Raw genomic sequence first — 230,686 nt, 5'->3', positions numbered from 1 at the left:
GCTTAAGTTTAGTGATCAATGTAAGGGATAAATTAGTCTCCTTTGCGATTTCAGCATCGGAAAAGCCGTCTTTTTTCATTCCTCTGGCAATAGCCATTAGTGTTTTGATGAAAGGATGAGCGGGATGTACACTGTTGTTGGTTATAACAGATCCTATTGTTGAACTTACCATAACAAAATCTATTTGGTACGTTTCAAAGGTAAAGCTTTAGGATGAGAAACCTAAAATGGCATTTTGTATTTGTGTTTTTTTTGCGTAAAAATGTATATGTATGTGAAGATGAGTGAAATAACTGCGGAAAAGCAGTCCCTGAATCAATCATTACAATCAACACTTACGGTGTTTTTTAAAGGCTTATCGAATAGATTTGGAGCATAATAATCTATCTTTGTTCTCCTGGGCAATACGCTACATGGGGAATTACAGGTGATATTTAACCATTTTACTAATATAAAGCTGCATGAAACACTGTTTTTTTTACGGATTAGCCTTTCTTTTACTTAGCTGCAAATTGAGCGCGCAAACTGACAAAAGTTATGTCTCCGACGACTTTACCATTAAAAAGGTAAAAGATAATGTTTATGAACACACCAGTTATTTGTTAACAGACGATTTTGGGAAAGTGCCCTGCAATGGTATGATTGTTTATGATGGAGGAGAGGCCATTGTTTTTGATACACCAACCAATGATTCTATAGCCGACATTTTGATTGATTGGGTTAAAGATAGTTTGGATTGCACAATAGTAGCAGTTATTCCAACCCATTTTCATGATGATTGCTTAGGCGGTCTGGCGGCCTTTCATAAGAATCGAATTCCTTCTTATGCTAGCAATAAAACAATAGCTTTTGCCAAAGCAAAAAACCTGATCATGCCTCAACATGGTTTTCATAAAAAACTCGAACTAAAAGTAGGTGAAAGAAAAATTATTGCTGAATTCAATGGTGAAGGACATACGAAGGATAATATAATAGGTTATTTCCCAAGTCGAAGAGTTATGTTTGGAGGTTGTTTGATTAAAGAAATGAATGCTTCAAAGGGATATCTGGGAGATTCAAACGTGGAGAGCTGGTCTGAAACGGTTATGAAGATTAAACAAAAATATCCTGAAGTAGAGCTAATCATTCCGGGGCACGGAAAATCGGGAGGTCAGGAATTGCTCGATTATACCATAAATTTATTTAAGCAATAGGACGCGTTCATCTATTTAAGAATCTTTCAACTTTTAGAACAGCCTTTTAGCTGTTGCAATGGACTCGGATTCCAAATAAAATCAAATTTGGTTTTACTAATAATATTAGTAACTTTGCTAAAGTTTTTGGTTTTATGGTTTAGAATCCTGATGCGTACATTATCAAATAGAGCAGCTATTATTGCCCAATTGCAAAAGGATATCCTTCTTTTAGAAGGGTTCAAGCCGGCATTAGACGATTCAGGTTTTCATGCCGGGCTTGAACCCATAAAAGAGGCCTTTCCCAACGCTCGTTTTCCCACGGGAGCGATACATGAGTTCATCAGTATGTCCGATGAGCAGGCTGCCGCAACCAGTGGATTTATATGTGGGATTTTAGGAAAACTTATGCAGCAAAGAGGCCTTTGTGTTTGGATTAGCTCTTCACCAACACTTTTCCCTCCGGCATGTAAACTATTCGACATCCTACCTCATCATCTTATATTTATTCACCTGAAGCGAGAACGTGACATTTTATGGGCGATGGAGGAAGCTTTAAAATGTAACCGACTAATTGCTGTTGTAGCAGAACTACAAGAGATTAATCTTCTGGCCTCCAGGCGTTTGCAACTTGCTGTAGAACAAAGTCAAGTCACAGGGTTTGTTTTTCGTCATAAGCCTAAAAATTTAAATAATACAAGTTGCATTTCCCGATGGAGTATTTCTCCGCTGGCTAGTGGGATGGAGGAGGACGGTATACCGGGAATTGGATTTCCCCGTTGGAAGGTCGAGCTGCTTAAAATACGGAACGGACGACCGGGAAGTTGGCAGATGGAATGGAGCGCTAATTCCTTTAAATTAATAACAAAACCGAAATATTCTGTGCATGAGCGATTATTGAAAAGGGGGTGATATGCAACAACGTTTTGTTTTCATATGGCTTAAGTATTTAAAAACAGATTGGTTTAGCATTCACAAACCCGAATTGAGTGGAAAAGCATTTGTGCTAGCAACGCCTCAACGAGGACGTATGGCTATCACAGCTGTTAATCGTGAGGCGATGACACAGGGAATCAAAGTAGGGATGGTAGTGGCAGACGCAAGAGCTATCTGCCCCACTTTACAAGTGTTGGACGACCGGCCTGATTTATCTGAAAAGTTATTGAAAAGCTTGGGTGAAGGGTGCCTTCGTTACACGCCTGTAGTTGCTATTGATTCACCTGATGGTTTAGTTTTGGATATTAGTGGTTGTGCACATCTATGGGGAGGTGAGAGTACCTATCTCAAAGCCATTAAGATGAGCTTTAAAAAACAGGGTTATCACACACGGATGGCAATGGCAGACACAATAGGTGCGGCATGGGCCATAGCTCATTTTGGTTGGGAAAATGCAATTATACCTCCGGGGGAGCAGAATACAGCTTTGCTTAGGTTACCTCTTTCAGCCCTTCGTTTATCTTCAGATTTGCTTATTCTCCTTCAAAAACTTGGACTACATAAAATTGCCGATATTATCCATTTCCCCTCTGCTTCTTTAAGAAGGCGCTTTGGAAATGAAATAGGCATTCGTCTTGACCAAGCGTTGGGTCATGCATTAGAAAATGTGCAGGCAATACAGCCTATTCAACCTTATCAGGAGCGTTTACCTTGCTTAGAACCCATTATAAACGTTAGAGGGATTGAGATAGCCTTGAAAAAGCTATTGGACGGATTATGTGATCGCTTGGAGCGAGAGGAAAAAGGATTACGTACCGCATGTTTTATGGGATATCGTGTCGATGGTAAAATCGAAGAAATTGAGATAGAAACTAGTGCAGCCTCTCGTCATAGTCAGCATCTTTTTAAGTTGTTTGAACTTAAAATAGCTACAATGGAGCCTGCGCTTGGCATTGAGTTGTTTACTTTGGAAGCTAAAAAAGTAGAACATCTAGTAGCCGAGCAAGAAGTGTTATGGATAGAACGGGCCGGGGTTGGGCATGTAGAAGTGGCAGAGTTACTTGATAAAATAAAGACTAAGTGGGGTGATCATTGCGTAAAGCGTTATATACCGGAAGCGCATTATTGGCCGGAGCGTTCGTTCAAAACAACAAGTTCCTTACAGGAAATGCCAGGGATGGAATGGAGTCTAATACGGCCACGCCCCATCAGAATACTCACTAAACCGGAAAAGATTGAAGTGACTGCCCCCGTTCCTGATTATCCGCCTATGCTTTTTCGCTATCGAGGAAAAGTACATGCTGTTAAAAAGGCTGATGGCCCTGAACGTATCGCTCATGAATGGTGGCTGGAAGACAACGAACATCGGGATTATTATTGTGTTGAAGACGCAGAAGGGCAACGTTATTGGCTCTTTAGGGTTGGACATTATAATGAAGGTAAATTGAACATCTGGTACCTTCATGGTTTCTTCGCTTAAGTGCATAAGCAAATGGCTGATTATACAGAATTACAGGTTACTACAAATTTCAGCTTTTTACGTGGCGCATCGCATCCGGAAGAGCTGATTGAGCAGGCAGCGCTTTATGGTTATAAGACCTTAGCAATTACAGACAGAAATAGTTTGGCAGGTATTGTGCGAGGGCATGTGGCAGCAAAGGCAAAAGGTATACGGATCATTCCGGCTTGTCGGTTGGATTTATTGGATGGTCCGAGCTTATTGGCCTATCCCACCGATATGGTTGCTTACGGCCGTTTGTCAACATTGCTCAGTACAGGCAATTTAAGAGCAGAAAAGGGAGCGTGTCATTTGTATAAAATGGACGTATATGCATTTAAAGAAGGTATAAAATTCGTCATTGTACCGCCTGATACGTTAAATGATGATCTGAATTTTGAACGGCTATTTATACAAAACGTGGAAGAGTACCGTATAAAATTAGGCAAGGATCTTTATTTGGCCATAACCAGAACTTATACAGGTGATGATATGAAAAAAATATATCGCCTTTCTCAACTTGCAAACCGATATGACATTCCCCTGATTGCAACTAATGACGTGTATTATCATAGCCCCGATCGCCGTGAGCTGCAAGATATTTTGACTTGCATACGGGAGAAATGTACTATTTATAACGCAGGATTTCGTTTACACCAGAATGCGGAGCGTCATCTCAAATCCTCGGAAGAAATGGAACGTATTTTTAGGCAATACCCGGATGCTATTTTACGGACTCAGGAAATAGTTGAGGCTTGCCAATTTTCATTGGATACATTAAAATATGTTTATCCGGAAGAAATTACAGAGGAAGGACGTAGCCCACTGGAAGAATTAACCCATCTTGCATGGTTAGGCGCTAAAAAGCGCTATGGTGAAACAATTCCTGACAAGATTAAAAGAAATATAGCGCATGAATTGGGGTTTATTGAAGAGATGAATTATGCTGCTTATTTTTTAACTGTATATGATTTAGTCCGTTATGCGAATGAGCAAGGAATTTTGTGTCAAGGACGTGGTTCAGCTGCTAATTCTACCATTTGTTATTGTTTGGGAATTACGGCAATTAATCCCGAAAAATTCGATTTATTATTCGAACGCTTTATTTCTTCGGCTCGAAATGAGCCTCCGGATATCGATGTCGATTTTGAACATGAACGCAGAGAAGAAATTATACAATATATTTATCGCAAATATGGAAGAGATCGTGCGGCCATTGTCGCTACAGTCACCCAAGTACATGAAAAAGGTGCAATCAGAGACGTTGGTAAGGCCATGGGGCTGTCAGTTGATACCATTAACCGTCTCGCGAAGTCGATTTGGGAATTTACACCTGAATGGTTTGATGAAAGACATATAACCGAATACAGATTTGATGCCAGGGATCCCCATCTTCGAAAAGTTTTACAGCTTACGCAACAATACGTTGGTTTTCCTCGTCAACTTGGGCAGCATACGGGCGGCTTTGTCATTACCCAGGGAAAACTTTCCCACTTATGTCCAATCTTGAATGCCCGTATGGAAGATCGTACTTGCATCGAATGGAATAAGGACGATATAGAAGCGTTGGGTTTTCTTAAGATCGATGTTCTGGCCTTAGGAATGCTTACCTGTATCCGGAAGGCTTTTAATTTAGTTAAGCAGCACAAAGGTATCGATCTTTCATTGGCGAATATTTCAATTGACGAGAAAAATCCTAAAGTCTATGCGATGATCAGTCGTGCGGATACAATTGGTGTATTTCAGATAGAAAGCCGTGCACAACAATCCATGTTGCCACGTCTCAGACCTGAAAATTTCTATGATTTAGTAATAGAGGTGGCGATTGTACGACCGGGTCCTATCCAGGGAGATATGGTACATCCCTTTTTGCGGCGCCGTAGAGAAGAAGAAGCGGTGGAGTATCCTTCTCCGGCGCTTGAAGAAATTTTAAAAAGAACGTTAGGTGTCCCGCTCTTTCAGGAGCAAGCCATGAAAATAGCCATGGTGGCAGCGGGTTTTACGGCGGCAGAGGCCGATGAATTACGTCGCAGTATGGCTACATTCAAGGCTAAGGGAACTGTCACAAATTTTGAAGAAAAGCTGATCCAAGGTATGGTAAGAAACGGATATACCTTGGATTTTGCTAAGCGGATTTTTAAACAATTGGAAGGCTTTGGAAGCTATGGTTTTCCTGAGAGCCATGCCGCCAGTTTTGCCCTGCTTGTCTATGTTTCTGCCTGGATAAAATGTTACCATCCGGAAGTTTTTGCTTGTGCACTGCTTAATAGCATGCCTATGGGGTTTTATCAACCCGCTCAAATTGTAATAGATGCAGAAAGGCATGGCGTTACTGTATTACCGGTTGATGTGAACTATTCTTATTGGGATAATAGCTTAGAGGAAAAAATAGGCGAGTTTCATGCAATGCGGCTCGGTTTCCGTCAGGTGAAAGGTTTGCGGGAGGATGAAGTCGCTGTTCTAATTGACGCTCGGAAAACAACTTATACTTGTATTCACTCTATATGGAAAATTGGTGTGTTGCAGGTAACTTTGGAGAAACTGGCGGATGCTGATGCCTTTCAGTCGCTTGGCTTGGACCGTCGGCAAGCTTTGTGGCAGATATCGCTGCTGCGTCAAAGGCCAAAGGGATTGTTTATAGATCAAGGTCTTGAATACGAATCTAAAGTACAGATTGAATTGCCAAAAATGACCGCAGGCGAGCATGTATTACAAGACTATGCTTCCATGTCTTTGTCTTTAAAAGCGCATCCTGTAAGTTTTGTGAGGGAAAAACTACGCCTGCTTCATGTGTTGCCGGCTCAAGATTTAGCTGAGAGGAATGATGGTGTTACGGTAAAGGTTGCGGGTTTGGTGTTAGTACGGCAACGCCCCGGAACAGCAAGTGGGATCTGCTTTATAACATTGGAAGACGAGACTGGATGCAGCAACCTAGTGGTCTTTCAAAAATTATTTGAGAAATATAGAAAGGAAATCCTCAGAGCTAAATTGCTAATGGTAGAAGGAAAGCTTCAACGCGAGGGCGAGGTGGTACATGTTATTGTAAGACGTTGTTTTGATCTTTCAAGATTTTTGGGTCTACTAACAGCTCATGAAACTAATAAAGAATTGGGCCCCATCCATGATAAAGAAAGTCAAATTCAGAATATTTCACAGAAAAAGATCTTTCCTGAAGGAAGGAATTTTAAATAGAAAAGCCCGGCTTTTGGGGATACCGGACTTTTCATTTTTTAATCAACCTAAACCTACTCTTTTAGAAACAAAGGCTATGCCAAAATTCTTATAGAATGTCATATGTGAACCATCTCGGTAGCCAGCCCCGTCTACTCTAATATCTTACGGTTTATTTTCCAAGGCGATTACAATAGTAAACATTTTATGCTATTTTTAGGACACCTGCAAAAATTTGCCAAATTATAACGTTTTTTACTTGTTGTCCATAATAGCGCGATACCCTTATCCTCAAATTCAAAACATAATAAAAATCCCTAAATCGGTTAAAAGGAAACATATTTGCTCTAATCAATAGTGATGTATTAATGTGTTAATATATAACCGTATGAAACTGCATAGATTTGATCGAAATGCCTTAAAGGAGTGGAGAGATACAGGATATAAGCATGTGCATTTAACTCGGTCAGAAAATGTCGGTTTAACAGAGGGCTCCGAGAAACCTTTTATCTTATTGGAACCTTACTTAGACGACCGCGAAGCAAAGAAGTATGGAAGTGTAGTAGCCCTTACCTCAGCGGAAATAGAACAAATTATCCAAGATGATTCAGGAAAATATTATAAATAGATGTTTAACTATATAAATGGAGTAAGTTATGGCTTTAGTAAAAGTAATAGAAGTGATTGCTTCATCAGAAGTGAGTTTTGATGATGCTATAAAAAATGCAGTGAAAGAAGTCACAAAAACAATAAAAAATGTTGACTCTGTATATGTAAAGGATTTCAAGGTGCATGTGAAGGATGATCAGATAACAACATATGGCGCCGTTTGTAAAGTCTCCTTCAGAATTGACGAGGATAAGAGAAATCAGTCGCAATAAGCATTCATAAAATGGAGGTGTTATGCCAACTATTTGGAAAACTATGTGTAGAAGGGAAACGTCTTCCTTAAAAAATTGTTTACTTCGGTGGACGGTTTTTGTATATAGGAGCAATATGTTCTGATTAGTAACCTTTTTTCTTTGATAAGTTCTTGTTTTTAGTTATACTTCCTGCTGAAGGAATATACTATGGTGAAAAAAAGCATATTGAATTTTAAGATCAATCCGCCGGTTTTTTACTGCACCATCGGGTTCGTGTTCTTAAGCATCTTACTTTGTCTTATTTTTAAAGATTCGGTGGACGAATGGTTCACTAGAACGCAGTATATTATAACGGACAACCTCGGATGGTTTTTTATTATCACGGTGAATACTATTTTAGGTTTCTGTTTGTACTTGGCCTTCAGTAAGTTTGGAAATATAAGACTTGGTGGTGAAGAGGCAGAGCCTGAATTTAGCACGGTTTCATGGTTTGCCATGCTTTTCAGCGCAGGTATGGGAATCGGAATTATGTTCTTTAGTGTTGCTGAACCGGTCTCTCATTTTGCAAACCCTCCCAGGGAAGTATTAGACAGTTCTAGAAAGGCTATACAAGCGATGGAATACACAAGCTTGCACTGGGGTTTGCATGCATGGGCAATCTATTCAATTGTTGGTTTGGCCCTCGCTTTTTTTTCATTCAATCACGGGTTGCCGTTAACGTTTAGATCCTTATTTTATCCCTTTTTAGGCGAAAAAATTCACGGTTGGTGGGGACATGCAATCGATATCTTTTCTGCCATTGCAACTTTGTTCGGCCTTTCTACTTCACTGGGTTTGGGCGTTCAACAAATGAATGCCGGCTTGCATTATTTATTTGATTGGAATATGGCGATATCCACGCAAGGGATACTAATTTTTGTCGTGACATCAATTGCTACATTATCGGTTGTTTCAGGCCTTGACAAAGGGGTTAAACTCTTGAGTAATGGAAATATGGTTCTCGCTTTTTTACTTATGTTGCTCATTTTTTGTTTAGGACCAACTTTATCTATACTGAAGAGCTTTGTTCAAAATGTAGGTACTTATTTGGCAAATCTCGTGGAGATAAGTACTTGGAATGACGCTTATCAGGAAAGTGGATGGCAAAATAAATGGACAGTTTTCTACTGGGCGTGGTGGATTGCCTGGTCGCCATTCGTCGGAAGTTTTATAGCGCGTATATCAAAAGGACGTACGATTAAGGAGTTCGTTTTAGGTGTTTTACTAATCCCCGCGTTATTAACACTTTTATGGATGACTATCTTTGGAGGTACCGCACTTCATATGATCTTGCATGGAGACCTATCCATGATAACGGCCGTAAATGATAATATTTCAACAGCCCTATTTGTTTTTCTGCAAAAAATACCGTTAACGGCTATTTTGTCAACTATTGCTGTTTGTTTAGTTGCTTTTTTCTTTATTACTTCCTCAGACTCGGGGTCCTTAGTTGTAGATAATATAACATCTGGAGGAAAGGAGCATACACCAGCTTTGCAAAGAGTGTTTTGGGCCTTCTTGCAAGGAGGTATCGCTATTGTACTACTCTGGGGTGGAGGATTGAATGCCTTACAAACTGCGGTAATCATAGCAGGGTTGCCTTTCGCTATGATTATTTTGTTGATGTGTTATAGTTTACTTAAAGGCTTAAGTGAAGCGCATAGAAAACAGTTGAAAAAACAAAGATTGCATCAAGAAAAAAGCTATAAGGAAATTGTACAGGGATTGTTGGACAGCAACGATCCAATTCATGATAGAGAATAATGATAACAAAAGACAATAACAATGTGTTGATCGCAATGGATATGTCGGAGATGGACCAAGTGCTCGTCAATTATCTCTACGGCCTTTTGGATGTGTTATCTATAAATAAGTTATTTTTTTTACATAATATCCGTCTTCGTGAATTACCGAGCGAATTTAAACACCCATCTACTTTGTCCAAAATAAAGGAGCGCGTAAAGGAGCGAATAAAGCGTCAGTTGAAAGATGTAAGGCTAGCTTCAATTAGCCATGAGATACGTGTAGAAACTGCGGAGTTCAGTGAAAATGCTTTTGACCAAATAGCTAAACATGAGCGGATCGATTTGGTGATTTTAGGAAACAAGCAACATTTAGAGGGAAGTGGGGCACTTTCACAAAAACTCACACGGTTATTATCTAGCGATATTCTTTTAGTTCCAGAGACCGTATTTATTCAACCAAAGCGTATTTTGGGTACAATCGATTTCTCGAAATATAGTAATAGAGTTTATACCTTAGGAGAGGCATTTAGTAAAGGAATACCGGACGGTCGGTTTTCCTGTATTCACGTAGCAAAAGCGCCCGTTCACTTTTTCCTTGGATTGAATCAATCCGAAATTAATAGGCTCTTGCAAGAAGAAACCGAAGCGAAAAAGTCAAAATGGTTAAGGCAGTATCAGATAGAAGGCAAGATAGAGACTGTGCGGGCAGATGGCAAACACATAGCTTCAGCCATCCTTGCCCACGCTCAAAACTACAAGATGGATATGATAATTATGGGTGTAAAAGGAAGTTCAAGCCTGACCAATCTTTTTGTTGGCGGCGTTACAAATGAAATCTTTCATCATGAAACAAATGCCGCTATTTTAATCTTAAAAGATTATAAAGTCGAACAGAACTAACATTGGTGTATTTCAGAACGCATGCCACGTTTGGTTAGGATATTGAATTTGAGATCGCCTGGAGTATAATTCCGCATATATAGGCTCCATAAGTTCCGACCGCATAGCCTAAAACCGCTAATAAAACACCTACCGGAGTCAAATAGCGACTAAAAGCCGCAGCGACAATGGGGGCGGATGCGGCACCACCAATATTGGCCTGGCTTCCTACGGCTACAAAAAAGAAAGGAGCACGGATAAGACGAGCAACCAGCAACATAATGGTGATGTGACTCAAAATCCAGATAACTCCAACTAGAAAAAACTTTGGGTTATCAAGCAGTGCTTTTAAGTCCATGCTCATTCCGATAGTAGCAACTAGAATATATAGAAATAGCGAAGCGATGTTGGAAGCACCATCCTGTTCTAATTTACGTGCTTTTGTAAAAGATAAACCCATACCGAAGGTAGTAGCGATAATTACGAGCCAAAAAAAGCTGCTGGTTAGCGAATATTGAGCAGTTTGTGGATAATGGACTTCAAACCATGGAGCAATATAATCGGCAAATAAATGGGAAAGGCCGGTGGCACCGAAGGCTACTCCTAATACGATGATCCAACTTGATATCCCCGAAGATGAGTTTGGTTGGCTAGCGTGTAACTCTTCCATTTTTTCTTCTAAATCGGTGATGGCTGAGTTATCGGCCCGTAGCCAGCGATCGATCTTTTCTTTCTTTTGAGCACCATATAACAATAGCCCCATCCAAATATTGGCCACCAGTACATCTACAGCGATCATTTGTGCAAAAAGAGTCTTGCTGGCCCCGAAAACTTCAAGCATAGCTGCTTGATTGGCACCGCCACCTATCCAGCTGCCGGCAATAGTAGCTAAACCGCGCCAGGTTTCTTCTTCTCCGAAATGTAATATGTCCGGAAAAATAAATCCCACTACCATGAAGGCTAATGGGCCGCCTAGCATAACGCCCAAAGTGCCGGCAAAAAACATAATAACCGCTTTGGAGCCTAAGCGTTTGAGACCTTTTATGTCGATGCCAATGGTAAATAAAACTAAACTGGCTGGCAGTAAATAACGAGATGCAACACTATATAAAGCAGACTTTTCTCCTGAAATTAAATTAAATGTATTGAATAAAGCAGGAACAAAATAGCATAGTAGCACTGTGGGTATAATACTATAAAAGCGTTTCCAAAAAGGTGCTTGTAGTTTTGAAGTGTAAAAAACCAAAGCCAATACAGTCATTAATAGACCAAATACGACGGCATCGTTTGTTATTAAGGGGCTTGTACTCTGTGTTGTTTCCATCAATGGGAATAAGCTTTACTAGTTTTCAATATATGGTTCTATGGTGTCCCATGCCGGACTTTTTAATCCTAAACCTGGACTATTATCAACCTGGATTTCTCCATTAATGCATGGAAAAGCAACAAATGGATCGTTCGTGACACCTAAATTTCCGTCAAGATCAATAAATTCAGCCAAACTTCCTAATTGTGCGCCGGCAGCGGTTGCACATGATGTTTCAGACATGCAGCCAATCATCGTACGAAGCCCCTTTTTCCTAGCGGTTGTTAACATAGTATACGCCTCCCGGATTCCGGCCGATTTCATGAGTTTTACATTTACACCATGGTAAAATAACTCAGCATTGTCTATGTCCTTTAAGCGCTGAATCCCCTCGTCTCCAATAATTGGTAGGGCGCTTCGTCCTTTTAGCCATTCCATTGCGTCAAAGTTATTTTTAGGCATGGGTTGCTCCACAAAGATGACGCCCTGCGTACTCAACCAGTCAATTAATTTGGCCGCTTCTTCTTTATTTGCCCATCCCTGATTTGCGTCAATATATAAAGGTTTATCGGTTACATTTCGTATGGCTCGGATAATTGCTTGGTCGTCAGTTGTGCCTAGTTTGATTTTTAAATAATGAAAATCTTCCGCCTCGGTAACTCGCCTCGCCATAATTTCAGGGGTTTCAATACTAATTGTCTTTGCCGTATGGAGCTTACTGTTGGATAACCCGTATAATTCATGAATGGACTTACCTGTTATTTTTCCCCACAAGTCATGCAACGCCATATCCAATGCTGCCTTAACGGCAGGATTGCCTGTTTGCCTATTGTCTATATAGGATAAAATCGGGTCGATTGGTAAGGGAGAGCGAAATTGCGTCAATTCCAGCCGTTCTATGAAAGAAGTGGCGGTGTCGAAATTTTCACCGTAACGGGGAGGCATGGATGCTTCTCCGAAACCATCTATGCCATTATAGGAAATTTTGACAAGCATAATCGGAGTTCCTGTCCGGATGTTATCCGCAATTCGGAAAGGATATTCCATTTTTAAAAAATAGGGTTTGTAAGCTAGTTGGAGCATTTTTACAGTGAAAATACAGAGTTTAGTGAGTGTCTTTTGTGTTTTTTTAAGTCAAGATTGCTTGATTTGTTTTTTATTTAGGATTGCGTATAAATATCGATATTTTTTTGGAAAAAAACAGCTTATGTTATCAAGAGAAATTTCGCTTTATTTTGAGTTTTCTTCGATTTGTGCGCTTGCGGCTCGTTTCGTGAGTAATCATTATGAAATACGCATTTGTTTTGAACGGAAATTCAAAACAAATGAGGTGTTTTCTTATAAATTACTTGAAGTGAAAAATTCAACAAACAGAACATAATTTTGATTCTAATTGGATTTTAATGTTTTAAATAGGTTTTTGGTGTAAAAATTGCTATATTTGATAAGTAGTGGCAGGGTGGGAGCTGCCCTATGTAAGATACAGAAACATTTGATAACGCTAAATTAAATTGAGATGGTAAATTTTGTTATGCTCTTATTTGCAGGGCTTTTTGCCGATGTGAAAGGACAAGAAAATACCGGGGGATTCATAACCGATCAAAATGGAAAGTACGTCGTTTATCATCAAGAGAAAGCAATAAAACTTGACGATAAGCAGGATTTTCAATCGTATGTTAGTGAATTTTTTGACAAGAAAGCAGTAAAGTTGAACGCAGAGGGTCAGGAACGTGTAACGGTGGAAGGCAAAACGGCTTTAAAGAGACATGCTACAATTGGAAACTATGTGGCAGGAGCGGTAAATTATAAGCTGGTTTTTGAGAAAACAGGGGATGGCTATCGGTATTGGTTTACCGATTTATCTTACCAACCCTATATCAAAGATCGTTATGGCAAAGTGGTTCCTGCCAAAGTGAAGCCAATTCCGTTAGAGAAAGATATGACAGACATTAATCAGGGAAGCTGGAACAAACAACGTGAATATGCTTATCAAACCATAAGCACATTAGCTGAGAATTTTAATAAACATTTAAATCGGATTGATCAGCCTACCGTTGTGAATATTCCGCAGTAGCAGCAAGTATTATATTTTCAAATAATTGAAAAGCCAGATTCAGCGTACGAATCTGGCTTTTTTGTCAGTATAGACTGTCATACTGACCGTGTATGCTTTTTGGAACATTGCTTGTTGATGACTTTTCGTTCACCATTCAGAAATTATTAATTCAGATATATTATGCAAGAAAAAGGAAACATCTCAATTCATACCGAGAATATATTTCCGGTGATTAAGAAGTTTTTATACTCCGATAATGAAATATTTTTGCGGGAGCTGGTGTCAAATGCTGTTGATGCTACACAAAAATTGAAAAGATTGGCTTCTTTGGGCCAATATGCCGGCGAAGTAGGCGATACGACGATCGAAATTTCATTTGACGAAACGGCGAAAACGATTACGATTTCTGATAAGGGAATCGGTATGACAGCCGAAGAGGTGAAGAAATATATTAATCAGATCGCCTTCTCAGGTGCTACCGAATTCATGGAAAAGTTCAAGGAGGCTAAGGATGCTAATGAAATTATAGGTCGCTTTGGTCTTGGCTTTTATTCAGCCTTTATGGTGGCTGATAAAGTAGAAATTCAGACCCTTTCATATCAGGATGGCGCACAGGCTGCTAAATGGGTCTGTGATGGTAGTACTTCTTATGAAATTAGCGAGGGCGAAAGAACGACCCGCGGCACTGACGTAATCTTATATATTAATAAGGAATCTGAAGAGTTTTTAAACAAGGCGAAGCTAGACGGCATTTTAAATAAGTATTGTAGATTTTTACCGGTTGCCATCAAATTCGGAACAAAAACAACGTCGGAACCGGACGGTGAGGACGAAGAGGGCAAACCGAAATATAAATCTGTTGAAGTTGATAATATTATCAATAACACAAATCCGGCGTGGACTAAAGCCCCTTCTGAGTTAAAGGATGAAGATTACCTAAATTTCTATCGCGAACTATATCCATTCTCCGAAGAGCCTTTATTTTGGATTCATCTTAATGTAGACTATCCTTTTAATCTTACCGGAATCTTGTATTTTCCAAAGATTAAGAACGATTTCGACTTACAGCGAAATAAAATCAAATTATTTTCGCGTCAAGTCTTTATCACGGATGAGGTGAAAGATATCGTTCCTGAATTTTTAATGCTTTTGCACGGTGTTATTGATTCGCCTGATATCCCACTGAATGTTTCGCGAAGTTTCTTACAGGCTGATAGTAATGTAAAGCGTATCAGTAATTACATCACCAAGAAGGTTGCTGATAAACTGAGCGAATTATTTAAGACTGACCGCAAGGGCTTTGAGGAAAAATGGAAAGATATTGGCCTTTTCGTAAAATATGGTATGGTTAGCGAAGATAAATTTGCGGAGAAGGCTAATGATTTTGCATTGGTTCAAAATGTAGACAAGGAATTCTATACCTTAAAGGAATATGCCGAAAAGGTAAAGGATATTCAAAAGGATAAAAATGATCAGGTAATTTACTTGTATGCAAATGATGCCGCTAAACAAGATAGTTTTATTTCAGGAGCTAAAACGAAAGGCTATGACGTATTACTATTGGATTCTCCGATCGATGGACACTTTGTAAGTTATTTGGAGCAAAAAACAGAAAAAACACAGTTAAAACGCGTCGACTCAGATGTATTGGATAAACTAATCCAGAAGGATGAAACAAAAGAACTCGCCTTAAGTGAAGAAGAAAGCACAACGGTCAAAAGTCTTTTTGAAAAAGCAATTAAGAAAGATAACATGCAGGTTGAGGTTACTGCCCTAAGCGCCGATGAGATGCCTGTAACGGTTACGATGGATGAATTTATGCGAAGAATGAAGGATATGGCACAGAATGGCGGCGGTATGAGCTTCTATGGCAATTTACCTGACAACTATAAGGTTTCGGTTAACGGTAATCATCCGCTAATCAAGCGCATTTTAACGTCTTCAAACGACGAAGAGAAGGAGAATTTGGCAAAACAAGCTTTTGATTTAGCACTATTATCTAATGGTTTGTTGACAGGGCCTGAATTGACAAATTTTGTTAAAAGAAGCGTGAGTTTAATTGATTAGCTTGACAGTCTTATTTAAATACTAGGAAGGGCGCCGGTAAAATGGCGCCTTTTTTATGTTGAAATTAATAATAAGTTAAACGAACTACCTCTGCAATTTTTTTTGCTAATCGGATAACTTGTCTGCAATATCCATATTCGTTGTCGTACCAAACATAGATGACCAACGTTTTGCCATCGTCCGAAACGATAGTAGCCGGACCATCAATAACACAGGTGTGGTTATTTCCTATGACATCACTACTTACCTGCTCTCTCGATATGGAATAATCAACTTGCTCCGATAAAGGACCAAATAAAGCTTCCGTTTTTAAGATGCTTTCAATCGTTTCTTTTACCACACTTTTTGATAACTGTAAATGTAAGATGGCCAAAGAGCCGCTTGGTACAGGTACGCGAACCGCATTGCCGGTCAGCTTTCCGTTCAGCGTTGGAATTACTTTGGAAATCGCTTTCGCAGATCCTGTTTCTGTAATTACCAGGTTGCTAGCTGCAGCTCGTCCGCGTCGTTCTTTCTTATGGAAATTGTCCAAGAGGTTTTGATCGTTTGTGTAGGCATGAATCGTTTCAATATGTGCCTTTTTGATCATGAAATGCTTGTTTATCATGAGCAGGACCGGCGCAACAGCATTTGTGGTGCAGGAAGCGCATGAAAAAACGCTTTCTTTTTTAAAGTCAATTTGGTGCTCATTGATGCCGGCAACGATATTCGGTATGTCGTCTTTCCCCGGCGCTGTCAAGAGCACTTTGGAAACCCCTTTGGCACGGAGATGTTTTTCAAGCCCTTTCCGGTCCCGAAAAGCGCCTGTATTATCGATTAATAATGCATTATCGATTCCATATTGCGTGTAATCAATGGTTTCCGGTTCGGTGCCGGTAATCAGTTGAATAAATTGGCCGTTGATGATTAGGGCTTTTTTTTCGCGATTAATACTGACAGTTCCTTTAAAATCTTTATAAATGGAGTCGTATTTAAACAAATCAGCCCTTTTCTGCAAATCGCCATCTTGAAGGCCGCGTACAACGATTGCGCGAAGACGTAGTTGTTCGCCCTTCCCGGTTTGTGATATGATCTCTCTGGCTAACACCCGACCTATCCGTCCGAAGCCAAATAAAATCACGTCTTTTGGTGTTAGTTTTGCTTTATTTGAACCTATGTGCTTTGCCAGTTCCTTGGTAATGAAATCGTGTATGGAAGTGTATCGTTGATGTTGTTCGATCCACTTAAGCGTCAATATACCCAAATCGATTCGACTAGGAGCCAAATTGCTCGTTTTAATGGCCTTTGCGAGCTCTAATGTCTCATAAACGGAAATGTCTTTTTCTGTTATGTCGCGCGCGTATTGATGAATCGCAAGCGCTTCACTGCTTCCAATGTCGAATAATGGCCTTCTAAAAAGCATGAGTTCAATAGAACGTTCAAACGAAAGTTGTCCTACAGTAGTGATTAGCTGTAAAGCTGCTTTTTCTTTTTCAATCCAATTTTGAAATTCCGTTTGGTTTTGATTTGTCATTTTGAAATTTAATAAGGTTTATTTTTGACAAATCTATAAATTATTATGATTTACATTCATTGTTTTTGTCAATTTTGTAAATATTGTCGGGTAGGCGGAATTAATTTTACGTAAGACCGGAGGTATGATCTTTGAACATCTTTCAATTGTAAACAAAAAAAGCAGCCAAAACGGCTGCTTTTCATATTTTTTACGAATTAAATTGAAGTACTTATCCTAGATAAGACTTCAATATTTTACTCCGTGAGGTATGGCGTAAACGTTGTAAGGCTTTATCTTTTATTTGTCTTACGCGTTCTCTTGTAAGGTTAAAGGTCTCACCAATTTCCTCAAGAGAAAGTGGATGATTGGATCCTAAGCCAAAGAATAACACGATGATTTCGCGCTCACGTTCCGTTAAGGTTGCTAATGAGCGTTTGATTTCCTCAGAAAGTGATTCGTCTATCAAATTGCTGTCTGTATTTGGATCATGATTCTCCAATACATCCAATAAAGTGTTTTCTTCTCCCTGAACAAAAGGTGCGTCCATGGACACATGGCGACCGGAATTGCTTAAGGTATCAGAGATTTTGTCCACCGTAGTTTCTAAAATATCCGCTAACTCTTCAGGTGAAGGCTCGCGTTCATATTCTTGTTCGAGGCGCGAAAAGGCCTTGCTGATTTTACTTAATGAACCTACCTGATTTAACGGTAAACGAACGATACGTGATTGCTCTGCAATTGCTTGTAAGATAGACTGACGGATCCACCAAACAGCGTAAGAAATAAATTTAAAACCTTTGGTTTCATCAAAGCGTTTAGCTGCCTTAATCAATCCTAAGTTTCCTTCGTTGATAAGATCTCCAAGTGTTAGTCCCTGATTTTGGTATTGTTTAGCTACCGAAACCACGAAACGTAAATTGGTCTTAGTTAAACGCTCTAAAGCAGCTTGATCGCCCTCCCTGATTTTTTGGGCAAGTATTACTTCTTCTTCTGCTGTAATTAGGTCAACTTTACCAATTTCATGCAAATACTTATCTAACGATTGCGATTCACGGTTAGTAATCGACTGGGTTATTTTGAGCTGTCTCATTAATTATTTATATGCCCCTTTCTTTAATAAAGTGTGCAAAAGTACAAAAATTATTTTTCTTATTAACGAATGAAAAGCAAAAAAGTTGTCTGATTTTTAGGGTTTTATCCAGTTTTTTTTGCAGTATTTCTATAGCAAAAAACGAGCCAAATCAAACGTCTGGCAGTCTTTGTCACGAAGGTTAAGAGCGCTGCTTAGATATTATGAATCAGCTGTGACAAAATAGCTTTTAATTAACTAAGTCGTTACATAAATCATAGCGCTCATGCCGTCGAAGGCGAAAAATTATTATATGCATCTGCTCGATCGTAAATAGCAAGTAGTGTTGTTTTTGCCTGCGTTTTTATGCTTGTTTTTATAATAATATTGCATATTCGATTACTTATCTGTATTTTTATTTCGCATGTAATTGTCTCCATATTGTATAGCCTGAACAAACTCAAATTAAATGAACCAACGCTACTATTCGCTGGATGTTTTTAGAGGAGCAACGGTCGCCCTCATGATTCTTGTTAATAACCCCGGAAGTTGGAGCTACGCTTTTTCGCCCTTAAAACACGCACCTTGGCATGGTTGTACACCAACAGACCTGGTATTTCCTTTTTTTTTATTCGCAGTAGGTAATGCGATGTCTTTTGTGATCCCAAGGTTACGAACGCAGGCAGGCAAGGTGTTTTGGAAAAAGGTATTAAAGCGAACCATTCTTATTTTTCTAATAGGTCTTTTACTTAATTGGTATCCTTTTGTACAGTGGAGTAACGACACTCTTTTGTTTAAATATTGGATAAACCCGATAAAATCCGATAGTGGTATACGAATACTAGGTGTATTGCAGCGAATAGCACTTTGCTATTGCTTCGCATCTATCTTAGTGTATTTCTTTAAAACTAAAACAGTCGTTCTCATAAGTATTTTTATACTGCTTTCTTATTGGTTGATATGTATACTTTTGGGCGATTCCGACCCTTATAGTTTGCAGGGCTGGTTTGGTACAAAAATCGATGTGTCTATATTGCAGATTGCTCATATGTACAAAGGGGAGGGCGTTCCGTTTGAGCCCGAAGGTATTGCCAGCACGTTTACGGCGGTTATCCAGGTTGTTATCGGATTTTTAGTGGGACAATATATACAAACCGGCACGAAAGCCATTGAAGAACCAATGCCTATCTATCGTACAGTCAGCACCTTGATGGTTACGGCTGCCTTGTTAACACTTGGAGGAATGACATGGGGATTGGCTTTCCCTATTAATAAAAAAATATGGACGAGTTCCTATGTTCTTTATAGTAGCGGATTGGCGATTACAGCTTTGGGCGTATTAATCTGGTTTGTAGAAATTAAAGGGCATAAAAATTTCGTTACGAAATTCTTTGATGTGTTTGGCAAAAATCCATTGTTCATTTTTGTAATGAGTGCGCTAATACCTAAAACACTGTCGTTAATGCGAATTGAAAATGGGTTTGACGAAACAGGTAATCCCATTTATACCTCACCATTACGGTGGTTTTATACAGAAATTTGCGCGAAATTTCCCGGGCCTCCGGAGATTGGATCTTTTGTGTATGCTATTTGTTTTCTTTCCTTACTATGGGCTGTTTGTTACGTGATGGACAAGAAAGGAATTTATGTGAAGGTATAGCGTATTAGTCTCACACCCTCAGCCTTATGTCTTTCTTTTTTTGCTGGTAATTAACAGCATCAGTGCGGTTAGGCATCCATTTAGTAAAATCAGCTCAAATCCAACGGTATAACCAAGTGATTTTTTTAGCCAAGACTCAATGAGGTAGGAAAATACCGGGGAGATGAGGCAGATATAAGGAACTAATTTATCTTGTACCGATCGTTTAGATAGCATGCCAAAAGCAAAAAGTCCTAGCAAGGGCCCATAGGTATATCCTGCTGCAATGAAAATTGCGTTTACAACGGAGTCATTGTTGATTAGTCGAAAGAAGAGAATCACCACGAGCATGAGAAAAGAAAACACAAAGTGAACGATGTTCCTTGTTTTAACCAGTTTATGGTCGTTGGGATCTTCTTTTTTATTAAAGTTTAAAAAATCGACACAAAAGGACGTAGTGAGTGCTGTAAGGGCCGAGTCGGTTGTAGCAAAGGTAGCTGCTGTTAGTCCGAGCATAAAGATAATACCAGGTACAATAGCGAGGTGATTAAGGGCTATTTCCGGATATAGATGGTCCGGTGTCCTCAATTGGGCGATATCAATGTTGTTTTTGGCTGCATAGATGTATAGTAATGCACCAACAGACAAAAAAAACAGGTTAATAAATATGAAAATTGTTGTGAAGGTGAGCATATTCTTTTGCGCTTCGCCTATGGTTTTCATACTTAAGTTCTTCTGCATTAAATCCTGATCTAGACCGGTCATAGCGATGGTAACAAAAACACCGCCCAAAAATTGCTTCCAAAAATTCGCTTTACTTTCCATAAAGTCTTCCCAAAAGAAAATCTTTGAATAACTGCTATCCTTTACTGTTTCGATCGTTTCGAAAAAATTCAGATTTAAACTGTCGGCAATAAAATAAATCGATAAAACTACGGAAAGCAGTAAAAAGAAGGTTTGCAATAAATCTGTGATGATAATGGTTTTTAGCCCCCCCTTATGGGTGTACAGCCAGATGAGCAGTAGGCATATGATTATGGTAAGGGCGAAAGGAACATGCCAAGCGTCAAAAATAAAGCGTTGTAATACGATTGCTACGAGATAAAGCCTAAAAGCCGAACTGATCGTTCTCGAAATCAAAAAAATCATGGCACCCGTTTTATAGCTATAAAATCCAAGTCGGTGTTCCAAGTATGAATAAATCGAAACGAGGTGCATCTTATAATAAAGTGGCAAAAGCACGAACGCTATCATGATAAAGCCGACCGCATTGCCCAATACAAATTGGAAATAACCGAAACTACCGTTTCCAACAGCTCCCGGGACGGATATGAATGTAACACCTGACAAAGCTGTACCTATCATTCCGAAAGCTACTACATACCATTTAGAGCTCTTGTTGGCGATAAAAAAGGTGGCATTGTCTGATGACTTTCTGGAAGTTAAATAAGCAATTAAGATTAAAACCCCAAAATAAATCAGAAGAAAACTAAGTAAGGTAATAGGCGACATAATTCAATAGACGTTTTTGCAATTTATATTATGTGATTTTGAATCGCTTGAACTGGTTTTATAGGTGAAGCATGTATTCTATAGCTTTCCTTACACTACCGTATTTCTCCAGTAATTCATTCGCTTTTTCCTGGTTAACGCCTGTTTCTTCCATTATAATGCGAGTGCCTCTATTGAATAGTTTGGTGTTGGTTAGCTGCATATCCACCATTTTGTTTCCCTTTACTCTGCCCAGCTTAATCATCACCGAAGTACTTAACATGTTTAGCACGAGCTTCTGTGCCGTTCCGGCTTTCATGCGCGTTGAGCCCGTAACAAATTCAGGGCCTGTTATTACTTCAATCGGAAATTTGGCAATTTCTGCCATTGGTGTATTTGCGTTGCAGACTAAGCAACCGGTCGTAACTCCAGCTTCATTTGCAGCCTCTAACCCTCCAATTACGTAAGGTGTCGAACCGGATGCTGCGATGCCAAGCACTACATCTTTATTATTAATGCCATGTTCGCTCAAGTCTTTCCATGCCTGTCGTTTGTCATCTTCTGCAAATTCTACCGCCTTTCTGATAGCGGTATCACCGCCGGCTATTAATCCTACAATCCAATCAAAAGGAACACCGAAAGTAGGCGGGCATTCAGATGCGTCTAATATACCTAAACGTCCACTGGTGCCTGCACCGATGTAAAAAAGACGGCCACCTTCTTCCATTCTTTCAACCGTAATTTTTACGAGTGCTTCGATCTGAGGGATCGATTTTCTTACCGCTTCCGGTACGGTTTGATCCTCTTGATTAATATTGGTTAATAACTCGTTAACCGACATCTTTTCCAGGTCGTTGTAGTAAGATTCTTTTTCAGTTGTATTCTCCATCGTTATTATTAACTATTACAGTCAAAAATCCACACAGCTAATATATGCATTTTTATGCGTTTTTATGTGTATAAAACTAAAAAACATGCATACGGCTATTTCAACAGTTCATCTATTCTTTCGAAACGATATCCGTTATCTAATAATGTGTTTATTAAGCTAGGTAATCTATTGTAAAATTTGTCCTTCCTATGTGGTCCTACGCCTAAATGAATTAACATAATAAATCCCTTCAGTTCATGTATGTCTTGTTTCATAAAAGAAAGAACGGACTCATATATGACTTCTGACGAGCGATATCTTTTACCCATATCGGGCGTTGTATAGTCAGCTGTTGTCAGCGTTCCGGGCGTAAAGTTAATTAATTGTAATCCATGATTACTAGTCCATTCACTTATTTCTTTATTGTACCATTCGTATGGGGGTAAGAATAGGGGGGCTTTGGTTTTATCAATGCCAAATCTTTTTAATTTGTAATAAACCTTAGAAAGATCTTGATCGAAAGTGCGCCGATCAATTAATAAGCTGTCTCTGTTTGTCCAGTCGCAATAAAGCAAATGTTGGTCTGAATGGGCACCGATATAATGTTGATCTTCCAGCATTTTCAAAATCAATGGCTCGTTTATTGGATTGTCCAAAAATCTGCCCGTTAAAAAAAAAGAAGCTTTAATGTTCTGCTGTTGCAATTGGCGAAGGATAGTTGTTGCCCCTTCTGAGAATTCGTCGGCCGAGAATATTAAAGCTATCTCTTTGCGACTACAATCACCTCTGACTATAGCGCCATAGCGATCCAAAACTACTTTTTTCCCGGAGTTCCTCCCTGTAACTCATGTTCTTTGGCTGCCAATAAATAAATGAGTGACGCACTTCCGTCCATGGTGGGCTCATTTGTACTATAATCACCATAATCGTCGTGGTAGACTGCTAAGTCGGATTGGAACGCTTCGTATTCATCCGGGTCTACCAATTCAATACCGATTAGGTTATTGAATATGTTGCTATATACCGGGCCATCTACCAGTCCGCCATCGATAGGGAAATTTTTTAAGTGAGTAAATGCCGAGTGTGGATCTGTTGGACTATCGCCATTGCGGGGTAAACCATATACCATACTTGTTCCCCAGGGATTGCATCCGAATAGCCAGTCGATATTTGACTGTTCAAGTTCTGTATAAGATTCGTCATCTGTCAAGTTTCGATACCATAAACATTGGATAGCAAAAGAAACCGTTAAGTTATTACTGCACCATATAAAAGGGACTCCTCGAAAAAAAGCGTTTTGTTTTGCTCTCGTCCAAACTTTCTCGATACCTTGCCGATAGTAGGAAATTAGCTCTTCCCGATCTTTTCCATTCAATTGTTTTGCCAGTTCATAATGGCCTAGATTGATAAATGGATACCATTGGTAATGTGAGGCTGTGTCGGTTTCAAGCCATGGCGTTATTTTCTCTTGCCTCGCGTATTGTAGCGCTTCGTTCTTAAATTTAATATCACCTGTTACTTGTAAATTACTTGCCGCAGCTAATTCCATATCATCTACCCAATTGTCTTCGGCATAAATATAGGGTGATTTTACAGAAACGGTCTGTGTTACTCCCGGCTTTATTTTTGCGAAATCATATGCGCTTTCGGCTTTATTTCTTAATTTATAAGCGTAGCTTTCATCTACATGTGTAAATAATAAACTGCCGAGATTGAAAGCACTCGTAAATTTAGCAGCCGTCGAGCTGGTGCCGGTTGTATTGTTTAGAAATTTTCCTCTTTGTTGGGCTTGTCCATCAATGAAATAAACGGGTCGCTCATAGCCACGGCCGTAAAAAGGATCTTCAGCCGGCATCCGCATACCGGCATGGTCGCGATCATCTGCAATTTGGTTGAACATGAGATGTGGTTCGGGATGCATTTTGAGCAACCAATCTAATCCCCATTTTGCTTCATCCAATACATCTGCAATGCCATTGGGACCGCTGAGCCCGTTCGCTCGTTTTTCATCGATAAAAACACCCGGAAAATCCCGATATGCAGCTAACAAGTGATAGATCGCATTAGCTGACGTAGTGGAGTATTGTAGGTAGTCTGACGCGTCGTGCCAGCCCCCTCCAACATCAATCTTCGTGCTATCAGGTAGACCCGCTTTGGCGGCATATAAGGTAAAGCCGTCATGTGTGTGGCAACTGTCTTTTAGAAATGGATTGAATAGCGTCCGCTGCTGACGCATATAGCGAAGCACAAAATCAGCCGTTCCTTTATATACATCGGGCGCTACCCGAAAGACCGGTGACTTTCCTGAACCTGCTACAATGTAAAAGCTTCCCGTATCCGCAAAGTTAGAGAAGTTTAGCCGATAGCTCTGCTTAAATGGACCGTATGCGCCATAGTCTCTGCCTACATCGGATGTGAATACGCTTCGTTTACTGCGGGCGTCTATCAAACTAAAAGAATCAATACTTTCTTGATTTAAAGAGCCCCAAACGGCTACTTTTATACTTTCTGGACTATATCCCAATTGATTGATGCGAATCACGGTATGCTGATTTTGCCGTATGTTTTTTGATGCGCAAGCAAAGCAAAAGCCAAAGATGGCGCAATAAAAGATAAGCTTTTTCATCTTCTAACGCTTAATTTTACAATTTTTCCGTCCATTGTACTGACTACGATATGTTTTTTGTCTAACGGCAACAAAGGATTTATCAAACAATTGGAAATTTTATGCTGCCAAATAAGTTTTCCATCTTGGCGTTTAATGGCCGTTAACAATCCGGAGTTGCTTGGAGCCCAGACGATATTATTCGACTCCTCAATAGCTGTAGGGGCCAACTCGTAAGGTAATTGAAGGGACGATTGCCAAACGATTCGCATATCATGAGCCTTTGTCGATACACCGATGAGCTGCCCGTCCATTGTCTTGGCATATACCATTGAACGATCTGCCGAAAGTCCAATGCTTTCACGGACACGGTAATTATCCATTTTTTTTCTCCAGATTACTGTTCCCTTAGTTGCGTCGAGCGCTGTCATATAACGATCGGGAGCGACAATAAAGATGCGGTTATTGGCTCCTACGGGATAGCAGGCAGCTGGCGACAGCATTCTGTTTGAGGCTCCATTGCTCCAATGCCAGATCGCTTCCCCTGTGTTTAGGTCCAGGGCATAAAACTCGTTTCCCCAAGTGCCGAAATAAATTTTGTTTTGATAAATCAGCGGTTTAGCAGATATATAGCCTTTTAATCCTTCAAATGACCACTTTATTTTACCCGAGCGGATATTGATGGCTCTGAAAGTGCCGTCCGACCCACCGATATAAGCAATGCCTTTGTGGACCACGGGAGATCCTAGCACGGCTTTACCCGTTTTGATTTTCCATTTTTGCACCCCGTTTCGTAAGTCGATACTGTAAATATAACTGTCGGATGAGGCAGCAATTACCATGTCTTTCCAAATGGCCGGTGTGGCGTATATTTTTCCCTGCGTTTGAAAAGACCAGAGCTTCTTTCCACTGTTTACGTCTAAGGCATATATTTCGCCAGACGTATTCCCGGTAATCAGCTTTTTTTTAGCCAAGGCAAGCCCTGAGCCTATATCGCTCCGGTCTTGGAAAACCCATACTTCCTGAATCTGTTTAAATTTCTCATTCACAGCATAGGAAGGTCGAGGATATACATCAATGTCCCTTTGAAAGTGGTGGTTTTTCAAGAGGATAGTTAACCAGGGTGATTGAGTAAGACTGTCTGGATTTCGTTCTTGGTAAATAGCTTTGCCGGATGATATGCGTACTATATTATAACCGCCGGTGCTTCTTTTTGCCCGTAGGTTCGAACGTCCCATTACACCTGGAATACCTTCGAAATCATAAGCTTTATTGACATGGCCGTGCCCACAAAGAAAAAGCTGTACATTATGTTTTTTGATACGGTCTATCGCCTCGTACCAGTTATTGAGGGAAGAATCCTGCGGATAATGATTGACGTAGATCAGTGGTAAATCTTCATTCAGTTTTAATACGGAATCTAGCCAGACTAAGTTTTCTCTAGGTATCTGCCCCGGTCCCATGCGCATATTTGGTCCCGAATTGGTGCCGGCAAATCGATAACCTCCATGGGTGAAATAAAAGGTTTCTGAACCGAAAACCTGCCTGAAGCTATTGCCGCCACTTTCTGACCAGTTCGCATCGTGATTGCCGGGAACAACGTAATAAGGAATATCTATGCTGTCCAGTATCTGTTTGGCGAGCTTAAGTTCATGATCCGCTCCGAATTCGGTAATATCACCCGAAACAATTACAAATTTTAAGTCTTTATTTTTATTGATATCTGCAACAGTTTTTCTTAAATCTTCCGCACCGGTTTCGCTCCCAACATGTGTGTCGGTAACATGTGCAAAATGAAAATCCTGTGCATAGGTCTTTTCAACAAAAAGGAGTAAAAGAAGGATGAGTATTTTTTTCATCACTTATAGTTGTTTTTGCACCCGGATGACGTCATCGGGTATGATGAGCGATTAATACAGGGGCTATTCGAAATCCGGATATAGCAGATATTTCTTTCTCATTTTTTTATAGATTTCAAGCTCTGGTTTCCAGCTTTCCTTGATCTCATCTTCCGTCATACCGGCCTTAATTTGTTGTATGAGTTTATCATTGCCTGCCAGTTTATTGAAGAATTCGGGGCGAGCGAAAAATTGGTCAGCAATACCTGCTTTTTTAAATAGCTTGTAAAAATCCAATACGTATTTAAGCGTAAAAGTTGAACTTTTGGGGTCTATATCGCGCAAATCAAGTCCATAGCATGTTTTATCCTGTTGTTCAACGTGGGCACTCATACCAGGCTTGGAGCCCGGAGTGAAAGTGAATTTGCCGAAGGAAGGATCCGGGTAACCCAATACCTGAAAGGGCCAATCTGTGCCTCTTCCTACACTCACGTCTGTAGCCTCAAAGAGGCAAAGAGACATATACAAACGAACCGAGACATCGTTCGGTAGACTGGGGGAGGGGATTATGGGTAATGAGTAAGGTGTTTTATGATCCCAGTTTTTCAAGGATATAACGGTCAAATCGCATTTTTTTCCTTTGTCCAACCATCCTTCGCCATTGATCATTTGAGCCAATTCACCGATCGTCAAGCCATGAATCATTGCTATTTTGTGAAAACTGATATTAGACTTAAATTTATCATCCTTTCTTACCGGGCCGTCTACTTGATCTCCATTTGGATTTGGACGATCCAAAATGATTATTTTCTTTCCATGGTTTGCACACAATTGCATAACCTGATGCATAGATGCAATATAGGTATAGAACCGAGCCCCCACATCTTGTAGATCGAATAACATGATATCGATGGAGTTAACGATGGAGTCAGCTTTTTTGTTTTTTCCGTATAAACTGTATAATGGCAAACCTGTTTTTTCGTCTACCTCATTGGAGACCTTCTCACCACGTTCAATACTGCCCCTAAAACCATGTTCCGGTGCAAATGCAAATCGAAGGTCGATCTTGTTTTCTAATAGCACATCTACCAGATGTTTTTTATCCGGCCCAACCACTGAGGTTTGATTGCCCATTAGTCCGACTTTTTTTCCTTTTAGCAATGGTAAATAAGCTCCAAGCTGATCAGCGCCGGTAAGAATTTTATCCTTCGTAATGGCTTGGCGACTTTCTTTTTGTCTAGTATCCCGCTTGCCTTGCGAACCTTGCGTGCAAGATGCATGTAAAAGAGCGAGGAAGGAGAATATAAAGGGGAGAAGTTGTATGCGTTTCATAGACGTTTTTCTTAATTAAGGACTGTTTATGGTATTTCGGCAAAAGATATAAATATTTTATCTTTTGCCGAAATGGTGCCTATATAAATGGAATCGGCTTAACGATTACCAGCCGGGATTTTGTTTAAGTTCTACACCTTGATCTGCGTATAGTTTAATTTGATCCAATGGAATGGGATCGAGATAAACCTTGTCATTGTTGAACGCTCGATAAGCTTGTCTTGCCGCAGGTATTATATAACCTTCTTCAGCACCATTCTCAATAACCACATTTGAGAGGTTCGCATAATCCGTTTTGCGGATCCAAGCACCTCTATTGATGTCCGGTCTGTTGAAATTATCTGTATATTCGAGTTTTTTCCAGCGCCTTAAATCGCTTAACCTAAAGCCTTCCATTGCCAGCTCTATGCGTCTCTCTCTCCTTATTTCCCATAATATACCACTGACCTGTGGATCTCGTTTGGGATCATCATACACGATACCATTTACTGCAGGAGAATTTCCTATAACCTGCAAGTGTGGAAGATTAATGTCTGGTCTGTCCCGAAGTACGTTAATTGAAATGTCTAAATCGTTTTGAGTCAGCGAACCTAGTTCAGCAGATGCTTCAACATAATTCATCAAAACCTCGCCATATCGTATAACAGGAGCATCTGTAATATTTGAACTAGAGAGGCCTTCGTTTGCGTCCTTTAGCGACTCGTTTAAAAACTTGTGAACTATGTAGCCAGACGTAGAATAGTTTGCATATTTCAATGCGGGATCGCCGTTTAGTCGAATTTGTGTGGCAAAGGTTTCGTTGATTCTCGGATCCCGATCGGCCATGGCATTTTGAATGGTCTGATCACCTTTATACTTAGAAGACTGTGTTATAGGTAGACCGTCATTCATCAGATAACTTTCAATCAAATCCTTTGAAACGCCCGTTTGAGATTCTCTGTTAACATAACTCATCAAACTATGGGTTATCTGAGCTTTATCATATTGACGGTAAAGTATAATTTCGGGATTTCCTGCCAAACTTACCGAACTAAACAAATTACGGTAATTTGTATTAACGGAGTATCTTCCGCTATTAATAAGCTCATAGGCAGCCCATTTTGACGCTTCTAAATATTCGGCCGCTTTAGACTGATCAATGTTGTGATATTTGAGAAAAGTGCCTTCGAATAAAAACACCCTCGACATAAAAGCCAAAACTACGTCTTTATTTACTATTAAGCCTTTTTCTCCCGTACTTCCATCTTCGGTTCGCACATGTTCAGCCGCAAACTTAAAATCGGCTAAAACGTTATCCATTACTAACACTCTGGAATCTCTGGGTTTATAGAGTTCAGCTGCATTTTCATCCAACGGTTGATCATACCAGGGCACATCGCCAAATGCTTTGACCAAGTTAGCGTATTCCAGTCCACGGAAAAATCGACCCACACCCGTCCAATGATTTATTGCTTCCTCAGGCATTGGAACTCGTTTTATACGATCAATCAGAATATTTGCTTTTCTCACGTTGACAAAAGACCAACCACCACCACTAGGTGGCACTACTGAGGTAAATGTGGCCGGATTAGTCGGTGCAAAATCGTCATTTAATGATTGACCCGAGAAATATCCTCCCCAGCTTAAATCGAAACCACTTGCGTATCCTTTAAAATATAAAGGATAAAAGCCCCAAGTGAATAGTCTTACATTACTTTCACTTGTCCAGAAAGTTTCGTCTGTAGCTGTGTCAAGGGGAAGCTTTTCTAAAAAATCTTTTTTGCAACTTCCCAGGGTTAGGAGAAATAAAATAAAATATAAGTGCTTTTTCATGTCTTTTCGATTATAATGTGACTTGTAGCCCAAAAGAAATTGTCCGACGATAGGGATATACGCGGCCGAATGAAGTTTGATCGGTTTGCTCGTCGGTATAATCAACTTCGGGATCGATAGGCATTCCTACATTAGAAAACTCAAATAAATTTTCGCCGCTAAAGTAAATTCTTACATTTTGCAGCTTGATTTTTTGTACTAAGCTTTTGGGTAAAGTATACCCGAAGGTTATATTCTTCATTCTAAGATAAGAAAGGTCTAGCAGGTATTTGGTTTGTGTGCGGAAATTGAATGAATTATTGCTTTGTTGTGTGTTCACAATCCGAGGATAGAAGGCGTCCGTGTTTTCAGGGGTCCAGTAATCAGTTTGGTGAGCATAGAAGGCTTCTATGCGATAGCCTGGTATGAATAATGGACCCGAAGCCCAGAAATCACGTTTGCCAACTCCCTGAAAGAAAGCATCAAAATCGAAACCTTTCCAGTTAGCACCAATGCGAAACCCATATTGGTACCTGGGAGTGGTATTACCGATTACTTTCAAATCACCATGATCGTCTAGCGTGGATGAGCCAAAGTCAATTTTGCCGTCACCATTTAAATCTCTATATTTTATATCGCCAGGCCCAAATTGGAACCAAGACGTGGCATTATCTTCGACACTATTTAAGGGACCTTGTGTAGGAATTCCTTCCTTTAATACCCATTTTCCGTTTTCGTCTTGACCGTTAAAGTCGCCTTCATTAAAATAACGATCGGTTTCTAAGCCCCAAATTTCGCCAATAGTTTTTCCTTGATAGTTCGAGTTTATCCCATTTGTGGTGTTGGCAAATTTGGTAATTTTCTCCTGAAAATCGGATAAATTTCCGCTTAAATTTAATTGTAAACCATTGCTGAACGTATGACTCCAGTCAATAGCCAGCTCCCAGCCAGTTGTTTGGAGTTCACCATAGTTCCGTCGAGGTGCGCCCGCTCCCAGTGTACTTGGAACCGTGATACCAGCGCTTAACATGTCACTGGTTGTCCGCTTGTACCAATCGAAAGAGAATCCGAGACTATTATCAAAAAAGCGTGAATCGATACCAAAATCCATCGTAGTAACAGTTTCCCATGTGAGAGTTTGTGATACAAGGGATGGGGTGCCTACTGTTAACATATTTTGATCTCCCATCCACCATCCTGAAGTAGCAGGGGTCATTAAAGGTAAGAAGGGGTAAAATGAACTGGGATCACTGCTTCTTACAACAGCTTGGTTGCCGATTGACCCATAAGATCCACGAAGTTTTAAGAACGTGAAATAAGGCGCAAGTGGCTTGAAAAATTCCTCTTCTGAAAGTACGTATCCTGCCGATAAAGAGGGGAAAAAGCCGTATTGATCATTTAGCGGAAACCGGGAAGATCCGTCGTATCTTCCATTTAATTCCAAAAGATATTTGTCTTTATAGGCATAGTTAATTCGACCAAACACACCTAAGGTTGACCAATGACGATTGACTCCATTGGCAAATTGATCGCCCGTTGCGTATCCGAGTTCAGGTAAATTAGGATCCACTATTCCCATTCGTTTTGACAGTTGTTCCTGCTCTTTGAATGACTCCACGTCACCACCGACTATAAATTTGAAATTGTGATCATTTATTTGCTTGTTGTAGGTTGCGAATAGCTTCCCAGTATTCATATTGTTCCAGTTAGCGTTGTACTGGACATAATCGTAAGCGGGCGACTGGTAGTTTTCCAAATAGTTAAGCGTTCCGGACCAGAAATCTATTGCTGATGTACCACCACCGATATACTTTAGATGTTGGTTAGTAGAGGAGTATGTGTAGTCGAAATCAATGGTAAAGCCTTCAAAAGGGTGTAATGTTAAGCCTGCTGAAATTCTCGCAAATTGTTCTTTGTCTTCATTCATTTGCCCCTGCTCTGTTTCCGTTAAAGCACTTCTAAATGGTTTACCTTCATAAGTTCCATAAGGATACGTAGCTGGCCATCTATACAAATAATACCAAGGGCCATAGGTTGCGGAAGAAAAGCTGAAGGGGGTTTCGATATTTGTACTGGTGAATAATACCTTTCCTCTTGCGTCTACCCAATCATTGATTTTTGAGTTTACCCCCACTGAAAAATTGTATCTGTCAAATTTATCTGGTTTAACTTTCAAAACCCCATCTTGGTTTTGGTAGCCTAAATTTAGGTTATAACTAGTGTTTTCTCCGCCTCCCGTAAAGCCTATATTATGTCTTTGTTGAGGTGTCCAAGTTTTCATATATCGCTCATTAACATCCCACGGACGGTAAAAGAATAGTTTATTGTCCCGAACTTCGAAGTCCCTTCCCATTACCATTTCGTCATCAAGACCTTTTCCATCCCCGTACGCGCTGACCCAATCCCTGATTTTCTGTATGCCCAATTCATCGTAGGACATACCAAGAACGGTAAATTGATTGATATTTGGGTTGTTTGCCTGTCGACGCATGGCCTGTAAGACCATTTCCGCTCCTTCCACAGCTCCCGCGATCTCGGGTGTTTGCGTAGGGGTTTGCCAACCGAAATTGTTGTTGTAAGTTATACGGTTCGGTGTGTTCTTTTTTCCCGATTTCGTGGTTATTAAAATTACACCCCATGCACCTCTAGCTCCATAAATAGAAGCGGAAGCAGCGTCTTTCAATACAGATATATTCTCAATATCTTCCGGATTGACCATCTGTAAGTTTTGAACCTCCACATTGTCCACTAGAATCAATGGTTGGGCGCCTTCTCCGTTCAGCGATCCTGAAAGTCCCCGCAAGCGTATTTTCGGATTTCTTCCGAGATCACCGCTCGCAGTTGTTACAGTTAAGCCTGGTGCCGCGCCTTGAAGAGCCCGACCGACATCCGAAACTGGACGTTGACCAATTGTTTTCTCAACGTCAATGGTTGATACAGCTCCCGTCAAGTTGGCACGTTTTTGGGTTCCGTATCCTACTACGACGACTTCATCCAAGGAGGTTTCGCCCGATTGGAAGACCACATCAATTAAGCTGCCATCACCAACCGCGATCTCTTGAGGGGTGAACCCGATATAAGAGAATATTAGGGTTTGCCCTTTTGAAACACTGATAGCATAGCGGCCATTTTCATCCGTTTTAGTCCCTTGGTTAGTCTCTTTAATAAGAACAGACACACCAGGAAGCGGTAGTTTGTCGACCTTCGACGTGACCTTTCCCGTGACTGTTTTTTCTTGAGCCAAGAGGAGGGCTGGCACAAAAAATAGCCCTACGAAAAATAAAAGTAGTTTTCGTTTCATTTTGGTTGTTTTTAATGGTCAATTATGTTGATTATTTGAGTTTTTTCAAGCTATACTGGTTTGGTTTACACATTATTTCAATCTTCCGATTCAGCTTAATTGGTTCTGCTAAGGAGTAATAAGTTGGTCCTCCCTTTTGGTTAACATTACAAGATTACAAAATAAAAATAACATATGCAACATTATGCGTATTCTTTAATTTTTTGTACATAAAAGTGCATTTATATACGTTTTTTATGCAATAATGAGCTTTTTTTATTTTGTTTATGTGTCTTTAAGGTTATTGAAGTGTTAATATTTGCGGATTTGTGCATTATTTTGGAATAGGCAGAATAGAGAGGTCCAAAAAGCTTTTCAATAATAGAAAGACAGGAAGCATATCAACAAAAAAGGACATGCTATTGCATGCCCTTTATCATTATTTGAAACAACCTATGGTTGATCCCACCAAACTGGTTCGTTTAGATAAGTGGGGCTTTCCGCATTTGGATTTGCTTTTCTTACTTGCTCAATGTTAAAGTTGATCTCATAACTTGGCACGGCAAATCGTCGCGGCCAGTCAGTAAGACTAGGGTAGGCTTCTATAAACACATGGGAAGGTCTTTTGAAGCCTTTATAGATACCAACTGTTTCGTTATAACTTCCTGATGCATCTGTACAATAATTCATTCGTCTCAAATCACACCATACCTCCGGAGAGTAAGACAAGGCAATATATTTTTGAATCATAATGTGGCTCATGGTAAGTTCGCCGGCATTCTGGATAACTGATGAACTACTTAAAAATTGTTCAATAACTGTTGGCGTAATTCCCATGATTGACATATGGGAACGAATACCTGCTTTGTAAGCCGTAAGGGCTTCTGCTGATTGACCTAGCCGAAGCCGTACTTCGGCTTCAATGAAACGCATTTCAGCATTAGTCAAAAGAAGTCCTTTACCTCCTCGTTGGGTATACCATGAACCGGTTGACAGTATACGTTGTCCAGCCTGCGGCTTAGTAGGATCCATCCGAAGTTGAACGTATACTGAATCTTTGTTGGAAAACCTGTCACTTGATGCGGAGTAATTATAGCTCGAAGGACCGGCTTTTGGCAGATCAGATGACATGTCGACGAATTGAGTACGTACTAATTGGCCTTCTCGGTTTTCCATTCGAGGGATGAGCAGATCCATTCGCGGATCCTCCATGTTATTGTTGCCTGTAGGTGCTCCTGTATAGTTGTTTGAAAGATAGTCATAGTAAAGCTTTGTTATGCGGCCGGTAGAACCAATATTTACATATTGTAAAGCTGCTTTGCTATTGTCTGCAACACCCTCTTCGTCTACATACTGCATAATAGAACTCTGCTCATCCGACTGAGGAGCGGAGGCTAAAGCATCTAGAACTGCTTGCGGATTGTAGTCCGCTTTTTTTGTGAGGTGGTTTAAAAAGCGAGCTTTCAAGCCATAAGCTAAGCGAATCCAATTCTCCACTTTGCCGCCATTTAATATATCTCCTTCAGCTAAATCAGGAGCCGTAATTTCCTGCGATTTTTGAAGATCTGCTATCGCTTCGTCTAGCAGAGCGATTACTTTCCCTTGCACATAGGCACCATCATCAAACCTCGGGGTTAAATTGCCTGGTATGTCGAATTCATCATAGGGTAACATGCCGTAAAAATCGGCTAAGTATCCAAAGCCCCAAGCTTTCATGATTTTGGCGGCACCTATATAATGATAAGCGCCTACTTTCTCTGATGCTTCAATGAGCGGTTGTATATTCACCGCTGTGTTTACGTACCACGATTGCCAAGGCCAATTAGCACTGGAGACGTTCGAGTACCATCTCGTCAGATTCCAGTTATTGTTGTTTGCGTAGGTAACAGCCAGCTGCTGTGCTAAAAATGCAACCCGTGTACCGGCGCTCTCGTAACCATCAGCGAATTGTGCAATGATGGGTGGTAACCGTTGTTCCGGAGCGGGTACGGTGGAATTAGGGCTACTTGGATTTTCATTTATATCCAACCATTTCTTACAGGAGGTAAAAACGATTGACAAAAGCAGAATATATACAGACTTTTTCATTTTTTTTTGATTTTAAAATCTTACGTTCAAACCGAGTGCAAATCCCGCGGTGGCAGGAACTCCGGCATAATCAATTCCTACCGAGCCCGAGCCTACCACTCCTGCGCCTGCAGCGCTTGTTTCCGGGTCCATACCTGAATAATTGGTAAATAATAAGAGATTCGTTCCTGTAGCTGTAATTGTTGCACCTTTTATCCATGATGCTTTTTTCAAAAGGGTTGCAGGTAAAGAATATGCCAGCGCAATAGAGCGGAGACGAAGCCAGTTCACGTTTTCTATGAAAAAGGGTACGTTATTGGCATAAATGTCGCGGTAATATTTTTCGTTTGCAACAACTTCGCGCGTTACGGCTTCATATTGCCCGGTTTGCGGATTTAGCGATTGACCGGTAAAAGTGACCGTATTACCACGATTTTCGGTCAGTTTGCTCATGCCGTTTACTGTTAATAAGTACTCGGTAGCATTGTAAATATCCCCACCTTTACGGAAATCAAATAGGAAAGAGAAACTCCAGTTTCTGAAGGTAAAACTATTATTAAAACCTCCAATAAAATCGGGTTCACGATTGCCGATATATGTAGTGGTAGAATTACTAGTTAGTGGATATCCTGTGTTCCAGTCGAGTAATAGGTTGCCGTTAGCGTCTGTTTGCCATTTAGAACCACTTATCCCCATGAAATCACCATTTCCGAAAGAAGCCGCTTTGCCGTTTCCTACCTGTACATCAGTTACATATAAAATAGGTAGCGAACCGGGTAGTTCTTTTACAACACCATTGTTGTGTGAGAAGTTAATGGTAGCATCCCATTTGAAGTTTTCTCGCTTTATTGGTGTAGCGTTTAACGTGATTTCGATCCCCTTATTTTCTAAAATACCGGTATTCACTGAACTTAAGATATACCCGGTTGCATTACTCACACGCGGCGTTAAGATCTGATCAACACTTTTGTTTTTATAATACGTGAAGTCGAAGCCGAGTCGATCGCCCAGAAATCGTAAATCTGTCCCAAATTCGACCGACTTGGTTGTTTCTGGTTTTAACAAATCGTTTCCTCGAGACCAATAATTTCTATAACCACCTCCTATTGTTAATTCAGGTCCGAAGAGATACGTTGCGGTTTGATAAGCAGCAGCGTCTTTGCCCACTTGTGCATAAGAAGCACGTACTTTTCCAAAAGATAAAAAACGATTTTGTGGGAGTAACTCTGTGAAAACAAAGCTTCCACTTATAGCAGGATAAAAGAATGATCTGTTTTGTAAAGGAAGAGTTGATGACCAATCGTTCCTGCCTGTGAAGCCCAAATAAACCATATTCTTATAAGACAGCCTGAAATCACCATAAACACCAACCAATCGCTTTCGATTGATACTTTGAGTATAATATTTGTTTTCGTTGGAAGCGTTATTGATATCCACGAAGCTTGGAATTTCGAATTGTTCCGCTCTCCTTGAATTGGAGGTAAGCTTGGTGTCTTCTGTAGTCGTTCCTAAAACCAAACTCGCGTCCCAATTCTCAAAAAACGTTCTATGAAAATTCAACATTAAATTTGAGTTGATGTAATTATAAGCCCGATCTGTTTCCGACAGCATCCCGTCTTGCCAAGCAAGTTTTACACTAGATCCGGGAGCAATAAGGCTTCTAAAGTTAGTAGTGTAATTGTCAATCCCCAATCGATAAGTTGCGTCGAACCAGTCAGTGATTTTAACCTGTGTATAGGCAGTGGCAATAAGACGGTTGTTGCGGTCATTTTGTGGATTCTTATTGATAATCCAATATGGGTTGTCCGTGTTATCTTCAAGCTTCACGTCAGGAAGAAGCAATTTATTAGAGCCATCCGGATTTATCCAGTCTTTCATGTTGGCATTTAATGGCCATGATAGCACACTTTCCATATACCCACCACCACTGGATCCCCAAAGACCACTCCCCGTAAGCGTTTTCTGTGACTTACTTACGGCGTAAGAGGCGTTAATACCAAAAGTGAAAATGCCTAACTTTTGTTCGCCATTAAAACGTACGGTAGAACGCTTGAAGTTGGTAGTTGGAACAACCCCTGATTGGTCTAAATTAGAAGCGGAAAGAAAGAAATTTCCTTTAGCGCTGCCTCCGGAAACATTAAAGCTGTTATCATACGCTCTAGCCGTTTCGAAGAAATTGCCAAGATTATCATAGATTGTTTCACCGGTTGTAAACTTATCGCCCCAAGACAAGGCCGTTTGGTCTGAAAATTCACCGCTATAATACGAACCCTGTTTGTACAGTTTTTGCTGCTCGGGTAAACGATTAACCCAGTTCGTCATAAATCGTGAAGTGACGGAAGCGGTAGTAGAACCTTCTTGTCCTTTTTTTGTCGTGATGATGATGGCGCCTGCCGCAGCTCTTAATCCATACAGTGCCGCTGCGGCCGGACCTTTTAATACAGAGATAGATTCAATATCTTCCGGATTGATGTCCATTGCCCGATTACTATTTGTAGTTGAGATATTTACAGATCCATCAAATGCACTATTGTCTCCCTGTCCTGTCGAATTGTCCATAGGCATTCCATCAATAACAAATAATGGCTGATTATCCCGTTCTAGCGAAGTTCCGCCTCTTAATACAATGGATGAGGAAGCTCCGGGTGCTCCGCTTGAATTGGTGATATTTACACCGGCAATTTTACCGTTGAGTGAGTTTATGATGTTGGGATCTTTATTTTTAAGCAACTCTTCGGATTTGATGTCTTGTGCGGCATAACCTAAACTTCGGACTTCACGTTTGATTCCCATAGCCGTCACAACCACTTCATTAAGATCAGAACTGGTTGATTGTAGCGATATACTGATTACATTGCTTGTGCCTACTGCTGTCTCCTGTGCTTGGAAACCGATATAAGTGAAATGCAAAATTTGACCCAAACTTGTTTCAATACTATATAATCCTTCACTATTCGTTTGAGTTCTCGTGCTCGTACCTTTTACGCTCACAGTAACCCCTGGAAGTGGTTGCCCTTGAGAGTCCGTTACCTTTCCGGTAATGGTTTTTTGCTGCGCCAGTAGGTGGGCAGAAACAAAAAACAATCCCAGCATAAAGAGGAGTAGTTTTCTTTTCATGTTTTGATAATTAGTGGTCGATATATGGATTAATAATAATCTAGTTACCGGTAAATAGTGCACTTACGAAGCAAGTCCCAGCTTGCACGCTATATCTCTATTATTCCCTTACAGTTTATTGGTTTTATAAATGTTGCGGATGAAAGCCGTTTTCAGTACAAGAATATTGAGAATTTCTATGTAATGCAAATTTATGCGTTATTTTTTTTATTAGTTATATAAAAGCGCAAAAAAAGAACATGTATGATTCGGTTGTTTGCAAATAGCTACTACTTTATAAGTACTTTGTAAAGTAAAGCGGTATTTAATGCGTTGGGATGTATGGAATAGGTGACAAAAAATAAGGTGCCCATTACCATGGGCACTTTATTCTAAAATGCTGGGTCTGCGGGGGTATTAGCGTTGTTGTCCCGTTCAACAAACGGATAGGGAAAGAAGTTTCTTTTCATTTCTGTTTGTGGACGGTTAAACCTTCTCATATCTTCCAATTTTAAACCTGACATAAAAAGCTCGATACATCGATGCTTATAGATTAGTGTCAAGAGCTCTTCTTCACTATAAGGGCCTGTTAAGCCAGGCATCGCGGCGCCAAGCCCATAAACATCATCGTTTGGCTTTTTTGTGACCACCTTGTTTAGCTCTATCAAAGCTAAATCAAGCCTAGAAGTCCGGGCATAGGCTTCGGCCTTAATCAAAAGCATTTCGCCCGGTAAATAGACCGGTATTGGTGATTCATTGGTGAACCAAAATCCTTTAGTGCGTACAGCCGGCGGTGCGGGATTGGCGTTTTCAATATAAAATAATACGCGCTGATCGTTGGGATCTGGATAGAGAGCCTCCGGTAGCCCTAAATGTTCGTCCTTTGGTTGAAAGACATTGTTTGTGGACGTAGCAAATGTGTAAATCGGGTTCGGAGAAACATTGTCATAGGCAAATACCGACACCTTTTTTAGGTCCACCTGACTGGCCGCGCTCAATGCTTCTTCATAATCACCTATATACAATGAATAACGAGCTTTTAGTGCATAAAGTGTATTTTTTATATCGATACTCGCTGCGGGAATGTCCTGCAAAAAGGCATTACTGATCGAGTCCGTCTCTGTGAAAAGCAAGGCGCTATCAATACTGCTAATTGCCATTCTGTAACCTTCCATTCGGTCGACAAACGAAGCGTTGCGTCCCACAGTTGCCGGTACCTGTTCCCAATTCATCGCCAAGTCCCCCAATGAGAGGGCCTTCAAAACCGTTGTGTAAGCGATGATGCCACTAGCTCGATTTTTATCAGCTAGCTTTCTCGCGTTTTGTATGACGAGATTGGCATCATATATGATTTTATTACTGCTTGTCCATAGACCTGCAAGCACGGTGTTCGTTCCATCTACTGTAGAACCCCCGGTGCTTAACTGCAATTCAGGAATGTTTCCTTCATTTCTAAGTAAAAGTTCGTTTGTAACGAAGCCGTTAGCTGTTACTTTATTATAGATATTGCTTGTCCTTAGGTAACTGTAAGTACGTTGCAAGCCGATACTGATATCTGTTAAAGCTTGGGATGACGATAGGGCTTCTTCGTTTAATGCTCTCGAGGGATCGATATAATCTTTGGTACACGATGAGAGTGTGAAAATTAGCGCTAATCCATATCCATAATAGAAAAGACGCATGCATATGCTGTTGTTTTTTTTCATGTCGATATTCATACTGATTAAATACTGCTATTGATGGAGTTTATAATTTTACCTGTACACCTAACGTAAACGTTCGGGGGATCGGAATAGCTCCGAAATCGATGCCACGTAATATGGTGGATTGCCCACCGGCATTGACCTCTGGATCATAACCTTTGTATTTGTCAATAGAGAACAAGTTTCTACCGCTCGCACTAATAGTAAAATCCTTAAAAAACTTTACTTTACCCAAATTGTAGCTTAGTGAAATTTCTCTCAATTTGATGTAATTACCGTTGTCAATTCTCCATTCTTCGACTGCATAAACACCGGCTATATAACCTCTTGGTAGCTCACCCATTTGTTCCTGTTCTGCTATTTCGCCGCTGCCTACACCTTGTCTGGTTCGCCAATCAGCATTCCAGACATCTACACCCTGTACGGCATCAAATTGCATATGTAAGGATAGCTTCTTGTAGGTAAAATCGTTTACAAAAGTAAGTGTATAATCCGGGTTCGGATCACCTATAACTTTACGTAAAGGAGTGCCCATAGGTAAGCCGTTCGCGTCGCGTTGGGGCGTATATTCTGTTCCATTTTGGATGCCTCGTTCAATTAGCGGAATCCCTTTGTCGTTCAATAATAGACTGCCATCAGGATTTCTAGCGAAAAAGGTGCCGTAAAAGACACCGATAGGTTGACCGTCAATAATGGCTACAGGTGCTCCGGGGTTAGTGCTGAATAACCGTAGGCCGCCAACATCCAGTGCTTTGTTTCGGTTCCGGTTGTAAATGACAGAAGTATTCCATTCAAAGTTGGTGTTTTTAATGGGCGCGCCATTCAGTACCAATTCGATCCCTCGATTTTGTAAGGAACCAACATTATCGAGAAAACTTGAAAATCCGGTGGTCGGAGCTTCCACTCGGGATATTAATAAATCCGTCACCTTTTTGTTGTACCAGTTAAAGCTAGCACCCAATCGATTGTTAAAGAAGGATAGATCGGCACCTAATTCCAATTCAGCCTGACGCTCGGGTTTAATGTTCTCATTTGCGAGAGTGGCGCTCGAAAAGAGGGAAACCCTGCTTAAAAAAGTTTGAGAGGAATAGGCATTGTATCGGTCGTAGGCCCCAATGCCGGTTAGATTTCCTGATTGGCCGTAAGCCGCACGCAACTTGAATAAATTCCACCAATTGCTTAGCGATGTGTTTTTCCAATAATCTGCAGACGATAACACATAGCTGCCACTACCTTTTATGTATACTTGCCTGCGATTGTCCTCACCAAACACGGAAGATTCATCTACGCGGACGGCACCGGTTAAAAATAGATGATCTTTATATTTGAAATTTTGTTGAAAGTAAGCCCCGCTTACGGAGTATTCGCTTCTAATATCCATGCCGGGCAAAATTGTGCTGGCGGCGTTAACCGTTTCGATAAACGGTGCTAAACCTCGCCCATTAAGCATGTTATAGTTGGATTTTTCATATTGATAAGAAAAGCCCAATTGAGAAGTTGATGTTAGTACATCAGAAAGCGTGGCGTTATAAGTCGCATTAAGTTCTTGATTGATCAAAAAAGCTGAATTGCTAGCGACACTGGCATAGCCGTTCTGAGTTGGGTTCAAGTTGCTTCCACCTCCCCAATAATCGGGATTAACGTTGTATGTATACGGTGGTATATATGTTTTTCCATTTTGTCCGGTGTGGTCCACGCCTAGGGTGTAGTCGATCGAAAGACCTTCGACGGGCGTAAGTTTTAGGTTTAAATTGCCTAAAATGCGGTTCACTTCCTGACGTTGCTTAATGTCCTCAATAACTGAAACGGGATTTACTCGACCTCTTTCTCCAACCGACTTTAAGTTTCCATCAACATCTCTTGTGAATAGATCGTGGTAGTTGGCAATAATGTTGATAGAGTTCAAAGGGGAGTAAAACGAATTTCCATCTGGTTTTTCGTCCGCTCCACTATTTATATAGTTTAATCCTGCACTAAAGGAAATCCAATCGGCTAACTTTTGATCGATGTTAGTTCGCAGACTGAACCGTCTAAAGTTTGTGTTCTTAACAATGCCTTGGTTATTAAAGTAGGAGGCTGATACATAATATTTCGTGTCGTCTTTCCCACCGGCTACAGAAAGGTTGTTGTCGGTACCGCTTGCATTTCTGAAAATGTAGTCCTGATAATCATAACGGTTAACCGGAGAAGTGGTTATAAGTGCGGTATTCAGAACGTCTTGAGTTTCTGTATCGACGGATCCGCCAAATTTGACGGGTGACTGATTTACAGGGACTTTTTTTCGTAAGTTACTGTTGGAATAGCTGGAAGAAAAAGTCACCACGGGCTTACCTAGCGAACCTCTTTTGGTGAAGATTTGTACAACGCCTGCATTCGCTCTCGAACCATAGATTGCTGCAGCCGCAGCACCGTTCAGTACCTCGATTCGCTCAATATCGGCTGGGTTAATATCTACTAGTCGATTTTGACCGATCGTTCCGACAAAATTGCCGCCATCGTAACCGGTTTGCGTATTGGTTACACGGGTCGTATTATTATTGACAATAATACCATCAACAATATAAAGTGGTTCAGATGAGGAATTGACAGAGCTGATTCCTCTTAGTCGTACCGAGATTCCGCCTGCAGGGTCGCCGGAGTTCTGAGAAATCTGAGCGCCTGCCGTTTTTCCCTGCAGCGACGATAAGACATTTCCGCTTCTGCCCTTCGTAAGATCATCGCCTTTTACGGAACTGATGTAACTTCCCAATTGTTTTCGTGTCGTTCCCGCTGAGGTACCGGTGATAATGACTTCGTCTAGCCCAACAAGATCAGAAGATAAGCCGCAATTTAACAGGTTTTTGCCGGTTTTTAACGCTATTGTCTTTGTTTCACTCTTGTATCCTGTATAACTAAAAACAATAGATTGTTGACCGTTCAGATTGTCAACGTTCAAAGAATACTTACCTTCCGCATCCGTAGAAGTTCCTACAGTTGAATTTCTGATTTTGACAGAAACCCCTGCTAACGGTTGCTGGCTTGCTTCATCCACTACACGCCCAGCTATAACGGATTGCTGTGCATAAATGGCTTGGATGAAAAAAAGGTAGATAAAAAACAGTAATTTGATTGATTTGGTCATAAAATGAATCATTAAATGTTTGTGAATCGGTTGATTGGGATTGTTGCTTGCATAGTTATGTTCTTGAATTTTATCCCGCAGTTTATTAGGTGTTACTAGCTGTATTTAAGCTTATTGGATATACAAGTATAAGAAAAAAAAATAGTTATGCAATATTTTGCGTTTTTTTAATATTTATATGTATAAACATGCATTTAGGCTTTAGAGGTACCCGATTGCCATCATTGAGATCGAAGTGTTATTGGCATTCTATCTCAATGAAATGTGGAGGCGTTCTTTTTGGATATTTTGGGAATAAGGTGTCTGTCGACTGATAAGGATGCAAAATGGTACACTAAATGGAAAAAGATATCCTGCTCTCAGAAAATTAGCCTTCGGAGATCGAATTTTTTGACCGCTGAAACAGGAACGAAACCGATAGCTTGCTGCCGATAGCTGAATCTTACTACAAAATAGTTGGTTACTGTTTTAAATTGAAACCCTGCCGATTAATAACATTCCATTATTATTTTGTGATAAAAATATATATTTACAAGTCTTAAGGAAAAAATTAACCAACATGCTAAAAGAAGAAAGACAGGCTTTTATAATGCGCGAAGTAAACCTGCACAATAAGGTTCTATCATCCGACCTCAGCGTTCAACTGAATGTATCAGAGGATACCATAAGAAGAGACTTAAATGAATTGGCAGAAAATGGGAAAGTACTAAAAGTATATGGCGGAGCCCTATCTAAGTCCTTTCAGTATCCGTTTCAGGATAATGAGGTTTATGCGCGGGAGTCAAAAAAGACAATTGCTCAAAAAGCAATAACCCTTATTCAGGATGGCATGGCCGTACTGCTGGGAGGGGGGACTACGATGTTGGAACTAGCGAGAACATTACCCGAAAAAATGCAATGCACCTTTTTTACGATCAGCCCCCTCGTCGCTTTGGAGCTGGCAGAACGGTCCGGCGATGATGTGATATTAATAGGAGGTAAGCTAGCCAGAAGCACCAATGTAACGATTGGTTCTCAAGTGATTAATCAGCTATCGGAAATCAGGGTTGATCTTTGTTTATTGGGAACTAACAGCCTATCGGTTGAAGATGGTGTGACGGATTCGGATTGGGAAGTTGTTCAAATCAAGAAAGCGATGCTCCGCTGTTCACAAAAAACAGGTATTCTAAGCATTGCTGAAAAATTGAATTCAGTACAGAAAATGAAAGTCTGCAATGTGAATGCCATCGATTACTTAGTGACCGATTTGGATCCTAAACATGAAAGCTTAAGTCGATTTTCGCAAATAGTAAAGGTAATTTAGCTATTCTAATGTTACTTTAATCCATTTTTAATCCGTTTTAGGTAGTTTAGTGTAACAAAAGTCAATGTAACGTCTTTATTTCTCACATTTTTTGAACTTGTGCAGCCATTTGACTAATATTGTTATACCAAACCAAACTAAAACAAATTGCTATGAGTACCGTTATTGCAGAGTTAATCAATAAGGAGGATATTCGGAACTATAAAATAATCGATGCACCCGAGAGCCACGTAAGTGAATTGCGTTATAAATTGCAAAGTGCTGTAAGATTAGGAAATGAATTTAAATCGAAATCGGTCATTACTTTTAATACTACTAGTGGGCCAAAAAGAGTAGAAACTACCGTATGGATGTTAACTGATAGTTATTTGCAATTGAAAAACGGAATCATGATCCCACTCAGTAGCTTATTAGACCTCGATTATTAGTACGGTTAATAAATATATATAAGAAACAAATGGTCTTTCGGTTTGTTTCTTATATATCGCTACGCTAGCTAACCCGTGTTTTTTATATTCCTACCTTTATCACATAGTTTCTCAGTAAGATTGTCAATTAGTGTTAAAATTTTCTTCTTCGAAAAAAAAGAGAGAGACTTGTCGTATATTGCGACCAAATATTGGCGGTAGAAGATGGACACACACGTACTTCATAGATTTTTAGGGCTTTTTATCGGATTGTCATTATTTATAAGCGCCTGCAAAAAGGATAATCCGGATACAAATCAAGGTAATTCTACACAGACACCCACAGATGATCGCGTCGCGCTAACCAACGACTCTATTTTTCTGTATGCGAAGGAAATTTATTATTGGAATCAAAATTTGCCAACCTATGATGTTTTTAACCCAAGGCAATATACTTCCAATGCTGATAAATTAAAAAATTACGAAGCTAATTTGTTGTCAATAGCTCAATATTCCACGTCAAAATACGACATACTTACGGTCAACAATACAGACTATACAAAATTCTCTTATATCGAAGATGTATCAGGTAACAGTGGCGTCACCGCTGGTGTGAGAAACTTAACCAATAGTGTTAATTTAACAGGACAAGGAAACGATGTCGGTATTTATGATATTGCAGCCTATGGGAGTGATACGGATTTTAAAGTGTTCATCCGCGCTGTTTATCCCGGATCTCCTGCCGCCAGAAGTGGCTTGACTAGAGGCGCTTCTATCACTAAAATTGATGGAGAAACAATCGGGGATGATTGGGATCGTGATTATAGTTACATATCGCGGTTACTGGGTGATCCTTTTTCTATTCGCTTAGAGGGACAAAAACTGGGCGGTAGCTCTTATTCCATTTCATTGAGTAAGCAGACTTATAATAGTAGTCCCGTCTATAAAGACACGGTACTCACTATCAACAATAAAAACATAGGCTATGTTGCTTATGCTCGCTTTTCGGATGAGGAAAATTCCTTTGATGTTCTTGATAATATTTTTTCGGATTTTGCAACAAAGAATGTTGAAGACTTAGTCATCGACTTACGTTACAACGGAGGCGGTTATGTTGCTACTGCCGAACATTTGGCTAATCTAATAGCCCCTAGTGGTACAACGGGGGTTATGTTTGTTGAGTATTATAATCAATTGATGCAAGAAGGGAAAGCGACTATACTCAAAAATCAACGCGTACGTAATTCTAATGGAGAAATAATAGGGACAGATACCTATGCTAGTTACAGTTATAAGCCGGAAGCAACGGGCAACACTGTTAACTTTAAAAAAGCGGGAAATCTTAGTAACGTGAAAAATATTGTTTTTCTTGTTACTAACAATACTGCTTCCGCCAGTGAGTTATTGATTAATTCGCTGCGTGGTTTAAGCTCTTTAAATATAAAGCTGGTTGGAACAACAACTTATGGAAAGCCTGTAGGATTCTTCCCGGTCCGGCTAGAGAGTGTGTATGATCTATATCTGCCAAGTTTTTCTTCAAAGAATGCAAAGGGGGAAGGGGATTATTATAATGGCTTCAAACCAGGAACCGATATACCCGGAAAGGAAATGCTTGATAATCTTGGACAGGATTTAGATAGCTTTAGTGAGTATGACTTTGGGGATCCTAAAGAGCTTTACCTGGCAGAGGCTCTGAATCAATTGGGAGTAACTGCAAGCACGACTAGTAATGGTCCTTTAATGAATATTCGCTCCAAACAATCGAATAATACCGCTCAGAACCTGATGAAAAATAAACGTTCTAGTAAAGAATTTAAAGGTATGATAGAGACGCGTGTGAGATAAAATTGGAGGAGCTCTTTGTTCTAAATAAAATAGGCGTTTACATAACTTTATTTTTATCTATCTGAATCTGGCTTGAGAACTTATTATCAATATTTCGTATCACATTCAATATAGCATCTACCGCCTCTACATAAAATGTCGGATTAATGTTTTCATACGTATCGCTCGGTTGATGATAATCTTTATGATCTTCTACACCGAAATATAAGAAAGGGATATCTTTGGCGTTAAAAGCCCCTTGATCGCTTTGGTTAGTCCAATCGTCGTGCCCGGTGTTAGGATCGTCATGTCCTAGCAGAAGCTTTACTTTTACTTCATCCTTTATATCTTCTACATATCTCCTCAATTGAGGATATTTGTATGTACCGCAGACATATAGCTCGTTTTTATCATTATGCGAAATCATATCCATGTTGATATTGAGCTTTATTTGATCTAACCGAATAGGTGGGTTTTCAACAAAAGCCTTGGCCCCGCGTAAGCCCATTTCCTCTGCATCAAAGGCTGCAAACACAATCGTAAAATTGGGTTTATTTTCACTGAAATAAGCAGCGAACTGTAATAAGGCGGCTATACCCGATGCATTGTCGTCTGCGCCATTATAAATGGAATCACCTACTTTACCCAAATGGTCGTAATGTGCTGATATGACAAGAACCTCTTTCAGTTTGCCTGGAATATAACCTATTATATTTTTCCCGCTATAAGACGTCCCCTCTTTATCATCAAATTGAAAAGTTTGTATATAATCTTCACCTTGTGGGAAATGTTCCAAATCTAGGCTTTTAAATCGGTCGGCAATAAAAGCCGCCGCCTTTTCCGCACCTGCTGTCCCCGTTTTTCTGCCCTCATATTCGTCGGACGACAATACTTTTAGGTCTTTCAATACTTGTGAATCTTGTCGTTCTGCATTTTCTTTAACACTTGCACAGCAGCTAACACAAAAAAATAGTATCAAAAAGGAAAATCGATGAAGAATAGTAAGCATATTGATGCATGTTTTATTACAAACATACGAAATAGTTCTTAAGGGACACCCAAAGTATAAAAGGAAGGTTTATTTTAACTTCTTTCTCCGCGAAAGAAAAGAAGCAAAGAGCCGACCGTAGGGAGTTCATGAACACCTTTGAAAATAATGAAGTAGTGAATAATAAAATCGCCGCTTAAACTTAGTGCCTATCACACTTCTCGCATGTCCACTGCTACCACACGGGATACGCCTTGTTCCACCATGGTTACTCCATATATAATATCCGTACTGGCAATAGTCCGCTTGTTATGTGATACAATAATAAACTGCGACTGATTGGAGAATTTCCGGATAATATTATTGAACTTATCGATGTTCGTGTCATCCAAAGGAGCATCTACCTCGTCGAAAATGCAAAAAGGAGCTGGCTTGAGCAGATATAAGGAAAATAGAAGGGCCGTCGAGGTAAGCGTTTTTTCACCACCTGAAAGCTGGTTGATGGATAAAGGACGTTTCCCTTTTGGACGTGCCATAATTTCTATATCGGATTCAAGGGGTAAATCAGGATTACTCAACACTAAATCACAGGAATCTTCTTCATTAAATAAGGAGCGGAAGACGGTAATAAAATGTTCACGCACCTGGGTGAAAGACTCCATAAATTTATCACGAGCGGTATCATCTATTTCCTTAATGGTATCCAATAAAGATGTTTTAGCATCGAAGAGATCTTTACGCTCTTTTTGAATAAACGTATACCGCTCGTTCATCTCTTGATAGGCTTCCATAGCCATCGAGTTAATGGCGCCAAATTCTTCCAGCTGTTTTTTCAGTTTTTCGGTCCGATTCCTCAACTCTTCTTCGCTTTCAATATGATCGGGCAGCTCGTTATCCAGTAACTCGTTGATATCGATTTCAAATTCAACGGCCAATCGTTCCTTTAGTGCGTTCAAATCGAGCTTTAGACTGTTCTTCTTGTCTTTTAATTCGTTGGTTAGCAGCTCTATTTGATCTTTCCGTTTACGGAACCCCCCAATTTCTTCTTCTTTTTTATTGATATTGGCGCGCATGGTATAGTACTGCTGTTCCGCTTCTTGTAAGCCCTTTTCCAAAGCCTCTTTCTGCGCATACATGGCGATTAGATCCTCATCAGAATGATCCACATGCTGTAAAGTATCTTTAATGGCCTCCTTTACCGCTTCGTATTCCGTACTATATTGGGTAATACGCTTTTCTAGATTTTCATGCTGGCTCTCTCGGTATTCTAAATCTTTATTGATACCGGCAACTTTATTTTGTTGTTGATGGTAGCGTATATTTTCTTGATTATAGGCTGACGATATGGTGGTAAGTCGTTCTGAAATTTCATTAAAATTTTCCTGAAATGCAGTTAGCTCGTTTGCCTTATCTATTTTGCTCGCTGTTAAGGATGCCAAAGCCGGCTCTGCTTGTGCAAGTTCAGCTTGGATCGTGCGGATTTTTTCTTCGATATCCTGTTTTCTATTCTGGCTATTTTGTATGAAAGAGAGGTACTGCTCTTGCTTCGTTTTTACAGAGATTAATTCATTGCTCAGGCGGTTGAGTTGTAGCTTGGTCTCTTCAAGCTGACTTTTTTTGGTGTTTGCCTTCAGATCGTTCAATAAAGCCGTCTCATTAACAATATCCAATTGGATTTTTTCGAGATGCGCCGTGAGCTGCTTGATTTCCTTACTTAAGTTATCGAGGTTCTTCGCTCTACCGATACGCTTGCCCTCAAACAACCCTACCGATCCACCGTTCATCCCCAGTCGAAATTTTGCAAACTTACCGGTTTTGTGCAGGATGGTTAATTGCGTATCAGGTAACGGTGTCTCTAAATCGCTTTCATCTTCCGTTTTTAGAATATATACATCGTGTAATAGTAACTTGATCAGTGGAAGATAGCGCTCTTCTGTATCAACAACAGATAAAGCAGGGATAAACCGTTCATCTGATAGGAGGTCTAATCCATTGCGAATGTCCGGCTGTGTAATAGCTTCCAAAACGAAAAAGCCGGCACGACCGCGTGATGCGCTCCCTAATAATTTAATAGCTTTAACGGCCTCTTCACGTTCATTAACCACATAATGGTTCATTACAGGTTCGAGAAAGTTTTCAATAGCCACTCGATATTCTTCTTTACAGAAGAGCACATCAGATAGGAGTGGGTAAGGTTTTGCCCAGCCCGCATTCTTTCTTAAGAATCGGATCGACTCCGGAAAACCTTCCAAATTATCGACTAGTGATTTGGTTAGGTTGTACTCATTTTGTTTCGCATCTAATGTGCGGTTATCCTTTATTACGGCCTCTTTATAGGATTGGATAAGGACTTCTTTATTAGCTATTTGCTGTTGCAGCTCTTCTTCATAGGCTAATGTACCATCATATTCCTCCTGCAAAGCGTCAACACGTCCCTCTAGTTCATCAACTACCTTAGAAAATTCGTTTAGCTCACTTTCTTTAGCTTCTGTATCAACGATATTTCGTTCGCTTTCCTGGCTTAGCGCGTCTTTTTGGATGTGCAGAACGGCAATTTCTTTTTCTAATTTATAGATGTTGTTCTGAAGTTGATTGTTTTCATGTACAAAAGCATCTAGTTTAGTCTTGGCGGTTTGCTGTTGCCCCCTCAGCTCGTCCACTTCCTGTTTCTGTTCATCAAGTGAAATCTTGATTTCATCTAATTTTTGTTGCTCAAGTAGCTGCTCTTCGTTTAAACGCTTAATATTATAAAGAACGTGATTGATTTGCTGTCTGTCGTTGGCCAGCTCTTTACTCAAACGTTGCTCCTTATCGTTTAAGTTCTTTAGCTGTTCATTTTTGACCTTCTTTTCGCTTTCATAAGCTCTTATCTTGGAGGTGTACTCATTGGCCGCTTTTTGTTGAACCGAAAGATTTTTCTCTTCCACTAAGCTTTCCTGTTTGAGTTTTTGGAGTTCGGCCTCAAGTGTGTCCAATTGCGTGACAATAAGGTTCCGTTCGTCTTCTTGAGCACTGTGTTGTTCATCTAGGCGCTCAAGTGCTTCGCGAAAGTTACTGATCCTAAATGATGCCAACGATACGCTCAGTTCTTTATATTGGTCTTTGAGTTTATAATAGCGTTCTGCTTTTTTTGCCTGATTTTCTAAGGTTTTTAAGTTTTTTTCAATCTCAAAAAGGAGATCTTCTACACGACTTAGATCTGCTTCGGTGTCCTTTAGTTTATTAAGTGTTTGTTTTTTCCTAACCTTATATTTCGATATACCGGAAGCCTCTTCAAAAAGTGCCCTTCTGGAATTCTCTTTGTTGTTAATAATCTCATCGATCATTTTCAGTTCAATGATGGAGTAAGAGTCGTTTCCAATTCCGGTATCCAAAAACAAGTCAGTGATATCTTTTAATCGGCATTGTACATCATTTAAACGATATTCACTCTCGCCTGTCCGATATAATTTACGGGTAATGGTAACCTGAGAGAACTCTGTTGGAAGGATGTTTTTGGTATTGTCAAAAGAAAGTGAAACTTCAGCTAAATTAGCCGCTTTGCGCGTTTTAGTGCCATTGAAGATGATGTTTTCCATTTTTTCAGAACGGAGGTTCTTGGTGCGTTGTTCGCCCAGTACCCAACGAATCGCATCAACCACATTGGATTTTCCACAGCCGTTCGGACCGACAATTGCCGTAACACCTTCATTGAAATTGATAGTGATTTTATCGCCAAAGCTTTTAAATCCTTTAATCTCTAAACGCGTAAGTTGCATGTATTTTGTCCAAAATTTGAGGCTGCGAATTTAATGAATTGAACCAATTTATCTAATTTTCTGCTATCTTTTCTATTCGCTTTCGATTTTTTCTGTCTATTTAAGTGTTTTCGTCTACTTTCTTTCAAAGTGAAGAAAGTAGACGAAAATTATTTTCTATCTTTAATCCATGGAAACCATTCTACCCTTTATCATCGCTGCAATTGTTTTTGGCTATCAAATATATGCTAATTTCAAAAAAGAGCAGGAGAAGGCCAAAAAACGAAAACCGTCGCATCGTCCACAAGTAGATGAAACACCGTATAAACCATTGCAGCGTGAAATACTTCAACGTGAGCCACTGTCGGAGCCGGAGCTGATCCATCCCAAATCTGAAAAACACATCACTTTTGAGGATTACTCCGGGGTTTTAGAGGTAGAAGAAGTGAAAAGGGCGAAAGAAATTCATAAGAAACACGAACACGCATACAAGCGTTTGGAACCTTATAAAATAGATGCCGGCAGCGATGAAACCAATCCCTATGGGGATTTCGATTTAAGGGATGCCGTTATTAAATCCGCTATTTTGAATAGACCGAGGTATTAGTGACATACTAAAGGCACACGAATAAATCTTCGTGTGCCAGCAATAAGTTTTTGTTCTAATGAAGATAGTTAAAAACTTAAAACTTAGTTCTTAGAACTTACAACTCAAAAACCTATGGATCCACTAAAACAAACTGATCAGCGTCTTGTAAAAAAGGTAGTTTCTCTCTAATCCGTTTTAAATCGTCCGGATAAAGCGTGAAGGTATAGAGGTCCTCGTCCTCCGGTTTATAATAAACAACCCCACCGTCAGGTGCAACACAGGTAGAGGCTCCTGAATGATAAACCTGATTTCCATCGTAACCTACACGATTTACGCCAATTACGTAGCATTGGTTTTCAATCGCACGAGCAGGAATAAGGGCTCTCCAATGTCCTATCCGCATGTCCGGCCAACTTGCTATATATAGTAGGATATCATATACGTTGTTAAGATTTCTGCTAAATGCCGGAAAACGGAGATCATAACAGGTTTGCAAACATACACGCCAACCATTTATTTCTACAATGACGCGCTTTTTGCCCGCTGTGAAAACCTTTTCTTCACCAGCCATCGAAAATAAATGTCTTTTATCATATTTATGGAATGAACCATCGGGCTTCATCCAAATAAAACGATTATAATATTTGCCGCCGTCTTCTATAATGAGGCTACCTGCCACAACGCAATTGTACTTTTTTGCCTGTTCTAACATCCAATAGATTGTTTGGCCGTCCATTCTTTCCGCACATTTCTCAACATTCATGGTGAATCCGGTATTGAACATCTCCGGCAAAATAATCAAGTCGGTTTTTTCCTTCAATGAGGAAAGACGTAATGCCAAATTGGATAGGTTTTTCTCTGTGTTCTCCCAAAAAAGATAGGCCTGAAATATTGTTATTTTTAATGGTTTCATTTAAAGTAATTATTCATTTTTCGTTAAGGATATCCTTTATCGTCTAATGAATAGGTTAGTGATAGTCGGATGTCTTTAGTACTAACGATGCACCGTAGTATACTAAATTAACGAAAGTTTGTAAATATCTTAATTTCTCAATTAATCTTTTTGTTCACTATTTAGTGTATGATACTGAAACGCCATCAAAGCCAAAAAAGGCGTGTTATTTAATTCGTGCTAAATTTTCAACGGCTTTTTCCAAGGTTTCGTGTTTTTTTGCAAAACAAAATCTTATATAGTGTCTGTCCAATCGGTTTTTGTAAAACACGGATAATGGAATAGTTGCGACGCCATAGTTGACCGTCAGTTCCTTTGTAAAGTCAAGATCACCTTTGTCGCTTATTTTATCGTAATTGGCTAACAAAAAGTAAGATCCCGATGCAGGAAGTATCTCAAAAGGCGTTGAACGGAGCGCATTGACGAAAAAGTCCCTCTTCTCCTGGAAGAATTTGCTAAGTAAGAGGTATTCACTTTCGTCCATCAAGAAATCGGCCAAGGCATATTGAACGGGGGTATTTACGCTGAATACCAAATATTGGTGAACCTTCCGAAATTCAACGGTCAGTTTTTCAGGAGCAAGACAATACCCAATTTTCCAGCCGGTTATGTGAAACATTTTTCCAAAAGAAGAGATTACGAAGCTGCGTTCCCGGAGTTCGGGATAACTTGCTACACTAATATGTTTCTTGCCATCAAATACAACCTTGTCATAAACTTCATCGCTAATGATAAATATATCCGTTCCCTGTGTAAGTTTTATCAATTGTTTCATATCGGCGTCAGTTAGCGTAGCCGAGGTAGGATTATGCGGTGTATTGATAATAATAAGCTTTGTCTTATGTGAAAAGACCTTCTTGACATCGTCCCAATTGATATTAAAGCTGTTAGGCAATAAAGAAACAGTTTTTACCATTCCTCCACATAAATCGATTGCAGGCGCGTAACTATCGTAACAGGGATCAAAACAAATCACCTCGTCATCCGGTCGAATAATACTGGCAATAGCAGTAAAAATGGCTTGCGTTGCGCCGGCTGTAATGGTGATTTCCTTGTCTGGATGATAAATCGCATGCTGTTGCTTTTCCACCATCTCGGCTATTTTTTCACGTAGCTGCAAAACCCCTGGCATAGGAGCGTATTGATTCAGTCCCTTTTTCATATAAGTTTGGGTTAAATCAATAAGCTTAGGGGAGCAGTCAAAATCAGGAAAACCCTGCGAGAGATTGATTGCTCCATGCTCATTGGCTAAGGCAGTCATCGTGCTGAAAATAGAATTGCTTACGTTAGGAAGTTTAGATAGAACGTTGATCATAAAGATGTGATTCAAGTTTGTTTGTTTTGTTTAACTTTTTTTTAAATTAGTTGTTACTGGTTAAAGATGACATTGTTTATCCGAGAACGCTATTTTCTCAACAAAATAAGTCAAGTGTACAGTATATTCTTGTAAATTGCAACGTCCTAAGTATGCCATGTAACGTTTATGGCGGAAACTGTGTAAGCTCATTGTTGTAGTAACACAAAGGAACAAATTTTATATACGAATAAAATATCCATGTATTACAGGCTATTCAAACACGGATGCAAATAAAAATAAAGTGGATATTCCATATGGCCATAAAAAACAGATTATTTACATATGAAATATAACAGATTTTTGATCTTATTATTGTTTGCCATCGGGTTCATTTCTTGTAATAATCCAAAAAAGCAAGGAGGTGTTCCCCGAGTTGGATTTATCGAAGCCTTCGAAGATGCTACTATTGGCGATGCCCGCAAAGGTTTTATAGAAGCCCTGGCAGCAAGTGGTTTTAGCGAACAAAATAAGACAGTAGAAATCATCGCAAAGAACGCGCAGGGCGATATGGGAGCCATGAACCAAATAGTAAGCTATATGCAGTCGGAAGAGGTGGATTGTATTGGAACCAGTACAACCATGTCAACCTTGGCTACTGTGCAGCGAATAAAAAACATCCCGATATTCATGTGCGTTACCGCTATGCCGCAAATATTGGGACTGATAAATGAAAAGAAAAAAGGGCCTGATAATCTTTTTGGTGTCGGCGAAGATCTGAATTATATCGACACATCCTTTGCTATTATTCAACAAGTCGTCAAACCCAAAAAAAGGGATAATCTACGCATTGGTATGATCTATAACCAAGCTGAACAGCAGTCAGTTGACGCCTTTAACCGACTGGATAAGTTGGCCAAGCAAAAGCAGGTTGAACTAATCGCCTTACCGCTAAACACTTCCGCTGATGCTCAGCTAGTCGTGCGTGCACTCTTGAAAAGAAAAATAGATGCTTTTTTCGCTAACCCCGACAATACTGTTTTCGCAGCTTTCGAAACTATCTTAAATAATTGTAATGAGCGTGGAATTCCGGTTTTTACAAGTGAAGTCGGACTGGTAAAAAGAGGGGCTGTAGCTGCTTATGGTGCCGATATCTATCAATGGGGATACCAGGCAGGGCAAGAAGCCGCTAAATTTCTGAAGTCAAAGAAAACAGATAAGTTAACGGTTGAAAAAGTCAAGATAAGAAGAAGGGTATATAATGGAGCCGCAGCGACTCGATTCGGACTAACATTCTCGGAAAATTTCGAAAAGCTATAAATTTTCTTCAACTGCATGGATTTTTATTTCGCTGCTATACTACAAGGTCTATGTTTTGTACCCATGGGTTTGGGAATCTATCTAACGATGAAGATTTTCAATTTTCCTGATATCACTACCGATGGGAGTTATACGCTGGGCGCAGTAATATGCGCGCTGGGTATAAGCCATCAGCTATCCCTTTTTATACTAGTCCCGCTTATTCTACTGGCAGGTGCCATTGCGGGTAGTTGCACGGCACTTATTCATACGAAGCTAAAAATTAATGCCTTATTGGCGGGTATTTTGGTAATGACCGCTTTATATTCTGTTAATCTTACCCTGTTGGGACGTTCCAACATTCCGCTCTTAAGCTACAAGAATCTTTTTTCCATCACACTGGTGCAAGATACTAATTCCAATACGTTCCTGATTGCCGGTACGGTGGTTGTCATACTAGTCGTTATACTCAACTATTTATTGCGGACTGACTTCGGCATTGCGATGCGAGCCACAGGGAATAATGAAATCATGGTGAGATCGCTGGGGGTAAACACCTTCAAAATAAAATGGATTGGCTTGGCGATTACGAATGCATTGGTTGCTTTTAGCGGTTCTTTGATTGCCCAGTTTCAGGGTTTTACTGACATCAACATGGGCATTGGGATTGTTATCAGTGGTTTAGGTTCCGTAATGATTGCGGAAACTATTATCAAATTGCTGCCCACAGATAAAGTATGGATTAATCTCGGCATGGTCGTCATTGGTGTGGTTATTTTTCAGTTAGTACTAGCCTTTACATTAAGTCTGGGTATAGATTCTTCTCTTCTCAAACTGTTTACCTCTTGTTTTGTGTTACTAATTGTTGCTTTGCCTCAAGGTAATTTTCTGAAAGGTTCGCTAAAACGTTGATTATGCTGGTTCTCAATAATGTAAGTAAAACTTTTTTCCCTAATCGGCCGAATGAGATCCGTGCGCTGGACCGTTTGTCTTTTACCGTGTCCTCGGGGGAATTTGTGTCCGTAGTAGGCGCAAATGGATCTGGTAAAAGTACGCTGCAAAATCTAATTGCCGGTACGATCTGGGCTGACAATGGCGAAATTAGATTAAATGATGAATTGCTAAATCAAATGGCAGATTACCGGCGGAGCCGATGGATAGCACGGGTTTTTCAGAACCCATTGCAAGGTACTGCTCCGGAATTGAGCATCTTGGACAATTTTAGATTGGCTTCCCTGCGTGGAAAAGCGAAAAAACTTACTATTGGCGTCAATACCGCTTTTAAGGAGCGGGTGAGGGAGCAGGTGCGGTTACTCGATATGGGCTTGGAAAACAAAATACATCAACCAATGGGTTTACTAAGTGGTGGGCAGCGGCAGGCTTTAACTTTGCTGATGACAGTTATGAGCGATGTTAAATTGCTGCTTTTGGATGAACCCACCGCTGCGCTCGACCCACGATCTGCCGCTCGCGTTATGGAGTTGGCGAGCAAGCTAATCGCAGATTATCAACTTGCAGTACTATTTATAACCCATAACATGAGAGAAGCTCTTAGCTATGGCAATCGCTTGGTACAGCTATCGCATGGTCGAATCAAGCGAGATTTGTCGAACGAGGAGAAACACCGGTTAAAGCCGCAAGATTTATATGAATGGTTTAATGAGGATTGAATAAAACTTGTATATTCGCCCTATGTTGAGCGCTCGAGGTATAAAAAAGGCATACGGTAACCTCCAAATTTTAAAAGGCGTTGACCTGGAGGTCAGAAAGGGTGAGATTGTTAGCATCGTAGGAGCCTCCGGAGCGGGCAAGAGTACTTTCCTGCATATTCTTGGATCATTAGATATGCCGGATGGGGGTGAGGTGGTGCTGAATGGAACTGAGTTGCCCAAACTTTCTCCCAATAAATTAAGCGCCTTTCGGAATAAACATATAGGTTTTATTTTTCAATTTCATCATTTGCTTCCTGAGTTTACTGCCTTGGAGAACATTTGCATACCTGCATTCATTGCCGGGAAAGGAAAATCTGAGAGTGAAAAAAGAGCAAAACAATTGTTAGATATTCTTCAGGTAGGAGCCCGAGCAGACCATAAACCCAATGCTTTATCCGGTGGCGAACAACAGCGCGTATCCGTAGCACGCGCCCTGATGAATAATCCATCCATTATTTTAGCCGATGAGCCGTCGGGCAATTTGGATTCGGAAAACGCCGAGGCCTTGCACCATCTTTTCGTACAATTGAGGAATGAATTGCAACAAACTTTCGTTATAGTAACGCATAATGAACACCTGGCTGATATTTCGGATCGTACTGTGCACATGAAGGATGGTTTGATTGTTTAAAGTTATAGACGGACGAAGGTATCCTTAAATTTATGCTAAACTGATTTTGATGAATATTTTGATTACTGGAGGGATGAGTGCGCTCGCACAGAAACTTGCACGTGTATTTTCTGCGGAGGATAAGGTGATATTCGGTGATAATGTAGCTATCCCTGATTTGTTAATTGCAGGAGGAAGGTATGTAGTAATACCATCCGGCAGCAGCGCATCGTTTAATCACGAACTATTAAAGGTGGGTATCAGCAACGAATCAGACCTTATAATTCCTTTGAGAAAGGACGAAATCATACAGCTTGCTGCATGTAAAGATTTGTTTGCAGAATACGGAATACAATTGGCAGTACCGTCGCACCGACTTTTAGAGATCGTTGAATTTATTGTCAACCCAGGCAAAGATCTGAACACAACGGTTTTACTCAAAGGCAAAATAGCAGGTCAAGGAGAACCGATTGAAAGCTTGGAAAACGAGTCGGGCGTATGCGTAGTCTCAGACGGTGGGGAGGAACTCTTTTTTTGTTGTTTGGCATAGCCAGGGATGGCTTATTCTGTAACTGAAAAATGCTTACGTATAAAGATCTAGATCAGAACAAAAAGGCCTTTATTTTCGAGGTAGATGATGTGCTCTATCCGGAAAAGGATTATCTCTTGCAGGTATATTATCTGTTCGCTCATTTATTGGAATATACGGAAACAGTGCCACCGGCGAACGATTTAACTGCTTTCATGAAAAAAGTATATGAGCATCACGGGAAAGAAGAAATTTTTCAACGGGCAGCAGCTGTGTTTGGAATCGACGCAAAGTATCTTGAAAATTTTAAAAGAATCCACGTAAATGCTCAATTGCCGCTAAAATTATTACTCTTCGAAGAGGTAAAACATTTACTATTGGAAATCACGAAGGACGAAAAGAGAATTTTTGTTTTAACGAAGGGAAATCCGTTGATGCAACTGAATAAATTAAAGCAAATTGATTGGGGCCCTTTAAGTAGCTATATAAAGATGTACTTTTATGATGAGCTTGCCTTACAGGGAGTTACCGATCCGCTTGAGTATCTTCTTCGTGATAATCATCTTCGTTTGGAGGACGTGCTTATCATTAGTCGGAACCGGGAGCCTACTGAAGAGATTCTTAAAGCAGGAATTGATTATCTTCCGGTCGAGTCATTGTTGAAGACCGACCGGCCCTAATGATCAAAAGATTTTGTACATTGCAGCTAATTTCAGGTAATCGTCTAAACGATTACTGATCCGCCTACAAGAAGGCTTTTAATTCTGGTATTTTATGAATAAAGGCAAACAACCAACGATTAAGGAAATCGCCAAACGGTTAAAGATATCCACCTCAACTGTTTCCCGTGCGCTTAATGATCATCCCAGCATCGGGTTAATTACCACGATGCGAGTAAAGAAATTAGCTGAGGAATTGAACTACGAGCCGAACAGAACCGCAATATTTTTCAAACAGCGAAAAACATTCACTATAGGCGTTATTTTGCCAAGTTTATCCGAAGCTTTCTTTTCTGCGGCCATAAGTGAAATTGAGAATTTTGCGAATAGCCGCAATTACACAGTCATTCTTGGCCAATCATTGGATGATCCCGAAAGAGAGCTGAAAATTATCAATACCATGAAAGTGCATCGTGTAGACGGAATTATCCTTTCGTCCGCCAAAAACACACGCGAATTTGAGTATATTGAAATATTGAGAAATGCAGGCATTCCGGTTGTTTTTTTCGATTGCGTACCCGATTTGGTGCAGATTAACGCTATTGTTAGTAATCTGAAAACAGGAATGAAGGAGGCCATTGATACATTTGCCTCCTGTGGGCATCGGGGGATCGCCTTTATCAATGGACCGGCCCATTTACCCGCAAGCAAAGAAAGAGAGGAGGCATTTATTGATGCGTTGGTTAATAACGGTATTCCCTTAAATCGCGATTATATTGTTTATACCGATTTGTCGGAAAAGGGAAATACCGATGCAACACTGCAATTGATTAACTTAAGTGAGAGACCCTCCGCTGTCGTTTCGTTTAACGACTATGTTACCTTGGATGCGATGAATGCGGTGCGTAGCAAAGGATTGACGGTTAACCAAGATATATTTTTTATCAGTTATGCGAACTACCCCATATGGAAATATATGGAAAACCCACCCATGGCTTCCATTGAGCAATTACCGGGAAAACAGGGAGCACTTGCAGCTGAAATGTTATTCGAATTGATAGACAGAGATACCGAAGAGAACGCCGATGATTCAGGCATTAAACAGGGACGGAAAATAGTACTGGAATCAAAGCTGGTAAACCAGCATGTATAGCGTTACGTTCCGGGTTATTGTATAATCAGAGCCAAAACGTTGATATTCGAGAATGAATTATCTTCGAATGAAAGAAAGCTATAGCTAATTGCTAACCATAAACGCTAAACTTATGAACCTCGATTTTAATATAAACGAAGATGTTAACAAGCAGGCTGTTTACGAACTGAAAAGTCGATTAAAAAAAGTTTTTTTAGGTGGCGGAGAGACGGCAAGCAAAAAGCAGCATGAAAAGGGTAAAATGTTGGCTAGAGAGCGGATTGAATATTTGCTCGATAAGCATCGACCTTCGTTGGAAATAGGGGCGCTGGCGGCAGACAACCTCTATGAGGAACAGGGAGGCTGCCCCTCAGCCGGTGTAGTGGTAGTGGTGGGTTATATTGCCAATAGGCAGTGTGTCGTGGTAGCAAACGATGCTACCGTCAAGGCTGGTGCCTGGTTCCCTTTAACTGCCAAGAAAAATCTTCGCGCACAGGAGATTGCTATGGAAAATCGATTGCCCATTATTTACCTGGTAGACTCAGCGGGCGTTTACTTACCCATGCAGGATGAAATATTTCCCGATAAAGAACACTTTGGACGCATTTTTCGAAACAACGCGCGCATGAGTAGCGAGGGTATTGTACAAATAGCGGCTATTATGGGATCTTGCGTAGCCGGTGGAGCTTATTTGCCGGTGATGAGCGACGAAGCGATGATTGTAGATGGTACCGGCTCCGTTTTTCTTGCGGGATCCTATTTGGTAAAATCGGCTATCGGTGAAGAGGTGGACAACGAAACACTTGGCGGTGCAACGACACACTGTGAAATATCCGGGGTGACGGACTATAAGCATCCGGACGATAAAAGCTGTTTGGACAGTATCCGACGTATTATTGAAAAACTAAGCGCTCCTTTAAATAGCGGATTTAACCGGATAAAGCCCGTACTTCCTGCACTTGATTCAAAAGAAATTTATGGTTTACTTCCGAACTTGCGAGAAAAACCTTATGACATGGCCGAAATCATACAGCGCTTGGTAGACAATTCGGAATTTGATGAATATAAGGCTTTATATGGAAAAAGTATTTTATGTGGTTTGGCTAGGATTGACGGCTGGGCAGTAGGGATTGTGGCCAATCAACGGAAAGTAATAAAAAATAAGAAGGGTGAAATGCAGATAGGAGGGGTTATTTATTCAGACGCGGCTGATAAAGCGGCACGATTTATTATGAATTGTAATCAGAAGAAAATACCACTTGTTTTTTTACAGGATGTAACCGGATTTATGGTTGGCAGTAAATCCGAACAAGGTGGAATTATTAAGGATGGAGCAAAAATGGTGAATGCAGTCGCAAATTCAGTCGTGCCAAAATTTACCGTTGTGATTGGAAATTCCTATGGGGCCGGAAATTACGCCATGTGTGGTAAAGCTTACGATCCCCGCTTAATATACGCCTGGCCATCGGCAAAAATTGCTGTGATGGGAGGTGAGCAGGCAGCAAAAACCTTGTTGCAAATTCAAAAAGCAACACTGAAAGCAAAAGGGCAAAATTTAAGTGACCAAGCGGAGGCTGATCTCCTAAGTGAAATTACGGCTAGATATAATCGACAGACTACTCCCTACTACGCAGCCGCGCGTCTATGGATAGATGGGATTATTGATCCGCTAGACACAAGAAAAGTTATATCGATGGGGATCGAGGCCGCTAATCAGAGCCCAATTACGAAAGCTTTTAACGTGGGGGTTATGCAGGTGTGAGGTATCGGGTTTAGGTGGGAGATGGAAGGTTGAGGTTTGAGGTGTAGGGTGTAAGCAATGACGCTTAACGTCTACGGATAACAGCAGATAAGAAATTTACAAAAGGAAAACGGATTGCTTTGATGTAATCAGTATCTTTGTGTCGAGAAAAAATAGAATTTACATGACTGAAGAAATAGAACACGTTAAGTGCTTAATTATAGGTTCGGGACCAGCAGGATATACGGCCGCTATTTATGCAGCGCGCGCTGACTTAAAACCCGTTATGTATACAGGTATTGTTCCGGGTGGACAGCTAACGCAAACTACGGATGTTGAAAATTTTCCAGGTTATCCGGCGGGTATCATGGGTCCGGAAATGATGGAAGATTTTAGAAAGCAAGCGGAACGTTTTGGTACCGATATACGCTTTGGTTATGCTACCGGTGTAGATTTTTCAGGGCCGGTTCATAAAGTTGTCATTGATGAAATCAAAACAATAACGGCTGATACGGTAATTATAGCAACCGGTGCTACAGCAAAATGGTTAGGTTTAGATAGCGAGCAAAAGTACAACGGATTTGGTGTTTCAGCTTGTGCGGTATGTGACGGATTTTTCTTTAAAGGTCAAGATGTGGCTATTGTCGGAGCAGGAGATACGGCAGCAGAAGAGGCTACTTACCTTGCTAAATTGTGTAGAAAAGTACATATGTTGGTTAGAAGAGACGAGTTTCGGGCTTCTAAAGCAATGCAACATCGCGTTTTCAATACGCCAAATATAGAGATACATTATAATACAGAGGCAGAAGAGATTTTGGGAGACGGTAAAACTGTTAATGCATTGCGAATCATCAATAATCAAACAAAGGAACATCAAGTATTGGATATAACAGGTTTCTTCGTAGCAATAGGCCACAAACCGAACACTGATATTTTCAAAGGATGGCTGGATATGGATGAATCGGGTTATTTAATTACAAAAGCTGATAGTACCCAAACGAATGTTGAGGGAGTTTTTGCCGCAGGTGATGTTCAAGACCATATCTATCGGCAAGCGGTAACGGCTGCAGGTAGTGGCTGTATGGCTGCGTTGGAAGCCGAGCGATATTTAGCAGCTAAAGAGCATGCCATTATAGAAACTGCTGATTAATAAAGTTTATTTTGCTATAGACAAAAGGCGCTTAGGCGCCTTTTGTCATATATCTATATTTTGTTCTATTTCGACACCATTTTTAAACCGATAATTGAAGCGATTAGGGTGAAAATAAAAAATAGACGCCAAAAATCAGAGGGTTCTTTATATAGGATGATCCCCATAATAACCGTTCCTACAGCTCCAATACCCGTCCATACAGCATAACCCGTGCCAATCGGAATATCCTGAATCGCTTTGTTAAGAAGAAGAAAGCTCAGCGTGATACAAATGAAAAAACCGATGGACCATTTAATGTTGGTAAAGTTATTTGATAACTTTAAACAGGAAGTAAAGCCTACTTCAAATAGACCCGCAATAATTAGATAAAACCAAGCCATAGTATTTTGTTTTTTGTGTTGGCAAATATCCGTAATAGGATACAGCGCTTTTTTTACATATGTTAAAAAATAATTCAATCGAAAGTTACCGATTCATTTTACGCCTGATTCTGCTCAATGTAACCTGACTGACGCCTAAGTAAGACGCAATATAGCCCAATTGTACCCGTTGAACAATAGAGGGGGATAACGTAATTAGCTCATTATAGCGCTCGGTTGCGGTTTTCGATTGGGTGCCTATCAGCCGCTCTTCCGTTTTTACCAGTTCTGAGCCAATCAGCCGATTAAAAAAATTGGCGATATCTAAATTATTTTCGCAAAGTGTTTTTACTTTACGATGGCTTATTCTTAATAGTGTGCTGTTTTCTAATAGCTCGATGGTTTCGTATCCAGGACTTTCATTAAAAAAGCTGTTATAAGACAACAGCACATCGGTTTCTAAGCAAAAGCAGAACACGGTTTCTTTCTCTTCGGTTTGTATATATACACGTGCTATCCCTTGCAAAATAAAATATAGATACGGTGCTGTGCGGCCGGCTTTTATGATGCTCGAACCTTTCTCATAATCTACTTCTTCCAACTCGTTGCAAAATAAGCTTAAAGAGGGTTCAAGCAATCCTAAATGCATCATCTTTTCTCTTAATGCTTGATCATTTGCCATAATCGGTTGCGATAATCTTAAATTCTGTTCTTCTGTTTTGCTGTTTACCCTTTTCCGTCGTGTTGTCGGCAATCGGATTATTCTGTCCGTAGCCTTTATACGCCAACCGGGTTTTGTCTATACCTTTACTCAGTAAATAAGCGTAAACAGCAAGCGCCCGTTTTTCCGAAAGTACCTGATTGGCTTGTGCGGAGCCTGTATTATCGGTATGACCTGTTATCTCTATCCGTATATGTTTGTTATGTTGTAGTAACTGAAATAACTCCATTAGGTCGCTTTCTGATGTAGGAAGAAGCTCATAACCGTTGGTAGGAAAGAAAATATTATTTAAAATGGCGGATCGTCCTGAACTAATTCGTTCTAGACCGACTTTGACAGCATAAATGTCTTTTTCTGTGAGCGTGTCTGCTAAAGCGAAATGTTGACTGTAAAATAGATATTCAGGATGCAATACGTGCAACGCATATTCACTTCCTACCGGGAGCGGTACTAGAAAAGTACCATCGAGGTAATCCACTTCTGAATAGAATGTTCGCTTCTTGTTCTTTAAATCGGTCAGCTTGACCGCTGCTTTTACGGCATTACCGGTTGTTTTATCAAATACGCGTCCTTTAACATAGGCAACAGCAGTAGGTCTTAGATGCTCAGTCAGGAGGCATGTATATATGTCGAGTCCGCCTTTGCCACCCGGTCTTTCAGCTGCGAAGTAAGCGGTTGAACCATCTAAACTAACAGTGAGCGCACGTTGCTCCAGGTGATCATTAATAGGCGTACCCATATTGACCGGAGATAGTCTATTCCCTTCATGATCAAGCTTACTGATAAAAAGGTCTTTATTACCGAAGCCCGGCCATCCGTTAGAGGCAAAATAAAGTGTTTCGTTATCAGCATGGATAAAGGGTGTGCTTTCGTCAAACGATGTATTGACCTTGTCACCCATGTTTTGCGGTACTCCCCAAGAGCCATCTTGCTGAAGGGTGCTATACCAGATATCGTTTCCTCCAAATCCTCCTTTGCGGTTGCTAACGAAATACAGTGTGTTTCCGTCCGGACTAATTGCTGGCTGTGCCTCCCAAGAACCGGTATTAATTGGTGAACCTAAATTATGAGGGATGCCCCAGGCACTGCCTTCCCAATGGGATATGTAAATGTCACAACTTCCCTTACCGTCGGGTTTATTGCAGCCCGTAAAAAACAAATACCGTCCGTCGGGAGAAATACAATGCGCTCCTTCACTGTATGACTCGGTATTAACTTTTCCCGGAATGGGAAGGGCCTGTTTCCATGCGCTATCTTGATATTGACTGACATAAATATATTCTAAACCGCCCTTTTTTTGACGCGTAAAAATAATAGAAGAGCGGTCGGCCGTCAGCATAGGAAAATATTCATCATCCGCTGAATTAATTGAAGCACCCATGTTGTGAATATTTAGCAGCTGAGTGTTTTTGCGCTCGCTTAAACTGAAATTGCAATCCGCTAAATATTTTTGCGCAATAGCCTTCCGTTGATTAGTCTGTGTTGATACCTTGCTGAGGTAAGTTGTCAAAGCTTGTTTGGATGCCGCATAAGCGCCTAAGTTCAGCAAACTTTCGCCTAGTCCAAACCAAGTGGAGGGTGTTAAATCCGAAGCTAGTTTGGAAACCATCTCATAATGTTTGGCAGCTTGTTCAAACTCTTTTTGACGCAGATATATATCCGCTAATTGCTGGCGTGCAGTAACGAAGAGACTATCGTCGTTCAGAAGCTGTTCCAAACGTATAGTGGCATTGGTAAAATCATTTCTGCTCAAAAATCTCGCGGCTTCTTCAAAAAGTTTTTTTGACTTGCTTGTTGAAGGATTTAGCTGCTGGGCACCCAGTTTGGAGCAAAAAAAGGATAAGCTGTTATAAAATAGGCAAAATAAAAAAAATAGGCGCATACAGTGAAGATATCTTAGCATAGGCTCCAAATCTTACACTAAGATATAATATTTTATGCTTTTTTGTTTTTTGCTAGGGGATATTAAGATACTTATGGGTTTGCAAAGAAATTTCCCACTTGGGGTTTTCCTTTACATAGTCAATAATAAGGGGCGTCATCTGAGCCGCTTTAGACCACTCAGGCTGTAGGTATAACTTCCGGCCGACGGGAATTTGGGCAGCATATCGTTCAGCCCATTCAAAATCACTTTTGTTAAAAACGATTACTTTTAGCTCGCCGGCAGCCTCAATAACGTCGGGGAGTGGTGCCTTAAATTTCTTGGGAGATAAACAAACCCAGTCCCAATGACCACTTAATGGGTAAGCACCGGAGGTTTCAATGAAGGTTTTAATGCCCGCGTCTTGTAATCCCCTGGTTAAGTAGTCCAAATTGTAAATCAACGGTTCGCCCCCGGTAATCACCACGGTTTTGGCAGGATATCGCGCTGCGTTTCTTATGATATCATCTGCTTTTGTTAAAGGATGTAGTTCAGCATCCCAGCTTTCTTTGACATCGCACCAATGACAACCCACATCACAGCCCCCTAAACGTATAAAATAAGCTGCCTTTCCTGTGTGATAACCCTCGCCCTGAATCGTATAAAATTCTTCCATGAGCGGAAGAAGCGTACCGTCTGCTGGAACCTGTTTTGACATAATGGTGCAAAGGTAACTATTTTTTTCATGTTGCTTGTCAACCCCTAGTAATCTATACGGAAAGCACATTGTAAGGACGTTTTTTGCCACTATGTTCTTTGGTTTGCTAAATTTTATCAAGAAATCTTCCCCTAGGGAATTTTGAATGCCTTTAAGAATTAACAAGTGATGAAAAAGGTTGAATAAGAAAAACGTTCCTTAATATAAACGCCCAACTGTAAATAAAAAAGCTGTGGAGTCCCCTCCACAGCTCAACCAATTATCCAAACACGATGGCTTAAAAGCCACTATCATCAAGAGCGAACACCACTTTGCGTTCTTTCCATTTTCCATTCGTAAAATCAGGTATTTCGACTGATTTGTTCCCTTCGGCTAAGGATAATGTCGATAATGGTGTAATAACACTCATGCTAACAGAATCGTAGACATCAATTGGTGTTTGTCTGTTTTGTTTTACCGACTCAATAAAAGCATTAAAAACAAACCAGTCCATTCCACCATGCCCCGCGCCGGCAGCATCATTTGCATATTTAGCCCATAAAGGGTGATCATATTTCTTTAACCACTCGTCGGCTGCATCCCACGCATGTCCCTTTGCCGATTTACCTTCGATGTATATGCCATTATTTAAATCCATCCACAAACCTTCCGTACCCTGAACCCTAAAACCAATTGAATAGGGGCGAGGTAAATGAACATCGTGCGATAATAACAGCGTCTCGCCATTGGCACAATTGATCAACGTTGTCGTTACATCCCCATTTTTATATTGAATTTTTGCATTAGGATGTCCGGGAGATGTTTTTTGTACGTAATTTGCTAACCCTCTTGCCTTGCTCGAAAAGGAAACCATATTGGTCATTCGATTTCCGTGGTTAATGTTGGCGTAGTGCATCAGAGGACCCAAGCCATGTGTTGGATAGAGATCCCCATCTTGATCAATGTTGAATTGTGTACGCCATTGCGCCTCACTCATTGCCTTGGCCCCATATTCCACACCTCCACCATAGGGTTGCTTGCCATTGTTAAAAAGGACCTCCCTTAAGTCATGCTGATAACCACCTTCTAAATGAATCAATTCACCAAAAAGGTTTTGCCTTACCATATTAAGAACCGCCATGACATCTCGTCGATAACAAACATTTTCCAAGGTCATATAAGGCTTTCCGGTCTGTTCCGACGTTTTTACAACTTCCCAATGGTCGTCAACAGTTAGGCCGGCAATAACCTCACAACCTACATAAAGCCCAGCCTTCATCGAGTCCACTGCCTGATCTTTATGAAATTGCCAAGGGGTGGCTATCACAACGGCATCTAATTTCTCTTTTTCAAGCAATTTTTTATAAGCATCCACGCCACCGGTATATTCTTTCGGCAATTTTTTATTTGCCTTTTGGAATTGCTTTCTGCAACTTGCCAGTGATTCTTCTTGAATGTCACAGATGGCAACTACATCGATATCCTCCCTTCTTAAGGCCAGGGCCACATGGTTTCTTCCTCGTAATCCAACGCCAATAAAGGCCAGGCGTATTTTTTTATTATTTTGAGCAAAAAGCGGAGTATCAGGTAGTATACTTGTTGCAGCCGCTGCAATGGAGCCTGACTTTATGAAATTTCTTCTATCCATTAGGTGTTCTTTTGATTATTAGGATATTGTTCGGCGTCTTCATAAATTAGAATGCGCTCTCTTGAACAAACATAGAAAAACATTTTTAATAAAATCCTATGCAACCGATTGCTCTATTTTCAAAAAAATTGCGCAATCGGTTGTGTTTTTAATTATGTATGAAGTTGTTTTTCATTTTCGCATATTGCATCAAATTATAGAGAAACTAGTTTTAAGACGATATTAATTTTCAACTTCAAGTTTTTATACACTTAATGATAGACATGCCAAACAACAAGGCCGCTGAATTTTTGCCTATTGTGAATTTTTTTGCGATTAAAGGTAAAGCCGTTGATATAGAACCTTTCGGTTCGGGCCATATTAACGATACTTATAGAATATGCACAGACTTGGAAGAGGGACCTAATTATATGCTACAGCGTATTAATAATCATGTTTTTAAAAACGTTGAACACCTGATGCAGAACATAGCGTTGGTATGTAATCATATCAAACATAAATTGATCGGACAAAACGAGAAAGATGCCGAGGGGAAAGTACTTACCCCTGTTCCTACAAAAAATGGCGATCTTTTTTTTAAAGATGAAAAGAATAACTACTGGCGTATATTTATTCTTATAGAAAACACGAAATCGTATGATATTGTAGAAACGATACAGCAAGCGAGAGAAGGCGGACGTGCATTTGGGAACTTTCAAGCAATGTTGTCTGATTTGAATCCGCTTGATGTTCATGAGGTTATACCGAATTTTCTAAATATAGCCAGCAGGTTAAGAGATTTTAGAGACGCTATTAATAAGAATATGGCTAGTAGGGTAGATGAAGTTCGATCAGAAATCGATTTTATACAGGAGCGGGAAAATAAGATGAATACCATTTTAAATATGGCAGCAAAATCCCAAATTCCGCTTAGAATTACCCATAATGATACTAAATTTAACAATGTGCTTTTGAATAAAGAGGACAAAGCACAATGCGTAATCGATTTGGACACCGTTATGCCCGGTTATGTAGCGTATGACTTTGGTGACGCGATCCGAACGATTATTAATTCAGCCGCGGAAGATGAGGCTGATCTTGATAGGATAAAACTGAACATTCCTTTGTTTGAAGCTTATACGAAGGGATATCTGGAAACAGCGCACCACTTTTTATATCCAATGGAAATTAAGTCTTTGGTGGATGGTGTGTTATTGCTTCCTTATATGCAGATGATCCGGTTTTTAACGGATTACCTTAACGGAGATACCTATTATAAAATAAGCCATCCTACACATAATTTGCAACGGACAAAGGCTCAGATGAGATTGGTAATTGAGATCGAAAAGCATGAAGAATTGTTGCGAGATCTTGTGAAAAGAGAGGCAAACGTTTACCTTAGCTAAATTAAAAACTGCCATGAGTCTAGAAGTTCCCTATATACCTTCATTGGATAGCACCGCTACAGGAAACGCCATTCGTTCCGTATTTTCAATGATAGAAGCACATGCCATTGCATCCCTAAACTGGAAAGAATATTACTATGTACCAAAGGTAAGCTTCAAAATTGCCTATACGGATGAAAGCATTTTATTATATTATGAAGTGTTCGAAAAACATATCCGTGCAGCCTACCTCCATAATAACGAACCGGTATATCGGGATAGCTGTGTCGAATTCTTTATTTCTTTTGATGGCAGTAATTATTATAATTTCGAATTCAATTGTATTGGCACGATGTTGTCGGCATACGGTAGTCAAATCATGGAAAAAAGACAACTGGCTTCTCAAGATCGCATTGGTAGTATTTATCGAGACACCAATATCCATGCAACACCTAATGGCGTGCAATGGGATCTAGTGGCGAATATTCCTTTTAGTGTTTTTAAGGAAGATAGCATTAACTCATTAAAGGCACGCGAATGCCTAGCGAATTTCTATAAATGTGGAGATGATCTGCCTATTCCGCATTTCTTGTCTTGGGCGCCCATTGATCATCCTAAGCCAAACTTTCATCTACCGGCCTTTTTTGGCAAGCTTCATTTCACATCCTAATCGATTAGAACATTAATCCGGCCCGTTTTCCATTTCGAAAACGCGGTCAATCTTAAGATTTTGTTTGTCTTTTCCTGCCTGCACCGCCAATTGATCACAGCGTTCGTTTTCGGGATGGCCGGCATGTCCTTTTACCCATACGAATTTGATTTGATGAAGTTTGTACACCTGTAGAAATCGTAACCACAAATCCATATTTTTTTTTCCCGCAAAGCCTTTTTTCAACCAGCCAAACACCCATTTTTTTTCAACAGCATCAATAACGTATTTTGAATCTGAATAAATGGTGACATGATGCCCCGGCTTCTTTAGTGCTTCTAGTCCAACAATAACCGCCAGCAATTCCATTCGGTTGTTCGTGGTCTTTCTAAATCCTTCAGATAATTCTTTATAGTATTGTCCGGCCCTGAGAATTACCCCATAACCTCCCGGTCCCGGATTTCCACTGGAAGCCCCATCCGTAAATATTTCAATCATTGAGGCAAAGATAAGGATAGAATCGGGGATATCATTCAGCTAAGTTCTTAAAAATAGTCGTTAATACTTGATTGCACAGGGCAAGTTGGTCAGGCGTAATATTCACCAGTGCCTCGTCCATGGTTTTTTCCGCTTGTTGCTTCGTTTTATTTTGAAGTATTTGTCCTTTGTGAGTAAGAAAAATACGGTTAACCCTCTTGTCAAATTTATCAGGAATACGAACTACTAGGTTGAGCTTCTCTAAATTGTCAATCAGTCGTGTTATACTTGGTTTATCCCGGAAAGATTGAGAAGCTAGTTCTTGTTGCGTTAAGCCATCAGCACGCCAAAGTACATCTAAAATGGCCCATTGCTCTATGGTAATTTGGAGACCGGCCTTTTTAAAGTTCTTTAGCAGGCGACGTGCTAAAGCAGTATAAGTAACGCCGGTTAGTAATTTTACGAGTTCGTCTTCGTTTAACGCTGTCTTATACATGTGCGTCCTTGTTTATCGCAATAAGCTTATCAAGATACGCAATTTACCGCTGTTTTGTTTGGCCGTCGGAAGAAATGGCGTTCAAACAAAAAAACAAAGAATTAATCCCTGAACTGCTCCTCTAGTTTTTTAAGCTTGTTGATCAGCTCTTCCAGCCGCTCACTTTCCTTTTTTATGTAAACTTTCATTAGCACAAAATAACATATCAAAAACCAGATAATGGTACCAATAACAAATAAGACGAGGGCAAAGGTTGATACGTAAAAAGACATTTCGATTAAGTATAGAGCCAATGCAATGGATAAACTAATGGTATAAATCGTGTAATTTCGGGTGTTCAATCGGTAACGGTGCTGTTTATACGCTTGCAAATAAGCGATATAGGCTTCCGGCTTGTTCAGTAAACTCTCGCTGCTGCTGATAGATCGATAATCCTTTATTTGGATTAACATATAGTATACTAAACAGGTAATGACAATGAACATTGATAGTAAAGTCGTCCACGTGTGGAACCGGAAAGAAATAAAAATATAGATTGTTATCAGAACGATGACCGCAATGCTAATAACATGGCTTAAAAGTTTAGCAGTATACTTGTTTTTCGTCTGTTTAACTGTATTTAGGATAGCATCGTAGCTAACACCATCATGTTCCTGCTGCACGTGCCAAAGCTGTTTTAATTCATTAAAATCTTTCATGGCGATTATATATTTCTGTTAGCTTGCTCTTAATCCGATGTATTTTTACCCGCAGATTTCCCTCCGAGATACCTGATATTTCGGCGATTTCCTGATAAGGCATTTCATCTAAAACCATTGTGATAATAATTCTCTCATTTTCTTCTAGTTGTGATATACACTTGTATAGTTGATTTACCTGCTCTTGCTTATCGGAAACATCATCGGCTTTGGTTTCGATAATCCGTTCGTTAATTTCGTCGGTGGCTTTTCGCTTTTCAACACGCAGATAGGATAAGCAGGTGTTTACGGCAATTCGATAAATCCAGGTTGATATTTGAGATTGGTTTCTAAATCTATCAAGATTTTGCCAAACCTTGATAAAGGTTTCTTGCATAAGATCATTTGCAGCCTCGCTATCTCCGGTATAACCATAACAGAGGTGATACACCTTTCTGTTATTTTTGTCAAAAATATCCTTAAATAGGGCCTCTTTTCGCGTCATTTTCTTAGCAACTAAGGTTTAGACTAATGGAATTAGTCCGTGTTACAATTTTTTGTCTTTTTTACCTTGGATTTTTTAGGCAATCATTTTTTATCGTTGGTAAAATTACATCTATTTATTGGAAGCTTAAGCTAAATGGTTATTTTTGTGGAATTGCGAACTGCTTAATGTATTATATGAAGTCAAAATCAGCCGTATTTTTTACCCTAATCACTGTAAGTATTGCCGCTTTATTATATGCTGTCGATTTTATTTTTAACGTAATTCCCCCTCAGGTATTGTTTTTTTTTAGATGGCTTGCTATAATCGGTTTAATACTATACGGATTTAGGAAGAGAACGCTAACGACATGGATTTTGATTTCATTGGTCATTGGCGCAAGTATCGGACATGATTGGCCGCAGGTAGGGATGGCTTTACAAGTGGCAAGTAAAGCATTTCTTAAGTTAATTAAAACCATTGTGTCGCCTTTGATCTTCGCAACTTTGGTTTATGGTATCGCAGGACACTCTGACATAAAGCAAGTTGGTCGGATGGGTTGGAAGTCCTTGTTGTATTTTGAGTTGGTTACCACCATCGCTTTGTTTATCGGCTTGGCTGCTATTAATATCAGTAAAGCGGGTATGGGAATTATTCCTCCCGCAAATCAGCATGAGGAGTTGCCGGATGTCAAGCCACAAACCGTAAACGATATTATTCTTCATATTTTTCCCGAAAATATTGCAAAATCAGTAGCGGAAGGTGAAGTATTGCAAGTGGTAATTTTCAGTGTGATTTTTGGTTTAGCCTTAATTATGGTACCCGAAAAAAAGAGGATGCCTATGGTAAATTTTACCGAAAGTTTATCAGAAGTCATGTTCAAATTCACCAATATTGTCATGTATTTTGCTCCCATCGGCGTGGGGGCGGCTATGGCCTATACGGTGGGGCACATGGGGCTTGGCGTTCTGGTCAACCTTTTTCAATTACTAGCCACGCTCTATGTTTCGCTTATCGCATTCATTTTGTTGGTATTACTGCCTATTGGTTTAATAATCGGTTTACCAATTAAACGCTTTATCAAAGCCGTTGGCGAACCGGTATCTATTGCCTTTGCTACTACCAGTTCAGAGGCGGCCTTGCCAAGGGCCATGGAAGCTATGGAAAGCATCGGTGTACCGCGTAAGATAGTGGCCTTTGTAATGCCTACGGGGTATAGTTTTAATCTAGATGGTACTACGTTATACCTTTCCTTGGCTAGCGTCTTCGTCGCCCAGGCTGCCGGGATTCATTTATCCTTTGGAGAACAATTGTTGATGGTTTTTACTTTGATGATCACCAGCAAAGGTGTTGCGGGTATTCCTCGCGCGTCTTTAGTGATTTTGATGGGAACGGCCGCCTCTTTTGGTTTACCTGTTTGGCCCATTTTTATTATTCTGGGCATCGATGAATTAATGGATATGGCCCGAACTTCAGTTAACGTGCTCGGAAATTGTTTAGCAGCTGTGGTAGTAGCTAAATGGGAAAACGAATTTAATCCGAATGCCGTAAATGAAGATATCATGGATACCAAAATCTCACCACACGACGAAATAAAGCCCTAGTCAATTTTATACATCAGGAACAAAACAATACTTTTAAAAACTATATACCATGAGTGAACGCTCTAAAAAAATCTTCCTTTATATCTGTATTATTGTGCCTTTTTTAGGTTATTGTATTTTCTATTATAGTAATATGATAAAAAACGCCCCGTTCCGATTTTCCGATTTTGAGTCTGTTGAATTCAATTATGGGACACCCGATCATATGCTAAACAAGTACAACTCCAAAACCCAAGAATATCAATATATGAATCGGAGGGATTCTTTAGTTAAGAGTACGCTGAAACTACGAAAAGATGATTTACTTTATTTACATCGAAAGGCAACGGAATATGGCTTTTGGAACTTTCCGGACGACATGACCAATAAAGCTGCAGGTGTGGATACCACCAAAAATGTGGTGCGATTTTTTCTGAAATTCAATTACAAAGAGAAAAGTAAGCAAATGCTTTTTGATTCTAATTTTGATGGGGACCCAAAACTTACTGAGGCCGCCAAAACTATGGTAAGCGAAGTGCGGCGTATCCTAACGGATGCAGAAGACAGAAATTAAATGTTGCTCAGTGTTTCTGTAGCTTGCATGAGAATCGAGGCTGCCAGCTTGGCTGTGCGATCATCTATATCGTATAGCGGATTTGTCTCTGCTATACCTATGCTTAATACTTTTTTGCTATTTACTATCTGTTGTACACAGGATGAAAAGACGAAGTCGGGGTATATCCCATTATAGGAAGTCGCACTCACCCCTGGAGCAAATGCAGAAGCAAACACATCCATGTCTATACTTAAATACAGGAAGTCGTTTTCCGCTATAAACGTGTTCAGCATTTCTTGTAGAAAACCATAATTCATATAATGAAAATCGGAAGCTTCTATATACCGGACTCCCAAACGCTCCGCTATATTGAATAGATGCACCGTATTACTCGTCTTCTGAATGCCTAATGCCAAGTAGTGGAATGGTTGGTTTTCGATCCGGTTGGTTTGTGCGATCTCCCAAAATCCGGTACCGGAGCTTACACCATTTTCGTCCGGTTCTCGGAGATCAAAATGTGCGTCGAAATTGATAATTCCGATAGATTTGGAAGGGTTGTTCACGAATTTTTGGATACCACGATAGTGTGGTTGAGCCAGCTCATGCCCCCCACCTAGAAGAATCGGAAAATTTCCGGATGCGAGAAGGGAGGTGACAGCGTCTGCTAAAAGATCTTGCGTAGTCTCCAGTGCCCCATTCTGGCATTTTATGTCACCAAAATCATATAAAGTGCGCATCGATGGTTGCAAAGGCAGGTTGCTAAGCGCCCTTCTTATATGTTCCGGGCCTTTAACGGCACCTTGTCGGCCTCGGTTCCTCCTTACCCCTTCGTCGCAAGCAAAACCTAACAGGGCGATACCATTTGGTGTCAAGGGTATTTCCTGCTTTAGCGATTGAAGTCTCACACATTGGTGCCATCTTAAATGATTAGGACCGAGACCATCTACGCGTCCATGCCACCAGTTGTGTTGCGGTTCGTCATACATTGCGTTATTGTAATATAAGTTTTCCATTTTTCCAAACTTTTGACGATTTCATACTTCCTTGATAATACAATATCTCCCGATAATCTGAGGTAGAATAAGCTTGCATATCGGCAAGCTGTTGATCAGCAATCCTGCCCCGGTTTAGTAAGTTCAGCGCATAAGCAGCGCGATAGGTAAGCCCCGCTAGGGTTTCTGCCATGGTCAGCTTTTCAAAGGTTCCTAAAATAGCCGCTTGTGTCAGTAATTGCCCCATAGGTGCCGAACCGGGATTCCAGTCGCTTGCGATGGCTAAACCTGCCCCCGCATCCAAAAGTTTGCGGGCAGGGCTAAAAGGAATCCCAAGTCCTAACGAGGCACCCGGTAAACAGACGGCAACAGTGTTCGACTGAGCAAGCAAACTTATTTCCTTTTCACCACTGTGCTCCAAGTGATCAGCTGATCGAGCCCCGAGCATAACGGCTATCGGTACCCCCCCGGGGGTGAATTGGTCCGCATGAATCGTAATCTCAAAACCTTTAGCTTTTACTTTCTTTAAGAACTCTTTTGCTTCCAAAGGGGAAAAGGCAGATTGCTCAATAAAAATATCGAAGCGCGCACTAAGTTTCTCTTGCTCAATGATTGGAAGGAGTTGCGTTACTATATTGTTGAGATATTCGTCCCGACTGCCATCAAAATCAAGGGGGAGGGTATGTGCTGCCAAACAGGTTGGTATTAAATCTACCGGAATAAGTTTATCTGCTTGCTTGATGGCCCTCAACATCTTCAGTTCGTTTTCATTATTCAGGCCGTATCCGCTTTTGACTTCCATGGTTGTTGTTCCACGGCTTAAAGCTTCCGTCGATCGCCGTACTATACCGTCAACCAGCACCTGCTCGGTAGATGATCGACAATGTTGGACGCTTTCCCATATACCACCTCCTGCCTGCGCTATCTCAAGGTAGCTTTTCCCTGCAACGCGCATGGCATAGTCGCGAGCCCTGTTGCCTGCATAGCAGATATGGGTGTGACAATCGACGAACCCCGGTATAAGCGTTAGCACTGAATCCGTTTCTTCTATCACTACATCGGGATAAGCGCGGCGAAGGTTGTTGAAAGTGTCAACAGCAACGATGTATTCGCCTTTAATTAGAACGCCTCCTTGTTCCAGAATTTGCAGTTGTTCATCCTTTAAGCTACCCTTAATTGGAAGACCTGCCATTGTTACGATTTGTGCGAAAGGACCTATGATTTTCATGAATATATTTTGTCTCACCAATTTTTCAAGTTAAACTTCCTATTGCACAATTCAGCTCGCTCATAGCCTGCGTCTACGTGCCTGAATATGCCCATTGCCGGATCGTTGAACAATACCCGTCTTAAACAAGCGTCAGCCCGATCCGTACCGTCCGCCAAAACAACCATACCGGCGTGCTGTGAGTAGCCCATTCCCACACCTCCTCCATGATGAAAGGAAACCCAGGTAGCCCCACCGGCGGTGTTGCTCATGAGGTTTAATAAAGGCCAATCAGACACGGCGTCCGATCCGTCGAGCATTGCCTCTGTCTCACGATTTGGCGACGCCACTGAACCACAGTCTAAATGGTCCCGGCCAATAACAATCGGCCCCTTTACTTTACCACTACGTACCAAGTCGTTAAACAGCAAGCCCGCTTTCTCGCGTTCACCCATTCCCAGCCAACAAATACGAGCAGGCAGACCTTGAAACTTTACTTTTTCACGGGCTTTCAACAACCAATTACGTAAACCTTTATTTGCAGGAAACGTTTTTATCAGGGCTTCGTCTGTGGTATAAATATCCTCCGGATCTCCCGATAGGGCAACCCACCTGAAAGGGCCTTTGCCTTCACAGAATAAAGGACGTATAAAAGCAGGTGTGAAGCCCGGGAAGTCGAACGCATTGGTGAGCCCGCCTTGTCTAGCAAATTCACGTAAATTATTTCCATAATCGAACGTGATCGCCCCCTTTGCCTTCAAGGCCAGCATAAGTCTTACATGTCTGACCATACTTTTAATTGACAACTCCTTGTAATGTGATGGGTTAGCCGTTCTTAATTTAAGTGCTTCTGAAAGTGAAAGGCTGTGAGGAATATAGCCATTGATGGGATCGTGGGCAGAGGTTTGATCGGTTAATATGTCCGGTATTATTCCGTGATCCAATAGTTGTTGGAGTAGATCTCCCGCGTCACTCACTAAGCCTACAGATAACGGTGTTTTGGATGATTGAGCCGCTCGGGTCCAATGAACCGCCTCCTCAAAAGAATCCGTCATTCGGTCTATATACCCGGTCTCGATCCTTTTCTTAATCCGAGAAGGATCTACATCAGCTCCTAGGAAAACAGCCCCCGCCATGGTGGCTGCTAAAGGTTGGGCTCCACCCATACCGCCAAGTCCTGCGCTTACTAATAATTTTCCCGATAGGTTGGCATTGAAATATTGCGCAGCACAGGAAACAAAGGTTTCGTAAGTGCCCTGTAGAATGCCCTGTGTACCTATGTAAATCCAACTACCCGCCGTCATTTGACCATACATCATTAGTCCCCGGCTCCGAAGTTCATTGAAATGGTCCCAGGTCGCCCAAGCAGGAACTAAATTGCTATTAGCAATTAAAACTCTTGGTGCTTCGGGATGTGTACGTACGACCCCAACAGGTTTGCCTGATTGAATAAGCAGCGAGTGATGTTCATCCAGCTCTAATAGAAGGGTAATTATTTGGCGAAGTGATTCTTTATTTCTGGCAGCTTGTCCAATGCCTCCATATACCACGAGTTCTTCAGGGTTTTCGGCTACTTCCGCGTCTAGATTATTTAACAACATGCGTAAGGCCGCCTCGGCTTGCCAATTTTTGGCATGCAGCTGATTTCCAACAGGGGCCTTGTAAAAGGGATGTTGTGCATATTTTTCAAGAAAGCTGGAACTGTTCATAGTCTTTATCATTTAGGTTTATTTGGTATTTTAATGCCACTTCGTTCGCTCGAGCAACAAACTTGCCACTGGCAATTAAGTTTTTTAAGTGTTGTATATCCGTTGAGAAGATCCGGTCTTCCTCCGCATAAGTAACCTGCGATCGCACGAAGCTATGACATGCTTCCAACACGGAGGTTGAGCGAATAGGATGCCTAAAATCCAAAGCTTGGGTAGCATATAACAGTTCGATGGCCAAGATGTATTCTAAATTCTCGATAACCTTATTTAGTTTTCTACCACTAATGGATCCCATTGAAACATGGTCTTCCTGTCCTAAAGAAGTGGGAATACTGTCGGCACTGGCGGGAAAGCACAAGCCTTTATTTTCGGAAACCAGGGCTGCGGTTGTGTACTGTGGAATCATGAAGCCTGAGTTCAGCCCGGCATCCTTTATCAATAACTTCGGCAGTCCATAACGGCCTTCGATAATCAGGTAACTTCTCCTATCCGAGATGTTCCCCAATTCCGCTGCTGCTACAGTAGCATAATCTAAGGGAATTGCTAAAGGCTGTCCGTGAAAATTTCCACCACTTATTGTATCCAACGAACCTAAAATTACCGGATTGTCTGTAACTGAATTTAATTCGATTTCTGTTAATTGTTTTAAGTGAAGCCAAGCAGTACGTGATGCCCCATGCACTTGAGGGATACAACGGAGCGAATAAGGATCCTGTATTCGGTCACAATTGACATGTGATTGAATAATTTCCGACTCCGCTAATAAAGCCCATATTCTACTTGCGACAAAGCGGTTGCCCGGAAAGGGCCTGAGCTCATGAAGACGCGGATCAAATGGTTTCGAAGAACCCATCAACCCTTCTAAAGACATAGCACCGATAAGATCAGCGGCATCTAAGGCATTGTGAAAACGCGCTAAGGCATGAACCGCATGGGCTGCAATAAATTGAGTGCCATTGATAAGTGCCAAACCTTCCTTTGGACCCAACTGGAGGGGTTCGATGTTTTCTTGCCTTAATACATCGCCTGTATCGCTCATGCGTCCCTTGTAGTAAACGTTACCTAAACCAATAAGTGGTAAGAATAGATGAGAAAGTGGCGCCAGATCACCGGAAGCGCCAACAGAACCCTGAGCGGGTACGCAAGGGAGTATATCTTTTTCGATGAACCAATGTATCCGTTCGATGGTCGACAACCTGATACCGGAATAGCCTAAACAAAGCGCATGTAATTTAATGATAAGCATGATCTTTGAAATTTCGGTAGATACGAACTCGCCAACACCTACAGCGTGGCTCATCAATAGATTGTGTTGCAGTTTGGCCGTGTCTGAGGCTGATATTAACGTGTCGCACAAAGGACCGAAACCGGTGTTAATGCCATACACTACTTTATTCTTATCGACGATTTCGTCTACATAGGAGCAGCTTTGCGTAATATTGGATATAGCCTCGTTTGTAAGAATACCTTTCAGATTGCCATTAGCCAGTGCTAACGCTTTTGCAACGGTTAGTTGATCAATTCCATACTTAAATACCATAAACATAAGATTTAATGTGCAAGTTGCATGTCAGCCAGTATGCATTCACCAAGCGGTTTCGCTTTCAACGCGTTTTCCAATTTGCTTAGGCGTTCAAGAAAGCCGGTAAGACTTTCCTCTTCGGCTTCAAATGCCGACATAACAGATTCGATGCTTTTCCAGACCGGTTTTATGTCGTCTAACATTTTCCGGCCGAGTTTGGTTAAAGCGACAACCTGTTTCCGCCCATCCTGTTTGTCACGTACGCTTTTTACCAACTTTTTCCGGCGAAGATTGTGGATCATCTGACTAACGGATGAATGCGAAATCTGTAGACGATTGGAGAGGTCAACCAACGAAATGTCTTCCGTTTTCGAAAGAATATAAAAGAAAGAAAACCAGCTTGTGTCAAAAGGAATTCCCAGCTGCTGATAAACGCTGTTTAATTCGCTGATATAATATTCACTCAATCTTCGTAAGCGGCTGCCAAATATGAGATAGCCAGGGGTTCGGTAAAAGTCCATAATTGATTTGTATAAGTACTTATACAATTATACAATATTGTATGATAAAAAGCAAGAGGAGAGAGGATAGGTAGTCGGGTTGTTGAATAGAGTTTTAGTGATGAATGTTGCCTGTCCGCCGATAGGCAGGAGTGATGAGCGATGAATAATTTTTTTTTGTGCGTGGCAAGTTGACAGGAAGCTTAAAGTGTTGAACATAGAATATAAGACATAGGACATAAGACATAGGTCTTGACACTTGCCTGCCTGCCGGTAGGCAGGTGTCTTGATACTTCATACTCGATACGGCTCGCAACCTACAACCAATAACCAACAACTAACAACTAACAACTAACAACTAGCAACTAATAACCAACAATCTCTTGCGAGTTTGAAATATAAAGCATATCTTTGCGCTTCAAAATTTAAAACAAATATTAATATCTAAACAATTAACAATGTACGCAATAGTAAATATAGCCGGACAGCAATTCAAGGTTGCAAAAGACCAGCATCTTTTTGTAAACCGTTTACAAGGGGATGAAGGCGCTAGTATTGAATTTGACAATGTATTGTTAGCAGAAGACGGTGGCAAGTTTACAATTGGAACTCCAAGTGTAGCTGGTGCTAAAGTTTCGGCTAAGATTTTGTCGCATTTAAAAGGAGATAAAGTGATTGTCTTCAAAAAGAAACGCCGTAAAGGATACAAGAAGAAAAATGGACACCGTCAGCAATTTACGAAAATCCAGATAACAGATATTACTCTTTAATTGATTTTTAAATAGACGGCTTGGCCGTCATAAATAAAGATAAGATATGGCTCATAAAAAAGGTGCGGGTAGTTCGAAGAACGGTCGCGAATCACATAGCAAAAGATTAGGTGTAAAGATTTTTGGCGGTCAAGCTGCGATCGCAGGAAATATTATTGTTCGTCAAAGAGGAACCAAACACCATCCGGATAAGAACGTAGGAATGGGTAAAGATCACACTTTATTTGCGTTAGTAGATGGTAAAGTTGTTTTTACCAAAAAAGCAAATAACAAATCTTACGTATCGGTAATTCCAGCTGAAGTTAAAGCAGAAGCTTAAGCCATTGCGCTTTTAGCTTTAAAATATACAAAGCCGCAGGTAAAATATACTTGCGGCTTTTTTTTGATCTGTCTGTTAAAGTGAAGCCTTCAAAAGGAGTCTTCCACTTTTGTAAAACTTTTGTTATTAACCGAAAAGACGGCAGGTCTAACCGCTTTTATACCTGCAAAATCTTAACTTATCCGTATTAAATGTACTTAAAACGATTTTATTAGTTGCTGAGCGACAGGTGTTTGTATCTTTGTTTTTGGATTTTTCCAGCTTGGTTTGTGTGTTTTTTCAATGAAATGTAATATATGTTGATAAAATTATCGAAAAAAGTATAAAATGTTGCAAATATTGAATAATTTTTCTTTAATTTGTAAACATTTATAATTGTTAATTTTAGCTATTAAAAAATAAATTTATGTGTGGAATTATTGGTGCATTTGACCTAAAAGTAAAGTCTCAGGACTTGCGTGCCCAAGTGTTGGAGATGTCGAAGAAGATTCGCCATCGGGGGCCTGATTGGTCAGGCATATTCAGCTCAGACAAAGCGATATTAGCCCATGAGCGATTAGCCATCGTAGATCCAAAATCAGGAACGCAGCCTTTGTATAGTGAAGACGGAACAGTTGTTCTTGCAGTTAATGGTGAAATCTATAATCACCGTTTACTTCGCGATCAGCTTCCAAATTACAATTTTTCCACAAATTCTGACTGTGAAGTTATCTTAGCGCTTTATAAAGAAAAGGGTGTTGATTTCTTAGAAGATCTAAATGGTATTTTTGCCTTTGCTTTGTATGATACAGAAAAAGACGTCTATTTGATAGCACGAGATCATATCGGTATCATCCCGTTTTATATGGGTTGGGATAAAAGCGGCAATTTCTACGTGTCTTCCGAGCTGAAGGCCTTAGAAGGTATTTGTAACCGCATACAGGAGTTTAAACCTGGTCATTATATTTACAGTGCGCAGGGACAAGAATTACAACGTTGGTATAGAAGGGATTGGGAAAGTTATGAAAGCGTTGCAAATAATGAATCGGATATCGCGGCGTTGCGAAAAGGATTGGAAGATGCCGTTCATCGGCAGATGATGTCCGACGTACCTTATGGCGTCTTATTGTCTGGCGGTTTAGATTCATCCATTATAGCGGCTATCACTAAAAAATTTGCGTCCAAGCGAATTGAGTCGGACGACAAGGAGAATGCCTGGTATCCTTCGTTGCATTCCTTTGCGGTGGGATTAAAAGGTTCTCCGGATCTAGCGGCTGCACAAAAAGCGGCTGAGCATATCGGTACAATTCATCACGAAATTCATTTTACTATACAAGAAGGCTTGGATGCCATAAGAGATGTTATCTATCATCTGGAAACTTATGATGTAACCACGATCAGGGCGTCTACTCCCATGTACTTATTGGCACGGGTGATCAAGTCAATGGGCATTAAAATGGTGTTAAGTGGAGAGGGATCTGACGAGCTTTTTGGAGGTTATTTGTATTTTCATAAAGCACCGAATGCAAAAGAATTTCACGAGGAAACAGTCCGTAAGTTAGGTAAACTTCATTTATACGATTGCCTTCGCGCCAATAAATCACTAGCGGCATGGGGAATTGAAGGACGTGTACCTTTCCTTGACAAAGAGTTTATGGACATTGCTATGCGCCTAAATCCAGCGGATAAAATGGCAGGAAATGGCAAGATGGAGAAATGGATATTGCGAAAAGCTTTCGAGGATTATTTGCCGGAAAGTATTGCATGGCGCCAAAAAGAGCAATTCTCTGATGGGGTGGGATATAGCTGGATTGATACGTTGAAAGAACAAGCAATGAATGCGGTGTCTGACGAAGAATTAGCGAATGCTAAATATCGTTTTCCAATAAACCCACCGATGTCTAAAGAAGAATATTTTTATAGAAGTATTTTCAGTGAGCATTTTCCTTCCGATTCGGCGGCCGCATGCGTGCCATCGGTGAAGTCGGTAGCTTGTAGTACGCCGGAGGCGTTGGCTTGGGATGCCTCATTCCAAAACTTGAACGATCCATCGGGTAGGGCGGTGTCAAGCGTACATAACGAAAGTTATGACAAAGAAAAGGCGGCTGTTTAACAGCTTATCGTAAGATTCATTTAAAAAAAAGTAGTAATAGGTGCCTATTACTACTTTTTTTTTAAATGAAAAGCCAATACTAACAAAAAATGAGGTGAAAATTTTCGTATCGATTAATAACTTAGCTCGTCTGATACAGCTCATTAATACTTTTTGCGTATATTTTTTCAATGACCTTTCGCTTAGCTTTCAGTGTTGGTGTAAGCTCACCGGCATCAATACTAAAAGGCTTCCTCTTTACTTTAAATGACCGAATACGCTCAAATTTGGCCAGTTCATTGGATAGTCTTTTGATATCCTGTTCTATCCAATCGATAATAGCAATATCTTCAATGAATGGATCCTCTTGATTAAAAAAACTTTCGCGAAGATTAAAGGTCTCTTTCAATAACTCTTGATTGGGAACAATGAGTGCGGTTAAATATTCCCTGTTGTCACCAATAAGAAAGATTTGCTCGATTCGTTTACTTTTCAGGTACGTATTCTCTACCGGGGTGGGATATACATTTTTTCCGTAGGCATTAACAATCATATTCTTGAGCCTATCAGTGATTTTTAAATTTCCTTTATAGAATTTTCCAATATCACCTGTATGGAACCATCCGTCGCTATCGATAACATGTTTGGTTTCTTCCGGTTTATTCCAATAACCTTTCATAATGCAATGACCACGAATAATGATTTCGCCTTCTTCGGTCTCAAGATTCGGATCAAAGCTAGCGTGACTTTGTACGGTATGTATCTTTAGGCTTTCAATGTCCTGAATGGCGATTTCTATTCCGGGCAGCACCCGTCCAACTGTTCCGTAAACTTGCCTGTGGAATTCCGTGACGGCTACCACCGGCGAGGTTTCGGTAAGACCATATCCCTCTAGAATCTTAATTCCTATGTTTCCGAAGAACTCGCCCACATTCTGGGGCAATGCACCTCCGCCGGAAATCATGAATTTTAGCCTTCCGCCTGTTTTTTCTTTTATTTTGTTAAAGACAAGCCGCTCGGCCAAATTATATTGTGTGGTTAAAATCGGTCCGGGCTTTTTGCCTAACTCTTTTTTTTCTCGATATTGCTTACCTGTACGCAATGCCCATTTAAAGATGGCTGCTTTAGCACCTCCGCTTTGGGTGCCATTTTTCATCGCTTTGTCATGTATTTTTTCCAAGAGCCTCGGTACGGCGCATATTACTGTCGGCTTTACTTCATACATGTTTTTGGCCAACAGATCAATGCTTTGGGCATACGCTATTTTTGCTCCAAGTGCTAGACACACGTGATAGGTAGCTGTACGTTCAAAGACATGAGATAAAGGAAGAAAAGAAAGAAATGTATCATGTTGGTCTACTTCCAAAATTTGATCCAAACAAGCCCTCACGTTATTAGTTAGGTTTGAGTGGGTGAGCATCACACCTTTAGGTGTGCCCGTGGTGCCGCTGGTATAAATCAAGGTGGAGATGTCCGACATTAAAATACCTTCTCTTGCACTCGCAATATCTTTTTCATAAGCTGTACGTAAAAGTGCTCCGTCGTGAAGGATCTTGGCGAAAGGCACTACGCCTGCTTGGAGCGTTAGGTTTTCGGTATACTTTTCGTAGCCATCGAATGTGGGTATAATGCGAATTAATGCCTCACAGTTGTTCGCAATCTTAAGTATCTTTCTCAGTAGAAAGGGTGTATTTACAATAATCGTACGCGCGCCGGAGTCATTCAAAATATATTCTGTGTCCGATTCGGGAAGCGTGGGGTATATCGATACGTTGACAACACCAATTTGTTGTAATCCTTGATCAAAATAGACATAGTCAGGGCCATTTTCAAGTAAGAGAGCCGCCCGATCGCCCTTTTTAAGACCGATAGAGAGTAAGTATGCTGATACCGCCTGAATATGATCAAGAGCTGTTCGATACGAGATTTCTTTCCACTGATTGTCTTCATGATGAATTAGAAAAGTCTGTGTGTCGGGATGAATATGCTCCACTACATTTCTGAGCAAGCCCGGAACCGTCATATCTTTAGTGATAGGATTCATTCTTCGGAATAATTGTGTCTAAATGTAACTTATCTAAGTTTATAACAAAACGCAAACATAGATAAAATGCTTGTCATTCACGCATAGGCAATGAAAAATTTGCTCAAAAGGGTAATATCGGGAACATTTATCGTTGCAGGGAGCAATCGGTTTTCTGATAAGAAATTGAAAAAGCAGACTTGTCGTCGGTGAATTGCCTTCCTGTTTGCTGGTTTACACTAAATGGCTTCTGTTTAAGTTGTTCACCCTTCAAAAGAAATACCGTACGCAGCGTGTCCTTTATTCCTTCTTGTGCAAAGTGCCAGACCACATCTACGGTGTCTCCACGTTTTATACCGGTGAGGGTGCCCGTTCTACTGTCTTTTTCAAAAGGAATCCAACTGTATTTTCCGGTTACCCTATTACCTAAAATGGACAGATTGATAAACGTTGAGTCTTTTGAGGATGTCCCTTTTAACCGGAAGAAACATAGTTCTGTCGGTCTATGACTTGTATCTACAACCGTTGTTTCGCTCCGAAAACTGCTGTCGGCCCAATTAGCATGTTTTTTTCCTTCAGGTGCCTGGTTACATGCCGTTAAAAAGATGCTTACTGAAATGATGCCTAAGCCCAGTTGCGTAATTAATGTTTTCATATATTGATTTTACTGAATTCTAAAAATAAAGATATAAAATGCCTTTGATATCTTACTGCTGTAATGCGCCTTTTGTTTGACACAGATATTACATACGCTAACCGTTAAAGTTTATCTTTGTTTAATAAACACACTATGAGGAAGGTTAAACAGATGACCTCGGAAATACAAGCATTGGTGAAAGAGCAAGTATTTGATGCAGTTTGTCAATATATGTTTGATTACTTGTTTTATTCTCCGAAATTTCCCTTACGTTCAAGTCAGCAGGAGCTATTGGCACGTTCCAGACAAATCGAGTTTTCGGTTTTCGATTCCTATTTTGATCATCAGGAGCTTTTGGTTAATGCATTTGCTTGGGGAAATGGTGATCAACTTGTACTACTAACGCATGGTTGGGCTTCTAAAGCAGCTGATTTCTATTATCTAATTGAACGTCTTTTGTCCAGTTCACGCTTTACAGTAATCGCATTTGATGCTCCTGGTAATGGTTCTTCGCAAGGAAGGTTGACTAATCTCTTATTATATGTTGAAAGTATTCGAAAAATAACCAGGCATTTTGGTATCCCAAGCGTTTTAATTGGTCACTCTCTAGGTGCAATGGCCAATATCATCGCTTACAAAGATTTCGTCGTAAAACCAACATTGTTGGTCAGCCTAGCTCCGTTAATTGATCTCGAAAGCTACTTTATCACCCAAATGACAACAGCTAATGTGCCAATTGATGTGCAGCGACAATTTTTCCGCGATTTTAAAAAGTCGTTTGATATTGAGGTTAGTTATTTCAACCTGAATAACCTTTACAATTACGCCTGTGAAAACCACTTGCTTTTTTACGATCGTCTTGACGAAATCTCACCATTTAGCTTTATGCAGGGATTTCTGCAAAAACATGGCGATATCAAACATAAAGCCTATGATGGGACCGGTCACCATCATATGGTTAAGAGCGAAGCCCTAATTAACGAACTGCTTGAACAAATGAACAGACTTTTGTTATCATAGCGATTCCGTCACCGACTGCTTTAGTATGTGAACTGCTTCTGTGAGCTCATTCGTGTTGAGGTCTCCAAAGCCTAATCGCATAGCCGTTGTCAATTCATTTTGGTAAAGTAAGGTTTGCGGCAAATGAAGGCCGTATTTTGCACAGTTTTTGCTAATTCGCATCAGATTCAATTCTTTTTTCCACAAAGACCATAATGCTAATCCCCCTGGTGGAGATTTGAAGGAGGTGTAATCACTCAGTTCATTCTTTAATAAGGTAGACAGATGGGTACAACGCTGTTCGTAAACTTTAATCGCTTTTTTTAGGTGCCTATGAATTTCTCCTTCCGTTAATAACTCGCCCAGTGCTTGTTCCATTAACATATCGCTTTGTCTGTCAACGATTCGTCTGAAACGTCCGATTTCTTCTATCAGGTTTTGCGGGGCAATGATGTAACCGGTTCGCAAACCCGGTGCGAGCGTTTTGCAAAACGAGCCGATATATACAACCATGCCTTGACTGTCAGCACTGGCGAGGGGTAATACCGGACTGCTCGTATAATGAAAATCGTAATCGTAATCGTCTTCAAGAATGATAAAGCCATATTTACTCGCCAAATTGAGCAATTCGATTCGTCGTTCAGCACTTAACGTAACCGTAGTCGGATAATGATGGTGTGGTGTTATATATACCATCCGTATAGTTTCTTTTTCACAAAGCGCTCGGATGGCTTCTACAGAGATACCCTCCTTGTCTACCGGCACAGCATGTAGTTTTGCACCAGCCTGTTGGAAAATCATATTGGCGATATAATAGCTGAGGTTTCCTACAACAACCCGCTCACCGGTATTAATGAGGACGCTGGATGCCAAATAAATGCCCATGTGTATACCGCGTGTCGTCAATATATTCTCTTTTTTTATGGGAAGGCCGCGTGAATTGTTCAGATAGTATGCCAAACTATCGCGATAATATTCGTTGCCTTCCAAATGAGAATACCCTAAATGTCTTACACTCGTTTTTCTTCTTAGTACACCTCCGTGAATTTTCGCCAAACGATCTAAAGGAGCTATTCGCGTATCAGGTAGACCATCACTGAAGGCTAAGTGGCAAGTCGATAATGCGATCGGTCGATCCAACAGGATGCGCTGTTTAAACGAGAAGCCGGTTTTTTTTGGATAGCTGGCTAAATAATCACTGTCATATTTTATAGGATCAGGCAAGTCGTTGTTAAGACGGTTTCGAATAAAGGTGCCTTTATTCGGAATGCTCTGCGTCCAACCTTGCGTATACAGTTCGTCATAAGCTGCAATAACCGTTTTTCTATGCACACCAAGATCTTCGCTAAGCGCCCGACTTCCAGGTAGTTGTGTGTCGGTAATTAAAACGCCGCGTTGAATAGCATTGATAAGTTGCCGTGCAATCTGTAGGTATATGGGTGTATTGCCTTGCTTGCTCAACACAATAAGACTTTTAAAAGGAATTTTAACCGGACTACTCATGAAGTTAAAACTGGACTATATGTATCGTCCGGCAAGATACTACTTTTGGCTAAAATTCAATAGCAATGAAAGATTTATTATACGATATCGTAGCAGACGATTGCGCTCATGCCAAATTTCTAAACACGTTATCGCTAATGGAAAACAGTGGCGCCTGCAAAATATCAGCAATTAAGGACAACGCGTTACTCAATTTAACCCTACTCAAACATGCAGCCGAAGAGCATAGGCACGCTTATCATCTAAAAAGGCAGAGTCGTAAGTTAGGGACTTATTGCAATACTTATCAGACACATGAACTGTTGGCGCCCATAGTGAGCAAACAATATCTTGACAGGCTAAATTTAGACGTATATCGATACTTTAAGGACGTCTTAGTAGTTTCTCCTGATCGTTTACGCTTTTATGCCTACCTAATGGTGACTTACATCATTGAGTTACGGGCGGATGAGTTGTACCCACTCTATCAGGAAGTGCTCCTGCGTCATGGAAGCAAAGTTAATGTCAAGGCGATTATACAGGAAGAAAAGGGGCATTTAGAAGAAATGGTCAACCAGCTTACCGAATACGATGGAGAATGGCGACAACATGCATCTTACCTCATCATAAAGGAGCGGCGTATTTTTTCAGATTGGATCAACCGGATAAAGCAAGATTTGTATGAAAGCGATGGATCTGTACATGCTTAAAGCTTTATCGAAAAGGAAGGACGAAGGTTGTCTCCGGCAACTAAGGGTTCCCAATGGTTTGATTGACTTTTGCTCCAATGATTATTTTGGCTGGTCGAGATCGCTGGCTAATAGAGCGTTTGTCGACTGCTTACAATGCGATGGATCATTTATTATAGGATCCACCGGCTCACGCCTAATCTCCGGTAATAGTTTGCTGGCAGAAGAGGTAGAGGGCCAGATTGCCCGGTTTCATCAAGCAGAATCGGCTCTTCTCTTAAACACAGGCTACTTGGCTAATCTAGGACTTATATCAGCGCTCGCTAAACGAGGCGACTTCATTGTTAGAGATGAATGTGTACATGCATCTGCTGTTGATGGTTGTCGTCTCAGTTTGGCAACCACCCTTCATTTCAAGCACAACCAGATAAGCGATCTACGCAGGAAGTTGGAAAAATATCGCAGTGGAAAGTGTTTTGTGTTAATGGAGAGCCTTTACTCCATGAACGGCGACTTTGCACCTCTTAGCGATTTAATTGACGTATGTGATCGGTACAATGCGTTGCTGATCGTTGACGAAGCGCATGCAATTGGTGTATTTGGAGGCGGATTGATACAATTGCTGGGATTGGAAGAACGTGTTTTTGCACGCGTCGTTACGTTCGGGAAAGCACTGGGAGTACAGGGAGCTGCTATTTTGGGAAGCAAGATATTGCAGGACTATCTTATTAATTACTGCCGTCCCTTCATTTATAGTACGGCCGCATCCTATTGGCAATTATTAGCCGTGCGACTAGCTTATCAGCGTTTGGCGAGGGCAGAATGCGATCAAGCTTTACTTCAAGCAAAATGCTTGCTTTTTAACCAAGCATTGGGAAGGGAAGTGCGAGGCCCTTTTCTCAGTCCAATACAAATTATCTATGGTAAAAGTAACCAGGAAGTAGAGCAATGGAGCGAAATACTGCAGCATCATGGTTTCGATGTTTCTGCAATAAAAAGCCCTACCGTGAAACCAGGCCGCGAATGCTTACGGGTTTGCCTCCACAGTTATAATAAAGATGAGGATATCATACGCCTTGTCTTCCGTCTGAAACAGCTAATTAAAAATGAATAACGGCATTTAATGCGGTTAAAGTATGGTATACACAATAACCTATTTTAAGAAAATGAATGAAAAAAATATCTTCATCACGGGAATCGGCACCGGGGTGGGAAAAACGATTGTCTCAGCGGTATTGGCATCTTATTGGAAAGCCGACTATTGGAAGCCAATTCAGTGCGGAGACTTAGACAATACAGACAGTGAACGAGTCAAGCATTTGGTAAATGCGGAATCGACACACATTCATCAAGAGCGATTTCGGCTGCAATTGGCGGCTTCGCCACATGAGGCGGCTGCTGCGGAGAACATTGCTATTCACCCAGATGATTTTCAACCACCTTTTACTGCCAATCGGTTGATTATTGAAGGGGCAGGTGGCTTGCTCGTGCCTTTATCAGGTGATTTCTTTATGATTGATTTAATAAAGCAACTTGGTGCAACAGCCATATTGGTGATAAGAGACTACTTGGGCTGCATTAACCACAGTCTTCTTTCCTATGAAGTTTTACGTAGAAAAGAAGTTCGTATAAGGGCGCTGGTATTTAATGGCAATATGAATAAAGCTTCCCAAGAGGCGATAGAGAGTCACGTTTCCGAGGAGATTCCTATCATCCATGTTCCTGAATTGAGTTCAATAAATAACGAAGCGATCCGTTACAGTAGCTTACACTTATCGATAAATAGTAAAATAAAAAAAAATGAATCAGCAAAATAAAATTCGCAACGATTGGTCGATCGAAGAAGTACGCCGTATCTACCATATGAGTTTGTTGACTTTAACTTACGAGGCGGCACACATTCATCGCCAGTGGCATGATCCGTCTACAGTTCAGGTTTGCACCTTACTATCAATAAAAACAGGAGGGTGCCCGGAAGATTGTGCATATTGCGGACAGGCCGCCAGGTACCACACCAATATTAAGGTTAAACCATTAATGGACGTAGGCGAAGTGATAGCTTGTGCTAAAAGGGCAAAAGAGTCTGGATCAACACGCTTCTGTATGGCGGCGGCATGGCGTGAAGTACGGGATAACCGTGATTTTGATAACGTATTGGAAATGGTTAAAGGTGTGTACGCCTTAGGGCTGGAAGTCTGCTGTACCTTGGGGATGCTAACGGCTGATCAAGCAAAACGCTTGCGGGAAGCTGGCTTGTCGGCTTATAATCACAACCTCGATTCTTCAGAAAATTATTATCAGGAGATCATAAGCACGCGTAATTTTAACGACCGATTGAATACCTTGGAGTATGTCAGACGAGCTGGCATATCGGTCTGTTGTGGTGGAATTATTGGTCTAGGAGAATCAGCAGAGGATCGGATCGCCATGCTTCACAAACTGGCCACTATGCCGAGCCATCCAGAATCTGTGCCGATTAATGCCTTAGCTCGCGTCAGTGGTACGCCATTGGCAGATTTGCCAAAGGTGCAGATATGGGAAATGGTACGAATGATTGGAACAGCTCGTATTTTAATGCCAAAAGCGATGGTACGGCTCAGTGCAGGTCGATCCGAAATGTCTACAATCGAACAAGCCTGGTGCTTTCTGGCAGGTGCTAATTCTATTTTTACAAGTGAAAGTGAGGAATTGTTAGTAACACCGAACCCGAAGCTGACGGAGGATAGAGCAATGTTTGAGTTGCTGGGGCTTCATCCATTCTCCTTAAAAGAAAATCAAAAATTAGATTTAGGTTAGCTTATGAATCACGAGACAACACTCTCACAGCGTGATGTAGCGGCTGTTTGGCATCCTTATTCACAGCTGCCGATAGATGGGCTTCCCATCGCTATTGTTGAAGGAAAGGGCGTCTACCTTTATGCAGAAGATGGGCGTTCCTATATCGATGCGATATCTTCTTGGTGGGTTAATTTACATGGACATGCGCATCCTTATATTGCGGAGCAACTTTATAAGCAATTGCACAAGTTGGAGCATGTGATATTCGCCGGTTTTACGCATTCGCCTGCTATCGAGCTAGCCGAGCGCTTATTGAGCATTTTACCGGACAACCAGCGTAAGATATTTTATTCCGATAATGGGTCTACTGCGGTTGAAATAGCATTAAAAATGTGCTTGCAGTATTGGCATAACACCGGACAATGTAAAAAGAAAATTATTGCGCTGAAAGACGCTTACCACGGTGATACCTTTGGCACCATGTCGGTGAGTGCAAGAAGTAATTGGACAAAACCCTTTGAAAATTATCTCTTTGAAGTTATCTTCCTGGAAGCACCAAACGAACTCAGTCTAAAAACAATTAAAGAAAAATTGTATGCTATTCGGCAGGAGGTTGCTTGTTTTATTTATGAACCGCTTGTGCAAGGATCGGCAGGCATGAAAATGTATGAAGCTAGTCACTTGAGTGAGCTGTTGTGTTTCTGCAAAGAACTCGGTATTTTACTTATACAAGATGAAGTATTTACGGGCTTCGGACGAACCGGAAAGCTCTTTGCTGCTGATTATTTGCACACACAACCGGATATCATGTGTTTATCGAAAGGCTTAACCGGCGGTACACTTCCCTTAGGTGTCACATCGTGCACGGAACCGATTTATCACGCTTTTTTATCAAATGATCGAACGAAAACGTTGTTCCATGGTCATTCTTATACAGCGAACCCACTAGCATGTGTTGCTGCATTGGCAAGTTTAGACCTGCTGCTTAAAGAGGAAACCCGGCTTTGTATACAAAGGATAACAACACGCCATATCGATTTTGCGCGATCCATTAGAGGGCATCGCAACGTACAGACAATCCGCTTTTTAGGAACAATTCTGGCTATTGAATGGCGTTCGGACGATGTAACGAACTATTTTAACCCCTTAAGAGATCAACTCTACGATTACTTTTTGCAAAAAGGGATCTTAATGCGACCATTGGGCAATGTGATTTATCTATTACCCCCATATTGCATAAAGGACGAAGAACTTGATTATATTTATGCTACGATTCGCTTGGCGCTGGAAGAAGTAGGGTAGAGGCGTGGAACTTGTAAAAAATTTAAGAAATTATATAATGTCTTCTTCATTTTCTTTGCCGAACTTTGTGTGAAATCGCTAATAACAATGGATATCGCTGACATGAGATTATTCGTTAAAAATATGGTATGCAATCGCTGTGTGATGGTGGTCAGACAAATTTTGGACACGATGGGCATTCAACCCGTATCGGTAAGTTTAGGCGAGATCGCATTAAAGGAGGCCCTACCTAAAGAACGGTATCACATGTTGAGAGAAGAATTGACTGCGGTTGGATTCGAACTTCTTGATGATAAGAGGCAAAAATTGGTTGAAAAGGTGAAGACCTTGTTGATCGAACGGATACACAACGTCGACGAAATTAACATGAAAGTAAACTTCTCCGTTTTTCTCCAGCAACAGCTAACGATTGACTATAACTATCTTAGTACTTTATTCTCGCAGACAGAAGGACTTACGATTGAGCAATTTATTATTTTGCAACGTATTGAAAGAGCTAAAGAACTACTTGTATATAATGAGCTGATATTGAGTGAGATAGCGTATAAACTGGGTTATAGTAGCGTTCAGCATCTATCTACGCAGTTTAAAAAAATCACCGGGTTAACACCCTCTCATTTTAAGCAAATTAAGGACCGGAAAAGAAAACCTTTAGATCAGGTATAGGGTTCGGCATATGAAAGTGAAGGGGCTTAAGTTTTGATTACTCAAACCGTCCGTTTGTTTGATGCAAATTAAGTATGCTATCCTGATTCCTTTTATAAAGCGGAGGATAAGTCTTCATCCGGTAATACAACAATTCCCTCAAGTGTTAATTCATCTTCGTGCAGTAGCAAATCTTCAATTGCCAATACGTTATCTTCATGCAAAGGAGCTTCTTTTGCATTACTTTTTAGTTCTTCAACAGGATAGTTTGAAATAGCAAAAACCTGGGTGTTATTCCTCTTAGCTTTTGGTATCAATGCGGTATACCCATTGAGCTTCAGCCTTCTGAGTAAATCTATGCTAAGTAACTGTTCCATAATCGGTTTTTTTTGAAAATATGTATATTCATCTTCAATAACCTTCACGAATCTCTATATTGCTGTTCCTACGTGTAGGATTCAGAAGGTTTTTTTATATTAACCTTTGAAAAGATAAAATGTTTGATTAAACACGCGATGCAATGTTAAACAGCTATGAAGAAAAAGCCTATCGGGAAATGCAGGATTGGAAGCAGCGTATGTTAAAAGCCCCTTCGGTTAGCAGCAAACTGACAAAAGGGATTCAAACAAAAATGAATGCGCTCATTCCCGAAAAGATCCATCAAGTTATCACGGTAACAATCGAGAAAATGGTGAAAGCGGTATTGTTCGGCTCACAGTATACAAGCTCTACCATAAAAAAGGGAAGGTCATTGCAGTTGCAGGAAGCATATGTAAAACGGGTAGGTAGACATTATAAAAATGCGGCGACTATCGAAGGTGCCGTGACGGGAGCAGGGGGGATTTTAATGGGACTTGCAGATTTTCCCGCTTTTCTGGCAATTAAAATGAAGTTGTTGTTTGAGATCGCATCTATTTACGGATTCAATGTAAAAGACTACAAGGAGCGCTTATTTATCTTATATGTTTTCAAAATTACTTTCTGCAGCCAGCAGAAACGAAAAGAGATCTTATCAAGAATGGAGAATTGGACAACATTTATACAAACACTTCCATCCGATGTGGATCATTTCGACTGGCGGGATTTTCAGCAGGAATATAGAGATTATCTTGATTTGGCAAAATTAGCACAGCTAATTCCTATTATAGGGGCTGTTGTAGGAGCTGTTGCTAACAATAAATTAACCGAGCAACTGACGACAGTGGCTATGAACAGTTATCGACTGCGTTACTTTAAGCAAATAGATCGACTGGAAGCGGGGACTTAACTAGCGCTTACTACTCATTAAATAAGTAATGACACCAATTATTACAACCCCTAATGCCGACTCTGTCGAATGGAAAAACATGAGATACAATAGGAGCGTAATTAATAAGAGAAACCCAATAAAAAGAGCGCCTCGTTTTATGCCCATACTTACTGATACAATAAGTGCTAATATGTAAATCGGTGCAGCAATCCAAAAAATGATCATGTATCAAAAATACAGTAATGCTGTAAATTTTATGTTAAGTGAATATTAAGAAATATTCAGGAAGAAGCCGATACTTGCCATGGACAAGTCTCTTCGAGTTGCCGCAACTTTATTTCGTCTGTTAAGTCGAGCCTCAGCGGAGTGACAGAGGTATAATTATTTTCGACAGCCCAGCGATCCGTTCCTTTTTCCGCAGGTTCTAAGGGGGTAACGGTAAACCAGTAGTGTTTTCTTCCCAAAGGATCCGTCCCGGGTATAATCGTTCCGTCGTAAAGCCGCACTGATTGTTTTGTCCAGGCGATCCCCTGGGGATTACTCGGAAAGTTAACATTATAAAGGCTTAAGGTTGTACGTTGTAACAACTGCTCAAGCACTTGGTGTACATGAGGAGCTAATAAATCAAAATCAGGTTCTGATTTGCCTACCGGTGTACTTAAGGCAATTCCTTTAATGCCTAATAAGACAGCTTGCTTAGCCGCTGCAAGGGTCCCTGAATGCCACATCGCATTTCCCAAATTGGTCCCCATATTAATGCCTGATAAAACAACATCAATATGGTGATATAAATGTGTTCCAAGTGCAACACAGTCTGCCGGTGTTCCATTGACGCGATAGGCGTTAATCCCAGGGAATTCAACCGGTGATTTTTTGTAAGATAAGGGTCTTGAATGAGTTACTGCATGTCCCATGGAGGATTGTTCTACATCAGGGGCTACTACGGTTACTTCTCCAAAGTTGGCTGCAATTTTCGCTAGGGCCGCAATGCCCGGACTGTATATCCCATCGTCGTTCGTTACCAATATTCTCATAGCTAATTCCTCTTATTTTTAATTAGCAAACATCTAAGGCTCTTTAATGTTTTTAAAATGTGCCATTGATGCACTAATACTATATGAAGGAAACCATATTGATTTTGCATAACCCTAAAGCGGGTGATAAAGACCACCAAAAAAATGAATTGGTAAATGCAATAAAAGAAGCGGGATATAATGCGATTTATAGCTCGATACGACAAAAAAAATGGCAGAAAATCGATAAGGCTATTGATATAATCCTAATCGTGGGGGGTGATGGAACGGTGCGGAAAGTGGCTAGTGTTTTACTTAAACGAACATGGTTGGATAAGAAGCTATTATTAAGTCTTTTGCCAATGGGTACAGCTAATAATGTCGCCTTAACATTAGGTAGTCCGGATAACATAAAAAAATTACTAAACCGTCTGGCAAAAAAGAATATCAAAAAAGTAGATGTGGGTGCGGTTGATTTAGGCGTTGAGCAAAATTTCTTTTTGGAAAGCTTCGGTGTTGGTTTGCTACCTAAACTCATGCGAGAAATGGAAAAGATAAAAACTGATAATCTGGAAAGCAAAGAAGATGAAATTAGTCTGGCATTACATACGCTGTTGACGATTAGTTTAAGTTACGAAGCAAGACAAGCTCATATCACTATTGACGGAAAAAAAATAACAGGGAAATACTTACTTATAGAAGTGCTCAACATTTGTTCAATAGGCCCCAATTTGAAGCTGGCACCTGAGGCGGATATGACCGACGGCCTGTTTGAAGTCGTCTTACTGGAGGAGGGCCAACGAGATGTTTTTATCGAATATGTAAAAAATGTAGCATTAGGAAAGACAAAAAAAGGGCCCTGGAAAATTATAAAGGGGCGAGATATTCAAATACAATGGGATGGAACGTGGATACATGTAGATGATGAATATGTTCAATTAAAAGACAAAACAGACCTCCTCGTGGAGGTTCGTCCGCAAATATTGGATTTTCTGAGCTAATCCCGCTATTTAGATGAGCGTTTCGCAGGTGAATCGTTTTATTCTGAACATTCTTATGACGTCAACAATAATATCACGTTTATATTCAATCCGGAAGACCTTATCGCTGTCTTCGAGATCAAAATTAAATCTGCCATCAGGGTATTGCTTTTTAAGAAGCTTAATAATATGGTCAGCATCTTTTTTATTGGTTACATCCGTTCTAAATACAGAAATCAAGTTGTGAGGCGTTGCCGATGAAGGAAGATTAATGACGGGTTTAAATTTTCCTAGTGTAAATGCTTTCATTATAAAATGTTGTTAAATGGAATGCCTTAGCTTTTCTGTTATAAGGTCGAGACCCGATTTTAACAATTGAATCCCACCTATTTCATTTAATTTCAAAATTGCTTGAAATAATCCTGGACAACCCTTCCTAAACGGATTTTTATCCCTTCAAAACGGATTTATTAGTCAGGGTAGCAATAACGTTTTCCTTGCTAAATAGGTTGGATTTCAAATTTAAATTTTCTAAGTTTGATGGTATCTTGTGGTAATGGTATTACCCTTTTCAAGTCTTTCGAGACGCGTTTTTTATGGAAGAAATAGTAGCACCATCCTCCTTTTCACTAAAAGACAATTACCTCATAAGCGCGGATGAATTGTCGGAAAATATTCTATTTAAGTCAGCGGGCATTGAGATTTTTTCGCTGAAGGGATTGAAAGAATTGGAGCTTACTATCAGCGACTGCCAAGAAGAACCTAGCCTTAATATGTATTTTTCGCTGCAAGGAATCTCTTCTGCCAAACCCATATCTTCCGGACAGGAATATCACGTCGAGCCGAATCGGCATATATTGGGTTATATGCCTAACTTTGAGGGGGATTATTCGTTACGCGGAAATCGGGTGGAAACATTTGGGATTTGTATGCAAGAACCTTATTTCGAGCGTTTGATAGCAACGGACTTGCCCTGCCTTGAGCGTTTTTGGAACGAGGTGCACGCAGGAAGGGAAGCGGATATCTCCCGTGGGCCCATGCCGATAACCCATCAACAACACACGGTCATTAACGAGATTCTAGCATGTCCTTATGTCGGTCAAATGCGTAGACTGTACTTGGAATCCAAAGTGACGGAGCTATTTTTTTTACAGGCACAGCAAGCCGAGTCAATGTCTGAACAGCCTTTTTTGTTTATAAAGCCTGCTGATATAGAGCGTCTGCATGCAGCCAAGCTATTCGTTCAGCAACATATATTTGATCCGCTAACATTAAAACAAATAGCTCGGGAAATAGGCTTGAACGATTTCAAACTAAAAAAGGGATTCAAGCAGCTTTTCGGATGTACCGTTTTTGATTATTTAATGCAATGCAGAATGGAATATGCAAGGCAAATCCTATTAGACACCCATAGCACCATTGCAGAAGTTGCTTACACACTAGGTTACGCCGATCCTTATAACTTTACAAAAGCGTTTAAGCGATATTTTGGTTACCTGCCGAGCCAATTATAAGGTACAGCTTAAAGGTGGTATCCCTGGCTCTTCATTTCGGATGCTTTAAACAGTATATACCTATCTTGATCCAGTGGATAATCCCAGCACCCCATTCGGTGATGTAGGTTACCTCCAAAACCCGATTTGAACTTGAAGAGGCCATACATCGGATGCGCGGGATCGGGTCGTGGTGATACACCGAAAAAGTCATATTCTTCACAACCCCTGCTTTTGGCAATTTGCATAGCCCTCCATTGTAGTGCATAGGTGGCCATATAGTTCCGTTTGATAGACGATGACGCACCATACAGATAAGTTCCGCGCTTGTTACTAAGAACTAAAAACATAGCCGCTAACGGTATCCCATCTACTTCTGCTACCAAAAGTTGCACTTCGGCAGGGGATGCACTATTTTCGGCCCTAGCCTTCAACACAGAACGAAAATATTCAATACTGTTCAGATGAATATTATTTCTGATTGCAGTTTCCCGATATAAAGCATACCATACATCAAGTTTATCTAAACCTACTTCTCGAATATGCACACCCTTTCTACCAGACAGATTAATATTGTAACGGGTTTTTGGCTTCATGGCCGCCAGCAGCGCCTTCGATTCTTTCCTGAGGTCAAGAAATATTGTATTTGATGGCAAAATGTCTGAATTAGACTTTTTGAGATTCCAGTGTCGTGTACTAATGTTTAACCTAAATTCTTGATATCTCTTTTCCGGAGGACCATTCCAATTACCATACTTATCGAAATGTTCCGGGTCTGTTGCCCATTGCGATTGCCAGGCAAGATCGTAACGTATCGTAATGCAATTCTTCGGCAAATAAGAACGTAATGATTCAGAAAATTCTTCCAGAAATTTTCCTTGGTTTTCTTCGTGAGGCTCAATTTCAGGCCCATAGGGAATATAAGCAATTGTATGCTCATTATCGATAGGTTGAAGTAAAATAAGGACGTCTGTTTCTATATAGGCTGATTTTCCGGTGGGTGAACCATTGAAAATAGATGGTTTATTCACTTTGAAGTTAATAGCTAAACTAGCGATCCCTTGTTGTTGTTTTACTTCTGACCAAAATGCTGTCTGCTGAATGATTGAGGTTTTATAAACGTGCTTGATTTCTTTTTTCTCCAGTCCGAATACCATTATTGTTTTGTTTCTTTTATTTCCTCATCACTGATCTCGATCAGCCGTTCTTTATAAAGAGCACCAATAGCTTTTTTGAAGGTTTTTTTACTTATCTTAAGAATCTTATATACTTCTTCCGGCGAACTTTTGTCTCCTAGCGGTATACGTCCATTTCGTTTTTTCAGCAAATCGATAATCATCTCTCTGCTATTAAGAATATGTTCATACCCCAAAGGTTGTAAGGATAAGTCTATTTTTCCATCGGGGTATATTTTTTTAATCCAGCCCTTTCGTTTATTTCCGATACGGAGATTTTCAAACACTTCATTCGCATATAAGAGCCCTGTATGCCGATTATTTATAATTGCATTATATCCCAAATCTGTTTCTTCTGAGATAATCAACTCCACCTCATCTCCAACTTCGACACTAAGTTCATCTCTATCAATGTATTTGTTCAATCTTGAAGAACCCACCATGTGGTTGTTCAATGGATCTAGATAAATGTGAATAAGATAACTTTTTCCCTTAACCATAGGCCATCTTTGTTCTTTTTTTGGGACGAAGAGGTCCTTTTCAATGCCCAGATCCATAAATACACCATTTGGAGCTTCGGCGACGACCTTTAATAAGGCATAGTCGCCTACTTCTGCATAAGGTTTCTTGGTAGTTGCGGTTAATGCCCCTTGTTTATTGGTATATACAAATACCGTAATTTCCTCCGCATCTTTGGAAATCGGTGATAAGGTGTTTGTGTGGGGTAAGGAGACGATGTTCGATTCGTCATCCGAGAGTGTATATTGTAAATTGTCAGAGCCTACAATTTTAAGCGTATTTAGTTTTCCAACCTTGATCATGTCCAATTCTTTAGCCTTTAGATCGCAAAGGTACTAAATTTAGCTTTAGGCCGAAGCTTTATGTCCTACCTTCACCGGCCCCGTCAATTTATTGAACCTGGTAGGCGATAATCTGATTCTTAAAGAAAGTAGGAAGATACAGCTGGCGCGACGCGCGATCAAAAGCGAAGTCTGCTGTATTCATTTTTTCGGCTTTAGTATCAAGAAGTGTAGTTACTTTTCCATCTTTCGTGACATAGTAGAGGACACCAATCCATGCGTTCACCAAAAAGTTGTCGCCGTCTTTTTGCAAGCCGTCAGTAGATTTTTCCATTCCCTCTGCAATTTTGTCGGCTTGTTTGTTTTTATTTAAATAGAAAAGCGAACCGCTATCTAAAAAATATAAACCGTTGTCTGCCGCAAAGAGGCCATTGGGGTTTACGAGACCGTCCAGAAAAACTTCAACTTTGCCATTCTTATAGCAGTAAATTTTTCCACCCTTTGAATCGGATACATAGACGATTCCGTGTGGATCGATTGTAATATCGTTTAGCATACCAACTTGGGGTATTTCAATTTTTTTTAACACTTTATTGTCGGGTATGTCGATAATTACCAGTTCTTTTAAATCTGCCACATAAAGTTTGTCTTTAAATTCGCCTAATCCTTTAGGTGAATTGAGGCCGGTAATCCATTGCGCATTTATAATTTTTCCGTTACGATCTAATTTTGCGATGGACCCATTGCCGTCTGTTGCTGTGTGATTGCCGGGGCCTATTAAGCTTGCATACAGGGTGTTACTTTCTTCTGCAATCAAAACAGATTCAGGAACGTCCAGATGATCTGTTTGCCATAGTTTCTTTAAAGCAGGTTGAGCTAGTAAGTAAGAACTGACTGAAAGAAAGTATACGAAGCTAAATAAGGTCTTTATCATCACAATTTATTGTTGGTAATCGTTTAACAAACTTAGTAAAATTTAAATCGGTGTGCAATGGTCAGTTTTCAGCAACCAGCTTTCGGTTTTATAGTAAGCCTTAAGCTATACGCGGTATGCTTTAAGCTCGCAGGGTCCACGCCATTGTCACATTGGCTAATCGGCTAATCGGCTAATCGGCTCATTGGCTAATCGGCTCATTGGCTAATCAACAATTTAACTACTCAACATTCTCAACGATCTGAATGCCCTAGATCTTTACCTGGATTAACATGGTCCCGAATGACTTGTTTCAGCGATTTCACCTCAGGGAAACCACCTGCCCGATTGCGGTCGAAAATTTCCTGATCGTCAATTCGTATTGTATAGCGTCCACTGACATCACTCGGTTTCAGAAGTACACTCTCTAGGTCTTCGGTGAAGGTGGTAAGAATTTCCTGAGCCATATAAGCCGCACGCAAAAGCCACCCACATTTAGGGCAATATTCGATGATTATCCTAGGTTTCATATATTTTTTTATTTTCAATTAATCTTCTATATGGGGTATCTATTAAACATAAGGATGATACGACTGACCCCTAATCCACTCTTCTTGATGAGATTTTTTCGAACGAATATAATAAAATCAAAAAAATAGAGTTAATGATATGTTAGTGTTTAATAACTACAACTGGTTTATTTTTTTTATATGTCTTATAATCAATGAGTTAGTTGATTTGTGTTTCAAAAGAAAAATTAAACACTTATTTTCGCACAATCTCTGAGAAAGGTAGCTGAATTAGAGTGGAATGTTCTTACTAGCGGGGGAAAATGCTGAACTAACTTAGTCGCATTGTAAATGTAAAGAACGATTGTGTATTCTTAAAATAGAAATATGATAGGAAAAAACATTCGAACAATACGTTCAGTCGGATCTAAAGTTTTATTTCTGGCACTTTTGTACTTAGGTTGTGTAAATATAAGTTTTGCGCAAACAAAATATATAAACAATCATAAATCGATAGCAGATTCGCTTTCAAAAGCTTACGGGATACCTTCGTCGGTAATTTTAGGTATTGCTATCCTAGAGTCCGGAAACGGGCAAAGTAGGAATTCTAAATTATTGCATAATCATTTTGGTATCGTAGGCTCTAATAAACTAAAGCAAACGCACGGTATCAAAAGTCGATACAGACAATATAGTTCGGCAATGGGGTCATTTATACATTTTTGTAAACTGATTTCCGGTAAGTATTTTTATTCCCGATTAAAAGGTACGGACGATGCCTCCAAGTGGGTCGATGCTATAAGTAAATCAGGATATTCCACCCATCCTCAAACATGGAAAACACGTATTCTAAAGACCATCTCAAGATATAACTTATGATATATTAGATGTCTTTATGAATGCTAATAAACGTGTATTTCAGTTTATTTTCTTTAGCCTACTTCTTTATCTAGTATTTTCATATATCAATATTGCCTATCGTAAAAAGTGGGAACCCTTTGATCGTATTAATTTAATTTCCGATGTAATTGTAAAGCCACGAGAGAATGATGCGCTTCACCAAAATAGATACACGTCAGGAAGCAAGAAGGTGAAGCAAAACAACGACGAGAAAAAGAATGACTCCCTTACAATGCATTCAAATGCTTCAATAGATGAAGCATCTATTACAGCAAGTGATAGCTCCAAGGCAAAGGTAATTGTGTCTGCCGAAGCGCTTCCCCTAAACCTGAATCAATCTGACATTATTTCCTTTAACATAGACTCCGAAAGTGTTGCCTTATCACGATTTATAAAAAAACTCATTGCCTTGAAAAATGGCAAAAAGACGAAGGTGAGAATCGCTTATTTAGGTGACAGTATGATTGAAGGCGACTTGTTATCCCAAACGTTGAGAAGTTTACTGCAACAGGCTTATGGGGGAAGTGGTGTCGGTTTTGTTCCTATAGCATCGCAGGTTGCGCAATTTAGACGCACGGCTATCGCGTCGTCTTCCGCTAACTGGAGGGATTTCAACTTTAAAAATACTAAAAAGCAAGATTTATTTATTTCCGGCCATGTGTTTTTTTCATCTGGAAACGATTGGGTTAAAATCAAAGATAATACCAGTAAAGATACCTCAATAGTGCTAGGTAAGTATCTGTTACACGGACCGGCAACAGACAGCGCATCGGTGGTTGTTAATAAAAAAACGATGATGCTGGAACGGACAGCACTATTTAACCGTACACTCGTAGCCCATAATAAAGATAAATCCATTGTTGTTTCCTCTGCTGACCGGAAACTCCCACTATTTGGCTTGAGCTTCGAATCAGATCAAGGTGTCATCGTAGACAACTTTTCATTTAGAGGCATTTCAGGTTTGGAATTAGGGAAGATTAATGCAGATTTGCTCAAGGAAATCAACGAGCAAAACCCTTATGATTTAATTATTTTTCAGTACGGTGTAAACGTCTTATATAAGCCGGATGATACCAATTTTACTTGGTACAAGCGAGCAGCGATTCCGGTTGTTAAAAAAATAAAGACATGTTTTTCTAAGGCCGATGTGCTTATCGTAGGAACTGGCGACCGTGCTTTTAGGTATCCCGAGGGCTATCAGTCAGCGGTAGGTATTGAAGCACTTATCAAGGAACAGGCCGCACTGGCGAAACAAACGGATTGTGCTTTCTTTAGTCTATATGCAGCAATGGGAGGCAAAAATTCGATGGTAAATTGGGCTACGCAAAATCCCAGTTTAGCGAATAAAGATTACGTGCATCCCAATGCGTTGGGCGCTAAATTGTTGGCGAAGCATCTATTTGAGGCAATTAATAAGCAAGTGAAGAAATCTGAAAACACAAATTTAAATGGAACTGATTAATATGGATTGGAAATTAGCGCCCATTGAAATTGATTTTTCTGCGCTTGCAAAATCGTTTCTGTATGATCCGAAAAATCCCTTGCTCTTTAACAATGGTTTCTTTGTTTTTTTCTTTGCGCTATTTATTATACTATATTACATTTTTAGAAATCGTTATGCCATTCGCCGTTATATTTTTTGTGGCTTCTCGCTTTACTTCTTTTATAAAGCAAGTGGCTATTTCGTTAGCTTAGTTGTCATTTCTGCAATTGTCAATTATTGGCTTTCACATGCGATTTATAAACGCCGAAGTCGCCGGTATCGGCTTTCCTTGCTTGTCTGCTGCATTTTTTTCAATTTAGGATTGTTGTTTTACTTTAAGTATACGAATTTTTTCTTATCCATTAGCAACCAATTCTTTCATACTGACTTTAGTGCATTGAATATTTTATTGCCTATTGGAATCTCTTTCTATACTTTTGAGAACCTCAGTTATAACATCGATGTATATCGAAGGGATTTTAAGCCTGCAAAGAAATTCAGTGAATATCTGTTGTTTTTGTCTTTTTTTCCAAAGTTAATGATGGGCCCGATCGTAAGGGCGCACGATTTTGTGCCACAAATAAATAAGCCTTATTTTTTACGGGATGAAGATTTTGCTAAAGGTTTTTATTTGATCATTTCGGGCTTAATAAAAAAGTTAATCATTTCGGATTATATTACCCTGAATTTTGTCGACTATGTCTTTGATGACCCGTCCCGTTATACCGGACTGGAGAATCTCTTTGCCGTTTATGGATATGCTATCGTTATTTATTGTGATTTCAGCGGCTATAGCGATATTGCAATTGGAATTGCTAAGTGGCTTGGCTTCAGTATTCCACCTAATTTTCTGTCTCCTTACCAAAGTAGAGATATAACGGAGTTCTGGAGACGATGGCATATTTCACTCTCGTCCTGGTTACGCGACTATTTATATATTCCTTTGGGTGGCAACAGGAAAAGCACTTTTAGCACCTATTTATTCTGTCTATTGTTTTTCGTTGCTGTATTTTTTGGTAGCAAACATCTATTAGGCCTAAACAATCAGTACGCCGGCATTTTATGTGCAAGTATTTCAATCGTATTACTGATCCCCGGCTTAATAAAATGGAAAATGTCTGGTGTAGCAGCCAATATGAACTTATTAACCACGATGTTGTTGGGCGGATTCTGGCATGGAGCAAGCTTTAACTTCTTAATTTGGGGAGCCTTACATGGCTTAGCTTTGGCTTTACATAAGATTTGGATGCTGATAACGGGAAAATGGATGGACGGGCTAAAGAATACTTGGCTCTATCAAACGCTGGCAGTACTTGTTACCTTTCATTTGGTATGCTTTTGCTGGATATTCTTTAAGGCTCCTGATTATGACACATCAGTAGTTATGATTTCAAAAATCGCTAATGAAGTTAGTTTCGACGTCTGGCAAGGCTTTTATGCTAACTATAAAACCGTTTTGGCGATGATGTTGCTGGCCTTATGTATTCACTTTATCCCTGATAATTTTGCAGATGAGGTTGTGGAGGGATTCGGCCCTATCTCACTGGTAACCTACCTGATCGTTTTCTTTTGCTTTTTAATATTGTATGGCCTCTTCAAATCCGCAGAACCGGTTATGCCTATCTATCTGCAGTTTTAGTCGCTAATTTAGACAGAGAAGGTTCCGATGCGGTCGAAAGGTACTCATTATAACCTTTGGCCATTGCATCGAACAGAAGAGCTCCTTGCATGCTATATGCTTTTTGCTGATAATGAATTTTATCAGCTTGCAATAAATTATTTTTCAACCAAGCAAGGGAAGAACCTGCCCCCCCGGTAATGTCAAACAAATCCCAAAGGGGAATGCCCATTTTGTTACAATAAAATTTTAAGGCCAAATTGAGTCGTTCAATCATGGGATTACTACGGCCATTCTTGAATGATTCAGCCGTTGTTGTAATAAGTATGGACGCGCGTGGGTCGATCGTTTGTATTTTGGCTACGGTTTCAGCAACTTGATTAATGTAAATTTCTTCCGTCATTCCATTGTAAAAAGCCTCATTCGTTCCCATGGATAAGATATATAGATCGGCATTTAGCGCAGGAAGCTGCTTCCAAAATAAAGGTTCCTTATTGTATTGCTCGTAGCGTGCGCCATTTACACCGATGGTATGAAATAGCACACCCGGATTATTTCGCTTCTCCAGTGAAGCACCGAAGAAGCTGGGAGTCGATGCTAAGGGGCTTATATTAAAGCCCGTAGCAAAGTCCTTCAGTAAGATTTCCTTGGTTTCTAAGCCGTCTGGCGTCGATTGATCAATGATGTAGGTATTCGCATCGTTACCTATGGCACGAATATTCCATGATCCTTGACTCACGAAGAGTTTAATATAGTCAAAAGATTGTTGTTTTGCCTGTAAGTCAGGTTTTAGTGACAACCTAATCAAGCCCTGACTATGGATTTTTCTTAAGCCAAATCCGGAGATGCCACTAGCGGCCGGTGTACGTTGATGACTTATTTTACTTGGTAACCACTGGGTAGAAGTTGAACTGGTAATATCCAGTGGACCGTTGGTCCGAGCGACTTGATAAGGAAAAACCAAACCTCGTCCGGCATCACCAAAAAAGTCCTGTAGCCCCGCCCGTACTTCTCGAGAAATAATATCCGGCTGTATATGGGAATCGCCGATTTGTACAATATTGACACGATGTCTTTGGCCAGCCCTCAAGGCTAGGAGTTTCTGATAAAACGAAGATAAACCTTCGACATTTGTAATGGTATCCTTTGCAGGGTTGATGAAATTAAAGGATTCATTATATCGTTGGGTTGGTAACCTTTTTAAAACTAAATTATGAATGGTGGTGGTTGATATCTTGTTCGCTCTTGGCTGATTTGCAGTCTCAATTGCTCCTGCCGAAATCGATAGAAGATATAAAAATAATATATAGTTCATTTATGCTACTTCTTGTCTTGTCTTTTCACTATACCTTAAACGTTATCTTTCGTTCTTTTGGTATGCGCCTTAAGCAAATGCAAAAAGAGTTTTATTAAAAATTTTGACAAAGGTATAAAAAAATAGTAAATATAATCTATTGATTTTCAGGTATAAGTGTTTGTCTGCTTAAAACTACTTATGGAAAACTGTCATTACAGTGATCTTATAGATAAATGTAAATTGTCAAATTTAATCGCTCAAGCTATGTTAAACCCTAAATTAAGTATCCTGACAAGTTCTTGGTTAGATCTTGTTTTTGAAGGCAGAAATAAGTTATATGGTGCTTACGTAATTCGTAAGAAGGCACATCACGATCTGTCGAAAGCGCTGCTATTTGGCATCTTATCTTTCTTAATAACAGTAGGCGTTATTGTCGGAATTGCTCATTTTAAAAAGGACGCCACCTTTCAATTGATTTCAGATAATGACGAATTGGTTTTACAGGAGGTACCGCTCGAAAAAAAGGTGGAAGTTGTACCTCTGTTGCCGAGAGAATCCCAACGGCGTTCGCGGACAGACCAGGTAAAAATGACGGCACCTAAAGTGGTACCACATACGCAAGCGGCGGAAGAACCTCCCACTATGGAAATGTTAAAAAGCGCCAATCCCGGACCGACAACGATTGCCGGCGATCCAACTGCAGTAATAACTATCGATACAAAAGTAGGAGCTATAGATGAAATGACCGCCATCACAGAAGGAGGGGAGACCCAAGCAGTTTTTGTAAATGTAGAAGTAAGCCCTACATTTCCGGGTGGGATAAAAGCATTTATGGAATACGTGGCTAGAAATTACAAATTTCCTGAAGAGGCTAAATCTCACGGTATTAATGGAAAATTATTTTTAAGTTTTATTGTAGAGAAGGATGGTTCTCTTACTGATATACAGGTATTGAAGGACTTAGGATTTGGCACTGGACCGGAAGCGGTTAGACTATTGGAACAAGCACCTAAATGGAAACCGGGGATTCAAAATGGACGACCTGTGCGTGTTCGATATCAATTACCTATCGCTTTGCAGATACGGGAGTAGTAGAGTAGTTGGGTAGGGAATATTTTAAATTAGCCGATGAGCTAATTTGCCGATGTAATAACCGGCAAAGTGAGTTCATGAAATAGTTGCATTAGCAGTCGCAGTAGCACAAGCTTAAAGCCTTACTGCTTATAGCCTAAAGCTTACGGCTTACCGCTTATAGCCTAAAGCCCTGGCTAATGCCAACATAATCGCTGGTTAATAAAAAGATTTTGACTAGGTTTGTGATACATAAATTGAAAAATGAATAAAGGCTTTGCTACCTATTTTTTTGCAGTGGTTTTATCTTTCTTTGTAACGAATGCTTTAGCGCAGAACTACACTGAACAAACCTTGGCGCAAAGAGAAGTTTATAAACAAGCTTTTCTGACAGATGAACATGCCCCTTTGAAGGAGAAGGATTTGAAGGATCTCCGTTTTTTTGAACCGGACAGTTTATACAAAGTGACTGCGGTGCTTACTTTTATCTATGATGACCAACCGTTTATTATACCCACCTATAGCGGTAAGGAGAAAAAGTATTTACGTTTTGCTGAAGCTCATTTTAAAATCAATGGTACGCGGGTAAAACTCACGTTGTTTAAAAGTGTGGCTTTAATGGATAATCCGAAGTATGCCGATTACCTTTTTCTCCCATTTACCGATCCTACAAATGATGAGGAGACATACGGAGGCGGAAGGTATCTGGATTTAAAGCGAAGTGACATTAAGGGCAATCAGCTAACGATCGATTTTAATTTAGCTTATAACCCTTATTGTGCTTATAGTGAAGGGTATAATTGTCCGATTCCACCGTCAGAAAATGCGCTTTTAATTCCGATAAAAGCCGGTGAAAAAAGGTTTGTGGGAACGCATAAGAAAAAAGAAACTCTAAAATGACTGTAAATAATTTCTATCGTATTACCCTTCTTTTTTTATTGATAGGCACTAGCTCTGTCTATGCCCAGCATAGACAAGTGGACGTAGGGCTAAATTTAGAAGGGATTACTTACCCCTTTGCTGAGCACTACATTTCGCTTGTTAATCAGGGGGAGCAACTGCGTATGGAGTATATGGATGTAAAACCTGCACAGGCTAATGGCAAAGTTGTAGTACTGCTACACGGAAAGAACTTTAACGGTGCGTATTGGGAACAAACAGCAAAGACGTTGGCCGATAATGGATATCGTGTAGTGATTCCGGATCAAATAGGCTTTGGAAAGTCATCCAAGCCTCAACGGATACAATACAGTTTTCAACTACTTGCAAAAAACACCAAGGCTCTTTTAGATAGTCTTGGCATCTCTAAAATCTTTTTATTGGGTCATTCCATGGGAGGAATGTTGGCTACTAGGTTTACACTTATGTATCCCGATTTGGTTGACAAGCTGATATTGGAGAATCCAATTGGTTTAGAAGACTGGAAAACGGTTGTTCCATATATAAGTATAGAAGAATGGTACCACGGCGAATTAAAGCAAAATTATGAGCGCATAAAAGCTTATCAATTACAATTTTATTATGATAACAAATGGAAGAAGGAATACGACCCTTGGGTTGACATGCTTGCAGGCGTTACAAACAACATCGATTATCCACGTTTAGCTTGGAATTCTGCCTTACTGTACGATATGATTTTTACCCAACCGGTATGTTATGAATTTGCAAATATAAAAGCATCTACTCTTCTGATTATCGGACAAAGAGATCGCACAGCTCTTGGAAAAGCAAAAGCACCGAAGGAGGCCCAACAAAATCTCGGCAACTATCCCGAACTTGGCAAAAAAACCTCAAAAGTTATTAAAGACGCAACTTTAGTTGAACTAGAGGGGATAGGACATTTACCGCATATAGAAGCTTACGATCGGTTTATTGATCCTTTAATAGAATTTCTTGCAAAGTAATAGTAAAGCGGAAGAAGAAAGCAGGTACTTATACTATAAATAGACGCTTAAATCGCCCTTTCCCTGCCGGATGACATCAAACTCGCCCGAAGTACAATCAACCACAGTTGAAGCTTCGTTGCCGCCATAACCGCCATCAATGACCAAATCTACTAAATTTTGGAATTTTTCATGGATAAGTTCAGGATCAGTTGAATATTCTAAAATTTCATCCTCATCATGAATAGAAGCCGAAACGATTGGATTTCCCAATTGCCTTACAATTTCCCTGGCGATGTTATTGTCGGGTACCCGTATACCGACGGTTTTCTTGTTTGAACTCATCAATTTAGGAACTTGATTACTTGCATTGAAGATATAGGTAAAAGGACCGGGTAAGGATTTTTTAAGCAATCGAAAGGTCGCTGTATCGATGGGCTTGGTGTATTGAGCGATATCCGTTAAATCATAACAGATGAAAGATAGATTTGCTTTTTCCGGCTTGATTCCTCTAATCCGACAGAGCGTTTCAATCGCCTTTTGATTCGTTATATCGCATCCAATACCATAGACGGTATCTGTAGGATAAATAATAATCCCACCTTTTTTAAGCACGGCAACAACTTGCTCTATCGCACGTTCGTTCGGGTTTTCGGGATATATTCTTATAAGCATGTTAAAAAGTAAAAATTCAAAATTAAAAAGTCGAAAGCGTACCTGCAAGTAGGTGCTACTGCTACTACTACCGTCACTTTCAGCCATAAGCTATAGGCAGTAAGCTATAAGCATAAGCTTTAAGCCAACACAGTCTATGCCATTGTCACATTGGCTAATCAACGACTCAACCATTCAACTACTTAACTACTCAACATGAATATATAACCTCCGTTGAAGAAAAAAGTTTTAATGTCGGGGCCCAGGAAAATTAAAATACACGTTATAAGTTGGATTTCGCAGTAACTTATAACGTGTAAATAACTAACTGTCTAAAATTCTGCGTTATTTGGTGTTCTTGGGAAAGGAATTACATCCCGTATATTGGTCATGCCTGTTACAAACAGCACCAGCCTTTCAAAGCCTAAACCAAAACCGGAATGAGGTACAGATCCGAATCGGCGGGTATCCAAAAACCAATTCATATCCTCTATTGGGATATGCATTTCTTTCATTCTGTTTACCAGCAGATCGTATCTTTCCTCCCGTTGTGAACCGCCAACAATTTCTCCAATTCCAGGGAATAGAATGTCCATAGCTCTTACGGTCTTCCTTCCTTGTTCGTCTGGCTCGTTCATTCGCATATAGAAAGCTTTGATGTCTGCCGGATAATCAGTGAGAATAACCGGTTTCTTGAAATGCTTTTCCACTAAATACCTCTCGTGCTCTGATTGAAGGTCAGCTCCCCATTCTTCTATTAAATACTTAAATTGTTTTTTCTGATTGGGTTTGGAGCGTCTCAATATATCAATTGCCTCTGTATAGGTAAGTCGCTCAAAATCATTATCTAAACAGAAGTTCAATTTAGCAAGTAAATCGAGCTCGGAACGCTCCGTCTGTGGTTTTGATTTTTCTTCTTCCTGCAGACGATTTTTCAAAAATTCCAACTCTTCGCTGCAAGTGTCTAAAGCATAACGAATTACATGCTTTAGTAATTCTTCTGCCAAATCCATGTTGTCTTTAAGCTCATAAAAGGCCATCTCCGGTTCTATCATCCAGAATTCAGCAAGGTGTCTTGTTGTGTTTGAATTTTCTGCCCGAAAAGTAGGACCAAAGGTGTAAATGTTTCCGAAAGCCAAGGCAGCTAGTTCACCTTCCAATTGTCCGGAGACGGTAAGATTGGTCGACTTTCCGAAGAAATCTTCTTTGAAATTGATTGATCCATCGTCGTTACGTGGTGGATTATCAAGATCTAAGGTAGTAACTTTGAACATCTCACCAGCTCCTTCAGCATCTGATCCGGTAATAATAGGGGTATGAATATAGACAAAACCTCGCTCGTTAAAAAAACGATGAACAGCAAAGGACAGGGCATTTCTGACCTTAAAAACAGCATTAAAGGTATTGGTTCTGAAACGGAGATGAGCGATTTCCCGAAGAAACTCTAAACTGTGTTTTTTAGGCTGTAGCGGAAACTTTTCGGGATCGCTATCACCTAGGATGCTTATTTGGCTTGCTTTCACTTCTACGCGTTGTCCTTTTCCAAGCGATTCGATCAAAACACCTTCTACTGAGACGGCCGCCCCTGTCGTAAGACGCTTTAATGTACGCTCGTCCGTGTTTTCATAATCTATAACAACCTGAATATTACCTAAACAAGAACCATCGTTAATAGCCAAAAATTGATTGTTTCTAAAGGTTTTAATCCATCCCTTTACAATAACCGTTTTTCCAAAATCTGTGCTGTTTAAAAGCTCTTTTATCCTTGTGTGTATCATGTTTCTAATTCAAATAATAGGTACTTTAACAATAAACCTCCGAAATCGCTTCCGGAGGTTTATCATATGAAATACGTTGTCAGTAACCAAGCACTAAGAAAGTACTTTAGTTACTAAATCAGCCGCTTCCTTCAGCTGAATTGCTGAGAATACCTCAAGTCCTGATTCGTCAATAAGTTTTTTAGCTTCTTCTGCATTCGTGCCCTGTAAACGAACAATAATAGGCACAGGAATATTGCCAATTTCCTGATAAGCATCAATGACGCCCTGAGCTACACGGTCGCAACGAACGATGCCTCCGAAAATATTGATGAGAATAGCCTTTACATTAGGATCTTTTAAAATAATATTGAATCCGGCTTTGACTGTTTCAGCGTTGGCAGTACCACCAACATCTAAAAAGTTCGCAGGTTCTCCACCGGCAATTTTAATAATATCCATGGTAGCCATTGCCAAACCGGCACCGTTTACCATACAACCGACATTTCCATCTAGTTTAACGTAATTCAAATTGGAGCGTCCGGCTTCTACTTCTGTCGGATCTTCTTCTGATAAATCACGCAATTCAGCATAATCAGCGTGACGGTATAATGCATTTTCATCCAAATTGACTTTAGCATCAACTGCTAATATTTTGTCATCGGAAGTTTTTAAAACCGGGTTGATTTCGAATTGAGAAGAGTCTGTTGCTTCGTAAGCTTTGTAAAGAGCTGCTACAAATTTAGTCATATCTTTAAAAGCCGCACCGCTTAGTCCCAGATTGAAAGCAATTTTTCTTGCTTGAAATCCTTGAAGTCCAATGGAAGGGTCTATTTCTTCTTTTTGAATAAGATGAGGTGTCTTTTCAGCTACTTCCTCAATATCCATACCACCTTCAGTAGAATACATGATAATGTTGCGTCCGCGTGATCTATCCAACAAAACACTCATATAGAATTCCTTGGTTTCGCTAGCTCCCGGATAGTAAACATCTTGTGCGATAAGTACTTTATTTACCTTTTTTCCGGCAGGACCAGTTTGAGGAGTTACTAGTTGCATACCGATGATTTCTTTAGCTTTTTCTCTAACCTCATCGATATTCTTTGCAAGTTTAACACCGCCGCCCTTTCCGCGGCCTCCTGCGTGGATCTGTGCTTTTACCACAACCCAATCAGAATTATAATCTTGTTTTAACTTTTTCGCAGCTTCTACCGCTTGTTCAGGGTTATCGGCAACGATACCTTCCTGAATGCGAACTCCGAAACTCTTCAGTATAGCTTTACCTTGATATTCGTGAATGTTCATTATTTAAAGAATTTTGCTGTAAAAATAGTATTTTATATTGTATATAACAATGGAATAACGGGCTAAAATGGAAGTTTAATTGTGGAGTAGAGGAGTAGTTGAGTAGTTGAGTGGTGGAGTTGTTGAGTAAGTAAGATTTTAAATTAGCCAATGTGACAATTAGCGGATGAGCCAATGTGATGATGAGCGATAAATAATTTTTTGCGTTGCCGGTTGTAAGGAACTTGAAGTGTAGATTGAGTGATGGAGTAGTTGAATCGTCAAGCTTACTGCTTAAAGCTTACGGCAGGCTTTTGACTTTTTAATTTTGACTTTTTACTTTTTACTTTTTACTTTTCTTACAGAAAAGCATCAATATAACGTTTTTTAATTTTGACGGATTCCGGTTTCTTTAGAAAGTTTTTGTATCCTGTTGCTGTTTTTATTGCCTTAATAGCTTCCACTCCGTCATAATGGCTTCTAATCTTGTTCAATAAAAAAGTGTCGTTTTGGAGTAAATCGCTTAGGATTAAACGACCATCTTGTAAATATCTTTTTATAAGGTTTGCGAGTTGCTGATTCGTATAAACGTATAAAGGATAATTGTAAATTTCTTCATTGACCTTTTTTGACAAGCTGTTGATCCATAGTGCTTGTTCATCACCAATAACAATAATCTTATTATCTCTTACTTGTAAATGTTTGATAAAGTGGATGGCTTCCTGACGTTTTATCATGCCATACTGATGGGCATCCCGTAGTGTATAGTCAATGCGATCAGCACATAGATAGGGAAGGGGCTGTTCTAAAATATCAAATTTAGTATCTAACAGGTCTTCCACTTGATAGCCATGTTTCTTCAGAATTTGAGGGATATCCGATTGTGTTAAAACAGTTTCGAATAAACGTTCATGGTAACTTTCCGTATCATCTTCCATAACATAATCGCCCACATGGGAAAAGGCCGTATGAGATAAATCATGTAACAAACCTGCCACTTGCTCCAATTCCGATCCTCCCAATAACTGAATCAGATACATAACACCAATGGAATGTTCCAACCGTTTATGGTGTGCTTGGGGATTTATAAGGAAGATGGCACCACTTTGATGAATGAAGTTCAACCGTTGCAAAACGTCTGTTTTCAATAATTCCTCTTTAAGCGGCGATACCTTGATATTCCCATAGATTTTGTCAATCACTTCCATTTTTTCGATGCTAAAAAAAATATTTATGATTGACAAATATACTAATATTTTTAGTATAATCAAGTCGTTAATTTAGGATATAGAATATAAGACATAGGACATAGGAAGTAAGACATAGGATACAAATCCTGATACCTGATGCTTTTGTCCTGATACCTCATACCTTTGCCCTGATTCTTGTTTCCAACTGCTATCGATCAACTTCGCCCAAAACGATGTCAATAGATCCTAATATGGCAATAAGGTCGGCGATGAGAATGTTTTTTGATAGCTCCGGTAGAACAGATAAGTTATTAAAACTAGGCCCCCTGGCTTTTACACGTCTCGGAATGTCCAACTTGCCATCGGTTATAAAATAGAAGCCGAGCTCTCCCTTGGGATTTTCAGCCCTTACATAATAGTCTTGCGCTTTTGGAGATACTTTTTTAGGGACTAAGCCACGGGGATCAAAATCAGGTGTTCTTTTTAAATCTTTCTGTAATCTTTCCAGACATTGTTCAATAATCTTAACCGACTCAACGATTTCATCAACCCTCACTTTATATCGATCCCAGCAGTCGCCTTTCTTGCCCATTTCACCTTTTCCAATGGGAATATCAAAATCGATCTCCGGATATACCGAATACTCGTCTACTCTCCTAAGATCCCATTTTAAGCCTGAAGCACGGAGCATTGGTCCTGAGCAACCATAATTGATTGCTACTTCCAGCGGCAAAGCGCCAATATTAGCGGTGCGTGAGATAAAGATCTGATTGTTTGTTAAAAGCTCATCCAGTTCAACTAATTTTGGTTTAAAATAGTGAACAAATTCTTTGCATCTTTCTTCAAAACCGACAGGTAAGTCGTAAAACAACCCGCCGATCCAAATATAATTGTAGAGCATCCTTGATCCTGATGCCCATTCCAGCATATTCATAATATGCTCGCGGTCTCTAAAACACCACATAAAAGGAGTGAAGGCGCCAATGTCAATGCCATAGGTGCCAATTGCAATCAGGTGCGATGCAATCCTGTTTAATTCGCAGACCAAAACACGGATATATTCAATTCGTTTAGGAATCTCCTTGTCTAAACCAAGCATCCTTTCGACGCCCATTACAAAAGCATGACTATTATTCATAGAAGCTAAGTAGTCCATGCGATCGGTAAAAGGAATGGTTTTTCCATAATTCATCGACTCGGCATGTTTTTCAAAGCAACGATGAAGGTAGCCCATGTGGGGAACAACCTCCTTAACAATTTCACCATCTGAAATAACTTCCAAACGTAGAACGCCATGTGTAGACGGGTGTTGGGGGCCGATGTTAATAATCATTTCCTCCGGGCCTAATTTAGACATTCTTTTTTCGTAAGCGTTTAAAGCAGCTTGTGTATCCGTATTATTCACTAATTTGTTGTTTCGAAAGAAGGTTAAATTTTTTGATTCAATTTATTGGAATGCCATGGTAGCTTTCCGCGTCTTGGTAATCTTTCCGTAGCGGATACCCACTCCAATCGTCAGGCAGTAGAATACGTCTTAAATCGGGATGGTCATTAAAGAAAATACCTACCAGGTCATATGCTTCTCTTTCGTGCCAATCAGCTGTACGCCAAATTGTGCTAACGCTGTCAATCGAAGGCAATGTCGATCCTTCACGAAGGTTATCCAATTTTACCTTTAGCGTTAACTGCGTTTTATAAGGAATTGACGCAAGATGATATACAACACCGAAGCCCTCATTAACGCCATAGTCGACTCCTGAAATGCAGGATAGAAAGTCGAACCAAGTGTCCTGGTTCTCTTTGAGTTCTTTACAGACAGCCCGCAGAAAGTCCCGATGAATCACCAAAGCAGGTTGTAATCCTTGCAATTCTTCGTCCACAATACATTCATTGCCGAAGCGGGACGTGAGTATGTTTTTTATTTTCGTAAGATCCATTTGTTTATCAAGGTGCTAAACGATTAATCGCCCATCCCGCACTCGAGGTATTTTTGCTGTATAGAATTCGGTCGTGTAACCGGTTTGTTCTACCTTGCCAGAATTCTATTGTAGAAGGTGTTACCTTATAGCCGCCCCAGTGTGGAGGTTTTGGTACAACCTGGTTTTTATATTTTTCGGAAACCTCTTTAAGATTTTCTTCCAGGAATACCCTGCTCGGAATAACATCGCTTTGAGGCGAAGCCCAGGCTCCCAATTGACTGCCGACCGGTCTACTATGGAAATAAGCTTCCGAATTGGCTTTATCCACTTTTTCTACGGTTCCCTTGATACGCACCTGCCTTTGTAGATCGGGCCAAAAAAACACAAGGGAGACCATCGGATGAGTGGCGATCTCTTTGGCTTTTTGACTATTATAGTTGGTGTAGAAAACGAAGGCGCCATCTTCAATATCTTTCAGCAATACGATACGAGCGCTAGGTGAACCATCAGCATCTACTGTTGCTAGTGTCATAGCATTGACCTCTATTACTTGGGCGTTGATAGCCTGTTCAAACCATTGCTCAAATTGGCGAATGGGGTCTTTGTCAATGCTATCTTCAGTTAAGGATGCCAGTCTATAATCCGTTCTAATATCTTCAATATGTAATTCCTTATCCATAGCTTATAGTTCTTTTACAAACTTAAAAAAAACGTAGCCATTTATTCACCTAAACATACATAAACTTTCTTTTATATGAGAATTAGATGAGGGAAAATGGAATGCCAATATAAGATATGTATCAAACCAGGGGATAAGACACCTGGCACCTAATACCTAAAAGCTAACAGCTAACATCTAATACCTCAAAGCTAAATTTCGGCCCTATATTTGATAGGATTATATTGATTTTACGAATAGAAATTTATTTCTCATGCTTAGCAATTTCAATCCGCAACAAGGTAGTTTATTACTTTCCGAACCTTTCATGCTAGATCCAAATTTTCAGCGCTCTGTTGTTTTATTGTGTGAACATAGCGACGAAGAGGGATCGGTAGGTTTGGTATTAAACCAACCCAGCTCGCTTTTATTGAAGGATGTAATGTCCGATATGCCAAACGCTGAATATCAACTGTTCGTAGGTGGGCCTGTGGGGCAAGATAGTATACAATTCATTCACAAATGTTATGATCGTTTAAACAGTGGCATCGAAATAAAAGAAAATTTATTTTGGGGTGGAAATTTTGAGGCGTTGAAGCTACTAATAAACGATCGTGCCATAGGATTGGACGAGATAAAGTTTTTTATTGGATACTCCGGTTGGTCAGGTGGTCAGTTAAATAAAGAGCTGAAGGAAAACACGTGGATGATAGGGAATAGCTTTGATCCCGACATTGTGTTTGTTAATGATGAAGAAAATTTATGGAAAGAGGCTGTTATTAGTTTAGGACCAAGGTATGCCCATGTAGCAGGTTTCCCTCAGAACCCCATGTGGAATTAGTTTTTATAAGACATAGGATAGTAAGACATAAGACGTGAGACACAGGAAAGGAAATCTGATACTTACCTGCCTGCTGGTAGGCAGGTGTCCTGCTACTTATGTCTTGATACTTGCTACTTACCTGCCTGCCAGTAGGCAGGTGTCTTGATACTTTATACCTACGTCCTGCTACCTACGTCTCTAATCAATTCTCCCGCTTCAAGCCATATTTTTCGATTTTGCTATAGAGATGGCTGCGCTGAATTTCAATATCATCGGCTGTTTTCGATACATTCCAGGCATTATTTTCTAGTTTGTATTTGATGTATTCTCTTTCCGCATAGTCCTTATATTCTTGAAAAGAAGAGAATTGATCAAAATGATTTAATCCATTAATACTTCCGTGATGGTTTGGCTCCGGCGACGAAATAGTTGCACCGTTACCTATGCTGGTGGTTACTTCCGCGCTTTCCAAAACAGGCCCGCCGGGATTGGCATAAGCATACACGTCTTTGTCGGTAATCGATTTATCGCTTAAAATGATAAGTCGCTCTACCATATTTCTCAATTCACGAATATTCCCGGTCCAAGGAAGCGATTTTAACGCATCAATAGCACTGCTCGTTATCTTTTTAATAGGCATGCCATAATCTGTACAGATTTCTTCACAAAACTGTTCCGCAATGATGGGGATATCCGATCGTCTCTCTGAAAGAGGAGGGACGTGTATTAGGATGACACTTAGGCGGTGGTAAAGGTCCATACGGAAATTACCTGATTCGATTTCCCTTAATAGATCTTTATTTGTTGCCGCTATTACACGGACATTTACTTCGATTTCCTTATCGCCACCCACCCGTGTTATTTTATTTTCCTGCAAGGCTCGCAATACTTTTGCCTGAGCAGATAAACTCATATCACCAATCTCATCCAAAAATAATGTACCTCGATCCGCTTGCTCAAATTTACCGATCCGTTGCTTAACAGCAGATGTAAACGATCCTTTTTCATGTCCGAATAACTCACTTTCGATTAATTCCGAGGGGATTGCCGCACAATTCACTTCAATCAGGGGAGAGTTGGCTCGATTTGATTTTTCATGAAGCCATCTAGCCACCAGTTCTTTACCGCTTCCATTGGCACCGGTAATCAGAACTCGGGCATCTGTTGGTGCCACACGATCGATCGTTTCTTTTATCTTCGTAATAGCCTCTGATTCACCAAGTATCTCCCTGGTTTTACTTACCCTGCGCTTTAATACTTTTGTCTCGGTGACCAGCGTTCCACGTTCCAGTGCATTCCTTACTGTAATAAGCAGCCTGTTTAAATCGGGTGGTTTCGATATAAAGTCATAAGCCCCTTTTTTGCTCGCTTCAACGGCTGTTTCAACCGTACCATGCCCCGATATCATAATAAACGGAAGGTCCGGTTTAATAGATTGTGCTTCTGTAAGCACTTCCATTCCGTCCATTCTCCCCATTTTGATATCACATAATACCAGGTTGATGTTGTCTCTTTTGATGATTTCGAGACCATCGAGGCCATTATCAACATCGGTGACCTGATAATCTTCGTATTCTAAAATCTCCCGCAACGTGCTTCTAATCGCCCGTTCATCATCAATGATTAATATTTTAGCCATAAGTGTCTATTGCGTCAAAATCGCAATTTTATGCTGTTTAAGTTCTAAAAAAAAGCAAGCCTATAAGCCGGGTTCTGTCCTCAACCGAAGTTGAGCTTCTATCATTTATCTAGCCTTACAATCACTTGTAAGGTCTAACGACCTACCCATTCTGAATCCGCCTAAAAGGCGAAGAGAGCGAGCAACCCTACGTTCAGAACCTATTTGGTCTTTCAATTCCCGGGGTTTACCGCAATGTATGTCGCCATACAAGGCCGTGAGCTCTTACCTCACGTTTTCACCCTTATCTCGATAGCAATCGAGACGGTTTATTTTCTGTGGCACTTTCCGTTCCCGGGTTTAACCGGGACCTTCCCGTTAGGAAGCGAGATGCTCTATATTGCCCGGACTTTCCTCCTCACAAAGTGCGGCGATAGAACGGCTTGCATCATGCAAACCTACTATAAAAATCTCAAAATAAGAAATGGATTGACCAGTATTTAGTACAAAATCATGCTGTATTTACGATCTTGAACCTATCCAGCCTATTTCTTTCGTACTTCCTCCAGTGTGATGGCCTAATTTGTCGCAGCGCAATTTTTTAAATGAACAGCAACTTCTTCCGTGCTTACAAATCCCAAGTGATTGCCAAAAGAATTTCCAACATAGGTTAATATATAAGCGATTTCCTGATCTGTTAAAGTAGGGTTGGCCGGCATTTCTGTGTCAAATTTCCGATTCTCAATGGTTAGTTCTTCGTGTAAACCGTATTTCACGATACAAGGTAATTCCTTTCGCATCGTATATAAAAAGGTGGTATCTGTTAGGGGCGGATATAGATTGCCGAGACCTTCACCTTCTGATCCGTGACAATTTGCACATTTTGTGGCAAATAGGGATTTCCCATTCGTGAAAAATTGCGCCTTTTTTATTTCTTGCTCCCCCTGACAAGCATTCATGACGGAAGCGATCAAGGCCACCAAGAAGCCCGCCCACAAAAAGCTATTTCTCATGCCCACCTTTATACTCGCCTAGTAATATATCCATGTCCTGCATCAATTGGGCCACTTGATTATCGTCCGTTCCGTCATAAGCTCCACGTATTCGCTTTTCTTTGTCAACCAAAATAAGCCATCCCTGGTGTTCAAAGCCTCCCGGAGCTTGCGCGTCTTCCTTTGCATAAACCATATACTTATCGGCAATGCCATAAATGTCTCGCTGAGTACCATGCACAAATTGCCATTGATTTCCTTTTACCCCTAGTTTATTGGCATATCTTTTTAAAACCCAAGGCGTATCATATTTTGTGTCAATACTATGTGAGAGAATTTTTACTTCCTCATTTCCTTGATACTTATTCAGTACCTTTAATAAGTTTTTGCTCATCACCGGACAAATGCTGGGGCATGAGGTGAAAAAGAAATCAGCTACATATATGCTGTTGTCAAAATCTTTATCTGTTACGATCGTACTGTCTTGATTAATAAAAGAAAATGTAGGAATGGTTTGATATAGCGTATCCGTTACAGTTTTTCCATCTACTTCTTTCGTCACCGGTTCCCGTTCACCAAGAATAGGTAAACGTTGCTGTCCTTTTTGACCACACCCCCATACGAGTAAACTAAGGACAAAAATTAAATACTTGTTCATACTGTTATGATTATTTTTAGGCAATGGATAGCCTACCGCTTCATGGTAGGTTTATTGCCTACTTGTTGTTAAGGTTTGTACTTGGAAAGAATCTCACGGCTTTCACTTTCGGCCGTTGCAAACTTCTCTTTAAGCGCCTTTATTTTTGCCAGTTCGTTTTGTAAATAGGATGCCATCTCTTCCGCTTTTTTGTCCTCCTGAGCGGGCTCAAAATTATGCATCCAATCGGTCATTTCTTCGTTTGCTTCGGCCAGTTTTGATTGTAATTTAAGCAATTTATCTTTCTCTTGTGCAGTATCAAGTGCTGGATTTACCTGTTTTAGACTATCCATTTTTGTGAGTAGAATGCCTACTTTTAAATTGTCGCGCACTAATGCGCCCATTTTTGGCATAATCGAATCATGAACAGCGATCACTTCTTCTTGTAACTGTAAATTTTTGTTGCCGGCGTTATTGCATGACGACGTGACAACACCTAATGCTAGTGAAAGGAATATATATAATTTCATTTGTTATATGTTGTTTAGTTCTGACAAATCCGTGAATTAAGTTTCCTATTAAATAGCTGTGGGCATATAGAATTCCGCTTCTTTTGTGGTATCAACCTTGACAATGCCTGCCAATATCATGTTCACTAACAGTCGTTGCGTTTTTCTTCGCGATAATTTTAGATGTTTACAAATATCTATCAGTGCAACCTTTTGGTTTTCATTCAGAAAAGTGAGTAACTGTTTTTCTTTATCGGTATACGTAATCAGTACCCCTTCTGATTCTCCATGTCTTTTCAATACATCCACTACTACTTTTCCTGCTAGTATACTTTTATCTTTTACACGTATGTAAACCCACCATTTGCCATCATCTCCCAAGGCGTAATGTGGTTTTACGTCGCTTTCAGGTATTTCGGCGATAAGAACCAGCTTGTCGTCAACAAATGTTTCATCAAATTTGATTTCGACCGCCGGTTTACAATATCGATAAGCTGCGCGCTCTAAGATAAATCGCTCTTCGTCTTCGTTCTTTACACCGATTATATGGCCGTCATCAGCAACGCCGATAAGCAATTTTCCACCTTTATTATTAGCAAAAGCAACCAATGTCTTTGCGATTTTGTTTTCATTGCTGATTTTATTCTTAAAATCGAGTTGTTCACCTTCACCTTGTAGTATTGTTGCCTTTAGCCTCATTTTAGTAATGTAAATTGATTAAAAAACGGAATTTCAATGCTCATATAGGATTTTCAGATGCTAAAACATAGGCATTAGTATGCAACCGTAGGTTGTTCCTTATTATATTTTAGATTTCTCACATAAACTTCATTCATCACCTTTGCACAAAGCTCCCCATTTTTATCGACGATATCCAGCATAAATTTCTGTATAAATTTACCGGTCATATCCAGTGTTTGCTGCGCCTCTTCGATTGCATCATCAGTTAGCCGGATTTGGAAATAAAGCGTTCCGCGACCGGGTTTTATATAATCAATAGAAGCACTCTTTAGCCATACCCGTGTTTTGTACCCTTTACGTCGAAAAATCTGATCGAACAACAACGCAAAAAAAGGATCGGCGGCCGCATAAATCGTTCCCCCAAATATAGAGGAATTATAATTTTTGTTCAGTATGCTATATAGAATCTTTACATCAACACCTTTAAAATTTCTATGAAATCTCTGAACCCAAATTCGTTGAAAAAGGAGGGGGGGATATAAACGCATTACCCATTTTAATGTACGCTCTGAGACCTTCATGTATTAGCTAAATGCGTGTTTGACATCGCTAGCGGAAGTAGCTTGAGGCTAAGATAAAAAGAATTTTACATTAGCCATAATTTTAAATAAACTATCTAGGAGGAGTTGTATAAAATGAGGGTTTTCGTTCTGTCTCCGGCAAAGTGAAATCGGGGGTTAAATAAAAGTCTAAGCAAATTTTAATTCAATAAAATTTATATTTTAGCCCCGTATTTTCAATAGACCATTCTTGATGATAGAACAGCATAATAAACAACAAACCACTAAAGTTTGGTTGTTGGTTTTGGTAGCTTCCCTGGGTTATTTTGTAGACATCTACGATCTAGTTATTTTTTCAATCGTTAGAGTACAAAGTTTTAAGGATATAGGGGTGCCATTGGAAAATATGCGTACAGACGGTGAATATGTTCTTAATATGCAAATGATCGGATTATTGCTGGGAGGCTTACTGTGGGGAATTATCGGTGATAAATTTGGCAGAGTAAGGGTATTGTTCGGGTCAATTTTGCTTTATTCACTGGCCAATATGGCCAATAGCTTTGTGAACGATATACATAGCTACGCCTGGATTCGTTTTATCGCAGGCATTGGCTTGGCAGGTGAGCTGGGAGCCGGAGTCACCTTAGTTAGTGAGAGTATGCCAAGGGACAAAAGGGGATATGGGACGATGCTTATAGCCGGTATCGGTGTATTAGGAGCCATAGCAGCCTTTTATGTTGCTGAACATTTCAACTGGCGAAATGCTTATTTGGTTGGTGGTGGTATGGGGCTATTGCTATTGCTGATGCGTGTTGGAACTTTCGAATCAGGAATGTTTACCGATACCGCACAAAAAAATGTTTTAAAGGGAAAATTCTTCATGCTTTTTGAGAATAGAGAGCGCTTCTTGCGGTATCTTTATTGCATGCTTATCGGGTTACCTATTTGGTTTGTAGTAGGTATACTGATTACGCAGGCGCCCGAATTTGGCGTTGCCTTGGGTGCTACGGAAACACTTAGTGCGGGTAAGGGAATTATGTACGCTTACATTGGTATTTCACTCGGTGACATCTTCGCCGGGTTATATGCCCAGCTGACAAAGTCGAGAAAGAAGGCGGTATTTTTCTTCCAACTGTTGATCATCATCAGTTCGCTGTGGTATTTAATGAGCAGTGGTCTTACCGCTCAAAAATTCGTTTGGTTAGCCTTTTTTATGGGGTTCTCGGTCGGATATTGGGCTACTTTTGTTACGATAGCCTCCGAACAGTTTGGCACTAATTTAAGAGCAACGGTTGCTACCACGGCACCTAACTTTGTCCGTGGCGCACTCGTTCCAAGCACTTTTTTATTTGAATGGTTTGTCCATCGCTTCGATATTATCATTGCGGCAACCATTATGGTTGTTTTATTGAGCGCCATTGCCATGTTCGCACTAAGCCAATTGAAAGAGAGCTTCGATAAGGATTTGAATTATTTGGAAGAATAGCTTATAGCCGATAGGCTGTCAGCTATCAGCCTATCGACAGGTTTTAAGGTGTAAGGTTTAGGGTGTGTTAGACTTGGGCCAGTGCCCACTCTCATTGCAACTGCTATTATTCAACAACTCAACGACTCAACCACTTAACTATTCAACTATTTTCCAACTTGTGCTTTGAACCAAACTTCCTACGGCTTGTCCACCAAAATAAGGGAGGAATCAAGAGCGGAGCAAATACAAGGGTACTGGTTAAGCCACCAATAATGACAGTTGCCAATGGACGTTGAACGTCCGATCCAATGCCGCTGGAAGTGGCTGCCGGAAACAAGCCAATGATTGCGACCACCAGAATGGTCAATACCGCCCGCAGCTGTCCCTTTGAAGTAGTCAATATGACGGCCTTTTGTTCTTCAATAGGCAACGCATAAGTAGAGAGGTTACTAAAGTTTCTATTGAGTGCCGACACGATCAATACGCCTGCCATTACAGAGATTCCGAAGATACTGACAAAGCCTACACCTGCCGAGACATTAAAGTAGTAACCCCTCAGCAATAGCGCTACAATGCCACCGCCTAAGGCAAACAGAATACAACTCATCGTGAGCAAGGTATCCTTGAAGTTTCTGTAAAGCAGATATAGAAAGGCAAATACGAGTCCAATGGTCAACGGAATGGTAAACAACAACTGTTTACCGGCTCTTTCCAGATTCTCGTATTGTCCTCCATAAATAAGGTCGTATCCTTTTGGAATATGCACTTGTGCACCAATTTTTTTCTGTAGTTCTTTTACAAAACTCACCTGGTCTCTTCCTTCAATATTCGTTCTAACGGTGATCATGCGTTTGCTTCCATAATGATAAATATTGGTTTGCCCTTCGATAAAACCGATTTCAGCAAGCTGGCTCATCGGGACCAGGTTACCGGTTGCTGAAGTGACCAATAGATTTTTTAACGCATCAATGTTATCTCTATACTGGGGTAAATAGCGAACAACAATGTCATAGCGTTTCGTACCATCGTATATTTCAGAAATGGTTTTGCCGCCGATTGCGGCCTCGATCATGTTTTGGATATCGGAAATATTAATGCCAAACCTTGCAGCATTCTCGCGGTTTATATTAACAGCAATTTGCTCCTGCGGTCCCTCTTGTTCGATATTAACGGATTCGCTGCCTTGCATATTTCTTGCAATATTTGCGATACTATCCGCCTTTTGCCGCATAAGATGCAGATCGTTTCCAACGATGGATACCGCGAGATCCGCCGCCGAGCCGGTAACAATTTCCATTACCTGATCAATAATGGGTTGGCCGCTGGAAAAACTAACGCTTGGCAAAGCTTTGGATAGATCAGCCTTGATGTTGTTAACCAAGGTCGACTTCGCTATGGTATCACTCCAAAGCTTATAGTCTTTGAGCCCGACCAGAATTTCATTTCTATTAGCGGGGAACGGATCGGTTCCGTCGTCGTTGCGCCCTGTTTGCGTAATAACAAAAGCAACTTGCGGATACCTGGAAATTACCTTTCTAATGAGTGGTGCATATTTCGCATTTTCCTGAATATTAATACCGGATGGAAAATTACCTCTTAAAAAGATGGAGCCTTCGTCTAACGAAGGTAGAAACTCTGAGCCTAATTTAGCACCAGCTAGAATACAAATAGCAACCAGGAAAAAGCCTACGATTACGGTGCGCTTATATTGCGAAATAAACTTTTGCAAGGTTTTGCCATATAACTTCTCCAGAAACTCCAATAGTTTGTTACGATGTTCTTTCAATGGTTTCTCTTCGTTGTTCAGCGCTTTGTGGTAAACAAAGGAAATCAACACTGGGATTATTGTGAGCGCTGCCAACATGGAGCCTATTACTGCAAACGCCAAGGTTAGGGCCATTGGTGAAAACAGCTTTCCTTCAACCCTTGTCATTAATAGGATGGGCATGTAAGCCAAAATAATAATGGTAACCGAAAAGAAAATTTCCCTACCTACTTCCTGTGCCGAAGAAAGGGTGATTTTAATGATTCCTTCCTTCTTTTCTTCAGCTGTGGCGGTTCGATACTTTCGAATGAGATGCTCCACCATGACGCAAGCTCCATCCACAATAATTCCAAAATCAATCGCTCCGAGCGAAAGTAAGTTCGCAGGAATACCGGTTAGGCGCATCAGAATGAAGGCGAACAAAAGAGAAAAAGGAATTGTTAAGGCTACTACCAACGCGCTACGCACACTCCCAAGAAAAAAGATGAGGAGGATGATTACAATGCTTATCCCTTCAAAAAGTGTATGTGCTACCGTCTCCAGCGAGTGATTGATGAGAAAGCTTCGGTCATAGAGCGGCCTAATACGGACGCCCTCGGGTAGATCATGCGCCTGTACCTCCGCCATTTTTTGCTTCAAAAGCGCCAAAGCATCACTTGGATTTTCATAGCGACGTAAAAGCACAACACCTTCTACGCCATTGCTTACATCTAAACTGTCTGTTGTGACGGTATAACCTAAAACACCATTGGGGGGAGGAGGACCAACCTCAACATTGGCGACATCCCGTACAAAAATGGGCATACCATTTACTGATTTCAATACGATGTTTAAGATGTCATTCTCCGATTTGATAGCCCCTAGGCCTCGTACGGCAAAACCTTGGCCACCACGGTTTATAATATTTCCGCCGGTGTTTTGATTATTATTATCAACGGCTGTTTCAATGTCTGCTATACTTAGATCGTATTTACGCAGTTTTTCAGGAGAAGCAAAAATATGGAACTGTTTCATCGGACCACCGAAAGTGGTGACATCAGCAATGCCTGGCGTTTGTAATAAAGCCGGTTTAATAACCCAATCCTGTAAGTCGCGTAGTTGCGTTGGCGTAAAACTCGGTGGCGCTTCTACAACGTAGCGCATGATCTCACCAACGGCAGTGGAGAGTGGTGCCAGCTCGGGGGTGACGCCATCGGGTAACTCAATAGAACCCAAGCGTTCCATCACCTGTTGACGGGCGAAGTAGTCGTCCGTACCATCTTTAAAGGTGAGCTGTACTACACTCAATCCGAAGATAGTTCTACTTCTCCGATCCAGCACATTGGGAGTGTTTTGCAAAGCGCGTTCAATTGGAACGGTTACTTGCTGTTCTACCTCCTCCGCCGCTCTTCCCGGGAATGGGGCAACCACAATTACGTTGGTATCAGCAATATCTGGGTACGCTTCTATTTTAAGTTGCGTAAAGCAGTAGTATCCTACTGCCATGAGTATGATACCGATGGCGACTACGGTCCAACGGTTTTTTAATGAGAATATTAATAAATTCCTGATCATTTTTCTGTCTTTGTTGGCCTTTAGTTGCAACCTGATTGCTCAATTACTTTCATGGTGTTGATAGCTAGATCATAAACTATTATTCTGACCATTCTTTCACATCATGAATGATCACATAGCCCGATTGAGTAACGGTGCGCAATGACTTAAGTACTTCTTTAATCTTTTCTTCTCTGTCAATAAAAGTGATGAGCAAGGGCACCTCGTCAAAACTGAAAAGATCATTAGGCCTACTTAGGTGACTGCCCTGTAGATAACCCAAACTTCCGTTAAAAGCAGTAGCGCTTTTTACCTGATGTTTGATTAGAAATTGCATAATAAATTCATAAAGAGGTTGACCTCCTAAAAATTCGTTTTTGTTAATGAAAATCTGTGCCTGTACCATGCTTTTGTTATTAGTTATTCATTGTTACGGTTGTCAGGAATAACCATTAATATCCGAAGGAAAGCCCCTTAAGTTGGATCGCTCCTTTTGTTACTACCTGGTCATTTTTTTCTAAGCCTTGCAAGACGACCAGGCGTTCGCCTATCTGTTGTCCTGTAGTTATAGTTTGTCTTTTGAATACACCATTACCTGCAGCGATAAAAACATAATCTTTGCCATCTACTGTTACTAAGGATTCTTTGCTGACGGTCATATGGTTTCCAACATTCTTCAGATCGAACAGCACCTGTGCAAACATGCCAGCTTTCAGTAAGCTACTATTATCAAGCAAGCTTATGCGCAGCTTAACCATTCGCGTGGCGTTATCAACCACATCTGCAATGTCTTCTACCTGTCCTTTGAAAGTTTTATCCGGATAGGCAGAAAACAACACCTCGCAAGCGGCTCCCTCATGAATATTGCTAATTTGGTTTTCCGGAATATCGCATATCACGTATGCTTTACCGGCCGGTGCTTTTCGAAGCGCGGTCGGATCAAAACCGCCTTGTTTCAAGTTTGCTTCATACTGAATGAGTGATGCTTTTTCATTAGCGAGGTTGCTTTTTTCGAGGGAAAGTGCTGTCTGCGCTTCCAATACATCACGGCCCGTTGCTGCCCCGTGGTTCAATAAATCTGAAGCTCGGTCCAATTCGATTTCTTTCTGTTTCAGATTAATTTGCTGAATCTGATGAATATTGGTTTGGTGTTGTGCTAACGCCGTATAACTGGCGGCTAAGTCGGGATTGTCAAAAAGTACCACATTTTGGGATGCACCGGCTACAGAAGCTACGACGGTGGCGGCAATTTTTCCCGGAGCAGTATAAGAGGCGGTTACAGAACCATCATAAACCTGCTCTGTTTGAAAGAAGTGCCTCATTGTACTATCCTTAAAGCTGATCGTTTGCCCATTATTACTTAAAATGGGTGCTTCAATACGTTCCAGTTTACTGTCTTCATGCGAAGCGCATGCTGTCCACAAGAAGGTGGATACTATTACATATAAAATCGGTTTCATCGCTAAATAATTCGTTTGTTTATTTTATTTCGGCTTGTTTTTTCGTTGAATGATCAAATCAGCCAGCCAACTGACCGATTAAGCCACTTGCATACAGTAATTGAATGTAACTTTGCCTGTAGAGTTGCAAGGCATCATAATATTGTTGTTGTGTTTCGAGCCAGCTACGTTGTGCTTCTAAAAAGTCGATCAGCGTGGTACCTCCTCGGAGATAAGCATATTTAACGTTGGCTAATATATGCTCTGCTTGTTTAAGCAGTCCATCCGTAAATTTATGCGTGTTTTGTCGTTGTGTTTGATAACTGGCATAGGCTATCATCAATTCTGTTTGCGCTTTACTTTTTATCGCTGCATATTGTTGTTCTGACTGATCCTTAAGGATATATGCCTTTTTGATTTCACCCTGATTTCGGGAAAACAAGGGAAGGTCAAAGGTTACGGTAAAGCCTGCATAATTAATCGTGTTTTGTGGGTTCCACATAAATCCAAATTCAGGAACGGGTACTGCGAGGCTTCGTTGCAGGGAAATATTCTTATTAGACACATTAATCAATGACTGCGCGGCTCTTATGTCGGATCGATTAGCAAGTGCCTCTTGCAGTAGTGAGTCCAAGCCTAGATCGCCCTTTAAAGCAAATTGATCTGAAATATCGATATCATTAACTTGCGATCCGATTAAATAACTGAGTTCCATCAGTCGGTTGCTCAGGTCCTGTTCAGCGCTTTTAACCTTTAGTTCATATTCTTTTGCCAAGAGTTGCGTGCGCATAAAATCGGTTTGCGTTATCACCTGGTTTTTAAGTCGCACCTTGTTAATATCACTGAGCGAATCGATATTACTTTTGGCTATTTTCAGAATATCTAATTGCTTATGAGCGGTGTAAACTTCCATCCATTTGGAAGCAACCTCCGCAAATACCCCTCGTTCTGTTTCCTGATAATTCTTATTCGATAAATCAATTTGCTCTTTTGCTAAATCAATTTTTTTTTGGCGCTGACCTGCCAACTGAAAGGGTTTGGTAAGTGTAAAAAGCGATTGACGATTCAACGGATCAGACCACGAGGTACGGGGTGCAAAGTTTTTGCCTTGCGTGAGCTGAATGGTTTCATTGTGAAAGGATGGATTAGGCCGTAATGCGGCAGTGGTGCTGTCTGCCTGCGCTGCCTTAATTTGATAAAGCTCGGTTTTTAAATTTGGGTTTTGCGTTTTCGCAATATAAAGTGCCTCCCTTAAGCTAATGCTTTGCGCATTGGCTGCACCTAAACCATAAAAGCACAAAACTCCAATCATCCAAAAAAATCTTTGCATAATCATGATATTATTTCCATGCAAAGTTGGAAAACGTGTGTCTGACGAGCGGTTAGAAAGCTTTTATATTTTTATTAGAAAAATATTAGAAGGGGTTAAGTAGTTAAATAGTTGAGTAGGAAAAGTCACGTGCGGGCTTAAAGCATACTGCGTATAGCTTAATGCTTACTATAAAGTCGAAAGCTGATTGCTGATTTCCGATGGCTAAAAAGTTGTAGTGGCACTGGCTCATGCCTCAAGCGTACTGCTTAAAGCCTATAGCCTATTAAACATGCGGTAACTTAACCTCGAACCGAGTGCCGCTACCTAAGATTGAAAATACACTTATTTCTCCATGGTGAAGATTAATAATCCGTTGAGAGAGCGCCATGCCAATACCATGACCGCTGGAGTGATTTTTATTCTGCCCTCTGTAAAAAGGAATAAAAATTTTATGCAGGTCTTCGTCGGAAATACCGGTGCCGTGATCAATAAAATCAATGATTGCATGATTATTTTGGTAGGAGATCTTCACCTCGCAACTTTGATCTTCCGAAAATTTACATGCATTTTCCATGACATTCGTAAAAGCGACCTGTAGAAGATAGTTGTTTCCACTAATGGTGATTTCGTCTTCGCCGTCCGGAATCTCCGTGAAATCAATTGTAATATGATAGGAAGGAGCCTGTTTTTCCAATTGATGCTTTGCATCCAATAGAATCTCGTCGATCCGAAGGGCTTTGAAGGATATTTGGGTGGGATCGTAACTTGCTTTTGCAAGATCCAGTAAGCTTGTTGTCAGCTTAGCTAGTGTTTGTGCATCTTTAAGAGTTAGTCGAATAGTCTGTTGATATTGTTCAATGCTTCTTGGTTTGTTGGAGGATAGTTCCAGTTCTGTGATGATCGTTGATAAGGGCGTTCTCACTTCATGAGCAATATTGGATACAAACTCTTTCTGGGCGTTGAAGGATTTCTCCAATCGATTAAGCATTTCGTTAAAAGTGATCGCTAATTCTGCCAATTCATCTTTGCCGCTGCCAACGTTGATTCTGGAATCTAAATTGCTGGCTGTAATTTCCTCCACATTCTCCACCATATCTGAAACGGGTTTTAACGCTTGTTCTGCTGAAAAGCGACCGGCAACGACGATCAACAACAGGGAGAGGCAGAAGGCAATAGCTAAATATTCCAGTATCGTGTTCAGCTTTTCTTCGCCATAACGATCGATTGCAGCCGCTGTAATGATATAGGTTTTATTGCTGTGTTTAAGTGTAAAAGCCGTAACATAGTAGTTATTGTATTTGTACCTGATTTCGCTATTTTTAACAATTGAGTCGAGCAATTGGGGTGTTTCTTTTACAATGTCTTTGTTCTCGGCATCGTGATAGATGAGTCGATACGATTCATCATAAATAGCCACCTCTTCGTTAATTACCCTTCGGGTATTATTAGCATATATCGTTTGCAGCACTTCCGGTTTGATATTCAGATCGAACAGAAAATAAACTTTTGTAATGGCGTGCTGTTTGATCTGATTGTAAAACTCGTCTTTTTGATCATTTGCAAAGGAAAGGTAAAAGAACAAAGCGAAGACTAAAAGGACGCCGGCCGACAGAAGCGAATATAAGAGGGTTAATTTATTCCTGATTTTCATCTCGATGCTTATTCAGTCTTGAAAATAAACCCCATTCCCGGTTTGGTATGTATATATTTTTCTTCAAAAGCTTTGTCAATTTTGTTACGCAAATAGTTGATGTATACATCAATAAAATTAGTCCCCGTGTCAAAAGTGGTATCCCATACTTTTTCTGCTATTTCAACGCGCGGGAGAACTCTTCCTTTGTTGCGGATCATATACTCTAACAGTTTGAACTCTTTCGGCGTGAGATTGATCTCAACGTTGCCCCGTTTTACGATCCGCGTATGTAAATTCATTTCCAGTTCGCCCGCCTTTAATATAGCAGTACTTGCTGAATTGCTAGCGGAGCCCCTTTTAAGCAAAACCCTGATTCTGGCCTCCAATTCTCTAAAATCAAACGGCTTAACCAGGTAATCGTCAGCCCCTGCATCAAAACCTTCCAATTTATCGTCTGTTGTTCCTAAGGCTGTGAGCATAATAATAGGCAAATCCGGGTAGCTTTCTTTAATCTCGCGGCATAGATCTATGCCGTTGATTTTAGGAAGGATAATGTCCATAATAATCAGGTCGTAAGCCTGTTGCCATACCAGCTTTTTACCCAGTATACCATCATAGGCCACGGTAGTTTTGTATCCCAGTTCCTCCAACCCGCGTTGAAGTAATTGAGCAATACGCGATTCGTCTTCAATGATAAGAATATGCATTATCCCGGGGTTTATTCGTTACAAACTTAACTAAAATTTGGATTTGTGAATAGTTGAGTTGCTGAATCGTTGAGTAGGTTTTATTCGTGTTGAATGATGAATTTTGGGTTGTGTCTGTGAGATTGGTTAAATGGGCGAGTAGAGGAGTAGTTGAGTAGGGGAGTTATCAATTAGCCAATGTGATGACGAACCGATGTGATGATGGGCTGGTGCGACCTAATGCCCGCAGCTTATAGTGTACGGCCATATTAGTAACAGTAGTTTTGCGTTGGCACTAACCAAAGCTGATATCGAAAGCTGATTGCTGACAGCTTAAGGCTTATTGCCTATGGCTTATAACTTGACAATTAGCCAATTTGATAACCGAACAAAGAGAGTTCAGAATACCTCCGAAATAAACAGAGAGTAAATAATAATGTCGTGGGAGCTAAAAGCTCAGGGTCTATGACTTACAGCTTATAACAAAAAAGCCCTCAATCGGGGAGATTGAGGGACTTTTACTAACCAATTATAAACCTAAATTATGATGACACAAAGGTAAACTGATTCATAATGAATTACAAGTCGTGCCGATCGTCTTTTGTTTCTTGAATTACTTATAGCTTGATTTCCAGTCATTTGCTGCATATCGGTGATAAACTTTGACTGGAAATGATAAACGTTATATCAATGTATAGTGAAATCGTTCTTTAACGACTCCACAAGGGGATCTTAAGGGGTAAATTTCGAATCCATATTAACTATAACATAATAAGAAAATAATAGGGACATAATAGGGACTTTATAGGGAAAATTCCTTAAAATATATCTATGAAATAATAGCTATTTATTTTTTTATGATAAACACTGGGTAAAAATAGGTATATTCGTAGGAACAACTATAAATCAGATGATTATGGCGATTATAAAAAATGGCATAAACGGTTCTTTTTTTGGCAAAGTAGGCAGTGTTATTGGTTACGAATGGAGAGGGATACCCGTAATGCGAGTTTGCCCAAAAAGCGTACATCGCCTACCTCAGAAAAGGAATTAGCGAATCGTGAGCGCATGCGTATCATGCAGAAATTCCTTCAGGATAGCAAAAATTTTATTGATTTAGGTTTTCAACTTGAAGCGAAAGCAAGGAATATGTCTGCATTTAATGCCGCGATGAGTTATAATAAAAAGTACGCAATAACAGGTAGCTATCCTGATCTCAAGATCGATTATGAGAAACTTCTTGTTTCAAAGGGTCTACTAATTACCCCAACCAATCCATCCGTTGCCTACGTCGAAGGTACGCTTCATTTTAAGCTGCGCCTACTAAAGTACGTACACTTTTATTTGCCTTCACAGAAGATCGGAGTATATGAATGCCAGCTACGGTCTTGTTTATGGCGATTCAGGAGAAGACTTGTTGGAGTTTGACTTATCTGAATCAAATTATCCGAATGCGGTAAGAATTCATTCGTATATCGCATTTATAAATGTGATGAACGATGCCATATCCAATAGCGTTTATTGTGGCGTAATAGAAAGCTAAATCCTTATCTTTGCCGCATGTTTAGTAAAGAAGAAATTGTCGCTTCCTACCAACAGATTCAAGATACTATCTGTAAGGGCTTAGAGGAAGCGGATGGGAAAGCGTTTTTTGAAGAAGAACGTTGGACACGAGAGGGTGGGGGTGGCGGACGCACCCGCATCATACAGGATGGAAACGTAATCGAACGGGGAGGAGTGAATTTCTCCGCGGTGCACGGTAAGTTGCCGGAGAAAATAAAGGCTGCTTTTGATGTGCAGGAAGACGATTTTTTTGCAACGGGTGTTTCTATTGTCATTCATCCCAAAAATCCTTGGGTTCCTATTATCCATATGAATATCCGTTACTTCGAACTAAATGAGCAAACAAGGTGGTTTGGAGGGGGGATAGACCTAACACCGCATTATGTGATTCCCGAAGATGCTGCGTTTTTTCATAAACGATTAAAAGATATCTGTGATCAATTTCAAACGGATTTTTATGCTCGGTTCAAAAAATGGGCAGATGATTATTTCTTTATAAAGCACCGCAATGAAACACGTGGTATTGGTGGCATTTTCTATGATCGTTTGCAACCCGATAATAGCAAGCTAAGCTATGATCAACTCTTCGAATTTTCCAAAAGACTCGGCGAAGGTTTCGTACCTATTTATGCGGAACTGATCAAACGAAATCAAAACAAAGCTTTTACCCCAAACGAAAAAGATTGGCAGTTTATCCGGAGAAGCAGGTATGTTGAGTTTAACTTAGTGTATGATTCCGGTACCAAGTTTGGTTTGGAGACCAATGGACGGATTGAATCTATTCTTATGAGTTTACCACCTCAGGCAAATTGGGTTTACAATCTCCAGCCAAAGACAGGTTCCGAAGAGGAGAAAACACTACGGCTTTTAAAAAAGGATATTGACTGGGTAGGAAGCCATTAGTAGCATGGCAATAGGAAAGAAAGGAATGCCACTTACCAAATACAAGGCGAGACGGAATAAACGGAAAAACGGCAATCTTCGTTATTGACACCCCCGTGTCACGGTGGTCAATTCTCAAAGATTTTTATTATTTTCGCAAGCACTAAAGCGAAACTTTTTTTTAACGGACTAAACAAGTATGGCTGACGAAACAGAAAATGACGATAATTTGGTGCCGGCTAACGACCGGATCATACCTATTAGTATAGAAGAGGAAATGAAATCTGCCTACATCGATTACTCGATGTCGGTTATTGTTTCAAGAGCCCTACCAGATGTTCGGGACGGCTTGAAACCCGTCCATAGAAGGGTTTTATATGGGATGTTGGACTTAGGGGTTACCAGTGGAAAACCTTATAAAAAATCAGCTCGTATTGTAGGGGATGTATTGGGTAAGTATCACCCACATGGCGACTCGTCTGTTTATGATACAATGGTACGGATGGCCCAGGAGTGGAGTCTCCGTTATCCACTGGTAGACGGCCAGGGAAACTTTGGATCCATTGACGGAGATAGCCCCGCAGCGATGCGTTATACGGAAGCCAGGTTAAAGCGGATTGCCGAGGAAATGCTGGCTGATATAAATAAAGATACCATTGATTACCAATTAAACTTTGACGATTCGCTTCAGGAACCAACGGTTCTGCCGACCAAAATTCCGAATCTATTGGTGAATGGTGCATCAGGTATTGCTGTTGGTATGGCAACCAATATGGCACCTCACAATCTGAGCGAGGTAATTGATGGGACAGTCGCTTACATTGACAATCGTGACATTACCGTTGCCGAGCTTATGCAGCATATTAAAGCGCCTGATTTTCCTACGGGAGGCGTTATATACGGCTATGCAGGAGTACAAGATGCCTTCGAAACGGGGAGAGGACGAGTTGTCATGCGCGCTAAGGCGGAGATAGAGGTTTCCAAGAACGATAAAGAAACCATTATCGTAACCGAAATTCCTTACCAGGTTAACAAAGCGGAAATGATTAAACGGACCGCAGATCTTGTTAACGAGAAAAAAATTGAAGGAATATCTGCTATCCGGGATGAATCGGATAGAGATGGTATGCGCATCGTGTATGATATAAAAAGAGATGCAAATGCCTCTATTGTATTAAATAATCTTTTCAAATATACTGCCTTACAGACTTCCTTTAGTGTAAACAATATAGCACTGGTGCACGGGCGACCGATGTTGTTGAATCTTAAAGATATGATTCATCATTTCGTAGAGCATCGTCATGAAGTGATTATACGGCGTACCAAATTCGAGCTGGCTGAAGCCGAGAAACGGGCACATATATTAGAGGGTTTATTGATTGCTCTTGACCATTTGGACGAAGTTATCCAATTGATACGTTCTTCCGAAACACCGGAAGATGCACGCGTTGGTTTAATGGAAAAATTCGGTTTATCTGATATCCAAGCGCGAGCAATCCTTGATATGACGCTCAGAAGGTTAACCGGACTGGAACGTGACAAAATCAAAGAGGAATATGCGGAATTGATGAAAACCATTGAGTATTTGAAATCCGTACTGGCGGATGAAGGACTGAGAATGAAAATCATCAAGGACGAATTGCTGGAAGTCAAAGAGAAATTTGGTGACGAACGTCGTTCGCAGATTGTACACTCCGCAGAAGATATGCGGATGGAAGATTTTATCGATGATGAGGAAATCGTGATCACCATATCACATGAGGGGTACGTGAAGCGTACACCATTAACGGAATACCGCTTGCAGGCGAGGGGAGGAAAGGGCTCTTTGGGGTCTACAACGAAGGAAGAGGATTTTACGGAGCATATCATTACTGCTTCTGCCCATAACTACATGCTCTTTTTTACTGAGGCAGGTCGTTGTTTCTGGTTGCGGGCATTCGAAATCCCGGAAGGTACCCGTACGTCTAGAGGAAGAGCGATACAGAATATCATCAATATCCCGAAAGAAGAGAAAATTAAAGCCTATATCAAGGTGAAAAATTTGAAAGATCAGGATTATCTGGAGAATAATTTCATCATTATGTGTACAAAAGGCGGCACTATTAAAAAGACATCATTAGAAGCGTACTCGCGGCCAAGAGCAAATGGTATTAACGCTATCAATATTAATGAGGGTGATCAACTTTTGGAGGCATGTTTGACAAACGGTAACAGTGAAATCGTAATGGCGTTAAAATCAGGCCGAGCTATTCGCTTTAATGAGTCGACGGTGCGTCCAATGGGAAGAACAGCTACGGGCGTGCGTGGCGTAACGCTTGCGGGGCCGGATGATGAAGTTGTTGGCATGATTAGTGTTAATACAAATGATGCGACGATATTGGTTGTTTCTGAAAAGGGTTACGGAAAGCGGACGGATATTGACGATTATCGCGTAACAAATAGAGGCGGTAAGGGGGTTAAGACCCTTAATGTAACTGAAAAGACAGGGCTGCTGGTGGCGATCAAGGATGTGACCGATAATGACGACTTAATGATTATTAATCGGTCTGGAATTGTAATTCGTATTGCAGTTAGTCAGCTTCGCGTGATGGGAAGAGCTACGCAAGGTGTTCGCTTGATTAATTTGAAAGAGAATGATCAGATTGCATCCATTACAAAAGTTGACCACGATGAAGTAGAAGGTCTTGATGTCACAGAAACTAGTGTAGGGAATGATGCGTCGACAGAAAACGAGGGAGAAGTCGATAATTCTACAAGCGATAAAGGCCAAGACGAGACAAACGAATAGGCCTGTTTAGCGAGGTTTCAGGTAATATGGAATAACATATTGCCTGAAATTGAAGTGTTTAGTGACGGATAAGTGAGAAAGGATAACCAAGGCAAATGTAAACCTTAAATTTGAGTAGCGGCAAACATCCTGATTGACAAGCGATGCGAGCCTTAAAAAAGAACATATTAATGAAAAGTGATCTATATAAACATATCATCACTAGTACTGTGCTACTTGTTCTCTTCTGTACGCAACTGAGCTGGGCTCAGTCTAACCTTAAAGAGGGGAACAATAATTTTGCCCGGTATACGAAATCGGGCGATATTAAGGATTTGTTAGAGGCCAGAAAGTTTGCTGATCTTGCTTATAAAGAACGTAGAGATTCTGCTTCTTATAATAACACCTTGCTAAGGGGGCTTGTTTACAGCAGCTTGGCAGTAGCTGATTCAAACCGAACACAGAAGTATGTGAAAGACCCCATTGAAGAAGCCGAGTTCATGCTAAGCAGGTTGAATGATGAACAGCTGAATTACGAAAATGAGGCACAGATCAATTATTTGAAAAAACGGTTGGCGGCTGCTTATTTGATCCGAGCCAACCGTGCGCTGACGAATAATAATTACGAAGAGGCTTATGATCTTTTTGAAAAGGTCAATGCCTATAACAGTACGCCGAATACAAGACATAATTTGGCTTTATTAAGTGAGCGTTTGGATCGGCCGGATGACGCTGTTAAGTTATACAGTGATTTTATTGAGAATAAGTCATCTGCTAAACCTAGCTATATTCTGACTTTGGCTAAAATACATCTAAATAAAGGCGATAATAATGCCGCACAAAATGTATTACTGAAAGGACGGGAATATTTTCCTACCAATAAGGATATTCTTTTTGCTTTATTGAATCTTTATGCTGGTAACGGTGCTTATGATGCCATTGTAGCATTAGCCGATGAGGCGATTGCTATGGAGCCCGAAAGCGTTAATCTGAACTATCTGATCGGGTATGCTTATGAAATTACGGGCGACCGCGAGAAGGCCGAAAGTTATTATAAGCGGACTTTAGAGCTTGACCCCGATGATTATAATAGCAATTATGAGCTCGGTTTGCTGTATTTAAGAGATTTTGTAAAAGACCCCTCCGATTTGGAAAAGCAGTATGAAGCGCAACAATATTTATTAAAAGCAAACGAAATAGACCCGAATGCTGTTAATGCTTTAAAGTCTTTAGCTGTGCTATTTGATAAATCAGGAAACAGTGTTCAGCTCGAACGGGTGAACAGTCAGTTGAATCAAATGAATATGAACTAAAGCTTATTGCCTAATGAAGCGCCTAAAATAAGCTGACCTGGGAAGAGGCTTTGAAGCTTAACAAATAATAATCACTAAGAACACAAATTATAGAAAAATGAAAATTAAATCAATTTTATTAGCTACACTTTTATTGGGCTCAACCGTTGCCTTTGCGCAGAAAGGAGAGCTTAATAAAGCAAAAAGTAAATACAGTTCATTTGCTACCCTTACCGGTGGTGCTGTGGAGAATGTGCCGGAATTGGCAATGAAAGAACTGGGTGAAGCTAAGGAAGCTATTGATAAAGCCGCCGCGCATGAAAAGACGAAGGATTTGCCGGAAACATGGACTTACTTGGCTTTGATCAACTCAGAGTATGCCATGATCAATCAAAAGTCAGGAAAGGCGGCAGAAGGGGAGGCCTCTTATAAGGCAGCGGGTGATGCTTTCTTAAAAGCAAAGAGTTTAAACGAAGGAAGTGATGATAAGGAATTGAAGGGAAATATGGACAGAGCAGGAAGCTTATTGGCCAATTACGAAATAGGTAACGGTGTAAAAGCATTTGAAACAAATGATTTTGCTTCTGCTTACACAGCCTTTAACAATGGATTGAAATATATGCCGGGGGATTCTATTTTAACTTTATATGCCGGTATTGCTGCTCAAAATAATCAACAATACGATGATGCGATCAGTAAATTTAAGACGTTAATTCCAAAAAGCTCGGATGCTTACCTCAATTTATCAGATGCATACCTAAAGAAAGGCGATACAGCATCGGCGGTTAAATACATCGATGAGGCAGCTACGAAGTTTCCGGATAGTGCAAAGATTATCAATCAGAAAATTGTGTTGAATATCACTACCGGCAATAGCGAGAAAGTAATTAAGGATATTGAATCTCAAATGGCTGCGGATCCGTCCAATGGGGAGCTTCCTTTCTTCTTAGGTTATGCATACGAATCCACAAAACAGCCTGATAAAGCATTGGAAGCGTATAAGAAAGGTATTGAAGCGAAACCGGATGACGCGCGTAACTATGGTGCAGCGGCAGCTATTATTTTAAATAAGGCACGTGATATATACAACGCAGCCAGCAGCATTCCAACAAATAAAGAGGCGGAATACAAAGCCAAATTACAAGAAGCCTATACTTTAGCTGATACAGCGGTACCTTATTTGGAAAAGGCTACTACGCTAGATCCAAAAACGAAAGGTTATTGGGAAAATATGCGTTTTTATTACCAGTTAAAAGGTGATGAGGCTAAAACGAAGGAAATTACGGATAAATTAAATGCGCTTTAAGAAGCTGCATTAATCACAAGAAAAGCTGTTCCCCATCAGGAACAGCTTTTTTTGTGATTAATGTATCAAGTATCAGGACACCTGCCTACCGGCAGGCAGGCAAGTATCAGGTATCAGGACTTCCTATCTTATGTCTTACGTCCGATGTCTAACATCGCGTAATTCATCACTCATCTACAAACTAAATAATCCCCTCATTCAAAAGATCATGTAAATGGACAATACCATCATATTGATTATTGCGGACTACCAGTAATTGGGTGATATGATTGTTTCGCATCATATTGAGCGCATGAACGGCCAGCTCATCGTATTGAATCACCTTGGGGTTATTGCCCATGATATCTTCGGCCTTTAATTTCCCGATATCCTGATTCGACTCGAGCATTCTACGGATATCGCCATCGGTGATAATCCCACTTATTTTTTTATCGTTCACGACGGCAACAGCACCTAATCGATTCTTGGTTATTTCCACCAGGACAGCTTTAATAGGCGTATCACTTTTCACCTCGGGCTTTGCATTCTGGCGCGCTAAATCGGTTACTTTGAGATATAAGCGTTTCCCTAGCGCACCCCCCGGATGATACTTAGCAAAGTCGTCATTTGTGAAAGATCGACATTCCAGAAGACAAATAGCGAGCGCATCGCCCATAGCCAGCTGGGCTGTTGTGCTGGTAGTTGGTGCCAGGTTCAAGGGACAGGCCTCTCTGGACACGGTCGTGTCCAGTATAAAATCGGCTTGTTCAGCCAAATATGATTTTGTATTTCCAACCATTGCGATTATCTTTGCGTTGGAATTTTTAAGCAGTGGTACAAGCACTTTAATTTCCGGAGTATTTCCGCTCTTAGAGATGGCTATTACAATATCTTCTTGTTGTAGCATCCCTAAATCTCCGTGAATGGCGTCTGCCGCATGCATGAAAATTGCCGGTGTTCCTGTAGAGTTCATGGTGGCAACAATTTTCTGTGCGATGATAGCACTTTTACCTATTCCTGTAATAATTACGCGGCCCTTTATATCGAGTATGGCATGTACGGTGTTGATAAAATCTTCGTTGATATTTTTTGTCAGTTTACTGATCGCTTCGGCTTCTAATGTAAGTGCGGAAATGGCAATATTTTCAATGTCGGATTTGGTTTTCACGGATATTTTTTATTAATTTTAGTAAGAATTAAGGCAAATTTATGTTATTTTAAACATTAATAGACATAAGCCTTTCTTTAATTTTTCGGAAGGACAATGGAGATAGAAAAAACATTATTTGACAATTTGCAGAATTTTTTTGGTTTTGATACTTTCAAGGGAGATCAAGAGGCGATAATAACCAATATTCTGCAAAAGAAGGACACGTTTGTAATAATGCCAACCGGTGGCGGAAAATCAATATGTTATCAGTTACCGGCGTTAATGAGTGAGGGAACCGCTGTTGTTATATCCCCATTGATTGCACTGATGAAGAATCAAGTAGATCAATTAAGGGCATTTGGAGGTGCAGATAGCATTGCTCATTTTCTAAATTCATCGCTCAATAAAAGTGAAATTACAAGGGTTAAACAGGATGTACTGGATGGGAAGACAAAACTTCTATACGTAGCACCTGAATCCCTCGCAAAAACAGACAATATCGAATTCCTGAAATTAATTACCGTTTCGTTTGTTGCTGTCGACGAGGCACACTGTATTTCGGAGTGGGGACATGATTTCAGACCTGAGTATCGCAAGATAAGGCAGGTAATCAACGGGATAGGGGAGAATATCCCGATTATTGCTTTGACGGCTACAGCCACCCCTAAGGTACAATCTGATATACGGAAAAATTTGCAAATGAATGATGCGACCTTATTCAAGTCCTCATTCAATCGGCCTAATTTATATTACGAGGTACGACCTAAGAAAAATGTCGTTAAGGAAATTGTAAAATTTATAAAAAATAACCCTTCCAAATCCGGTATCATCTATTGTTTAAGTCGTAAAAAGGTGGAAGAGATCGCCGAAGTGCTTAATATTAATGGTATTTCCGCTCTTCCTTATCACGCGGGTTTGGATGCAAAGACAAGAGCTGAGACACAAGATAAATTCCTGATGGAGGATGTCGAAGTTATTGTAGCAACCATTGCTTTTGGTATGGGAATTGACAAGCCAGACGTCCGTTATGTTATTCACCATGATATTCCAAAAAGCATGGAAGGTTATTACCAAGAGACAGGCCGTGCCGGACGCGACGGGGGGGAAGGCGTTTGTATTGCCTTTTATTCGGAAAAGGATATCGAAAAATTAACTAAATTCATGAAGGATAAGCCGGTTTCTGAAAGGGAAATCGGTACCCAAATATTGAAGGAGGTGATCGATTACTCCGAATCCTCTGTGTGTAGGAGAAAGCAGATATTACATTACTTTGGCGAGAACTTCAATGAGGCCGGCTGCAATAACATGTGCGATAATTGTAATAGCCATCGTACGCAATTTGATGCTGAAGAATCGTTGCATAAGACTTTATCCTTTATCAAAGAACAGGGAGAAAAATTTGATGACTTTCATATTACGAATGTGATGATCGGTCAAAATAACCAGCCTGTGTCTTCTTACAAACATGATATTCATCCTTTTTTTGGTACCGGAAAAGAGCAAGGGGTGATCTATTGGAAGTCTTTGCTTAGGCAGGCGGTATTGAATAACTATTTATACAAGGATATTGACAATTATGGATTGCTAAAGTTAACCAAAACGGGGGCAGACTATATTGAAAACCCCTATAGTGTTAAGTTTTACTTGAATAATCCAATGGAGAAAGCAGACGAAGAAGGGGATGAGACACCGGCTCAGAGTGGGGGTGCTTTGGATACACAGCTCTTGCAGATGCTTAAGGACCTGCGAAAGAAAATTGCAAAAAGTAAGGGACTTCCTCCATTCGTTATTTTTCAAGATCCATCGCTGGAAGAAATGTGTACGCATTATCCGATAACTTTAGACGAATTGAAACAGATCCATGGAGTAGGGGCGGGAAAGGCTGCTAAATTCGGGAGTCAGTTTGTTTCGCTAATCAAAAACTATGTTGAGGAGAATGATATTGATCGTCCGGTAGACCTGGTTATTAAAGGAACGGCTAATAAGTCGGCTTTAAAGGTTTCCATTATTCAAAATATTGATAGAAAGATCGGCTTGGATGATATTGCTTCTGCTAAAGGGCTGTCATACGAAGATGTATTAAAGGAGGTGGAATCCATTGTTAATTCGGGCACCAAATTGAATTTAAACTACTTTATCGATGAAATGATTGATCTTGACCGTCAAGATGAGGTTTTCGACTATTTCCGTACAGCTGAAGTTGACTCTATTGACGTAGCACTAAAGGATTTGGGAACCGAAGACTATACTTTTGAGGAAATACAACTCATGCGAATTAAATTTATGTCTGAGTTGGGGAATTAGCCGATAGTTAAAAGTCGAGTGGTTGAATAGTAGATTGATATAGTTAGCGAATAAGGATTAGCCTCGTGCGAGCTTACAGCTTATAGCCTACAGCTAGCTTGCGTCTTGTGCAACTGACAACTTAAAACTTAAAACGAAAGAAATGACAATAAACACAATAGCTGGGATCAAGCATACGGATTCCGGCAATTTTTTTCTAATGGCAGGCCCATGCGCCATCGAAGGAGAAGACATGGCTTTGTCGATAGCAGACAAAATTGTAGGCATTACTGACAAACTGAAAATTCCTTATATTTTCAAAGGCTCCTATAGAAAGGCAAACCGTTCCAAATCTGATTCTTTCACAGGAATAGGTGATGAAAAGGCACTAAAAATCCTAAAAAAGGTACGGGATACGTTTGGCGTTCCGGTTGTTACTGATATTCATGAAACGCATGAGGCCGCGATGGCCGCCGAGTATGTGGATGTCTTGCAAATTCCTGCTTTTCTATGTAGACAAACGGAATTGTTAGTCGCTGCCGGAAAAACGGGTAAAGTGGTTAATATTAAAAAAGGACAGTTTTTATCAGCTGATTCCATGCGGTTTGCGGTTGACAAGGTTATCGAAACCGGTAATCAACAAGTAATATTAACTGATAGAGGGAATACCTTTGGCTATCAGGATTTGATTGTAGATTTCAGAGGAATCCCTACAATGCGATCGTTTAACGTTCCCGTAGTGATGGATTGTACGCATTCATTGCAACAGCCGAATCAAGCATCCGGCGTAACGGGAGGAAAGCCGGAACTGATTGGCACCATAGCCAAAGCGGCCGTAGCGGTAGGCGCCGATGGCTTATTTATTGAAACGCATCCCGATCCTGCTAACGCTAAGTCGGATGGAGCTAATATGCTGCACCTGAATTATCTGGAAGATTTGTTAATACAACTGACCCGAATCAGGGAGGCGATTAGGTAGCTATTGTTGTTGCTGGTTTCCCATCAAGTTGGTATCTTCATAGCCGGCTATAAACAGGGGATCGCGTCTTTTTACTGCGTTCGTTTGCTCGAATAGCTTTCCGTCTTCATAGTGAATGGATACGCGAACGGAAAGCGATTGATGGCAATTACCACGGAAAGTGCCTTTAACCGGTGAGCAATCTTTGAAGTTTCTTCCTATTGCTAATTTAACGTGATAATTGGTTACCCATGTGTTGTTGGTTGGGTCAATACCGGCCCATCCAAACTGTGGTATATAAGCTTCAACCCAAGCATGGGTTGCACCTTCACCGCGCATCCCGGTTTTGTTTGGACAGATGTAGCCACTTACATATCGGGAAGGGATCTTTAAAGTTCTTAAGATTTGAAGCATTACGTGCGCAAAATCTTGACAAACGCCTGCTTTGTGCTGTAATATTTCGTCTACAGTCGTCTCAATGTCCGTAATACCCTGAACATATTTGAAATGTTTAAAAATGTAACTGCTGCATCGTTCGATGGTTTCAGCAACACTTAAACCTTCGTTTGTCAATTTAATTATAATCCCGTCGATAAGGTGTTGATTCCGTATTTTTTCCGGTTTTGTCAGTTCAATTAAATTCAAATTGTTAGTTGTTTCATGATGGAGTTGCTCAAAACCGCTATGAAAATTTACCTGAATCAGATTCGATGAAGTGGTGCGAACTGTTAACTGATTTTCGATAATAAGCTCCTGATGCGGATGTAGGATTGAAAAAGTAGCGACTTTATTTTTCCAATAATCTGTATAAATATGAAGGATCGGGGAGAAGCTGATGTTGAGTTCCTGATTCAACAGCTCTTGCTCTTTGCAGATGAAAGGAAAGATCCGTATCTCATTAATGCTCTCAATAACCGGATTTTCGTAGGTGTACCTGGTGATATGGGAAATGGTGTATATTGCCATGATGAATCTTTTAATAGGAAAAAAATAACAGTTTGAGTTTGGCGTTGAAGTCTTGTAGCTTACGTTTAAGCTCTAAAAAGAAAGATTGGATATCCGTGGATGGTAGCGATGCCGGATCCATAAAGCGTATGCGACTGTGAATTCGGCCGAAACTTCGTAACAGTTCAGGTACTTCAGGATTGGTGTTTTCCTTCACAAGTACGGCTAACGATCGTTCAATCTGATTTAGGCAATACAATACCGAATGTGGAAAATCCGCATTAAAGATGACCTGATGGAGAATTTGTTGATTGTGTTTGGTGCTTCGATAGGTTTTTAGATATGCTTCATAACCCGCAAGAGATAAGAGGAGAAATCTCCAACTGGTGATATCAAGTTCCTTGTATAAATCGTAGTTATGAAGCGCACATTGTTTATCGGTTAATATAAGAGTTTCGATTCCTCTTTCAACAAATTTGCCGAGCTTCATCACGTTCCATCCGATTCCTCTTTGCATCGTTACATCTGCAACACCTGCATACATCATGCTGTGCTTTAAAAATAAATCGATAATCTCCAACGCGTCTGCACTAGCAAGTTTTAGTTTTACGAAAGGCCGGTTGATAAGATGATAAATGGAATTAACTTCTTCCCAAACTTCTCGAGTAATATGGTCTTGTATGCCACGGGCATTTTCACGTGCTTTTTGAATGATGTTCTTCGCGGAATTTTCGTTGTTGTTATCTAACAGCAAATAATGAAGTGCCGCATAGGTGTCGTTTTCAAATACCTGAGCCTTATCCTCCGGTAAATCAGTATATACCTGCAAAATCGGTTTCCATGTTCCACTGTTGATGTTCTTATCTAAAGAATAGATATAATGAGTTCTGGCAACACGAAGCATTTCTTCAACGCGCTCCATATATCTACTTAACCAGAATAATGAATCTGCAATGCGACTTAACATATCGGATGATTAATTAGTCAATAATCCACGTGTCTTTACTACCTCCACCTTGCGACGAATTTACAACAAGCGACCCTTCCGTTAAGGCAACGCGAGTCAAGCCTCCGGGAACTAATTTGATTCCCTGTGGACCGTATAAGGCATAAGGGCGAAGGTCGACATGGCGAGGTTGAATCTTGCCATTAATAAAACATGGAACCGTACTTAATTGAATAATGGGCTGGGCAACATAATTGCGGGGATTTTTTTCAATCTCGCTTTTGGCTTTTAGCCATTCTCGTTCGCTGATCGCGTTTCCCATAATCATACCATAGCCGCCCGATTGATTGGTGTTTTTTATAACGAGGTTATCTATATTTGAAATAGCATATTTAAGCACTTCCGGATCACTGAGCTGATAGGTAGGAATGTTGTTTAATATCGGCTCTTCATTCAGGTAATATTTAATCATTTCGGGGACATAAGCATATACTGCTTTGTCGTCGGCTACGCCGTTTCCCACAGCATTGACGATAGCCACATTGCCTTTCCTGTAAGTACTCAGTAAACCAGGCACGCCAAGTAAGCTGTCTTGCTTGAATACGAGGGGGTCCAAAAACTCGTCATCCACTCTTCGATAGATGACATTTACCTGTTTAAGACCTTTGGTCGTTTTCGTGTATACTTTATGATTATCGACTACCAAATCCCGGCCTTCTACAAGATCAACGCCCATTTGTTTTGCCAGGAAGGTGTGTTCGTAATAAGCCGAATTAAAAATCCCAGGTGTTAATATAACTATATATGGATCAGATACTTGAGAAGAAATCAAGTTAAGTAAAACTTCATGTAAGAGCGTAGGGTAGTGGGTAACGCTCCGAACATTCGATGAGGATAAAATATCAGGAAAAATTCGCTTCGTTACTTCACGGTTTTCTAACATGTAGCTCACCCCGGAAGGCGTACGAAGATTGTCTTCCAATACATAAAATTTGCCATCGCTTCCGCGTATCAAATCGATCCCGGAAATGTGAACATAGATATCGTAAGGGACCCTGATACCGTAAGCTTCTCTGGTATAATGTGGGCAACTGGCAATTAGCTCCGCAGGAACGATACCGTCACGTAATATCTGTTGTTCATGATAAATATCCTTTAGAAATAGATTTAGCACTTTTAAACGCTGAATAATGCCCTTTTCAATTTCTTCCCATTCAGCACCCGTGATAATCCTGGGGATAATATCAAAAGGAAAGATGCGCTCAATTCCTTCATTATTGTTGTAAACTGTAAAAGTAATGCCTTGATTTAAGAACAATTCTCCCGCTAAACGATGCCGATTGCTCATGCTATCCACGTCAAGGTTCTTAAGCATCGAGAAAACATGACTATATTGATGACGGATGTTTTTAGAGTCATACATCTCATCCCAAGTATTTTCATGATACACATATTCGTTCAGAAAATGATCATTTGACATATATTCTTATTTTTTTGCTAATTTTAAGCAAATAAAATCGCATTTGCAATAAAAATATATCAATATAAGCCGAAAAAAATTGAAATAATTTCAAAATATCATTTTTCTTACGTTTTTCATTTAAAAATTAAACTAAAAAATATGTAAAAAAAGCAAATATACATGCAGAATTGATATTGTATTGTTTTACTTATTTAAAATCATTAAAACACAATAGATAATAATAAAATATTTCTACTATATCACATTATTTTGGCATAAAAGCAATTATACATTTTATTTAAGCAATGTAAAATATGCACAAAATAATAAAAATGCTTTTATAGTAGGAATTTTAGTTGTATCTGGTATGTGAGGAATAGTAACTGCCTGCAATTTATGATATATTTATCGGCCTGATTTTCCGACCACACTTCATAAGTAATCACAGATTTTTGTAAGGTTATCAACAGCTTTATTTGTTAGCACATATTTAGCCATTTTCTCTTTATCAGAGTAAACATTAAAAGGCAAACTATTTTATCTTATAATTTATATTATGTTAAATAGAAAGTTTTCCCCTCTCCCCATATTAACATATGGTTGGTATTTTGTAACTTTGGCCTAGTTAAACTAAGCTTCTATATTTTCACGGATTCTTATGAGAGCAATTGCCGAACTTCCGCATAAAGAATGCAAAATCAGCATCTTTTCCATGAATCAAAAGTTTATTATTAAATTTGAGCAAGGTTCTCTTGAACAAGTTTACAAGATTACTGAAATGGATGTTACGGACGGCGTAAACGGTGTTTTTCAAATACTGGATGAAGAATTTGTGCAGGCTATCGTTGCACGCTTTGCTACTATGCGTGCAGATTTTAAAAAGGCTTATGAACGTCATGAATATTAGCTATAAACGATAAGCTATATTTTGTGACTCTCTGTAGGATTTTCTTCTTGATAGCCTCAGATCATCCTTTCTGCTCCTATCCTTCCTCAATTTCTTCTTTTCTTTACTATGTCAAATTCATTAATAAGCAGCTTGTTATGATTTGTTTTTGATTGAAACCGAATTATATTTTGCTTTCTTTGCGATCAAGGGCTAACATCTTCGATCTTTACGGTATCAACTCTTTATATAAAAGATGTTAAATATATTATTTTCAGGTAAATATAGTTGTAAATAAAATATTATTTGGTGATCAATTATAAGCTTTAAGCCATATGCTCTAAGCTGTAAGCTATGGCCACTCAACTATTCTACTACTCAACTATTTAACCACACCTAGCAATTTATCAACCACCTTGGGGACTAAGTCTATTTATAGGCTTTAAGCCATATGCTTTAAGCCGTAAGCTTAAGCTATATGCTCAAAGCCGTAAGCTTATGGTCTACTCAACTATTCTACTACTCAACTATTTAACTCAACTATTTAACCACACTGAGCAATTGATCGACCACCTTCGGGACGCCGATACTAGCTTTCGCTGCAACACTTTGAATTTCTGAATCCACTCGATTAAGTTGTTGAGCCTCGGGATCGATTAAAATCTTTTGTGCATAATGAGGAGGGAAATTTATCAGACCTGCCGCCGGGTATACTTGTAGCGATGTACCTACAATCAGGAGGATATCAGCCTTTCGGCATTCATCAATAGCCGTTTGCATCATTGGAACGGGTTCGCCAAACCAAACGACATGAGGTCTTAGTTGGGAACCCCTGGCGCAACGATCCCCCATTTTTATCTCTGTTCCCTGTATGTCATAAATCAATGATGGATCAAGAGAAGATTGTGCTTTTGTGATTATTCCATGGAGATGGATAACATGTTTTGATCCTGCCCGCTCATGCAAGTCATCAATGTTCTGGGTAATTATGGTGACCTGAAATTTGCTTTCTAATTTGACAAGGGCTTGATGAGCCGCATTGGGTTTTGCATCCAGCACGGCTTTTCTCCTGATATTATAAAAATGTTGTACTAATTCGGGGTCTTTTCGCCAAGCTTCGGGAGTAGCGACGTCTTCTACTTTATATCCTTCCCATAAACCATCCTCACCGCGAAAGGTCTTCAATCCACTTTCCGCCGATATACCTGCTCCCGTGAATACGACAACCTTCATGCCTGATTATTTGTAGTTTGGCTTGCTTATGCTTAGTTCATGAGGTACGGCAAGAAGAGGGAAATGTTTTTTCGCCCATTCAAATCCTCCGTAGAGAATAATTCCATAAGCTAAATTGCCCAGCAATAGATTCTTTTCAAATGGAATGGCTTTAATGTAACAATCGATAAAGCCCTGGGCGTTTAAGGGATATATTTGACCACTTATCCAGACACCAAAATTAGTGACAATCCAATGGATTAACACCGAAGCTATGGCCGCTCCGAAAACACGCAAGGTCGTCACTTTTTTTATTAGGCTACCAATAAATACCATAAGTGCGAAAGCAATATACACGTACACAATGCCCTCATAAAATAAAGTGATTTTTCCGTAATAACCATAATTAACGATGATATCGGAAATAAAAAGTGTTAACAGGGGTGTAAAATAAGCAGCCCACCTATTGCGAAAATAAGTTCCTGCAAACAAGGCGGTAGCTCCAATGGGTGTGAAATTGGCCCAGTCTCCAAATTTACCTACATTAAGAATCCGCAAAAGCGCAGTGCTAACGATGATTAAAATGAGCATGGCATTCCGTGTGTTGACTCTGCCGGTTTCGCTTGTGTTCATACTTGAATTATTTGTCTACAAACTTAACTAAAATGCGTGTTATTTACTAATTTAGTTGATCAAGACGTAGGTGTCAAGTACCAGGATGTAGGTGTCAAGATGTAAGTATCAAGTATCAGACATAGGAAATCTTAGCTCTTGTGTCTCTCATCTTATGTCCCATGTTCTATGTCTCTTATCCTATGTCTCTTATCACAAATAAACATATCCGATCTTAATCATGCTCGCATAGTCGTCCGACTGCAAATTTCTCGCTGTTTGTGGAATCTCAATTTGAATATGCTTATCAACAATCTTCCAGCGAAGCTTGACTTTTGAACCTACCAGGCTTATATCATGTAGTTTGGCGTCCTCTTTTAATGGCAATTCCAATTTAGCGGGTAAGTTCTCCCCTCCCTCTTTGTGTAAAACAAAAGCATAAACGGTATTTTCCTCCCTATTTTGTGTAAAAAAAATATTGCCGATTGAATAAGGAGCAATACTATGCGAAGCATAAATGCCTTCTCCGTATTTATTTATCCATTTTCCGATCTCCTTTAAACGCTGATAGGCTATAGGATCCCAGTCTCCTTTGGGCCCGGGAGCTATGTTGAGTAGGTAGTTCCCCCCTCTGGATACTATTTTTATTAGATTGTGCACGATTTCTCTCGCCGGCTTATATTGATCGTTCGGAACATAGCTGAATGAGTTGCCCATGGTCATGCATGATTCCCAGGGAATATCGAGCGGCTTGTTGGGGATCGACTGTTCCGGTGTGACATAATTTTCATATTCACCTGGGACAGTTCTATCTACGATAATAATGCCCGGTTGTTTTTTGCGCGCCATGTTAGCGATTCTTGGCATGTCTATGTCCTGTTCTGTTTTAATGCCTCGTTGCCATTCGACGGTAGTATCTACAGTCGCTAATGGTCGCACCCACCCCCCGTCTAACCATAGGATGTCAATTTTACCATAGTCAGTCATTAACTCGCTAATCTGGTTGTAAGTAAAGTCTTTGAATTGCTGCCAGCGATCCGGATACTTTTTTGGGTCATAGTTGACATTTCTATCTTTTGGCGGGAAATAAGGCCACCAATAATACGGTGTATGCCAATCAGGTTTGGAAAAGTAGGCTCCTATTTTGAACTGATCTTGTCGAAAAGCGTTAAAAATCTCTTTGGCTACATTGGCACGAGGGTTACCTGAAAAAGGTGATTTGCTATCGGTAATCTTATAATCACTTTGCTTTGTGTCAAACATGGCAAAACCATCATGATGCTTGGTGGTGAATACCATGTACTTCATGCCAGCTTCCTTCGCCGCCAGAGCCCATTTTCCGGGATTGAAGTCAATCGGATTAAACTGTTTCTGTAAATCTTCGTAGGCCTTAACATATTCATAATAATTGGCTGCATGTGGGCCCCGACGTTGCGTCCACCCTTCGTCTTCGGGACAAAGGCTCCAACTTTCAACAATTCCCCATTGACTATAAGTGCCCCAATGCATAAAAAGGCCAAATTTCAATTCTTGCCATTCAGACAGGTTTTTCACGACCAATGGATCTTTCGGCTTAATATAATTGGCCGATGTGTTATGTTCCTGGCCGATAGCCTGGGTTCCGAAGTATAAACTCAGTAACCCCACTAAAAATTTTTTCATATTATATGATATTACAAGTTATTTTCAATAGCACCAACATTTTCTCGGTAAAGATCTAATGGTCCGTCCAACAACAGCGCAATAACTGTCATTTGCGGATCTAGACGATCTTCCGGTACGGGTATATAGGTTATCCCTGGTACTTTGCTCCAATATAATTTGTTGTAAATCAGTGGTGTTAATAAAGTGCCCTCGCCCACAATTCGCGCACGTTGTATTGTGTTTCTAAGTCCTTTAATAGCTATAGGGCCGGTTGGTTTGCCTTCAATAAACAAAAATAAGGTTTGTTTATCTTCCGATAAAGCACTAAGTCCGGTATAGTGCCCTTCCGGAAGGCCGCTCTTCGCATGATACAGCGCTTCGGCATGCTTCGTTATCCAAGCTTGCAAAGAAGGGTTTTCAGGTAAACGATAATTGTATCCATCTGCTGCTAACTGGCTGTTATCAAAAAGATTATTGCCTGCATTGATGTTGTTGATAATTGTGTGAATCTGCTGGCCTAAACTTGTTTCAGGGCGTTGTAAATTCTCGTGAGCGATTTTGTTCAGTTGCGGCGTACTAAGCTTCAATGTTTCAGCAAGTTGAACGGCTACAACAGTAGCATCCTTGTCTTCCGCAGCGGCCGGGATGTCAATAGCTAGTTGTTGCCCCTGCTCTTGGAAAGAAATATTTCCTTGGTGGCCTAAAACGCACACGGTGTTTACTTTAGACGTTAAGCCATTGATATATATTGTTTTATTGTCCTTTTTCTCGAGAAATAAGTAAATTGTTTTATTGTCTTTCGATAAAGCGGATTTTCCTATGAAATGACCGTGCGGCAACCCTTCTCGGGTTCCGTAAATGGCTTCCTCGTTTTTTTGTGTCCACCGACCAAGATCTTTCAAAATGGCAATTTGTTCAGTCGGGATACGGCCATCCGCCTGTGGGCCGATATCCAAGAGTAGGTTCCCTCCCATACTAATGCAATCAATCAAGGTTCGGATAATCATATTCGATGATTTATAATGCCGGTCGTACGGCTGATAACCCCAAGAATCGTTCATGGTATAGCATAATTCCCAATACGGATTGGATGGTTTAAGCACGGGTACGCCTTGTTCGGGGGTGTCATAATCGCCATGGCCTGTTAATCGTGCATTGACTATAATATTTGGATTGTGTCTTCGAAGATTTGCTAATATGCTTTCAGCTTGCCATTCGCCGGCACTATGCTCCCAATCGCCATCAAACCATAATAAATCCGGGTCGAAGCGATCGGAAAGCTCTTCCAGTTGGCCCATCATGTAGTTTTGATATCGTTGCCATCGGTTTGGGTCGTCTTTTAAGTTGTATCGCTTTCTGAGGCGAGTGAAGACATCATAATCGTCTTGGCTCCAGTCGGGCAAAGAAAAATAAATTCCTGATTTGATCCCTTTTCTTTTCAGCGCCTTTAAAAAAGGACTGAGCACGTCACGTTTAGCCGCACCATGCTTCTCAATCGTAATAGCCTTATCAACCTTACTGTCCCATAATGCTACACCATCGTGATGTTTAGAAGTGATAACGGCATACTTAGCACCGCTGAGAGAAATGAGATCTACCCACTCTTCCGGCTTGTAGTTTGATGCCGTAAAGCCCTGCAATTGCCGCATATAGGCTTCATGATTTAAATAATTATTGAAAAAAGACCATGATTCGGAAATACCATTTACCGAATAGATTCCCCAATGGATAAATATACCCAATTTGGCATCCTTAAACCATTCCATTTTTTGCTGATTGGTTGTTTGCTTTTCCTGCGCAGATGTGGAAAGAAAAAGAAAGCACGCTAAAAGCTTAACGACTATATATTTTATTGGCATAAGTTGTGGTTAGATTTTAATTTTTTTGATAAAGATAATCTATTTATCATTTTAGGCAAAGAAATTGTATCACGGATTTAAAAATACGTTAACTTTATTTTTATTTACTCCTATGTACATTATATGAAAACAGTTGTACTCCCTTTTTATGTTAAACTGGCCTGCGTCTTATTGAGTATCCTATTATTGGGCTACCTGGCGATTTTAGGACATACCATTTTGGCTCCATTGATCTTTGGATTTTTATGCTCGGTTTTGCTGTTGCCGCTGGCTAATCTTCTGGAACGCAATTTTCAAATGCCTCGTTCCGTATCTTCTTTGTTATCATCCATCGCGCTGGTCATACTCATTGGTGCGGTGTTCACCTTGTTAGGTACTCAGCTTTCGTCTTTGGCAAATGATTGGCCGGCTTTTAAGCAACAGCTCTTGAAATCAGCAGCTGACCTGCAGTTTTGGATTTCCGATACCTTTCATGTAAACAACAAAGCACAGATTGACTATATCAATCAAGCTGCTTCAAAATCACTTAGTACCGGGACTACCTTGCTGAGCAAAACATTGATGTCCTTATCGTCACTGTTTTTACTGTTGCTATTCTCTTTTCTTTATACATTTTTTATTCTTTTTCATAGAAGGTTGATTGTTAGGTTTTTAGTGAATTCATTTAAAGAAAATCATAGCCCTGTTGTGTATGAAATTGTCTACCAGATCCAGTATATTATAAAACGTTATGTCGTGGGACTTTTTTTACAAATGCTGATAGTCACTATTCTGGCGTGCTTGGCATTTTACTTTATTGGCGTAAAGTACAGCTTCCTCCTAGGGTTGATTACAGGCATTTTCAATATTATTCCCTATGTGGGGATTTTTACCGCCTTAGTGATCACGGTTCTAATCACTTTTGCTACCTCGACAGCGACGAATGTCCTTTTTGTTGTGATCGCATTGGTCGTTATTCATGCAGTAGATGGAAATTACATTATGCCGAAAATCGTTGGCTCGAAAGTGCAAATTAATACCTTGATTGCCCTAATTGGTCTCGTGCTGGGCGAAATGCTTTGGGGAATTACCGGGATGTTTTTATCAATACCCATCATTGCCATTATGAAAGTGGTTTTTGATAGAATACCGGAGCTTAAGCCTTGGGGCATGTTGTTAGGAGACGAAAGCAGTGAAGAAGGTAGTTATATGAAGATCCCCAAGCGAACACGAAAGCAAAAAATAGAGAATCTGTTAGATTGAGTAAATGGGATGTCATATTTGGCGTGGTGTAGACAAGATTTAAAACTTATCCCGTCAGTTACCGTTTATTGTTAGTAACAAATAAATTTACGTAAATGGCACATAAAAGGAAGTTAGGTTTAACAGCGTTAGAGGTTTCCCCTATTGCTTTTGGAGGTAATGTTTTTGGATGGACTTTAGATGAAACAGCATCTTTTCAGTTATTGGATGCATTGATAGATGGCGGCTATAATTTTATAGACACTGCCGACGTATATTCCAAATGGGTTCCGGGAAATAAAGGTGGCGAATCAGAGACGATTATTGGGAATTGGTTATCGAAACGGGGAAAACGCGATGATGTAGTGATTGCTACCAAGTTAGGTGCTGAGATGGATAAAGACAAAAAGGGGCTAAAAGCCGCTTATGTAAAAGAAGCGGTAGAGGCTTCGTTGAAAAGACTAAAAACGGATTATATTGATCTCTATCAAACCCATTATGACGATGAGGCGACGCCGGTTGAAGAAACTATGGAGGCGCTAAATACCCTTATTGAGGAGGGTAAAGTACGCTATATCGGCGCCTCTAATTTCAAGGCTGCACGTATTGCTGCTTCGAACGAATTTGCAAGAAAAAACAATTTGCAGCCTTATGTCAGCATCCAACCCCTTTATAATCTATACGACCGGCAGACGTTTGAGACGGAGTATCTTTCGTTGGTACAAGATCAAAATCTGGCCGTGCTAAATTATTATGCATTGGCCAGTGGCTTTCTTACCGGCAAGTATCGAACGGAGGCTGATTTAGGCAAAAGCCAGCGAGGTGAAACGGTAAAACAATACTTGAATGAACGCGGTGAAAGAATTCTGGTTGCCTTGGAAGAAATCGCCGCCAATAAAAGTGCAACGAAGGCGCAAATAGCCATTGCCTGGTTGCTCCATAAACCTTTTATTACCGCGCCTATTGCCAGCGCAACCAATGAGAAACAGCTGCATGATTTAATTACGTCGGCAGACATCGCACTGAGTTCGGAGGAAATAAAAATATTGGATAACGCAAGTAGTTATTAGGGAGTAGTTATTAGGGAGTAGTTATTAGGGAAATAGTTAATAGGGAAATAGTTAATAGGGAGAACTTTTTTCTTATCTGTTACCTAGCCGTTAACTAGTTCCCTCGCTCCAACTCACCGGTTCACTGTTCCCTACTCACTGTTCCCTTGTTCCCTATTAACCGGTTCACTGTTCCCTTAAAGTGCTTGAATGTACTGATGAAACAATTGAATCGCTTCTCTTTTTTTATCAGTAAGCGTAAAGTCGATAGAGTGATTAAGGTAATGAGCGATATCAAAATCGTCCCTTTTAGGCAAGTTGTCGATAACCTTATCTCGATTATCCAATCCAAATTTCATTGATTTATTGAAAAGTTCAATAAAACTGCTCGGTAAAGATTTGTTAGCGGCCCATACGGCGAAAGCAAAAGGTAAACCCGTAAAGTTCATCCACTCAGCTCCCATATCATAAACAAAAGGAAAGCTTTCCTTTTTTCCAAACGTCCGATCACCTATTTCGACGAATGCATCGGCATTTTGGTCTTCCGTAAGTTCAACCGGTTGTTTCCAGTAATTTTTTAACAGTACGCGAGCAAGGTTGTTAGAAGTGCGTGACTGCTTATCAGGTCGTAGCGTTTTTATTTCGTGAACCGGTTTGTTGCTAAAAATAAATACTGAATTAACTGCGCCGATAGCGCCGATACAATAGTCTGAAATAATTTCATATTTCGGTATCTGCAATAGAGCGGCTACCGGTACCAAGCCTACGTCCACCTGACAATCAATTAGCTTTTGTGCGCAGGTACTTGGTATATCCAAGCTTAATTCTATTTCATCAATCAGTGGGGTGTTTTTTATACCATAGATAAATGGAGTCGTATTTGTATAGGATACGGCTGATACTTTAATTTTGTTCATGTGTTAATATAAAATGCTATTCGACGTCCTGAAGCTGTGCTAAATGGTTTATGTTGTAATGATCTTCAATCGTAAAGGTACCCTCATTATAGGAAACTAAATATAGAGCCGTATTCATATGAGGAAAGTCGTCCATTTGAGATAAAGGTTTGTTTATCAGTAAGCAAAGTAGAATACGCATCGCGCGACCGTGCATACAGATAAGCACATTGCGTTCATCGGGTTGGGAGGTGATATAATCCATAGCCTTTTTTTGCCTTTCCTGTACTTGATTAGGACTTTCGCCTCCTTCTATGGCGATATCTAATTTCCCTTCGCTCCATTGCTGCGTAATCGAGTTGAAACCTGTGATAATGTTAGTGGATTGCTCTTTACCTTCGTAAATTCCCCAACTAATTTCATCCAGTCCTTCGAGCTGTTCCCAAGGAATACCTTGATTAATAAAATTAGCGACTGTTTGATGGGTTCGGATTAGGGTAGAGGTATATATTTTATCAAATTTTATTGCTTGGTAAGCTTCATAGAAAGCCTGCGCCTGTTGATTTCCCAGGTCATTTAACGGTGTGTTGACACCCCTGCCCTGTACTATTCCTTGTTTGTTTAAATCGGTTTCTCCGTGTCTGATTATATAGAATAATTTTTTCATTCAAGTAATTTGTTCTTTAGTAGTTCAGGATAAAAGTATCAAGACATCATCCAAGCCTGATTATGGAGTAGTGAGCAAGTCTAGCGTCCCATTCCCTTACTCCCTAAGTCCAGTGATCTTGGGAACCGGTTAACAGTGAACAAGTCTAGCACCCCATTGCCTTACTCCCTATTCACTAGTTTCCTCTTCCCTAATTCAACACCGGCAAGCTGTAATAGCTTTTTTTAGGATTGCTTTCTTCGAACTGATAATCCTGATAATCCGTAACCACATTATATAAGGTGTCACGTTCAATCGGATGCCGTCCTACCTGCTTGATCAGCTCAACCAGTTGCTGCGTACTCATGGCTGGATTTTGCTCTTCAGCTCCTGCCATTGAATAGATTTTGGTAGTATCATCTAAGGTGCCATCTATGTCGTCCACACCAAAGCTCAAAGACAGCTGCGCTGTATCTCTACTGATCATAGCCCAGTATGCCTTTATATGCTGAAAGTTGTCGAGGTAAATGCGTGCTATCGCATAATTTCTCAAATCTTCGATGACCGAAGATTCAGGAATGTGCGACATTTGATTGTCTTTGTTTCTAAACTTGAGGGGGATAAATGTTTGAAATCCGCCTGTTTTGTCTTGCAACTGACGCAGTTGCTCCATATGATCAACGCGGTGATGAAATGCTTCTATATGGCCATAAAGCATCGTTGCGTTTGAATACATGCCCAATTTGTGCCACTCCTCATGAATGGCCAACCATTGTTCTGCATTACATTTATCCTTAGCGATCTGGTCTCGTATCTCCGGATGGAAAATTTCCGCTCCGCCGCCCGGCATGGACTCCAATCCCGCTTCCTTCATCATGCGCATACCCGTCGCGTAATCTACTTTTGCCTTCTTAAAAATATAATGATATTCAACCGGTGTCAATGCCTTGACGTGAAGTTGTGGACGATGTTTTTTTATAGCAGAAAACAAATCCATATAAAACTGCATATTGTATTGCGGGAGCACCCCTCCTACTATATGGACTTCTGTAACCGGTTCATTATCATATTTTTTGATGGTTGACAGCATATCTTCCATGCTTGCTTCCCATCCTTCTGACCGCTCTTTAATTAAACGCGAATAGGAACAGAACTTACAGTCATACACGCATAAGTTGGTCGGTTCTATATGGAAATTCCGGTTGAAATAGGTGTAGTTGCCATTTTTTTTCTCCCGAATATAGTTTGCTAATACGCCTAAATAGCCTAATTCGCCTTTCTCGTAAAGTACTACCCCTTCTTCGAAGCTTATGCGCTCATTGTTAAGAACTTTTAATGCTATTTCTTTTAATTCTGCATCTAAATGGGGATCATCGATGACCAGCTGTAACCTATTATCTGCTTCCATACACAAATATCTTACCGACAAACTTAGATAAACTTGGCTGGATATGCAAACATGTAACCGTCTCGTTAAAGTAAGATTTACGGGCTGTAGGGTTTCCGCGGTAAGCGGTAGGCACGTATTACGTATAACTTACGACTTAAAACTCGCCTCAAACAATTTTAAAACTCACTTGTTTGTTTTATTGGAAAGATTGAGGTAGCTTTAAATCAACAAATAACAACCTCCGTTTTTTGTTCTAATTTCTTGAGTTATGGATACATTAAAGGTAGAGCCCATTGTTTTGCGTAAACTAACCATTGAAGACGCGGAAATCTTCGACAATGTCTATACGAGACCGGACCTGTTCTGGAAAATCAATATCAATGATGAAGTTGGTGATGAGACGGTCGAAGAGTTTACTAAAAGAATGCTTTGGTTATGTAAGTACATTTATACGATTCGGTTGAAAAATGAACCGGAAAAGGTAATCGGCTGTTGTGTGTTGTATAACTGGAATAAAAAGAAAAAAGACATTTTTTTCGGAGGTTCTCTATTACCGGAATATTGGGGAAAAGGAATTATGCCAGCTGCTTTCAATCAAATGATCGAGATGGCGAAATATTGTTTGGGCGCTTCCTTTATAAAAATATGCATTAATGAGGATAATCAGCCGGCTACTCGAATGGTAGAGAAGCTAGGTTTTTTTAACGCATTAAAAGAGGAAGAATTTGTAACCTATACCCGTCCCATCGATCTACCGGCCTCTACGGCTAAGTTGATTCATAAGGATAAGGGATTTCAGCAAGCAATTTAATGTGAGTGATGCCTGCCTTCCTGTAGGCAGGAATTTTGAATGATGAACGAGTAGTGGCGGTAGCACCTACCGACAGGCAGGCTTTTGAATTTTTACCATCCCTACGGCAGTCAGGCTTTTGAATTTTTACTTTTTACTTTTGAATTTTAAAATAAAATGTATATTTGCGCCATACATTCAACAATGTATTGATCAATTCCTCTTTAAAAGAGTCTTGATTTATAAAGAAGTGGCGAGAGACCGGCTCTAAGACCCACTGGCAACCATCCGAAGCGTTCGGAAAAGGTGCCAAATCCTGTCCCAGATAAATGGGAGCATATAAATGAATAAGACAATGAAATCGCATTCAACTATCAGCACATTCAAGTCCGGTGCAGTACTTTACCGGCAATCATTCGATCATACCTTCACTGGCAAAAAGCAGTCTTTTTCTTATATACATTGCTCTTGCATGTGTATGTGCTGTTGTTAAAAAGAACACTCTTTTTAACCGATGCTAAACATACATCGTTTTGATGTATTGTATGCGCATACGTCTACACTAATAAACAAACGATTAAACATTTTAAAGAAGAATCCAATGTCAACTAAAAATCTAAAATTTGATACTTTACAAGTCCATGCGGGACAAGAAGTAGACCCTGCTACTAATGCACGGGCGGTTCCTATTTATCAAACGACTTCCTATGTCTTTAACAATTCTGAGCACGGTGCGAATTTATTCGCTTTAAAAGAGTTCGGGAATATATATACGCGAATCATGAATCCGACAACGGATGTTTTTGAAAAGCGTATTGCGGCGCTTGAGGGAGGGGTAGCAGCGGTTGCGGTGGCCTCCGGACAGGCAGCACAATTTTTGGCCTTAACAAATATTTTGGAAAGTGGTGAGAACTTCGTGACCGGTTCCAATTTATACGGCGGCACCTATAACCAATTTAAGGTGTCTCTCAAACGTTTGGGTATTGAGGCGCGTTTTGCAAAAAATGATGAGGCAGCCGCTATTGAATCGCTTATTGATGATAAAACAAAGGCTATTTATATTGAAACAATCGGTAATCCAAGTTTCAACATCCCCGATTTTGAGGCGGTTGCCGCAGTGGCGCGAAAATTTGAGCTTCCGCTGATTGTTGATAACACCTTCGGTGCCGGAGGTTACCTATTTAAACCCCTGGAACATGGGGCACACGTGGTGGTCGAATCGGCAACAAAATGGATCGGTGGTCATGGAACTAGCATTGGTGGTGTAATCGTTGATGGTGGCAATTATGATTGGGGCAATGGTAAATTTAAGCAGTTCAGCGAACCTTCCGAGGGATACCATGGCCTGGTATTTAAGGATGTGTTCGGTGTAAATGGGCCTTTTGGTAATATACAGTTTGCAATCCGCGCCCGTGTAGAAGGACTGCGGGATTTCGGTCCGGCCCTCTCCCCTTTTAATTCATTCTTATTGCTTCAGGGATTGGAAACGCTTTCGTTGCGTGTACAACGACATGTTGACAACGCACTAAGTGTAGCTAAATGGTTGGAGCAGCATCCCTTGGTCCAATCGGTTAATTATCCGGGTTTGGAATCACATCCGGCGCATGCTCGTGCTAAGAAGTATCTACAGCATGGTTTTGGAGCAGTATTGTCTTTTGAACTGAAAGGCGAAAAGGAAAGTGCAACAGCTTTTGTGGATAGTTTGCAGTTAATCAGCCATTTAGCCAATGTGGGTGATACAAAGACGCTGATTATTCAGCCTTCGGCTACAACCCATCAACAACTTTCGGATGAGGAACAACTGGCTGCCGGTGTTACGCCAACAGCCTTGCGCTTGGCCGTTGGTATTGAACATATAGATGATATAATAGCTGATTTACAGCAAGCTTTCGAGAAGATTAAATAGAAAAATTTAACAGCGCATTTGGCGCCTATTATATATGAGTATCCATAAATTCAATTATAATAAAACCTTCCGGCTTGAAAACGGGAAGCGATTGAGGGGTTTACAGATAGCCTACCATACCTATGGTCGATTAAATACACGTAAAGATAATGTGGTATGGGTTTGTCACGCGCTGACTGCAAATTCGGATGTGTTCGACTGGTGGCCCGGTTTGTTTGGGGAAAGAGATCTGTTCAATCCACAGGAACATTTTATTATTTGTGCTAATATTATCGGATCTCATTATGGGACAACCAATCCGTTGACAACCAACCCAAGTACCGATCAACCTTATTATTTATCTTTTCCGCAGTTCTCCATTCGGGATCTGGTGGCGGCGCATGAGCTTTTAGCGCAGCACCTGGGCATTGATAAGATTAAAGTACTAATTGGTGGTTCGTTGGGCGGGCAACAAGCCATGGAATGGGCTATTATCCATCCTGATCGGATTGAGAATCTTGTCTTATTGGCTACGAATGCCCAACATTCGCCTTGGGGCGTTGCCTTCAATGAAAGCCAGCGGTTGGCGATCAGTGCCGACCGGACCTTTTATGCGAATAAACCTAATGGCGGAGCGAAAGGTTTGAAAGTAGCTAGGAGTATCGCCTTACTTTCTTACAGGACTTACGAAACATACGGCGCCACGCAACTGGAAAGCTCGGATGAGAAAATAGATGATTTCCGTGCCTCTTCCTACCAAAATTATCAGGGAGAGAAATTAGTGAAGCGCTTCAATGCCTACAGTTATTGGTTTCTGAGTAAGGCCATGGATGCCCACAACGTGGGAAGGGGTCGTGATGGCGCAGAGAAGGCTTTGCAGCATATCCGTGCAAAAACGTTGGTTATTGGTATTACAAGCGATATATTATTTCCTTTGGATGAACAAAAGTATTTGGCCAAACATATTAGAAACGCCAAATTTGCGGCCATCAACTCCTTTTATGGACATGACGGATTTCTGATCGAAACCAAGCAGATCAGTAAAGAAATCGCTGCTTTTTTGAAACAAAGTTATCCCAATCGTTTGGATAGAACCTTGCAACCACTTATTTAATAATATATAGAGAAGAAGATCTAACAGAACAATGAGTAAAAAGCTTACACTAGGATTGTTTGGCTTTGGCGTGGTAGGCCAAGGCTTATACGATATCATTAAAACCAAAAAGCTAAACCTGGAAATCAAACGTTTTTCTATTAAAAACCCCGACAAAAAAAGAACACTACCCCTGGAATTATTTACTACCCAAGCAGATGAGCTATTGGATGACGTGGAGATCAATACCATTGTAGAGCTCATAGACGACGCCGATGCCGCTTTCCATATCGTATCGAAAGCCCTAAAGAACGGCAAAAACGTCGTTTCAGCTAATAAAAAAATGATCGCCACACATTTGGAAGAGCTGGTAGATATTCAGCAGGCGTATGGAACGAGTCTTTTATATGAAGGGGCGGTATGTGGTAGTATTCCTATTATCCGTAACTTAGAGGAGTACTACGACAATGAGCTACTCCATTCCGTTTCCGGTATTTTTAATGGGTCGTCCAATTACATATTGTCCAAGATCTTTAACGAGCATATGGACTATGACACCGCGTTAAAACAAGCACAGCATCTAGGTTTTGCTGAAACGGATCCCATCTTGGACGTGGGTGGTTTTGATGCAAAATTTAAACTTGCTATTGTTGCTTCTCATGCGTACGGATTATATGTGAAACCGGAAGAAATTCTTAACATTGGTATCGATCAATTATCCGATTACGACATTCGTTTTGCACGGGAGAAAAACTACAAAATTAAATTAGTGCCGACGGCTAAGGAAATTGGAAATGAAAAAGTAATACTCTACGTAATCCCTAAGTTTGTGAATGAGAAAAGCATTCTTTATTCTGTAGAGAACGAATATAATGGTGTAGTGGTACAGGCTGCGTTTGCCGATCAACAGTTTTTCTATGGAAAAGGTGCCGGAGGGCATCCAACCGGTTCAGCTGTGCTGTCAGATATCGCTGCTTTACGGTATGACTACCGCTATGAATATAAAAAGCACCTGGAAGCAACCCAGTTGAATCATAGTAATAACCATAAGATCACCGTATACCTACGGTATAATGATGAATCTATTTTGGAAAAGCTAAACTTTCTAAAGGTATCAGAAAGACACTATGCCCGCGAATTCAAATACATTATCGGTGACATTAATCTGGAGTCTTTGATCGCCAATAAGGACTTATTGGCCGCCGATAAGGGATTTGTGGTTGAGGTACCTTAGGTTAGTTGTTAGTTATTCGTTTTTAGTTGTTAGTTATTCGTTTTTAGTTATTAGTTGTTAGTTATTGGTTTTTAGTTGTTGGTTATTGGTTGTTAGTTATCACTAATAACTAATAACGAGCAACAAATAACGATTACAAATGCTGCGCAATTACATAGCCGCTTGCCCAGGCCCATTGGAAGTTATAGCCGCCTAGCCAGCCGGTAACGTCAACACATTCGCCACCGAAAAAGAGTCCTTTGCATTTTTTTGCTTCCAGACTTTTCGAAGATAGTTCTTCCGTGCTGACACCTCCACGCATTACTTCAGCTTTGTCGTAGCCTTTGCTACCTGCCGGTTTCACTTCAAAGCGGTGAATCACCTGTTCCATTAGTTTCACGTCTTGTTTGCCGACGGATGCGATTTTCTTATCGATAGGTAGAAATTTGCCTAATGCTTCAGTAAACTTCTTAGTAAAGTGATCTTGCAATAGCTGTGCAAGGAGTCGCTTCCCCCCTTTTTCGCGTTCTAGCTGAATTAGTTGGGCAATGCGTTGTTTCGGCAGTAAGTCGATCCAAATCAGCTCGCCCGGATTCCAATAGGAGGAAATCTGTAAAATGGCAGGGCCGCTAAGGCCCCAATGCGTGAATAAAATATTTTCTTCAAAGCTTGCTCGATTGTTCCAGACTTTACTGAAAATCGAATTGCCCGCCAAAGCACTGAACCATTCGGTATCCTTTCCGGTGATTGTCAGCGGAACCAGTGCCGGTGCTGTGGCGGTCACGGCCAAGCCGAATTGCTTTGCTATACGAAGCGAAAAATCACTAGCCCCCAATTTAGCAATAGGGAGTCCACCGCTGGCCATAACCACCTTGGGAGCCTCCAAGCTTTCCAAACGGCCTTTATGATGGAACATGACCTGAAAAGATCCGGTTGCCGGATTCTTTTCGATAGATTTAACCTCAGCCTCTAAAATCACCCGTTGCCCCAGTTCCTTAAGTAAGCGTTCAAATACAGCCACCACATCCTTAGCCTTGTTGGAATTCGGAAACAACTGTCCTAAGGTCTTCTCCTGCCCTGCAATACCCTGTTGCTCAAAAAAATGGATGGTATCATCGACGCTCCATTGATGGAGTGCGGCAACACAAAAGTGTTCATTTTCAGAGATGAAATTAGTGGGAGCTGTGTATAAATTGGTGTAATTACAACGGCCCCCTCCTGAAATCAATATTTTGGCGCCTAACTTGTCGTTTCGTTCCAGCACTGCTACCCTTTTGCCTAAGTAACCAGCCTGCACCGCACACATGAGACCGCAGGCACCTCCACCTATGATTAGGACATCATATTCCATGGAAAATAATTTTAGTCAACAGATAACACACGTTTCTCGTCCCAGCTTCGTTCCGCCAATTGTAATAGATAAATCACATCCCGAGCCTGTTCAGCCGTTACGGCTAATTCTGTTTTTCCGAGGATGGCATCACGCACATTTTCGTAATAACCCGGATAATTTCCCTTTTGGCTGCGAATCTTTCTCCGATTTTCCGGTTCTTCAGCCGTTGTATTGAGGATGCCCCATGTTTCTTCCGGTTCTTCGCCCCAATTCGGTAGATCGGCCGGTGTTTTTCCTTCCCGAAGTGCCGCTTCCTGTGGATCGACACCCGGTTTTACAAAGGCACCTTCCGTACCATATAAAGCAAAACGTGGCGTCGGTTCTTTCACCAACATACTTCCTTTGAGGGAAACTTTTAATTGTGGATAATATAATAAGACTTCGAAATCATCCACCGCCCCTACTCCTTCCCGCATTTTACGTAGTGACGCAAAGAGTGCTTGCGGTTTGCCGAATAATTGTAAGGTCTGATCGATGAGGTGTGCTCCAAGGTCGAACCAAATCCCCGAACCGGGTAGGTCATCCTCACGCCAGGCATTCGGCCGGAGGTAGTTGCGGAAACGGTCATAGCGAATTTCCATCGTTACCAATCGCCCGAGTTCGCCACTAGCGATCACGTCTTTTACGGTCAGGTAATCGCTATGCCAACGAGCGCTGTGGAAGACGGATAATACTTTACCTTGACTTTTTGCTATTGCAATCAGTTCGTTTGCTTCTTCCAATGTATTGGTAAAAGGTTTTTCTACTACCACATGTTTGCCCCCCAATAAGGCAGCTTTGCAAAGACTAAAATGTACATCGTTGGAAGTCGCAATAACAACTAAGTCAATCTGTTCATCATTAAAGATATCCTGTACATCGGTTACGATGTTTACGTCCGGATATTTAGTCCGTAATATATGTTGCTGTTCTTCCCGACGGGCATAGACTTTTGTTAATCTTAAACCTACTACGGAGCTTATAAGAGGGGCATGAAGCACTTGTCCTGCCATGCCAAAACCGATCAATCCTACATTGAGTTGCATGGGAGACGAAGATAGGGAATTGAGGAGAGATGGGCAAGGGTGTAAAATTAAAAGTCCCGATTATTCGATCGGGACTTTCTGCTATACTGATTGATATAACTTATTTCTTCAAATTTACGTTAAAGGCTACAGCTTTAGGACTTACCCCTACAGCTTGACTGGCCGAAAACGTAGCTCTACCGTCATTATATAATTGATAGAAGTGCATAGTGCCTTTACTCTGATAATCCTTTGCATCTCCAACGACTATAAAACCCAATTGCGGAAGAAAGTCAATACTATAAGGTGTTTGTATTGAAGTACCTGTTGTAAGTTCCTGAACCGTTTGATTGGACAAATTCATAACTAAACAAGTTGGCTTCGTTGCACCATTATAGTTAGAACTGATCATATAAGCTTGAGTCATCGATGACGATATGCGGACAATTGCAATATCCTCTATTCCAAATTCCATTGGAGAAAGCTGCCTATTGGCTGTATTATATACATAAAGTTTGGCAGGTTTCTTTTCACCGTAAAATGTTTCGGAAGCTCCGATGTACAGAACATTTTTGACAGTGTCCGCCGCAATCTTTTGAACATTTTCGGCCACGTTAATGTTGTCCTCGACTGTCAATGTTGTTGGATTGATTACAGAGATGCGATTGTCATAACCTTGCGTTGCAGCGTCTCTCCAGCCCGAGTTGGTTACATAAACTTTGCCACCAGTTGCCGTTAATTGTTCAGGGGACCGTCCAACAGGAATATCGTTAGTAGAAAAGCTTGTAGTATCCAATACGGTAACCTTATTTTCGCCATGAGCAGTTACATATACTTTTCCGCGATAACCTAGCAGATAACGGGGTAAAGCGATGTTGATTACTTCTAGTTCTTCCTTCGATGCCGCATCTAATACAATTACTTTGTTAGCGTCAGTTGCGGTGATATATAACTTCGATCCATAAATGATCATATCATTACCACCCTTTCCAATAGTTCCAGAATAAGCATTTTCCGTGTAGCTACCATTGTAAAACCCGAGGAAATCCAACGAAGAGTTTAAATTAGAACCTTCGTTCAAAAAGTAATAACCTATCTCTTCAGGGCCAGTCGGCAACGGTTGAGGATCATCGTTTTTACTACAAGCTCCCAGTGTAAGTAAGGTTCCGGCTAATAAGCTTAGGTAAAGAGAGTTGATTTTTGTCTTCATTTGTTGTTTATAAGGTGAATTTTTATTGTATGCTTGTTATAACGGCTTAACAAGTAAAATTGCTACTCTTAAGCTGAAATTTAATTGGTGTGTATATTGTCTTAGATCTATAAGCTGATATTTTCCTTCTGTTGACAAAAATAGCCATTCGGGATGATTATCCAAAAGTAATACTTGCCAGGCTTTGATTTTGTATGCAAGTTTATGAGTTTTTTGTTACCTTAGTTGCACAAACCTGAATACGGATGAAAATACTGCTCTCTTTCTGCCTATTGTTTATTTCTTATAAAATCTATGCCCAACCGATGGATACCCTATTTTTAAAGAATTTAATTGAAAGTCATCCCGAACTTTTTAAAGCTGTTCTCGATGATCCGCAACGAAAGCAGGTGCAAATTCTTTATACCCAAATAGATCGCGATAAACATAATAAACCACATTTTACTTCTTTTAGCTACCGATTAAATCCTAACTGGTATTTCTATCCCGCCAGTACGGTTAAGCTCCCGGCATCTATCTTCGCCTTGGAGAAAATCAATGAGCTGAAAATTAAAGGACTGGATAAAAATACCCCGCTGAAAATCGATAGCGCTTGGGAAAGACAAACAACGGTTGAGATCGACTCTTCCTCCGCCAATGGACTGCCCAGTATCGGGCATTATATCAAAAAAATCTTACTGACCAGTGATAACGATGCCTTCAATCGTCTTTACGAATTCTTGGGACGGGCTGATATCAATCGCCGCTTGAAGAAATATGGGGCCAGTCATAGTCGCATTATCAATCGCCTAGCGATTGGCGATAAGGGTGAATGGGCGAAACATACGAACCCAATTACTTTTTATAAAGATGATCAGCTTATCTATCAACAAGCGGCCCAATACGATCCGCAAGATTACCCCTTAGATCTACAAAATCTAATTCGTGGTAAAGCTTATAGGGATGCCAATGACAGTCTCATTCATAAGCCCTACAGCTTTGAAGGGCTCAATGCATATGCGCTAGCCGATCAGCAGCTGATCATGAAAAAACTGCTTTTTCCCGAAGCCTTCCCGAAGAAAGAACGATTTCATCTGAGGGATGAAGACTATCGCTTCATCTACTACTATATGTCGCGTTTTCCACAGGAATCCGATTTTCCTAAATATGACAGCACTGAATTCTGGCCTACCTATAGTAAGTTGTTGTTTTTCGGTCGGGAAAAAGGTGTCCATCCGGATGGTGGTATCCGCAGTTTCAATAAGTATGGTGATTCCTACGGCTACAATATCGACAACGCTTATATCATAGATTTTAAAAACGGTGTCGAATTCCTGCTAACAGCTGTTGTGCAATCCAACAATAACGAAATCTATAATGACAGTGTTTATGAATACGAAGAGGTCACCTACCCTTTTCTGAAAAACCTAGGTAGGTTGGTTTATGAACATGAGCTAAAACGGGAAAAGAAGGTGAAGCCGGATTTGGGAAAGTTTATTTTTGGTGAATCGTTGAGTCAGAAATTAGCCAATTAGCCAATGTGATAATGTCGGCTTACTATCGCGATAGGTAGTTTCGCGTTTTAAGCGTATTTACCATGATTTATACCTTGTAAATCGTCAATTAATCGAGTAGTTTTTATACGGCTAATGATGGTTCAGTAATAGTGATAAAGCGCAAACCAACGAATAACCAATAACTAACAACCAATAACCAATAACTAATAACTAATAACCAATAACTAACAACCAATAACTAATAACCACAAACCTCACAAGGCATAATATTATTATTGCAGTTTAAGACATTGAAGTCGACGAACTCAGTGATGCCGGCGATTTTTCCGCGTTCACTATGTTGCCAGATATCCCACGGGCGATTGATATAATCAGGTTTATCCTCACGCTCGTAATGTGCAATCCATAAGGGGTATTTATCAAACTTTTCACCCAGGTAATCGCGGTAAAAAGTGATATAGGTATAAATAACGGGACGGATACCGTAGTGGTTGTGCAGGGTATTCAGACAGTCTTGTAAACGCTTTTTCAAAACTGTTTTATCGGTACGATAAGTTTTTTCGATATCAACAACGGGAGGCAAACAGCCTTCCAACCTTCCCACTCGTTTAATAAAAAGTTCTGCTTGTTTTACACCGTCTTTATTCGGATGAAAAAAGAGATAGGCACCTCGTTTTATACCGTGTGCCTTTGCTTCTTGCCAGTTGGTTTTAAATTTTTTATCAGTACGCATCCCCATCGAGGCGCGCATATAAACGAAGGAGATATGAATATCGCTATCCTGAGGCATAGATAAAGCATCCCAATCAATTTTACCTTGATATTGGGATATATCGATGCCGTGTGTATGGTATCCTGCGGGTATTTTAATGCCGTAATGCGTGCATTTATGGAATAGAAAATGGTTAACGACTGCAATGCAGGCTAATGCCAACCCACAGCACAGGGCTAATATCCATTTCCAGCGAGTGGGTCTTTCGCTACTCTTTTTCTTTCCTTTTCTTCTCTTTCTTCTAGTCGCACTCATTTATAAGCTGGCCCTCACCATTCTATCTGCGCCATGTATATCCTGTTTAAGTAGGATATTTTTGAATCCCTTTTTTGTTAGTAAATCTTTTACTTCCTGCCCGAAATTTCGATTGATCTCAAAATAGAGCTTCCCCCCTTTTTCCAGATGCGCTAAGGCGAATGCGGCAATCGTCTCATAAAAGAGTAACGGTGCCTGATCTTCCACAAAGAGAGCCAAATGTGGTTCAAATTGTAATACATTCGGATGCATTCCCTTCTGCTCGCTATTGGTGATGTAAGGCGGATTACTGACAATCACGTCGAATTTAACCTCTTCTGCAAAGATAATATCCCATTCCAGGATATCGGCCAGCATAAAGTGAACAGGGCATTGGTTGTCCGCTGCATTCTGCTTTGCTACGGCCAGTGCTTCAACCGATACATCCAAGGCGTAAACCTGTGCTTGATTAACATACTTTTTAATAGCAATTGGAATACAGCCCGAACCCGTGCCTATGTCTATTAGTTTAGATTCCGAGCTATTGGACAGTTTTAAATCCTGAATGATAAGATCTACAAGTTCTTCGGTCTCGGGACGAGGAATCAAGACATGTTGATTCACATGGAGGGATAATCCCATAAAAGGTGTGTGCCCTATGATATACTGAACCGGTTCACCGGCACTTATACGGCTGGCGGCATCTTCTAGCTGGTCCAGTTGCTCGTCGTTCAAGTTCATGGATTTGTGAAGGAGTAAGTCTCTTCTGCTATACCCTAACAGATCCTCCAACACAACCAGAAAGATGCTTTCCGCTTCGGTAGCTTCGTATAAAACAGCTAATTTTTCTATGAATCGTTTTTTGACGGTTTCGAGTTGCATGGCATTCAAAAGTAAAAATTCAAAAGTAAAAATTCAAAAGTAAAAAGCCTGCCGTGAGGTATCAGGTATCAAGACACCTGCCTACCGGCAGGCAGGTAGATATCAAGACTTTTTTAGTTGTGCGTTGCGAGTTTTCTTTGTCTTCTTGCTATTTCCCTGTTCTACTACTCAACTATCCGCACTTTAAACTTCCTAGCAACGCACAAAAAAAACTTATTCATCACTCATCATTCCTGCCTATCGACAGGCAGGCAACATTCATCATTTAAAACTCCACTCAACATAACATAAAACTGTAAAAAAAATCGGCCTATTGATCGACAGCTACTAAAATTCATTAGGTTTGTGCATGCCTAATCACGAAATCTATATGCGGCGTTGTCTGGAACTCGCTGAGCTCGGTCAGGGTAGTGTCAGTCCAAATCCGATCGTTGGGGCTTTGGTTGTACATCATGATACCATCATTGGCGAGGGATGGCATCGAAAATACGGAGAGGCCCATGCCGAACCGAATGCTATTGCCGATGTTTTTAACCGTTATCCAAACGCTGCTGATCTATTGAGAGAATCGACCGTCTACGTTACTTTAGAGCCTTGCTCCCATCATGGGAAAACGCCCCCCTGTGCCGATCTGCTCGTCAAGCATCAAGTAAAACAAGTGGTTGTTGCTTGTAACGATCCGTTTGAACAAGTAAACGGTCGTGGTATTGCCAAATTGCGTGAAGCGGGAATTGACGTACTTGAAGGTGTGCTGGAAGAAGAAGCAAAATTTGTAAACCGTCGTTTCTTTACTCGGGTGCAGCACCAACGACCTTATGTTATACTAAAATGGGCAGAAACAGCAAATGGTTATTTTGCTCCTAAAGGTGAAAAACAGCAATGGATCACGGGCTGCGCTGCACAGGTGGTCAACCATCGGTGGCGTAGCGAAGAAGATGCGGTTTTGGTAGGAGCCAATACGGCGTTGATCGATAATCCACAATTGACTGTCCGCCACTGGTTTGGAAGAAATCCCAAACGGATCGTTATTGATAAAGAGCTTTCGCTCCCACCTCATCTTCATTTGTTTGATAAAGAAGCGGAAACAATTGTATTCAACGCGAAAAAAACCGATTGGCAAGACAGACTAAAGTTGATTGCGTTGGAAAATTTCGACTGGTATTTGCCACAAAATATTCTATATCAGCTTCACTTGATGGATGTTCAATCACTTATTGTTGAAGGCGGTATAAAAACGCTCAATCTATTTATAAAGGCGGGTTTGTGGGATGAAGCGCGTGTGTTTAGAGGACAGGCTTATTGGAAGGATGGTTTAGACGCTCCCCGTTTGCAGGTTATACCTCAAATCAAGGAAAACATAGGGAATGATTCACTTACCGTTTATTTTAACAAATAGAGATGCTCTTAGTCCTTTTAAGTGTTTTGTGCAGCGTCACGGTATCGGTGATTATCAAATTGGCTAGGCGCTATTCGGTTAACACCCCGCAAATGATTGCATGGAATTATCCGATGACTGTCTTATTGAGCTACCATTACCTGAAGCCCGATCTAAGTAATTTTTCCATCGCAGAGGCGCCATTAATAAGCTATTTAGCATTGGGATTATTACTACCCTCCCTCTTTATTATCATTGCGGGATCTATACGCTATTCGGGCATTGTGCGAACGGAAGTGGCTCAACGTCTGTCTCTTTTTATTCCACTCCTGGCTGCATTCTTTATCTTTAATGAACATCCAAGTGCTACCAAACTTTTTGGCGTAGCCATCGGATTAGCGGCCATCGTATGCTCTATTAAATGGCAGACACGCAATCAACACAGCCTTACAAGCAGAAATGCCTGGCAGTATCCGCTGATGGTATTTTTCGGTATGGGAATAATCGATATTCTTTTTAAACATATTGCCCAATACCAAGCAGTTTCGTATAGAACTTCGATTTTTTTGGTTTTCGTACTCTGTACCTTAGTGTCGTTTTTGTACCTCGGCTTTTTAGCAAGTACCAAAAAGGAAAAATTTTCGCTTTCAGGAACCCTTTGGGGATTGGGGCTGGGACTTTTTAACTTTGGAAATATCCTCTTTTATATGAAAGCTCATCAGGCTTTACCAAACAATCCTTCTGTTGTGTTTTCAGGAATGAATATAGGTGTCATTGTTGTAGGTGCAGTTGTTGGTTTATTCCTGTTTAAGGAGAAATTAAGTACTTTAAACAAAGTTGGATTGGTATTGGCAGTGATCTCAGTAATTATCATTGGCCTATTATAAGCTTTAAGCGAATTATTATTCATGAATTTATTTGAAGATACCTATAAAACGATTGAAAAACCGGCTGAAGGTCTGTTCAAGGACAAAGGAAGTAAATTTATTGCCTATGCCTACCCTTTTAGTGATCCGGAAGATCTCAAAAATGTGATAACCGAAGTGAAAGATCTCCATCCGAAAGCACGACATCACTGCTGGGCTTACCGTTTAACAACAGATCGTTCCGTATTCCGCTTAAACGATGATGGGGAGCCTTCCGGTACGGCCGGTCGCCCCATATTAAATGTACTTCTATCACATGATTTGACGAACCTAATGGTAGTGGTAGTACGTTATTTCGGTGGTACACTGTTAGGCGTTCCAGGATTGATCAATGCTTATAAAAGCGCTACACAAGACGCCGTCAGTCAGGCCCGGATAATAGAAAAAACAGTCAATGACGTATATGAGGTGAGTTTCGATTACATGCAGATGAATGATGTGATGCGCATTGTTAAAGAAGACGATCTAATTGTGCAGCAGCAGGCTTTCGATAATAACTGTTCACTGACTTTTGAGATCCGCCAAACACAAGTCAATCATACCTTAAGTAAATTACAACATTTAACGAACGTAAAAGTAAAATACCTGCGGACCAACTAGCATATGAAGATGACGGATACCGATCTTATATTGAATGCCGATGGCAGCGTTTACCACTTGAATTTATTGCCTGAAGATTTGGGCGATACCATTATTACCGTAGGCGATCCTGACCGTGTTGGTCAAGTAAGCAAGTACTTTGATCGGATTGAAGTGAAGAAAGGTAAGCGAGAATTTATTACACATACCGGTTATGTGGGACAAAATAGGCTGAGTGTTATCTCAACAGGAATCGGCACAGATAATATCGATATTGTATTAAATGAGCTCGACGCTTTGGTAAATATCGATCTGCGTAGTCGTACAGTTAAATCGCAGTTACGATCATTGAATATCATAAGGATTGGCACATCAGGTGCCCTACACAATGATATTCCTTTAGATTCCATTTTGATATCCACTTTCGGTATCGGGCTCGATCCGCTGTTGCATTATTATCGAAAAGAAGAAGCTGCGGTTGAATTGGAATTGCAGACGGCCTTTCAAACGCATTTATCAACCCAATATATACATCCCTATGTGGCTGCTTGTTCCGACAATTTGTTGCATCAACTGGCCAAAGGCCTTCCGCAAGGAATCACTTTGACGGCTCCGGGGTTCTATGCACCGCAGGGGCGAGTTACACGTGCAGAACAACACCAAACGAATTTGTTAAACAAGCTTTGTTCCTTCCGTTATAAGGGAATGCGCATCGCCAACTTAGAGATGGAAACAGCGGGTATATATGGCTTAGCTAAATCGTTGGGGCATCAAGCGATTTCCGTAAATGCGATATTGGCAAGTCGCTTAGAGGCCGTCTTTAGCAAAGAACCGCAGAAGACCGTTGAAAAGGCAATACGTTTAGTATTAGCGCATTTCTAAGTCCCGGATACGACTTTTAGCTAATAATCCACAGGTAGCTTCTTCATAAAGTCAGCCACTGGCATGTGATCTGATTTTCTGAAAGGACATTTTAGATCAAACAACTTTTTAATTCTTGATACCCTGAAGTCGCGATACTCATGGCGAAGGTGGCACCAAGCGATGAGATGCCAGCTAAAGGCGTAAAAAATAAGTCCGATTGCTTCCACTTCACGACAACTTCGCTCACCATTTTCCTTTTCATAATCGATACGCAAGATTGATTTATTGGTGATGGCATGCTGAATGGTGGATAAATATTCAAAATCATTTTGGAGGCGGGATGGAATTTGTAATTTAATATGCTCGTTCAGGAACTCCAATTGCTCTTTTTGTTGACCTCGCATTACATTTTTGACTTTGTTTAATGCTGCGGTATAATGTTTTTGTATAGAACGATCAGCGAAACCCGCTAGAAAACGTTCCATAAGGATCAGTGCATTGGCTTCGTCATTTGTGAAAGATATCGGTGGCAGAAAGTAGCCTTGAACAATATAATAACCTTTGTTCGCTTCAAAACTGATAGGAATACCTTGCTCATTAATTGCTCGGATATCTCGGTAAACTGTTCGGGTGCTAATTTCAAATTTTTCCGCGATCGCCTCTACTCCGACATATCTGCGTGACTGAAGTAACGTTACAATACCAAAAAGTCTGTCAATTCTATTCATGTGAGTTCGAGAACCTAATTCTAGAAAAAGATTGACAAGTATAGAAAAAAGTCATTTAAGATAAGTAAAAGTTTATCTTTGAAATTTAGCCAATAGCGATGATTAAAAGTTTAACCCGGCACGACTATGAACGTGTCATGGAGATTTGGGAAAGTGCGGTAAGAGCGACTCATCATTTTCTTAAAGAAGAAGATATTTTGTATTATAAAGAACTGATTTATAATAAATACCTCGACTCAGTAGATTTATACGGTCACATCAGGCAAGATGGCATACTAACCGGCTTCATTGGGATCTCCGGCCAAGCCATCCAAATGCTATTTATAGATGCAACCAAACGCGGGATCGGAATAGGTAAAAAATTAGTGCAGTATGCCTTGGATGAAAAGGATGCAAGAACCGTTGACGTCAATGAGCAGAATCAGCAAGCGGTCGGCTTTTACAAGCATATGGGTTTTGTGGTTGTCGGCCGTACCGCTGTAGATGATGCAGGAAAACCCTATCCCATCTTAAGTATGGAATGGGGAAATGTTTAATAATATAAAAAAAGTGTCTAAAAAGTCCATCACCATCGTTCCTCGCAATGACCTTCGAGTCCTACAGAGCGAGGATATAACTAAATCGTCCTTTGGGCTCCTTTGTTTTTGTTTAAAAACTGACCGCTCGCAATGACACTTTTTTTAGGTGTTAACTACCTTTTAAACACTTTCTTACATTGTTTTAGCGTCACCAATTATGCTTGTTTTGCAAGCTGTATATTGCTCACTAATTTGATGTCTTCACCAAGAGCAAGGCCTCCTGTTTCAGTTAGTGCATTGTAAGTAAGACCGAAGTCCTTACGGTTAATTTTTCCGGTAATTTCAAAGCCCGCTTTGGTATTGCCGTAAGCATCTTTTTCAATCCCGCCAAATTCAGCTTTAAGCGTAACAGGTTTAGTTATTCCTTTCATCGTTAAGTCACCCGTTAATTCAAATTCATCATCCCCAATCTTTCTCCAAGAAGTGGAGTTAAACGAAATTTCAGGATGGCTATCTGCATCAAAAAAATCACCGGTTCTTAAATGGTTATCGCGATCAGCATTTTTAGTGTCTATGCTTTTTACATCAATTCTAAAATTCGCTGTTACCTCTTCAAAACCATCTGTTGCTGTCGCTTGACCGTCAAATTGATTAAACGCACCGGTAACGGTGGAGATTACCAAATGTTTGATCTTGAACTGTACATCCGAATGTACAGGATCTACTACCCATGTTGTTGCCATATTTTTAAATTTTTAATACATTTCTGTCTTGATGAATCAAAGATAAATACTTTAATATTAAATTAATGTTTAAACATTTATTGTGAAATTGCTATGACGGTTTAGGCATTAGGCATTAGGCATTAGGTTTTAGGCTATAAGCAGTAAGCTTTATAGTAAGCTTTAAGCTATCTGAAATCAGCAATCAGCCCATGATAACGTTAGCTAATCATCACATCGGCTAATCATTCATTGGCTAATTGGCTAATCATCCCATCGGCTAACCGATCGTAGGGAGCTCATGAATGCCTTTAAAGTGAACACGAATGAATAATTATCCCATTGGCTAATAAACTACTTCCCTACTCCACTTCCCCCTCCCCAACTCTTCTTTAGAATAATTTTTAATAAGAATTGTATTTTCAGGTTTTAGTTCTTTTCTTGGCAGAAATTTAGATAAAGTCCAAATAAGAATGAGACCGCTCTCCTACCTAACTGTTTTATTTGTCACTATTCAATCCTTATTTCTACCATCAATTATTCAAGCACAACAGATTGCTAACCTAAAGGGGGTGGTGTTGACCGCTGACGGTAAAGGTGCTGAAGGCGTTTCCGTTACCTTAAAAGGTTTAAATCGTGGCGCATCGACCGATGTTGATGGACACTATGAGATCAAGCAAGTCCCTTTCGGCTCTTACACACTTCGCGTAACGGCCTTAGGATTGAATACCCAAGAGTTGCAAATTAAGGTGGACGACCTTGAAGTGGATGTACAGACGATCATCTTAACAGAAAGTGCCGCCACGCTCAGCGAGGTGGTGGTTAATGGTGTAGGCGCTAATCCGTATACGAGAAGAAAAAGCAATTTTGTCTCCAAACTACCGCTTAACAACCTCGAAAACCCCCAAGTTTATACGACGATTACCAAAGAAGTGCTGAGAGATCAAATAGTCACAAACTTTAACGATGCGTTAAAAAATAGCTCAGGATTAGATAAACTATGGAGTTCGACCGGTAGAAGCGGCGATGGGGCCGCGTACTTCACCTTAAGGGGCTTTTCTACACAGCCAAATTTGATTAATGGAGTTGCTGCACTGACCAATGGCGATTTAGACCCCGCTAATATCGAGCAAATAGAGGTGGTCAAAGGGCCGTCGGGCACGTTATATGGTGGAGCACTGGTTAATTTTGGAGGTCTGATCAATATCGTTACTAAAAGACCCTTGGATACGGTAGGTGGAGAAGTTTCTTATACCATAGGCAATTATGCTCAACATCGGGCAACCTTAGATTTGTACGGTCCGCTCAATCAAAAAAAGAATCTATTAGGACGTGTAAATGCGGCATATCATAAGCAAAACAGTTTTCAGGATGCGGGGTTCAGGAAATCATTTTTCATCGCACCTTCACTGGAATATCGAGCTACTAGTCGATTGACTTTGAACTTAGATGCTGAATTATATCATTATGAAGGAACAAACCCGCTAATGATTTTTCTGAATAGAACACGACCTCTCCATGCGAATACACCGGACGAATTACAATTTGATTATAATCGGTCATATACACATGATGATGTAACGTTTAAAACACCTACAATTAATCTAAGAGGACAAGCTTTGTACAAGATATCCGATCAATGGACATCTAGAACCCAAGTCAATTATAACCGAAGAAAAACCGATGGTTATTATCAGTATGTGATGTATACGGATGTTGATAATGAACGGTTAGGCACCATTGCAAACGACACGATATTGAGCCGTTATGTTACCAAACAAAACGCAGTAAGTGAAGTGATTAATATTCAGCAGAATTTTACCGGCGACTTTAAGATTGGTGGTTTACGGAATCGTTTGGTTTTTGGTTTAGACTACCTAAGACAGGTGAATAAAAATAATAATGCTCCTTATATTGTTTTTGATCGACTGAATTCGAGTATTGATGATCCAAATTACTACAATTACAATAAGGAGGCAATTGATGAGCGACTGGCCGCCAGTACCGGTCCTTACACCTACAATCGCGCCAACAGTAATGTATACGGAGCTTACTTGTCTAACGTACTTAATATAACCGATCAGTTGATCGCCATGGCGAGTGTGCGCGTCGATCGCTTTCAGAGCGGTGGAACGGAGAACTTAAATACAGGTGTGGTAACGGGCGACTATGGACAGACGGCTGTTTCACCGAAATTTGGTGTCGTGTACCAAGTGATCCCTAACCAAATATCGATTTTTGCTAATTATATGAATGGCTTTCGGAATGTGGCTCCGGTTACGCAACCGCTCCCGGATATACCCAATACGTTTAAACCGCAGCAAGCTAATCAATGGGAAGGCGGCGTTAAATTGGATGTACTGGATAATCGATTGAGCTTTACCGCCAGTTACTATGATATATCCGTTAAAAATATTACGCGAACTGAATCAATCATCAGAGATGACACTACATACAACATCACCGTTCAGAATGGTACACAGTTGTCACGGGGCTTTGAATTGGACTTAACTGCACGTCCTGTAGAGGGCTTAAATATTATTTTCGGCTATAGTAATAATACCAGTAAAATTACCAATGCCGATGTGAATGTTAATGATCGCCGACCTGTTTCGGCAGGCCCCAAACATTTGCTTAATTACTGGGTTAGTTATCGTTTTTATCAAGGAGCAATTAAAGGGATTGGTTTAGGTTTCGGCGGCAATTCTGCCAGCGAGAATATTATTACCAACGATTTGCGGACCGGTACTTTTACTTTGCCGGGATATACGGTGTTGAATGCCTCTGTTTTTTATGATCATCCTAAATTTAGGATCGGATTAAAGATGGATAACTTGACTGATAAGGAATACTTTAAAGGGTGGACAACGATCGAACCGCAGATGCCGAGAAGCTTTTTGGCTAATTTAACGTATAAATTCTAAATATCAGGTTAATGGCACATGGTAAGACGAAAGCAAAGAAGAAAAAAGGAGCGATCAAAAAAATCGCTGCATTTCTGCATTTATGGCTCGGTTTGATTTCAGGCATCATTGTTTTTATTGTAGCCATTACGGGTTGTCTTTTTGTCTTCCAACATGAAATTAGCAACCTGATTCATCGCGACAAGTTTTATGTTGAAGTGCCGGAAAACGCAAAGGTGCTGCCCTTAAGTAGTTTACAAGCAACTGCCGACAAAGCGCTGGGCAAGTCGGCAACCTATATCACAAGCTATCGCGCACCGGAGAAAACATGGGAGTTCATGTGTTATGAGGCGGGCAACCAACAAGCCCTCACCTTTTTCGGCGCCATTAACCGTTACGAATCCGTATTTATTAATCCCTACACCGGTGAGATTACCGGTCGTATTGATTACACCAGGGAATTTTTTACCATTGTGAAATATATCCATTGGAGTTTGCTGCTGAATACACCCTATGGTCAGCCAATCGTAGGATATGCTACACTACTATTCGTCATTCTTTTAATAACAGGTTTAGTATTATGGTGGCCTAAAAATCTAAAAAAATCGAATGTCAATAAGAGCTTCAAGATCAAATGGAAAGCAGGATTTAAGCGCCTGAATTACGATTTACATAATGTGCCCGGTTTTTATGCCTTGCTAATTACACTGATTTTGGCATTAACAGGAATGGTTTGGGCCATGAAGTGGTTCGAAACGGCGGTTTATGTAACCGCTTCGCAATCAACCACACCACCGCCCTTTGTTACGAAACAGTCAGATACCACAGCTGTCGCCGTACTTTCCCCTTTGGATGTTGCATTCGCTACGGCCAATAAGGAATTTGATAAAGGGTATGATCGTATTGGTTTATCACCGGCTTTCGGCAAAGAAGGTGTAATCTATGCAGCCGGTTATCGAGGCGCAGAGCTCTATTATAACACAGACGAAATACAACTAGATCAGTATACAGGGAAAAGACTTTATCGTCGTAATTACGCAGAGAAAAACAACGGTGAGAAGCTTATTGCTATGAATTACGATATTCATGTAGGCGCCATTTTAGGTTTACCCGGGAAAATCCTCGCTTTTATCGCTAGCCTAATTGCCGCTTCTTTGCCGGTCACAGGCTTTATTATATGGTATGGCCGGAAGCGAAAAAGCAAGCCGGCCATACCACAAAAGAAAAACGATTTACAGTACCAGCTGTAGACCTCCGGTAAAGCCTACATTCAGCGCTTGATAATCTTTGCTGTTCTGCTTGTCCCAAATTTTCATTTTAACCAGCTTTTTGCCATCCTCATTATCAGTATTGATGTAATTAATCGATGGACCGCCATATAGATATATATTAGGTCCTATTTTGATGGAAGGTAGAATACGTAAACCATTTTTATTAAAGTAATTGCCATCAAAATCAGTTAGCGTGATGGATGAGATTTCAGCAGCGAGCCTAAAGTTGGTTCGATTTAACAGATTCGCACCGATACCTCCTTCTACGCCGTAGCGAATGGCCTCATATTGCGGATTGAACCCAATTCCGAGGATTCCATATAAAATTCGGCCACCGGAGCGGAAGCTGGCAAAAGTCGACAGATCTTCATCTGTTCCAATGCGGATACTCTTTTCCCCATTTTTCACGATATTCACCAAGCCGAGGGTATAATCGCTGCTATCCGCGATATTCAGCACCCCGAATTGTATGCCCCTTACGTTTTTTGCTTTGTTGATGACCCCAGCTATTTGGACACCCTTTACGTTGTCAGCCTGATTGTAAAGTCCTGCCATCTGCACACCATCCATTTGCTTGCTCCTGTTGCTTACACCACTTGCTTGCAAGCCCTTGGTAGAAATCGCTGTATTGAGCACACCGCCCAATTGTAGATGAACATTTCCCCTACTTTGGTTGAACAAGCCCGCAAATTGATAACCCTTAGCTGCATCGCCTGCTAAATTGACGGCACCGGCTAACTGTACGCCATGGAGCGTGCCGGAAACCTGGTTGAATACACCGGAAGCTTGCAATCCGGAAGCATTACCCTTAACAATTCCGGCAACACCATATAATGCGAACGCTTTCTCTCCACCAGATAGACCTGCTATAGCATGTAAGCTAATGGTGTTGCTATAATTGGCTGCTTTGCCACCATGAGTACTTAATGGATATATGATGCCTACGTGAGCAGGGCTATCTTCTTGAGCAGAGAGGTTAAAAGATCCTACTATTAATAAAGTAAGTGCCAGCAGGGTCTGTTTGTAGCTAAATAGTTTTCTTTCCATAAATCTTGTCATTATCTTCGTTTAACTAATGACAAGCTAGCTAGACTTCCCCCCTATTCTTTTTAGAAAAAAGCAACACCCAATTCAAGTCCTACCCACCATTTAAAGCGTTCTTTGTTTAGAAGGTAGGGATATCCGGCCGAAGGAATGTCTTGTGCGTTTTCAATAACCTGTTTATTCTTGCTAAGGAAATTAATCGTTGGCGCAACGTACAATTTTGTTTTTTGACCTAAAGAATAATTGTAAAGGATATTCATCTTAGTCCAACTGCTCACGTTTTCATAGACTGATCGGTGTAATTGCTGGCTCAAAAGTTCTACCGCAAAATAATTATCTTGATTTCTTCTTCTAAACTCATGCCCCAATCCGAAGCCCGTAGCAAAAGTTTGTTCACCATTCCAGCTTCCGTAGCCCGCAGAAAGAATGCTGTATAAATTTGCGTTTCCACTTTTAAATGCCAGGTTGGTATACAGGACCTCATTACTTGATACACTCAGTCGTTTCATTCCGTTTTTTGAAATATTAACCAATCCAATGCTGATTCCCGAAGAGGTATCAGCCATATTTATTAAACCAAATTGTAAGCCGTGGTTCGTTTTCGTCCTATTGAGAATTCCGGCAATTTGTACGCCCCTTAGTTCCTCAGCATAGTTCATTATGCCGGCCAATTGAACGCCATTTGCATGTTTTTTAACAAAGTTAAAGACGCCGGCGGCCTGAAAACCCTTTAAGCTATCAATAACCGTATTATAAATTCCGGAGAGTTGAACCCCCGACATATTACCCCCTACCATATTGACAGCACCCGCCGCCTGAACATATTTCACGTGATAGCGATCGATATTGAATATTCCAGCCAACTCTACGCCATTGACTCCCGCGGTGTAACCACCAATGAGATTAGCCGAGAACTTGTTGACGACCTGACCACTCATCATGCCATGTGAGCTTAAGCCGGGAGTTAGCGAAACCTGTACGGGGGTATAAGCGAAAAAGTTTCCCAGATTTAATGCATTTAGCTTTTGTTTAGAACTTAAAAATAAACGAGCGAGCGCGGTATTGGAGACAGATTCTTCCCCATCTCCCATATATCCATAATGCCCACTACTATTGATGTTTTTTCCTAGGTTGACGGTAGGCAAGAAAACGGTGGTGGTATCTTTGTAAAGTTCTTTGCTAACCGTTAAAATCATGGGATTTCCGTCCTTGGTTTTCAGCTTTAATTTAAAATAACCCTTTCTATCGGTCATCGTTCCCACGAGTAGCCGTTTTTCATAAACGCTGGCATTATGGATTCCTGCTCCGGTTTTTTCATCCACTACGTAGCCTTTAATGGTATATATTTTTTTTCCTTCGCCCAATTCTTCAGGCATGAGCGTTAAACGAAATGGAGCCGGACGGATAATTAAATGATTCGGACTCTCTTGATATTCGTAACTATCCCCCAGTAATGTATTGAGTGCCGTCTTTACGTCGCCATTGAAATGCTGGATGCTAACCAAACTGTCACTTCGGATAATGCCGCTGCTATAAGAAAAATGAAAGCCACCTTGCCTTCCGATATCTTCCAGTACGGTTACAAGTTTTTGTTGGCTCACATGAAGTTTAACCGGCTTAAAAAGATAGTTTTGACTAAAAGCGGTGAAACCCGCTAAAGACAATACGAATGTCAATAGCAGGCTTTTACAAGAATGCAATAATTGGTTCTCCAAGGGGATAGCGATTATGTTATATTATAACGTTTCTTTTTTTAATATAATTGTTTTACCATTTTTTTCCATTTCCAATCGTAATGTTTTACATAACGTATGCAAGATGCCGGGTAAAGAATCATTGTCAAAGGTAGTAGTTATTGGCAAATTGCCTGTGGCTATATTCTCCGGTACAATCTGCACTTGATAAACTTCGTTGAGTACTTCTACAAATCGCCACAAAGGGGTCCCGTCTAATTTAAACATCCTACTTCTGTAGTAGTCATACAGTTTGTCGTGTTGCTTTTCCTGTTTAAGGCCCTTTTGTTCTACCATTGCAATGGCTTTTTCGTCTGGCTTTAATTTGATAATTACATCTTCTCGACTTACTTGAACAGCTCCGGTCTCCACAATAACCTCCGTCAATTTTCTGTTGCTTTTTACATTAAACGAAGTGCCCAGTACGTTGATCGTCAAATCTTTTACGGCTACATTGAAAGGGCGTTTCTTGTCGCTGGCCACATCAAAAAAAGCCTCCCCCGACATATGTACTTTGCGTTGGCCGTTAAATAAATCTTCGGTATATCTGAGTTTAGCATGACTGTTAAGTGTTACAACGGTTCCGTCCGGTAAAGTATCGGTTAGGGGCGTTTCATTAGCCGTCACCTCAATGCTATGCAAATACGGATGCTTTGGTGCTATAATGTAAAGGTAAATACCTGTCATTAAACCCATAACCGCTAGGATGCTTGCCGCTACCCTTAACCATCCCGTACCCTTACCTTGATATTCCTGAAGATGTGGTATTGAATCGCCCTCGTCGACATCTTCTGGGGGTCTTTCAAAGCGTTGATCTCTCAGCAGTTGAAACCTTTTCCATGCTATATCTTCGTCCATAGGTTGCTGCAAAGCAAGCTGCTTGCTGCTATCCCAAATCAATTTGAATTGTTCAAACTTTTTCCGGTTGGCCTGGTCCTCTGCAAGCCAAGCTTGTACATCTTGATCTTCCTCAGGAGATGCTTCCTTAAGAAGGAATTTTATAAGTAATTCATCTTTCATTGCCCGAGAAATAATTTTAGTAAACAATAAACCATAAGCGGCAAATAATCAGCCAATTCCGTCCGTAATATTTTAAGTGCCTTTCCCATTTGATTCTCCACGGTCTTAATCGATATCTCTAGTCTGTCTGCGATCTCCTGATACTTTAACTCCTCAAAGCGACTCATCTGAAAAACTGTTCGACATTTTTCCGGTAATACGTTTAAGGCCTTTTGAAGTTCCCTTTTTAGTTCGTTTTCATGCAGCTGATTAGCAGTATGTTCGTAGGTGAAATCATTTACATAAGTAATATGATCTTGGTGTCTTTGTTTTACCTGCCAATGCTTAATGGTGTTCATACAATCATTGTAAGTAGCTCGATATAGGTACGATTTTAGTGAGCTTCGTATGTCCAGATTCTCTCTTTTTTCCCAGAGTTTTAAAAAAAGTGATTGTACGATCTCCTCTGCTGCAACGGCATCTTTTAAAATTGTAAAAGCGTAAGCATGTAGACTATTGAAGTGCTGTTTAAAAACATTTTCGAAAATTTCTTCATTCCCCTGTTGCAACAGGTTAAGCGTGACGTTGTCGCTCTGCATATTTAATTGTGTTAGCATATAAGCTATATCAAGTCAAACTTAGATAAACTCGCTGTCATATACAATTCTTGCGCGTATCCTAGCATGTTTATCATTTTCTTCCTCTATTTTTTTATGAAATACCGATAACCTTCCTCATTCCGCTTCCCTTCTTTGCTACTATGACAACCGTTCCTTCATCTACCCCTATGGCTTCAATTATTTTTTTATTAGGGAAATAGTTGAGTGGTTGAGTAGAAAAGTAGTTTATTAGCCAATGTGATGATGAGCCAATGAGATGATGAGCCAATTAGCCAATGTGATGATTAGCCAATGTGATAATTATCTGATGTGATGATGGGCTTTTGTGGGCTTAAAGCTTAAAGCTTACTGCTTATAGCCTAATGCCTAATGCCTAAAAGCCTAATGCCTATAGCTTATCGCCTAAAGCCTAATTCACGCCTGCTTTGCTAAAAGTAATGGTATATGGGTTACATAAGCCATCCGCTCGGTAATGTCTGTTAAGAAGAGGCTTTCAAAAAAGTTTCTTTTCTTCTCAATATGGACGATTAACGAGATGTCATGCGACTTGGAGAACTCCAATATTTCCCTTACAATATCAATTTCGCTGATGGCATAGTACTTGGGATTGTATCGACTAATTTTTTCCTTTACAGCGGTAAAATTATGATTGTGCAAGGTTTGTAGCGGTATGCCTTCGCTTTCATGACTGAGCACGTAGAGTTCGAGGTGGTTATGGAAATGCAAAGGATTCAATAAATTGGTTATTGTTTGCGCCTGTTTAGGATCTTGCAGATCGATCACCGATGCGATTTTAGTGATAGGTGTAAGCTTTGCAGACTCGGGCACAATTAATAGGGGCCGGTTGACAGTTTTAGCGATCTTTATGGTATTGCTTCCTATTAGGGTTTGCTCAAGTTTACTTTTACCGGTTAAACCCATCACCACGTAGTCCACCTGATATTTGTTGATTAAATCATTGGTAAGCTCATCCAAATCACCTTCTTTTGCTAAGTAGGTCAATTCGGTGTCCGTATGTTTTAAAAATTTCAGTTCATTAACCAATCGCTTTAAATGCGTCATCGATTCCTCTTTGGTTTCGTGTGTTTTATTTACTACCAACGGACTGCTGGGAATTGATGTAATACTCGGCAACTTATTGAATAATAATATACGTGCGATTTTCAACTGCTTCGCTAAGATAGCAGCGTATTTCGCAGCATGTGTGGCTGCGTCAGAAAAATCCGTTAGTACTAAAAGCGTCTTCATAAAATTAAATTTAAACTCAAGCGCTAACACTTAAAGCAATATACTAATAAGCTAAGTTAATATGCAAGTCATCCGATTAAATTTCCGCAAAAGTATGATGAAAAAAACTCCGGTCAATCAGATACAAAAACTGTATTTTAGCTTCCATATCCGTTGAGGGCATGATAGATCGCTTTATTAAATTTGTGTTTTTTGGAAACATTTTTGTCGGTATTCTGGCCATCGCCTTGTCGCTGGAAACCGCCGTTCAACTTGCCATTCCTTTTAATAATACAGCTTATTATCTGCTTTTGTTTTTTGCAACGATGGCATACTATACATATGCTTATATCAATGTAACAGTAAGCAGTAGACATAACAATCCGCGCACGCAATGGTATCAACAAAATATCCGATTTGCTAAAGGAAACTTAGGATTTTCCATTTTGATCAGCCTACTGCTTGCTTTAGGGCTGATTTGGCAAAACATACAGTCGTTGAGCTCCCTACATTGGATTTATTGGTTGATCCTTATTATTGTACTCGTTGCAATTATTTTATACTACGGACTTTTACCCCGATCATTTATGGCGCTGAATATTCGAAATTCGGGTTTATTGAAGGCCTTTATCATCGGATTCGTCTGGGCATGTTGCGTCAACCTTTTTCCTATTATTATGTTGAAAATACAGCACCCGCTTAATTCGGTCGATCCCTTTCTTGTGCTATGGCTTTTTGTTAAAACCTTTATGTTCTGTACGGTAAATGCCATCATGTTCGATATTAAAGATTATGCAGAGGATGCCAATAAGCAATTAAAAACGTTTGTCGTGAGATTTGGTCTTCGAAATACAATCTTTCAGCTATTAATTCCATTGCTATCCGTAGGTGTCCTATCCATGGTCATTTTCGGCTATTATAGGCATTTTAGCTTCATTCCTTTAGTGATCAATATTTTCCCTTTCGCCTTATCTTTGGTAGTGGCTTATTCTATGCATAAGCGGCATCGGATACTTTATTACCTAATTGTTATTGACGGTTTGTTACTGGTGAAAGCAATTTGCGGAATATTTGCCATGCAATTTGTGTAACAATACGATGAAGAATAACTATGATAATATTGCGCCCTTATATGATAGGTTAAGCCGATTGGTGTTCGGGCGGGCGCAGGTCAACGTTCAATTAGATCTGATACACAGCATTGCAGCGGATAGTCGTATTTTGATTGTTGGAGGTGGATCGGGATGGATACTGGAGGCGCTGGCCAAGTTACATGCCGAAGGTTTAACGATAACCTATGTGGAAATTTCAGAAAAAATGTTGCGAATGGCCCGAGATCGTAATTGTGCTAATAACAAGGTTGTATTTGTTGAGCAAGCCATTGAAGATTTTGAGTCACTTCAAAATTCTTATGATGTAATCATCACTTCCTTTTTGTTCGATAATTTTTTGCGACCAAAAGCGGAAAAAGTATTTGGTCATTTGACGAGATTACTGGCAAGCGAAGGCCTCTGGCTTTATGCTGATTTTTATCTTGATCCGAATAAGAAAAACGGCTGGAAAAAGGGAATGCTCAAACTTATGTATAAATTTTTTGGGTATCTGTGCCAAGTTGAAGCACGCAATCTCATCGATATGAGCCCCTATTTTCAGCGCAACAGGTATCAGATGCTTTTCTCTTCCCTACACTATGCCGGTTTTATAAAGGGTATTGTTTATAAGAAATCCAAAACTGGTCCCGAATAAATAGCTGTTGGTAGAATTAGTGCTTAAGTTGGTGTATTCTATTTCGCAATTCGGTAAATGTCTTTTATTTTAGTCCGGTTTCCATGCTGTGAATTAACATATTTTACATGATTTTTTCGTTGAGTTTAAAAAAAGAAGTTATAAAACAGATTGCTTGTTTCTTACTCGCATTCATCAGTGTCTTTACGGTACATGGCCAAAAGGCAATCACCTTGCAAGAGCGTGTCAATCCTACGTTGTCCCTTTCCGTGAGCGAACTACCCGACCGGATCTTATTTCAGGACATGCGTACAAAGGCTATAGTGAATGAATTATTGGTGCCTGGAAGAGGTGTAGGCGGTTTGTTGACCTTTTCGCCGGACGGACAGTTTTTGGTAGCCTCGGGGAATGACGGACAAACCACAATTTACGCACTAAGTAGAGATACCATACACCAGCTTGCGCGGCTTCCTTTTAAAACGAAATTGGCTGCTTTTAGCCCTGTAAAAAAAGAATGCGTATTTGTTCATTCCGTGAAAACTTTTAATGCAAGAATGACCAAGTATGATACAAACACATGGAAAGCGATTGCGACTAGGAATATTGCATCCGACATTAATGCGGTCGATATCAGTTACGATGGTAAGTTGATTGGATTTACAAACAATCGGCTTATCCAGTTATTAGATTACGAGTCGCTAACCAAAGTAAACGTTAACTGGGAAAAAGAAAAGCAACGCTTATTGATCTTCCATCCCAACAAGCAAGAAATAGCAAGTGTAACGGCAGAAAATAACATACAGATTCGCGATTTTCAAGATACCTTAATTCGGGAAATCAAAACAGGCTCATCAAAAATTACTTGGTTGGGTTACGATCGTGTCGGCGAAAATATAGTTAGCGTTGATGTGGACGGTCGCCTATCCATTTGGAATCCCGTTCAAAAAAACAAGGAGCAAGAACTATCAAATATTTTTACTCCTCCAGGTTTTACTAAAGATAATAATATACTCATAAAAAAAGAACAAGGTTGGACAACAGTTCCCATAGACATAGAAGCTTCACAGGAAATACATGATCGCTTGTCTTCTTCTAAAAACCATGAAGGGAAAAGGCTGAAATTTTTGCCACAACCCATCATTGGGTTCAAGCGAGAAGCAGGTTTTATTGTAGGTGCGGGCGCTACGATGATTTGGTACCCAAAGACCGGTCATGCTTCCCGATTTTCACAACCAACCATCTTTGCTCCAATTGTCACTTACGGCTTCAATGGAAAGCAATTAGCAGTGGGCGCTTATATGGAAGCTTACTATAAAGAAAAGTGGTATTTTACGAACAATTTCTTGTTTACAAACAATGCAAAAAACTATTTTTTCGGCATTGGAAGAGAAAGCAACGATCGTCATAAAACGGCCTATGTTTCGGACAATTTTGTGTTAGAAGGATCGGTGAGCAGGATTTTATCCGATCAGTTCTTTGTAGGAATTAACTATAAATTGAGAAAAGATAATGAATTGGATTTTGAGGAAAAGCCCACGTCCAATTTTCACGGCGGCCAAGGAGGTTGGCTTTTTGGTATCGGTCCTACCCTACGCATGGACAAGCGAAATGATGTTCTATTTCCCACAAAGGGAAGTAGGTTAGAGATTAATTATTACTGGTTTAATCAAGAAATTATCAGCGATTATCAGTATCAGGAATTGAAATTTGATTATCGGAAATTTATACCTGTAGATTGGCTTGTACAAGGCGATGTATTAGCTTTCCAAGGAATGTTTAACGCAACGTGGGGAGGTGAAGCTCCTTTTTATCAGCTGCCTTATATAACCGCCGATAGAGCATTTAGAGGCGTTTGGCGAAATTTATATATCGCAGAGCAGGTGTTTAGTGTGCAAGCGGAGTATCGATCTTACTTTTCAAGCGCCGACCGTCGCTTTGGATATGCCATTTTCGCCGGTTTGGGAGATGGTGCAAAAAATTTCTTTAAAGATTACAAAGCCTCCATTAAGGCATTCTATGGTGTTGGCTTTAGGCAACAGCTTATTCCAAGATATCGATTGTATACCCGTGTCGATTTCGGTTTAACAAGTAAGGGCGATTTTGGCGCTTTTGCGGGCACCGGTGTTGCGTTCTAAAACGAAATTTTAAGGGAAGGATGATGCAGCAACTTAAAATATTGATTCACAAGCAGTGGAAACGTTTTGCTGTTCTTTCCCTGTTTGGTGTATTTTTATACTGTTTTGTTTTTTTTATTTCTTATGTGTCTAATCCGCAGGAGGCGGTATTTTACTTTGGTAGACGCTACGGTTTTGTTATAAATGCCATCCTTTTTATAACGGAAAATGTATTGTCGTACTTTTTTCTAATTTTTTATATTATACTTCCGGTTATTCGCGAAGGAAAATGGAAAAAACCAATCCTCTGTTTTATTATCCTCTACCTTATCAAATTTAGCTATGGATATTTTGATTCTTTGGAAACCAACTCCATGCATTCGGTTCGTCATATACAAGACTCCAAAACACTCATTCCGGAAGATAGCTTTGCATGGTTTATGCTATGGTTCATTGTGTTTTCCATTTTTGATATACTCATTTGCATTGGCGCGTCTTTAACCATCGAGTGGTGGCATCGGAAAAGGCAGCAAATAGTTTTAGAAAAGCAAAGGGCACAGGCCGAATTGAGCGCTCTTAAACATCAGATTAATCCTCATTTTTTATTCAATTCCTTAAGTTTTATTTATTCAAAGAGTATTCGACTCGATGAAGATCTGGCCAAGGCTGTATTGTTGTTGTCTGATATTATGCGCTATGCTTTAACCGTAGAGGAAGATAAGGAAGGAAAGGTGGTGCTCGAAAAAGAGATTGTACACTTGCAGAACATTATTGAAATTAACCAGAAAAGACTCAATAGTCGACTGAATATTAAGTATGACGATCAGGTGAAGAATAAGCAACTCAAGGTTATCCCGTTAGTTTTGATAACCTTGGTAGAAAATGCATTTAAACATGGCGATTTGTTGGATGTTAAATATCCACTGGAAATCAACTTGTTAGAGCAAGACCAACATTTCTTTTTCTCCATAAAAAATAAAAAGGGAGAAGGACGCAAGGAACTTTCGAATGGTATAGGCTTAAGTAATATCCGGCAGCGGTTACATTTAATCTATGGAGATAAACATCGCTTTGTAGTGCAGGAAGATAAAGCGACATTTTCCGTATTATTGCAAATTCCGATCGAACAATAGTTTTAGCCATGATAAAAGAAGAGACCCGCCAAAGGATGAGCTGCTTTGTAATTGACGATGAAGAACACGCGATTGATCTTTTAACACATCATATCGGAAAAGTTCCATTTCTGGAGCTAGTTGGCTCGTCTACGGAGCCAGTGAGCGCTTTGTCGGCAATCAAAGCAAAGCCGGTTGATCTACTTTTTTTGGATGTGCAGATGCCCTACCTTACCGGAATAGAGTTACTTAACGTCCTAAATATGGATGTACAAGTTGTTCTCACAACAGCTTACACGGAGTATGCACTCACGGGCTATGAATTTGCTGTTGTTGATTATTTGCTTAAACCTATTTCCTTTGACCGATTTTTGCAGGCTGTTAATAAAGTTCAAAATCATCAAGATAACAAAAACGAAGTTGAACTACCAGGTAGTCCGTACCTCTTTATAAAAACAGATCGCAAAGGAAAACTATTTAAAATAGACGTAAGTAAGATTGTCATCATTGAAGGACTTAAAAACTATATTTCTATCTATTTAGATCATGGCGAACGAATCATTGCATTCATTACCATGAAGGAAATAGAAAAGCATTTAAGCAAAACGGCTTTTATGAGAATTCATAAGTCCTATATTATCGCACTAAAGCATGTTCGTGCGATAGAGGGAAACCAAATTAGGTTGGCTTATTATCCTCAAAGAAGTATTCCTATTGGAAACATCTTTAAGGACGCTTTTTCAGCTTGGCTAGATAAAAAGACCTTGTCTCGTTAATTTGTAGGGACTACGTCCAGTATATCAAGTATTTCCTGCCAATTATTAGCGCGAAGATGATGGGTTATACCGGCATTATGACCAGCGCTAAACAAAATGGGTTTTCCTTTGCAGAAATCCAGATTCTTACAATAGTCATCAATCATAAAGTCGGTATCAATAATACTTTTGTCTCCGCAAAAAATGATGTTGTGCCAGTGAATAAATGGAAAATGTTCAGCAAGCCATTCCTTCTTTTCAAATAGAGAAAGTGGAAATTCCATCGCGGCAGAAACAATGTAAACTTCATATCGCGTCTGAAGCCTCCTTACAGCTTCCACTGCTCCCGCCATTACCGGTATCGTTCTAAAAAAACCCGGTGTATAAAGGTATTTAAATATAGATCCGTTTGGCAAAGCTTCCGCCTCGGGGACATTATGGAAGATGTCCTTCGTTAAACGCTTTCCATATTCCTGCTCATAATAATGTAAATACTGACTTTCCGTGTCGGCTAAGACGCCATCCATGTCAATAGCAATTGATTGTTTTTTCATATATTGCAATTTAATGCAACAAAAATACATAATATTTGCAATTTATTGCAATATATTTTTATTAACTTTGCATTAAATTGCAAAAAGATGATCAAAGCAGAAAGGCAACAGCGATTAACGGAGCACATAAAGAACAAACAGTCGGCGCAACTGAAGGAGTTAAGTGAGTTACTAAATGTTTCGGAAGATACCGTGCGGAGAGATATCAAGGAGTTGTCCGACCTAGGGATTGTGAAAGCTGTGCGGGGAGGTGCCATTGCTCACTCGCCGGTTCCCCATCACTATCGCGATCGGGAACATTTACAACTGGAACAAAAGCGATTAATTGCTGAAAAAGCGTTAAATTTTATTGAGGATGGACAAGTAGTGTTTTTTGACGGGGGAACATCAAGTTTGGCGGTGGCCGCTGCCCTCCCCCCCGAGCGGAACATTGTTGTTGTTACAAACAGTTTTCCCATTGTCAACGCATTGGAGGATCACCCCTTAGCAGAAGTTATATTTTTAGGGGGGCGTTTAAATAAAGGTGCCTTTACGACTGTCGGTGCTGATACCGTAGATGCGATTCGTACGATTAAATCAGATCTGGCTTTTTTGGGAATTTGCAGCATTGATTTAGTAGCCGGGATCACTACGCGTGATTATGATGATTGTATTATCAAGCGAAATATTGTAGTCAATGCGAAATATGTAATAGCCTTGTCAACCGTTAATAAAATTGCTACGGCCGAACCTTTTTTCGTAGGACCGGTTCATTCGATCGATTTGATTTTGACCGATGCAGAACTCGACGCCACACTGCAAGCCGCGTTTAAAGATGAAGGCGTTTCTATACAGTAGAACCGATAGCGTATATAAAACGCTACAATAAATGTAATGAAGACTCTTTTGGGATCGGTCATGCCGAATTGATTCCATGACGTTTTATGGCCTATTTTAGATAAATCAATGCATTTTTATTGCTTTTTACCACTTTTTTTAAAAAAAACTGTGTTTTTAGCTCATTTAAAGCGATTTGGTACGAAAAATGTGGTTTATAGCCCATTAGGGCAAGATCATCTTGTCGTCAAATTATCACTTAAATAAAAAATTACTACAATGGACAAATTTGGAAAGTTAAAAGAGCTTATTAGCTCAGTTGAAGTTGATGCCGACAAATTCTACAACAAAGGAAATGCAGCTGCCGGTACACGGGTACGTAAAGCAATGCAAGAGTTAAAGAATCTTGCCCAAGAGATTCGCAATGATGTTACCTCTATCAAGAATTCGGGTAAATAATCATTAAAAAATTATTACCTATGAAATACTGGAGCCCGAGGAAATCGGGCTTTTTTGTTTTAGCATTAGGCTATAAGCTTTAGGCAGTGTCGACTATAAGGGCATTGGTACAAGGCCTGCCTACCGGCAGGCAGGCAGGCAGGCAGGCAGGCAAGTATCAGGATTTCCTATCCCGTGTCTTATGTCTTATATCCGATGTCTTTTATCTTATGTAATACCAACGATTCAACAGCTCATCCACCACTAAAAACCCTACGATACTACTCATATCTCAAAGCTTCTATAGGGTCCAGTGCTGCGGCTTTTACCGCAGGATAATAACCAAAAAAGACACCGGTAATAACACAGACAAAGAATGAAATGACGATTGATGATTCGGAAATCAAGATCGGCCAATGAACGAGACTGGATATCGTGAAGGAGGCTATAATTCCAAGTATTGCTCCCATTACACCGCCTGTCATGCTAATAACGACGGCTTCCGTTAAAAACTGCCACAAAATATCCCGGCCACGAGCTCCTATTGACAGCCGTAATCCAATTTCCCGTGTACGTTCTGTAACCGATACATACATAATGTTCATGATACCAATTCCGCCAATGAGAAGTGAGATACCAGCTACTGCAGTCAATAAGGAGGTCATCATGCCGCTTGTTGAACTGAGCATTTGTATAAGTTCGGCCATGGTGCGTACTTCAAAATCATTTTCAGTACCTCCCCGAATACGGTGATTTTCTCTTAAGACGGTTGTGATATGTTCCATTGCTTGATTTGACAAAGCTTCGTTCGGTGTTGCTGCATAAATATTTTGAAGATAGGTTGTAGCCAAGATACGTTTCATGACGGTTGTATAAGGAGCAATGATGATATCATCCTGGTCCTGTCCGAAAGTATTTTGCCCTTTTGCATTAAGTACACCAATAATCTGAAAAGGAATTTTTCCAAAACGGATAATCTGGCCCACAGGATTCTCGTTTTCTTTGAACAAATTATCAACAACGGTTTGGCCTATTAAACAGACCTTGGCAGAAGCCTTCACTTGTTCTTCCGTAAAGTTTGATCCATCCTTTATACTTAATTGGCGTATCTGTAGGTAGTCGCTGGAAACACCTTGTAGCGATGTTGGCCAGTTATTGGCTCCCCGAATTGCCTGTCCGCTACTGGAAACACCAGGTGAAAGCGCGTTAATTTCACTTACCTCCTGCTTGATCTTGTTAACGTCGCTAAGGGTGAGCGATTGCACACTGGCTGCGCCTAGACGAACACCGCCCGGCATCGGACTGTTGTTGTAAGGCATAATCGTAATCATATTAGAACCCATGCTTGAGAAGGTATTCTGTATACTTTGTTTGGACCCTTCGCCAATAGACATCATGGTAATCACAGCGGCGACACCAATGATAATGCCCAGCATGGTAAGAAAGGCTCTCAGTTTATTCCTTTGAATCGCTCGGAGCGCTATGCGTAATAAATTGACGTAATTCATAAATTGAATTTTCTGCAAATGCGTTAATAATCATCATTTGTCGGTAAGGCAGCCAAGGCCTCTTTAGCGGAACGAATCGCTGTATTTGGCGTATCGCGTTGAATCTTTCCATCCCGCAATAGGATGGTTCGGCTGCTGAATGATGCAATGTCAGGTTCATGTGTGACGAATACAATGGTCTTTTGTTGCTCTTGATTCAACTCTTGCATTAAGGTCATAATTTCATACGAGGTCCTCGTATCGAGATTTCCCGTTGCTTCATCTGCTAAGATCATCACAGGCTCATTCACTAAAGCTCGGGCAATAGCCACACGCTGTTGCTGCCCACCTGAAAGCTGGCTCGGCGTATGATCATACCGGTCTTGCAGTTTTACCATTTCCAGTGCATGCATCGCTTTTTCCTGCCGCTCTTTATGAGAAATGCCGGATTGGTACAATAAGGGTAGTTCCACATTTTCCAATGCCGACGTTCTAGGCAATAAATTGTAGGCCTGAAAAACGAAACCAATTTTATTGTTTCTCAATTTGGCTAATTCATCCCGATTTAAACTTTTAACATTAATTCCATCTAAAAAATACTCACCCGAACTCGCTTTGTCCAGGCAGCCTAAGATATTAAGCATGGTGGATTTACCCGAACCACTACTTCCCATGATCGTAACAAATTCACCCGTATTTACATCGAAGTTTACACCTTTCAAGGCACGTACCACCTGCGATCCGACGAGAAACTCTCTTTTCAGATCCTTAATATTTAATATCGCTGCCATTATCGTCTTCTCCTTGGTGTCGGCAAGAAAGGGTTTGACCCCATATTTTCCGGTGTACCTTGTCCGGTACTCACAATAGCTGTTATAATGCTATCTTTGGCGCCTACCCCTCCTTCTACCTGAACCTTTGTATTATCATTAATGCCTACTTTGATGGCCTGCCTAAACACTTGATTTCCTTTCAGTACCCATACGGCATTCTGGGCCGTATCGGCGGCTTGGTTTTCGATGAGTCGATACGGTGGTGTAACCTGCCCTGGTTCGATGGTGAGTTTCAGGGCACTGACAGGAACTGTAAGTACGTTGCTAGCTTCTTTTGTGTAGATCGTTACTGTAGCGGTCATACCTGGTTTTAACTTCATATCAGCATTACTGGTTTCAATAATCGTTGTGTACGTGACAACATTATTGGAGGTACTGGGTTGTAAACGAATTTCAGAAACTTTGCCTTCAAAAGTTTGATCGATATAGGCATCCACCGTAAAAGTAACACGGTCACCCATTTGGACATCACCAATATCGGCTTCGTCTACTTTGGCCTGTACTTGCATTTTGGTAATATCTTTGGCTAAACTGAATAAAGTAGGCGTATTAAAACTGGCGGCCACTGTTTGCCCAACGCTGACACTTCGATTAAGCACAACCCCATCAATTGGTGAATAGATTTTAGTAAAAGATAAATTCTGCTGCGCCGATCGCAACTGTGCCTTAATGCTGTTGACACTTGCCTGCGCCGTTTCATACGAATTAGTTGCCAGATCGTAAGTGGCCTTGCTGATCGCCCCTACTTGGAAAAGCTCCTGTTGGCGTTTGAAATTGATTTGCTGATAATTAAAATTACTTTGCGCCTGCGCCAGCTGTCCCTTGATTTGATCAACCGTTGCCTGCATTAAGGTCGGATCTAGCTCCGCTAATAGTTGACCTTTTTTTACCTGCGCGTTGTAGTCGGTATAGATGCTGGCTATAATACCGGAAACCTGCGTTCCCACGGCTACCGTGTCAACCGGCTGAATAGTACCTGTTGAGGTAATGATGGATGCAATGGGGCCTTTTTCAGGCACTGTTGTTTCAAAAGCTACTCCGTTTTCCTTTTTCCTGCCGAAAAAGAAATAAAGTAAAACAGCGAGCATCAAAATCAGGATACCAATAATGATTATTTTTTTACGATTCATATATATAATTCAAGAGTTTGCACTTATTGTTGATTTTCCAAAAAATCGCCCTTGTAGAAATTGAATACATTGAGCGAAAGCATGGCACTATATTTTGCTTGCGTATATGCTTGTAATGCTTGTATGTATAGATTTTTTTGCTGTATATATTCTACTGTATTAGCCGATCCTACACGTAATTCTTCACCTGCTATCCGGTATGCTTCCTTATTATAATTTAACTGTTCGGCGGAGGCATCGTATTGACTATATGCATTCTGCGTGTTGATGTAAGCCTTTTCCACTGTTTGTGAAAGAATAGTTTTTGTATTCAACAGATCAAGCTCTGCTTGTTTAATGGCAATATTGGACTTTGCTACATTGGTTTGATTAACCTTTCTGCTGAACAAGGGGATGGTCGCAGTAATGCCGATTTGTTGATAGAAATTATTATCAAATTGCCTAAAGGTACCTATATTGGTGCCGTTGTTGTAATTGGTGCCTATCCCGCCATTCAGAGATATAACCGGTAAATAACCCGCTTTTGCCTTTTTGAGATCGAGCTTTGAATTTTCGATATTGAGTAAGCTATTTTTTATCTCGGGCCGCTTGTTTATTGCGTCCTGGATCACTTCATGTAACGAAGGAATGGCTGCAAGGGCAAAAGTCGTATCGGCTTTTACAATATCGAAAGCGCTGTCCACCGGAAGCTGAAGCAATTGTTTCAGGGTAATTTTATCTTGTCTTTCCGCATTCTTAGCACTGGTTAATGTATATTGATCAGAAGCTAGTTGCGCCTGCAATTGAATTAAATCTTTTTTCGCTGCCGCACCGGCCTTATACTGTTGATCCATTTGTTCAGTTTGCGCTTGGGATGTTTGTACCAGGTCCTGCGCATAAACAATGGTTTCTTTATCAAGCATAATGTTGGTATAAGTTTGAATAATCTGTAAGTATAAGTCGTTACCTGCCTCAGAAACGTCCAAATCAGCCATTTCAGCAGCTAATTGTGATTGGCGAATATCGGCTCTTAGGGTTCCCCCATTAAAAAGCGTTACGGAAGAGTTTAAACCCGCACTTCCATTTAAATTGATCGATTTACCGGCATCCCCCTGGGCTGTCCCGTAGTGAGTCGCATTCTGTGAAGCTGAGGCATTTAAATCGGGCAATACAGAAGCTTTGGCACTGATGAGGTTTTGATCCGCACTTTGTTTGGCCAAACGTAAATTATTGAGGGTTATATTATGTTGTTGGGCATAAGCCAAGCATTCTTTTAAAGACCATTGTTTGATATGCGTTTGTTCTTGCTGGGCATTACCAGCCAATGTGCACGATATGAGCGCGAAAAAACTCATATATTTTAACCATCTAATTGCCATATTTCATGTTTTGGAACGGCACAAAAAGACAAGCTTTAGGAGATATAAAAAAGCTTTCTAGATTGAAAGGACGGTATGCTCGACAGAAAGTGTTATTTTGCAGATAAAACCAGCATTGTTAAATTGTGTTGTCTAAAAAGGCGTTAAAAGATGATTTTGTCGGTTTGGACGAGAAAATCTGACTCTCTATCGGTTAATCTTTACAGAGTTTGGGATATCCCTTAACATTGTAAGTCAAATGCGAAATAATGGAGAAAGCAAATAGAAGAACACTTGGTATTATTTTTACGCATATTTTGTTGTGGGTACTGTTAGGGTTTACCCTACTTGTTTATCCTCCACTTAGCTGGGGAATTAAGTTACCTGCTGCATTTTGGATAAAGCATGTCAGCATTATCTTTTTTTTCGTTGTTATTTTTTACAGTAATTACCTGCTCTTTACCCCTAGACTCCTTTTTAGGAACAAGCGATTGCTTTTTCTTATATGGTTATTGATTGCACTTTTCTTTGGGCAAGGGCTTGCCCTTTTACTTGAAAGATGGCTGGATTTTCAGGTAGTGATGGCGAATGCAAGACAGCGGCCGCCAAAACATGAAGAACTTATCGATGGTTTCACTTTGATGTTCAGTTTACTGGTACTGGGAATAAGTACAACAGTGGCAGCCGTAAGACAATGGCAGCAAGAGGCACGTTTAAAAGACGAGTTGCAGAAACAGCAGATAGCATCCGAACTTTCTTTTCTTAAAGCACAGATCAACCCACATTTTTTCTTCAATACACTTAACAATATTTACGCTTTATCGTTTTCCGATGTGGAGCTCTCCCGAGAGGCCTTGCATAAATTATCGAGAATGATGCGTTATTTGCTATACGAAACAGCGCAAAACGAAACTAGCTTAGTAGAGGAGTTAAAGTTTTTGAAAGATCATATTGAGTTGATGCAATTACGGTTGCATGTCAATAATCAGGTAATCTATAAGGAGCCTGTTTTGTCCCATGATTACAAGATAGCACCGATGCTGTTATTACCCTTTGTTGAAAATGCGTTCAAGCATGGTATTAGTGCAACGAAAGCAAGCGAAATACGGATTGAAGTCTCGGTAAAGGACCAAACTTTACACTTAAAGGTAAGCAATACCTTACAAGAGAAAACAAGCAATCCTTTAGAAGAAAGCGGTATCGGTTTACAGAACACAAAAAGACGTCTTAATTTGTTGTATCCGGGCAGGCATCTTTTAACGATTAACAAAATTGCCAACGATACCATTTATCAAGTCGATTTAACGCTTATATTATCATGAACTTGAATTGCATTGCAATCGATGATGAGCCGCTAGCATTGGGGCTAATTAGCAACTATATTGAGAAAACGCCTTTTTTAACGCTGGTAGGCTCTTATGGTAGTGCAATAGAGGCTTTGGATGTATTAGATAAACTTTCCGTCCAACTGATATTCTTAGATATTTATATGCCTGAACTAACAGGAATGGAATTCTCGAAGTTAATGGCACAATCAAATCAAAAAAGTACCTGTCGAATTGTATTTACAACTGCTTTCAATCAATTCGCTATCGAAGGTTATCAAGTTGATGCGCTTTATTATCTATTAAAGCCGTTCAATTATAATGAGTTTTTACAGGCGGCTAACAAGGCGAAAAGTTACTTTGAATCAATGGAAACGTTACCAGTCGACCAAAATAAAGGTAAAAAAGAGCGTTATCTATACATTAAGTCGGATTATAAACTGATTCGGATTGATTTGAATGATATCGCCTATATCGAATCTATCAAAGATTATGTAAAGATCCATCTGCTCAATAAAGAGCAAGCTATCAGTTCGTTAACAACTTTAAAGAGTATCGAAGAACGGCTTCCTGAAGCGGATTTTATCCGCATACATCGTTCCTTTATTATTGCCGTTAACAAAATAGATGCGTTGGGAAGAAATAGTGTATATGTTGGCTCAGCAGAAATACCCGTTGGCGATCTGTACAGAGAGTCGTTTAAAAAATTATTGAACCAATGGGCTTAATTCTCCATTATACAATCATTTTATAACCTACTGCACGAACATTTACGATAGAAATACGATCATCCTTTTGTAAATAGGTCCGAATTCGACTAATAAATACGTCTAAGCTTCTGCCGGTGAAGAAACGATCATGAGGCCATACGGCATGGATAATATCTTGGCGGTGAATGACTTTATTTTTGTTTTCGTAGAGCATTTTGATCAGTTCACACTCCCTGAAAGACAAATTAATTTCCTTCCCTTCCCGATGCTTCAATGTTTGTCGCATACTATCCATGGCATAATCACCGATATGTAAAAAGCGTTTTTGATTTTGCCATTGATTACGTTGTACCAAGGCATTGATACGGACTTTCAGTTCTTCCAGACTAAAGGGCTTACGTAGGTAGTCGTTTGCCCCTAATTCAAAAGCGTTAACAACATCTGCTGTTTGCGTTCGGGCCGTTAGAAATAAAATAGGAGTTTCTGTATCCACTTCCCGTATTTTTTTTGCGATCGCAAAGCCATCCAAACCGGGGAGCATCACATCGAGAATGACGATCTCCGGCTTCATCTGATAAAATAATAAAAGACCTTGCTCCCCATCTGAACAATGGTTCACGTCAAATTCAGCAGATCGCAAATTATCAGCAATAATAAGTCCCAAATCGGTTTCGTCTTCGATTAATAAAAGTGGTATCATATGTTCAGGGGTAAATAAATAGTAAAGGTGGTGCCCTTGCCCGGCGTGCTAATAACCTCAATTTCTCCTTTGTGTTGGGTGATTACTTGTTTTACATAGTGTAATCCCAAGCCAAAACCCTTTACGCGGTGGATATTACCCGTTGGCACTCGATAAAATGGCTGAAAAATATGTTTAATATCGGCAGAAGCAATACCAATGCCGTTATCAGCAATACTCAATACCCATTGCCCATTCTCCATTTTGCTGATTACCCGAATATTGATCGGTTCGACGGTATACTTAATCGCATTATCTAATAAGTTGTTAACGGCATTAACAATATGCATCTTATCAACATTTATTAAGGGTACCTCTTCCTCTATCGATAAGGTGACTTGATGTTGAGTGATGAGTTGATGTGTCTCCACCAATTGTAGTAGTAGTTTGTTGGTGTCCACCGGTTCCGGGTGTAAATGCATTCCCTTCTTCTCTCCTACCGCTAAATGCAAAATTTGATCGATAAGGTTCGTAAGGTGCGTCGCCGATCGATGCGTCATTTGCAAATATAGATCGGCTTTTTGCTGATTATCTTTCAACCTCAGCTGTTGCAATGTCTCAGTTGCCGCTAAGACAGTCGCTAGAGGCGTTTTCAGCTCATGCGTCATATTGTTTACAAAGTCGTTTTTTATATCCGCCAGTTTCTTTTGCTTAAAAATGGTGTAAAGCAAATACACAAGACATCCAATCGTAAGGCTTGTAAGTGCAAACGATGAAAGGAGTGCCCATGCCAGGTGTCTAAAAATCCACCAAGTAGGCGTTTTTAGGTATAAGGACAGAAAAAGGTCTTTGGAGGGATCAAGCATCATCGTTGCCGCCTGTATCGGAAAATCAACGATCACTTTTGGATTGGTTTTCCCAAAAGGTACGGAGAAGCGATGACCTCGCAGTGAGCCATTTCGATCTGATCCGGAACGCATAGCTATGCCAAAAACCGGTCTGGTGAGGGTGTGTAGCCTAATCGGTTCAGCAAGTCTCGCCGGTAGCGATCTCGTTACGCTTATGGTGGTCTTTGAGGAACCGCTCATTTTAAATAAGCGAGGCGTTGGCCCAACCATACCGGCTTCAATGCCTTTATCATCCACTCTCTTCGCTTTCAGCGTATCAAGAAAAAATACATTCTGTAAATCGGGACCTAATTTGTTGCGATACCTTTTTTGCAGTGCATGAAAATCCATATGCATGAGAGCAACAGGAAATACCCCTTGCATCGGTAGTGAATCATGTGCAAGCGTATCGTTTACGGCTATCGCGGTTGCGGGCACACCGCTTATAGCCAGTGCAGCAGCTCGATTCTTTTCGTCTGCCTGTTGATAAAACAGCTGCCTAGCCGCGGGAAAGCCGCCTTGTTTTAAAGAGGTATAAGCCTCTGGATAAGCGGATCGAAACTGTAGCTCGCGTTCCTCCTGCATGCTTTCGAAGAGTAGGCGCTCGGCATAAGCAATGAAGTTCTCTTTCTCGTGTTGGTAATTACCAACAAGCCAAAAACACTGAAACACAATGGTTACTAAACTGGCCAAGGTAATTAATCCCAATAGATAACGGTGTTGTTTAGACATGCATTTTAAAATAAGAATGAGGCAAAATTAAGAGTAACTCAGTGTCAATGGGTTAAGCTTAACTATTTTTAACAATATGTAACAGTATTTAACACTATTCCTGCACACCTTTGCCTCAGTTGAGCAAGCGAGTTTATGTTTTAAGTTCATCTCGCCCTCTTAATTTGATAATCACTTGATTTATGACGATAATAAAACCCGGACTTTTAGGAACGAAGCTTTTTGTTTATTCCTCTTTGATTTTTCTTCTGGTTTCCTGTACGAAAGATGGTACCATTAGCTTGAGCAATACCAATGATAATATCGGCGCAGAAATCGTGGATAGCATTACCGTTCGCACGGCTACCTATCAGCTAGATCCGCTACCCTCCAACGGGCAGGGAGTCCTATTGGTCGGTCATATGAATGATGAAGTAATGGGTAATCTAACGGTCTCCAGTTATTTCCGAATCGGCAATTCGGCCATTAGTAATGTAACTTTACCTGATGACGCGGCTTTCGATTCATTGTCACTTGCCTTGCCGTATCAAGGTTATTATTATGGCGACACTACTTTAACCCAATCTTTTAATCTTCATCGGGTCACGGAAGAGATCGAACTCATTGACGAATCCAATGCTTGGGAGGAAGATGAAAAACCCGTATTTGCCAGCGGTTCTACGCTATTTACGAACAGTGCATTTAGCTACGATGCTATCCCTTTGGGATCTGTCAGCTTTAAACATCGGCCTAAGACTAAAACTTATTCCAAGTCGGATACGGTGTTTGTCAAAGCGAATCAATCATTTGGGGAAGATTTATGGGCAAAAATAAAAAGTGGCAGTAGTCAGGTTAGCAATTCCGAAGAATTTTTGGAATATATAAAGGGCTTTGTATTAGTGCCCACTAGTAAGACTTCTATGGTAACGGCTTTCGCCACCGATTCAATTTTAATGAAAGTCTATTATTCCTATACGCGGAATACAGATGGTAAAAAAGTGCAAGATAGCTTAAATATGAAAGTGGATGATGGCAGCTATCAATTCAATAGCATTAAGGTTGATCGCAGTCAAAGTCTTATCAGCGCATTAAAAGCCGACACCGAAGCTGAGCTGCCCGGCACTGAAACAAAACAGCAGGTTATGTTGCAAGGACTGACCGGTTTGGTTACCAAAATTCAGTTTCCTTATCTCTATGAATTTGTTAACCGGAATGACGTCATTATCAATAAAGCCGAGCTCACCATTGAAACGCCGCCCAATTCACATATACCTTACACACCTCCTCCTAGCTTAAATATGATGCTGGCTGACGAGCATGGTGTGCCCAAATCCTTACTAACCTCCAGTTATGAAACCACTACACAAGTTGCCTATTTGGCAAACGACTTAAGTGGTGGTGTTGGTAATTCAAAATACACCTTCAACTTAACCGAATATGTAAGTAATTATCGAGGGGCAATGGAAGACAAGAAAAGCTCCTTGTATTTAACGATACCTGTAAGTGATCTGCTTACGAAAGTTGACCGGCTATTGATTGGCAAAGGCGATGGTAATTCGCCGATTAAGCTTCGCATATTATATACTAAATACTAATAAAAAATGAAGACTAGATTTATTAAATTGACCATGATGTTTCTCGTGCTGATTACCGCTGCTGCATGTAGCAAGGATCAGGAAGATGATGACGATGAAGAATGGGTACGGGGTGTTGATTTTGACGGACTCCCTAGAAGTGGTGCAGCCAGTTTTATCATTAACGACGATGTTTATATTACAACAGGCTACGGAACCAGCAGTACTCGTTTCAATGATACTTGGGTTTATGATGTGGGAACGGCTACCTGGACGGATCGGGCCAGTTTTCCGGGAGAGGCCCGTAATAACGCCGTTGCCTTTGCCATTAATGGAAAAGGTTATGTGGGATTGGGTACGAATGGAACAAAAATGTTCAATGACTTTTATGAGTATGACCCTCAGCAGGACACCTGGACCCCCATCGCACCTTTTCCCGGTACAGCTCGATATGGCGCGGTAAGCTTTGTAGTCAATAATATCCCCTATGTTGGTTGCGGACAGGATGTTGATGCACAGGATTATAACGATTTCTATACGTATTCGCCGAGTAGCAACAGTTGGACGAAAGTAAACAGTGCGCCGGAAAAAAGAAGTTTTGCCTTCAGCTTTGTGATCAATAATGTCGCCTACCTCGGAGGTGGGACCAATAATAAAGCGTATGTTTCCAGCTTTTATGCCTTTGATGGACAAAACTGGATTGCAAAAGAACCGCTCAGCGGCAGAACGGACGACTATACATATGATTTGCGGCGAAACTTTCCGGCGGTTTTTGTCATCGGTAGCTACGGATTTATAACGGGAGGAACTAATAGCTCTATACTAAGTTCAACCTGGCGATATGATCCGTCGGTTGATTACTGGATTGAACATGACGATTTCACCATAGATGGTGCGTCTTCCCGGCAGCAGGCAGTCGGATTTTCATCGGGTGGTGTGGGGTATGTTGTCGGTGGAAGAAGCGGAAGTACACCATTTGATGATATATGGAAATTCACTCCCGATTTGGTGAAGCATCCGAATTAGTTAGAGTTGAGTGGTTGAATGGTTGAGTAGTTGAATAGTTCGGTGGTTGACTACCAGTACTATTTACCGTTATGACTACTTAACCACTCAACCCATATCTTACTCCAATTCTGCTGATTTTGCCCAAATATTGATGTCGCCGTCTTGTGCATAGCGGTCGATGGTACTCAGCTCTTCTTCCGTAAACGCTAAATTGTCAATAGCGCCTGCGCAATCAATCACTTGTTCCGGTTTACTGGCGCCAATTAAGGCTGACGTCACTTCATTTTTTCTCAACACCCAGGCAATAGCCATTTGAGCCAATGTTTGTCCGCGGGCGGCAGCAATGTCATTCAATGAGCGTATGTTAGCCAGATTACGTTCACTTAGGAAATCGGGATTTAAAGATTTATGCTGGTTGGCGCGACTATCCTTTGGAATATCCTTTAAGTATTTTGTTGTCAGCATCCCTTGTGCCAAAGGCGAAAATACGATGGAGCCCATTCCGGTGTCTTCTAACGCTTCCAATAAACCATCCTCCTCAATCCAGCGATTTAGCAGCGAATAACTTGGTTGGTGGATTAGACACGGCGTTCCCAATTCGCGCAATATAGCTGCAGCCTCTCGCGTCCTTTGGGCATTATAGGAAGAAATTCCAACGTACAGCGCCCTGCCGGAACGTACAATGTGATCAAGAGCCATCATTGTTTCCTCCAACGGCGTATTTGGATCGAAGCGGTGCGAATAAAAAATATCGACGTAGTCCAAACCCATACGTTTTAAACTCTGATCACAGCTTGCAATGAGGTACTTCCGACTACCCCATTCGCCGTAAGGACCTGGCCACATATCATAACCCGCCTTAGAAGATATGATCAGCTCGTCACGAAGACCGGCAAAATCTTCTTTCAGAATCCGTCCGAAAGCAAGTTCTGCACTTCCGGGAGGCGGTCCATAATTATTCGCCAGATCAAAATGCGTAATACCTAGATCAAAGGCGGTTTGGCAAATGGTTCTTTTTATGTTATGTGGCGTGTCATCGCCGAAGTTATGCCAAAGACCTAGCGAGATGGCGGGAAGCTTTAAGCCGCTGCGTCCACAGGTGTTGTACACCATCTGTTTGTATCGATCGGGATTTGGAGTCCAATTCATTTTCGTATATTTTATGCTTGTTATGGAAGGCTAATATATCATTTGTTTTATAGAAATGATGTCGTGAAATTGCTCATAATAAAATTAGCATAAAAATTACACGGCACGAGGCTTGTTTAGATCGAGTCGCGTCGCGAAGCCATCACTTGTTTCCTTTTTTCCTGCTCTTGCAGTATTCGTTCCAGATGCGGTTTAAATTCCTTGACCAGTTGCTCCTCTGTGATGTTAGTGGCTTTCGGATCTTGCAATAACTTAAACCAAGGTTTATCTCCTTCATAGTCGTACGACCCAAAAACAATAACAGGCGTTCCTTCTGCCAATACATGCTGGTCTTTCTCTACGACCCACTGTTCGGCCCAATCATAGAGCCACTTGGCATCATTTTCCAATAAACGTAAACAAGAATGCGAAGCAGGATAACCCGGCATGGTGTACTGATGCCAGCCAATTCCTTCCTTATTCCGGATATTAAAGTTCCATCGAAGGAGCCATTCGTCGTCCGCCGTACTTACATGCTCCTCCGCCTTCCAGTTGGTAAAAGAAAGTCCTGTTTTAGTAGGGTATTTCTTACTGCCCATGCTACTAGGACCCCAACGGATAAGCTGTCCGTTTTCATAAGCGGCAAAAGCCTGAATCGGATAAGAAAAAAACACCATTTTATCAACAGGCTTCAGCTCTTTTACCGTTAAGGGAAAAGGCGTATAGCTATTGATATCGGTTTGTACAGAATCAGGAATAAGCAAGGAATCGACATTATTAAAATTATTGAAATCAATACGGTTCAGTGCTAAAATAACGTGTTGTTGCTGTGCAGTGTACCGTTTTTTAAAACTTTTGAATGCGGTGTCATTATCCTTGATAACGAAAGTTTTATACCCTCCTGAATAAAGGTTAATTTTAGGTGTTTTACGTTCAGGTTTACCTATATCAGTTTGATCGTTTGTTTGTCTATTTTCGCTGCAGGCTATTAGTAGTCCCATAGAAAGGGTTACAAGTATCCAATGAACGTGTTTTGTCATACTCATTTTAATTTGTTTAATTAAGTAACAGCCATTTTGTGAAATTGTGTGAAGGTGTTGTTTATTTGAATAAAGGGTAAGGGAATGATGGGATCATATATATTTGGTTTGACGATTTAAAAAGAACCTTTTTTATTAACTTAAGTAACAAGCTACTATTCGATACTCAGTAAAAATTAGCTAAGTTTGAACTATGATTTCTGAAACTACCTATCTCGCTGCAAAAATGATTTCCGCGACATTGGAAAAGTATTTTGCTGAACAGGCTGAATATCAAATGGGAGCGTCGGAAAAGCGCTACCTTCCGAAGGCTAATATCATTGAAGCCGTCATTGATGCAGCGTTTTGGGCCAGCCTACGACGAGAAGAGGGGTATTCACCAAAAATTTCGATTGCGCTAATGGCTTCGGATAATGTCGTGCAGCCATTACGTTTTGCTAATCCGGTACGATTTACCCCCCATAATTTGGTGAAGCTCTCCCCTGCAGTTATTCAACCAAGCATTCATTTGGGCGTTTGGCATGAAGAAGACAATCTGTTTATTTGGGGAACCACTCATGATATTTCCGAATGGTGTTTGGTTTTGGAGGTCATAGAACCGGGACTTTTAGTGGTGAAACATAAAAGGCACGAAGGGTATGGAAAGTTTGTCAATATTGCCGTGCTAAAAGGTGATCAAATTAAAATGGTAGATGAGCGTAATTTAACCTTAAACGGTTATCCCGATTTGCTAGCCTCGCTATTAGGTATGCCGTTACCCGATGCTATTGACGATTCCGTCAATATTTTGGTGGAGTTGGCTGTTGCGATGCGCAGACATAATCGAGGTGGACTATTACTGGTGGTACCCACTCATCAAGATGAATGGAAAGAATCCATTGTACATCCCATCGGTTACTCCATTGATCCGGTGTATTGTGCCCTCGGTGAATTAATCTTAAAACAAGCGGAGGACGAATCGGGAGGTGTTTGGCGAGAGGATATTCTAAGAACGATTGATGTGATCGGTGGATTTACCGCGATAGACGGTGCCACCATTATTACTAAAAATTATGAATTATTGGCCTTCGGAGCGAAAGTAGCCCGAGCAGCGAGAAACGCGCCGGTTCCCAAAGTACTGATCACCGAGCCGGTGGCGGGGCAGGAAGCTGAGATTGTCGATCCGGTAAAGATCGGCGGTACGCGCCATTTGGCAGCTGCGCAATTTGTGCACGATCAAAAAGAGGCTATGGCCTTAGTAGCTTCGCAGGATGGACTTTTTACGGTTTTTGTTTGGTCCGAAACACTGCAAATGGTTCACGCGCATCGTATTGATACGTTGTTGCTGTAGTTAAGGAGATCAGGTGTGAGGTTTTAGGTGTGAGGTTTTAGGTGTAAGGTATAAGGTATAAGGTGTTAGACATACGTATCAGGTATCAAGTATCAAGACACCTGCCTACCGGCAGGCAGGTAAGTATCAGGACTTTCTATCCTATGTCTTGTGTCCTATGTCTAATTAAGCTATAAGCAACTCTACTTAACTATTCAACAACTCAACTATTTACAGACGGTAAGCTTGCACAGGCTCATCATCCTATTGGCTCATTATCACATCGGCTAATTACCCTACTTAACCATTTAACTATTCAACAACTCAACCTACCCCAAACTTGCTTTCAATTGTTCCAATAAATCGTTGGTACGCGTGGCCTTCACTTTCATCTTACGTACTTTTGGTCGTTTACCTTTTGCTCTTTCCTTGATAATCTTAAGCAGTTCGTCTGTGTATTCGTCTTTGTAAGCAGAAACATCGAAAGAGGTGCTATGCCTATTCACGAGCTCGAGAGCCATATCGATTTCCGCTTTCGTCAATTTTACATTTTGAGGGATGTTTAGTTCCTCGGGTGAGCGTATTTCTTGTTCAAAGCGAAGCTTATTAAGGATCAGCATATTTTCTTTTGCCCGAATCATACAGAGATTTTCGCCCGCACGCATAACAAAGGTCGCAAGCCCTACCATGCCTGCCTTCTCGAGTGCTTTTACCAATAGATGGTAAGCCTTTTGTCCACCCTTTTGCGGCTCAATGTAATAGGGAGTTTCAAAATACATGCTATCCACCTCTTTTTCCTTTACGAAGGATTGGATATTGATCATTTTATTTTTTTCAGGACTTGCCTCCTCGAAATCCGTATCTTCCAGTATGATATAATTGTCATTCAACATATAGCCTTTGACGATATTTTCCCAAGCTACTTCCTTTCCGGTGTTTTCATTTACCCGTTGATAGCGGACTCTGGAATGATCCTTTCTGTCCAACATGTCGAAGTCCAGTCGACTTTGTTCTGTAGCACTAAATAATTTAACCGGTATATTTACTAAACCAAAGCCGATAGCGCCTGTCCAAATTGCTCTCATATGCTAATTTATTACAATCTTATTACAGGAAAATAACAGTCGAGATTGTGTTAAGTTTGTTATTAATAATGCTTTTAAAATTGTTTGCAAAATCTTATATTCGGGCCAATATTTTTGGAGTATATCAAAAAAAACGCAATTATATTTCCATTTGGTTCAGTTTTTGTTTAATGCGTTTTGATTTTATGACAAAAATTTTTGTATAAAAGTATTAAGGAAGAATTATGTATTGGACATTAGAATTGGCTTCGCATCTAGAAGATGCACCATGGCCGGCAACAAAGGATGAATTAATTGATTATGCTATTCGTTCCGGTGCACCAGAAGGCGTATTGGAGAATCTGAATGAAATGGAAGATGATGGTGAGGCATACGAGAGTATCGAAGAAGTATGGCCTGATTATCCTACTAAAGACGATTTCCTTTTCAATGAAGATGAATACTAAGGTTTTATAGGGCGCCGAGATTTGTAATTTTGGATCGGCGCCTCTTATTTCAGGTCATTTTGTCAGGTATCGATCAAACTAACCCCTGGGCTAACATCGCATCTGCAATTTTTACAAAACCACCAATATTCGCTCCCTTTTCATAATTGACATAACCATCCTTTTCTTTACCGTATTTGACGCATATACTGTGTATATCATGCATAATTTGCTTTAGACGTTGATCTACTTCTTTACGAGTCCAGGCATAACGTAAGGAATTCTGAGACATTTCCAGTCCCGATACGGCCACACCTCCGGCGTTAGCCGCCTTGCCAGGGGCAAAATAAATATGTTCTTTATTAAAAACGGCGATGGCTGCTGGCGTACAAGGCATATTCGCCCCCTCGGCTACGCAAATACAGCCATTTTTTGCCAATTGTTTTGCATCCTGCTCATCCAATTCATTTTGCGTTGCATTAGGTAAAGCGATGTCACACTTTATACGCCAGGGTTTCTCATTCGGATAGTATTCGCACCCGAATTTTTCAGCGTATTCACTAATTCTTCCCCGCTCCTTGTTCTTTAGGTCCTTAATATAGGCTAAACCTTCCAAGTCAATACCTTTTTTATTGTAAATGAAACCATCCGAGTCCGATAAGGTTAGTACCTTTGCCCCTTCCTCAATACACTTTTCAGCGGCGAATTGCGCCACATTGCCCGAGCCGGAAATGACGACGGTTTTGCCCTTGATCTCCTGTTTCTGTTGTTTCAGAATCTCCTCTACAAAGTAAACCAAACCATAACCGGTAGCTTCCGGTCGAATTTGACTTCCGCCCCATTCAAAGCCTTTACCCGTAAGTACACCGGTAAACTCACCCTTAATGCGTTTATATTGACCAAAAAGATAACCGATCTCTCTTGAACCGACACCGATGTCGCCCGCAGGAATGTCAATATCGGCTCCGACATGCCGATAAAGTTCTGTCATGAAACTCTGACAAAATTTCATTACTTCATTATCTGATTTTCCTTTTGGATCGAAATCCGATCCCCCTTTTCCGCCTCCCATTGGCAAACCTGTGAGACTATTTTTAAAGACCTGTTCAAAAGCAAGAAATTTCAAAACACTTAAGTTAACTGAACCATGAAAGCGCAAACCACCCTTATAGGGGCCGATGGCACTATTCATTTGTACGCGAAAACCACGATTTATTTCCACTTCGCCCCGATCGTTTAACCAAGGAACCCGAAAGATAATGACGCGTTCCGGTTCGGCTATGCGCTCTAATATCTTAGCGTTTCGATATTTTGGATGTTTTTGCAAAAAGGGAATAATGGTTTCAGCGACTTCCTCAACTGCCTGTAAAAATTCAGCTTCCCCTGCATTTCGCTTTTTGATATCTTCAATAAACTGCTCTTTTGATAGATCCATATAAAAATTTGCGTTAATATAGTTTTAAATGATTGCAGCTGAAATGTAAGGAAATTTTGTCAAAAGCAAAGCAATCATTGAAATTATCGTCGTTTTCTCATCAAAAAGATGATTTTATAGTGAATATGTTAGTTTTTTGATTCCGGTCGAATTTAAAATACTAAAAATATTAGTATATATTTGTGATGTAAAATGAACGAGATGGAGCAAAATAAGCATATCATCCACATGGATCAGGACGCCTTTTTTGTATCTGTCGAGATGCGTAAAAACAGCAGCTTGACGGGAAAGCCTGTTATTATTGGTGGTACCTCTGATAGAGGAGTGGTTACTTCTTGCAGCTATGAAGCCCGTAAATTTGGGGTACACGCAGCCATGCCCTCCCGTATGGCAAAACAGCTTTGTCCACATGCTATCTTCATAAAGGGCAATATGGACGATTACACCAAAGCATCACAGGAGATTACGGCAATTTTGGCGGAGAAAGTCCCCTTGTTCGAAAAGGCGAGCATTGATGAACATTACATTGATTTAACGGGCATGGATCGCTTCTTTGGTTGCATGAAATACGCGCACGAATTGCGACAGTTGATTATAAAAGAAACGGGTTTACCGATATCTTTCGGCTTATCCATTAACAAAACGGTATCGAAGATGGCGACGAATGAATGCAAACCGAATGGAGAACAAGAAGTGCAATCTCGGGATATACGCTCTTTTATGGATCCCCTATCTATAAAAAAAATCCCGGGATTAGGATCCGCTACCTACATCAAGTTGAGTGAAATGGGAGTTCGTTATATTCGCAAGCTTATTGAGATTCCACCCGAGATGATGTTTAAAGCGATGGGACAAGCTGGCCTGACCCTTTGGCACCGGGCAAATGGCGTCGATCCCACACCGGTAGTACCTTATCGAGAGCAACAGTCAATCGGAACACAGCGTACTTTTGCAGCCGATAGTATGAACATCGAAGTGATTAAGGAACTTTTAGTAGCGATGGTGACCAGCATTGCCTACGAGCTTCGACAAAAACATAAGTTAACTGCTTGTATTACCGTTACCATCCGTTATGCCAATTTCGAAACGGTTACAAAGCAGGCAAAAATTGCGTATACCTCGTTGGATCATATATTGATATCGAAAGCTAAAGAACTTTTTGAAGCCGTATACAATCGCCGTATGTTACTTCGATTGATCGGCGTCAAATTATCCCATTTGGTAGGTGGGCACGAGCAGATTCAGCTTTATTCAGCCTCCGAAAAGCATTATAGTTTGTATCAGGTGATGGACAAGGTACGCAATCGGTACGGTGAAGAGGCTATCGGCTTAGCTTCTTCTTTACAGTTGGATTGGTAGTATGTATTTGAATGTTCATAGCTCTTACAGTTTGCGTTACGGTACAATTGATTTAGATGTACTTATTGAAGAGGCGCGTAAGCTCGGCATTTCTGAGATGGTCTTAACCGATATCAATAACTCTTCAGCGAGTATGGACTTTATCCTGAAGGCACGAGTTGCCGGAATACGTGCCTTGGTGGGAATAGAATTCAGAAAGGAGGATCGGTTACTGTACATAGGCATCGCCCGGAACAGGAAGGGTATGAAAGAGCTGAACGATTTTTTAACCTATCACCAGCTCTGCAATTTGGTATTGCCGGAGCGAGCGCCTGTATTCGAACAGGCCTATGTGATTTATCCCTTCAAGGCAGTGTCCCTTATGCTGGCGGAACACGAATATGTGGGTGTACGACCGCAAGATATTAACCAGCTTTTCCGATTGGATATGGCCCTTATTCAACGGAAACTAGTGGCGCTTTATTCGGTTACATTTCAGGATAAAAAACATTACCGGCTCCATCAGTATTTAAGAGCGATTGATCAGAATACATTATTGACTAAGGTGAACGAAATCGCCATTTGTCAAGAGACGGAGTCTTTACGCCCCTTAGAAGAGTTACAGCGATTATACAGCGGTTATGAATATCTTTTGGACAATGCCCATCAACTTTTAGCAAACTGCTCTACCGATGACTACCACTTTGGTCGATTAAACAAACAAACATTTACCGATAGCAAAGCCAATGATGCCATTTTGCTGGAGAAACTGACCTTAGCAGGTATGCATGATCGTTATGGCTCCGGAAATATGCAGGCAAAGCAAAAAATTGAAGCCGAGCTTGCAGTGGTTAAACAGATGGATTTCTGTGCCTACTTTCTCATCACCTGGGACGTTATTAATTATTCCAGAAGTCGTGGTTTTTATCACGTAGGACGCGGATCCGGGGCAAATAGCACGGTGGCTTATTGTTTAGGTATCACCGATGTTGACCCCATTGCCCTGGATCTATATTTTGAGCGCTTCTTAAATTCAAAACGAAGCAGTCCGCCCGATTTCGATATCGATTATAGCTGGCATCAACGGGAAGAAATACAAGCATATCTGTTAAAGCGTTACGGTATTGCTTATACCGGGCTGCTGGGCACCATCAGCACCTTCAAAGGACGCTCCGTCATACGGGAAATTGGTAAAGTACTTGGGTTGCCAAAGAGCGAAATCGATAGCTTTACCGATCCTACACAAGATGCAGTCAATCAAGACAACCCGACCTTCCGGAAAATCATGGCGGTTTACGAGCTAATGGATGGGATGCCAAATCAACGATCCATCCATGCCGGAGGGGTATTGGTAAGTGAAGAGCCGATCACCTTTTATACGGCTTTGGACTTGCCGCCTAAGGCCATGCCGACAGTACAATGGGACATGTATGCAGCCGAAGCCATCGGTTTAGATAAATTCGATATCTTGAGTCAACGCGGCATTGGCCATATCAAGGAAGCCGTTGAACTAATCCGACAAAACAAGGGGAAATCCGTTGATATTCACGCTGTCAAGTCTTTTCTGATCGATGAGCAGATCAATCGGCGTTTAGGCGCGAGCGATAGTATTGGCTGTTTTTATATTGAATCACCAGCGATGCGCCAGCTTTTACAAAAGCTCCAATGTCGGGATTACCTGACTTTAGTCGCTGCCAGCTCGATCATCAGGCCCGGCGTGGCCTCGTCCGGTATGATGCGAAACTATATTTATTATTTTCATCATCCGGATGAAGTAATCTATTTACACCCTGTTATGAAAGAACAGCTAAAAGAAACCTATGGCGTGATGGTGTACCAGGAAGACGTTATTAAGGTATGCTATCATTACGCCGGATTGGATTTAGCCGACGCCGATGTGCTCAGACGGGCGATGAGTGGTAAATATAGGAGTCGAGATGCCTTTCAAAAATTAGTAGATAAATTTTTTCTCAGTGCCAAGACTATCGGTCGAGACGAAGCAACCACCGAAGAAGTGTGGCGCCAAATTTCCAGCTTTGCCGGCTACAGTTTTTCCAAGGCCCATTCCGCTAGCTTCGCCATAGAGAGCTATCAAAGTTTATACCTTAAGACCTACTTTCCTCAGGAGTTCATGGTTGCGGTATTGAATAATTATGGGGGGTTCTATGCGCGCTGGTTATATGTGCACGAGCTAAAAAAAACCGGTGCAACCGTTCATTTGCCCTGTGTTAATAACAGCGAAGAAAAAGTGACCATTAACGGACGCGACGTTTATTTGGGCTTAATAGGTATACAGGGACTTAATGAAGATTTCATAAAATTGATTCCCTGCGAACGGGTAACAAACGGGCCTTTTCAAGATTTAACCGACTTTATTAGGCGAACCGATATTGGTTTAGAGCAACTTGCTATACTGATTAAAGTTGGCGCGTTACGTTTTACCGGGCGCACGAAAAAAGAGTTGCTATGGGATAGTCATTTATACATGGGCGGATCAGTCAAACCAAAAAGGGATAAGGAGTTGTTTGCCATTGTTAATAAGCAATACACAATGCCGGCACTTCCGGATGAACGTTTGGAAGATGCCTACCAAGAGCTTGATTTACTAGGCTATCCCTTGACACTTACGATGTTTGATATGCTTAAAACCAGCTATCGAGGCGACGTAATGGCAAAGGATTTGCTGACACATGTCGGCCAAACGGTCAAAATGGTCGGTTTATATGTGTGTGAAAAAACGGTACGCATGAAGAACCAAAAGAAAATGTGGTTTGGTACATTTTTAGATGTCCATGGAAACTTTTTCGATACCACCCATTTTCCAAGTCGTACGCCCATTTATCCTTTTAGAGGGCATGGTTGTTATCTCCTATTAGGTAAAGTGGTGGAAGACTTTGGCGTGCCAAGCATTGAGGTGGAGAAATTTGCCAAACTGCCCATTCAGGATAATCCTATTTTGGGGTGAAGTTGAGGGGGTAGTTAAGTTGTGGAGTGGTTAAGTTGTTGAGTAGTTGATTTGTTGAGTGGTTAAGACGTTGAATTTCTACCGACTATTTCAACTATTTCCCTACTCAACTATTTCCCTACCCGACTACTCAACTAATTCTCTACTCAACTACTTCCCCTTCCATTAATCGATGGATTAGCTTGGGATGTTGATTGGCATAGCTCATGATGAGGTGCATCATATAATCGTTGGATGGATAGCGTGTTAAGGTGTCTTTTATCTCTTCAGGATGGTTGATATCACTTTCATAAGCAATGTATCCGATGCCAAAGAGCTTGCCTTTTTCTACCCAAATACAACTTTGTTCGTCTTCTGTGCGACCTTTATCAAGAATTATGAAGGAGGGTAGCATTTTCGCTAAATTATCTAAAGCGGTATACATGCGCTCGTTATAATTATCCTTATTCTCCTCTCCTATGCAGGCTCCCAAACAGCCACCATTTATGTGGTTCAAACAAGCACCTTGCACCTTTTGTATTCCATTCAATTTGGGGCAGAGCCGATGCTCCTGGATCAGTCTGTTAACGAGGTTGTAAGCTTCAATCACATTTCCAAAACTGCAAATAGCCTGTTGAAAGCGTTGATGCTTATCAATAGCCAGACGTATGTAGCCTTTTTGATCCTCATAGCTATATAGCCCATACTTGGGTTCAAAGCGTTTAAGGGCCCGGTTGTTTTCAGGCCATAATCTTTTGATTTCGACTGCCTCGAGCAAAAAAGCTATCAATTCTGTTCCGCAGCTAACAAAGTCAATATCATAAATGCTTCGCATGAAATTCTGACGCTGCGGGTTAGGATTTTGGCCTGAAAAATGAGCAGATACTCGTTTTTTGATGTCTTTTGCTTTTCCAACATATACCACTTTTCCCTTTTGGTCTTTAAAGTAATAGACACCGGGTGTTTGAGGTAAGCGTTCAAAATTTTCCTTGGGTAAGTTAGGTGGCAAGGCCTGTTCCTTCGACGCTTTTTTAAGCATAGCCTGTATAGCGTCCGGGCCTTTCTCGAGCAATAGGGAGAACAAAATCCCGGTGGCAGTAGCGTCTCCACCTGCGCGGTGACGATTGGTTATGGAGATATTCAATTGCTGACAAAGTTTGCCAAGACTATAAGACGCGAATCCCGGTAATACTTTGCGACTTAACCGGACCGTGCACAATTTTGGGGCATTCCAACTATAGCCACAAAAGGCCAGGTGATGCTTTATAAAGGAGTAATCAAAGTTTACATTGTGTGCAACAAATATCCGGCCTTCCAGTAGTTGGTAAACAGTGGCGGCTATTTCTGCGAAGGTGGGTGCATCTGCAACCATTTCATTACTGATGCCTGTTAATGCCGTAATATGAAGTGGAATATGCGCTTGCGGATTGACCAGTGTTTCATATCTATGGCATATACCGGCACCATCATGGATGCAAATGGCGATTTCGGTAATCCCATGACCGGCCGCATGTCCCCCGGTAGTTTCAATGTCAACAATAGCATATTCCATGAAAAGCAAATATACTAAAAAAATTAGTACACAAAAAAAGAAAAAATTTGTGTATCAAAACATTTTTGTCTAGGTTTGTCTATTAGATTACTATACTTTATTATTTTGAATAATATGGATCAACACTTACAAAAATCGAAATTAATTGCATCGTTTATTTCTTCCTTATTAAAAAACAGCATGCGAATGCATGTGCAAGTCATCTGCTGCTAATTAGGCGGTACTCACCCTATATTAATCAAATTAACTGACAATTTCTTATGAATTTACAATTACTACGGTACGTAGGCATACTGCTCATACTGTTGCCTACATTAAATTTTGCCCGGCAACGTACGCTTACAGGAACGGTGCTGGACGAAAACACACAGCCCATTGCAGGTGCATCCGTGCTGGTTAAGAATACCACGCAAGGAACCCAAACAAAGAGTGATGGAACATTCTCTCTTCAAGTAGCTGACAACAGCGTTTTGGTGATCTCTTACGTCGGTTATCAACCAAAAGAAGTGGTGGTTGGTGACGAGCAAAAGATCCAAGTGAGTTTAGTGCCTGATAACCAGCTTTCTGAGGTGGTGGTTACTGCCCTAGGTATTAAACGGGAGAAGAAAGCATTGGGATATGTCGTGCAAGATGTGAGCGGCGATGTGCTCAACACCCGACCCACCAATGCCCTGAGCGCCATTTCCGGTAAAGTGGCAGGTTTACAGATTATACCCTCCGGCGGCAATATGGGAGGATCAACGCGTGTTTTGCTTCGTGGTATAAAATCCATTACCGGTAATAATCAACCGCTTTACGTTATTGATGGAACCCCTATTGACAATGCCGATTTAAATACCGCTTCCACCATTGGAGGAAGCGCCGGTAAGGACGTAGGGAATATGATACAAGATTTAAATCCGGATGATATTGAAAATATTTCGGTATTGAAAGGTCCTTCCGCAGCGCTTTACGGAAGTCGTGCAGCCAATGGCGTTATTTTGATTACAACGAAAAAGGGAAATAATAAGGAAAAGACTGAGATTAGCCTGAATACAGGAATTGAATTGGAACAAATAGTACGTTTGCCAAAAAGACAAAAACTATACGGACAAGGTTATAGTACCGAGTTTCCGCAGGCTACGATTAATGGCACAACGTATAATATTGTTGATTATGCTGCCGACGAAAGCTGGGGCCCTCGTTTGGATGGCACACCCGTTTTGCATTGGTATAATTTAGACCCCGGATACCCCGAATATTTGAATCCTGAGCCTTGGCTGTATCCCGAGCACGATGTCAATTACTTTTTTCGAACGGGTATTGCCAATACCAATAATCTGGCGATCGCAGGAAGCAGTGGGAAAACGAGTTATCGGCTATCGTATACCAATAAGAATGTCCGCGGAACTGTTCCAAATGCCAGCTTAGGACGTAATACATTGAGTTTTTCAGGGTCTACAGGACTGGGAAAGGTAACGATTTCCAGTAATCTTAACTACGTTAAAAATAACTCAACGGGTAGACCTTGGACCGGTGCTTCCAATCGGAATATTATGTTAGAGGCTTTTCAATGGGGAGGTGTGCAAGTCGACTATAAGAAGCTGAGCGATTACAAACGACCCGATGGAACCCCTAGACCGTGGAATCGAACCGGCTATCGCGATACACCGGGCGATCGTGCTACGCGTTTTATTGATAATCCCTATTGGTCGGCTTATGAGAGTTACCTGGAAGAGAGTCGCGACAGGCTATATGGTAATGTCGGGGTGTCGGCTCCTATCAATTCGTGGCTTAATTTGAGTGGTAAAGTTTACGCAGATATTTATCAATATCAATATCAAGATCGTATCGCAGTGTATTCCCGCTCACAGTCTATGTATCAGGAATATAGTAATAATTTCCATGAATTCAACTATGAATTTCTGGCAACCGCCAATAAACAATGGACCGACTTCTCGCTATCCGGTTTGGTTGGTGGTAACATTCGGGATGCGAATCGTCGTGTCAGTGATCTCCAAACGGGTGGACCCTTAGTAGTTCCGAATTACTATGACTTGCGGAATTCAAGTGGTATCTTAGCCAATAATGGACATGGTTTATTTAGAGAACAAGTGTATTCGATCTTTGGCAGTTTTTCTGCCGGTTGGAAAAATATGCTCTATTTAGACGGTACCTTACGGAATGATTGGTGGTCTACCCTACCTACTAACAATAATTCTTTTTACTATCCATCGCTCACAAGCAGTTTTGTTTTCAGTGAATTGGAAGGAATAAGAAACATTCCTTGGATTGACTACGCCAAATTCAGATTGGGCTGGGCGGAAGTCGGTAACGGTGCAGCACCCTATAGCTTAGCACAATTATATAGTTCGTTACCTGCATTTAATGGCCAACCGTCTTATACGCAGCCTGATATCATGAACAATCCCAATTTGAAACCCGAACTGACTAGTACTTGGGAAACGGGATTCGAGTTTCAATTGTTTAAAAATAGATTAGGCTTAGACGTTACCTATTACAATAACCGTAGTAGAAACCAGACAATTGCAGTTCCGACTTCCGATGCTTTTGGATATCAACAGAAATTCTTAAATGCAGGTCTAATAACCAATAAAGGATTTGAAGTAATCCTAACCGGAGCACCGATAAAAAATGATCGTTTCGAATGGAATAGTTCAGTCAACTGGTCGTTAAACCGTAATAAAATCGCCCGTTTATATGAGGGCATCAGTACGCTCGAGCTAAACAATACACTGGTGTCATTAGTAGCACAAGAAGGAGAATCCTATGGACAAATCAGAGGTTATGACTTTGTTTATGCTCCTGACGGACAACGCGTGGTGCAAGAGGACGGTACTTACTTACGTACTTCGCAAATGACAGATTTAGGAACTGTGCTACCTGACTATTTAGTAGGCTTTCAAAACAGCTTTAAGTATAAAAACTTTACACTTGGATTTTTAATCGACGCACGTGTTGGAGGGCATTTCTTCTCGCAAACCTATAAAGTAGGTATGTACGCAGGAATCCTGGACCGTACTGCTGCCAATAATATCCGAGAAACGGGTATCGTAGTAGATGGTGTAAAAGCGGATGTACAGTTTAATCCGGACGGAAGTTATAACGTAACGAATACAAGGCCAAATGATACGCGGATTAGTGCACAAACCTGGGCACGTAATGAATATAACGGGCCCACCACCTTTAGTGTTTTTGACGCCACATTCGTGAAGTTACGGGAGATTACACTCGGGTATAATTTTCAGCTGAAACCGGACGGAGTAATCAAAACGTTGGGTATCAACGCTTATGGCCGTAACCTTTGGAATATTTATACCAAAAGTAAATACATTGATCCTGAATTTACCAATAGCGGAGGTAATATACAGGGGATTGAAGGAGGAAATCTACCAATACCTGCCACCTACGGTTTAAATGTGAACGTTAAATTTTAATTTGAGAAGACAATGAATCTTTATAAAAATATCTTATTTCTCCTTCCCCTAGCGTTTTCAGGCGCTTTGATCTCCTGCTCTGACGAGAAGCTGGCGGAGATCAACGAAGATCCCAATCGCCCGGGAAATGTTCCTACACCAACGATTCTGTTGACGGCGGAGAAACAAATAATGGACAATATCCGAAACGAAAATTTTTCGTTACGTGGAACAATGCTTTTCGCCCAATATTATAGTCAGAATATCTACACCGATCAGTCGCGTTATGATATTCCACGTTCTTATTCCGACGTCTTTTGGGCTAACTCTTATAAGGCACTGAATAACTTGAACCAAATTATCAAGTTAAATACCGATGAGCTGACAAAATCGGTGGCAAGTGCCGGAACAGCTGGTAGTAATGCGAATCAAATTGCGATTGCACGTATATTGAAAGCTTTCACCTTCCATTCCCTGACGGATGTTTTTGGCGATGTGCCCTATGAATCCTATGGAAATAAAGACCCTGAATTTGAAGCGCTGCAACAAAATCCCGACAATTATACGCCGGTGTACGCGTCACAGGAAAAAATATATGTTGATATCCTAAATGAATTAAAGGCGGCAGGCGATACCCTGTTGAAGTATAAAGGGCAAAATACTTTCGGCAGCTCGGATATTATATACGCAGGCAGTAATGAAAAATGGGCTAAATTTGCGCAATCACTTCGGTTACGCTTGTCTACGCGTATCCGTGTGAAACTTCCGGCTGTTTCAGAAGAACATTTTTCGGATGCCTTGGCAAAAGGTGTATTTACGTCCAATGCAGATAATGCCGCTTTTAAATATTCCAGTGGTGCACCAAATGAAGCCCCCCTCTATCGAGCGACCGTTACCGCGAATAGAAAAGATTTTGCGGTTTCGCATGTTTTGGTAAATGTATTAAAAGGAGAATTGGGACCTTTTAAGACGGCCGACCCGCGTCTACCGCGTTACGCTTTACCCAATGAGCGCCAAATTTACATAGGTCAGCCTTACGGATTACCTTTGGAAGCAGGAGGTATTAATGGGCCTACTGCCATTAGCTTACCAGGAGCCATTGTGAATGCGCCCGACTTTGCGGAAGTCTTACAGGAGTATGCCGAGGTGGCTTTTTTAATTGCCGAATACAATAACTGGGATGATGCAAGCTACCGAAAAGGTGTAGAAGCTTCTTTAACTAAATGGGGTATTGATGGTGCGACTGCGAAATCATATGCTGATGCCTTGCCGGCGGCCAACAAAGAAAATGTCTTAACGCAAAAATACCTGGCTTTGTACACTCAAGGCTTGGAGGCTTGGTCAGAAATCCGTCGTACCGGTTATCCTATATTTTTAGTGAAACCTGGAGATGTTGTTTGGAGTAGGCAAACGGAGAACGGAATCGTCAACTATACGTTCCAGCCTATTTTCGGAAACGGCATTCCGAAACGCTTATATTATCCGAATAAAGAGCAAAACGTTAATCGTGAACATTATCAACAAGCCTTGGCACGTCAAGGCGATGACGTGATTACAACAGCGCTTTGGTGGAATAAGTAATCAATCTTAGTGCATGAACCGTATAGTAGCGTTACTAACTACTATACGGTTTCTTTTATCTTCCTTCCTCTCCCACCCACTTGATCTTTGGTCGCTACTTATTCGCTACTTTACCGCTAAAAGTCCACTAAATGGTGGATAAATGCGGATATAACGTGAAGATACCGTGAATATACAGTGTATGGACCCCGAAGGAGGGTCGAGCGAAGTGCCTCTTTTTATGGGATCAGGACTGGTGTTTGAGTTTAAGATTTCCACACAGCTCTTCAAACATTTCACCCGGTTTAACGCCTATGGCCAAGGCGATAAGATATAATTCCTCGATTCGAACATGCGATTTTGGATTAATGGAAAGCTGGCTCAACCGATAAGTACTCAAACCCGTCTTTCTGGAAACTTCCGCTTTGTTAATTGATCGCTTTGCCAAATATAAACCCAGTGCTGTCAAGTTCTATGTTCTCCTTTATTTTCCATAAAATTAGTTTAAGAACGTTTAGCTAGTTAAAGTATTTGTAAATGGATGTATTTTGCCTATTTTTGTAGAGAAAAAACAAATATTTTGAGCTGGTTAAATGGTTGAGTAGGGTCTTAAGTGATGAGTGTTGCCTGCCCGCCGGTAGGCAGGAATGATGAACGATGAATTTTTGCGTAGCGAGAAAGTTTAAAGTGTAGAATAAAGCCTACAGCTTACAGCCTATAGCCTAACATGGACATAAGACAGGAAGAAAGCCCGCAACTTACAACTCAGAGCTCACAACTAAAAATAAAACCTAAACATATGGAATTACATGAAAAACTAAGATTTCTACGTTACGCCAATGATTACAGTATGGCCTATGTGGCTTACAAGTTGAAGCTTACTAAAGAAGAGTATGAGCAGCTGGAGTCGGGTGAAAAAAACCTAACAATAGAACAAGCTAAATTGGTTGGTATACTTTATTCGATGACCAGTGATGAGCTAATGGGGCCGCACCTCGATCTGGATGAAGAAGTAAGCTGGCAGAATTTGGTGACTGATGATAACGTGAGGCAAGGACATTCACCCACTTTAGAGGAACTTAAAAATGAGTTGATTAATATTAAGGAGCTACTTCAGGTTTTAGTAGAGAAATTGACAGAAAATGATAGTAGTACCTACTATAAAGATCGATGATATTACTAATAAAATAAAGTTCACCGCTTCCTGCCTACCGCAGGCAGGCAAAATTTACAGGAATGGTAATGCGTCCGGTGCTGGCTGTATCACTTCAAGACTTCTTTAGCTACTTTATCATTTCCATCGATACGATGTTTGTATTTCAAACCTAATATCTTCGCCAATAGTGGATAGATATGAACATTCTCACAGGCACCGATCGTTAAACCTTCTTTAAAGGCGGGTCCCCAAGCGATGAAAGTAGCTCGCATTTCCGGTGTTTCATAGGGGTCAAATCCATGTGCTCCGGGATGTGGTTTCTTATTGGAAAAATAATAAGGTGCTTTCGCAACCAATACGATATCGCCTATTCGGTGATATTTGTCCTCTTTTTTTCCGTAATGATAATTGCTTGGTACTTGATCACTTAGATAGGCATCAAACTTATCAGACTTTTGAATGGATTGGTAAATCGACTGAAGGTTCTTTTTGTCTTTCACATGTATATTTACAAGTGTGCCATTTGAAGCAATGACCACTTGCGTTGTATCGACTTTAAAAGGTAATGGCAAGGGTTCGTCTCGATTGATGGCCTTCATACCATGATCAGAAACGAAAATAAAACTGACAGGAAGTCCCGTTTGTTGTACGGCGATGTTGAGGGCATTAACGGCAGAATCAATGAAGTGCACCGCTTTTTTCGTCTCGGTTGCATCGGGGCCATAGAGGTGTCCTGCATGATCGACTTCGGGGAAGTAAAAATTAATGAGGTGCGGACGTTTTTCCGATGGTAATGATAGCCAGTTCACAACAGTCTGTATGCGTTTTGCTATTGGAATCTTTTCATTGTAAGCATAATAATAAGACGGCAACATTCCACCAATAGCTGCTTCCGATCCCGGCCAATAAAAGCTAGCACTCAGTAAACCCTGTTGCTCGGCAAGTGTCCAAATGGGGATACCGCCATACCAAGCCGGATTCTTGACGGCCTTCGCATTTGACATGCTATATCTTGCTTGCATTTTCGGGTCGTAGATATTATTTCCAACCAAGCCATGATGCGATGGGTACATGCCCGTTACGATTGTATAGTGGTTGGGAAAGGTAATGGAAGGAAATGACGGAATCAGTGCTTTGGCACTTACGCCACTTGACGATAGTTGTTGTAAATGAGTTGCCTGGAATTTTTCTGCGTAATCATACCGAAAGCCATCGGCAGAGATCAGGATTACATAGGGTTTGTCTTGTTGCTTGGCTACATTTTGACGATTTGGAACTGATTTTTGCGTGGTGTCTTGGGCATGCGCAGGTGACACCAAAAAAACAGCTAATGCGACACCTAGCAAATAAGAAAAAACTCTTGTTTCCATGACGCGATTATAGGTATTTTACTTGACTTAAATGTTAGCTGAAGGTTATTTTTAGGTGTTGGTAGCGGTAGTTTTAAGTGTTAAGTTGTAAGTAATAAGCATATAGTATATATGCGCTGTTTTCCAATTTAATTCAGCTGTAGCGGATTTAAAGTACAGTATTCATTAGTAGAAAGCCAATTTCCGATGGTTGTATAAAGAAATTCATGCGCCAACAAAGAAAGAAGTCGATAATTCTACTACCTATATGCAACGTTCCATTAGTGAGGTAGATTATTGTACTATCAAAATGTCTTATAGTGCTATCGAAGTTTAACATCCTACTATTGAAACATGGTGTTTTGCTAGTGAAATAGCTCATTGTAATATTGAAACACGGTGTTTTGCTAGTGAAATAGCTCATTGTAATATTGAAATAACGATCGTTTTTAGATGTGTTTGTTGGGCAGAAAGCCGATTTCTGAAAGTTGTTGTAGCTCTTTTTTAGCTCATTACGTTAAGATATAAAACGTATAAACACTTCATTATGAAAAGAAAAATGTACCTTTTTGTTTTTTTTCTGTCTCTCTTTTGCATCGCTTGTGATAAGAGTGATATGGACTATGAAAATGACTATGAGCAGAGTTATAAAGCTTGGTTGGATTTTAAGGAATCGAGTAATAATTCTTATAGATATGTGGTAAGTGGAGCTACATGGGCAGGTGCGGCATGGGAAACGACTATTACCGTAAACAATGGAGAAGTAACGGGGCGAGATTTTCGTTATACTGTTTTTAATGATATCCGAATGCCAGCAGACGGTTGGAATTTAGAAACTGCTCAGCTAATGCTTGATAGTTTATCAAAGAGGTATCAGGGAAACACCGAACATTTACCCAGTGCAGACAGTATGCTGAAAATGCTAACATGGTCCGAGAATCAGGCTAACTTAAACAATCACGCAAATACGGGTGGTGCACTAACTTGCACCTTGGACCAAATATATGAAAAGGCAAAGAGTGATTGGTTGAAGAAACGGAATAATGCTCAAACCTTCTTTGAAGCAAAGAATAATGGTATCATTTCCTCTTGTGGATTTGTGGAGGACAATTGCGCGGACGATTGTTTTAGGGGGATTACGATAACTTTGGTTGAAGGGATTTAATTCTGCCCCAAAATAATTTTCGGTATCAATGAGGTAACGAGAACCAACATCTATTCTAGAAAAGTGGACCTTTATAAATAGATTGATTATCTATTTCTTGGATTTTGTGTACTCGTCTTATGAGATCGGCCTAAGGGTATACTATCTTTTCACAGTTTGAATCACAATCATTGATATCGTAATCCTAAATTCCAGTCATTCTCGTATGATTTTGCGAAGCTAGTTTACGTGGCTCAATAACAACTAGATATTTGTCTATAAAACGAAAAGCCGTCTCAAGATTCTGAGACGGCTTTATGTGAAGAAAAAGTATGTTCAATTTAGAAACTAAATTTCATACCAAAGTTCCAAGTAGTACCGTTTCCAAAGAAAACGTTATTGCTTGTATTGATTCCTTTATACGTCTCGGTTCCTTCTTCGACTGGTCTTGCTGAAGTCATTTCTGAAAGATAAACTCTGTCAAATATGTTATTTACATTTAGACGTAAGTTTAAAGCAGTTTTGTTAAAGCTTATACGATAATTTAAGCCTGCATCTACAAGGTCATAATTTGGAAGTTTGATGTTATCTTTAGTAACCACATCGGCATATAGATTTGAATAGTTCCTATAGTCGGCATCAACTGATAAACTGCTTGTTATACGATACGCGACGCCTAATCCGAAGGTTGTCTGTGCAGCATCGCCAACTTTTCCACCCTTTACATCAGTTACTTCTTCAGATAAAAGATTTAAACTTTCATCGTATGTCCTTTGTAATGCATTGTCATCATATTTCCAGTCACCAATGGACGCAAACCCTCTTAGGTCAAGTTTTGGCAACGGTTTTGCAACGAAGTCCAATTCAAGGCCTTGATGCAATTGGCTTAATCCAGAGTTGTTTGTGTAGATCAACTGCCCATCATCATTTGTATCTGAAGTAGTTGTAACTCTATCTTTCCATGATGTTCTGTAGGCGTTCAAATTTGCACTAAAGAATGTGCTGATGAATTTGTAACCGAACTCAACGCCGAATATCTTCTCGTTGCTAGTCAGTGGATTTACATCATTACCGAAGTTCAAATAAATGTTATCGTGGTACGGTTGTCTTGAATAATACCCTGTGTTTCCAAATATGACATGATTTTCCGTAATATTATAACTAAGCCCTCCTTTAATATTGTAACCGATATTGTTTACTTTTTCTGACTTTTCATTTTCTTTCGTGTATTGAAATCTATCCCATCTCACGTGAGACTGATTAGACAATGCGCCTTGTAGGAAAGCTGAAAAGTCTTCGTTTGAATACTCGATCTGACCGAATAAGCCACCGTAAGTTATTCGCTCATCATAATCGTAATCAACCTTTTGATTATTGTCTACACTGTTTGTTAGTGCTTTCCAGGGATTAATACTGAATGTTTCAGTTACGTTATAACCGTTAGGGTATTGCATATTGTCATTGATATGCCAACCAGTCAAACCCATCAGGTTGGTTAGCATTCGATAATGAGTACCTTTATAGGTTCTTACATCAAGACCAAGATTATAAGTTAGATTTTCGTTTATCTGCCTGTTGAAATTAGAAACCAAACCATACCAAGCGTGATTATTTACGGAAGCCCGAATAGCATAGGCGCCATTATTGAAATCACCGATCCCTCCTTCAATAGCTTCGTTATTTGTTTTTATAGCATTGAAATCGATATGGCCACTTGGTGTATATTTTTTAGCACTGCTGCTTCCCCAGTTACCTGTGCCGCCACCGCGTCCCCAGGATGCATAAGCCACAGTTGATAAAGTCGATTTTTCGTCGATATTGAAATCCCAGTTCAAGTTAACTACGGGTTTATGATAATAATTAGTTCTTTCACTAAGATAATCTCCACCTAGGAAGCCATAGTTTGTATTGTATCTTTTTCCATTTTGAAGATAACTCGATATACTTTTGGTGAAATTTTGATCGTGTTTCTGAGGGGCTCCGAAAATCAAGAAGTTAAAGGCATGTTTTTCGTTAGGTTTGTAGCCCAGCGAGAAAAAATAATTCTGTCCATTTCCTCTCGTTCCTTTGTTATAACCGTCTCCTGCCCAGTTTGTCAACATAATACTTGCTGCCCATCCATTTTCTGATAAACCGGTGTTATAGGCAAGAGTTGTCTTTTGGTAATTGTTATTGCCAATCAGTGCTTGAGCAAAACCACCTCGGGTTAGGTCTGTAGACTTTGTAACGATGTTAACTGTTCCTCCGACGGATGAAATGGCTAATTTGGAGGAACCTAATCCTCGCTGTATCTGTAATGCATTTGCCACATCAGCAAGGCCTGACCAGTTAGACCAATACATGTTACCGTCTTCCATTCCGTTTATGGGCTGACCATTTAAAAGAAACGCGGTATTCGTTTGA

193 protein-coding genes, 1 other RNA gene, 1 pseudogene and 1 riboswitch (2 of these 196 cut by a window edge) are annotated in these 230,686 nt (G+C 40.5%); of the genes and pseudogenes, 91 read left to right on the top strand and 104 right to left on the bottom strand.

Annotation, left to right across the window (positions count from 1 at the left end; translation table 11 throughout):
• Positions 1-172 carry the 5' portion of a carbohydrate-binding protein gene (locus M1D52_RS14810; protein WP_013666505.1) on the bottom strand. 23 nt of this gene lie to the left of the window's left edge, so 172 of the gene's 195 nt are visible here — the first part of the coding sequence; its start codon is at positions 170-172; its stop codon lies off the left edge, out of view.
• A gap of 289 nt (positions 173-461) precedes the next feature.
• Between M1D52_RS14810 and bla the strand changes: the two genes are divergently transcribed.
• From bla to M1D52_RS14770, 8 genes are all read left to right on the top strand, one after another.
• A complete protein-coding gene (gene bla, locus M1D52_RS14805) occupies positions 462-1,193 on the top strand; it encodes a subclass B1 metallo-beta-lactamase (protein ID WP_437392887.1) in 732 nt (243 codons plus the stop codon).
• Positions 1,194-1,343: 150 nt separating this feature from the next.
• Positions 1,344-2,084, top strand: coding sequence for an ImuA family protein (locus M1D52_RS14800; protein WP_437392886.1), 741 nt, complete (start codon positions 1,344-1,346; stop codon positions 2,082-2,084).
• Between the two features lies 1 nt (position 2,085).
• On the top strand, positions 2,086-3,588 hold the full coding sequence (locus M1D52_RS14795; protein ID WP_437392885.1) for a Y-family DNA polymerase: 1,503 nt from the start codon (positions 2,086-2,088) through the stop codon (positions 3,586-3,588).
• A 12-nt stretch (positions 3,589-3,600) separates the two neighbouring features.
• Entirely contained in the window at positions 3,601-6,798 is a 3,198-nt protein-coding gene (locus tag M1D52_RS14790; protein WP_437392884.1) for an error-prone DNA polymerase, read from the top strand.
• Between the two features lie 367 nt (positions 6,799-7,165).
• On the top strand, positions 7,166-7,405 hold the full coding sequence (locus M1D52_RS14785) for a hypothetical protein (RefSeq protein ID WP_130857856.1): 240 nt from the start codon (positions 7,166-7,168) through the stop codon (positions 7,403-7,405).
• A gap of 28 nt (positions 7,406-7,433) precedes the next feature.
• Positions 7,434-7,658, top strand: coding sequence for a dodecin family protein (locus tag M1D52_RS14780; protein WP_013666510.1), 225 nt, complete (start codon positions 7,434-7,436; stop codon positions 7,656-7,658).
• A gap of 189 nt (positions 7,659-7,847) precedes the next feature.
• Positions 7,848-9,443, top strand: coding sequence for a BCCT family transporter (locus tag M1D52_RS14775; RefSeq protein WP_437360384.1), 1,596 nt, complete (start codon positions 7,848-7,850; stop codon positions 9,441-9,443).
• Positions 9,443-10,324 carry a universal stress protein gene (locus M1D52_RS14770; protein WP_130857854.1) on the top strand — a complete coding sequence of 294 codons (882 nt, stop codon included), beginning with the start codon at positions 9,443-9,445 and terminating at the stop codon, positions 10,322-10,324. The genes M1D52_RS14775 and M1D52_RS14770 overlap by 1 nt, the downstream gene beginning before the upstream one ends.
• A 34-nt stretch (positions 10,325-10,358) precedes the next feature.
• Here M1D52_RS14770 and M1D52_RS14765 read toward each other — a convergent pair whose 3' ends face one another.
• Positions 10,359-11,627 carry a DUF819 family protein gene (locus M1D52_RS14765; RefSeq protein WP_130857853.1) on the bottom strand — a complete coding sequence of 423 codons (1,269 nt, stop codon included), beginning with the start codon at positions 11,625-11,627 and terminating at the stop codon, positions 10,359-10,361.
• Positions 11,628-11,645: 18 nt separating this feature from the next.
• Positions 11,646-12,656 (bottom strand): dipeptide epimerase, encoded by a 1,011-nt coding sequence (locus M1D52_RS14760; RefSeq protein WP_437392883.1) that lies wholly within the window; start codon positions 12,654-12,656, stop codon positions 11,646-11,648.
• Positions 12,657-13,125: 469 nt separating this feature from the next.
• Between M1D52_RS14760 and M1D52_RS14755 the strand changes: the two genes are divergently transcribed.
• Positions 13,126-13,683, top strand: a complete 558-nt coding sequence (locus tag M1D52_RS14755) for a hypothetical protein (RefSeq protein ID WP_013666515.1) — start codon at positions 13,126-13,128, stop codon at positions 13,681-13,683.
• Between the two features lie 162 nt (positions 13,684-13,845).
• Positions 13,846-15,732 carry a molecular chaperone HtpG gene (gene htpG / locus M1D52_RS14750; protein WP_013666516.1) on the top strand — a complete coding sequence of 629 codons (1,887 nt, stop codon included), beginning with the start codon at positions 13,846-13,848 and terminating at the stop codon, positions 15,730-15,732.
• Positions 15,733-15,796: 64 nt separating this feature from the next.
• Here htpG and M1D52_RS14745 read toward each other — a convergent pair whose 3' ends face one another.
• Both M1D52_RS14745 and M1D52_RS14740 read right to left on the bottom strand, forming a co-directional pair.
• Positions 15,797-17,245 (bottom strand): glyceraldehyde-3-phosphate dehydrogenase, encoded by a 1,449-nt coding sequence (locus M1D52_RS14745; RefSeq protein ID WP_437360391.1) that lies wholly within the window; start codon positions 17,243-17,245, stop codon positions 15,797-15,799.
• A 211-nt stretch (positions 17,246-17,456) separates the two neighbouring features.
• Positions 17,457-18,317 carry a sigma-70 family RNA polymerase sigma factor gene (locus tag M1D52_RS14740; protein ID WP_013666518.1) on the bottom strand — a complete coding sequence of 287 codons (861 nt, stop codon included), beginning with the start codon at positions 18,315-18,317 and terminating at the stop codon, positions 17,457-17,459.
• A 448-nt stretch (positions 18,318-18,765) separates the two neighbouring features.
• Here M1D52_RS14740 and M1D52_RS14735 point away from each other — a divergent pair, with 448 nt between their 5' ends.
• Complete coding sequence (locus M1D52_RS14735; protein ID WP_437360393.1) at positions 18,766-19,956, top strand: acyltransferase family protein; 1,191 nt, start codon at positions 18,766-18,768, stop codon at positions 19,954-19,956.
• 24 nt (positions 19,957-19,980) lie between these two features.
• Here the strand turns inward: M1D52_RS14735 and M1D52_RS14730 are convergent, their stop codons facing one another.
• From M1D52_RS14730 to M1D52_RS14675, 12 genes are all read right to left on the bottom strand, one after another.
• A complete protein-coding gene (locus M1D52_RS14730; protein WP_437392882.1) occupies positions 19,981-21,447 on the bottom strand; it encodes a sodium:solute symporter in 1,467 nt (488 codons plus the stop codon).
• Positions 21,448-21,505: 58 nt separating this feature from the next.
• Positions 21,506-22,315 carry an N-acetylmuramic acid 6-phosphate etherase gene (gene murQ / locus M1D52_RS14725; RefSeq protein ID WP_013666521.1) on the bottom strand — a complete coding sequence of 270 codons (810 nt, stop codon included), beginning with the start codon at positions 22,313-22,315 and terminating at the stop codon, positions 21,506-21,508.
• 95 nt (positions 22,316-22,410) lie between these two features.
• Positions 22,411-23,109 carry a polysaccharide deacetylase family protein gene (locus tag M1D52_RS14720; RefSeq protein ID WP_242627369.1) on the bottom strand — a complete coding sequence of 233 codons (699 nt, stop codon included), beginning with the start codon at positions 23,107-23,109 and terminating at the stop codon, positions 22,411-22,413.
• A 2-nt stretch (positions 23,110-23,111) separates the two neighbouring features.
• Positions 23,112-24,923 (bottom strand): glycoside hydrolase family 9 protein, encoded by a 1,812-nt coding sequence (locus M1D52_RS14715; RefSeq protein WP_437392881.1) that lies wholly within the window; start codon positions 24,921-24,923, stop codon positions 23,112-23,114.
• Positions 24,920-26,761: an outer membrane protein assembly factor BamB family protein gene (locus M1D52_RS14710; RefSeq protein ID WP_437392880.1), complete on the bottom strand. Its 1,842-nt coding sequence runs from the start codon at positions 26,759-26,761 to the stop codon at positions 24,920-24,922. The genes M1D52_RS14715 and M1D52_RS14710 overlap by 4 nt, the downstream gene beginning before the upstream one ends.
• A gap of 63 nt (positions 26,762-26,824) precedes the next feature.
• Positions 26,825-28,072, bottom strand: a complete 1,248-nt coding sequence (locus M1D52_RS14705; protein WP_149105664.1) for an exo-beta-N-acetylmuramidase NamZ family protein — start codon at positions 28,070-28,072, stop codon at positions 26,825-26,827.
• A 105-nt stretch (positions 28,073-28,177) separates the two neighbouring features.
• Positions 28,178-29,884: a RagB/SusD family nutrient uptake outer membrane protein gene (locus M1D52_RS14700; RefSeq protein ID WP_437392879.1), complete on the bottom strand. Its 1,707-nt coding sequence runs from the start codon at positions 29,882-29,884 to the stop codon at positions 28,178-28,180.
• Between the two features lie 10 nt (positions 29,885-29,894).
• Positions 29,895-33,164, bottom strand: a complete 3,270-nt coding sequence (locus tag M1D52_RS14695; protein ID WP_437392878.1) for a SusC/RagA family TonB-linked outer membrane protein — start codon at positions 33,162-33,164, stop codon at positions 29,895-29,897.
• A 432-nt stretch (positions 33,165-33,596) separates the two neighbouring features.
• Positions 33,597-35,231, bottom strand: coding sequence for a SusD/RagB family nutrient-binding outer membrane lipoprotein (locus M1D52_RS14690; RefSeq protein ID WP_013666526.1), 1,635 nt, complete (start codon positions 35,229-35,231; stop codon positions 33,597-33,599).
• A gap of 12 nt (positions 35,232-35,243) precedes the next feature.
• The gene (locus tag M1D52_RS14685) at positions 35,244-38,327 is read right to left on the bottom strand and encodes a SusC/RagA family TonB-linked outer membrane protein (RefSeq protein WP_437392877.1); all 3,084 of its coding nucleotides are present in this window, start codon (positions 38,325-38,327) and stop codon (positions 35,244-35,246) included.
• A gap of 371 nt (positions 38,328-38,698) precedes the next feature.
• Entirely contained in the window at positions 38,699-40,024 is a 1,326-nt protein-coding gene (locus M1D52_RS14680) for a RagB/SusD family nutrient uptake outer membrane protein (RefSeq protein WP_457941570.1), read from the bottom strand.
• Between the two features lie 28 nt (positions 40,025-40,052).
• The gene (locus M1D52_RS14675) at positions 40,053-43,130 is read right to left on the bottom strand and encodes a SusC/RagA family TonB-linked outer membrane protein (protein ID WP_437392875.1); all 3,078 of its coding nucleotides are present in this window, start codon (positions 43,128-43,130) and stop codon (positions 40,053-40,055) included.
• A 559-nt stretch (positions 43,131-43,689) separates the two neighbouring features.
• On the opposite strand from M1D52_RS14675, the gene M1D52_RS14670 reads away from it, so the two are divergent.
• The 3 genes from M1D52_RS14670 (at position 43,690) to M1D52_RS14660 (ending at position 46,685) form a co-directional block, all read left to right on the top strand.
• The gene (locus M1D52_RS14670) at positions 43,690-44,433 is read left to right on the top strand and encodes a DeoR/GlpR family DNA-binding transcription regulator (protein WP_130857841.1); all 744 of its coding nucleotides are present in this window, start codon (positions 43,690-43,692) and stop codon (positions 44,431-44,433) included.
• Positions 44,434-44,585: 152 nt separating this feature from the next.
• Positions 44,586-44,861 carry a hypothetical protein gene (locus tag M1D52_RS14665; RefSeq protein WP_013666531.1) on the top strand — a complete coding sequence of 92 codons (276 nt, stop codon included), beginning with the start codon at positions 44,586-44,588 and terminating at the stop codon, positions 44,859-44,861.
• A 204-nt stretch (positions 44,862-45,065) separates the two neighbouring features.
• Entirely contained in the window at positions 45,066-46,685 is a 1,620-nt protein-coding gene (locus tag M1D52_RS14660; protein ID WP_437392874.1) for a S41 family peptidase, read from the top strand.
• Between the two features lie 37 nt (positions 46,686-46,722).
• Here M1D52_RS14660 and M1D52_RS14655 read toward each other — a convergent pair whose 3' ends face one another.
• Together M1D52_RS14655 and smc are read right to left on the bottom strand one after the other, a co-directional pair.
• The gene (locus tag M1D52_RS14655) at positions 46,723-47,673 is read right to left on the bottom strand and encodes a M20/M25/M40 family metallo-hydrolase (protein ID WP_377609142.1); all 951 of its coding nucleotides are present in this window, start codon (positions 47,671-47,673) and stop codon (positions 46,723-46,725) included.
• Positions 47,674-47,864: 191 nt separating this feature from the next.
• The gene (gene smc, locus M1D52_RS14650; protein WP_013666535.1) at positions 47,865-51,410 is read right to left on the bottom strand and encodes a chromosome segregation protein SMC; all 3,546 of its coding nucleotides are present in this window, start codon (positions 51,408-51,410) and stop codon (positions 47,865-47,867) included.
• A 169-nt stretch (positions 51,411-51,579) separates the two neighbouring features.
• On the opposite strand from smc, the gene M1D52_RS14645 reads away from it, so the two are divergent.
• Complete coding sequence (locus M1D52_RS14645) at positions 51,580-51,996, top strand: hypothetical protein (RefSeq protein WP_013666536.1); 417 nt, start codon at positions 51,580-51,582, stop codon at positions 51,994-51,996.
• Between the two features lie 112 nt (positions 51,997-52,108).
• Here M1D52_RS14645 and M1D52_RS14640 read toward each other — a convergent pair whose 3' ends face one another.
• Both M1D52_RS14640 and M1D52_RS14635 read right to left on the bottom strand, forming a co-directional pair.
• Positions 52,109-52,891, bottom strand: a complete 783-nt coding sequence (locus M1D52_RS14640; RefSeq protein ID WP_013666537.1) for an amidohydrolase — start codon at positions 52,889-52,891, stop codon at positions 52,109-52,111.
• Between the two features lie 205 nt (positions 52,892-53,096).
• Positions 53,097-54,245 carry a methionine aminotransferase gene (locus tag M1D52_RS14635; RefSeq protein WP_013666538.1) on the bottom strand — a complete coding sequence of 383 codons (1,149 nt, stop codon included), beginning with the start codon at positions 54,243-54,245 and terminating at the stop codon, positions 53,097-53,099.
• A gap of 324 nt (positions 54,246-54,569) precedes the next feature.
• On the opposite strand from M1D52_RS14635, the gene M1D52_RS14630 reads away from it, so the two are divergent.
• The 9 genes from M1D52_RS14630 (at position 54,570) to trxB (ending at position 63,056) form a co-directional block, all read left to right on the top strand.
• On the top strand, positions 54,570-55,544 hold the full coding sequence (locus tag M1D52_RS14630; RefSeq protein WP_013666539.1) for an ABC transporter substrate-binding protein: 975 nt from the start codon (positions 54,570-54,572) through the stop codon (positions 55,542-55,544).
• Between the two features lie 15 nt (positions 55,545-55,559).
• Positions 55,560-56,435 carry an ABC transporter permease gene (locus M1D52_RS14625; RefSeq protein WP_377609138.1) on the top strand — a complete coding sequence of 292 codons (876 nt, stop codon included), beginning with the start codon at positions 55,560-55,562 and terminating at the stop codon, positions 56,433-56,435.
• A gap of 2 nt (positions 56,436-56,437) precedes the next feature.
• On the top strand, positions 56,438-57,193 hold the full coding sequence (locus tag M1D52_RS14620) for an ABC transporter ATP-binding protein (protein WP_013666541.1): 756 nt from the start codon (positions 56,438-56,440) through the stop codon (positions 57,191-57,193).
• A gap of 22 nt (positions 57,194-57,215) precedes the next feature.
• Positions 57,216-57,866, top strand: a complete 651-nt coding sequence (locus tag M1D52_RS14615; protein WP_013666542.1) for an ABC transporter ATP-binding protein — start codon at positions 57,216-57,218, stop codon at positions 57,864-57,866.
• 49 nt (positions 57,867-57,915) lie between these two features.
• Positions 57,916-58,395 carry an ATP-grasp domain-containing protein gene (locus M1D52_RS14610; protein WP_013666543.1) on the top strand — a complete coding sequence of 160 codons (480 nt, stop codon included), beginning with the start codon at positions 57,916-57,918 and terminating at the stop codon, positions 58,393-58,395.
• Positions 58,396-58,424: 29 nt separating this feature from the next.
• Positions 58,425-59,054: an HAD family hydrolase gene (locus M1D52_RS14605; protein WP_013666544.1), complete on the top strand. Its 630-nt coding sequence runs from the start codon at positions 58,425-58,427 to the stop codon at positions 59,052-59,054.
• Between the two features lie 94 nt (positions 59,055-59,148).
• Entirely contained in the window at positions 59,149-60,186 is a 1,038-nt protein-coding gene (locus M1D52_RS14600) for a LacI family DNA-binding transcriptional regulator (RefSeq protein WP_013666545.1), read from the top strand.
• 112 nt (positions 60,187-60,298) lie between these two features.
• The gene (locus tag M1D52_RS14595; protein ID WP_437392873.1) at positions 60,299-61,927 is read left to right on the top strand and encodes an acyl-CoA carboxylase subunit beta; all 1,629 of its coding nucleotides are present in this window, start codon (positions 60,299-60,301) and stop codon (positions 61,925-61,927) included.
• Positions 61,928-62,090: 163 nt separating this feature from the next.
• Entirely contained in the window at positions 62,091-63,056 is a 966-nt protein-coding gene (gene trxB, locus M1D52_RS14590) for a thioredoxin-disulfide reductase (protein ID WP_437392872.1), read from the top strand.
• A 65-nt stretch (positions 63,057-63,121) separates the two neighbouring features.
• Here the strand turns inward: trxB and M1D52_RS14585 are convergent, their stop codons facing one another.
• From M1D52_RS14585 to M1D52_RS14565, 5 genes are all read right to left on the bottom strand, one after another.
• Positions 63,122-63,439: a DMT family transporter gene (locus M1D52_RS14585; RefSeq protein WP_013666548.1), complete on the bottom strand. Its 318-nt coding sequence runs from the start codon at positions 63,437-63,439 to the stop codon at positions 63,122-63,124.
• Between the two features lie 85 nt (positions 63,440-63,524).
• Positions 63,525-64,100 (bottom strand): Crp/Fnr family transcriptional regulator, encoded by a 576-nt coding sequence (locus tag M1D52_RS14580; protein WP_149105673.1) that lies wholly within the window; start codon positions 64,098-64,100, stop codon positions 63,525-63,527.
• Positions 64,090-65,892 carry an OmpA family protein gene (locus M1D52_RS14575; RefSeq protein ID WP_437392871.1) on the bottom strand — a complete coding sequence of 601 codons (1,803 nt, stop codon included), beginning with the start codon at positions 65,890-65,892 and terminating at the stop codon, positions 64,090-64,092. Before M1D52_RS14575 ends, M1D52_RS14580 begins: the two co-directional genes overlap by 11 nt.
• Before the next feature lie 202 nt (positions 65,893-66,094).
• Positions 66,095-66,718 (bottom strand): 7-carboxy-7-deazaguanine synthase QueE, encoded by a 624-nt coding sequence (locus M1D52_RS14570; protein ID WP_041387475.1) that lies wholly within the window; start codon positions 66,716-66,718, stop codon positions 66,095-66,097.
• Between the two features lie 277 nt (positions 66,719-66,995).
• Positions 66,996-68,345, bottom strand: a complete 1,350-nt coding sequence (locus M1D52_RS14565) for a Gfo/Idh/MocA family protein (RefSeq protein WP_013666552.1) — start codon at positions 68,343-68,345, stop codon at positions 66,996-66,998.
• Positions 68,346-68,608: 263 nt separating this feature from the next.
• On the opposite strand from M1D52_RS14565, the gene M1D52_RS14560 reads away from it, so the two are divergent.
• Both M1D52_RS14560 and M1D52_RS14555 read left to right on the top strand, forming a co-directional pair.
• Positions 68,609-69,730 carry a phosphotransferase enzyme family protein gene (locus tag M1D52_RS14560; protein ID WP_013666553.1) on the top strand — a complete coding sequence of 374 codons (1,122 nt, stop codon included), beginning with the start codon at positions 68,609-68,611 and terminating at the stop codon, positions 69,728-69,730.
• A gap of 13 nt (positions 69,731-69,743) precedes the next feature.
• Positions 69,744-70,379 (top strand): carbohydrate-binding family 9-like protein, encoded by a 636-nt coding sequence (locus M1D52_RS14555; RefSeq protein ID WP_437392870.1) that lies wholly within the window; start codon positions 69,744-69,746, stop codon positions 70,377-70,379.
• Between the two features lie 12 nt (positions 70,380-70,391).
• On the opposite strand, the gene rnhA is transcribed toward M1D52_RS14555, so the two are convergent.
• The 4 genes from rnhA to M1D52_RS14535 all read right to left on the bottom strand — a co-directional run bounded on the left by rnhA (position 70,392) and on the right by M1D52_RS14535 (position 72,513).
• Positions 70,392-70,856: a ribonuclease HI gene (gene rnhA, locus M1D52_RS14550; protein WP_130857826.1), complete on the bottom strand. Its 465-nt coding sequence runs from the start codon at positions 70,854-70,856 to the stop codon at positions 70,392-70,394.
• Positions 70,857-70,887: 31 nt separating this feature from the next.
• Positions 70,888-71,331, bottom strand: coding sequence for a MarR family winged helix-turn-helix transcriptional regulator (locus M1D52_RS14545; protein WP_013666556.1), 444 nt, complete (start codon positions 71,329-71,331; stop codon positions 70,888-70,890).
• 101 nt (positions 71,332-71,432) lie between these two features.
• Positions 71,433-72,029: a hypothetical protein gene (locus M1D52_RS14540; protein WP_130857825.1), complete on the bottom strand. Its 597-nt coding sequence runs from the start codon at positions 72,027-72,029 to the stop codon at positions 71,433-71,435.
• Positions 72,016-72,513 (bottom strand): RNA polymerase sigma factor, encoded by a 498-nt coding sequence (locus M1D52_RS14535; RefSeq protein ID WP_013666558.1) that lies wholly within the window; start codon positions 72,511-72,513, stop codon positions 72,016-72,018. Before M1D52_RS14535 ends, M1D52_RS14540 begins: the two co-directional genes overlap by 14 nt.
• Positions 72,514-72,689: 176 nt before the next feature.
• Between M1D52_RS14535 and M1D52_RS14530 the strand changes: the two genes are divergently transcribed.
• Positions 72,690-74,096, top strand: a complete 1,407-nt coding sequence (locus M1D52_RS14530) for a dicarboxylate/amino acid:cation symporter (RefSeq protein WP_013666559.1) — start codon at positions 72,690-72,692, stop codon at positions 74,094-74,096.
• A gap of 49 nt (positions 74,097-74,145) precedes the next feature.
• Positions 74,146-74,649, top strand: a complete 504-nt coding sequence (locus tag M1D52_RS14525; protein WP_013666560.1) for a hypothetical protein — start codon at positions 74,146-74,148, stop codon at positions 74,647-74,649.
• On the opposite strand, the gene hutG is transcribed toward M1D52_RS14525, so the two are convergent.
• From hutG to M1D52_RS14500, 5 genes are read right to left on the bottom strand one after another with little or no spacing between them, the layout of a single operon-like run.
• Positions 74,646-75,644: a formimidoylglutamase gene (gene hutG, locus M1D52_RS14520; protein ID WP_437392869.1), complete on the bottom strand. Its 999-nt coding sequence runs from the start codon at positions 75,642-75,644 to the stop codon at positions 74,646-74,648. The two genes, M1D52_RS14525 and hutG, sit on opposite strands and share 4 nt — an antisense overlap.
• Positions 75,622-76,851 (bottom strand): imidazolonepropionase, encoded by a 1,230-nt coding sequence (hutI, locus tag M1D52_RS14515; protein ID WP_437360445.1) that lies wholly within the window; start codon positions 76,849-76,851, stop codon positions 75,622-75,624. The genes hutG and hutI overlap by 23 nt, the downstream gene beginning before the upstream one ends.
• 14 nt (positions 76,852-76,865) lie before the next feature.
• A complete protein-coding gene (gene hutU / locus M1D52_RS14510) occupies positions 76,866-78,539 on the bottom strand; it encodes a urocanate hydratase (RefSeq protein ID WP_437360447.1) in 1,674 nt (557 codons plus the stop codon).
• Positions 78,517-80,079: a histidine ammonia-lyase gene (gene hutH, locus M1D52_RS14505; RefSeq protein ID WP_437392868.1), complete on the bottom strand. Its 1,563-nt coding sequence runs from the start codon at positions 80,077-80,079 to the stop codon at positions 78,517-78,519. The genes hutU and hutH overlap by 23 nt, the downstream gene beginning before the upstream one ends.
• Positions 80,080-80,090: 11 nt before the next feature.
• Positions 80,091-80,582 (bottom strand): MarR family winged helix-turn-helix transcriptional regulator, encoded by a 492-nt coding sequence (locus M1D52_RS14500; RefSeq protein ID WP_437360451.1) that lies wholly within the window; start codon positions 80,580-80,582, stop codon positions 80,091-80,093.
• A 437-nt stretch (positions 80,583-81,019) separates the two neighbouring features.
• Here M1D52_RS14500 and rplU point away from each other — a divergent pair, with 437 nt between their 5' ends.
• The 3 genes from rplU to asnB all read left to right on the top strand — a co-directional run bounded on the left by rplU (position 81,020) and on the right by asnB (position 83,742).
• Positions 81,020-81,331, top strand: coding sequence for a 50S ribosomal protein L21 (gene rplU / locus M1D52_RS14495; protein ID WP_013666566.1), 312 nt, complete (start codon positions 81,020-81,022; stop codon positions 81,329-81,331).
• Between the two features lie 46 nt (positions 81,332-81,377).
• Entirely contained in the window at positions 81,378-81,650 is a 273-nt protein-coding gene (rpmA, locus tag M1D52_RS14490; protein ID WP_013666567.1) for a 50S ribosomal protein L27, read from the top strand.
• Between the two features lie 406 nt (positions 81,651-82,056).
• A complete protein-coding gene (gene asnB / locus M1D52_RS14485; protein ID WP_013666568.1) occupies positions 82,057-83,742 on the top strand; it encodes an asparagine synthase B in 1,686 nt (561 codons plus the stop codon).
• Between the two features lie 121 nt (positions 83,743-83,863).
• Here asnB and M1D52_RS14480 read toward each other — a convergent pair whose 3' ends face one another.
• Positions 83,864-85,765: an AMP-dependent synthetase/ligase gene (locus tag M1D52_RS14480; protein WP_437360456.1), complete on the bottom strand. Its 1,902-nt coding sequence runs from the start codon at positions 85,763-85,765 to the stop codon at positions 83,864-83,866.
• Between the two features lie 127 nt (positions 85,766-85,892).
• Positions 85,893-86,399, bottom strand: a complete 507-nt coding sequence (locus M1D52_RS14475; RefSeq protein WP_437392867.1) for a hypothetical protein — start codon at positions 86,397-86,399, stop codon at positions 85,893-85,895.
• Positions 86,400-86,534: 135 nt separating this feature from the next.
• Between M1D52_RS14475 and M1D52_RS14470 the strand changes: the two genes are divergently transcribed.
• Complete coding sequence (locus M1D52_RS14470; protein WP_130857819.1) at positions 86,535-87,401, top strand: alpha/beta fold hydrolase; 867 nt, start codon at positions 86,535-86,537, stop codon at positions 87,399-87,401.
• Here M1D52_RS14470 and M1D52_RS14465 read toward each other — a convergent pair.
• On the bottom strand, positions 87,396-88,883 hold the full coding sequence (locus tag M1D52_RS14465) for an aminotransferase-like domain-containing protein (protein ID WP_437392866.1): 1,488 nt from the start codon (positions 88,881-88,883) through the stop codon (positions 87,396-87,398). The genes M1D52_RS14470 and M1D52_RS14465 overlap by 6 nt on opposite strands.
• Positions 88,884-88,948: 65 nt before the next feature.
• Between M1D52_RS14465 and M1D52_RS14460 the strand changes: the two genes are divergently transcribed.
• The 6 genes from M1D52_RS14460 to M1D52_RS14435 all read left to right on the top strand — a co-directional run bounded on the left by M1D52_RS14460 (position 88,949) and on the right by M1D52_RS14435 (position 94,297).
• The gene (locus M1D52_RS14460) at positions 88,949-89,572 is read left to right on the top strand and encodes a hypothetical protein (RefSeq protein ID WP_437360462.1); all 624 of its coding nucleotides are present in this window, start codon (positions 88,949-88,951) and stop codon (positions 89,570-89,572) included.
• Positions 89,544-90,665, top strand: a complete 1,122-nt coding sequence (locus M1D52_RS14455) for an aminotransferase class I/II-fold pyridoxal phosphate-dependent enzyme (protein WP_437392865.1) — start codon at positions 89,544-89,546, stop codon at positions 90,663-90,665. Before M1D52_RS14460 ends, M1D52_RS14455 begins: the two co-directional genes overlap by 29 nt.
• Before the next feature lie 22 nt (positions 90,666-90,687).
• Positions 90,688-91,368, top strand: coding sequence for a dethiobiotin synthase (gene bioD / locus M1D52_RS14450; RefSeq protein WP_437360464.1), 681 nt, complete (start codon positions 90,688-90,690; stop codon positions 91,366-91,368).
• Entirely contained in the window at positions 91,352-92,347 is a 996-nt protein-coding gene (gene bioB / locus M1D52_RS14445) for a biotin synthase BioB (RefSeq protein WP_437392864.1), read from the top strand. The genes bioD and bioB overlap by 17 nt, the downstream gene beginning before the upstream one ends.
• A gap of 3 nt (positions 92,348-92,350) precedes the next feature.
• The gene (gene bioA / locus M1D52_RS14440) at positions 92,351-93,631 is read left to right on the top strand and encodes an adenosylmethionine--8-amino-7-oxononanoate transaminase (RefSeq protein ID WP_437392863.1); all 1,281 of its coding nucleotides are present in this window, start codon (positions 92,351-92,353) and stop codon (positions 93,629-93,631) included.
• Positions 93,632-93,733: 102 nt separating this feature from the next.
• Positions 93,734-94,297, top strand: a complete 564-nt coding sequence (locus M1D52_RS14435) for a helix-turn-helix domain-containing protein (RefSeq protein WP_437392862.1) — start codon at positions 93,734-93,736, stop codon at positions 94,295-94,297.
• 92 nt (positions 94,298-94,389) lie between these two features.
• Here M1D52_RS14435 and M1D52_RS14430 read toward each other — a convergent pair whose 3' ends face one another.
• Positions 94,390-94,653, bottom strand: coding sequence for a hypothetical protein (locus M1D52_RS14430; protein WP_013666579.1), 264 nt, complete (start codon positions 94,651-94,653; stop codon positions 94,390-94,392).
• 143 nt (positions 94,654-94,796) lie between these two features.
• Here M1D52_RS14430 and M1D52_RS14425 point away from each other — a divergent pair, with 143 nt between their 5' ends.
• Entirely contained in the window at positions 94,797-95,543 is a 747-nt protein-coding gene (locus M1D52_RS14425; RefSeq protein ID WP_013666580.1) for an EcsC family protein, read from the top strand.
• A 263-nt stretch (positions 95,544-95,806) separates the two neighbouring features.
• On the opposite strand, the gene surE is transcribed toward M1D52_RS14425, so the two are convergent.
• The gene (surE, locus tag M1D52_RS14420; RefSeq protein ID WP_013666582.1) at positions 95,807-96,559 is read right to left on the bottom strand and encodes a 5'/3'-nucleotidase SurE; all 753 of its coding nucleotides are present in this window, start codon (positions 96,557-96,559) and stop codon (positions 95,807-95,809) included.
• 83 nt (positions 96,560-96,642) lie between these two features.
• Here surE and M1D52_RS14415 point away from each other — a divergent pair, with 83 nt between their 5' ends.
• Positions 96,643-97,539, top strand: a complete 897-nt coding sequence (locus M1D52_RS14415) for a diacylglycerol/lipid kinase family protein (protein WP_437392861.1) — start codon at positions 96,643-96,645, stop codon at positions 97,537-97,539.
• Positions 97,540-97,548: 9 nt separating this feature from the next.
• Here the strand turns inward: M1D52_RS14415 and M1D52_RS14410 are convergent, their stop codons facing one another.
• On the bottom strand, positions 97,549-97,827 hold the full coding sequence (locus M1D52_RS14410; protein ID WP_013666584.1) for a hypothetical protein: 279 nt from the start codon (positions 97,825-97,827) through the stop codon (positions 97,549-97,551).
• Positions 97,828-98,114: 287 nt separating this feature from the next.
• On the opposite strand from M1D52_RS14410, the gene M1D52_RS14405 reads away from it, so the two are divergent.
• Complete coding sequence (locus tag M1D52_RS14405; protein ID WP_437392860.1) at positions 98,115-99,032, top strand: helix-turn-helix transcriptional regulator; 918 nt, start codon at positions 98,115-98,117, stop codon at positions 99,030-99,032.
• A gap of 8 nt (positions 99,033-99,040) precedes the next feature.
• On the opposite strand, the gene M1D52_RS14400 is transcribed toward M1D52_RS14405, so the two are convergent.
• The 4 genes from M1D52_RS14400 to M1D52_RS14385 all read right to left on the bottom strand — a co-directional run bounded on the left by M1D52_RS14400 (position 99,041) and on the right by M1D52_RS14385 (position 102,429).
• Positions 99,041-100,168 (bottom strand): lipid II:glycine glycyltransferase FemX, encoded by a 1,128-nt coding sequence (locus M1D52_RS14400; RefSeq protein ID WP_437392859.1) that lies wholly within the window; start codon positions 100,166-100,168, stop codon positions 99,041-99,043.
• Positions 100,168-101,007, bottom strand: a complete 840-nt coding sequence (locus M1D52_RS14395; RefSeq protein WP_437392858.1) for a CvfB family protein — start codon at positions 101,005-101,007, stop codon at positions 100,168-100,170. The genes M1D52_RS14400 and M1D52_RS14395 overlap by 1 nt, the downstream gene beginning before the upstream one ends.
• Before the next feature lie 88 nt (positions 101,008-101,095).
• Positions 101,096-101,920: an SMP-30/gluconolactonase/LRE family protein gene (locus M1D52_RS14390; RefSeq protein WP_437392857.1), complete on the bottom strand. Its 825-nt coding sequence runs from the start codon at positions 101,918-101,920 to the stop codon at positions 101,096-101,098.
• Positions 101,921-102,153: 233 nt separating this feature from the next.
• The gene (locus M1D52_RS14385; RefSeq protein WP_437392856.1) at positions 102,154-102,429 is read right to left on the bottom strand and encodes an Rdx family protein; all 276 of its coding nucleotides are present in this window, start codon (positions 102,427-102,429) and stop codon (positions 102,154-102,156) included.
• A 366-nt stretch (positions 102,430-102,795) separates the two neighbouring features.
• Between M1D52_RS14385 and M1D52_RS14380 the strand changes: the two genes are divergently transcribed.
• From M1D52_RS14380 to M1D52_RS14370, 3 genes are read left to right on the top strand one after another with little or no spacing between them, the layout of a single operon-like run.
• On the top strand, positions 102,796-103,287 hold the full coding sequence (locus M1D52_RS14380) for a glucosaminidase domain-containing protein (RefSeq protein WP_013666590.1): 492 nt from the start codon (positions 102,796-102,798) through the stop codon (positions 103,285-103,287).
• Between the two features lie 16 nt (positions 103,288-103,303).
• On the top strand, positions 103,304-104,770 hold the full coding sequence (locus tag M1D52_RS14375; protein WP_437392855.1) for an SGNH/GDSL hydrolase family protein: 1,467 nt from the start codon (positions 103,304-103,306) through the stop codon (positions 104,768-104,770).
• Entirely contained in the window at positions 104,757-106,430 is a 1,674-nt protein-coding gene (locus M1D52_RS14370) for an MBOAT family O-acyltransferase (protein WP_437360479.1), read from the top strand. Before M1D52_RS14375 ends, M1D52_RS14370 begins: the two co-directional genes overlap by 14 nt.
• Here M1D52_RS14370 and M1D52_RS14365 read toward each other — a convergent pair.
• Entirely contained in the window at positions 106,411-107,724 is a 1,314-nt protein-coding gene (locus M1D52_RS14365; RefSeq protein ID WP_437392854.1) for a GDSL-type esterase/lipase family protein, read from the bottom strand. The two genes, M1D52_RS14370 and M1D52_RS14365, sit on opposite strands and share 20 nt — an antisense overlap.
• 246 nt (positions 107,725-107,970) lie before the next feature.
• Between M1D52_RS14365 and M1D52_RS14360 the strand changes: the two genes are divergently transcribed.
• The 3 genes from M1D52_RS14360 to M1D52_RS14350 all read left to right on the top strand — a co-directional run bounded on the left by M1D52_RS14360 (position 107,971) and on the right by M1D52_RS14350 (position 110,681).
• The gene (locus M1D52_RS14360; protein ID WP_437392853.1) at positions 107,971-108,798 is read left to right on the top strand and encodes an energy transducer TonB; all 828 of its coding nucleotides are present in this window, start codon (positions 107,971-107,973) and stop codon (positions 108,796-108,798) included.
• 243 nt (positions 108,799-109,041) lie between these two features.
• Complete coding sequence (locus M1D52_RS14355; RefSeq protein ID WP_437360485.1) at positions 109,042-109,677, top strand: DUF1684 domain-containing protein; 636 nt, start codon at positions 109,042-109,044, stop codon at positions 109,675-109,677.
• Positions 109,674-110,681 (top strand): alpha/beta fold hydrolase, encoded by a 1,008-nt coding sequence (locus M1D52_RS14350; protein WP_437392852.1) that lies wholly within the window; start codon positions 109,674-109,676, stop codon positions 110,679-110,681. Before M1D52_RS14355 ends, M1D52_RS14350 begins: the two co-directional genes overlap by 4 nt.
• A 33-nt stretch (positions 110,682-110,714) precedes the next feature.
• On the opposite strand, the gene M1D52_RS14345 is transcribed toward M1D52_RS14350, so the two are convergent.
• From M1D52_RS14345 to pdxH, 7 genes are all read right to left on the bottom strand, one after another.
• Positions 110,715-111,335 carry an L-threonylcarbamoyladenylate synthase gene (locus M1D52_RS14345; protein WP_041388377.1) on the bottom strand — a complete coding sequence of 207 codons (621 nt, stop codon included), beginning with the start codon at positions 111,333-111,335 and terminating at the stop codon, positions 110,715-110,717.
• A gap of 311 nt (positions 111,336-111,646) precedes the next feature.
• Positions 111,647-113,092 carry an asparagine--tRNA ligase gene (gene asnS / locus M1D52_RS14340; RefSeq protein ID WP_013666598.1) on the bottom strand — a complete coding sequence of 482 codons (1,446 nt, stop codon included), beginning with the start codon at positions 113,090-113,092 and terminating at the stop codon, positions 111,647-111,649.
• A gap of 93 nt (positions 113,093-113,185) precedes the next feature.
• Positions 113,186-114,376 (bottom strand): ADP-forming succinate--CoA ligase subunit beta, encoded by a 1,191-nt coding sequence (gene sucC / locus M1D52_RS14335; RefSeq protein ID WP_013666599.1) that lies wholly within the window; start codon positions 114,374-114,376, stop codon positions 113,186-113,188.
• 338 nt (positions 114,377-114,714) lie between these two features.
• Positions 114,715-115,563, bottom strand: coding sequence for an HD domain-containing protein (locus M1D52_RS14330; RefSeq protein WP_437392851.1), 849 nt, complete (start codon positions 115,561-115,563; stop codon positions 114,715-114,717).
• A gap of 190 nt (positions 115,564-115,753) precedes the next feature.
• On the bottom strand, positions 115,754-116,902 hold the full coding sequence (locus tag M1D52_RS14325) for an NADH-quinone oxidoreductase subunit D (protein ID WP_437392850.1): 1,149 nt from the start codon (positions 116,900-116,902) through the stop codon (positions 115,754-115,756).
• Positions 116,903-116,987: 85 nt separating this feature from the next.
• Complete coding sequence (locus tag M1D52_RS14320) at positions 116,988-117,482, bottom strand: NADH-quinone oxidoreductase subunit C (protein ID WP_013666602.1); 495 nt, start codon at positions 117,480-117,482, stop codon at positions 116,988-116,990.
• A 7-nt stretch (positions 117,483-117,489) separates the two neighbouring features.
• The gene (gene pdxH, locus M1D52_RS14315; protein WP_130857800.1) at positions 117,490-118,143 is read right to left on the bottom strand and encodes a pyridoxamine 5'-phosphate oxidase; all 654 of its coding nucleotides are present in this window, start codon (positions 118,141-118,143) and stop codon (positions 117,490-117,492) included.
• A gap of 253 nt (positions 118,144-118,396) precedes the next feature.
• Between pdxH and M1D52_RS14310 the strand changes: the two genes are divergently transcribed.
• Positions 118,397-118,963 carry a YqgE/AlgH family protein gene (locus M1D52_RS14310; protein ID WP_437360494.1) on the top strand — a complete coding sequence of 189 codons (567 nt, stop codon included), beginning with the start codon at positions 118,397-118,399 and terminating at the stop codon, positions 118,961-118,963.
• Positions 118,964-119,147: 184 nt separating this feature from the next.
• Here the strand turns inward: M1D52_RS14310 and M1D52_RS14305 are convergent, their stop codons facing one another.
• The 7 genes from M1D52_RS14305 to M1D52_RS14275 form a co-directional block, all read right to left on the bottom strand.
• Positions 119,148-120,584, bottom strand: a complete 1,437-nt coding sequence (locus M1D52_RS14305) for a sigma-54-dependent transcriptional regulator (RefSeq protein WP_013666605.1) — start codon at positions 120,582-120,584, stop codon at positions 119,148-119,150.
• A gap of 47 nt (positions 120,585-120,631) precedes the next feature.
• Positions 120,632-121,013, bottom strand: an RNA gene (gene rnpB / locus M1D52_RS14300) — RNase P RNA component class A.
• A 128-nt stretch (positions 121,014-121,141) separates the two neighbouring features.
• On the bottom strand, positions 121,142-121,576 hold the full coding sequence (locus tag M1D52_RS14295) for a c-type cytochrome (protein ID WP_437360496.1): 435 nt from the start codon (positions 121,574-121,576) through the stop codon (positions 121,142-121,144).
• Positions 121,566-122,213 carry an SCO family protein gene (locus tag M1D52_RS14290; protein WP_013666607.1) on the bottom strand — a complete coding sequence of 216 codons (648 nt, stop codon included), beginning with the start codon at positions 122,211-122,213 and terminating at the stop codon, positions 121,566-121,568. Before M1D52_RS14290 ends, M1D52_RS14295 begins: the two co-directional genes overlap by 11 nt.
• A 68-nt stretch (positions 122,214-122,281) precedes the next feature.
• On the bottom strand, positions 122,282-122,722 hold the full coding sequence (locus M1D52_RS14285; protein WP_437392849.1) for a hypothetical protein: 441 nt from the start codon (positions 122,720-122,722) through the stop codon (positions 122,282-122,284).
• A 48-nt stretch (positions 122,723-122,770) separates the two neighbouring features.
• On the bottom strand, positions 122,771-123,400 hold the full coding sequence (locus M1D52_RS14280; RefSeq protein ID WP_013666609.1) for an AlbA family DNA-binding domain-containing protein: 630 nt from the start codon (positions 123,398-123,400) through the stop codon (positions 122,771-122,773).
• Positions 123,401-123,474: 74 nt separating this feature from the next.
• Entirely contained in the window at positions 123,475-123,963 is a 489-nt protein-coding gene (locus tag M1D52_RS14275) for a DUF4442 domain-containing protein (RefSeq protein ID WP_437392848.1), read from the bottom strand.
• A 232-nt stretch (positions 123,964-124,195) separates the two neighbouring features.
• Between M1D52_RS14275 and M1D52_RS14270 the strand changes: the two genes are divergently transcribed.
• Entirely contained in the window at positions 124,196-125,428 is a 1,233-nt protein-coding gene (locus tag M1D52_RS14270; RefSeq protein WP_437392847.1) for an MFS transporter, read from the top strand.
• Positions 125,429-125,570: 142 nt separating this feature from the next.
• Here M1D52_RS14270 and M1D52_RS14265 read toward each other — a convergent pair whose 3' ends face one another.
• From M1D52_RS14265 to M1D52_RS14240, 6 genes are all read right to left on the bottom strand, one after another.
• Positions 125,571-128,729 (bottom strand): efflux RND transporter permease subunit, encoded by a 3,159-nt coding sequence (locus M1D52_RS14265; RefSeq protein ID WP_149105694.1) that lies wholly within the window; start codon positions 128,727-128,729, stop codon positions 125,571-125,573.
• 79 nt (positions 128,730-128,808) lie between these two features.
• Complete coding sequence (locus M1D52_RS14260) at positions 128,809-129,114, bottom strand: DUF190 domain-containing protein (RefSeq protein ID WP_377609088.1); 306 nt, start codon at positions 129,112-129,114, stop codon at positions 128,809-128,811.
• Between the two features lie 46 nt (positions 129,115-129,160).
• The gene (locus M1D52_RS14255; RefSeq protein WP_437392846.1) at positions 129,161-130,168 is read right to left on the bottom strand and encodes an efflux RND transporter periplasmic adaptor subunit; all 1,008 of its coding nucleotides are present in this window, start codon (positions 130,166-130,168) and stop codon (positions 129,161-129,163) included.
• Positions 130,169-130,226: 58 nt separating this feature from the next.
• Positions 130,227-131,477: a TolC family protein gene (locus M1D52_RS14250; RefSeq protein ID WP_437392845.1), complete on the bottom strand. Its 1,251-nt coding sequence runs from the start codon at positions 131,475-131,477 to the stop codon at positions 130,227-130,229.
• A 265-nt stretch (positions 131,478-131,742) separates the two neighbouring features.
• A complete protein-coding gene (locus M1D52_RS14245; protein ID WP_013666615.1) occupies positions 131,743-133,110 on the bottom strand; it encodes a HAMP domain-containing sensor histidine kinase in 1,368 nt (455 codons plus the stop codon).
• An 8-nt stretch (positions 133,111-133,118) separates the two neighbouring features.
• Positions 133,119-133,799, bottom strand: coding sequence for a response regulator transcription factor (locus M1D52_RS14240; RefSeq protein WP_013666616.1), 681 nt, complete (start codon positions 133,797-133,799; stop codon positions 133,119-133,121).
• Between the two features lie 963 nt (positions 133,800-134,762).
• Between M1D52_RS14240 and M1D52_RS14235 the strand changes: the two genes are divergently transcribed.
• From M1D52_RS14235 to M1D52_RS14215, 5 genes are all read left to right on the top strand, one after another.
• On the top strand, positions 134,763-135,206 hold the full coding sequence (locus M1D52_RS14235; RefSeq protein WP_013666617.1) for a DUF6266 family protein: 444 nt from the start codon (positions 134,763-134,765) through the stop codon (positions 135,204-135,206).
• A gap of 132 nt (positions 135,207-135,338) precedes the next feature.
• Positions 135,339-136,244 carry an oxygen-dependent coproporphyrinogen oxidase gene (gene hemF / locus M1D52_RS14230; RefSeq protein WP_013666619.1) on the top strand — a complete coding sequence of 302 codons (906 nt, stop codon included), beginning with the start codon at positions 135,339-135,341 and terminating at the stop codon, positions 136,242-136,244.
• Between the two features lie 178 nt (positions 136,245-136,422).
• The gene (gene gyrA, locus M1D52_RS14225; RefSeq protein ID WP_013666620.1) at positions 136,423-139,011 is read left to right on the top strand and encodes a DNA gyrase subunit A; all 2,589 of its coding nucleotides are present in this window, start codon (positions 136,423-136,425) and stop codon (positions 139,009-139,011) included.
• Positions 139,012-139,181: 170 nt separating this feature from the next.
• Positions 139,182-140,303: a tetratricopeptide repeat protein gene (locus M1D52_RS14220; protein ID WP_013666621.1), complete on the top strand. Its 1,122-nt coding sequence runs from the start codon at positions 139,182-139,184 to the stop codon at positions 140,301-140,303.
• A gap of 97 nt (positions 140,304-140,400) precedes the next feature.
• On the top strand, positions 140,401-141,588 hold the full coding sequence (locus M1D52_RS14215; RefSeq protein WP_013666622.1) for a tetratricopeptide repeat protein: 1,188 nt from the start codon (positions 140,401-140,403) through the stop codon (positions 141,586-141,588).
• A gap of 181 nt (positions 141,589-141,769) precedes the next feature.
• Here the strand turns inward: M1D52_RS14215 and M1D52_RS14210 are convergent, their stop codons facing one another.
• Positions 141,770-142,735, bottom strand: a complete 966-nt coding sequence (locus M1D52_RS14210; RefSeq protein WP_013666623.1) for a KpsF/GutQ family sugar-phosphate isomerase — start codon at positions 142,733-142,735, stop codon at positions 141,770-141,772.
• A gap of 96 nt (positions 142,736-142,831) precedes the next feature.
• On the opposite strand from M1D52_RS14210, the gene recQ reads away from it, so the two are divergent.
• Together recQ and kdsA are read left to right on the top strand one after the other, a co-directional pair.
• Positions 142,832-145,021 (top strand): DNA helicase RecQ, encoded by a 2,190-nt coding sequence (gene recQ / locus M1D52_RS14205; protein WP_013666624.1) that lies wholly within the window; start codon positions 142,832-142,834, stop codon positions 145,019-145,021.
• 142 nt (positions 145,022-145,163) lie between these two features.
• On the top strand, positions 145,164-145,979 hold the full coding sequence (gene kdsA / locus M1D52_RS14200) for a 3-deoxy-8-phosphooctulonate synthase (RefSeq protein ID WP_130857784.1): 816 nt from the start codon (positions 145,164-145,166) through the stop codon (positions 145,977-145,979).
• Here kdsA and M1D52_RS14195 read toward each other — a convergent pair whose 3' ends face one another.
• Genes M1D52_RS14195 through M1D52_RS14185 form a run of 3 tightly spaced genes read right to left on the bottom strand, consistent with a single transcriptional unit; the run spans position 145,980 to position 149,329 of the window.
• Entirely contained in the window at positions 145,980-146,924 is a 945-nt protein-coding gene (locus M1D52_RS14195) for a transglutaminase family protein (RefSeq protein WP_437392844.1), read from the bottom strand.
• A gap of 10 nt (positions 146,925-146,934) precedes the next feature.
• Entirely contained in the window at positions 146,935-147,870 is a 936-nt protein-coding gene (locus M1D52_RS14190; protein WP_013666627.1) for an alpha-E domain-containing protein, read from the bottom strand.
• 13 nt (positions 147,871-147,883) lie between these two features.
• The gene (locus tag M1D52_RS14185) at positions 147,884-149,329 is read right to left on the bottom strand and encodes a circularly permuted type 2 ATP-grasp protein (RefSeq protein ID WP_013666628.1); all 1,446 of its coding nucleotides are present in this window, start codon (positions 149,327-149,329) and stop codon (positions 147,884-147,886) included.
• Positions 149,330-149,969: 640 nt separating this feature from the next.
• Here M1D52_RS14185 and M1D52_RS14180 point away from each other — a divergent pair.
• Entirely contained in the window at positions 149,970-150,218 is a 249-nt protein-coding gene (locus tag M1D52_RS14180) for a hypothetical protein (protein WP_130857782.1), read from the top strand.
• Between the two features lie 519 nt (positions 150,219-150,737).
• On the opposite strand, the gene M1D52_RS14175 is transcribed toward M1D52_RS14180, so the two are convergent.
• The 4 genes from M1D52_RS14175 to M1D52_RS14160 all read right to left on the bottom strand — a co-directional run bounded on the left by M1D52_RS14175 (position 150,738) and on the right by M1D52_RS14160 (position 155,524).
• Complete coding sequence (locus tag M1D52_RS14175) at positions 150,738-151,430, bottom strand: SIR2 family NAD-dependent protein deacylase (protein ID WP_377609077.1); 693 nt, start codon at positions 151,428-151,430, stop codon at positions 150,738-150,740.
• A gap of 6 nt (positions 151,431-151,436) precedes the next feature.
• On the bottom strand, positions 151,437-152,042 hold the full coding sequence (locus M1D52_RS14170) for a DUF6580 family putative transport protein (protein ID WP_437360523.1): 606 nt from the start codon (positions 152,040-152,042) through the stop codon (positions 151,437-151,439).
• A 192-nt stretch (positions 152,043-152,234) separates the two neighbouring features.
• Positions 152,235-153,683 carry an alpha-L-fucosidase gene (locus tag M1D52_RS14165; protein ID WP_437360525.1) on the bottom strand — a complete coding sequence of 483 codons (1,449 nt, stop codon included), beginning with the start codon at positions 153,681-153,683 and terminating at the stop codon, positions 152,235-152,237.
• An 11-nt stretch (positions 153,684-153,694) separates the two neighbouring features.
• Entirely contained in the window at positions 153,695-155,524 is a 1,830-nt protein-coding gene (locus M1D52_RS14160) for an alpha-L-fucosidase (RefSeq protein ID WP_437360526.1), read from the bottom strand.
• A gap of 123 nt (positions 155,525-155,647) precedes the next feature.
• Here M1D52_RS14160 and M1D52_RS14155 point away from each other — a divergent pair, with 123 nt between their 5' ends.
• Positions 155,648-156,766, top strand: a complete 1,119-nt coding sequence (locus M1D52_RS14155; protein ID WP_130857777.1) for an AI-2E family transporter — start codon at positions 155,648-155,650, stop codon at positions 156,764-156,766.
• Positions 156,767-156,861: 95 nt separating this feature from the next.
• Positions 156,862-157,815 carry an aldo/keto reductase gene (locus M1D52_RS14150; RefSeq protein WP_437392843.1) on the top strand — a complete coding sequence of 318 codons (954 nt, stop codon included), beginning with the start codon at positions 156,862-156,864 and terminating at the stop codon, positions 157,813-157,815.
• 176 nt (positions 157,816-157,991) lie between these two features.
• Here M1D52_RS14150 and M1D52_RS14145 read toward each other — a convergent pair whose 3' ends face one another.
• The 3 genes from M1D52_RS14145 to mqnE form a co-directional block, all read right to left on the bottom strand.
• The gene (locus M1D52_RS14145) at positions 157,992-158,711 is read right to left on the bottom strand and encodes a menaquinone biosynthetic enzyme MqnA/MqnD family protein (protein ID WP_437392842.1); all 720 of its coding nucleotides are present in this window, start codon (positions 158,709-158,711) and stop codon (positions 157,992-157,994) included.
• A 16-nt stretch (positions 158,712-158,727) separates the two neighbouring features.
• Positions 158,728-159,357, bottom strand: a complete 630-nt coding sequence (locus M1D52_RS14140) for a histidine phosphatase family protein (protein ID WP_013666636.1) — start codon at positions 159,355-159,357, stop codon at positions 158,728-158,730.
• 190 nt (positions 159,358-159,547) lie between these two features.
• A complete protein-coding gene (gene mqnE, locus M1D52_RS14135; RefSeq protein WP_013666637.1) occupies positions 159,548-160,744 on the bottom strand; it encodes an aminofutalosine synthase MqnE in 1,197 nt (398 codons plus the stop codon).
• A gap of 250 nt (positions 160,745-160,994) precedes the next feature.
• On the opposite strand from mqnE, the gene M1D52_RS14130 reads away from it, so the two are divergent.
• From M1D52_RS14130 to M1D52_RS14115, 4 genes are all read left to right on the top strand, one after another.
• Positions 160,995-161,537, top strand: coding sequence for a GNAT family N-acetyltransferase (locus M1D52_RS14130; RefSeq protein ID WP_013666638.1), 543 nt, complete (start codon positions 160,995-160,997; stop codon positions 161,535-161,537).
• Positions 161,538-161,753: 216 nt separating this feature from the next.
• Positions 161,754-161,862, top strand: a riboswitch (SAM riboswitch).
• A 255-nt stretch (positions 161,863-162,117) separates the two neighbouring features.
• Positions 162,118-163,422, top strand: coding sequence for an O-acetylhomoserine aminocarboxypropyltransferase/cysteine synthase family protein (locus M1D52_RS14125; RefSeq protein WP_437392841.1), 1,305 nt, complete (start codon positions 162,118-162,120; stop codon positions 163,420-163,422).
• Between the two features lie 34 nt (positions 163,423-163,456).
• A complete protein-coding gene (locus M1D52_RS14120) occupies positions 163,457-164,515 on the top strand; it encodes a homoserine O-acetyltransferase family protein (protein ID WP_377609067.1) in 1,059 nt (352 codons plus the stop codon).
• 31 nt (positions 164,516-164,546) lie between these two features.
• Positions 164,547-165,728 carry a homoserine dehydrogenase gene (locus M1D52_RS14115; RefSeq protein WP_437392840.1) on the top strand — a complete coding sequence of 394 codons (1,182 nt, stop codon included), beginning with the start codon at positions 164,547-164,549 and terminating at the stop codon, positions 165,726-165,728.
• 133 nt (positions 165,729-165,861) lie between these two features.
• On the opposite strand, the gene M1D52_RS14110 is transcribed toward M1D52_RS14115, so the two are convergent.
• The 3 genes from M1D52_RS14110 to M1D52_RS14100 all read right to left on the bottom strand — a co-directional run bounded on the left by M1D52_RS14110 (position 165,862) and on the right by M1D52_RS14100 (position 169,314).
• Positions 165,862-167,058: a BaiN/RdsA family NAD(P)/FAD-dependent oxidoreductase gene (locus M1D52_RS14110; RefSeq protein ID WP_377609065.1), complete on the bottom strand. Its 1,197-nt coding sequence runs from the start codon at positions 167,056-167,058 to the stop codon at positions 165,862-165,864.
• An 11-nt stretch (positions 167,059-167,069) separates the two neighbouring features.
• A complete protein-coding gene (locus tag M1D52_RS14105; RefSeq protein WP_377609063.1) occupies positions 167,070-168,125 on the bottom strand; it encodes an oxidoreductase in 1,056 nt (351 codons plus the stop codon).
• A 100-nt stretch (positions 168,126-168,225) separates the two neighbouring features.
• Positions 168,226-169,314 (bottom strand): YncE family protein, encoded by a 1,089-nt coding sequence (locus M1D52_RS14100; RefSeq protein ID WP_377609061.1) that lies wholly within the window; start codon positions 169,312-169,314, stop codon positions 168,226-168,228.
• 245 nt (positions 169,315-169,559) lie between these two features.
• On the opposite strand from M1D52_RS14100, the gene M1D52_RS14095 reads away from it, so the two are divergent.
• On the top strand, positions 169,560-170,828 hold the full coding sequence (locus tag M1D52_RS14095; RefSeq protein ID WP_377609059.1) for a serine hydrolase: 1,269 nt from the start codon (positions 169,560-169,562) through the stop codon (positions 170,826-170,828).
• A 220-nt stretch (positions 170,829-171,048) separates the two neighbouring features.
• Here the strand turns inward: M1D52_RS14095 and M1D52_RS14090 are convergent, their stop codons facing one another.
• Together M1D52_RS14090 and prmC are read right to left on the bottom strand one after the other, a co-directional pair.
• Positions 171,049-171,837: a glycoside hydrolase family 25 protein gene (locus M1D52_RS14090; protein ID WP_377609057.1), complete on the bottom strand. Its 789-nt coding sequence runs from the start codon at positions 171,835-171,837 to the stop codon at positions 171,049-171,051.
• Positions 171,838-172,698 carry a peptide chain release factor N(5)-glutamine methyltransferase gene (gene prmC / locus M1D52_RS14085; protein WP_377609055.1) on the bottom strand — a complete coding sequence of 287 codons (861 nt, stop codon included), beginning with the start codon at positions 172,696-172,698 and terminating at the stop codon, positions 171,838-171,840.
• Between the two features lie 349 nt (positions 172,699-173,047).
• Here prmC and ribD point away from each other — a divergent pair, with 349 nt between their 5' ends.
• Genes ribD through M1D52_RS14065 form a run of 4 tightly spaced genes read left to right on the top strand, consistent with a single transcriptional unit; the run spans position 173,048 to position 176,460 of the window.
• The gene (gene ribD / locus M1D52_RS14080; RefSeq protein ID WP_377609053.1) at positions 173,048-174,094 is read left to right on the top strand and encodes a bifunctional diaminohydroxyphosphoribosylaminopyrimidine deaminase/5-amino-6-(5-phosphoribosylamino)uracil reductase RibD; all 1,047 of its coding nucleotides are present in this window, start codon (positions 173,048-173,050) and stop codon (positions 174,092-174,094) included.
• 2 nt (positions 174,095-174,096) lie between these two features.
• Positions 174,097-174,960, top strand: a complete 864-nt coding sequence (locus M1D52_RS14075; protein ID WP_377609051.1) for an EamA family transporter — start codon at positions 174,097-174,099, stop codon at positions 174,958-174,960.
• A 21-nt stretch (positions 174,961-174,981) separates the two neighbouring features.
• Complete coding sequence (locus M1D52_RS14070; protein ID WP_377609049.1) at positions 174,982-175,599, top strand: IMPACT family protein; 618 nt, start codon at positions 174,982-174,984, stop codon at positions 175,597-175,599.
• A gap of 3 nt (positions 175,600-175,602) precedes the next feature.
• Positions 175,603-176,460: a nucleoside phosphorylase gene (locus tag M1D52_RS14065; RefSeq protein WP_377609047.1), complete on the top strand. Its 858-nt coding sequence runs from the start codon at positions 175,603-175,605 to the stop codon at positions 176,458-176,460.
• Positions 176,461-176,480: 20 nt separating this feature from the next.
• Here the strand turns inward: M1D52_RS14065 and M1D52_RS14060 are convergent, their stop codons facing one another.
• Positions 176,481-177,170, bottom strand: a complete 690-nt coding sequence (locus M1D52_RS14060; protein WP_130857764.1) for a helix-turn-helix transcriptional regulator — start codon at positions 177,168-177,170, stop codon at positions 176,481-176,483.
• 98 nt (positions 177,171-177,268) lie between these two features.
• Between M1D52_RS14060 and M1D52_RS14055 the strand changes: the two genes are divergently transcribed.
• Entirely contained in the window at positions 177,269-177,706 is a 438-nt protein-coding gene (locus M1D52_RS14055) for an acetyltransferase (protein WP_130857763.1), read from the top strand.
• A gap of 197 nt (positions 177,707-177,903) precedes the next feature.
• On the opposite strand, the gene M1D52_RS14050 is transcribed toward M1D52_RS14055, so the two are convergent.
• Entirely contained in the window at positions 177,904-178,431 is a 528-nt protein-coding gene (locus M1D52_RS14050; RefSeq protein ID WP_377609045.1) for a YceI family protein, read from the bottom strand.
• Positions 178,432-178,883: 452 nt separating this feature from the next.
• On the opposite strand from M1D52_RS14050, the gene M1D52_RS14045 reads away from it, so the two are divergent.
• Entirely contained in the window at positions 178,884-181,334 is a 2,451-nt protein-coding gene (locus tag M1D52_RS14045; RefSeq protein WP_437392839.1) for a TonB-dependent siderophore receptor, read from the top strand.
• Positions 181,335-181,345: 11 nt separating this feature from the next.
• Positions 181,346-182,563 (top strand): PepSY-associated TM helix domain-containing protein, encoded by a 1,218-nt coding sequence (locus M1D52_RS14040; RefSeq protein WP_437392838.1) that lies wholly within the window; start codon positions 181,346-181,348, stop codon positions 182,561-182,563.
• Here the strand turns inward: M1D52_RS14040 and M1D52_RS14035 are convergent.
• The 5 genes from M1D52_RS14035 to M1D52_RS14015 form a co-directional block, all read right to left on the bottom strand.
• The gene (locus M1D52_RS14035) at positions 182,546-183,631 is read right to left on the bottom strand and encodes a hypothetical protein (protein WP_437392837.1); all 1,086 of its coding nucleotides are present in this window, start codon (positions 183,629-183,631) and stop codon (positions 182,546-182,548) included. The genes M1D52_RS14040 and M1D52_RS14035 overlap by 18 nt on opposite strands.
• A gap of 62 nt (positions 183,632-183,693) precedes the next feature.
• Positions 183,694-185,304: an LA_2272 family surface repeat-containing protein gene (locus M1D52_RS14030; RefSeq protein ID WP_130857758.1), complete on the bottom strand. Its 1,611-nt coding sequence runs from the start codon at positions 185,302-185,304 to the stop codon at positions 183,694-183,696.
• Between the two features lie 60 nt (positions 185,305-185,364).
• Positions 185,365-186,381, bottom strand: a complete 1,017-nt coding sequence (locus tag M1D52_RS14025; RefSeq protein WP_437392836.1) for a FecR domain-containing protein — start codon at positions 186,379-186,381, stop codon at positions 185,365-185,367.
• Positions 186,378-186,977, bottom strand: coding sequence for an RNA polymerase sigma-70 factor (locus tag M1D52_RS14020; protein WP_198140273.1), 600 nt, complete (start codon positions 186,975-186,977; stop codon positions 186,378-186,380). The genes M1D52_RS14025 and M1D52_RS14020 overlap by 4 nt, the downstream gene beginning before the upstream one ends.
• Positions 186,978-187,394: 417 nt before the next feature.
• Positions 187,395-188,228 (bottom strand): universal stress protein, encoded by an 834-nt coding sequence (locus M1D52_RS14015; RefSeq protein ID WP_013666661.1) that lies wholly within the window; start codon positions 188,226-188,228, stop codon positions 187,395-187,397.
• Positions 188,229-188,389: 161 nt separating this feature from the next.
• Here M1D52_RS14015 and M1D52_RS14010 point away from each other — a divergent pair, with 161 nt between their 5' ends.
• The 5 genes from M1D52_RS14010 (at position 188,390) to M1D52_RS13990 (ending at position 193,934) form a co-directional block, all read left to right on the top strand.
• Complete coding sequence (locus M1D52_RS14010; RefSeq protein ID WP_013666662.1) at positions 188,390-189,298, top strand: UbiA family prenyltransferase; 909 nt, start codon at positions 188,390-188,392, stop codon at positions 189,296-189,298.
• Between the two features lie 7 nt (positions 189,299-189,305).
• Entirely contained in the window at positions 189,306-189,953 is a 648-nt protein-coding gene (locus tag M1D52_RS14005) for a class I SAM-dependent methyltransferase (RefSeq protein ID WP_437392835.1), read from the top strand.
• A gap of 107 nt (positions 189,954-190,060) precedes the next feature.
• Positions 190,061-192,067: a BamA/TamA family outer membrane protein gene (locus tag M1D52_RS14000; RefSeq protein WP_437392834.1), complete on the top strand. Its 2,007-nt coding sequence runs from the start codon at positions 190,061-190,063 to the stop codon at positions 192,065-192,067.
• Positions 192,068-192,087: 20 nt separating this feature from the next.
• Positions 192,088-193,179: a sensor histidine kinase gene (locus tag M1D52_RS13995; RefSeq protein ID WP_437392833.1), complete on the top strand. Its 1,092-nt coding sequence runs from the start codon at positions 192,088-192,090 to the stop codon at positions 193,177-193,179.
• 8 nt (positions 193,180-193,187) lie between these two features.
• Entirely contained in the window at positions 193,188-193,934 is a 747-nt protein-coding gene (locus tag M1D52_RS13990) for a LytR/AlgR family response regulator transcription factor (protein ID WP_437392832.1), read from the top strand.
• Here M1D52_RS13990 and M1D52_RS13985 read toward each other — a convergent pair.
• On the bottom strand, positions 193,931-194,467 hold the full coding sequence (locus M1D52_RS13985; RefSeq protein ID WP_041387500.1) for a 5' nucleotidase, NT5C type: 537 nt from the start codon (positions 194,465-194,467) through the stop codon (positions 193,931-193,933). The two genes, M1D52_RS13990 and M1D52_RS13985, sit on opposite strands and share 4 nt — an antisense overlap.
• An 87-nt stretch (positions 194,468-194,554) precedes the next feature.
• Here M1D52_RS13985 and M1D52_RS13980 point away from each other — a divergent pair, with 87 nt between their 5' ends.
• A complete protein-coding gene (locus tag M1D52_RS13980) occupies positions 194,555-195,304 on the top strand; it encodes a DeoR/GlpR family DNA-binding transcription regulator (RefSeq protein WP_013666668.1) in 750 nt (249 codons plus the stop codon).
• Positions 195,305-195,562: 258 nt separating this feature from the next.
• The gene (locus M1D52_RS13975) at positions 195,563-195,742 is read left to right on the top strand and encodes a histone H1 (protein ID WP_013666669.1); all 180 of its coding nucleotides are present in this window, start codon (positions 195,563-195,565) and stop codon (positions 195,740-195,742) included.
• A gap of 260 nt (positions 195,743-196,002) precedes the next feature.
• Here M1D52_RS13975 and M1D52_RS13970 read toward each other — a convergent pair whose 3' ends face one another.
• The 4 genes from M1D52_RS13970 to M1D52_RS13955 are packed head-to-tail and all read right to left on the bottom strand — an operon-like array spanning position 196,003 to position 200,529.
• Positions 196,003-197,229 carry an ABC transporter permease gene (locus tag M1D52_RS13970; RefSeq protein ID WP_437392831.1) on the bottom strand — a complete coding sequence of 409 codons (1,227 nt, stop codon included), beginning with the start codon at positions 197,227-197,229 and terminating at the stop codon, positions 196,003-196,005.
• A gap of 23 nt (positions 197,230-197,252) precedes the next feature.
• Positions 197,253-197,999: an ABC transporter ATP-binding protein gene (locus M1D52_RS13965; protein ID WP_013666671.1), complete on the bottom strand. Its 747-nt coding sequence runs from the start codon at positions 197,997-197,999 to the stop codon at positions 197,253-197,255.
• On the bottom strand, positions 197,999-199,171 hold the full coding sequence (locus M1D52_RS13960; protein ID WP_437392830.1) for an efflux RND transporter periplasmic adaptor subunit: 1,173 nt from the start codon (positions 199,169-199,171) through the stop codon (positions 197,999-198,001). The genes M1D52_RS13965 and M1D52_RS13960 overlap by 1 nt, the downstream gene beginning before the upstream one ends.
• A gap of 23 nt (positions 199,172-199,194) precedes the next feature.
• Entirely contained in the window at positions 199,195-200,529 is a 1,335-nt protein-coding gene (locus tag M1D52_RS13955; protein ID WP_437392829.1) for a TolC family protein, read from the bottom strand.
• A gap of 248 nt (positions 200,530-200,777) precedes the next feature.
• Here M1D52_RS13955 and M1D52_RS13950 point away from each other — a divergent pair, with 248 nt between their 5' ends.
• Positions 200,778-201,830 (top strand): sensor histidine kinase, encoded by a 1,053-nt coding sequence (locus M1D52_RS13950; RefSeq protein ID WP_437392828.1) that lies wholly within the window; start codon positions 200,778-200,780, stop codon positions 201,828-201,830.
• On the top strand, positions 201,827-202,561 hold the full coding sequence (locus M1D52_RS13945; RefSeq protein WP_437392827.1) for a LytR/AlgR family response regulator transcription factor: 735 nt from the start codon (positions 201,827-201,829) through the stop codon (positions 202,559-202,561). Before M1D52_RS13950 ends, M1D52_RS13945 begins: the two co-directional genes overlap by 4 nt.
• A 7-nt stretch (positions 202,562-202,568) precedes the next feature.
• Here M1D52_RS13945 and M1D52_RS13940 read toward each other — a convergent pair whose 3' ends face one another.
• Complete coding sequence (locus M1D52_RS13940) at positions 202,569-203,243, bottom strand: response regulator transcription factor (protein ID WP_013666676.1); 675 nt, start codon at positions 203,241-203,243, stop codon at positions 202,569-202,571.
• Positions 203,240-204,841 carry a sensor histidine kinase gene (locus tag M1D52_RS13935; protein WP_437392826.1) on the bottom strand — a complete coding sequence of 534 codons (1,602 nt, stop codon included), beginning with the start codon at positions 204,839-204,841 and terminating at the stop codon, positions 203,240-203,242. The genes M1D52_RS13940 and M1D52_RS13935 overlap by 4 nt, the downstream gene beginning before the upstream one ends.
• Before the next feature lie 182 nt (positions 204,842-205,023).
• Here M1D52_RS13935 and M1D52_RS13930 point away from each other — a divergent pair, with 182 nt between their 5' ends.
• Complete coding sequence (locus M1D52_RS13930; RefSeq protein WP_013666678.1) at positions 205,024-206,415, top strand: DUF4270 domain-containing protein; 1,392 nt, start codon at positions 205,024-205,026, stop codon at positions 206,413-206,415.
• Positions 206,416-206,421: 6 nt separating this feature from the next.
• Positions 206,422-207,420: a Kelch repeat-containing protein gene (locus tag M1D52_RS13925; protein WP_013666679.1), complete on the top strand. Its 999-nt coding sequence runs from the start codon at positions 206,422-206,424 to the stop codon at positions 207,418-207,420.
• 99 nt (positions 207,421-207,519) lie between these two features.
• Here the strand turns inward: M1D52_RS13925 and mgrA are convergent, their stop codons facing one another.
• Together mgrA and M1D52_RS13915 are read right to left on the bottom strand one after the other, a co-directional pair.
• Entirely contained in the window at positions 207,520-208,551 is a 1,032-nt protein-coding gene (gene mgrA / locus M1D52_RS13920) for an L-glyceraldehyde 3-phosphate reductase (RefSeq protein ID WP_437392825.1), read from the bottom strand.
• A 116-nt stretch (positions 208,552-208,667) separates the two neighbouring features.
• Positions 208,668-209,576: a L,D-transpeptidase gene (locus tag M1D52_RS13915; protein ID WP_437360582.1), complete on the bottom strand. Its 909-nt coding sequence runs from the start codon at positions 209,574-209,576 to the stop codon at positions 208,668-208,670.
• Positions 209,577-209,763: 187 nt separating this feature from the next.
• Between M1D52_RS13915 and M1D52_RS13910 the strand changes: the two genes are divergently transcribed.
• Entirely contained in the window at positions 209,764-210,900 is a 1,137-nt protein-coding gene (locus M1D52_RS13910) for a putative sensor domain DACNV-containing protein (protein WP_437360584.1), read from the top strand.
• A gap of 308 nt (positions 210,901-211,208) precedes the next feature.
• On the opposite strand, the gene ku is transcribed toward M1D52_RS13910, so the two are convergent.
• The gene (gene ku / locus M1D52_RS13905) at positions 211,209-211,964 is read right to left on the bottom strand and encodes a non-homologous end joining protein Ku (protein ID WP_013666683.1); all 756 of its coding nucleotides are present in this window, start codon (positions 211,962-211,964) and stop codon (positions 211,209-211,211) included.
• 224 nt (positions 211,965-212,188) lie between these two features.
• Here ku and M1D52_RS13900 point away from each other — a divergent pair, with 224 nt between their 5' ends.
• Positions 212,189-212,410, top strand: coding sequence for a DUF2795 domain-containing protein (locus M1D52_RS13900; RefSeq protein ID WP_013666684.1), 222 nt, complete (start codon positions 212,189-212,191; stop codon positions 212,408-212,410).
• Positions 212,411-212,483: 73 nt separating this feature from the next.
• Here M1D52_RS13900 and gdhA read toward each other — a convergent pair whose 3' ends face one another.
• Positions 212,484-213,824: an NADP-specific glutamate dehydrogenase gene (gene gdhA / locus M1D52_RS13895; protein ID WP_377609013.1), complete on the bottom strand. Its 1,341-nt coding sequence runs from the start codon at positions 213,822-213,824 to the stop codon at positions 212,484-212,486.
• 201 nt (positions 213,825-214,025) lie between these two features.
• Here gdhA and dinB point away from each other — a divergent pair, with 201 nt between their 5' ends.
• On the top strand, positions 214,026-215,183 hold the full coding sequence (dinB, locus tag M1D52_RS13890; RefSeq protein ID WP_130857741.1) for a DNA polymerase IV: 1,158 nt from the start codon (positions 214,026-214,028) through the stop codon (positions 215,181-215,183).
• 1 nt (position 215,184) lies between these two features.
• The gene (gene dnaE / locus M1D52_RS13885) at positions 215,185-218,127 is read left to right on the top strand and encodes a DNA polymerase III subunit alpha (protein ID WP_437360587.1); all 2,943 of its coding nucleotides are present in this window, start codon (positions 215,185-215,187) and stop codon (positions 218,125-218,127) included.
• A gap of 142 nt (positions 218,128-218,269) precedes the next feature.
• Here dnaE and M1D52_RS13880 read toward each other — a convergent pair whose 3' ends face one another.
• Positions 218,270-219,658 (bottom strand): exonuclease domain-containing protein, encoded by a 1,389-nt coding sequence (locus tag M1D52_RS13880; RefSeq protein ID WP_437360589.1) that lies wholly within the window; start codon positions 219,656-219,658, stop codon positions 218,270-218,272.
• 260 nt (positions 219,659-219,918) lie between these two features.
• On the opposite strand from M1D52_RS13880, the gene M1D52_RS13875 reads away from it, so the two are divergent.
• From M1D52_RS13875 to M1D52_RS13865, 3 genes are all read left to right on the top strand, one after another.
• Positions 219,919-223,095 carry a SusC/RagA family TonB-linked outer membrane protein gene (locus M1D52_RS13875; RefSeq protein WP_437360591.1) on the top strand — a complete coding sequence of 1,059 codons (3,177 nt, stop codon included), beginning with the start codon at positions 219,919-219,921 and terminating at the stop codon, positions 223,093-223,095.
• A 12-nt stretch (positions 223,096-223,107) separates the two neighbouring features.
• Complete coding sequence (locus M1D52_RS13870) at positions 223,108-224,655, top strand: SusD/RagB family nutrient-binding outer membrane lipoprotein (RefSeq protein ID WP_013666690.1); 1,548 nt, start codon at positions 223,108-223,110, stop codon at positions 224,653-224,655.
• Between the two features lie 181 nt (positions 224,656-224,836).
• On the top strand, positions 224,837-224,971 hold the full coding sequence (locus M1D52_RS13865) for a hypothetical protein (protein ID WP_377609892.1): 135 nt from the start codon (positions 224,837-224,839) through the stop codon (positions 224,969-224,971).
• Positions 224,972-224,980: 9 nt separating this feature from the next.
• On the opposite strand, the pseudogene M1D52_RS13860 reads toward M1D52_RS13865, so the two are convergent.
• Positions 224,981-225,034, bottom strand: a pseudogene (locus M1D52_RS13860) (hypothetical protein); the annotation flags it as partial.
• 399 nt (positions 225,035-225,433) lie between these two features.
• On the opposite strand from M1D52_RS13860, the gene M1D52_RS13855 reads away from it, so the two are divergent.
• Complete coding sequence (locus M1D52_RS13855) at positions 225,434-225,808, top strand: hypothetical protein (protein ID WP_437392824.1); 375 nt, start codon at positions 225,434-225,436, stop codon at positions 225,806-225,808.
• 89 nt (positions 225,809-225,897) lie between these two features.
• Here M1D52_RS13855 and M1D52_RS13850 read toward each other — a convergent pair whose 3' ends face one another.
• Complete coding sequence (locus M1D52_RS13850; RefSeq protein WP_437392823.1) at positions 225,898-227,160, bottom strand: alkaline phosphatase family protein; 1,263 nt, start codon at positions 227,158-227,160, stop codon at positions 225,898-225,900.
• Between the two features lie 526 nt (positions 227,161-227,686).
• Here M1D52_RS13850 and M1D52_RS13845 point away from each other — a divergent pair.
• Positions 227,687-228,304: a hypothetical protein gene (locus tag M1D52_RS13845; protein WP_437360594.1), complete on the top strand. Its 618-nt coding sequence runs from the start codon at positions 227,687-227,689 to the stop codon at positions 228,302-228,304.
• A gap of 320 nt (positions 228,305-228,624) precedes the next feature.
• Here M1D52_RS13845 and M1D52_RS13840 read toward each other — a convergent pair whose 3' ends face one another.
• Positions 228,625-230,686, bottom strand: the 3' portion of a protein-coding gene (locus M1D52_RS13840; protein WP_437360596.1) for a TonB-dependent receptor. It continues 569 nt past the right edge of the window; the window shows 2,062 of its 2,631 coding nt (coding positions 570-2,631); its start codon lies off the right edge, out of view — the gene reads right to left on this strand; its stop codon occupies positions 228,625-228,627.

Source organism: Olivibacter sp. SA151, from assembly GCF_054130995.1.
The sequence above is the reverse complement of the archived record's forward strand: the minus strand, read 5'-3'. Positions and strand labels throughout refer to the sequence as shown.

Coding starts and splice junctions, on each gene's coding strand:
- M1D52_RS14630 (WP_013666539.1), top strand. CDS start 54,570: ATGAAATATAACAGATTTTTGATCTTATTATTGTTTGCCATCGGGTTC.
- sucC (WP_013666599.1), bottom strand. CDS start 114,376: ATGAACATTCACGAATATCAAGGTAAAGCTATACTGAAGAGTTTCGGA.
- M1D52_RS14710 (WP_437392880.1), bottom strand. CDS start 26,761: ATGAAAAAAATACTCATCCTTCTTTTACTCCTTTTTGTTGAAAAGACC.
- M1D52_RS14790 (WP_437392884.1), top strand. CDS start 3,601: ATGGCTGATTATACAGAATTACAGGTTACTACAAATTTCAGCTTTTTA.
- M1D52_RS14610 (WP_013666543.1), top strand. CDS start 57,916: ATGAATATTTTGATTACTGGAGGGATGAGTGCGCTCGCACAGAAACTT.
- M1D52_RS13935 (WP_437392826.1), bottom strand. CDS start 204,841: ATGTCTAAACAACACCGTTATCTATTGGGATTAATTACCTTGGCCAGT.
- M1D52_RS14150 (WP_437392843.1), top strand. CDS start 156,862: ATGGCACATAAAAGGAAGTTAGGTTTAACAGCGTTAGAGGTTTCCCCT.
- M1D52_RS13985 (WP_041387500.1), bottom strand. CDS start 194,467: ATGAAAAAACAATCAATTGCTATTGACATGGATGGCGTCTTAGCCGAC.
- M1D52_RS14570 (WP_041387475.1), bottom strand. CDS start 66,718: ATGTCAAAACAGGTTCCAGCAGACGGTACGCTTCTTCCGCTCATGGAA.
- M1D52_RS13880 (WP_437360589.1), bottom strand. CDS start 219,658: ATGGAATATGCTATTGTTGACATTGAAACTACCGGGGGACATGCGGCC.
- mgrA (WP_437392825.1), bottom strand. CDS start 208,551: ATGAATTGGACTCCAAATCCCGATCGATACAAACAGATGGTGTACAAC.
- M1D52_RS14660 (WP_437392874.1), top strand. CDS start 45,066: ATGGACACACACGTACTTCATAGATTTTTAGGGCTTTTTATCGGATTG.
- M1D52_RS14475 (WP_437392867.1), bottom strand. CDS start 86,399: ATGAAAACATTAATTACGCAACTGGGCTTAGGCATCATTTCAGTAAGC.
- dinB (WP_130857741.1), top strand. CDS start 214,026: ATGGAGCAAAATAAGCATATCATCCACATGGATCAGGACGCCTTTTTT.
- M1D52_RS14305 (WP_013666605.1), bottom strand. CDS start 120,584: ATGGCTAAAATATTAATCATTGATGATGAACGGGCGATTAGAAGCACG.
- M1D52_RS14280 (WP_013666609.1), bottom strand. CDS start 123,400: ATGAGGCTAAAGGCAACAATACTACAAGGTGAAGGTGAACAACTCGAT.
- M1D52_RS14680 (WP_457941570.1), bottom strand. CDS start 40,024: ATGAATATCGACATGAAAAAAAACAACAGCATATGCATGCGTCTTTTC.
- asnB (WP_013666568.1), top strand. CDS start 82,057: ATGTGTGGAATTATTGGTGCATTTGACCTAAAAGTAAAGTCTCAGGAC.
- M1D52_RS14275 (WP_437392848.1), bottom strand. CDS start 123,963: ATGAAGGTCTCAGAGCGTACATTAAAATGGGTAATGCGTTTATATCCC.
- M1D52_RS14480 (WP_437360456.1), bottom strand. CDS start 85,765: ATGAATCCTATCACTAAAGATATGACGGTTCCGGGCTTGCTCAGAAAT.
- prmC (WP_377609055.1), bottom strand. CDS start 172,698: ATGCAACTCGAAACCGTCAAAAAACGATTCATAGAAAAATTAGCTGTT.
- M1D52_RS14220 (WP_013666621.1), top strand. CDS start 139,182: ATGAAAAGTGATCTATATAAACATATCATCACTAGTACTGTGCTACTT.
- hemF (WP_013666619.1), top strand. CDS start 135,339: ATGTTTAGTAAAGAAGAAATTGTCGCTTCCTACCAACAGATTCAAGAT.
- M1D52_RS14075 (WP_377609051.1), top strand. CDS start 174,097: ATGCTCTTAGTCCTTTTAAGTGTTTTGTGCAGCGTCACGGTATCGGTG.
- M1D52_RS14635 (WP_013666538.1), bottom strand. CDS start 54,245: ATGATCAACGTTCTATCTAAACTTCCTAACGTAAGCAATTCTATTTTC.
- M1D52_RS14365 (WP_437392854.1), bottom strand. CDS start 107,724: ATGAACTATATATTATTTTTATATCTTCTATCGATTTCGGCAGGAGCA.
- M1D52_RS13955 (WP_437392829.1), bottom strand. CDS start 200,529: ATGGCAATTAGATGGTTAAAATATATGAGTTTTTTCGCGCTCATATCG.
- M1D52_RS14265 (WP_149105694.1), bottom strand. CDS start 128,729: ATGATCAGGAATTTATTAATATTCTCATTAAAAAACCGTTGGACCGTA.
- M1D52_RS13950 (WP_437392828.1), top strand. CDS start 200,778: ATGGAGAAAGCAAATAGAAGAACACTTGGTATTATTTTTACGCATATT.
- bioB (WP_437392864.1), top strand. CDS start 91,352: ATGAATCAGCAAAATAAAATTCGCAACGATTGGTCGATCGAAGAAGTA.
- M1D52_RS14770 (WP_130857854.1), top strand. CDS start 9,443: ATGATAACAAAAGACAATAACAATGTGTTGATCGCAATGGATATGTCG.
- smc (WP_013666535.1), bottom strand. CDS start 51,410: ATGCAACTTACGCGTTTAGAGATTAAAGGATTTAAAAGCTTTGGCGAT.
- M1D52_RS14250 (WP_437392845.1), bottom strand. CDS start 131,477: ATGCAAAGATTTTTTTGGATGATTGGAGTTTTGTGCTTTTATGGTTTA.
- rnhA (WP_130857826.1), bottom strand. CDS start 70,856: ATGATTGAAATATTTACGGATGGGGCTTCCAGTGGAAATCCGGGACCG.
- M1D52_RS14425 (WP_013666580.1), top strand. CDS start 94,797: ATGTTAAACAGCTATGAAGAAAAAGCCTATCGGGAAATGCAGGATTGG.
- ribD (WP_377609053.1), top strand. CDS start 173,048: ATGCCTAATCACGAAATCTATATGCGGCGTTGTCTGGAACTCGCTGAG.
- M1D52_RS14140 (WP_013666636.1), bottom strand. CDS start 159,357: ATGAAAAAATTATTCTATATAATCAGACACGGAGAAACCGATTTAAAC.
- M1D52_RS13915 (WP_437360582.1), bottom strand. CDS start 209,576: ATGAGTATGACAAAACACGTTCATTGGATACTTGTAACCCTTTCTATG.
- M1D52_RS14350 (WP_437392852.1), top strand. CDS start 109,674: ATGACTGTAAATAATTTCTATCGTATTACCCTTCTTTTTTTATTGATA.
- M1D52_RS14100 (WP_377609061.1), bottom strand. CDS start 169,314: ATGAAGACAAAAATCAACTCTCTTTACCTAAGCTTATTAGCCGGAACC.
- M1D52_RS14625 (WP_377609138.1), top strand. CDS start 55,560: ATGGATTTTTATTTCGCTGCTATACTACAAGGTCTATGTTTTGTACCC.
- M1D52_RS13970 (WP_437392831.1), bottom strand. CDS start 197,229: ATGAATTACGTCAATTTATTACGCATAGCGCTCCGAGCGATTCAAAGG.
- M1D52_RS14155 (WP_130857777.1), top strand. CDS start 155,648: ATGAAAACAGTTGTACTCCCTTTTTATGTTAAACTGGCCTGCGTCTTA.
- M1D52_RS14775 (WP_437360384.1), top strand. CDS start 7,848: ATGGTGAAAAAAAGCATATTGAATTTTAAGATCAATCCGCCGGTTTTT.
- M1D52_RS14535 (WP_013666558.1), bottom strand. CDS start 72,513: ATGACGCGAAAAGAGGCCCTATTTAAGGATATTTTTGACAAAAATAAC.
- bla (WP_437392887.1), top strand. CDS start 462: ATGAAACACTGTTTTTTTTACGGATTAGCCTTTCTTTTACTTAGCTGC.
- M1D52_RS14000 (WP_437392834.1), top strand. CDS start 190,061: ATGATTTTTTCGTTGAGTTTAAAAAAAGAAGTTATAAAACAGATTGCT.
- M1D52_RS14065 (WP_377609047.1), top strand. CDS start 175,603: ATGAAGATGACGGATACCGATCTTATATTGAATGCCGATGGCAGCGTT.
- M1D52_RS14240 (WP_013666616.1), bottom strand. CDS start 133,799: ATGCATATTCTTATCATTGAAGACGAATCGCGTATTGCTCAATTACTT.
- M1D52_RS14190 (WP_013666627.1), bottom strand. CDS start 147,870: ATGTTAAGTCGCATTGCAGATTCATTATTCTGGTTAAGTAGATATATG.
- M1D52_RS13900 (WP_013666684.1), top strand. CDS start 212,189: ATGTATTGGACATTAGAATTGGCTTCGCATCTAGAAGATGCACCATGG.
- M1D52_RS14395 (WP_437392858.1), bottom strand. CDS start 101,007: ATGATCAAGGTTGGAAAACTAAATACGCTTAAAATTGTAGGCTCTGAC.
- M1D52_RS14800 (WP_437392886.1), top strand. CDS start 1,344: ATGCGTACATTATCAAATAGAGCAGCTATTATTGCCCAATTGCAAAAG.
- M1D52_RS14640 (WP_013666537.1), bottom strand. CDS start 52,891: ATGAAACCATTAAAAATAACAATATTTCAGGCCTATCTTTTTTGGGAG.
- dnaE (WP_437360587.1), top strand. CDS start 215,185: ATGTATTTGAATGTTCATAGCTCTTACAGTTTGCGTTACGGTACAATT.
- M1D52_RS14525 (WP_013666560.1), top strand. CDS start 74,146: ATGAGTGAACGCTCTAAAAAAATCTTCCTTTATATCTGTATTATTGTG.
- M1D52_RS14025 (WP_437392836.1), bottom strand. CDS start 186,381: ATGAAAGATGAATTACTTATAAAATTCCTTCTTAAGGAAGCATCTCCT.
- gdhA (WP_377609013.1), bottom strand. CDS start 213,824: ATGGATCTATCAAAAGAGCAGTTTATTGAAGATATCAAAAAGCGAAAT.
- M1D52_RS14560 (WP_013666553.1), top strand. CDS start 68,609: ATGCCAAACAACAAGGCCGCTGAATTTTTGCCTATTGTGAATTTTTTT.
- murQ (WP_013666521.1), bottom strand. CDS start 22,315: ATGGAGAATACAACTGAAAAAGAATCTTACTACAACGACCTGGAAAAG.
- M1D52_RS14410 (WP_013666584.1), bottom strand. CDS start 97,827: ATGAAAGCATTTACACTAGGAAAATTTAAACCCGTCATTAATCTTCCT.
- M1D52_RS14695 (WP_437392878.1), bottom strand. CDS start 33,164: ATGAAACGAAAACTACTTTTATTTTTCGTAGGGCTATTTTTTGTGCCA.
- M1D52_RS14060 (WP_130857764.1), bottom strand. CDS start 177,170: ATGAATAGAATTGACAGACTTTTTGGTATTGTAACGTTACTTCAGTCA.
- M1D52_RS14050 (WP_377609045.1), bottom strand. CDS start 178,431: ATGGCAACAACATGGGTAGTAGATCCTGTACATTCGGATGTACAGTTC.
- M1D52_RS14765 (WP_130857853.1), bottom strand. CDS start 11,627: ATGGAAACAACACAGAGTACAAGCCCCTTAATAACAAACGATGCCGTC.
- M1D52_RS14545 (WP_013666556.1), bottom strand. CDS start 71,331: ATGTATAAGACAGCGTTAAACGAAGACGAACTCGTAAAATTACTAACC.
- M1D52_RS14780 (WP_013666510.1), top strand. CDS start 7,434: ATGGCTTTAGTAAAAGTAATAGAAGTGATTGCTTCATCAGAAGTGAGT.
- M1D52_RS14655 (WP_377609142.1), bottom strand. CDS start 47,673: ATGCTTACTATTCTTCATCGATTTTCCTTTTTGATACTATTTTTTTGT.
- M1D52_RS14730 (WP_437392882.1), bottom strand. CDS start 21,447: ATGTCGCCTATTACCTTACTTAGTTTTCTTCTGATTTATTTTGGGGTT.
- M1D52_RS14235 (WP_013666617.1), top strand. CDS start 134,763: ATGGAGAGGGATACCCGTAATGCGAGTTTGCCCAAAAAGCGTACATCG.
- M1D52_RS14325 (WP_437392850.1), bottom strand. CDS start 116,902: ATGTCTAAATTAGGCCCGGAGGAAATGATTATTAACATCGGCCCCCAA.
- M1D52_RS14070 (WP_377609049.1), top strand. CDS start 174,982: ATGAATTTATTTGAAGATACCTATAAAACGATTGAAAAACCGGCTGAA.
- M1D52_RS14115 (WP_437392840.1), top strand. CDS start 164,547: ATGAGTAAAAAGCTTACACTAGGATTGTTTGGCTTTGGCGTGGTAGGC.
- M1D52_RS14360 (WP_437392853.1), top strand. CDS start 107,971: ATGTTAAACCCTAAATTAAGTATCCTGACAAGTTCTTGGTTAGATCTT.
- M1D52_RS14745 (WP_437360391.1), bottom strand. CDS start 17,245: ATGACAAATCAAAACCAAACGGAATTTCAAAATTGGATTGAAAAAGAA.
- hutI (WP_437360445.1), bottom strand. CDS start 76,851: ATGAAAATCATAGGTCCTTTCGCACAAATCGTAACAATGGCAGGTCTT.
- M1D52_RS14615 (WP_013666542.1), top strand. CDS start 57,216: ATGTTGAGCGCTCGAGGTATAAAAAAGGCATACGGTAACCTCCAAATT.
- M1D52_RS13855 (WP_437392824.1), top strand. CDS start 225,434: ATGGAATTACATGAAAAACTAAGATTTCTACGTTACGCCAATGATTAC.
- M1D52_RS14455 (WP_437392865.1), top strand. CDS start 89,544: ATGAAAGCGATGGATCTGTACATGCTTAAAGCTTTATCGAAAAGGAAG.
- M1D52_RS14145 (WP_437392842.1), bottom strand. CDS start 158,711: ATGAACAAAATTAAAGTATCAGCCGTATCCTATACAAATACGACTCCA.
- M1D52_RS14500 (WP_437360451.1), bottom strand. CDS start 80,582: ATGGACTTTTACCGAACCCCTGGCTATCTCATATTTGGCAGCCGCTTA.
- M1D52_RS14120 (WP_377609067.1), top strand. CDS start 163,457: ATGAGTATCCATAAATTCAATTATAATAAAACCTTCCGGCTTGAAAAC.
- M1D52_RS14130 (WP_013666638.1), top strand. CDS start 160,995: ATGGATACATTAAAGGTAGAGCCCATTGTTTTGCGTAAACTAACCATT.
- surE (WP_013666582.1), bottom strand. CDS start 96,559: ATGAGAATATTGGTAACGAACGACGATGGGATATACAGTCCGGGCATT.
- M1D52_RS14415 (WP_437392861.1), top strand. CDS start 96,643: ATGAAGGAAACCATATTGATTTTGCATAACCCTAAAGCGGGTGATAAA.
- M1D52_RS14295 (WP_437360496.1), bottom strand. CDS start 121,576: ATGAGAAATAGCTTTTTGTGGGCGGGCTTCTTGGTGGCCTTGATCGCT.
- M1D52_RS13850 (WP_437392823.1), bottom strand. CDS start 227,160: ATGGAAACAAGAGTTTTTTCTTATTTGCTAGGTGTCGCATTAGCTGTT.
- M1D52_RS14165 (WP_437360525.1), bottom strand. CDS start 153,683: ATGAAAAAATTTTTAGTGGGGTTACTGAGTTTATACTTCGGAACCCAG.
- M1D52_RS13975 (WP_013666669.1), top strand. CDS start 195,563: ATGGACAAATTTGGAAAGTTAAAAGAGCTTATTAGCTCAGTTGAAGTT.
- M1D52_RS14795 (WP_437392885.1), top strand. CDS start 2,086: ATGCAACAACGTTTTGTTTTCATATGGCTTAAGTATTTAAAAACAGAT.
- hutU (WP_437360447.1), bottom strand. CDS start 78,539: ATGAACAGTTCCAGCTTTCTTGAAAAATATGCACAACATCCCTTTTAC.
- M1D52_RS14160 (WP_437360526.1), bottom strand. CDS start 155,524: ATGCCAATAAAATATATAGTCGTTAAGCTTTTAGCGTGCTTTCTTTTT.
- M1D52_RS14585 (WP_013666548.1), bottom strand. CDS start 63,439: ATGGCTTGGTTTTATCTAATTATTGCGGGTCTATTTGAAGTAGGCTTT.
- M1D52_RS14015 (WP_013666661.1), bottom strand. CDS start 188,228: ATGAAGACGCTTTTAGTACTAACGGATTTTTCTGACGCAGCCACACAT.
- M1D52_RS14605 (WP_013666544.1), top strand. CDS start 58,425: ATGCTTACGTATAAAGATCTAGATCAGAACAAAAAGGCCTTTATTTTC.
- M1D52_RS14665 (WP_013666531.1), top strand. CDS start 44,586: ATGAGTACCGTTATTGCAGAGTTAATCAATAAGGAGGATATTCGGAAC.
- recQ (WP_013666624.1), top strand. CDS start 142,832: ATGGAGATAGAAAAAACATTATTTGACAATTTGCAGAATTTTTTTGGT.
- M1D52_RS13865 (WP_377609892.1), top strand. CDS start 224,837: ATGGACCCCGAAGGAGGGTCGAGCGAAGTGCCTCTTTTTATGGGATCA.
- M1D52_RS14020 (WP_198140273.1), bottom strand. CDS start 186,977: ATGCTAACACAATTAAATATGCAGAGCGACAACGTCACGCTTAACCTG.
- gyrA (WP_013666620.1), top strand. CDS start 136,423: ATGGCTGACGAAACAGAAAATGACGATAATTTGGTGCCGGCTAACGAC.
- pdxH (WP_130857800.1), bottom strand. CDS start 118,143: ATGGATAAGGAATTACATATTGAAGATATTAGAACGGATTATAGACTG.
- M1D52_RS14245 (WP_013666615.1), bottom strand. CDS start 133,110: ATGAAAATCAGGAATAAATTAACCCTCTTATATTCGCTTCTGTCGGCC.
- M1D52_RS13980 (WP_013666668.1), top strand. CDS start 194,555: ATGATCAAAGCAGAAAGGCAACAGCGATTAACGGAGCACATAAAGAAC.
- M1D52_RS14310 (WP_437360494.1), top strand. CDS start 118,397: ATGCTTAGCAATTTCAATCCGCAACAAGGTAGTTTATTACTTTCCGAA.
- M1D52_RS14735 (WP_437360393.1), top strand. CDS start 18,766: ATGAACCAACGCTACTATTCGCTGGATGTTTTTAGAGGAGCAACGGTC.
- M1D52_RS14700 (WP_437392879.1), bottom strand. CDS start 29,884: ATGAAAAAGCACTTATATTTTATTTTATTTCTCCTAACCCTGGGAAGT.
- M1D52_RS13945 (WP_437392827.1), top strand. CDS start 201,827: ATGAACTTGAATTGCATTGCAATCGATGATGAGCCGCTAGCATTGGGG.
- M1D52_RS14010 (WP_013666662.1), top strand. CDS start 188,390: ATGATAGATCGCTTTATTAAATTTGTGTTTTTTGGAAACATTTTTGTC.
- M1D52_RS14090 (WP_377609057.1), bottom strand. CDS start 171,837: ATGAGTGCGACTAGAAGAAAGAGAAGAAAAGGAAAGAAAAAGAGTAGC.
- M1D52_RS13925 (WP_013666679.1), top strand. CDS start 206,422: ATGAAGACTAGATTTATTAAATTGACCATGATGTTTCTCGTGCTGATT.
- M1D52_RS14390 (WP_437392857.1), bottom strand. CDS start 101,920: ATGATAAAGACCTTATTTAGCTTCGTATACTTTCTTTCAGTCAGTTCT.
- M1D52_RS14705 (WP_149105664.1), bottom strand. CDS start 28,072: ATGAAACGCATACAACTTCTCCCCTTTATATTCTCCTTCCTCGCTCTT.
- M1D52_RS14465 (WP_437392866.1), bottom strand. CDS start 88,883: ATGAGTAGTCCGGTTAAAATTCCTTTTAAAAGTCTTATTGTGTTGAGC.
- M1D52_RS13965 (WP_013666671.1), bottom strand. CDS start 197,999: ATGGCAGCGATATTAAATATTAAGGATCTGAAAAGAGAGTTTCTCGTC.
- bioA (WP_437392863.1), top strand. CDS start 92,351: ATGAATCACGAGACAACACTCTCACAGCGTGATGTAGCGGCTGTTTGG.
- M1D52_RS14105 (WP_377609063.1), bottom strand. CDS start 168,125: ATGCAACTCAATGTAGGATTGATCGGTTTTGGCATGGCAGGACAAGTG.
- M1D52_RS14755 (WP_013666515.1), top strand. CDS start 13,126: ATGGTAAATTTTGTTATGCTCTTATTTGCAGGGCTTTTTGCCGATGTG.
- M1D52_RS13995 (WP_437392833.1), top strand. CDS start 192,088: ATGATGCAGCAACTTAAAATATTGATTCACAAGCAGTGGAAACGTTTT.
- mqnE (WP_013666637.1), bottom strand. CDS start 160,744: ATGGAAGCAGATAATAGGTTACAGCTGGTCATCGATGATCCCCATTTA.
- M1D52_RS14255 (WP_437392846.1), bottom strand. CDS start 130,168: ATGAAACCGATTTTATATGTAATAGTATCCACCTTCTTGTGGACAGCA.
- M1D52_RS14645 (WP_013666536.1), top strand. CDS start 51,580: ATGGAAACCATTCTACCCTTTATCATCGCTGCAATTGTTTTTGGCTAT.
- M1D52_RS14330 (WP_437392851.1), bottom strand. CDS start 115,563: ATGGAAGTGATTGACAAAATCTATGGGAATATCAAGGTATCGCCGCTT.
- M1D52_RS14095 (WP_377609059.1), top strand. CDS start 169,560: ATGAAAATACTGCTCTCTTTCTGCCTATTGTTTATTTCTTATAAAATC.
- M1D52_RS14670 (WP_130857841.1), top strand. CDS start 43,690: ATGCTAAAAGAAGAAAGACAGGCTTTTATAATGCGCGAAGTAAACCTG.
- M1D52_RS14460 (WP_437360462.1), top strand. CDS start 88,949: ATGAAAGATTTATTATACGATATCGTAGCAGACGATTGCGCTCATGCC.
- bioD (WP_437360464.1), top strand. CDS start 90,688: ATGGTATACACAATAACCTATTTTAAGAAAATGAATGAAAAAAATATC.
- M1D52_RS14290 (WP_013666607.1), bottom strand. CDS start 122,213: ATGAACAAGTATTTAATTTTTGTCCTTAGTTTACTCGTATGGGGGTGT.
- M1D52_RS14675 (WP_437392875.1), bottom strand. CDS start 43,130: ATGACCAAATCAATCAAATTACTGTTTTTTATCTACCTTTTTTTCATC.
- M1D52_RS14285 (WP_437392849.1), bottom strand. CDS start 122,722: ATGAAATTATATATATTCCTTTCACTAGCATTAGGTGTTGTCACGTCG.
- M1D52_RS14125 (WP_437392841.1), top strand. CDS start 162,118: ATGTCAACTAAAAATCTAAAATTTGATACTTTACAAGTCCATGCGGGA.
- M1D52_RS14380 (WP_013666590.1), top strand. CDS start 102,796: ATGATAGGAAAAAACATTCGAACAATACGTTCAGTCGGATCTAAAGTT.
- M1D52_RS14385 (WP_437392856.1), bottom strand. CDS start 102,429: ATGAAACCTAGGATAATCATCGAATATTGCCCTAAATGTGGGTGGCTT.
- M1D52_RS14185 (WP_013666628.1), bottom strand. CDS start 149,329: ATGTCAAATGATCATTTTCTGAACGAATATGTGTATCATGAAAATACT.
- M1D52_RS14400 (WP_437392859.1), bottom strand. CDS start 100,168: ATGGTATTCGGACTGGAGAAAAAAGAAATCAAGCACGTTTATAAAACC.
- M1D52_RS14580 (WP_149105673.1), bottom strand. CDS start 64,100: ATGGCAAATGATCAAGCATTAAGAGAAAAGATGATGCATTTAGGATTG.
- M1D52_RS14620 (WP_013666541.1), top strand. CDS start 56,438: ATGCTGGTTCTCAATAATGTAAGTAAAACTTTTTTCCCTAATCGGCCG.
- M1D52_RS14355 (WP_437360485.1), top strand. CDS start 109,042: ATGAATAAAGGCTTTGCTACCTATTTTTTTGCAGTGGTTTTATCTTTC.
- M1D52_RS14345 (WP_041388377.1), bottom strand. CDS start 111,335: ATGCTTATAAGAATATATCCCGAAAACCCGAACGAACGTGCGATAGAG.
- M1D52_RS14690 (WP_013666526.1), bottom strand. CDS start 35,231: ATGAAAAAGTCTGTATATATTCTGCTTTTGTCAATCGTTTTTACCTCC.
- rplU (WP_013666566.1), top strand. CDS start 81,020: ATGTACGCAATAGTAAATATAGCCGGACAGCAATTCAAGGTTGCAAAA.
- M1D52_RS14215 (WP_013666622.1), top strand. CDS start 140,401: ATGAAAATTAAATCAATTTTATTAGCTACACTTTTATTGGGCTCAACC.
- M1D52_RS14195 (WP_437392844.1), bottom strand. CDS start 146,924: ATGGCAATATACACCATTTCCCATATCACCAGGTACACCTACGAAAAT.
- htpG (WP_013666516.1), top strand. CDS start 13,846: ATGCAAGAAAAAGGAAACATCTCAATTCATACCGAGAATATATTTCCG.
- M1D52_RS14740 (WP_013666518.1), bottom strand. CDS start 18,317: ATGAGACAGCTCAAAATAACCCAGTCGATTACTAACCGTGAATCGCAA.
- M1D52_RS14045 (WP_437392839.1), top strand. CDS start 178,884: ATGAGACCGCTCTCCTACCTAACTGTTTTATTTGTCACTATTCAATCC.
- M1D52_RS14035 (WP_437392837.1), bottom strand. CDS start 183,631: ATGGAAAGAAAACTATTTAGCTACAAACAGACCCTGCTGGCACTTACT.
- kdsA (WP_130857784.1), top strand. CDS start 145,164: ATGACAATAAACACAATAGCTGGGATCAAGCATACGGATTCCGGCAAT.
- M1D52_RS13990 (WP_437392832.1), top strand. CDS start 193,188: ATGATAAAAGAAGAGACCCGCCAAAGGATGAGCTGCTTTGTAATTGAC.
- M1D52_RS14540 (WP_130857825.1), bottom strand. CDS start 72,029: ATGAAAGATTTTAATGAATTAAAACAGCTTTGGCACGTGCAGCAGGAA.
- M1D52_RS14110 (WP_377609065.1), bottom strand. CDS start 167,058: ATGGAATATGATGTCCTAATCATAGGTGGAGGTGCCTGCGGTCTCATG.
- M1D52_RS14595 (WP_437392873.1), top strand. CDS start 60,299: ATGAACCTCGATTTTAATATAAACGAAGATGTTAACAAGCAGGCTGTT.
- M1D52_RS14180 (WP_130857782.1), top strand. CDS start 149,970: ATGAGAGCAATTGCCGAACTTCCGCATAAAGAATGCAAAATCAGCATC.
- hutG (WP_437392869.1), bottom strand. CDS start 75,644: ATGGAAAACTTATATTACAATAACGCAATGTATGACGAACCGCAACAC.
- M1D52_RS14040 (WP_437392838.1), top strand. CDS start 181,346: ATGGCACATGGTAAGACGAAAGCAAAGAAGAAAAAAGGAGCGATCAAA.
- M1D52_RS13870 (WP_013666690.1), top strand. CDS start 223,108: ATGAATCTTTATAAAAATATCTTATTTCTCCTTCCCCTAGCGTTTTCA.
- M1D52_RS14685 (WP_437392877.1), bottom strand. CDS start 38,327: ATGAAAAGAAAACTACTCCTCTTTATGCTGGGATTGTTTTTTGTTTCT.
- M1D52_RS13845 (WP_437360594.1), top strand. CDS start 227,687: ATGAAAAGAAAAATGTACCTTTTTGTTTTTTTTCTGTCTCTCTTTTGC.
- M1D52_RS13940 (WP_013666676.1), bottom strand. CDS start 203,243: ATGATACCACTTTTATTAATCGAAGACGAAACCGATTTGGGACTTATT.
- M1D52_RS14320 (WP_013666602.1), bottom strand. CDS start 117,482: ATGGATCTTACGAAAATAAAAAACATACTCACGTCCCGCTTCGGCAAT.
- M1D52_RS14435 (WP_437392862.1), top strand. CDS start 93,734: ATGAGATTATTCGTTAAAAATATGGTATGCAATCGCTGTGTGATGGTG.
- M1D52_RS14270 (WP_437392847.1), top strand. CDS start 124,196: ATGATAGAACAGCATAATAAACAACAAACCACTAAAGTTTGGTTGTTG.
- M1D52_RS14600 (WP_013666545.1), top strand. CDS start 59,149: ATGAATAAAGGCAAACAACCAACGATTAAGGAAATCGCCAAACGGTTA.
- M1D52_RS13930 (WP_013666678.1), top strand. CDS start 205,024: ATGACGATAATAAAACCCGGACTTTTAGGAACGAAGCTTTTTGTTTAT.
- M1D52_RS14170 (WP_437360523.1), bottom strand. CDS start 152,042: ATGAACACAAGCGAAACCGGCAGAGTCAACACACGGAATGCCATGCTC.
- M1D52_RS14175 (WP_377609077.1), bottom strand. CDS start 151,430: ATGAAGGTTGTCGTATTCACGGGAGCAGGTATATCGGCGGAAAGTGGA.
- asnS (WP_013666598.1), bottom strand. CDS start 113,092: ATGATACACACAAGGATAAAAGAGCTTTTAAACAGCACAGATTTTGGA.
- M1D52_RS14785 (WP_130857856.1), top strand. CDS start 7,166: ATGAAACTGCATAGATTTGATCGAAATGCCTTAAAGGAGTGGAGAGAT.
- M1D52_RS13910 (WP_437360584.1), top strand. CDS start 209,764: ATGATTTCTGAAACTACCTATCTCGCTGCAAAAATGATTTCCGCGACA.
- M1D52_RS14055 (WP_130857763.1), top strand. CDS start 177,269: ATGATTAAAAGTTTAACCCGGCACGACTATGAACGTGTCATGGAGATT.
- M1D52_RS14715 (WP_437392881.1), bottom strand. CDS start 24,923: ATGAAAAAGCTTATCTTTTATTGCGCCATCTTTGGCTTTTGCTTTGCT.
- M1D52_RS14430 (WP_013666579.1), bottom strand. CDS start 94,653: ATGGAACAGTTACTTAGCATAGATTTACTCAGAAGGCTGAAGCTCAAT.
- M1D52_RS13875 (WP_437360591.1), top strand. CDS start 219,919: ATGAATTTACAATTACTACGGTACGTAGGCATACTGCTCATACTGTTG.
- M1D52_RS14260 (WP_377609088.1), bottom strand. CDS start 129,114: ATGGTACAGGCACAGATTTTCATTAACAAAAACGAATTTTTAGGAGGT.
- M1D52_RS14470 (WP_130857819.1), top strand. CDS start 86,535: ATGAGGAAGGTTAAACAGATGACCTCGGAAATACAAGCATTGGTGAAA.
- M1D52_RS14005 (WP_437392835.1), top strand. CDS start 189,306: ATGAAGAATAACTATGATAATATTGCGCCCTTATATGATAGGTTAAGC.
- rpmA (WP_013666567.1), top strand. CDS start 81,378: ATGGCTCATAAAAAAGGTGCGGGTAGTTCGAAGAACGGTCGCGAATCA.
- M1D52_RS14565 (WP_013666552.1), bottom strand. CDS start 68,345: ATGGATAGAAGAAATTTCATAAAGTCAGGCTCCATTGCAGCGGCTGCA.
- ku (WP_013666683.1), bottom strand. CDS start 211,964: ATGAGAGCAATTTGGACAGGCGCTATCGGCTTTGGTTTAGTAAATATA.
- M1D52_RS14405 (WP_437392860.1), top strand. CDS start 98,115: ATGGAAGAAATAGTAGCACCATCCTCCTTTTCACTAAAAGACAATTAC.
- M1D52_RS13960 (WP_437392830.1), bottom strand. CDS start 199,171: ATGAATCGTAAAAAAATAATCATTATTGGTATCCTGATTTTGATGCTC.
- M1D52_RS14760 (WP_437392883.1), bottom strand. CDS start 12,656: ATGGAATATCCTTTCCGAATTGCGGATAACATCCGGACAGGAACTCCG.
- M1D52_RS14530 (WP_013666559.1), top strand. CDS start 72,690: ATGAAGTCAAAATCAGCCGTATTTTTTACCCTAATCACTGTAAGTATT.
- M1D52_RS14375 (WP_437392855.1), top strand. CDS start 103,304: ATGAATGCTAATAAACGTGTATTTCAGTTTATTTTCTTTAGCCTACTT.
- M1D52_RS14370 (WP_437360479.1), top strand. CDS start 104,757: ATGGAACTGATTAATATGGATTGGAAATTAGCGCCCATTGAAATTGAT.
- trxB (WP_437392872.1), top strand. CDS start 62,091: ATGACTGAAGAAATAGAACACGTTAAGTGCTTAATTATAGGTTCGGGA.
- hutH (WP_437392868.1), bottom strand. CDS start 80,079: ATGGTATTTAAGTATGGAATTGATCAACTAACCGTTGCAAAAGCGTTA.
- M1D52_RS14555 (WP_437392870.1), top strand. CDS start 69,744: ATGAGTCTAGAAGTTCCCTATATACCTTCATTGGATAGCACCGCTACA.